The organism is Actinopolymorpha sp. NPDC004070 (assembly GCF_040610475.1).
Taxonomy (GTDB): domain Bacteria; phylum Actinomycetota; class Actinomycetes; order Propionibacteriales; family Actinopolymorphaceae; genus Actinopolymorpha.
This window is the reverse complement of sequence record NZ_JBEXMJ010000006.1, coordinates 115,344-346,029: the sequence shown is the minus strand read 5'-3', so window position 1 is coordinate 346,029 and position 230,686 is coordinate 115,344. Positions and strand designations below refer to the sequence as shown.

Sequence of the window (230,686 nt, the reverse complement as noted above, 5' to 3'; positions counted from 1 at the left end):
CGGCCTGGAGGCCGACCTGCAGGAGGCACTGGACTCCGGCCGGCCCGCCCTGGAGATCGTCAACGACGAGTTGCTCTCCGGCATGAAGGTGGTCGGTGAGCTGTTCGGCAGCGGCCAGATGCAGCTGCCGTTCGTGCTGCAGTCGGCCGAGGTGATGAAGACCGCGGTCGCCTACCTCGAGCCGCACATGGAGAAGACCGACGACGAGGGCAAGGGCACGATCGTGCTGGCCACCGTCAAGGGCGACGTCCACGACATCGGCAAGAACCTCGTCGACATCATCCTTTCCAACAACGGCTACAACGTCGTCAACCTCGGCATCAAGCAGCCGGTCAACCTCATCCTGGACGCCGCCGAGGAACACCGCGCGGACGCGATCGGGATGTCCGGCCTGCTGGTCAAGAGCACCGTGATCATGAAGGAGAACCTCCAGGAGATCAACAGCCGTGGCAAGGCGGACAAGTGGCCCGTGCTGCTCGGTGGTGCGGCACTGACCCGCAGCTACGTCGAGCAGGACCTCGCCGAGCTGTACGAGGGGGAGGTCCGCTACGCCCGGGACGCCTTCGAGGGACTGCGGCTGATGGACGCCGTGATGGGGGTGAAGCGCGGCGTTCCCGGCGCCGAGCTGCCCGCGCTGCGCAAGCGGCGGGTGAGCTCGGCCAAGGTGACCGAGACCGCGCCGGAGGACATGCCCGCGCGTTCGGACGTACGCACCGACAACCCCGTGCCCACCCCGCCGTTCTGGGGTGACCGGGTGGTCAAGGGCATCCCGCTGGCCGACTACGCGTCGATGCTGGACGAGCGGGCGCTCTTCCTCGGCCAGTGGGGGCTCAAGCCCGGCCGCGGGAAGGACGGGCCGAGCTACGACGAGCTCGTGGAGACCGAGGGACGGCCGCGGCTTCGTGCCCTGCTGGACCGCGTACAGACGGAGGGGCTGCTGGAGGCCGCGGTGGTCTACGGCTACTTCCCCGCGGTGGCCAAGGGCGACGACCTGGTGGTGCTCGGTGACGGCGGCGACGAACGCTGCCGGTTCACGTTCCCCCGGCAGAAGCGCGACCGGCACCTGTGCCTGTCGGACTTCTTCCGGCCCGAGGAGTCGGGGGAGACCGACGTCGTCGGCTTCACCGTGGTGACCATCGGCTCGCGGATCGGCGAGGAGACGGCGAAGCTGTTCGCCGGCAACCACTACCGCGAGTACCTCGAGCTGCACGGCCTGTCGGTGCAGCTGGCCGAGGCGCTGGCGGAGTACTGGCACGCCCGGATCCGGGCCGAGCTCGGCTACGCCGGCGACGACGACAACGCCGACCTGCAGGCGATGATCCACAAGCTCGGCTACCGCGGCGCGCGGTTCTCCCTGGGGTACGGCGCGTGCCCCGACCTGGAGGACCGGGCCAAGATCGTGGAGCTGTTGCGGCCGGAGCGGATCGGCGTCACGTTGTCGGAGGAGTTCCAGCTGCACCCGGAGCAGTCGACCGACGCGATCGTCGTGCACCACCCCGAGGCGAAGTACTTCAACACCTGAGTTCGCCCGGAGACGATCCGCGAAGATCCGTCTCTGATCGTCACGACACGGCCGGGTGCCGCTAACGCTGAGGCGTCGGCACTCGGCCGTTCGGGTGACCGGGTCGGCTCGGCAATCACCGCTCCAGGGTGCCGGGCGGCTTGTGGGCGGCTTGCGGTGCTTCGCCGGATTTCGGGAGAGATCCCACGCTCGCGAGCCCGGCAACCCGCTGTACTTTCGGCGTACTCTCCGTACTCCCGAGGATTTGTTGTGCAATCGCGACGCCAACGTGAGAGGTCTGACATTCCGTAGTTGGTCACCGAGGGCTATGGTGCGGGGCGGGCCGCTCCGGGCCTTCCCTTGACGATGAGGTGGAAAATGCGACCATTCACCGGCCGGATGGTGCGGGTGCTGGCGGCGGGCGGTGCGCTGGCCCTCGCTGTGACCGCGTGCGGCAGCCAGTCCGGCAGCGACACCGACAGCGGCGGCGGTGGGGGCAAGGCGCCACTGGTCTTCGGCACCACGGACGCCTTCGGCACGGTGGACCCGTCCGGCTCCTACGACAACCCGGGCTGGGAGGTCCTCTACAACTCGGCGCAGACGCTGCTGTCGATTCCGCCGGGCGGGAGCACCCCCAAGCCCGACGCGGCCGAGAAGTGCGAGTTCACCGACCCGAAGACCTACACCTGCACCCTGAAGAAGGACCTCAAGTTCTCCGACGGCAGCCCGCTGACGAGCAAGGACGTGAAGTTCAGCTTCGACCGGATGCTGAAGATCGCCGACCCCAACGGGCCGTCGAGCATCTTCGCCGACCAGCTCGCCTCCACCGAGGCGAAGGACCCGCAGACCGCGGTCTTCCACCTGAAGTTCCCCGACGCGACCTGGCCGTTCCGCCTCACCACCGCGGCCGCCTCGATCGTGCCGGACGAGAAGTACCCGGCCGACAAGCTGCAGCCGATGGGGAACGACAAGATCATCGGCTCCGGGCCGTACAAGGTGACGAAGTACGACCCGTCCCAGCAGATCGTGCTGGAGCCGAACGCCAACTACCACGGCGAGAAGAAGCTCTCCAACAGCAAGGTGCTCGTCCAGATCTACAAGGACGAGAAGAGCCTGAAGAGCGCGGTGGAAAGCGGTGAGGTCCAGGTGGCCTACCGCACCCTCACCCCCACGCTGCTGAAGGACCTGGAGAAGAACGGCGCGTCGAAGAAGGTCAAGGTCGTCAAGGGGTCGGGCACCGGCATCCAGTATGTCGCCTTCAACAACAAGAAGGGCCCCTTCGCCAAGAAGGAGGTCCGCCAGGCCGCCGCCAGCCTGCTGGACCGGAAGGCCATCGCCAGCGGCGTCTACAACGACACCGTGACCCCGCTGTACACGATGGTTCCGAAGGGCCTGCCCGGGCACGAGGAGAAGTTCAAGTCCGCGTTCGGTGACCAGCCCGACGTGGCCAAGGCGAAGGCCCTGCTGCAGAAGGCGGGCGTGAGCACCCCGGTGACCGCGCAGCTGTGGTACAGCCCCGACCACTACGGCGAGGCCTCGGCGGACATGTACGCCGAGATCAAGCGCCAGCTCGAAGCCGGCGGCCTGTTCAAGATCTCGCTGAAGTCGGCGTCGTGGGAGCAGTACAAGAAGGACTACGCCGCCGGTGCCTACGACGGCTGGCAGCTCGGGTGGTACCCCGACTTCCCCGACACCGACAACTACCTGTCGCCGTTCTACGCCAAGAACAACTTCATCGGCGCGGGCTACGGCTACTCCAACCCGCAGATGGACAAGCTGCTGACCCAGGAGAAGTCCACTCCGGACCAGCAGAAGCGGCAGCAGGCGTTCTCGCAGATCCAGACGATCGCCACCCAGGACGTGCCGCTGATCCCGCTGTGGCAGGACAACATGATCGCCGCCGTGCGCGACGGCGTGACCGGTGTCAAGGACACCTTCGACCCGCTCTACACCTTCCGGTTCTGGTTGGTCGACGCGAGCAAGGCGCAGTAGGCCCCAGACAGGACAACCCGGGCTGGCGCGGTGCGCGCACATCGTGGCGCGCACCGCATCCGGTGGGTCCGCCCGTCGCATGCACAGGTGTGCGACCGTGCGGACCCACCGGACCCCACGTGTCAGGACCGGGTTGACAGCACGCTCGTCGTGACCGGGAAAGGTTAGGTGGCTTGGCATGGCCGGCCGATCAGGGTCGTTGCGGAGGTATCTCGCCATCCGCCTCCTCCTGGTGGTTCCCAACGTGTTCGTCCTGCTCACGTTGGTGTTCCTGCTGTTGCGGGTCGCTCCCGGCGACCCGGTCTCGGCGGCCCTCGGCGGCCGGTTGCCGGCCGCCGAGCTCGCGAGACGGCGGGCGGCGGGCGGGTACGACGACCCGATCCTCGTGCAGTACTGGCACTACCTCAGCCGCATCTTCACCGGCGACTTCGGTACGGCGGTCAGTGACAACCGGCCGATCACGAACATCCTGCTGGTCAACGGCGCGGCCACGCTGAGCCTCACGCTGGCGGCCCTGGTGGTCGCCTGCCTCATCGGCATTCCGCTCGGCCTGCTGGCCGCGCGCTACCGCGACTCACTCGCCGACGTCGCGATCCGGGTGTTCGGCGTCTTCACCTACGCCGCGCCGGTCTTCTTCGTCGGCGTCGTGGCGATCATCATCTTCACCGGCAAGCTCGGCTGGCTGCCGTCGGGGCAGCAGGCCAGCCCGATCGCTCAGCTGACGGTCGAGCCGGTCACCCACATCTTCCTGCTCGACGCCTTGCTGGCCGGTGACACGAAGTCGTTCGTCGACGGGCTGAAACACCTGGTGATGCCGGCGGTCACGCTGGGGCTGCTGATCACCGGCGTGTTCATCCGGCTGATCCGGGTCAACGTCGCCCAGACGCTGCGCGACGACTACGTGGAGGCGGCCCGGGCCCGCGGCATCGCCGAACGCCGGGTGGTGTTCCAGCACGCGTTCCGCAACGCGATGGTGCCGTTCGTCACGGTGCTGGGCCTGCAGGCGGCACTGTCGCTGGGCGGTGCGATCCTCACCGAGACGACGTTCAGCTGGCCCGGTCTCGGATCACAGCTGGTGCAGTACATCAACGCCCGCGACTACGTGGCCGTGCAGGGCATCATGACCATCTTCGCCCTCGTCGTGGTGGGGATCAGCCTGCTCATCGACCTGATCAACGCGTTCATCGACCCGAGGGTGAGGTACTGATGGCGATCACCCCGACCGTCCAGTCGGGCGGACCGATCACCTCCTCCCGCCGCTCGCTGCCCGGCCGCGTCGCCGCCGTGATCGCCACGCCGTACCGCCAGTCCGCGGGTGTGGCCCGGGCGATGCTGGTCGTCGGCACCGTGCTCACCGCGCTGATCGCGCTGGTGGCGATCCTCGCGCCGCTGGTGGCGCCGTACGACTTCGACCAGGTGAGCGACGGCGGCGGCCGTTTCCCCAAGCAGGCGGCGCCAAGCGGTGACCACCTCTTCGGTACGAGCGTGCAGACCTTCGACGTGTTCTCCCGCGTGGTCTGGGGTGCGCGCACCGAACTCAAGGTCGTCGTCCTGTCCCTGGTGCTGACGATCGTGATCGGCGTGGTGCTCGGCCTGGTCGCCGGGTTCGTGGGCGGCTGGCTGGACCGCGTGCTGGTGCTGGTGATGGACGCGTTGTTCGCGTTCCCCTATCTGCTGCTGGCGATCGTGGTGGCGTTCCTGCTGTCGGACTCCCTCGGCGGCGGGGTGACGACGGCGGCCGCGGCGATCACCGCGGTCTACATCCCGCAGTACTTCCGGGTGGTACGCAACAGCACGGTGAGCGCCAAGCAGGCGACCTACGTCGAGGCCGCCCGCGCACTCGGTGCCCCGCCGCACACGATCATGTCCCGCTACCTGTTCACCAACGTCGTGCAGAGCGTGCCGGTGATCGCCACGCTGAACGCCGCGGACGCGGTGGGAACGCTGGCCGCGCTGGGCTTCCTGGGCTACGGCATCCAGCCCACCGACGCGGCCGAATGGGGATACGACCTCAACCGCGCCATGGACGACGCGGCGTCGGGCATCTGGTGGACCGGGGTGTTCCCCGGGCTCGCGATCGTGGTGCTGGTGATGGCGCTGACGTTCGTCGGCGAGGGGCTGAACGAAACGCTGAACCCGACGCTGCGGGTACGCCGGCTCGTCCCGGTGGTGCTCCCGCCGCGTAAGCCGGGCACCAGTGCCCCGGACGGTCCCGGCGCGGGCAAAGGCACCGCCGGCCGGAAGGGCGAGGAGCCGGTCGGCTCGGAGGAGGGTACGAAGTGAACGCAGCGACGACCGACCCCGCCAGGGGACGCCGTACGCCTTCCGGCGCTGGGTCGGACGCCCCGGTCCTTTCCGTACACGACCTGCGGGTCTGGTACGGCACCGAGCGTGGTGCGGTGCGCGCGGTCGACGGCGTCTCCTTCGACCTGCGCCCGGGCGAGACGCTCGGCCTGGTCGGTGAGTCCGGCTGCGGCAAGTCGACCCTCGGCCGCGGCGTCCTCGGCCTGCTCCCGCCCGGTGCCAAGGCCGACGGCGAGATCGAGTTCGCCGGCCGCGACCTGCTCACCTGCGGCCGCCGGGAACTCGAACGACTGCGCGGGCCCGAGCTCGGGATGATCTTCCAGGAGCCGCTGACCCGGCTCAACCCGCTGATGCGGGTCAGCGAGCACTTCGAGGAGACGCTGCGTACGCACGAGCCGGGACTGGGCAAGGAGGAGATCCGGCGGCGTTCGATCGACACGCTGCGCCGGATGGGCATCCCGCCCTCGCGGTACCGCGCGTACCCGCACGAGTTCTCCGGCGGCATGCGGCAGCGGATCATGATCGCGCTCGCGCTCGTACTCCGGCCGAAGTTCGTGGTGGCCGACGAGCCCACCACCGCGCTGGACGTCCTGGTCGAGGCGCAGATCATCGGCATCCTCGCCGACCTGCGCCGCAACTTCGACACCGCGCTGCTGCTCATCACCCACAACCTCGGCATCGTGGCCGAGGCGTGTGACCGGGTGGCGGTGATGTACGCCGGGCACATCGCCGAGGAGGGCGACGCCCGCGAGGTGTTCTCCCGGCCGCGTCACCCGTACACACGGGAGCTGCTGCGCTCGACGATCTCGCTGCAGACCACCGGGCTGCACTACATTCCGGGCGCTCCGCCGGACCTGGTCGAACCACCCAGCGGGTGCACGTTCCACCCCAGGTGCCCGGACGCGATGGTGGCCTGCCCGCGCCAGGACCCGGTGGAGGTCCGCACGCCGGGGGGCACCCGGGTCGCGTGCTGGCTGCACGGGCCTTCGGAGCTGCTGACCGAGGAGGGCACCGCGCCCCTGGTCCGGGAGGAGATCAGCGTTGCCGACGAAGCCTGATTCCACGAAGCCTGATCCCACGGCCGGGGCCGCGACCGGGGCCGGTGTCGCCTCGCCTCCGCTCGCCGAGCGCGAGGTCCTGATGGACGTCCGCGATCTCGAGGTGCACTACGCCCTGCAGGGCAGCTCCCTGGGCCGGATGTTCGGTGGGGGCGGCGAGGTCGTCCGTGCGGTGGACGGTGTGTCGTTTCAGCTCCACCAGGGTGAGGTGCTCGGACTGGTGGGGGAGTCCGGCAGCGGGAAGACCACCCTCGGCCGGGCGCTGCTCGGCCTGGTCCGCCCGACCGGCGGGTCGATCCGCTACCGCGACCACGACCTCGGTGAGCTGTCCGAACGCCGGCTGCGCCCCCTGCGCCGCAAGCTGCAGATGGTGTTCCAGGACCCGAGCGCCGCGCTCAACCCGTCCATGGACATCGAGACGGCGGTCGGTGACCCGCTGCGCATCCACAAGCTGGCGGGGGGCAAGGCCGAACGCCGGGCGATGGTGGTCGAGGCGCTGGAGGCCGTCGGCCTGGCGCCGGTCGAGCGGTTCCTGTCGAAGTACCCAAGCGACCTGTCCGGCGGTCAGAAGCAGCGTGCCGTGATGGCGCGGGCGGTCATCCTCGACCCGGAGTTGCTGGTCGCCGACGAGCCGATCTCGATGCTGGACATGAGCGTACGGGCCAAGATCCTCGAGCTGATGCTGGAGCTGAAGAGCCGCCTCGACCTCACCTACGTCTACATCACCCACGACCTGGCCACGGCGAAGTTCTTCTGCGACCGGGTGGCGATCATGTACCTCGGCCGGGTGGTCGAGATCGGCCCGACCGAGGAGATCTTCGCCGCGCCCAAACACCCGTACACCAAGGCGTTGCTCCGCGCGATCCCCGAGCCCGACCCGAGCAGCGCGGTGCCGCGCGACCTGCCCCGCGGGGAGATTCCGGACGCCGCCGCCCCACCGCTGGGGTGTTCGTTCCACCCGCGGTGCCCGGCGGCGTTCGACCGGTGCGGCTGGGAGAACCGCGACCTGCGCACCCTGCTCGAGGAGCACTGGCTCGGCCTGGACGAGGAGACCTACGCGGCCGAACGCGACGTCGTCGGCAACCTCGAGGAGCTCGCCCGGCCCGGGCACCGGGCAACCCTGCGGCCCGGCCGGGGCAGGGCGCCCGAGGACGTCGCCGCGTTGCTGGAACGCGTGCGCTCCGCCGACCCGGACGAGCCGCTGTGGCGTGGCGTGCGAAGCGTCGAGGTGGAAGGGGACGGTGTCGTGGTGGACTTCCACGACGGCGAGGACCCGCGGCTGCGCCGGGCCGACGACGTGGACGTCGCCTGCCACCTGTACTGACTGCACTGACCGACCGGCTGACCCGAAGGCGTTTCGGGGCCGTCGGTGGGCGGCCCTAGGGTGTGGTGTCATGCCCGCATCCGGAGGCGAATCCGCGCGTCCCGGTGGGCTCGACGCGCCCGTCGCCGAGTCCGTCGACCCCACCGAGACCACCCACCTGGACGACCCGTCCGACCTGTCCGACCCGAGCCGGCTGCCCGACGCACGCACCCGGCGCCGGTCGACGGTCGCGCTGGTCACGGGCGTCGTGTTGATGAACGTCTCGATGGTTCCCGCCGGAACCGTCGGCAGCCTGCTCGCCAGCGACAGCTACGGGCCCGCGTGGAGCGGCGTGCCGGGCGCTTCCGGCGTCGTCGGCACCGCACTGGGTGCGCTGGGGCTGTCCGCACTCATGCGCACCCGCGGGCGGCGTGCCGGGATCCGCACCGGCTACGCGGTCGCCACCCTCGGCGCCGTGGTCGGTGCCGTCGCGGTCGGTGCGGCGGTGCTTCCCCTGCTGGCGGTGGGAATGATGCTGCTCGGCATCGGCAACGGTGGCGCCCAGCTGTCCCGCTACGCCGTGGCCGACCTGCACCCGGCCGACCGCAAGGCGTTCGTTCTCAGCCTGGTGGTGTGGGGCAGCACCGTGGGCGCGCTGGTCGGGCCGGGCCTGATCGCGCCGGCGGCGCACCTGTCCGCCCGCGCCGGGATCCCGCCGTACGCCGGCACCTACGTGCTGGCGATCCTCACCACCGGCGCGGCGCTGGTGGTGGCGGGTCTGCTGCCCCGGGCAGGTCGCGGTGACCCGCGCAACCGCGAACGCCCTCGGCCCGGTGAGGTCGGCCGGGTCCTGCGGCTGCCCGCGGTGCGGGTCGCCCTGGCCGGCATGGTGTCGGCCCAGCTGGCGATGGTCGCGGTGATGACGATGACTCCGCTGCAGTTGCACCGGCACGGGCAGGGCCTGGACGTCGTGGGCTGGGTGCTCAGTGCTCACCTGGCCGGGATGTTCGCGCTGTCACCGCTGTCCGGACGCCTCACCGACCGGCTCGGTGGGCGGACGGTGACCAGCGCCGGCGCCGGCGTGCTGATCGGTTCCGCCGCCCTGGCCATGGCGGCGCCCACGTCCCACACGGTGGGGATTCCGCTGGCGTTGTTCCTGCTCGGGTACGGCTGGAACCTCTGCTTCGTCGGGGGCAGCGCGATCCTGAGCCGGGAGCTACCGGCGCCGGTGCGCAGTCAGGTGCAGGGCGCGGTGGACGCGGTGGTGTGGGGCTCGTCGGCGTCGGCCGGCCTGGCGTCGGGAGCGGTGTTCGCCGGCGGGGGATACGTCCTGGTCGCGTTCGTCGCCGGACTGATCGCGGTCGCACCGCTGGTGATGCTCGCCGCCTCGCGTCCGCGCCCCGCGAGTCCTGAGGGCTCCTCGTGACCTAGCGACCGCCGGGGCGGACCAGCCCGCTCTCGTAGGCGAACACCACCGCCTGCACGCGGTCTCGCAACCCGAGCTTGGCGAGCACGTTGCCGACGTGGGTCTTGACCGTCGTCTCCGAGACGTACAGCTCACCGGCGATCTCGGCGTTGGACATGCCACGCGACATCAGCCGAAGGACCTCGCGTTCGCGTTCGGTGAGCTGGGCGAGCTCCTTGGCCGACTCCTTACTCTCCGACGGCAGGACGGTCGCGAACCGGTCGAGCAGCCGGCGGGTCACGGTCGGCGCGACGACCGCCTCGCCCCGGGCCACGATGCGGATGGCGTCGGCCAGGTCCTCCGGAGGCACGTCCTTCAGCAGGAAGCCGGAGGCGCCGGCGCGCAGCGCGTCGACGACGTACTCGTCCAGGTCGAAGGTGGTGAGCACCAGCACCCGGACGGTCCCGCCGCGTTCGGTGCCGGTGATCAGCCGGGTGGCCTCCACTCCGTCCATCCGGGGCATCCGGATGTCCATCAGGACGACGTCCGGTTGCAGGGCACGGGACTCCGCGACCGCCTTCTGCCCGTCACCGGCCTCACCGACCACCACGATGTCCGGCTCGGACTCCAGGATCATCCGGAACCCGGTCCGCAGCAGGGGCTGGTCGTCCACCAGGAGCACGCGTACGGGCGTGCCCGGAGACATGCCCGGAGACGTGCCCGGCGTGCCGGGAGAGTTCGGGCGATCTACGGCCGGCGTCACGACGGCACCTCGTCCGGCGCGGTCCGGCTCGCGGGGGAACCGTGCCTCGGCTCTCCAGGGCGGTTGGAACCGTTGGAACCGTTGGAATCGCCAGAATCGTCGGAGCCCGGCGTGCCGGCCTCGGTCAACGGCAGGGTGGCGAGCACCTCGAACCCGCCGACCATCCGGGTACCCGTGTACAAGGTGCCTCCGTTCAACGTCACGCGTTCGCGCATACCGACCAGTCCGTGCCCGAGTCCGTGGTCGATCCGCTGGGGGTCGGCGGCGGGGTAGGACGTCCCGCGCCGCGGACTGCCGTCGTCGGTGACGCCCACGACGACCGCCTCTGGTTCGTACCTCAACAGCACGGCCGCCCGGGTGGGGCCGACGTGCTTCAGGGTGTTGGTCAACGACTCCTGGACGACCCGGAAGATCGCCAGGTCGACGCTGGAGGTCAGGGGGCGGGGTTCGCCGACCACGGTGAGCTCGACCTGCAGGCCGGCTTCGCGGGCCCGGTCCAGCAGCGGGCCGAGTTCGGCGACTCCGGTACGCGGGGACAACTGCACGCTGCCGTCGGTCTCGTCCTGGTCGGCGGCGCGGAGCGCACCGACGATGCGGCGCATCTCCTCCAGCGCCTCCCGCCCGGTCTGCTCGACCGCCCGCATCGCCTCGACGCTGCGCTCGGGTGCCCGGTCGATCGTCCGCCGCGCGGCACCCGCCTGCACCGTCATCACGCTCACGTGGTGGGCCACCACGTCGTGCAGCTCGCGCGCCATCCGGGCGCGTTCTTCCGCCAGCGCCGCGCGGACCTCCGCGGAGGCGGCGCGCTCCAGGCGGCTGGCGCGGTCCTCCAGCGCGACCAGGTAGCGGCGGCGGGCACGCATGGCGCGGGCGATGCTCCACATGCCGCCGTAGACGAGGACCTGCAGACCGACGGTGATCGCGTCGAACGTCATGCCGATCGAGGCGTAGGTGTCGCGCTGTACGTAGAGGAAGACGATGGAGGCGATCGTGGTGGCCACGGTGACCGCGAGGCTTCGCGGCGCCGTGCTGTGCGCGCCGACGGTGTAGATCATCAGCAGGGCCGCCACCGAGCCGACGGAGGAGCTGTAGTCGGCGAAACCGAGCGCCATGTATGCCGAGATCACGATCACCGCGACCGTCACGGGGAACCGCCGACGCAGGGCGAGCGGCGCGGCGACCAGGACGGCGAGCACCACTCCCCAGGCGTCCGGCGAGCGGAACGTGATCCCGGCGTAGGAGCGGTAGTTCAGCCCGGCGACGCTGGCGATCACGAGCACGAAGGCAACCGCCCCGTCCACCAGGTCGGGGCGGTCTCGAAGCCAGTCTCGGACAGTGGCACCGCGCACGGTCCGAGCGTAGGCGGCGGGGTTCACCGCGCCACCCCCAGGCTCGGGGGCGGGGTGGTTCGGGACATGCCCTACAGGTCGACCGCGGACGTGTGCGGTGACGGCGCCTCGGAGGTGTCCTGCGTCGGCATGGGGTCGGCGTCGGCGGGGGCGGGCAGCGGGGGAGGAGTGCCACCCCACGCCGGGCACCGCGACTTGTGGTCACACCAGTCGCACAGCGGGCCCGGGCTGGCGCGCCACTCGCCGGTGGTGTGCGCGCGCTCGATGGCGTTCCACAGCGCCTGCAGCTTGCGGGCGGTCGCGCGCAGATCGGCCTCGTCGGGGGAGTAACGCAGCACGTCCCCGCTGCCGAGGTAGACCAGCTGCAGCAGACGGGGTACGACACCTCGCAGCCGCCACAGCATCAGCGCGTAGCAGCGCATCTGGAACATCGCCCGCTGCTCGTAACCCGGCCCGGGTGCCCGCCCGGTCTTGTAGTCGACGACCCGCAGTGCCCCGTCCGGTGCGACGTCGAGCCGGTCGATGTAACCCCGCAGCCGCAGGCCGGAGTCCAGCTCGCACTCGACGTACATCTCCCGCTCGGCGGGCTCCAGCCGGGTCGGGTCCTCCAACGTGAAGTAGCGGTCGAGCAGCCCCCGCGCGCCGGCGAGGAAACTCTCCAGCCGCTCGGGATCGAACCCACCCTCCTCGTCACCGAAGAGCTCGGAGAGCTCGGGCTCGGCCTCCACCAGCCGGTCCCACTGCGGACGGACCAGCGTGCAGGCCTCCTCGATCGTCCGCCCACCGGCCGGGAGGTCGAACAGCCGCTCCAGAACGGCGTGCACCACCGTGCCGCGGGTGGCCTCCGGGCTCGGCCGCTCCGGCAGCCGGTCGATCACCCGGAAGCGGTAACGCAGCGGGCAGGTCATGAAGTCACTGGCCCGGGAGGGTGACAGCACCGCGAGCGGGATCGCCGGCCGGGCGCCGCCCTCCGGCGCGCCGGTGGACGCCGGTGGGGGAACCGGTGTGGTCACCGTCGTGGTCGCTGGTTCGCTCGCAGTCGCCATGGCCCGAAAGCGTAGGACACCCCACCGACAGCCCCGCGGACGAGCAGGTGTCCGATCTGCGCCGCTCCGTCCGCGACCGCCGGGTCCGTTCAGGCGGTAACGTGTCCCCTCGCCCGCGCGCGAGGCGCCCGCACGGCTCGCCCGTGCGCGACCAACGGCGCCGGGCCGGGTGAGGGCGTGGCCTCCCCAGGGAGGATCCCTCGGGAACATCCCACGTGACCTGGTCGTTCGCCGGACGTCGAGTCCGCGCAACCCGACGGAAGCAGGCTGAGACAGGCGATGGTGCACGACGTGGAGAAGAACGACCCGTCCCGGGAGGCACAGCGCCGGCCCGGCGCGGTCCAGATCGCGCGGGTTGTCGGGGTTCCCGTCTACGTCAACGTGTCCTGGGTCCTGGTCGCACTGCTGATCGCGTACGTCTTCCGGCCGGTGGTCGACGCACAGGTGCCCGGCCTGGGTGTCTGGTCGTTCGTGGCGGCGCTCGGTTTCGCCGTCCTGCTCTACGCCTCGGTACTGGTGCACGAGATCGCCCACGTCCTGGTGGCCAGGAAGTTCGACCTGCCGGTGCGTGCGATCACGCTGCAGTTCCTGGGCGGCCTGTCCGAGATCGAGAGCGAGCCGCAGACCCCGTGGCGGGAGTTCGCCGTCGCCGTCGTCGGGCCGCTCACCTCGTTGGGCATCGCCGGCCTGGCCGCGCTCGGCCACACCGCGATCTCCGCCCCCGCGCTGCTCGAGCTCGCGTTGTTCCAGCTCGCCTGGGCAAACCTGCTGGTCGGGCTGTTCAACCTGCTGCCGGGGCTCCCGCTGGACGGCGGCCGGCTCCTGCGCGCCGGAGTGTGGGCGGTGACCAAGCAGCCTCATCTCGGCACCGCCGTAGCCGGATGGGCCGGCCGCGTCGTCGCCGCCATCGTGCTGCTCCTGCCGTGGACGCTCCTCGCCAGCTCGTGGGGGGCGCCGAGCCTGCTGCACATCGTGTGGAGCGTCTTCCTGGCGATGTTCATGTGGGCCGGCTCCAGCCAGGCGCTGATGAGCGCGAAGATCAGGCGGAAGCTGCCGAACATCCACGCCCGCTCGCTCGCCCGGCGCGGCGTGCCCGTGCCGTCGGAGCTTCCCCTGTCGGAGGCGGTCCGGCGAGCCCAGGAGGCGCACGCGGGTTCGCTGGTGGTCGTCGGCAGCGACGGCCGTCCGACCGGCCTCGTCAGCGAGGCCGCGGTGCTGGCCACTCCCGAGCACCGGCGGCCGTGGATCTCGGTGGGTGACGTCGCCCGCCGGATCGAGCCGGGACTGGTGCTCGACGTACGCCTCACCGGCGAGGCGCTGGTCCGGGCGATGGGCGGCACCCCCGCCACGGAGTACCTCCTGGTCGAGCCCGACGGACGCGTCTTCGGGGTACTGGCCACCGCCGACGTCGACGGGGCGCTGGCCCGCACCTGACCCTGCTCCGACCCCTGGTTACGCTGCCCGTCATGTCCCCGACCGATCCCTCCGCCGAGCACGTTCCCGACTCCAGGCCGCACCCCGGCGCCGACCCGGCCGGCCCGACCGACCTGCCCGTCGCGCCCGGTGACGAGCCCGGTGACGAGCCCGGTGAGGACTCCGGTCACGAGCCCGGTGAGCCGGCCGAGGAGGCCGAGGACGCCGCGGACGCCCGGCCGCTGCTGGCCGGTGAGCAGGTCCGGCTGGAGGACCACAAGGGGCGCAAACACCTGGTCACGCTGGAGCCGGGGAAGACGTTCCACACCCATCGTGGCGGAATCGCCCTGGACGACCTGATCGGTCAGCCCGAGGGGGTCGTGATCAAGTCGACCGGTGGCGTCCCCTATCTGGCGCTGCGACCCCTCCTGTCCGACTACGTCCTTTCCATGCCGCGCGGGGCAGCGGTGGTCTACCCCAAGGACACCGCCCAGATCCTGGTCGCCGCGGACGTCTTCCCTGGCGCCCACGTGGTCGAGGCCGGCGCGGGCTCGGGCTCACTGACCTGCGCCTTGCTGCGCGCGGTCGGTCCGGCGGGCCGGGTGTCGTCGTACGAACGCCGGGAGGACTTCGCCGCGATCGCACGCCGCAACGTGGAGCGCTTCTTCGGCGGACCCCAGCCGACGTGGGACCTCACCGTGGGCGACGTGGTGGACGCACCCACCCGGCCCCGGGTGGACCGGATCGTGCTCGACATGCTCGCGCCCTGGGAGTGCGTGGACTGGGCCGCCCAGGCACTGGTGCCCGGTGGCGTGCTGTGCTGCTACGTCGCCACGACCACCCAGCTCTCGCGGACGGTCGAGACCGCACGTGCCCACGGCGGTTTCACCGAGCCGCAGGCCAGCGAGACGATGGTGCGCACCTGGCACGTGGAGGGACTGGCGGTCCGGCCGGACCACCGGATGATCGGTCACACCGGCTTCCTGGTGACCACCCGCAGGCTCGCCGCCGGTGTCACCGCACCCGGCCGCCGGCGCCGACCTGCACCCGGCTCCTACGGCGAGAACTACGACGGGCCGCGGGCCGCGGGCCGGCAGGCGGACTGACCGGGCCGCCCTCGCTGGCCGCTGTCGGGGCCGGCTCCGGGGGACCCCCGACCCGGCAGGCCCCCCGTCCAGGACCCATGCGGCAGAAGCGGGCGCGGCACCGAATGTGCTGGCGAATGTGGTGGCGAAAATGGCCGCGGCCCGTAGTGTGGAAGGCCGTAGGCCCCTGGCGTGTAAGAAACGGCCACGATTCGCCATCGGTTTGTGACGTTCTGACTTGTGGGCGTGACCTGTCGGTGGTGGGGAGATATAAGGTCAGAGGCGTCGGCGCATCGGCTCGGCGCGGACACCAGCGAGATCCACGTCCACGCGGTAGCAGGGGCGCGGACAAGCAACAGTGACTGGGGAGGTGAGGGACGTGCCCGCACCAGACGACCGACGCGAGGCGCGCTCGCCGGACGAGCTCGCCAGCCAGGTCACCTACCTCGAGGAAGAGGTCGCGGCACTGCGCCGCCGGCTCGCGGAGCAGCCGCGGGACAGCCGGCAACTCGAGCAGCGGCTCGCCGAGGCGCAGGCGATGCTGGCCAACATCACGGCACAGAACGAACGCCTCGCGGGAACTCTCCGGGAGGCCCGGGAGCAGATCGTCACCCTCAAGGACGAGGTGGACCGGCTCGCCCAGCCGCCCGCGAGCTTCGGGATCTTCATCAACCGAAACGACGACGACAGCGCCGACGTCTACACCGGAGGCCGCAAGCTCCGGGTGACGGTCAGCCCCAGCATCGACCTCGACGAGCTCCGCCCGGGCCAGGAGGTCATGCTCAACGAGTCCTTCAACGTCGTTCGCGCGCTGTCCTACGAGCAGGTCGGCGAAGTCGTCATGCTCAAGGAGCTGCTGGAGGACGGCGACCGCGCGCTGGTCATCGGCCACACCGACGACGAGCGCATCGCGCGGCTCGCCGAGCCGCTGCGCGACACCCCGATCCGGGCCGGCGACTCACTGCTGTTCGAGCCCCGCTCCGGCTACGTCTACGAGCGCATCCCCAAGACCGAGGTCGAGGAGCTGATCCTCGAAGAGGTCCCCGACATCCGGTACGAAGACATCGGCGGTCTGCGCAACCAGATCGAGCAGATCCGCGACGCGGTGGAGCTGCCCTACCTCCACGCCGACCTCTTCCGCGAGCACGAGCTGAAGGCGCCGAAGGGCGTGCTGCTGTACGGTCCGCCCGGGTGCGGCAAGACGCTCATCGCCAAGGCCGTCGCCAACTCTCTCGCCAAGCAGGTCGCGATGCGTGACGCCAAGACCGAGGGCAAGAGCTACTTCCTCAACATCAAGGGCCCCGAGCTGCTCAACAAGTACGTCGGTGAGACCGAGCGGCACATCCGCCTGGTGTTCCAGCGGGCCCGGGAGAAGGCCGGCGAGGGCACGCCGGTCATCGTGTTCTTCGACGAGATGGACTCGCTCTTCCGCACTCGCGGGTCGGGCGTGTCCTCCGACGTGGAAAACACCATCGTCCCGCAGCTGCTGTCGGAGATCGACGGCGTGGAGGGGCTGGAGAACGTCATCGTCATCGGCGCCTCCAACCGCGAGGACATGATCGACCCGGCGATCCTGCGGCCGGGCCGGCTGGACGTGAAGATCAAGATCGAGCGCCCCGACGCCGAGGCCGCCCGGGACATCTTCGCGAAGTACCTCACCGCCACCCTGCCCCTGCACGAGGACGACCTGGGCGAGTTCGGCCGCAACCGGGACGCCTGCGTCAGCGGCATGATCCAGCGCACCGTGGAGCGGATGTACTCCGAGCTGGAGGAAAACCGCTTCCTGGAGGTCACCTACGCCAATGGCGACAAGGAGGTCCTCTACTTCAAGGACTTCAACTCCGGCGCCATGATCGAGAACATCGTCAGCAGGGCGAAGAAGATGGCCATCAAGGACTTCCTCGAGCTGCAACAGAAGGGCCTGCGCGTCCAGCACCTGCTACAGGCCTGCGTCGACGAGTTCAAGGAGAACGAGGACCTGCCCAACACGACCAACCCCGACGACTGGGCGCGGATCTCGGGCAAGAAGGGCGAGCGGATCGTCTTCATCCGTACGCTCATCCAGGGCAAGGAAGGCGCCGACGCCGGTCGCTCGATCGACACGGTCGCCAACACCGGCCAGTACCTCTGACCAGCATCTGACCGACCGCCTGACGTCCGCCTGCCGGTGGACACGAAACGCGCACCAGAGCCCGCGGGTGTCCCGCTCGTCCGAGTGGGACACCCGCGGGTGTCATGACCGGTATCTCCGGCGACAATCGGCTAACGCTGCCCTACACACACGGCTTGTCCGCGTACGCTCGTAAGAAGGAGCCGGAGCGGGCATGAGCCGTTCGGCTCGGGCTCGCGACGACGCGGCGATGCCACACTGGCGACGAGGAGTCCCATGAGCGTGCACCGGGTAATGGGCGTGGAGACCGAGTACGGCATTTCCGTCGCCGGGCAACCGACCGTCAACCCGATGCTGTCGTCCTCGCAGGTCGTGAACGCCTACGCCGGCAAGGTGATCCGTGCTCGCCGGGCCCGCTGGGACTTCGAGGAGGAGAACCCACTGCGCGACGCGCGCGGGTTCGATCTTGCCCGTGACGTGGCCGATGACAGCCAGCTCACCGACGAGGAGGTGGGGCTGGCCAACGCGATTCTCACCAACGGAGCCCGGCTCTACGTCGACCACGCGCACCCGGAGTACTCCTCGCCGGAGGTGACCAACCCGCGCGATCTCGTCCTGTGGGACAAGGCGGGTGAGCGGGTGATGCTGGAGGCCTCCCGGCGAGCGGCCGAGCCGCCGTTGTCGACCTCGATCCTGCTCTACAAGAACAACACCGACAACAAGGGCGCGTCCTACGGCTGCCACGAGAACTACCTCATGAGCCGGTCGACCCCGTTCGCCGACATCGTGCGCAACCTCACGCCGTTCTTCGTGAGCAGGCAGGTGGTGTGCGGCGCCGGACGGGTCGGGCTCGGCCAGGACGGCAGCCGGCACGGCTTCCAGATCAGCCAGCGGGCGGACTTCTTCGAGGTCGAGGTGGGCCTGGAGACCACGCTGAAGCGCCCGATCATCAACACCCGGGACGAGCCGCACGCCGACGCCGACAAGTACCGCCGCCTGCACGTCATCATCGGCGACGCCAACCTGTCGGAGGTGGCGACCTACCTCAAGGCCGGCACGACGGCGCTCGTGCTGTCGATGATCGAGGACGACTTCCTCACCACCGACCTGAGCGTCGAGCACCCGGTGACGTCGCTGCACGAGGTTTCGCACGACCCGAGCCTGCGCCACCTCCTGACCCTGAAGAGCGGCCGCAAGCTGACCGCGGTCCAGCTCCAGATGGAGTACCTCGAGAACGCACGCAAGTACGTCGAGGACCGCAGCGGCGCCGACACCGACCCGGAGACCCGGGACGTCCTGGACCGCTGGGAGTCGGTGCTGACCCGCCTGGAGTCCGACCCGATGTCGCTGTCCCGCGAGCTGGACTGGGTGGCCAAGCTGGCCGTGCTGCAGCAGTACCGCGAGCGGGACGGGCTGGACTGGAGCCACCCCAAGCTCCAGCTGGTCGACCTTCAGTACGCCGACCTGCGTCCCGAGCGCGGCCTGTATCCGCGGTTCGTCGAGCGCGGGCGGATGGCCCGCATCCTCAGCGACGCGGAGATCGAACGCGCCGTGCACCAGCCGCCGGAGGACACCCGCGCCTACTTCCGCGGCCGTTGCCTGGCGCAGTACTCCGAACACGTGGCCGCCGCGTCGTGGGACTCGGTGATCTTCGATCTGCCGGGCAACGAGTCGCTGCAGCGCGTTCCCACCCTCGAGCCGCTGCGCGGGACCCGCGCCCACGTCGGCCAGCTGCTTGACCGCTGCCGGACCGCGGAAGAGCTCGTCCGCACCATCACCGGCGGCTAGGTCCAGCCCCAGGCTCAGGCGAGGCGCCTTTTCACCCGCGTGGACCGCCTCCAAACCTGGCCGAGGGTCCGGTTCAGGGCGTGGGGCGGACTCCCGTTCGCCCCGTTTTGCCCGGCAAAGCCCGTCGGGTGTCGACTCTGGTGCGCTGGGTACCTCCCCCTGGTCGGTATGCGCTTGTAAGGTCCAGGTAGGCGGTACCAAAGCAACCCCTGTGGAGTAGGTCGGGGAGGGGCGAGATGGGAACACGAGAGGGCGGCGGGGGCGGTCAGCAGCACCGCACCACGCGCAAGGGCTCCGAGGAAGAGGAGCTCACCGACGTCCAGGCCGATGAGGCCACCAAGGAGCGCAAGGACCAGATCGACGAGGACGTCGACTCGATCCTCGACGAGATCGACGAGGTGCTGGAGGAGAACGCCGAGGACTTCGTGCGCAGCTTCGTCCAGAAGGGCGGCCAGTAGCCACCGGCCCGCCGTTTCCTCGACGGCAGATTCGCGACCGCGCGGCCGGTCCGCGGCGAGCCCCGGCGTTCCTCCGGTGCTCGCCGCACTCGGCCGGCCGCCACGGTTCGCCCAGGTTGCCGGTCGAGGTCGCGCGGATCTCAGGTCTCGTGCCCCGTATGTCGCCGCGCCCCGGTAGGTTTCCGGATGAGTCCGGTGGCGATCCGCCGGGCACACCACGACACATCCAGCAGGACTGGAAGGAGAGGTGTGGGCACCGATCGAGCAGGCGCGGGGCGTCTTCCCGACGCTCTCTTCGCCACCGGGACCTCGTCGTTCGCCGAGTTCCTGGGCGCGCACGCGCCGGAGATGCTGCCCGGTGGTCGGACACCACCCGGCGCGGCGGTGAGCGACGAGGTGCCGCACGGCACCACCATCGTGGCCGCGACCTACGCGGGCGGCGTGGTGATGGCCGGCGACCGGCGGGCGACGATGGGCAACGTCATCGCGGTGCGCGACGTGGAGAAGGTGTTCTCCGCGGACGAGTACTCCATGGTGGGGTACGCCGGCAGCGCGGGCGTCGGCGCGGAGTTGGTCAGGCTGTTCCAGGTGGAGCTCGAGCACTACGAGAAGCTCGAGGGCACCACGTTGTCCATCGAGGGCAAGGCCAACCGCCTTGGCATGCTGTTGCGTTCCAACCTCGGGTTGGCCATGCAGGGCCTCGCGGTGGTTCCCCTCTTCGCCGGGTACGACCTGGAGACCGGCAACGGCCGCATCTACTCCTACGACATCACCGGCGGCCGTTACGAGGAGCGCGACTTCCACTCGATCGGTTCGGGGTCGGTGTTCGCCCGCGGTGCGCTGAAGAAGCTCTACCACGCCGACGCCGGCCAGGACCACGCCATCGGCGGGTGCCTGCAGGCGTTGTACGACGCGGCCGACGACGACTCGGCGACCGGCGGCCCGGACGTTTTCCGCCGCATCTATCCCGTGGTCGCGACGGTCAGCGACGCGGGCTTCCACCGGTTGCCCGACGACGAGGTGGCCGCGCTGGTGGAGCGTCTGCTCTCCGGGCGAAGGCGCCGTCCCGACGGTCCGACCGCCCCGGTGTTCCCCGACGACGAGAGCGGTGAAGCCCGATGACCATGCCGTTCTACGTCTCGCCCGAACAACAGATGAAGGACCGGGCGGACTTCGCCCGGAAGAACATCTCCCGCGGCCGCGGTGTGGCCGTGCTGCAGTACGACAACGGCATCGTGCTGGTCGCGGAAAACCGCTCGCCCGCGCTCCACAAGATCAGCGAGATCTACGACCGGATCGCGTTCGCCGCGGTCGGCCGCTACAACGAGTTCGAGAACCTCCGCGTGGCCGGCGTTCGCAGCGCGGACATGCGCGGATATTCGTACGACCGGCGTGACGTGACCGCCCGTGGCCTGGCCAACTTCTACGCCCAGGTCCTGGGCACGATCTTCTCCAGCGTCGCCGAGAAGCCCTACGAGGTCGAGCTGTTCGTCGCCGAGGTCGGTGAGACCGCGGAGCAGGACCAGATCTACCGGCTCACCTACGACGGGTCGGTCGCCGACGAGCGCGGGTACGCGGCGATGGGCGGCTCCGCCGAGCAGATCAACGCCTTCCTCGAACGCCGTTACCAGCAGGGCCAGTCCCTGTCGACGGTGCTCGCCCTCGCGGTGGAAGCTCTCGGCCAGGACGGCAACGGCACCCGCCGGCTCGACGCCAGCCAGCTCGAGGTGGCCGTGCTCGACCGCACCCGCATCCAGAAGCGGAAGTTCCGCCGCCTGGTGGGACCCGCCCTGGACCGGCTGCTCACCGCCGGAGAGTCCGCCGCTCCCGGTTCGGCGCCCGGCTCGGCATCGAGCCAGGCGCCCGGCGACGTGTCCGGTGAGACCCCCGACGGCCCGCCTGGCGGGACGTCCGGCGGCCCCACGACCGGCTCGCCGCCCGGGGGACCCGCGTAGCCGCATCGTGACCAGATCAACTTCGCTCGCTTCGCCCCTGCGACGCCACGACGACATAGTGTGGTGACCATGGACCGTCGCATATTCGGCCTCGAGAACGAGTACGGCGTCACCTGTACCTTCCGCGGTCAGCGGCGGCTTTCGCCCGACGAGGTGGCCCGCTACCTCTTCCGGCGGGTCGTGTCGTGGGGGCGGAGCAGCAACGTCTTCCTGCGCAACGGCGCCCGGCTCTACCTCGACGTCGGCAGCCACCCCGAGTACGCCACCCCCGAGTGCGACTCGATCACCGACCTGGTGACCCACGACAAGGCGGGGGAGCGGATCCTCGAGGGCCTGCTGGTCGACGCCGAACGCCGGCTGCGCGAGGAGGGCATCGCCGGGGACGTCTACCTGTTCAAGAACAACACCGACTCCGCCGGCAACTCCTACGGCTGCCACGAAAACTATCTCGTCAGCCGGCACGGCGAGTTCTCCCGGCTGGCCGACGTCCTCATCCCGTTCCTCGTGTCCCGGCAGATCATCTGCGGCGCCGGCAAGGTGCTGCAGACGCCGCGCGGCGCGGTCTACGCGGTCAGCCAGCGGGCCGAGCACATCTGGGAAGGTGTCTCCTCGGCCACCACCCGGTCCCGTCCGATCATCAACACCCGCGACGAACCGCACGCCGACGCCGAGCGTTACCGCCGGCTGCACGTCATCGTCGGTGACTCCAACATGTCGGAGACGACCACCCTGCTGAAGGTGGGTGCCACCGACCTGGTGCTCCGGATGATCGAGTCCGGGCTGGTGCTGCGCGACCTGACCCTGGAGAACCCCATCCGGGCGATCCGGGAGATCTCCCACGACATCACCGGCCGGCGCAAGGTGCGGCTGGCAAACGGCCGCGAGGCCAGCGCGCTGGAGATCCAGGAGGAGTACTTCACCAAGGCCCGCGACTTCGTCGAGCGCCGTGAGCTCGCCACGCCGCTGGTGACCAAGGTGCTCGACCTGTGGGAACGCACCCTGAAGGCGGTCGACTCCGGCGACCTGACCCTGGTGGAGCGCGAGATCGACTGGGTGGCGAAGTACCGCCTGGTCAATCGCTACCGCACCAAGCACGGCCTGTCCCTGAACAGCCCACGGGTCGCCCAGCTCGACCTCGCCTACCACGACATCCACCGCGACCGCGGGTTGTACTACCTGCTCGAGCGCCGTGGCCAGATGACGCGGTTGACCAACGACCTCGAGGTGTTCGAGGCGAAGTCGGTCCCACCGCAGACCACCCGGGCCCGGCTGCGCGGTGAGTTCATCAAGCGCGCCCAGGAGCGCCGCCGCGACTTCACCGTCGACTGGGTGCACCTCAAGCTCAACGACCAGGCGCAGCGCACGGTGTTGTGCAAGGACCCGTTCCGCAGCGTCGACGAGCGGGTGGAAAAGCTCATCCAGAGCATGTGAAATCGTCCGCGACCCCGGGATACGTCACGTTCGGTACACCCGTCGGTACGTCCGCGGGTCGCTCAGGGACGTCTTAGGTTCCCGGTCTAGTGTGGTCGACTGTTTGTGCCGTCTCCCGATTCCGAGGTGTTCAAGTGCGTCGTGGCCTGATAGCCGCCCTCCTGACGTCGTTGCTCGTGGTCACCGCCGCGTGCGGCTCGTCCGGCTCGTCCGACTCGTCCGGTTCGCCCGACGCCAAGGCCACCAAGTCGGCCGAGGCGACCGCACCCGCCAAGCAGAAGACCAGCACGATCGACGCGGTCAAGGTCGCCGGTGACCCGGGCAAGAAGCCCACCGTCACCTTCGCCAGGCCGTTCAGCGTCGCCTCCACCCAGTCCAAGGTGATCAAGGAGGGTTCCGGCCCCAAGCTCGCCGAGGGCCAGGAGGTCGTCGTCGACTACCTGGGCGTCAACGGCCGGGACAGCAAGGAGTTCGACTCCTCCTGGAAGCATGGCGGCCCCACCTCGTTCGGGCTCCAGAAGGGCAAGCTGATCAACGGCTTCGTGACCGGTCTGGTCGGCAAGCCAGTCGGCAGCCGGGTGCTCATCACCATCCCGCCGAAGGACGGCTACGGCGCCAACGGCCAGCCGCAGGCCGGCATCAAGGGCACCGACAGCCTGGTGTTCGTGATCGACGTGAAGAAGGCCTACAAGCCGCTGAGCAAGGCCGAAGGCACCAAGGTCACCCCGCCGAAGGACCTGCCCGTGGTGAAGACCGACGCCAAGGACATCCCGACCGCGATCACCGTCCCCAAGGGGGCGACCCCGCCGAAGAAGCTCGTCGCGCAGCCGCTGATCAAGGGCAAGGGCCCGCAGGTCACCGCCAAGCAGACGGTCAACATGCACTACCTGGCCGTCAACTGGCGGACCGGCAAGCCGTTCGACTCCTCCTGGCAGCGCGGCTACCAGAACCTCCCGCTGTCCAACACGCCGGTGAAGGGCCTCGCCGAGGGACTGGTCGGCCAGACCGTCGGCAGCCGCGTGCTGCTGGTGCTGCCGCCGGACAAGGGCTTCGGCCAGGACCTTCCGCAGACCGACGTGAAGAAGACCGACACGATCGTCTTCGTGGTGGACATCCTCGGCGCCAACTGACGGCCTGGCCCGCGGCACGACCACGACATCTCACAACCGAACAACCGGAAACGACCGGCGCCGCCCGGCCCCTCCTCAGTCGAGGAGGAGCCGGGCGGCGTGGCGTCCGGCGGCCGCGCAGCCGAGGAAGTAGGCGCCGTCCTGCGCGGGACCCCGGCCCATCGACGACAACGCGACCGGAGCGCGGGACAGCGCGGCGTCCAGGCCGTGGACGGGCGTTCGCACCAGGCGGTGCCGGGCACGCAGCGGCTCGACAAGTGCCCGCACCTGGTCGCCGAAGTCGCCGGGGAGGTCGGGTACGACGAGATCGGCGGCGGCCAGCGCGACCCGGCCGTACGCGGTGAGGCTGTGGTGAGAGACCACCTGGTGGCGTAGACGCGGATCGGCCTGGGACAACCGCAGCGCGCCCACCGGCCGGCCGGCCAGGGCGGCCACCGCGTTGACCACCTCACCCGCCGCCACCCCCGTGAACCCCCACCGGGTGCCCGTACCGAGGTTGCCGGGCCCCTGGGTCACCACGGCGACGTCCGCACCGAGCACGAGCCGCGCCGCGAGGAGGCCGGTGTGGACGGTCGCCGCCTCGAGGTCGCCGCCGAACGACTGGCCGACGGTGACCGTGCCGGCGGGCAGCCAGCCCGCCCGCGCCAGCCCGGCCACGGTGCGGGACAACGCCAGCGGGAGGGCCGCGCCGTCGGTCATCACGTACGCCACCGACGCCTCCGGCGCCTCGTCGTACAGCCCGGCCAGCACGGCCGGCAGCGCGGAGTGCAGGTCGGCCACCACCACCGGCATGCCGGCAAGATCGTCGGCGTCGGCCAGCAGGGCGTGCGCGGGGGAGTCGGGCTCGTCGATGCCGAGCACCGTGGTCTGCAGCGGGGTGTAGCGGGCCTTGACCAGGTGCCCGGGACCGTCCGGGTCGGCAGGGAGCCGGTCGGGTAGCGCAACGACCAGGGCGAATCCGCCCGTGCCCAGGCCCAGGTGGTGGGCGGTGGTGTTGAGCAAGACGCGGTCGCCGGGCTCGGGCCGGCCCACCAGGTCGACGTACGCCAGCGCGGGTAACACCGTCTCGCCGGTGTCCACGTCCAGCTCCACCGCTCCGGCCCACGACCGGCGGACCTGGCCGGCGACACCTTCCCGCCATCGGATCACAGGGTGCGACGCTACCGGCTCGGTCCGGGCGCGAGTTGGTTCGGCGTGGCCTGTGTGCTTTCGCGCCGTGTCGTAGCTTCGGGTGCGATAGCCTCACGTCGGTGGTCGCTAGTCTGTTCGAAGTGGCTCGAGTGCACCAGCCGCGCGGAAAGGGGTGACGCGCGTGGCAGCGCCCCGCAAGTCCGAGCGGCTGATGAATCTCGTCATCTGCCTGCTGGTGTCGCACCACTTCGTGCCCAAGGCCCGCCTGCGCCAGCTGGTGGAGGACTACCGCGAGCAGACTCCCGAGGCGTTCGAGAAGATGTTCGAACGCGACAAGGACGAGTTGCGTGACCTGGGCATCCCGATCGAGGTCGGTTCGGTGGCCAGCGGGTTCGACGACGAGGTGGGCTACCGCATCCGCCGCAGCGAGTTCGAGCTGCCGCCGTTGACCTTCAGCGCCCAGGAAGCCGCCGTGCTCGGCCTGGCCGCCCGGGTGTGGGAGCACGCCAGCCTGGCCGAGGCCACGTCCCGCGCCGTGCTCAAGCTCGGTGCCGACGGGTTCGCGGCGGGTGCAACCGGAGCGGCGGCCACGTCGCCTTCGGGGCAGGTGCCGGAGACCGGGCAGGTTCCCGACGCGGGCGCCGACGTGCGTGCCGACACCGGCGCCGACACCGGCCCGGTGACCACGCTGGAGCCGCGGCTTCCGGCCAGCGAGCCGGCGTTCGAGCCGCTGTGGCGAGCGGTGCAGTCGCGCTCGGTGGTCGCCTTCGACTACCGCCGGCCAGGTGCCGGCGGCGCGCAGCACCGCACGCTCGAGCCGTGGGGGATTCTCAACTGGCGCAGCCGGTGGTACGTCCTGGGGCACGACCGCGACCGGGCCGCGACCCGCATGTTCCGGCTGTCCCGGATCGCCGGGCCGGTCCGGCCGGTGGGCCGCCCGGGTGCATTCACCGTCCCCGAGGGCGTCGACATCCGCGCCGAGGCGGCCCGGATGTCTCCCGCCGAGGAGCCGCGCCGCACGGCCCGGATCCGAGTACGCGCCGGCGCGGGGCACGGTCTTCGCCGGCGGGCGTCGTCGGTCGTTCCCGCCGGAAGCGGCTGGGACGTCCTGGAGGTCGGCTTCTCCGACCCGGTGACCCTGGCCGAGGAGATCGCCGGGTACGCCGCGGGCGCGGTGGCCCTCGACCCGCCGGACCTGCGCGAGGCGGTGATCCGGCACCTGAAGGGGCTGCTGGTGGAGGTGGCCGACGATGGCTGAGGTCGCCCGCACGGCCGGCCCCGGTGGCGCGAAGGAGCAGGTGCGCCGCCTGCTCGCGTTGTTGCCGTACCTCCTGGCCCATCCCGGCGCCCGGGTCGTCGACGTGGCCCGGACCTTCCACATCACCGAGAAGCAGCTGGTGTCCGACCTCGGCGTGCTGTGGTTCTGCGGCCTGCCCGGCATGATGCCCGGTGACTACATCGAGGTCGACATGGACGCCGTGGAGGGCGAGGGTGTCATCCACGTGTCCAACGCCGACTTCCTGGCCCGCCCGCTCCGGCTGACCGCGGACGAGGCGCTGGGGCTGCTGGTGGCGCTGCGCGTTCTGCGGGAGTCCGGCGGTCAGGCGGAGCGTGCGCTGCTCGACCCGGTGATCGAACGCCTGGAGAAGGCCGCCGAGCAGGTCGACGCCGGTCTGGACAAGGTGGCCGTCCGGGTCGATGCCGCCGAGGACCCGAAGGTCCGGCAGATCCTCCAGGACGCTCTGGCCCGCGGCCGGCGGGTCCACCTGCGCTACTGGGTGCCCTATCGCGACGAGACCACCGAGCGCGACGTCGACCCGATGCGCCTGCTGCAGGCGGAGGGCTGGACCTATCTCGAGGGCTGGTGCCACCGGGCCGAGGACGTCCGGCTTTTCCGCCTGGACCGGGTGAGTGACGTGCGGGTCCTGGACGAGCCGGCCGCACCGCCGCCGCAGGCCAGGCCCCGCGACCTGTCCGAGGGGCTGTTCCGTCCCTCGCCGGACTACCCCGTGGCCACGCTGGAGCTCGAACCCTCCGCGGCCTGGGTGGCGGAGTACTACCCCTGCGAGCAGGTGACCGAGCTGCGGGACGGCTCGCTGCGGGTCCGGCTGCGGGTCGCGGACCCGCGGTGGCTTCGGCGGCTGGCGCTTCGCCTGGGTGGCGGCGCCCGGGTGGTGGAGCCGCCGGAGCTGGCCGAGGCCGTCCGGCAGGACGCGGTGGACGCGCTCGCGGCGTACGAAACGATCGACGCGGCCGGTGTCGCCGCTGACACCGCTGACACGGCGGATCGCCGATCGGACATGCGTTAGTCTGCTCGCCGTGATGTGGCTCCTGATCTTCGGGGGAATCGCCGTGTTCGCGGTGGTTCTGTACACCCTGCTCGGTGTCTGGTTGTGGCGCCGGGCCAAGGGTGTGCTCTCCGAGCTGGGCGCGGCCGAGCGCAAGCTGCAGGTCGCCGCCGAGCGGACAGGTGCCGAGGACGCACCACACTCCGAAGCCGGAGGGGCCGTTCCGGCGAGGTCCCGGCCCACAACGGGTAAGGGCCAGCGCGGGGCCGGTCGCGAAGCCGGTCGGCACCGGGACCGCCTTACAGAACGTCGGGGTCCGACCTCATCAGGTCGGGGTGCCACGGCCGGGGCCGGTCACGGAGGCTGAGCCGACCTGATCCCTCGTTCGGGGGATCAGGGCGTACCATCGAGCGAGAATCGCCGACTGAGAGGCTAATCATGGGATCTCTTGGACCGACCGAGCTGATCATCATCGGGGTCGTCCTGGTGTTGCTCTTCGGTGCGACCCGTCTCCCGCAGACCGCCAAGGGCCTCGGCCAGGCGCTCAAGATCTTCAAGTCGGAGGTCCGCGACGACGACAAGCCGCAGGAAGTCGCCGCGCCCCCGCAGCAGCAGCCGGTCTACCACCAGCCCAACACCACCAACGGTGCGCAGCAGCCCTACCAGCAGCCTGGTCAGCAGCCGGTCCAGCAGCCCGTCGAGGACCCCCAGCACACCAACAGCACCAACAGGTGAGCCAGTCCGCGCCGGCCCGCGCTGAGCGGGGCGGCGCCTACTTGGGAGTGTCGTGAGCTTGTCCCTCGGCCGGTTGCGAGTCCGGCGTACTTCCAAGCCTCCGCCGGATCCCGAAGGCCGGATGGCGCTCGTCGAGCACCTGCGCGAGCTCCGGTCCCGGTTGTTCAAGGCCGTGGGCGCGATCCTGATCGGGATGATTCTCGGCTGGATCTTCTATCCGCAGCTGTTCGACCTGCTGCGTGAGCCGCTCGACATGGCCATCAGGAACCTCCAGGCGCAGCGGAAGGTCGACGTCAAGCTTGTCTTCGGTGACGTCGCCGGCCCGCTGATGCTGCAGCTGAAGGTGGCGCTGATCGCCGGGCTGGTGGCGTCCTCTCCGGTCTGGCTGTACCAGCTGTGGGCGTTCATCCTGCCCGGGCTCCACCGCAACGAGCGCAAGTGGACGATGGTGTTCATGGGCTCGGCCGCGCCGTTGTTCATCGGCGGCGTGGTGGTCGGCTACTACGCGATGCCCAAGGGCCTGAACGTCCTGATCGACTTCACCCCGAGTGGGGTGTCCAACTATCCGAGCGTCGACCTCTTCTTGTCGTTCGTCCTGCGCCTGCTGCTGGTGTTCGGCGTCGCGTTCGAGATTCCGGTCTTCGTCGTCATGCTCAACCTCGTCGGCGTGCTGTCCTCGGCGACGTTGGCGAGATCGCGCGCCTGGATCATCTTCGGAATCTTCGTGTTCGCCGCGGTCGCCACGCCCTCCACCGACCCGGTGACGATGCTCATCCTGGCCCTCCCGATGACGATCCTCTTCCTGGCGTCGGAGCAGATCGCCCGGCTGACCGACCGGCGGCGCAAGGCCCGGCTGATCGCCCAGGGCATCGACATCGAGGGGATCGAGCGCGCCGGCCGCGACGACTGACCCTCGACGACCACGGAGCGGCCACGGTGGCCAGGTCACGCTCACCTGTGAGTTCGAGACCGCCGCTGCCGTAGGTCGACAGGGGCGCTACGCTCGCCGCGTGCTCCGAGAGATCGCGGTTCTGGTCAACCCCACCTCCGGCCGCGGCCGCGGTGCCCGGCTCGCCGAGCCGGTCACCGAACGGCTGACCGAGGCCGGCATACGAGCCCGGTGGGAAGCCGGACGGGACGCCGACGAGGCGGCCGATCTCGCCCGCCGCGCGGTTGCCCGAGGCGTCGACGGCCTGGTGGTGATCGGCGGCGACGGCATGGCAAACCTCGCGCTGCAGGCGGTCGCCGAGTCCGGCACACCGCTCGGCGTCATCCCCGCCGGCACCGGCAACGACCTCGCCCGGTCCGTCGGCGCTCCCGTCGGCGACCCGCTGGCGGCCGCCGACATCGTGGTGGCGGGATACACCCGGGCGCAGGACCTCGGCCGGGTCGGCGACCAGTTGTTCTCCACGGTGCTCTGTGCCGGTTTCGACTCCCGCGTCGCCGAGCGGGTGGCCGGGATGACCTGGCCACGCGGGCGGCTGCGGTACGACCTCGCGGTGGTCCGTGAGCTGGGCACCTTCCGTCCCCAGCGTTTCGTCCTCGAGCTCGACCAGGAGGAGGAGCCGGCGGAGGCCCTGCTGGTCGCCGTCGGCGTGACCCCGTCCTACGGCGGCGGGCTGCGGATCTGTGCCGGCGCCGACCCCGCCGACGGCCTGCTGGACGTCGCGGTGATCGGTCCCGTGTCCCGGGCCGAACTCGTACGTCTCTTCCCGAAGCTGTCCAAGGGCACCCATGTCGGGCATCCGGCCGTGACGATGTACCGCGCCAAGACGGTGAGCGTCGCCTCGGCGGGGATCACCGCGTACGCCGACGGCGAGCGGATGGGCCCGCTCCCGCTGACCGTCGAGTGCGTCCCGGGTGCGCTGCAGGTGTTCGCCCCGCCGCCGCGCTGAGGGCTCGACCCGCCCCCGCGTGAATGGGGGCGGGACACCGTAGCCTTGGGGTCATGAGCTCCCCGGCGGAGCGGTACGCCCGGTTCCAGGCCGCCAACAGCACCTCGTTCCAGGCGTTTCGACAGCTCTACGACTTCGAATTCGACCCTTTCCAGGTCACCGCCTGCGCCGCGTTGGAGGACGGCAAGGGTGTGCTGGTGGCCGCGCCGACCGGCTCGGGCAAGACGGTGGTGGGCGAGTACGCCGTGCACCGTGCGCTGGAGACCGGCGGCAAGTGTTTCTACACGACGCCGATCAAGGCACTGTCCAACCAGAAGTTCGCCGAACTCGTCCAGCGCTACGGCCCCGAACGCGTGGGCCTGCTCACCGGCGACAACACGATCAACGGCGAGGCACCGGTGGTGGTCATGACCACCGAGGTCCTCCGCAACATGCTCTACGCCGGCTCCTCGACGCTGCGCGGCCTGTCCTACGTCGTGATGGACGAGGTGCACTACCTCGCCGACCCGTTCCGGGGCGCGACGTGGGAGGAGGTCATCATCCACCTTCCCGAGTCGGTGCAGCTGGTTTCGCTGTCGGCCACCGTGTCCAACGCCGAGGAGTTCGGTGAGTGGCTGGCCACGGTGCGCGGGCACACCGAGATCGTGGTGGAGGAACGCCGCCCGGTCCCGCTGTTCCAGCACGTGATGGTCGGCCGGCGGATGTACGACCTGTTCGCCGACACCGGGCGGCCCGGTGACAGCGCGAAGGTCAACCCGGAGCTGGCCCGCATCGTGCGCGACCACTGGCGGGTCGCGCGCCGCGACGACCGCGGCCCGCGGCGCGGGCGGCAGCCGCGTGGCGGAAGCAAGATCGCGTTCACTCCCAGCCGGGCGCAGGTCGCGGAGAAGCTGGAGGCCGAGGGGCTGCTGCCGGCGATCGTGTTCATCTTCAGCCGGCAGGCCTGTGACGCCGCCGTGCTGCAGTGCCTTTACGCCGGCATCCGCCTCACCCGGCCCGACCAGGCGGCCCAGATCCGCGCCTACGCGGAGTCCCGTACCGCCGACATGCCGCCGGAGGACCTCGCGGTGCTCGGCTACCACGAGTGGCTGGAGGGCCTCGAACGAGGGATCGCCTCGCACCACGCCGGGATGCTGCCCACGTTCAAGGAGATCGTGGAGGTGCTGTTCGCCCGGGGCCTCGTACGGCTGGTGTTCGCCACCGAGACGCTCGCCCTGGGAATCAACATGCCGGCGCGGTCGGTGGTGCTGGAGAAGCTGGTCAAGTGGAACGGCCAGACCCACGCCGACATCACGCCGGGGGAGTACACCCAGCTCACCGGGCGGGCCGGCCGGCGCGGCATCGACGTCGAGGGACACGGCGTCGTGCTGTGGCAGCCCGGACTCGAACCCGCCTCCGTCGCCGGCCTCGCCTCCACCCGGCTCTATCCGCTGCGGTCGAGTTTCCGTCCGTCGTACAACATGGCCGTCAACCTCGTCCGCCAGTTCGGGCGGGAGCGTGCCCGCGAGCTGCTGGAGTCGTCGTTCGCGCAGTTCCAGGCCGACCGGGCCGTCGTCGGGCTGGTCCGCCAGGTCCGCCGCAACGAGGAGGCGATGGACGGCTACCGCGAGGCGATGGAGTGCCACCTCGGCGACTTCATGGAGTACGCCTCGCTGCGCCGGAAGATCAAGGAACGCGAGAACTCCCTGTCCAAGCGCCGTCGCTCCGACCGGCGCGCGGAAGTGGTGGACTCCCTCGGCCGGCTGCGGTCCGGGGACATCATCGCCGTCCCCGCCGGGCGGCAGGCGGGCATCGCGGTCGTCCTCGACCCCGGGCACGCGGCCGGTGGCGACGGTCCGCGGCCGACCGTGCTGACCGAGGATCGCCGGGTGCGCAAGCTGTCCCTGGTCGACTTCCCCCAGCCGGTGGAGTCGCTCAGCCGGATGCGGCTGCCCCGGTCGTTCAACCCGCGCAACGCCCAGCACCGCCGCGACCTGGCATCCACCCTGCGGCAGAAGTCGCCCGACCACGCCGACCTGCCCAGGCGGCGCCGCGGCGGTTCTCCGGCCGAGGACGACCAGCACCTGCAGGACCTGCGCGCGGCAATGCGTTCGCATCCCTGCCACGGTTGCTCCGAGCGCGAGGACCACGCCCGCTGGGCCGAGCGCTACTTCAAGCTGGGCCGGGAGACAGAGGGGCTGCAGCGGCGGGTGGAGGCCCGCTCCAACACCATCGCCCGGCAGTTCGACCGGGTGTGTGAGGTGCTGGACGAGCTGAAGTACCTCCAGGGTGACCGGACCACCGAGGCCGGTGACCGGCTGTCCCGCATCTACAGCGAGCTCGACCTGGTGGCCGCGGAGTCGCTGCGCCAGGGCGTGTGGGACGACCTCACCCCACCGGAGCTGGCAGCCTGCCTGTCGGCACTGGCGTACGAGTCCCGCACCCCCGACGACGTCGGGCCACCCAAGCTGCCTGGCGGCGCGGCCCGCGAGGCGCTCGGCGCGGTGGTGCGGATCTGGGGCGACCTGGACAGTCTGGAGGACTCCTTCCGGCTGGACTTCCTGCGCGAGCCCGACCTCGGTTTCGCCTGGGCCGCCTACCGCTGGGCGTCCGGCGCGCCGCTGGCCGACGTGCTCGACGAGACCGGGTTCGCGGCCGGCGACTTCGTGCGCTGGGTCAAGCAGATCCTCGACCTTGCCGACCAGGTGGCCGACGCGGCCGGTGGCGGGCCGCTGCGCAAGACGGCGCGGGCGACGGTGGAGGCGCTGCGACGCGGTGTGGTGGCGTACGCCTCGGTGGCCTCCGACGCCGACTGAGGAGGCGTTCACCAGGAGCGGTGATCCTGACCGCGTGCGGTCAGGATCACCCGCGGCGGTGGCCGAAGGTGCCACCGATCCGGTTGGCTTGCGGCGCAAGCACGAGTTGACGCCACCGGAGGAACCCGTGTCCGACTTCAACGGTCTCGGCATGCACCTGGGCAACCTGAGCCGGCTCTCGTCCGCACAGACCAGGTCGATCAGTGCGGAGAACCCCGACGGGTCACGCGCCGGCGGTGCGCGCGCCACCGAGGGGGAAGGTGCCGCGCGAGAGCTCGGCCAGGGCTGGAAAGTCCGTCCCTGCATAGAGATTCCCGGCGAGTCGGTGGTGACGTTGGCCGACGTGGACGGACCCGGAGCGATCCAGCACGTGTGGATCACGGTCACGCCGACGGCGTGGCGCCGGCTCGTCCTGCGGTGTTACTGGGACGGTGAGGAGAGCCCCTCGGTCGAGGTGCCGCTCGGCGACTTCTTCTGCCACGGCTGGGGAGAGTTCGCCCAGATCAACTCGGTCCCGGTGGCGGTCAACCCCACCGGCGGCTTCAACTCCTACTGGGAGATGCCGTTTCGCGGGCACGCCCGGATCACCGTGGAGAACCTCGACCCCGAGCCCGTCCGCGGCTTCTTCTACCAGATCACCTACGCCCTCACCGAGGTCGAGCCGGACCGTGCCTACTTCCACGCCCAGTGGCGGCGCAGCGACCCGCTGCCGCACGGCGAGGTGCACACGCTGCTGTCCGGAGTGCGCGGCCAGGGCCACTACGTCGGGACCTACATCGCGTGGGAGTCCCACCACGACGGCTGGTGGGGCGAGGGCGAGCTGAAGTTCTACCTGGACGGGGACGAGGAGTTCCCCACCATCTGCGGCACCGGGACCGAGGACTACTTCGGCGGGGCGTGGGCGTTCGAGCATCCCAAGGGCGCGTACGGCACGTTCAGTACGCCCTACCTGGGCATGCCGCAGGTGCTCGTGCCGGACGGGTTCATGCGGACGCAGCAGAGGTTCGGGTTGTACCGCTGGCACGTCCAGGACCCGATCCGCTTCACCGACGACCTGCGGGTGACCGTCCAGGCCCTCGGCTTCAAGTCCTCGCTGAGCGGTCAGGCACGCTTCCGGCCGCTGGAGGACGACATCGCGTCCACGGCGTTCTGGTACCAGACCGAGCCGCACGCCGCCTTCCCCGCGCTGGCGGACCGGGACACGCTGGAGCCCTGACCCGCTGCGTCCTCAGCCGGCCTGCTGCGCCAGTGCGGCCACCACCCGCTCGGCCGAACCGCCGAGCCCCCACGTCCGTACGAGCTCGGTCCAGCCGTCCGGATCGACCGGGGAGGCGGGGAGGGTGGCGTCGACCTCGGGCAGCTCGGCGTCGGGCAGCACGGCCACCACGGCGCGCGCGGCGGTGAGGTAGTCGCCCGCCTGCCGCAGCTTGAGCCGCAGGCCGGGCGCCAGGCCGCTGCTCTCGTCCTCGACCGCGGCGAGCACCCCGTCGAGGTCGGTGTACTTGGAGATCAGCCCGGCCGCGGTCTTGTCACCGACGCCCGGAACACCCGGGAGGCCGTCGGACGGGTCTCCCCGCAGCACGGCGAAATCGGCGTACGCCCGGCCCGGGATGGCGTACTTCTTTGCCACCCAGGCCTCGTCCACGATGTCGAGGCGCCCCACACCGCGGGCAGTGTAGAGAACGCGGACGGCGCGGGAGTCGTCGACCAGCTGGAACAGGTCGCGGTCACCGGTCACCACGTCGACCGGCCGGGGCGAGCGCGCGGTGAGGGTGCCGATGACGTCGTCGGCCTCGCATCCCGGTGCGCCGACCACCGCGATGCCCAGCGCCGCCAGGGCGGCACGAATCACCGGCACCTGGGTCTCCAGCGCGTCGGGAGCCTCCTCGACGTCCGGCCCGCCCGGCACCTCCTCGGCCACGCGGTGGCTCTTGTAGGTCGGTAGCAGGTCGACCCGCCACTGCGGACGCCAGTCGTCATCCCAGCAGGCGACCAGATGGGTCGGCCGGTGGTCGGTCACCAGGCGGGCGACGAAGTCCAGCAGCCCGCGGACGGCGTTGACCGGCGTGCCGTCGGGGGCGCGCATGGAGTCGGGCACGCCGAAGAAGGCGCGGAAGTACAAGGACGCGGTGTCGAGAAGCAGCGTCTTCTCACTGGCGGCGCTCGGCATGGCGACAACCTAGACGACTTCACCGACACCTCGCCGGAAGCGTGACCGGGGAACGACGACCGGCGGGCCGTCGGCGGGCAGCCGTCAGCGAGCGAGCTCCCTCTCCAGCGGCGTACGGAATCTCGGGACCACCCTGGTCGAGCCCAGCCAGGCGTGCAGCCGTGCGGCCTGCTCCTCCACCGCCCGGGCGACGTCGGAGCCGACGTCCTCCAGCAGGCGGTAGGCCACCTCCCCGTCAGGACGTTGGGCCCAGCCGCCCACGACCCGGCCGTCGGCCCACACCGTGGGGCCGATGTTGCCGGACCGGTCGAAGAGCGCGGACCGGTGCTCGCCGAGGTACCAGGAGCGTTCACCCCAGCCCATGGCGGTCGGGTCCAGGCCGGGAAGGAACGCCACCCACGGCTCCGGCGCAAGCGTGGGCTCGTCGTCGCCGGGCAGGACCAGCCCGGTCTGCCCGTCGAGGTCGACCTCCACCGGCCGCACCCGCGTCAGGGCCGCCTTGACGTCGCGAGCGGTCCAGCCGGTCCACCAGCGCAGGTCGGCGACCGTGCCCGGGCCGAACGCCGCCAGCCATCGACGCACGAGCTCGGCCCGCGCGATCTCCACCGGCAGCTCCGGCATGCCGCCCGGCAACCACGACTCGGCCGGCGCCCACCGCCACTGGATGCTCGTCCACGACCCGCGCGGGCGGCCCCGGACGATCCGGCCGTCGGCGGCGAGCAGGAGCAGCACCCAGGTGGTGATGTTCTGGTCGCGGCCGTAGGACTTGCCCTCGGCCATCGTCACCCGTGACCGCAGTCGCGGCTCGTCGCCGGCGAGCTCGGCGCCGGTGGCCTCACCGCGCGCGGCCAGTGCCCGCACCGTGGACTCCTCGACGTCCTTCAGCCAGGCGCCGTCACCGATGCCGGCGGCCTCGATCAGCTGGGTGTATCTGCGCCGCTGCTGTGCGGCGACGGCGAGGGTGCAGGACGCCTGCAGCACCGGCGCGGTCACGGTGGGGACGACGAACATCGTCCGCCGCATGGCGAGCATCCGCAGCAGCGTGCGCTCGGCGTACAGCGCCTTCTCGACGTCCTCGACCGACGCCGCTTCCCCCGCGCCCGCGGAGCCGGTCCGGGCCGCGACGGACAAGAAGACGGTGGCCGGGTCGGTGGCGTGCAGGGCGACCACCGCCTCGGCCGCCTCGACCGGGCCCGCGGCCTGCGCACCACCCGACAGACGGTGGCGGCGGCCCAGCCGGGCACGGCGTTCCTCGATGCTGATGCTTCGCATCCGAACCTTCTACCACCACCCGCCGACAGGGCAGGGAGCCTCCGTCGGCTCGAGCCGTTTCGCCGAACTCTGCCTCGAGCTCACTCGGCGCTGCTCAGGGCGCGACCTGAGCCGGGGTTCCTCCGGTGAGCCGGACGAGCTCGGCGTAGCTGGTGGGGAACATGCTGAGGTGGTCGCCGGCGCCGGCCCACACCGGGTCGTACTTCTCCAGCCACAGGTCGACGACGGTGCGCAGCGGCGCGGGGTGGCCGACCGGTGCGACGCCGCCAACCTCCTGCCCGGTGGCGGCGAGGACCTGCTCGGGGTCGGCGCGACGGATCTTCGGCAGGCCGAGCGTACGGGCGAGATACCTGGTGTCGACCCGGTGGGCACCGCTGGTGAGGACGAGGAGAGGCTCCTCGCCGGACACGAAGACCAGGCTGTTGGCGATCGCGCCCACGTCGCAGCCGAGCCGGCCGGCGGCCGCGGCGGCGGTGGGCACCTCCTGGTCGAACACGTGCACCGTGCCGGCGGCGCCGAGGCGGCGGAGCGTCGCCGCCACGTGCTCGGACTGTGGGCTCATGGGCTGAAAGCTATCCGTTCCGGGCCGGCTGCCGCACCCCGGATTCCGCCGGTGTCCGGGATGTCGCCGGGGAGGCGGAGCGGGCTGTCGGTGGCGCGGCCTAGTCTTGCCCGCGTGACGACCTCCGTGCCTTCCGCCGACCTGCGTCTCCGCCTCGACCGTGCCCGCGCGGCAGCGGCCGCCGCGGGTGTCGACGCCCTGCTGGTCTCGCCGGGTCCCGACCTGCGCTATCTCACCGGCTACGACGCCAAGCCGCTGGAGCGGCTCACCTGTCTGCTGCTGCCCGCACAGGCAGGGCGGGCAGCACAGGCTGCTCCGGTGCTGGTGGTGCCGGGCCTGGAGCGCGCGGCGGCCCAGGCGTCCGGAGTGGAGGAGCTGGGGCTGGAGATCGTTCCCTGGCAGGAGACCGAGGATCCCTACGCCCTGGTGGCCAAGCTGCTGCCCGGCGTCGGCTCGGTGGCGCTGGACAACCACATGTGGGCGGAGAAGGTGCTCGCCTTCCGGGCTTCGCTGCCCGGCGTGGAGCAGAAGCTCGCGGGGGAGGTCCTGCGCGAGCTGCGGATGCGCAAGACGCCGGCCGAGGTGGCCGAGCTACGCGCGGCGGGGGCAGCGATCGACCGGGTGCACGCGCGGGTCGGTGACTGGCTGCGCCCGGGCCGCACCGAGGCCGAGGTGGGCCGCGACATCTACGACGCGATCATCGCCGAGGGCCACGTCCAGGTCGACTTCGTGATCGTGGGATCGGGCCCCAACGGCGCCTCGCCGCACCACGAGGTCTCCGACCGGGTGATCCAGGCCGGCGAGCCGGTGGTGGTCGACATCGGGGGGACCACGGCGGCCGGCTACTGCTCCGACGAGACCCGCACCTACGCCGTGGGCGGCGAGCCCTCGGCGGAGTTCCGTCGCTACTACGACGTTCTCCAGCGTGCACAGGAGGCTGCCTGCGCCCACGTGCGGCCGGGCGTCACCGCCGAGTCGGTCGACGCGGTCGCGCGCACGATCATCACCGAGGCGGGCTACGGCGAGGAGTTCATCCACCGCACCGGGCACGGCATCGGCATGGAAAGCCACGAGGAGCCCTACATCGTGGCCGGCAACACGCTGCCGCTGGAGCTTGGCATGGCGTTCTCGATCGAGCCCGGGATCTACTTCGAGGGCCGGCACGGCGCCCGGATCGAGGACATCGTGGTGGTCACCGAAACCGGCGTGGAGGCGGTCAACCTGCGTCCCCGCGACCTGGTGGTCCTCGATGGCTGAGGCGGTGCCCGAGGTGGCCGGCGAGACGGCGATGCCGGCGGTGAGATCGCGGACTGACCAGTCCAGGGTTCGCACGGTACGGTGACCGGCGTGGAGGACCTCGACCGTCAGATCGTCCGGCTGCTCGCTTCCCACGGCCGGATGTCGTACACCGAGCTGGGCAAGCTCACCGGCCTGTCCACCTCGGCCGTGCACCAGCGCGTCCGCCGGCTGGAGCAGCGCGGAATCATCAAGGGATACGCCGCGGTCGTCGACTACGAGGCGCTCGACCTGCCGTTGACGGCGTTCATCTCGATCAAGCCGATCGACCCCAGCCAGCCCGACGACTCACCCGACCTGCTCCAGGACGTGCCCGAGATCGAGGACTGTCACTCGGTCGCCGGCGACGAGAACTACCTGCTCAAGGTCCGGGTCACGAGTCCTCGCGCACTGGAGGAGTTGCTGGCCCGGATCCGGTCCAAGGCCAACGTCTCCACCCGTTCGCTGATCGTGTTGTCCACGCCGTACGAACACCGCCCGCCGGCCGTCTAGGACAGATCCCAGGCCCCTGGGCCAGGTCGACACGGCGGTCCGGCTCGGGCTGCCCGCTGCGTTCGGTTCGCTCGCATCGCTCCTTTCCCGGCTATGCTAGCCGCACAACGTTAGGCAGCTAACGAAGGAGCGCGCCCATGCGCATCAGCCTGTCCATCGCCAACTTCACCTGGCCCGACGGCCCGCAACGGATCGGCCACCACGTCGGCCGGCTCGCCCGGATCGCGGATCAGGCCGGCTTCCACACCCTCTGGGTGATGGACCACCTCTTTCAGATCGGCATGAACGGCCCCGCCGAGCTGGACATGCTCGAGGGCTACACCACGCTCGCCTACGCCGCGGGCCAGACCGAACGCATCCGGCTCGGCACCCTCGTCACCGCCGCGCCGTACCGGCATCCTGGTCTCCTCGTGAAGACCGTGACCACGCTCGACGTCCTGTCCGGTGGCCGGGCCTGGCTGGGCATCGGCGCCGCCTGGAACGCCCGCGAGGCCGAGGGGCTGGGCATCCCGTTCCCGCCGACGAAGGAGCGTTTCGCCCGGCTGGAGGAGGTGCTCCGGATCGCGTTGCACATGTGGCGGGGCGACCGGTCGCCCTACGCCGGTGACCACTACCACCTCGCCGACCCGCTGAACTCGCCCAACGCCCTGACCCGGCCGCACCCGCCGATCCTCGTCGGAGGGATGGGGGAGCGCCGGACGCTGCGGTACGTCGCGAAGTACGCCGACGCCTGCAACCTCTTCGACATCCCGGACGGTGAGGCGGTCCGTAAGCACAAGCTCGCCGTCCTGCGCGAGCACTGCGAGGCCGAGGGGCGCGACTACGACGAGATCGAGAAGACGATCGCCATGTCGGTGGCGATCTCCCGGGACGGGCGGGACGGCACCGACTCGCCGGCGCGGGTGCTCGAACGGCTGGCCGAGCTCGCGGCGTCCGGCATGGACCACGCGATCGTCGCGCCGCCCGGACCGTGGGACGAGGAGTCGCTCGAACTGCTGGGTGAGCTCGTGCCCGACATCGAGGCGATCGTGCCGGCAGGTCGTTGAGCCCGCGAGCTTCGGTTTCTCCGAACCGTTCACCCCGCAGGCCTACGCTCTCTACGCTGTGCCTTATTGCAATCTGCAATAGGGCATAGCGCTAACAAGGGCCGGCGGTCGACTCGCCGTGCTGCCGGGGCGCGGTGCGATCGGTGGCGGGCCGGCCGCCGGGGGAGGGCGCCACGTGGTCCGCCGGCAGTCCGCCGACCTGGTGGGCCTCACCGTGCTCGCGTTGCTGCTGCAGGGGCCGCGGCACCCCTACGAGCTGCACCGGCTCATCGTCGACACGCACAAGGACTACATCACCGGGCTTCCCCGCAGCCTCTACCACGCTGTCGACCGGTTGATGAACGACGAGCTGATCGTCCCGGTGGAGACCAGTCGGGAGGGCCGGCGGCCGGAGCGCACGGTCTACCAGATCACTGCCGACGGCCGGGCCGAGCTCGCCGCGCGGCTGCGCGGCCTGCTGGAGCGGACCGACGGGGACCGGCCGACGTTCACCGCCGCCGTGTCGCTGCTGGGCTGCCTGCCGGTCGAGGAGGCCGTGCGCAGCCTCGGCACCCGGGTGGCCGGCCTGGAGGGCAGCATGGCCACCCTCGACGGGGTGATGGAGACCCTGCGCGCCGGCGGGCTGCCGCGGCTGCTTCTGCTGGAACTGGAGTACGCCCGTGCCGCCACGGCCGCCGAACTGCAGTGGGTACGCGGCCTGCTCGCCGACATCAGGGTCGGCGACCTGACCTGGACGTCACCACTGACCGGCGCTGATCTGGGACCGCACCAGGGATTGGACGCGGCCACCGACGAGGAGGAGCAGCGACGGAGGTGACCCGAGATGCGTTCGCCAACACCCGGCCGAGCGACCCGATCGACAGTCGGCGTTCGGCGGTGAACAGTGGTGCGTACGCCGGCGCGTCGTACGTCACCTTCTTCGGCCTGCACCTGCGCGGCCGGGAGGTGATCGAGGAGTCACACCGACTGCTCTTCGACGGCCCGCTCAAGGGCTCCCGGCTGACGGGTGACACCGGGGGCGAGATGTCCGTGCAGGTCCGCTTCCCTCACCCGGACGTGGCCGTGACGGTCGCCACCGGTGGGTCCACGCTGCAGGGTGAGGACGCACCTGATCCGGCCGCCGGCAGCGGTGGTCCCGCAGAGGCCGGCAACGCCGGTTGAGCGTACGCCCGGCCGCGGCTCACCAGGCGGGTCGCGGCCCGGTGCCGGGTACGGGGCATGCCATAGGCTGACCCGCCTATGACACAACGTTCGGGCAGGCAGTCGGCGGGCCGTTCCGGCCGTCCAGGTGGGACCGGTGGGACCGGCGCGGCCGGCAGAAGTGGCGGGACCCGCGGAGCAGGTGGATCGGGCAGGCCAGGGCGTCCCGGTGACCGGGGCCGCCCGCGTCCGGAGACCGAGCCCGAGCGCCACGAGCGGCACGAGCGGCGTGGTTCGGCACAAAAGCGTTCCGACCAGAAACGTTCCGAACCCAGGCGCTCGGACCAGAAGCGGCCCGAACGCCCGCAGACGGCGGGACCGCAGGGGACGAGCCGGATGTTCGTGCTCGCCGCTCCCGGACTCGCCCCGCTGGTCCAACGCGAGCTGGCCGGCCTGCCCGGCGTGGAGGTCACCGACGTCGGCAACGACGGGCGTGCGGACGTCGTTCTGTGCACCGTCGACGCCGGACGCGAGGCCGCCCTCCTGCGCCTGCGTACGGCCGACGACGTGTTCGTCGAGCTCGGCCGGACCTTCCGGTCCGAAGGGGACAAGCCACCGTGGATCGTGCGCCGGGTCCTGCGCCCGGGCCGGCTGGAGGCCGCCACCGGGTTGTGGCGGTCGACGCACCCGGGCACCGGTAGCCGTGGACGGGGTGGGCGGCAGCGACTGACGTACCGCGTCGTGGCCAGGGTGTTGCAGGAGCGCACGTGGAAGCGGACCGAGCTGCGCCGGGCGCTGGACGCCGGGGTGAGTGACGCCGAGCCCGGCTGGCGGCCCGACGACCCCGCCCAGATCGAGGTGTGGGCACTGGAGTACGTCAAGGGCCGGTTCGTCGCCGGCCTGCGGCTGACGACCGTACGGATGCGCCAGCACGGCGGCCGTGAGTCCGAACGTCCCGGTGCGCTGCGCCCGCCGCTCGCCGCCGCGATGGTGGCGCTGGCCGGCGACCCGCCGGGCCGTCGACCGGACAGATCCGGCAAGCCCGGCTCGCCGGGCAGGGCGGACAGGGCTGACAGGTCCGGCCTGTCCGGCACCCTGCTGGACCCGTGCTGCGGCTCGGGCACGATCCTCGCCGAGGCCAAGGCGGTGGGCTGGGACGTCGAGGGCCGCGACATCGACGCCAGCGCGGTCTCGGCCAGCCGGCGCAACGCCGACACCCCGCACGTGCAGGACGGCGACGTTCGCGACCTCGACCTGCCGGACGCGTCCGTGGACGCCGTCGTGTCCAACCTGCCGTTCGGGCGTCAGTACGCCGTGCAGGGTGACCCGGCGGTGTGGATCGCCGACGTGATGGCCGAGCTGGCCCGGGTGACCCGCCCGGGCGGACGGGTCGTCCTGCTGGTGCCGGAGCTGCCGAAGCAGGCGGTCCCGGCCACGCTTCGGCTGCGGGACCGGCACGAGGTCCGGCTGCTCGGCACGACCAGCACGATCTGGGCGTACGACCGGCGATGATCGAGGGGTGACCGAACTCCCCGGGCCACCCGGACTCCCCGGGCTGCCACACGTCGCGCCGATGCTGGCGACGCCCGGATCGATGCCACCGGCCGCCGACCAGCACCGCTGGGCGTTCGAGATGAAGTGGGACGGAGTCCGGGCGGTCGCCTACGTCGCCGACGGGCAGGTCATACTGCTCGGCCGGTCCGGTCGTGACTTCACCACCACCTATCCGGAGGTGGGCGCGGTCGCGGACCTGCTGCCGGGCCGGCGGTGCGTGCTGGACGGTGAGGTGGTCGCTCTGGACGAGCGGGGACGGCCGAGCTTCGAGCTGCTCCAGGCCCGCATGCACGGACCCGGCTCAGGACGCGGACGCCGCCGCGCGGCGGCCGGCAGTTCCGGCAGCACCGGCAGCACCGCGAGGGCTGGCAAGCCGCCGGTCGTCTACCTCGTCTTCGACCTGCTGGCCCTGGACGGCACCTCGATGCTGGCCCGTCCCTACACCGCCCGCCGGGAGGCGCTGGAGGGACTCGGCCTGGCTGGTGCGTACTGCCAGGTTCCGCCCGCGTTCGAGGGCGCAGGGGACGCCGCGCTGGCGACCAGCCGAGCCCAGGGCCTGGAGGGCGTGGTGGCCAAGCGCCTGTCCGCGCCGTACGAACCCGGCCGGCGCAGCGCGTCCTGGGTGAAGGTCAAGAACCTCCGCACCCAGGAGGTGGTGATCGCCGGCTGGCGGGTCGGTGAGGGATCGCGGGCCGGCACGTTCGGCGCCCTGCTGTGCGGTGTGTACGACGAGGGCCGGCTGGTGTACGCGGGGCGGGTCGGTACCGGCTTCGACCAGGGGAAGCTCGCCGACCTGACCGCCCGGCTGGCGCCGCTGGAGCAGCGCACCCAGCCGTTCGACCAGCGGCTGCCCACGGCGGAGGCGCGCGGCGCCCACTGGGTCCGGCCGGTGCTGGTCGGCGAGGTGGCGTTCTCGGAGTGGACCCGGGACGGGCGCCTGCGCCATCCCGTCTGGCGCGGGCTGCGACCGGACAAGGACCCGGACGAGGTGGTCCGCGAGTCCTGACGTGCTGAGGGCTCGGGCTCAGTCCTCGGGTGGAGTGGCGGCCTTCGGCGTACGCCGGCGGCGCCCGGTCCCGCTCCCGGCTCGGATCGCGCGGGTGCCCGGCGGGAGGTCGTTGGCGTCGGCTGCCCGGGTCAGGTAGTCGACCAGCACCTGCCGCAGCTCCCGGGCGGCGCGCGGGGGCTCGACGTCGTTGCGGCGGCCGAGCCCGATGGTGCGGTGCAGCCCGGGGTCGGCGAACCGGGTCACGCGTACGGAGTCGCGCCGGTCGGCCACCATGCGTGGCACCACGGCCATGCCGAGGCCGGCCTCCACGAAGCCGAGTACGGCGTCCATCTCCCCGCCCTCGACGGCGAAGGTCGGCTCGAATCCCGCCGCGCGGCAGGCGCCCAGGGTGAACTCACGCAGGTCGTACCCCCGCCGGAACATCACCAGTGGCTGGTCGCGCAGGTCCTCGATCCGCAACCGCCCGCCCTCCCAGGGCGGTGGCTCGGAGGCCGGGGAGACCACCACCAGCTCCTCGCGCAGGAGCTCGGTGGTCGCCAGTGCCGGGTCGTGGCTTTGCAGCGGGAGGATCAGCAGGGCGAGGTCGAGGTTTCCGGTGGCGACCTCGCGGACGAGATCACGGGAGCCGGCCTCCTCGATGATCAGGTGGATGCCGGGGTAGCGCTGGTGGTACGCGCGCAGCACGTCCGGCAGGAGGCCGGTGCACAGGCTCGGCGTGGCGCCCAGGCGGACCCGGCCGCGGCGCAGCTGTACGAGCTCCTGGACCTCCAGGCGCGCGGTGTCGGTGTCGGCGAGGATCCGGCGGGCCAACGGCAGCAGGGCTTCACCGGCGTCTGTCAACGCGATGTTGCCCCGGGCCCGGCGGAACAGCTCGGCGCCAAGTTCCCGTTCCAGGGCGCGGATCTGCTGGGACAGCGATGGCTGGGCGACGTGCACGCGCTCCGCGGCCCGGGTGAAGTGCCGGAGTTCGGCGACCGCGACGAAGTAGGCGAGTTGCTGCAGCTGCACACGGTTACCATAGCCGCTAGCTATCGAAACAAGCTAATCCATGTCTTGGACCTGTCGCCAACCGGCTTCTACCGTGGGGACTCATGGCATTGGCGACAGGTGCGGCCCGGCCGTCCGTGGCCCGAACGTTGTGGTCCTCGACCATCGGTAAGAAAGCGGTCATGGCCGGCACCGGCGTGATCATGCTGGCCTTCCTGGTCGTCCACATGCTCGGCAATCTCAAGATCTTCTTCGGCGCGGCGGACTTCAACCACTACGCCGGCTGGCTGCGGACCATCGGTTCGCCGGCGCTGCCCTCCTCGGGCTTCCTCTGGGTGCAGCGCGTGGTGCTGGTCGGCGCCGTCGTCGCCCACGGCATCGCGGCGTACCAACTGAGCCGCCGCGACGTGTCGGCCCGGCCGAGCAGGTACCAGCACCGGCCGCCGGCGCGCACCAGTTACGCCACCCGCACGATGCGCTGGGGCGGCGTCATCCTCGGCCTGTTCATCGTGTGGCACATCCTGGACCTGACCACACTCACCATCAACCCGCTCGGGCGCGCGCACCACCCGTACGAGAACGTCGTCGCCGACTTCCGCGTGTGGTACGTCAACGTCGTCTACATCCTCGCCATGCTCGCCCTGGGACTGCACATCCGGCACGGCTTCTGGAGTGCCGCGCAGACCCTGGGCGCCAACAACCGTGCCCGCGACCGCGGCCTGAAGGCCACCGCGAACGTCCTCGCGGTGGTGCTCACGGCCGGCTTCCTGGTCGTCCCCGTCGCGGTCATGACCGGAGTCGTGAGCTGACATGACATCTGAGTTCGACACCTCCGAGTTCGAGACCTCCCGTACCGACCTGCCGTACGTCCTCGGCGCCCCGATCGTCGACCACAAGGCACCCGACGGCCCGATCGAGGAGCGGTGGGGCCGCCGCCGGTTCGAGGCGAAGCTGGTCAACCCCGCCAACCGCCGCAAGCACACGGTGATCGTCGTCGGCACCGGCCTGGCCGGTGGTTCGGCCGGCGCGACCCTGGCCGAGCAGGGCTACCGCGTGGTGCAGTTCTGCTACCAGGACTCCCCGCGCCGGGCGCACTCGATCGCAGCGCAGGGCGGGATCAACGCCGCGAAGAACTACCGCAACGACGGCGACTCGGTGCACCGGCTCTTCTACGACACCGTGAAGGGCGGCGACTTCCGCTCCCGTGAGTCGAACGTGCACCGGCTGGCCGAGGTGTCGGTGGAGATCATCGACCAGTGCGTCGCCCAGGGCGTGCCGTTCGCCCGTGAGTACGGTGGCCTGCTGGACACCCGGTCCTTCGGCGGCGTGCAGGTCTCGCGCACGTTCTACGCCCGCGGCCAGACGGGCCAGCAGTTGCTCCTCGGGGCGTACCAGGCGCTGTGCCGCCAGATCGACGCCGGCAACATCGAGATGCACGCCCGCACCGAGATGCTGGACCTGATCGTCGTCGACGGTCGCGCCCGCGGCATCGTGGCCCGCGACCTGGTGACCGGCCAGATCTCGATCCACCTCGCCGACGCGGTGGTGCTCGCCTCCGGTGGGTACGGCAACGTCTTCTACCTGTCCACCAACGCCAAGAACTCCAACGCAACCGCGATCTGGCGGGCACACCGGCGCGGTGCGTACTTCGGCAATCCCTGCTTCACCCAGATCCACCCCACCTGCATCCCGCGCTCGGGCGACCACCAGTCCAAGCTCACGTTGATGAGCGAGTCGCTGCGCAACGACGGCCGGATCTGGGTGCCGAAGGCCAAGGGCGACGACCGGCCGCCGGAGCAGATCCCCGAGGACGAGCGCGACTACTACCTCGAACGCATCTACCCCTCCTTCGGCAACCTCGTGCCGCGCGACATCGCCTCCCGGGCGGCGAAGAACGTCTGCGACGAGGGCAGGGGCGTCGGACCCGGAGGCCAGGGCGTCTACCTCGACTTCGCCGACGCGATCGCGCGGATGGGCCGGGAGAAGGTCGAGGAGCGCTACGGCAACCTGTTCGAGATGTACGAGCGGATCACCGCCGAGGATCCTTACACCCGGCCGATGCGCATCTATCCCGCGGTCCACTACACGATGGGCGGGCTGTGGGTCGACTACGACCTGTCCACCACCGTGCCGGGGCTGTTCGCGATCGGGGAGGCGAACTTCTCCGACCACGGCGCCAACCGGCTCGGCGCCAGTGCGCTGATGCAGGGGCTCGCGGACGGCTACTTCGTCCTGCCCGCGACGATCAACGACTACCTCGCCACCGCTCCCAACGAGAAGGTCGCACCGGACCACCCGGAGGTCTCCGCGGTCGTCGCCGGTGTCAACGACCGCTTGCGCAGGCTGCTGGCCGTCGACGGCGACCGTACGCCGGACTCCTTCCACCGCGAGCTCGGTGAGCTGATGTGGGACGAGTGTGGAATGGCGCGCAACGAGGCCGGCCTGCGCAAGGCGTTGGAGCGGATTCCCCAGCTGCGGGAGGAGTTCTGGCGCCGGGTGAAGGTGCCGGGCACGGGGTACGAGCTCAACCAGTCGCTGGAGAAGGCGAACCGGGTCGCGGACTTCCTGGAGCTCGCCGAGCTGATGTGCCTGGACGCCCTGCACCGTTCGGAGTCCTGCGGCGGCCACTTCCGCGAGGAGAGCCAGAGCCCGGAGGGCGAGGCGCAGCGTGACGACGAGAACTTCACCTACGTCGCGGCCTGGGAGTGGTCCGGAGCAGGCGCCGAACCCGTGCTGCACAAGGAAGACCTGAGCTTCGAGTACGTCCACCCCACCCAGCGGAGCTACGCATGAACCTCACCCTGCGCATCTGGCGGCAGCGTTCCGTCGACGACAAGGGCGCCATGGTCACCTACCGGGTCGAGGACGTCAGCCCGGAGATGTCCTTCCTGGAGATGCTGGACATCCTCAACGAGGACCTCATCCTGCGCGGTGAGGAGCCGGTGGCCTTCGACCACGACTGCCGTGAGGGCATCTGTGGCGCGTGCGGCATGGTCATCAACGGCCAGGCGCACGGCCCCGAACGCACCACCACGTGCCAGCTGCACATGCGGCACTTCTCCGACGGCGACACGATCGACGTGGAGCCGTGGCGGGCCTCGGCCTTCCCGGTGGTGAAGGACCTCGTGGTCGACCGCTCGGCGTTCGACCGGGTGATCCAGGCGGGCGGCTACATCACCGCCCCGACGGGCAGCGCGCCGGACGCGCACGCCACCGCGGTTCCCAAGGAGGCGGCCGACTACGCCTTCGAGCACGCGGAGTGCATCGGCTGCGGCGCCTGCGTGGCGGCCTGCCCGAACGGCTCGGCGATGCTGTTCACCAGCGCGAAGATCAACCACCTCAACGCACTGCCGCAGGGCGCCCCCGAACGCGAGGGCCGGGTCATGGACATGGTGTCGGCCATGGACGAGGAGGGCTTCGGCGGCTGCACCAACGTCGGCGCCTGCACCTCGGCGTGCCCCAAGGGAATCCCGATGCAGAGCATCGCCGACATGAACCGCGAGTTCCTGCGGGCCTCGACCAGGCGCCGCCGCTGAGGCTCCCGCTTCCTTCCTACGTCAAGGCGCCCCTGACAGCTGTCAGGGGCGCCTTGACGTGCGGGGGAGTACGGTCAGGACCCCGGTCGCGAACCGGCCCCTCGTGCGCCGTCCGGCCCGGTTCCGGGCGCGTCTTCGGGCATGGCGTCGAGGTGGCGTTCGAGCGCGTCGAGATGGTGGTCCCACAGTCTGCGGTAGGGCGCCAGCCAGGCGTCCACCTCGGCGAGGGGTTCGGGGCGGATCTCGTACCACCGCCGCTGGGCGTCCTGGCGGACCCGGACGAAACCGTTGTCCCGCAGCACCCGCAGATGCTTGGACGTACCGGGTTGGCTGAGCCGCAGCTGCTCCACCAGCTCGCCCACCGAGCGGGGGCGTTCCAGCAGCAGGTCCAGGATGCGCCGGCGAGTGGGCTCGGCCAGCACCTCGAAGCTTGTCGCCATACGGCTACATAACCACGCGGGCATGTAGGCCGCAACTCCCCCGGGTGGCCAGGTGCTGCCGTCGGTCAGTACGCCGACGGCCGGATCGCGAACACCGAACGCTGCACAGCTCCGCCCGGCTCGTAGGTCGCGAGGTCACCCTGGTTGGGGGCACCACGTAGGGCAGGTCGTGCGCCTGGTAGGTCCCGTCCGGCTGGAGTCCGTCAGCCGCACACCCTTGTCGATGCCGTCGTCGTCCGCGTCGTACCAACTGGCCAGGATCACCTCCGAGCCCGCGTAGGTGGCGCGGACGTTGGCGTCCGCCGTCGTCGTGACGGCCTGCGGATACCACGCCTGGGTGCTGGAGTCCTGCTCGTCCCAGCAGAACGCGGCGACGAGCGCGGCCGACTGCGGCACGCACCGGTGTGCGCTGCGGTCGGTGTCCCGGATCACCGTGGACACCGAGACGTTCGCGAGGTCGGAGTCCAGGGTGGCGACCAGCGGGGAGTACGCCGACTTCGTCGGCGTGATCAACGTGATGTCCGGTGATCAGCACGACGGGTGTGCCAGTGTGCCGGGCGTGACGTTGCGTTGTCACCTGCTTTCCCACTGTTGACAGTGTCCGGCCACCGTGGCGTCCCGCGCGGCAACGATGTGCCAACATGGGCCGACCGGCCCGCGTGGAGCTCGAGGAGTTGCCCGGGGGAGTCGAGTTCTGGAGGAGGAGACGGTGCCCGATCCGCGCGTGCGGCGAGTCCGCCGGTCCGACGTCGACGCTGTGGTGAAGCTGGTGCACGAGCTCGCGGCGTACGAACACGCCGCAGCCGAGTGCACGCTCACCTCCGAGGACCTCCAGGCGGCTCTGTTCGGCGGTGGCGCCGGCACGCACGCGCCGTCAGGTGAGGCGCGACCGGCGTTGTTCGCGCACGTCGCGGAGGTGGCGGGTGAGATCGTCGGCTGCGCCCTGTGGTTCCTGAACTTCTCCACCTGGCGGGGCACGCACGGAATCTACCTCGAGGACCTCTTCGTCCGGCCGCAGCACCGGCAGGCCGGTCTGGGCAAGGCGTTGTTGACAGCGCTGGCGGAGGAGTGCGTGCAGCGTGGCTACGCCCGGCTGGAGTGGTCGGTCCTGGACTGGAACGAGCCGTCGATCGGCTTCTACCGTTCGCTCGGCGCGGTGCCCATGGAGGAGTGGACCGTGTTCCGGCTCACCGACGACGCACTGGCGAGGCTGGGCCGCGGCTGACGCCTCCGGTCGTGGCGGCGGCGGTAGGCGCCGGGCGGCTCTCCGCACGCCGCGGTGAAACAGGAGTAGAACCTGCTCTGCGAGCCGAACCCCGCGGCGTGGGCGATCTCGGCCATGCCCGCGCCGGTGGTGAGCAACAGGCGTTGTGCCTCGGCCACCCGGCACTGGGTGAGGTAGGCGCCGAGCGTGGTGCCCACGACGTTCCGGAACACCCCCATCGCGTGGTGAGGGTGCACGTGGACGGCGGCGGCGATGTCGGCGACGGTGATCGGGTCGCGGAAGCGCTCGGCGATGAACCTCGCCATCGTCGCGGCCCGTTCCACCGCCGTCTCGTCTCCCTGCGGCGCCTCACTCCCGTGCGCCTCACTCCCGTGCGCCTCACCCCCGTGTGTCCCGCTCGGGTGGGCCGCGTCGGCGTGAGCGGCCGGCTCGACCGGGGTGGCGGCGCGGGCCAGCCGGCGGATCCAGGCCTGGATCTCCAGCAGGGCGATGTCGCGCAGGTCCGGGTCGCCGGTGGACAGGTCGGCCGACCACCGCCCGAAGCCGCTCGCATCCAGCGTCCCGGTGCTGGTCGTCGCGACCAGCGGCTGCCCCTGGAGCAACCGGCCGGCCAGCCCGTCGGTCAGTCCCCAGCGCAGAAAGCGGTCCAGTGGGATGGTGATCCAGTGCACGCGGGAGTGTGCCGGCGCACGGACCAGCTGGTGGGGGACCGCGGCCCAGAACGCCGCTGCCGTACCCGGTGCGATCTCCACCGGTACGCCCCCGAAGAGGTACGTCAGCGCGCCGCCCTCGGCGAGGTTGACCTCGATGTCGTCGTGGCGGTGCGCACACTCCATCACCGACGAGAGCCCGCTCCAGCAGGCCAGCCCGATGTGCTCGTCCACCGGCAGGTCGATGCGGCCCGGACCGCGCGCGGCGCCCCCTCGCGTAGCCGCATGCGCGTGCGAACGCGGCCGCGGGGAGGCGCCGGCGGGAGTGCGTACGGGAGAGATCACCGCGCCACCGTAACCCCACGGGGTGGGATCGCGGTGGCGCGGAAGCCCTCGGCTACTTGACCGCCCCGGCGAGCATCCCGGCGATGAAGTGCCGCTGCAGGAACAGGTAGACGATCACGACCGGCGCGGCGACGATCGTCGCCCCCGCGGCCAGCAGGGAGAACTGCGAGGTGTGCTGGCCCTGGAAGAACGCCAGACCGAGCGGCGCCGTGCGGAGGTTCTCGCTGGTGATCATCACCAGTGGCATCAGGAACTCGTTCCACGTCCACATGAACACCAGCATCGCCATCGTCAGCAGGGCGGGCCGGCTGATCGGGGCCAGGATCCGCCACAGCACCGACCACCGGGTGGCGCCGTCCAGCTTGGCCGCCTCGATCAGGCTGGTCGGGATGCCGCGGAAGAACGACCGCATCCAGAACGTGCAGAACGCCAGCGACTGGGCGACCTGGGGGAAGATCAGCGCCCAGTAGGTGTCGGTGAGCCCGACGCCGCGCAGGTCGTAGTACAGCGGGATGATCAGCGCCTCGCTCGGCACCATCAGGCCCAGCAGGAGGATGTAGAACAACACCGACTGGCCCCGGAACCGCATGGTGGCGAAGGCGTACCCCGCCAGCACGGCGAGGAGTGAGGAGATCACCACCACGCTCACCGTGACCAGGACGCTGGACCGCATGTAGGTCCCGAAGTGACCCTCGTTCCACGCGGTCAGGAAGTTCTCGAAGTGCGGCGAGGTGGGGAACGTCAGCGACGCCGACGACTCCGACGGGTCGGTCAGCGCCGAGGTGAGCACGCCGAGCAGCGGAAACAACGCGATGATCGCGAAGACCCCGAGAATGAGGTAGTTCAGTGTGGCTTCCCGCTTGGAGATCACGCGCGCTCCCCGGGGTCGATCCGCTGGATCAGGGTGGTGACGATCAGGATGACGACCGTCAGCAGGATGCCGACGGCACACGCCGAACCGACCTGGTTGAGGTCGAAGGCGCGGTGGTAGACCTCGAAGCCGGGCACCGTCGTCGACGTGCCGGGCCCGCCGCGGGTGGCGACGAAGATGAGGTCGAAGCTCTTCAGGCCGGCGACCACGGTGAGCGTCATCGCCACCGCGATCTGCGGGCGCAGGCCGGGCAGGGTGACCGCGAAGAACTCCCGGACCGCGCCCGCGCCGTCGAGGCGGGCGGCCTCGTACAGTTCCGGCTCGATCTGGGACACCCCGGCGAGGAACAGCACCAGGCACAGGCCGATCTCGACCCAGGTGCCGATCAGGCCCACCGCGGGCAGCGCCCAGGCGAAGTCACCCAGCCAGGGACGGGTGACGGCCTCCAGGCCGACCAGTGACAGCGCCTTGTTGAGCACGCCGTCCGGTGCGTAGATCGCGGTCCAGGTGGTGGCCACCACGACCGAGGCGACCACCTGGGGAAGGAAGATGACGACCCGGAAGAACGACAGCCGCTTCAGCTTCGTCGCATGCGTCATCACCCCGGTCAGCAGCAGTGCCAGCAGGATCGGGATGACGGCGTAGAAGACGATCAGCACCGCGGAGTGCGTGAACGCCTTGCGCAGCATGGGATCCGACAGCGCGTCGGTGTAGTTGCCGATACCCACCCAGGTGGCCGGCGTCAGGCCGTCCCAGTCGTACAACGAGATCCACACACCGTGCAGCAGCGGGTAGAGCAGGAAGAACCCGAACACCACGTACGCCGGAATGAGGTAAAGGTAGGCGGCCCGCTCCGAGCGGTCCCTGGACTTCTTCTTCTTGGCGGTGGGCGCGTCGTTGCGCGCGCCCACCGCCGTCGTCGTCGTCATCTGTGCGGACACCAGTGAGTTCGGTCCTAACGGTGGATTACCTGGCGGACTACTTCGACTTGGACTTGAACCCGTCGTAGTCCTGGTCGAGGTTTCCGGTGAACTGCTTCACGTTCTGCTTACCGCCCAGCAACTGCTGCAGGTTGGAGGTCAGCGTGTCGTAGAACGTCGGCGTGGTGTAGTCGAGGTAGGGAACCAGGCCGTCGTTCTCGCTGATCTTCTTCCACTCCGAGAAGATGTCGGCGGTGAGCGTGCCGGCCTTGGGCTTGTAGGTCGGCGGTGCGACGGCCGGCAGGTTGCCGGTCTCGGCGAGCACGTCGTCGGCCTTGGCGTCGGAGATGAAGTTGAGGTACGCCGCGGCCACGTCGGGGTGCTTGCTCTTGGAGGTGACCGCCCAGGCGAGGCCCTCACCGCCCTGGGTCACGTTGGGCGCACCGGCCTTGGCCGGGGGAGGGCTCATGAAGCCGACGTCGGACCCCATGGCCTTCTCCAGTTCGGCCAGGCGCCAGGTGCCGTCGATGCGGAAGACACCCTGGCCCTTGGCGAAGTTCGCCGAGGCGGCGTCACCGCTCAGGCCGTTGAAGCCGGGGGACAGGTAGCCCTTCTTCGCCCAGCTCTGCACGGTCTCGGCGGCCTTGGTGGTGCCGGCGTCGGACCACTCACCGCCCTTGGAGGTCACCAGGTTGCGCACTGCCTGCTTGCCGGCGGTGTTGGCCTGCACGACACCGAACAGGTGGATCGCCGGCGACTTGTCGGAGGTGCCGAACTGGATCGGCAGCAGGCCCTTGGCCTTCGCCTTCGGCAGCGCGGCCTCGAAGTCGGCCCAGGTCTTCGGCGCGGCGATGCCGGCCTGCTTCATCAGCTTCTTGTTGTAGTAGATGCCGACGATCTCACCGGTCTGGGAGACACCGTAGAGGCTGCCGGTCTGCCAGTCCTTGCCGTTGGTGGAGAACTTGTTCAGGTCCAGCAGCTGCTTGGGGAACTTCTGGTCCCACTTGTAGACCTTGTTGTACTGGTCGAGCGGGGTGAGCAAGCCGGCCTTGACGAAGGCTCCCATGTCCGGGTAGCCCTGGTTCGCCTGCACGACGTCGGGCGGGTTGTCACCGGACAGCGCGAGCTTCAACGTCGTCTTGGTGTCGTTCAGCGTGCGCGACACCCGGTTGATCTTGACGTTGGGGTACTTCTTCTGGAACTCCTGGTTGAGCTTGACCATCGCGTCGTTGGCGCCGCCGGAGGTGTTGATGTCCCACACCGTCAAGCTGACCTTGCCCGCCTTGGCGGGGTCGGTGGCGATCTTGGAGCTGGGCTTGACCGACGGTCCGCCGGAGTCGCTGGTGCTGCCGCCGGGGGTGCAGGCGGCGGCGAGGAGGATCGGCACCGCCGCCAGACCGACGCCCACACGGGCGAGGATCCTGTTACGAGAACTGCTCATCAACACACCTTCTTGCTGGATTTGTTATGAGGTCGAGCGGCGTCGGGCCAGCTCGGGTCCCAGGAAGCCGAAGGCAGCGCCTTGTGTCGGCCGGTCGGTCGCGTCGAACCAGGCGCCGAGGTCGTCCCACGTCGGCGCGCTCACCGCGCCGCCCAGGCCGCGTACGGACTGACTGGCGCAGAGATTTGCAAAGAGTAACCGCTGTCGCAGGGGCCATCCGGCCAGGGTGGCGTAGGCGAAGCCGGCGAAGAACGTGTCGCCGGCACCGGTGGGGTCCACCGCCTCGCTGGTGACGGCGGGTGCGCTCACGAACTCACCGGACGCACCGTCGACGGCGAGTGCGCCCCGGTGACCGTCGGTCACCACCGCGAGAGGCACCCGCTCGGCGAGCCGGCGGAGGGCGCCGGTGGGGGTGTCGGTGCGGGTGTAGGCCATGGCTTCGGTGGTGTTGCAGACGAACGCGTCGAACTGCGTGAGGTTATCAAGCACTTCTGCGGACCACTGCCCGCTCGGATCCCAGCCGACGCCGCCGAACAGCAGCGTCCCCTCCGCGCGCAGATGCCGCGCCCAGTCGGGCAGGCCGGCCTCCAGGCCCACCTGGGCGACCCGGGCACGGGGAAGCCGCTCGGGCCTGAGCGCGGCCTCGCCGGGCCAGGTGGGTTCGCCGTGGCTGAGGAAGCGGCGGTCTCCGTCGAGGGCGACGGAGACCGAGAGCGTCGTCTGTACGTCGGGAGAGCGGGACGTCCAGCGCAGGTCGAGGTTGGCGACCTGGTGCAGGACCTGCCACAGATGGTCACCGAACATGTCGGTGCCGACCTCACCGGCCAGGCCGGTCCGCAGCCCGAGGCGGGCGGCGGCCACGGCGCGGTTGGCCACGCCACCGGGGGAGACGGCGCGCTCCTTGGCCCAGACCTCCGCGCCGGCGTCGGGCATGGCGTCCATTCCCGCGAGCACCAGGTCGAAGAACAGCGTGCCCACACAGAAGAGGTCGACCTCGGGACGATCCGTCGCCGCGGCCTCGGGCCGGCCCTGGGCGTCGCCATGGGACTGGCCCGGGGACTGGCCCGGGGACTGGCCCGGGAAAGTCTCGCCGTACGTCACCGATACGCCTCCAGTCGCTCACTTCTGTGCAGCGAGTGTGCTTCAGCTGAGCGAGTTTGACAAGTAGTGGATGACCCTGAGCGGTTTTGCCGGTACGATCGCCGCGTGCTGCAGCGCGAAAGAGACCGCCGGATCATCCGGGCCCTGCGTGTCCGGGGCACGGCGTCTGCTGGTGAGCTCGCCCGTCAGCTGGGTGTCAGCCCGGCCACGATCCGTCGCGACCTGCAGCGGCTGGACCGCAGTGGCGCGCTCACCAGGGTCTACGGCGGAGCTGTCCTGGACGGCGGCAGGGTGCTCGACGACGGCACCGTGGAGGCGCCGTTCGAGGTGAGCGAGGACGAGGAGGGCCGGACCAAGGACGCCCTGGCGGCCCGGGCGGTCGCCGAACTCGTCAGTGACGGTGACGTTCTGCTGCTGGACATCGGCACCACGACGCTGCGGGTGGCGCGCCACCTGCGCGAGCGGGACGTGACCGTCATCACCAGCAGCATCGCGGTCTTCGACGAGCTGCGCGACGACCCCAAGGTCGAGCTGGTGCTCCTCGGCGGGGTGGTCCGCCGTCACTACCGCTCCCTGGTCGGCTCGCTCACCGAGTCCGCGATCGCCCAGGTGAACGCGGACCGGTTGTTCCTGTCCTGCACCGGCATCCGCCGGGACGGCCAGGTGCTGGACAACATGCAGGTGGAGGCGTCCGGCAAGCAGGCGATGATCGCCGCGGCGGAGTCGGTCGTCCTGGTGGCGGCCCCCTCGAAGTTCCCCGGCAAGGGGTCCTTGCGCATCTGCGGTCTGGCAGACATCGACGTCCTCGTCACCACCGAGGACGCGGATCAGGAAACAGTGGAGATCTGCCGGCAGGCAGGTGGAGAGGTGCTCACATCGTGAAACTCGCAATTCTTGGCGGTGGGGGATTCCGCGTTCCGCTCGTCTACAAGGCACTCCTGAACGACACCGGGTCGCCCCGGGTCACCGAGGTGGCGTTGTACGACCAGTCGGCCCAGCGGCTGGAGGTGATGAAGTCCGTGCTGGCCCAGCTCGCGGCCGGGCACGCGGACGCGCCGCGGGTACACGTGACGGAGGTGCTCGACGACGCGGTGGAGGGTGCCGACTTCATCTTCTCCGCCATCCGCGTCGGCGGCCTGGAGGGCCGCACCCGCGACGAGCGGGTGGCGCTCGACCTCGGCGTACTCGGGCAGGAGACGACCGGTCCGGGCGGCATCGCCTACGGCCTGCGGACCATCCCGGTGATGCTGCACATCGCCGAGCGGGTGCGCGCCCTTGCCCCCAAGGCGTTCTTCATCAACTTCACCAACCCGGCCGGCATGATCACCGAGGCCCTGCAGCGAGTGCTCGGGGACCGGGTCATCGGCATCTGTGACACCCCGGGTGGCCTCGGCCGGCGGATCGCGCGCTCCATCGGGCTGGACTCCTCTCGCATCCAGGTCGACTACGTGGGCCTGAACCACCTGGGCTGGATCCGGCGGCTGGTCAGCGACGGCGAGGACCACCTGCCCCGCTTCCTGGCCGACGAGCACGCGATCGCGGGCCTGGAGGAGGGCGAGATCTTCGGCCCGTCGTGGATCCAGGCGATGGGCGTGGTCCCGAACGAGTACCTGTACTACTACTACTTCAACCGGGACGCGGTGCGCTCGATCGTCGCCCAGCCGTCCACCCGCGGTGAGTTCCTGGTCGCCCAGCAGGGTGAGTTCTACGCCGCCGCGGGCAACGACCCCGACCACGCGCTGGAGCTGTGGAAGCGCACCATCGCCCACCGCAAGGCGCTCTACATGGCCGAGGCGAAGGGCAAGCGGGCCGAGGACGAGGAGCCGGAGCCGCTGGACTTCGAGGAGGAGGCGGGCTACGAGGGTGTCGCGCTGGCGGTGATGGCCGCCATCGCCCGCAACGAGAAGTCGACCATCATCCTCAACGTCCGCAACGGCGCGACCCTGCCGGGCCTGCCCGCCGACGCGACCGTGGAGGTGCCCTCCCTGGTCGACGCCAACGGCGCCCACCCGCTGGCCACCGCCTCGCCCGATCTGCACCAGCTCGGCCTGATGCAGCAGGTGAAGGCCGTGGACCGGCTGGTGATCGAGGCCGCGACGACCGGTTCGGCCGACGCCGCGCTGAAGGCGTTCGCGCTGCACCCGCTGGTGGACTCGGTGACCGTCGCACGTGACCTGCTGCGTGGGTACGTCGACGCGCTGCCGGGAGTCGCCGAGGTGCTTCACCGCTGAGAATCACGAGCCGCTGTCAACCCCTGCCTGACACCGCCGTACGAGGTGGTGTCAGGCAGGAGTTGCGTGGGAGGCGGCCACGGCCGAGCGCCACGGCGTCAGTGTGTGTCAAGCAGAACCTGACGCCGCGCCTCGTCGCGTGAATCCTCCGCCCGCTGGGCGGCCAGCCGCAGGTGGTCGTCGCCCTGTGCGCGCCACCAGGCCTGCCCCTGCTCGGGCAGCACGTCGATCGGGTCGTAGTACTCGTACGTGCGGTCCAGCGCGTCGTCCCCGGCCCGCTCGATTCCGGTGCGGTAGTTCTTCTTCCAGTAGCTGATGCCGCGTACCTCGTCGTAGTCGGCGACCTGGTGCACCCACCGCTTGCCGACGTACGGCACGTCACACACGATCCGCGGGGTCGCGAAGCCCGGCAGGTAGCCGAGGATCGCGTGCTGGAGCCGCTGTGCCTCCCGCACCGACACCCGCCAGTGCTCGCTGAACGGGATCATGTCGCACATGTAGAAGTAGTACGGCATGATCGTCGCTCCGTCGAGCAGCGCGAAGCACAGGTCGAGCAGCCGGTCGGGTGCGTCGTTCACCCCGCGCATCAGCACGCCCTGGTTGCGCACGTCGCGCACCCCGGCGGCCAGCATCTCCCTGGCCGCGCGGGCGACCAGCGGCGTCACCGACTGCGCGGCGTTGACGTGGGTGTGGATCGCGAGCATCGCCCCACGCGAGCGGGCGGTGGTGGCCAGGCGCTCCATCCCGGCACGCACCTCGTCCTGCAGCCAGTGCTGCGGCAGCCCCATCAGCGCCTTGCTGGCCAGCCGGATGTCGCGAATGTTCTCGATCTCCAGCAGGGCCGCGACGAACGCCTCCAGCCTGGGCCAGGGGAGGTTGGCCACGTCGCCGCCGGACACCACCACGTCGCGGACGCCGGGGTGGGTGCGCAGGTAGTCCAGCATCGCGTCAAGCCGGCCTTGCGGGCGCAGCGAGAACCGCAGTTTGTCCACCTGCGGCGTGGAGTTGCCCACCAGGTCCATCCGGGTGCAGTGGCCGCAGTACTGCGGGCAGGTGGGCAACAGTTCGGCCAGCACCTTCGTCGGGTAGCGGTGGGTCAGCCCCTCGGCCACCCACATCTCCTGCTCGTGCAGGGAGTCCCGGGACGCGCGCGGGTGTGATGGCCAGTCGGTGCGGCGGTCGGAGAAGACCGGGAGCATGTAGCGGCGGACGGGATCGGCGTAGAACGCCTCGGTGCCGGGCACCTCGTCGGGCACCATGGTGTTCAACATCTGCGGGGGCAGCAGCATCGACATCGTGGCGCGCTCGGCCTGGTCGCGTTCCAGGTCGGCGTAGAACTCCTCGGCCACCAGGTCGCCGAGGACCGATCTGAGCTGTTTGACGTTCTTCACGCAGTGTGCCCGCTGCCACTGCGCGGACTCCCACTCGGCCGGGCTGACGTCGCGCCAGCCGGGCAGCCGGGTCCAGTCCGGCTCGCGGAGCGGGCGAGCGCGGTAGTCGTACGGCTGCTCCTGGGCTTGCTGCGACACCGATAACACCTCCGACCAAGCGGTCAATTCGTGGATGTCGTACTGTCGGACCGGCATCGTACAGAAGAATCTGCAGCAGGCACGACTCTAGTCCGCAGGATCTGAAGATGGGAGCCTGATCGGTGACCGACCAGAGGTTCACCCGGCCCGTCCCGGTCGCTGCGTCCGCCACCCGGCCGGCCGGCTCGCCGATCGGCCTGCACCGGGTGGTCGAGCCCGCGGGCGCGCTGCCCCAGGCCGCCGCCCGGCTGGACACCAGGCGCGAGCTGTGGCCGGACGAGGTGCGGGTCCGGGTGGAGCGGCTCAACCTCGACGCCGCGTCGTACCGTCAACTGCGGGTTGCCCACGACGGCGACGGCGCCGCCGTCCGCCGCGCGGTCGTGGAGATCGTCACGACTCGCGGCAAGATGCACAACCCGGTCACCGGCTCCGGCGGCATGCTGGTCGGCACCGTGGAGGAGGCCGGGCCCGACTCACCGCTCGGGCTGGCGCCGGGGGACCGGATCGCCACCCTGGTCTCGCTCACGCTGACGCCGCTGGTGATCGAGGACGACCTGGCCGGCTGGGACGGTCTCGGCGAACAGGTGCCCTGCTCGGGGTACGCGATCCTGTTCGGCCGGTCGATCGCCGCGAAGCTTCCCGACGACCTGCCCGCGCCGCTGTCCCTCGCCGTCCTGGACGTGTGCGGCGCCCCGGCCCTGACCGCCCGCGTGGTGGCTGGGCACGCGGACCGGGCCGCCGCCCGCGACGGCGACGGCCACGACGGCCACGCCCCGTCGGGCCCGACGGTGTGCGTCGTCGGCGCCGCCGGCAAGTCCGGGTCGCTGTCCCTGGCCGCGGCCCGGCGGGCCGGGGCGGGGCGCACCATCGGCGTCGTACCGGTGGAGAGCGAGGCGCGGGCGCTGGAACGCGCCGGGCTCGCCGACGTGGTGACGATCGCCGACGCCCGTGACCCGGTGGCGCTCGCGGAGGCGGTGGAGCGGGCCGGCGGACCGGCCGACGTGACCGTCGTCTGCGTCGACGTACCCGGCTGTGAAGGCGGCGCGGTCCTCGCCACCGCGGCCGGCGGCACCGTGATCTTCTTCTCCATGGCCACGTCCTTCAGCGCGGCCGCCCTCGGCGCGGAGGGGCTGGCCGCCGACGTGACGATGCTGGTCGGCAACGGCTACGTGCCCGGGCACGCTGCGTACGCGCTCGACCTGCTCCGCGCCGAGGGCGGCGTCCGGGCGCTGTTCGAGGCCAGGATGGACGCATGACCTTCCTGCCTCGCGACCCCCGTCCGCGCCGCGTCCTCCTCCGTGGCGGCCCGATCCTGACCTCCGAGCTCGGGTCCGGCCCGGCCACCGCCATGGGGATCGAGGGCGGCACGATCCGGTTCGTCGGCAGTGCGGCGGAGGCGGAGACCTGGGCGGCCGGCGCGGACGAGATCGTCGAGCTCGCCGGCCGGCTGGTCACCCCGGCGTTCGTTGACGCGCACGTGCATCTGTCCCAGACCGGGCTGCGCCTGTCCGGCCTGGACCTCGCCGCCGCCACGTCGCGTACGGACGTGCTGGACGCGGTGGCCCGGCACGCTCGCGCCCGCGCCGACGCAGTGCTGCTCGGCTTCGGCTGGGACGAGACCACCTGGGCCGACCCGCGGTTGCCCACGGCTGCCGAGCTCGACCGGGCGGCACCCGGCCGGCCCGTCTACCTCGCCCGGGTCGACGTGCACTCCGGCCTGGTGTCCGGCGCGTTGTACGACCGCGCACCCGCGATGGCGGCCGAGCCCGGCTGGGACGGCACCGGACGGGTCGAACGCGAGGCGCACCACGTCGCCCGGGACGCCGCGGCCGCGCTGGTCACCGACGCGCAGCGCACGGCCGCGATCGAGGCCGCCCTGGCAGCGGCGGCCGCCGCCGGGCTGGGCGGCCTGCACGAGATGTCCGCACCCCACGTCAACGCCGCCGACGACCTGGCCGTGTGCGCCCGGATCGCGGCCGTGCGGCCGTCGGTGCGGGTGGTGACGTACTGGGGTGAGCTCGCCCGCACCGGCGGCGTCGACCGGGCCCTGGAGCTGGGCTGCCGGGGCGCGGCCGGTGACCTGTGCGCCGACGGCGCGTTCGGCTCGCGGACCGCGGCGCTCACCTCGCCGTACGCCGACCTGCCCGGGCACACCGGCCACGGCTACCTCGACGCCGACGAGGTGGCCGCGCACGTGGTCGCCTGCACCGAGGCCGGCCTGCAGGCGGGCTTCCACTGCATCGGCGACGCGGCCGTCACCGCGGTGGTCGAGGGCCTGCGGCTGGCCGAGAAGCGGATCGGCGCCGACCGGCTGAGCTCCGTGCGGCACCGGCTCGAGCACGTGGAACTGGTCACCGCCGAGCAGGCCCACGACCTGGCCCGCTGGGGCGTGGTGGTCAGCGGCCAGCCGGCGTTCGACGCGGCCTGGGGCGGCACCGACGGCATGTACGCCACCCGGCTGGGCACCGACAGGGCGCTCGCTGCCAACCCGTGGGCGACGCTGCGGCGGGCCGGGGTGGCCCTGGCGTTCGGCTCCGACGCGCCGGTGACGCCGTTCGACCCGTGGGGCGGGGTCCGGGCGGCGGCGTGGCACCACAACGAGACCGAGCGGATCGGCGTGGCAGACGCGTTCGCCGCGCACACCCGCGGCGGCCACCACGCGGCCGGTGACGAGAACGGCGTCCTGGCGCCGGGAGCCGAGGCGACGTACGCCGTCTGGGACGGTGCGACGGACGCCAGCGGCCGCGTCACCGGCGATGCCGGTCTGCCGGACCTGCGTCCGGGAACGCCGCTGCCCACCTGCGTTCGTACGGTCGTGGCCGGTGAGGCCGTGTTCGACCGGGAGCAGCCGCACTGGGAACGGCAAGACAGGGAGCAGGCATGAGTACGACCGCGTTCCGTCGTCACCTCGACCTCGATCCGGTGACGGTGCGGAAGGCGCGCACGCTGGCCCGTCGCGCCGGCCGGCCGATCGTGAAGCTGGCCCGGGCACACACCACCGTCTCGGTCGAACGGGCCGTGCTCCGGCTGGCCGGGCTGCGCGGCGCCGACCCCGACGGCACGCCGTGGGTCAACCGGCTGTGCGACGCCGTACAGGCCGACGTGGGTCTCGAGCACGGCGTCGCCGGACCGGTCTGGGCGGCACTGGCCCGCGGCGAGGCCGAGGACCTGACGGCGCTCGCGCAGAAGGCCGCGGCGGGATCGGTCCGCTTTTACGTGCCCGAGGGCGCCGAGGCGCGGCGGGCCGAGCGTACGTCCCGGCGCGCGGTGGGTGCCGGGCTGCGGGCGATCGACGCCCGGCGGCGCGAACGTGACCGGCTGATCCGCCGGTGGGGCGACCCGCCGCACCGGCCATGGATCTACCTCATCGTGGCCACCGGCGACATCCACGAGGACATCCCGCAGGCACAGGCGGCGGCCCGTGAGGGCGCCGACGTGATCGCAGTCATCCGGTCGACCGGCCAGTCGCTGCTGGACTTCGTACCCGAGGGCGCGACCAGGGAGGGGTACGCCGGCACGTACGCCACCCAGGAGAACTTCCGGCTGATGCGCGCCGCCCTGGACGACGTGAGCCGCGAACTGCGCCGCTACGTCCGGCTGACCAACTACGCGTCCGGGCTGTGCATGCCCGAGATCGCCACCCTGGCCGGGCTGGAACGCCTGGACATGATGCTGAACGACTCGATGTACGGCATCCTCTTCCGCGACATCAACCCGGTGCGGACGTTCGTCGACCAGCGGTTCTCCCGGCAGGTGCACGCCCGGGCCGGGATCGTCATCAACACCGGTGAGGACAACTACCTCACCACCGCCGACGCCGTCGACGCCGCCCACACGGTCACGGTCTCCCAGCTGCTGAACGAGTTCTTCGGCAAGGAGGCCGGCCTCGCCGACTGGCAGCTCGGCCTCGGGCACGCGTTCGAGATCGACCCGGACCGGCCGGAGTCGTTCCGGCTGGAGCTGGCACATGCCCTGCTGGCCCGGGAGCTGTTCCCGAAGGCGCCGCTGAAGTGGATGCCGCCGACCCGGCACATGGACGGCGACATCTTCCGCGGCTACCTGCTGGACGGCTTCTTCAACCTCGCGGGCATGCTCACCGGCCAGCAGATCCTGCTGGTGGGGATGATGACCGAGGCCGTGGTGACGCCCTGGCTGTCCGACCGCGACCTCGCGCTGCGCAACGTCCGCTACGTCATGAACGCCGCCGGCAACCTGCACGAGGACTTCCGGCCGGCGCCTGACGGCTTCATCGCCCAGCGGGCCCGTCAGGTGCTCGGCGAGGCGGTCGACCTACTGGAGCGCATCGGGGACGACGGCCTGCTGGACGCGATCGCCGACGGCACGTTCGGGCTGATGCGCCGGCCCGCCGACGGCGGCAAGGGCCTGTCCGGTGTGGCGCGGAAGTCGCCCGCCTACCTCAACCCGGCCACCGACCTGCTCGAGGAGGCCCAGTCGTGAGCAGCCCAGTCACGAGCAGCCCAGTCACGAGCAAACAAGTAAGCGGTTCGGCGAGCGGGCCGGTGGTCCGGCCGTACGGCGACACCACCGGCGACGGGATGGTCCAGCTGTCGTTCACCCTGCCGATCCCGCACGACCGGCGAGCCGAGGGTGCCGCCCTCCAACTCGCCGGGCGGATGGGGATGGACCCGGCGATGGTGGTGCACGCCAAGGCGATGGGCCCGGACTTCACGTTCTTCGTCGTCTACGGCCGGGTGAGCCACCTCGTCGACCTCGACCATGTCGAGGTGATCGAACGGGAGTACCCCGTGCTCGGCCCGAAGGAGGTCAACCTCGCCATCCGCCGCGGCCTGCGCCGCCGGCTGGTCGTGGTCGGGGCGTGCGTGGGCACCGACGCGCACACCGTGGGCATCGACGCCATCCTGAACGTCAAGGGGTTCGCGGGGGAGAAGGGCCTGGAGTACTACCGGGAGATCAAGGTGGTCAACCTCGGCGCCCAGGTGGCGGTGCCCGACCTGGTGGCCCGTGCCCTCGCCGAGCGCGCCGACGCGATCCTGGTGTCGCAGGTGGTGACCCAGCGGGACGCCCACATCCACGGGACGCAGGAGATGTCGGCGGCGTTCCGGGAGGCCTACGACGAGGCGGACCGGCCGCTGCTCGTGGTGGGCGGGCCGAGGTTCGCCGAGTCGATGGCCGCCGAACTCGGTGTCGACCGGGTGTTCGGCCGGGGCACCACCCCCGGTGAGGTGGCCAGCTACCTCGTGCACGCTCTCGTGCCCGACCGCTCCGTGCCCCACCGCTCCGTCCCCGACCGCTCTGCACCCACTCGAGCCGCGTACCCGACGGACGCCACGACGGAGAGGACCGCATGACCGACCAGCCGACCACCGAGGCGGACCCACGCCTCGGGCTCACCGTCACCCACCGCCGGTACGTGTCGTACGCCGAGGCCCACTACGCAGGGCACCTCGTCGCGGGCGGGTACGTGCTCGGCCTGTTCGGCGACGTCGCCACCGAGGTCTGCATCCGTACCGACGGCGACGAGGGGCTGCTGGCGTCCTACGCCGAGGTGCGGTTCCTGGCTCCGGTCCGTGCGGGCGACGTGCTGGAGGTGAGCGCCACGGTCGTCCGGGTCGGCAATCGCAGCCGGGACCTCGACCTCGCCGCACAGGTGGTGGCCCGGGGCGAACCCGAGCGCGGCGAGTCCGCGGCTCGCGTGGTCGAGCCGGCGACCGTCGCGGTGACCGCCCGAGCGACCGTGGTCGTCCCGCCGAACGGCCGACCGGGTTCTGCGGTTGGGTTCAACGGTTGATCACCGGGTGCGCCGGCCTCTGGCCGCTCTCGACAGGAGACCCCCTCCCCGCCCCGACACGCCCAGATGCCGACACGCCGTACGTCAGGAAAAATCTCGGCCTCGGGCAGGTGGCCGGCAGACGCTGCTGACCTGCGCGTTTTGTGCGTCTTCGCAGGTCAGCGGGCGGTTGACACGTACCTGCCCGGATCGTCATCGTCGTCTCCTGTCCACCGCAGGCCAGGCTCGGTTCGGTTCGCTCTCCGGCGCGATGCGTGAGGAGTCCGGCGCCAGTTCTCTTGTCACGCGTCGACCCGGAGTTCGATCCGTGCGGTGGGGTGGCCACGGAGCGGTCCGCCGCCCAGTAGACAACGGCCACGCGGCACGCAGCCTGCGCGTCGCGGGTCGGTCCGAAGGGCGGGCGGGCCGTTCCGTCTTTTCTGTCCCGTTTCCAGGGCGTCCTCCCGGGCCCGGCCCGGCTTGCCCGACGGCCCTCCGGAGACCTGCTCAGGCTCCGGCGCCGCCAGGTTGTCCACGTTGCCCGGGTCCGTCACCGGCCCGGGCACCCCAGCCGCGCCGTGCGCGTTGTAACGTCCTGACATCTGCGTGAAGCGGCCCGTCCAGTGCGTCCCGGGTGCGTCTTCGGCGTTCGCGGCCAGCGCCCGGTCAGGCGCGGTCACCCACCTCGCGGAAGGGCGGTGCGTTGAGGCTCGAGGACGGCATAGCGTCCGGCTCCCAGTGGGCCACGACCACCACGGCGGAGCCGGAAGGTCGTGCCACCCGCTGGCTGCGGTTCCTGCTGGCGGTGGCGTCGGGGGCTGCGCTGGCGGTGGCGTTCCCGCCGTTCGGATGGTCGTGGACCGTTCCGTTCGCGGTGGCCACCCTCACCCTGGTCTGCAAGGGAGCCCGCGTGCGCACCGGCGCGCTGCTGGGACTCGGCTTCGGCCTGGGGTTCTTCGTCCTCCTGCTGCAGTGGGTCCGCGTCATCGGCGCCGACGGGTGGCTGGTCCTCAGCCTCGTGGAGGCACTGTTCGTCGCCGTGCTCGGCGCCGCGCTCGCCCTGGTCACCCGGCTGCGCTGGTGGCCGCTGTGGGCGGCGGCGCTGTGGGTCGGCGTGGAGTTCGTGCGGTCCTCGTTCCCGCTCGGCGGCTTCCCCTGGGGCCGGCTCGCCTATGGCCTGGCCGACACGCCGCTGGCGGCCCTGGCCAGCGTGGGCGGCGTGGCGTTCGTGACGTTCGTCGTGGTGCTCGCGGGCAACCTCCTGCTCTGGGCGGTGCTGGCCGGTGGGCGGAGGTTCGTGGTCCGGCTCGCCGCGGTGGCGGTGGGCGCGGCGCTGGCGTTCTGCGGCGCACTCGTCCCGCTGCCCACCGACGGCAACGGCACGGCTACCGTCGCGATCGTCCAGGGCAACGTGCCCGCGCGCGGAATCGAGGCGCTGGGCCGGGCCCGCACGGTGACCCGCAACCACCTCACCGCGACCGAGGATCTGATGCGGGAGGTACGCGCCGGCAAGGTCGCCAGGCCTGCCTTCATCCTCTGGCCGGAGAACTCCACCGACATCGACCCGTTCCACGACCTGCCGACCCGCACGATCGTCGACCGGGCCGTCCGCGACGCCGGGGTCCCGATCCTGGTCGGCGCCATCCTGGACGGGCCCGGCCCCACCTACCGGCGTACCTCCGGAGTGGTGTGGGACCCCACCACCGGACCGGGCCAGATCTACTCCAAGCAGCACCCGGTGCCGTTCGGTGAGTACATCCCGTTCCGGCGGGAGCTGCTGCCCAACATCAAGCGACTCCAGCTGGTCGGCCGCGACACCTACCCCGGCAAGGAGCCCGGCAAGGTCAGGATCGCCGGCTACCACGCGGGGCTGGTGATCTGTTTCGAGATCGCCTACGACGGCATCGTCCGGCAGGTGGCCAACGGCGCGGCGTCGCAGTTCCTCACCGTGCAGACCAACAACGCCACCTACACCGGGACCGGCCAGCCACAACAGCAGTTCGCCATCACGCGACTGCGCGCGGTCGAGTACGGCAAGGCTGTCCTGGTGGCATCACCCAACGGCGTCAGCGGCTACATCGCCCCCGACGGCCGGGTGGTGGCACAGTCGAAGGAGGCCACCCGCAAGGTGTTCGTCGAGCGCGTGCCGCTGCGCACCCAGCCGACGCTCGCGGCTCGCCTCGGACCGGTGCCGGAGTGGGTGCTCGCCCTGGCCGGACTGGCGGCACTGGCGGTGGCGATCGACCGCAGGCGGCGCGGGGTGGAAGCCGACGACGAGGACTACACCGGGGCTACGGGCGGGGGAACGCGGTGACCGGCACCAGCGAGCAGCAGGCCGGGCTCGGTTCGGTCCTGGTGGTGCTGCCCACCTACAACGAGGCTGAGAACCTCGAGCGCACGGTGGGGCGGGTGCGACGTGCGGTCCCGGCCGCCGACATCCTCGTCACCGACGACGCCTCACCGGATGGCACCGGGCAGATCGCGGACCGGCTGGCTGCCGCGGACCCGCAGGTGCACGTCCTGCACCGCGCGGCGAAGGAAGGGCTCGGCACCGCCTACAAGGAAAGCTTCGCGTGGGGGCTCGGCCGCGGCTACGACGTGCTGTGCGAGATGGACGCCGACGGCTCCCACCAGCCGGAGGAGCTCGCCAACCTGCTGGGCGCCCTGGCCGAGTCCGACCTGGTGATCGGCTCGCGCTGGGTGCCCGGCGGCCGGGTGGAGAACTGGTCCCAGTCCCGGCAGCTGCTGTCCCGCGGCGCCAACCGCTACGCACAGATCGCCCTGGGTGTCCCGTTGCGGGACGCGACGGCCGGGTTCCGGGCGTTCCGCCGCGCTACGTTGGAGGGCGTCGGCCTGGACGATGTGGCCTCGCTCGGCTACTGCTTTCAGATCGACCTCGCGTGGCGGGCGCTGCAGGCGGGCTTCCGGGTGACCGAGGTGCCCATCGTGTTCCGCGAACGCGAGTTCGGTGACAGCAAGATGGACCTCGCGATCATGCTGGAGTCGTTCCGCCGGGTCGCCGTGTGGGGCATCCGGCACCGGCTCAGGCAGGTACGCGGGCGGAGCAACGGGCGGAGCAACGGGCGGAGCAACTGGCGGAGCAACGGTCAGGGCAACGGTCAGGGCAACGGTCAGGGCACGTTGTCGCAGAGGCGGAGGTGAACCGATGGCGGTGCTCCTCGTCCTCGCCCTGATCGCCGTACCCGCCCTGGAGATCTACGTCGCGGTGCAGATCTGGCATCTCATCGGCTGGTGGACCCTCGCACTGCTGCTCGCCGGCAGCGGCCTGGGCGCCTACCTCGTGAAGCGAGAGGGCCTGCGCACCTGGGCGGCGTTGCGGGCGGCGGTGGAGGATCGGCGCGTTCCCGACCGTGAGGTGCTGGACGCCGGTCTGGTTCTCACCGGCGGCCTGTTGATGGTGCTGCCCGGACTGGTCACCGACGTGGTGGGCTTCCTCCTGCTGGCGCCGTTCCTCCGTCCGGTGTCCCGGCGGGCACTGCGGTGGGGTGTGGGCCGGGGCGTCAGCCGCCGGGTCGGCGTCGTCCCGGGACAGAGCTGGCAGGTGAGCCGGTACCTCCGCGGTGGACCAGGCGGAGCAGGCGGGTCAGGCGGAGCGGCGGGCCATGGTGGGCCGGGTGGTTCCGGTGAGCCCGACCGCGGGCAGCCACCGGTCATCGAGGGCGAGGTCGTGTCCGGCGACGCCGGCCCCGGCGACTCCGGCGGCCGGCCGCGCCGGGGTCACTGAACGCGACCGCCCAGAACGCGACCTGGCAGGACGCGACCTGGCAGGACGCAACCGAGCAGAAGTGCCCCCGGACAGCGTCGAACCGTGCCGCCGGGGGTGCGGCACGGTTCGACGTACGTACGACTGAAGGCGGCGCCGGCCGGGCGCGGAACTCACGCGTCGTTGCGCAGCAGCCACGCGGACCGAGGCTCGTCCCCAGGGTGGTTCCCGGGCTCAGGCGCCCTTGCGCTGGCGCGGCGGCTTCGGCGTCTTGCCACCCGCCGATGCCTCGCGGTGCAGGTGCTCCGGGCCGATCTGGCCGGACCGCAACAGCTCCAGGCGCTCGGAGAGGAGCTGCTCCAGCTCGTCGATGCTGCGGCGTTCGAGCAGCATGTCCCAGTGGGTGCGCGGAGGCTTCACCTGCTTGGACTCCGGACGGTCGCCGTCCACGCGAACGGCTTCGGCGCCGCATCGCGGACACTCCCACACCGCCGGTACCTCGGCATCAGCGGCGAAAGGCAGGTCGAAGTGGTGGGAATGCGGGCAGTCGTAACTGACCAGCTGGCGCGGCGCGGGAGCGATCTCCCGGTCGTCTTCGTAGCTCGCCGCCCCGAGCCTCGAGCCTCGTAGTGCTCGCTCCGACATAAGCTCTCCATCCCCCTCCATCGTGTATGGACCTCGATGGGCCTAACGTCTGGGCCCCCACCCAGGATTCCCCGCACGGGTGGGAGTGAATCTTCGTACCGCTTCGTCCCTTTTCGGGCCCACCCGGCGAAGTGTGCCCTAGTGTGGCACTTCTTCGCGCCGGTCAAACCCTTCGTGACCGGTTCGTGCCCTTTCGGTGACCGGTCGACGTTGCCCGGCCGACCAGCCTACCCGCCCGGCCTCAGATCACCGCGGGTGACTCGTTGCCGGCGTCCCGGACCGCCCGTTGCGGATCGACCTTCGCCAGCAGCACGAAGCCGACGACGAAGAACACCGCGAGGGCGATGATCGCCGGGCGGTAGGAGTGGGTGACCTGGTGGACGACGCCGAAGACCAGGGTGCCGAGCCAGCTGGTCCCGCGTTCGCAGGCCTGGTACAGGCTGAAGTACTCCGCCTCCCGGCCGCGGGGGACGAACTGGCTGTACAGCGACCGCGACAGCGCCTGGGTTCCGCCCAGCACGATGCCGATGAGCACGCCGAGGATCAGCAGCGGGGCGACCTGGCGGGCGGGCAGGAAGTACGCCGCGACGACCACCGCCACCCACACCCACAGGGCGGCCAGGATGGTGCGGCGGCTGCCGATCCGGGCGGCGATCCGGCCGAACAGCAGCGCGCCGCCGAACGCCACGAACTGCACCAGCAGGATCGTCGCGATCAGCACGGTCTCACCGAGGCCGAGCTGGCCGGAGGCGTACACCGAGGACGCGTAGATGACCGTCTGTACGCCGTCGTTGAAGAAGAGGTACGCGAGCAGGAACAGCAGCGTCATCGGGTAGGCGCGGGCTTCGCGCAGGGTGGTGAACAGCTGTCCCACGCTCTGCCGTACGAACGTCCCGCGCTCGGGCACGACCGCTACCGGCGGCCGGTTGCGCAGCCCGAGGTACGGGATCAACGTGAAGACTCCCCACCACACCCCGGCCGACAGCAGGCTGATCCGGACCGCGGCCGACGTGGAGATGCCCAGCGCGGTGTGGCCCTGGACGACGGCCAGGTTGACCAGCAGCAGCAGGCCCCCGCCGAGGTAGCCGAGCGCCCAGCCCCGGGAGGAGACGCGGTCGCGCTCGTCCGGGGTGGAGATGTCGCACAGCAGCGCGTCGTACACGACGATGGACGAGGCGAGGCACAGGTTTCCCACGAACAGCAGGGCCACGCCGAGCTGCCAGTTGGTACCGGTGACGAACACCATCGCGGCCGCGGCGGCCGCACCGGTCCAGGCGAACCCGGCCAGTAGTTGCTTGCGGTGCCGGGACCGGTCGGCGGCGGCGCCCACCACCGGAAGCACCAGCGCCGACAGCAGGGTGGTCGCGGTGATGACGTACAGCGGCAGCGAGCCGGGGGACACCGGGATGCCGAGGATGCGCAGGTTGGCGGTGCAGGGGTTCTCCGGCGTGCCGGGTGCTCCGCAGGCCGCGGTCTCGGCGATGGAGGCGAGGTACGGGCTGAACAGCACGGTGAGGATCGTGGTGACGTACGCGGAGTTGGCCCAGTCGTAGAAGTACCACGCGCGCTGCTCACGTCGCCGGGCCCCCGCGTCCGGGACCGGTGTCGCCGCAGTGGTCGCCGCCATACGACCGATCATGACGTCCAAACGCCTCGGACGAGGAGCACTTCGCGAAGAGTGTCGATCCGGTCGCTGATCAGCCCGTCGACGCCGAGGTCGAGCAGGGCCGTCATCTCGTCGGGGTCGTCGATCGTCCACACGTGCACCTGCTTGCCGAGCGCGTGTGCCCGGTCGACGAACGCCCTGGTCACCACCCGCAGGCCGCGGTATCCGGTCGGGACCTGGACGCACGGCGCGGGGCCGACCAGGAGCGAACCGAGGAACCTCGGCAGCGGCAGCTTCAGCAGGCCGACCCCGACCGGGGCCAGTCCGGTGGCCACCCGCGGGCCGAGCAGGCGGCGGGTGGCGGCCAGGCGGGCACCGGAGAACGACGAGACGCACACCCGGTCGTGCGCGGCGGTCCGGGCGATCGCCTCTGCCAGCGGGCGGATGGCGTTGGCGTGCTTGACGTCGATGTTCACCCGTGCGTCCGGCCAGGTGCCGAGGATCTCCTCCAGGGTCGGGATCGGCTCCCGCCCGTCGATGCGGGCCCGGGCGACCTCGGCGTAGGGCAGGTCGGCGATCTGCCCGGCCCGGTCGGTCACCCGGTCGAGGTGGTCGTCGTGGAACGCGAGCAGCACCCCGTCGCTGGTGGCGTGCACGTCGGTCTCGAGGTAGCGGTAACCCAGCGCGACCGCGTTGGCGAACGCGCGCATGGAGTTCTCGATCCGCAGGTTGGGTGCGTACTTCGCGCCTCCGCGGTGGGCGAAGGCGAGGGGAACCTCCGAGTGGAGGTACGGATAGGAACGCGGCGGCGTGGCTGGCACGCCCGAAAGAGTATGCGGTGCCGGCCGGTCCGGTAGGGCAACCGCGATCACGAGCCGATCACGAGCCCGTCAGCCCGCGCCCGGCGAGTTCCGGGCGCTGCGGCACGGCATACGGCCGTCACGTTCTGCCATCAACCCAGGGTTGACGCCAATTATGGGTCAACCTAAGGTTGACGGCATGACGCCCGCACCCAGCCTCCAGGACCTCATCGAGACCGTCCGCCGCGACGCCGGGGACGACGAACTCGACCAACTGGCCACCGCCCGCGCGATGGTCAACGACCTCAGCGAGACCGGCGACGCGCTGCTCGGTCACTACGTCGACCGGGCCCGGCGCAGCGGCCGGTCGTGGACCGAGATCAGCAACACGCTCGGCGTCACCAAGCAGGCCGTGCACAAGCGGTGGGCCGGCCCCTCGATCGAGGGCTTCGAACGCTTCACCGCCAGGGCCCGCACCTGCCTGACCGCCGCCGGCGACACCGCCCGGTCGATGGGCCACAACTACGTCGGAACGGAGCACCTGCTGCTCGGTCTGTACGCCGAACCGCAGGGCATCGCCGCCCGGATCCTCACCGATGCCGGGACCGGGCCGGAAGCTGTCCACGAGGCGGTCCGGACCCGGCTCGCCGCGACCGCCCCGGCCGGGGGTGCGGCCCCGGCGAAGTCGCCGGGGCAGGAGCTGCCGCGCACGCCGCGGGCGAACGCCGCCCTCGGTGCCGCGGTCACCGAAGCGCTGCAGCTCGGCCACAACTACATCGGCACCGAGCACCTGCTCCTCGGGCTGTATCACGACTCCGGTGCGATCTCGGCCCAGGTGCTCGCCGAGCTCGGACCGGACAAGCAGTATGCGCACGCCAAGGTGGTCGAGCTGCTGTCCGGCTTCACCAAGCCCGCCGGCTGATCCGGCCGTACGAACGCGCCCGTACGAACGCGCCCGTACGAACGCGCCCGTACGAACGCGGCCGTACGAACGCGGCCGTACGAACGCGACCGCGGGTGGCCGGGAGGGGACCGGTCACCCGCGGTCACGACCGCCGGGACGTTCGAAGGCCTACGGCGCCCAGAGCTCGAGCTCGGTGAGACCGATGTAGACGCCGTAGTTGACGGGGTTCTGGTTGGTGCCGACCACCCGGAACCCGGCCGCGCGGACGGGGGTGAAGTCCACCGCGTTGAACCCCTCCGCCGGCTGCGCGGGGGTGCGGCCGGTCTCGTCCACCGGGGTCCAGCCGGTGCCGTTCCAGTACTCGATCGTGTAGTCCTTCGGCGGCTTGACCCCACCGTTGTCGTTGTAGAAGTGCAGCGTGATCCGGCTCGCGGTGACCGCCCGGTCGAAGCGGAGGGCGTACCAGTCCTGGGCGTTCTTGGAGTTCCACGACGTCCAGCGCGGTGAGTCGGCGTAGGAGCCGTCCAGCGGGCCGAGCACGGTGTCGCCGGGGTAGGTGTACGACGCGGTCGGCGTGACCGTCAGGCCGAGTGCCGAGGCGTCGGAGAGCAGGTTGGCGTTGCGTACCTCCACCTCGCGTACCTCGACGCTTCCGCCGCTCGGTGCGTCCAGTGTCAACCTGAGCTTGCGCGTCTTCACGGTGTCGAACCGCACGGTGGTGCGGCCGGCCGCCGGCGGTGCCGGGGTGACCGTGGTGTTGGAGACGTCCAGCCAGTCGCTGCCCGTCCAGGCCTGGACGCGGATGCCGGCCGGTGCGGTGTCGGCGGAGCCGGCGTACAGCGTGACGGTGTTGACCGGGCGCGCCCGCATCAGGTCGACCGCGACCCACGGGGACGTGCCAGGGGTCGAACGCCAGGCGCTGTCGGCGCGTACCGACCCATCGACCAGCGACCACGGGTCACCGGAACCCGCCGAGGCGGACGCTACCGGCGTACCGAAGGGTGCGTTCGCGCCGAGTGCATTTCCGGCGAGGTTGCCGGTCGACTCCGGAGCGAACTCGGCCAGGCCGACCGCCTTGCCGTCGTCGGGGTTGCCCAGGACGACCCGCAGCCGCTGGGTGGTCACCGGGTCGAAGGCGATCTCGTTGTGGCCGGCCGCCGGGGTGGCGGGGGAGGGCCGGGCGTTGTCGACCGGCTGCCAGTCGTCGCCGGTCCAGTACTCCACGGTCTCCTTCGCCGGGGCGGCGAAACCCTCGCCGGAACGCAGGTCCAGCCGCAGGGCGTCGACCGTGCGGGCGATCCCGAAGTCCACGCCGTAGAAGTCGGTGGCGTTCTGCGAGCCCGCGGTGGACCAGACGGCACCGTCGGTGCGGCCGTCCAGCGGAGCCCACCGGGACGCGTCGTCACCGGTGGAGGCGCGCGGCCACGGCTCACCCTGCGCGGCGGGGTTGAGGGCCAGGTCGGGTGCGACGTCGGGGCTTGCAGGTGCGGTGGTGAAGGTGAGCGCGTCCAGCCACACGCGGTACGGGCCGTCGATCGCGGACGTGCGTACTTCCACCGCGTGCACAGCCTTGAGGTCGGGGTTGCCAGTCACCTTGCGGGTCCAGGCCTTGTCGCCGGCCAGCGGTACGACGACCCGCTGCCAGCCGCCGCGGGCCTCGGAGTAGTCCAGCGACCAGGGGCTGAGGTAGTTCTTCGCCGGGGTGTACTCGACGTAGTTGCCGGCGTCCTGAACCAGCCGGACAGTCGGCTGGTTGCCGTCGAAGCCGTCGCGTACCTCCTGCTCCGACGCCATCCAGAACTCCAACTGATCCGCGCTCGCGGTGTCGATCGAGCGGCGCGGCTGGTAGCGCCAGGTGACGTCGTGCGCGGTGCCGGACAGCTTGATCGAGGACCGGCCGAGCAATGCGCGCGATGGGTCGGCGGTGATGGTCGCGGTGGTGCCCGGGGCGCCGGCGTCGTCGGAGGTGACGCGTGCCGACCAGGCCCCACGGTCGGCGGCGTCGGTGCCCTGCTCGGCGCCGGGTGCCAGCACGTAGACGTCGCGGTGGTCCAGGCCGGCCAGCCCGCCGTCGTCGACGGTCAGCCCGACCCGGTGGAAGCCCGGGTCGAGGAACCGGTGGGTCACCTTCGCGTCGGTGGCGACGTCACCGTCGCCGAACTCCCAACGGTAGGAGAGCTTTCCGCCGTCGGCGTCGGTGGAGCCGGACGCGTCGAACGTCACCTCCTCGCCTGCGTGCACGACCGCCGGCGTCATCGCCGCCCTGGCGACCGGTGCGTGCTCGCCGGCCGCGCCGTCGAGGGTGAACACGCCCGACACGTGCTTGTCCTGCTTGATCGCGCCGGAGCCGTTGCCGGTGATGGTGTTGTTCGCGAGGGTCAGCCAGCGGGCGTCGCGCACGTAGATGCCGTACGTCGTGTTGTTCTCGATCCGGTTGCGCTGGATCACCCAGTGGTAGGCGGGGTAGTCGGGCAGGTAGCCGATCGCCACCCCGGCGGAGGTGTTGTCGTGGACGTGGTTGCCGTCCAGGACGAAGTGGCTGGAGGAACCGTTGACCACGGCGATGCCGGCGTTGCCGAACGGCTCGGGCGCGTTCTTGTTGTCCCGGCCGTTGTAGGCCGCCTCGTTGCCGATCAGGACCGTGTCGTCGGAGCTGCCGAGCCAGAACCCGTAGCTCGCGTGGTTTCCCTTGTTGCGTACATAGGTGTTGCCCGGCGACCACGACTCCCACGCGTTGTTGTGCGCCCAGGAGGCGTCGTTGCCCTCGAAGTAGTTGCCGGTGGAGACGACCCCGTTGAGCGGGCGCAGGAAGACGCCGTCCCCGCCGTAGGTGAAGTCGTTGCGCAGAACGCGGTTGTCGTTCGAACCGGTCTCGATCAGGGCACTGGTGGAGTCGCGGGCGTGCGTCTCACCCGGCGCGATGCGGATTCCCCAGCTGAAGTTGTTGTCCTCGATCCGGTTGCGGGAGGCCGACCACATCTTCAGGCAGACGTTCGAGCAGTGCGAGAAGTCGTTGTGGCGTACGAGATTGTCGTCGGCGTAGTGCAGAGCCAGGCCGTTCCAGTTCTCGTGTGCGGTGTTGTCCTCGATCCGCGAGTTGCTCACGTGCTCCAGCAGGACAGCGCCGGCGAGCTTGCCGTCACCCCAGCCGAAGTCGGGATCGGTGTAGTTGCCGGAGAAGGTGTTTCCCCGGATCGTCCAGTCCCGGCCGGAACGCACGTGCAGGGCGGTCTCGAACCCGGACACGGACAGGCCGGTCAGCGTCGCACCGGACACGCCCGTCGCGGAGACGCCGGTGCCGGTGTAGCTGTCCGGCTTGCCCTTCTGGCCGGGGCCGCGCAACGTCACGCCGGTGGCGTTCACGTGTACGTCGTCGGCGCCGATCACGATGCCCATGCCCGAGGTGAAGTCGTACACACCGGGTTTGAACGTGGTGTCGTGGGTGATCACCATGCCGGGTTGGGGTTCCACCAACGGCGTCGCCGCCGAGGCGGGCAACGTGGTGGCGGTGGAGAGCAGGAGAGCCGCCCCCACGGCTACCACCACATGACGGGTTGCGGGCACTGTCGGATCTCCCTCGATGGCACGGGCGAGCGGCGGGAAAGAGTAACCGGTGGAGCAAGATCGACAAGCGATTCCGGCACGTTCTAGCCCGCCGTGCGCCGCGTCGTCAAGGTGCGGTTGCCGAATTAGCCGTTGTTGGCTAGGCATTCGGCAGAGAAACCTGTTTTCCCTTACCTCCGTACGGCTGAACCTGAGAAACGTTTCTCACTCACTCGTCGGTCTTACCGGAGGGCGTGCGCAGGACGGTGAACGCCACGACGAACGCAGCCACCAGCAGTGCCGCACCGACCGCGAACGCGAGGTGGTAGCCGCCGGTGAGTGCCGCGGCCTCGTGCTCACCGGCGCGGAGCAGGCCGGCGGTGCGGGCGGCGGCCAGAGTGGACAGGACGGCGACTCCGAGCGCCATGCCGATCTGCTGGGTGGTGTTGAACAGCCCCGAGGCCAGCCCGGCGTCGGCGTCGCTCGCGCCGGACATCCCCAAGGAGGTGAGCGCGGGCAGGGCCAGGCCGAAGCCGGCGGCGAGCAGCATCACCGGGAGCAGGTCGGTGAGGTAGTTCGGATGCACGGGTACGCGCGTCAGCAGACCGAGCACCCCGAACAACAGCGCCAGGCCGGTGAGCAGCACCGCGCGCTCGCCGAAGCGGGCGTTGAGCCGGGCGGAGACTCCGAGTGAGACCGCGCCGATAACGACGGCCGCGGGTAGCATCGCCAGGCCGGTCGCCGCGGCGCCGTATCCGACGACGCGCTGGAGGTACTGCGCCACCAGGATCTGGAACGCGAAACACGCGGCGACCATCAGCACCTGAACGAGGTTGGCGCCACTGACGGCGCGCGAGCCGAGGATGCGCAGCGGCATCAGCGGGGTGACCGCCCCGGCCTGCCGGTGGACGAACGCGGCGAGCAGCGTCACCGCCAGGGCACCGAGCACCAGCGTGGTCGGCGAGCCGGCACCGTGGCGCTCGATCGTGACAACGGCGTAGGTGCCGACCGTGAGTCCCGCGGTGACCAGCAACGCACCCGCGACGTCGGCGCCGGCCCGCAGGCCGAGACCGCGCTCGCCGGGAAGTACCTTGACCGCCACCGCGAGGGTGGCGAGGCCGATCGGCAGGTTGATCCAGAAGATCCAGTGCCAGCTGAGCAGGTCGGTGAGCAGACCTCCGAGAACCTGTCCGATCGAGGCTCCCGCGGCGCCGGTGAAACTGAACACCGCGATGGCCGAGGCACGCTCGCGCGGCCGGACGAACAACGTGACGAGGATTCCGAGGCTCACCGCGGCCGTCAAGGCGCTTCCCACGCCCTGGGCGAAGCGAGCGGCGACGAGCGTCGCCGGCGTCTGCGCCATCCCGGCCACGACCGAGGCGAGGGTGAAAAGGGCAAGGCCCGCGACGAACACCCGCGTGCGGCCGAGCAGGTCACCGAGCCTGCCGGCCAGGAGCAACAGGCTGCCGAACGCGATCAGGTACGCGTTGACGACCCAGCTCAGCCCGGCGGGGGAGAAGCCCAGATCGTTCTGGATCGCGGGCATCGACACCGTCACGATGCTTCCGTCGAGGATGTTCATCAACATCCCGGCGGCGAGGACGGCGAGGGCGAGGCGGCGGCGGGAGTCGGTCACAGGTGACGGTGCGGACGCCGGGGGTGGAGGGGGAGCCGGGTGCGATGGCGATGCTGCGGTCGCGGACATGCGCGTGATCCCTTTGTCGGACGGGCTCGAATGCTGACGGAATGACCGTAGCAGATAGGTCCGTTGTGGACGATCTGTTTCGGGTTCAGTCATTCGACTCTCCTCCGGGTACTCCGGTCGGCTCCGGAGTACCCGCTGCTCGTTCATAGCCTGGAGCGTCAATGCAGGAAGAGAAATGCCCTGTGGACAACGGCTCTCTTGTCGGTAGTGGCCGGTAGCATTCGATCGTGTCTTCGAGTGAGTGGGGTGCCTGGGCCGGTGGCGGTGCCGCCGACCGGATCCTGGCTGCGCTCGACTCGGTGGACCCGTTTCTGGATGAGGCGTGGGTGACGCCGAAGGGCTCTTTGACGGCGGAGGAGTGCGGGTTGGTGCTCGCCAGGGCGCGGGCGAAGAAGGCCCGGTTCGAGGCACTGGAGTTGGCCCTGGTCCGCCAGGGCGAAGCGTGTGACATCGGGAAGCTGACCGGTTCGCCGAACGCCACGGTGTATCTGCGCACCGCGCAGCGGTACGCACAGAAGGAAGCGTCCGCCGCCGTGGGGCTGGCGCGGGTCTTGGGCAAGGAGGCCCGGCTGACCGGTGAGGCGTTGGCGGCGGGGGTGGTGTCGGCCCGGCAGGCCGGTGTGATCGCCGAGGCGATCAAGAAACTTCCCGAGTACGTCGGGGCTGATGAACGGGGCCGGGGTGAGGAGTTCCTGATCGAGGCCGCCCGGACCCACAACCCCGACGAACTGCGCCGGCTGGGCGAGTCCCTGCTGGAACGGATCGCGCCTGAAGAGGCCGAACGGCTGCTGGGTGAGGAACTGGAGCGTAAGGACCGCAAGGCCGAACAGAAACGCTCCCTTCGCTACGTGCCGAACGGGGTCGCGCAGTCGGAGTCGGTGCGGATCACGCTGCCGGTGTGGGAGATGGAACTGCTCCGCAAGATCATCGAACCCCTCGCCGAACCCAAGAAAGGACCAGAACCCGACACACGGCCCATCGAACAGCGGCGCGGGGACGCGTTCGCCGAGGCGCTCGGCCTGCTCGCCGCCGCCTCCACCGCACCCGTCCGCGGCGGCAGACCACCCCAGGTCGCTGTGACGATCCCCCTCGACACCCTCCTCAACGGCACAGGTGCGGGGACCATCGACGACACCGCCACCCCCATCCGCCCCAGACCCTGCACCTGCCCCAGCACCGACCCCAAATACGGAACCCCCAAGACCACCAACGAGACAAGGGCCGCCAAGAGCGCGGCCAAGAACCCCGGCCGGGCCGGTGAACCAACACAGCGGGAGGCAGCAGGCCAGGAAGAGGGCCGGACAGCCCAAGCAGGTAAGCCGAAACGACAGTCATACGGAACCGGATCCGCGGTCGACGGGATACCGCCACCCCGAACACCGAAGCACCACCCACAACCGAACACCGAACCCCGAGCGGATGCCGGACTGGATCCGAACACCGGACCAACCGCCGGTGACGAGGCCGACGGCAGAGTCGAAGCGGAGCGGGGACCTGACACCGAACCCGAACAGGGTGCGGCCGGGCCCGACGCTGCCATCGACCCGCACGACGGGTGCCCGAAATGCGGAGGTGGGGGATCAGCCCGCTACCTCGGCAGCGACGGCACACCCATCTCCGCCGCCACCGTGCGACGGTTGGCGTGCGAGGCCGACCTCATCCCCGTCGTCCTCGGCGGGGACGGGCAGGTCCTCGACCTCGGCCGCTCCGACCGGTTCTTCAAGGAACACCAGCGGCGTGCCCTGGCGATCCGCGACGGCAGCCACTGCCACTTCCCCGGCTGCAACATCCCCGAACCACGCTGCATCACGCATCACATGACCGCCTGGGACCAGGGAGGCCCGACAGACCTGAACAACGGCGTGCTGTTGTGCCGCTACCACCACGTCACCGTCCACCACAAAGGATGGCAAGTCCGCATGGGAACCCACGGCCACCCGGAGTACGTGCCGCCGGAGTGGGTGGATCCGCGGCGGCGAGTGCTCCGCCCATGAGGGCCGGGCACCCGCGAAGCCCGGCCACCAGGGGAGCCTGGCCACGAGGGGAAGTAGCGCTGTCCGCCGCGACGCCTCACAGGAATCTCACGGCTGGCGCACAGGAGGTTCTCTACCCGCGACCGCAGGCTCGAAGTCGACCGGCCGCACCGAGGACCGGACGGTACCCGGCTGGGGGCGGCGTGGTGGTCGCGCTGTCCGGACGGTCGTGCGGGCTGGCCGAGACCGCGCGAGTCGTGTGGTCTCTCGCGGGGGAGTCCGCGGGTCAGTGCGGTCCCTGCTCTTCGGGCTACTCGGTACGACCGCGGTGGCGCCCGCCTGACGTCGATCCCGGAAATCTGGTACTTCGTCCCGCCGTCACCGTGTGAGGTGACCCGAGCGGGGTAGAACACACGCGCTTTGCGATCAAGCGACCCCGACCGCAAGGAGGACCCGTGCGTACCGAGGAAGAAGTCTCCGCCGAGCTCGCGGAGGTACGGACCCGTCGGCAGGAGTTCTTTCCCTCCAGGGAGGAGCCGCTGACCAAGGACATGCCCGAGCCGGCCGGTTTCTGGAAGGGCGCACCCGGCGGAGAGATCACCGAGCTGCTGGAGCGTGAGGCGAAACTCGTGCTCGAACGCGCGGAGATCCGGCGTGCCGGCAGCGGGTCCGGCGAGGCGTCACCGGCCGATACCGACGAGGAGGAGGCCGCCGCCCGGCGCATCCTCCAGCGCATCGAGGACGGCCGGAAGACCTGAGGTGGGTCCGCGACGCCCCAGGGTCACAATCCTCGTACCGACCTCCCCAGATCCCGGAGGAGCATGATCGGTCTGCGATCTGCCCGCGCGTCGGTCCGGTCGGTGGTCGACGCTGTGCGCGCCCGGCTTGCGGCGGCCCGCCCGGCCGTGCGCGGGCACCGCTCCACGTTGGCCGTCCAGTCGGCCAAGGCTGCCCTGGCCGGCATCCTCGCCTGGCTGGTCGCGGGCTGGTGGCTGGACTCGCCGCTCGCGGTCATCGCGCCCTGGGTGGCGATCGTCACCGTCCAGACGACCGTCTACCGGTCCGTTCGCGACGGACTGTGGCAGCTCGGCGCGATGACGATCGGCACCGTCCTGGCCACCGCCGTCCACGTGGTCGTCGGCAACACGCTGGTGGCCATGTGCGTCGTCCTCCCGGCCACGCTCGCGCTGACGTTGTGGCGGCGCGTCGGTGACCACGGCGTCTACAGCGCCACGACGGCGTTGTTCGTCCTCGTGTACGGCACGGTGTCGTTCGGCGCGGTGGTCGACCGGCTGCGCGAGGCCGTCATCGGCGCCGCCATCGGAGTGGCAGTCAACGCGGTGATCCTGCCGCCGGTCTACCACCGCCGCGGCCTGGAGGCCACCCGGGCGGTGAGCTGGGAGGCCGGTGAACTCCTCGCCTCGATCGCCGACGGCCTGCGGTCAGGAGTCGACCGGCACGCCGTACTCCGGTGGGACGAACGCGGCAGTGAGCTGACTCGGATGGCCGACCGGGCCCGCGACCTCAGCGGGTGGAGTTCGGAGAGCCGGCGGTGGAACGTCCGGTCCGAGCCCGTACGCCGGGAGTCGGCAGGGCCGGACCCGGAGGAGGTCACCGGCGTGGTCAGCCGCGTGGTCGGTTCGGTGAACGGCCTGGTGCGGGTCCTGCTGGAAGGAACCGGCGAGGCGTTCCGGAGCGAGTTGCCCGACCCCGACAGCGCCGGGCCGTACGCCGACCTGTGTGACCGGCTGGCCGAGGCCTGCCGCACCTACTCTGACCACGTGGCCGGGCGCTGCACCGACGAGGACCGGGCCGGGTACGCCGAGGCCGTCGGCGCGGCGAGGTCGCTGAGCGCGGAGCTGCAGGCTGACCTCGACGCCCGCGCACAGGCCGACCCGTCGGCGCTCGGTATGTTCCTGCTGGAGGCGAAGCGGCTGCTCCTCGGACTTCCGGCCGCGGACGAGGTCTGCCCCTCCGCTCCGGGCCGGCTGGAGGCCGAGCCCACGAAGTCCGCGGGGGCGTCCACGACGTCCGCGGGATCAGTCGACGCGTAGCCCCGCCTGGTTGTCACCGGCTTCGAGGTAGGTGCCGTGTCCGTGGGTGACCAGACGTACCGCGTCCCGGCCGTTCCCGTGGTTCCCGCCGAACGTCAGGACCTCGTTGACGACCCCGCCCACCTGGTTGCGGTAGTTGAGGACGAGGGTGTCGACGCCGACGTAGACACCGAGCACCTCGAAGCGGAGGTCGGGGATGCGCGCCAGGCCCTCGGTCCAGTACGCCCGCAGGGCCTCCTTGCCCCGGATGATCCCGTCGCCGCCGAGCAACCGCGCCGCGACCGGCGAGGTGAACACCACGTCGTCGGCGAAGTGCTCCAGCAACGTGTCCAGGTCGTGGGCGTTCCAGGCGCGGACCCACCGGTCGGCGAAGGTCCGGGCGTCGTCGTGGTTCATCCGGCCATGATGGCCGACCGACGGCCGGCGCGGACCCACCACGCGCCCGCGATCTCACCGGGCGGGATCACCCGGACCACCGGGGATCACCGGCCAGCCGCAGGGACGTCTCCAGGAACATCGCGTGCACGAACGCCTGCGGGAGGTTCCCGCGCAGTTGCCGCTGGCGTACGTCGTACTCCTCGGCGAACAGCCCCGGCGGTCCGCAGGCCGCGCGGTTGCGCTCGAACCACCGGCCGGCCCGGTCGACCCGGCCCTGGTGCCAGTAGGCCAGCGCGAGCTCGAAACCGCAGAGCAGGAAGGCACCCTCGTTCTCCCCGAGCGGAACGTCTTCGTCGGGCGCGAACCGGTAGGCGTACCCGTCCTGGGTGAGCTCCTTCTCCACCGCGGCGATCGTCGCGCGGACCCGCGGGTCGTCCGCGGGGAGCGCTCCCCGCACCGGAGGCAGCAGCAGGGCGGCGTCGGTGCCGTCGTGGTGCGGGCTGCGCCGCCACGCCTGGTCCGGTCGGGTGCAGCGGTTGGAGGTCTCCCGCAGGATGGCGTCGGCGAGGCTGGTCAGCCGGTCCGACTCACCGCGGGTGACGACGCCGGCGGTGGCCCGCAGTCCGGCGACGCAGGCGAGCCGGGAGTGCGTCCACCAGTCCTCGCGCAGCTCCCAGATGCCGGCGTCCGCCCTGTCCCAGCGGCGTTCGATCACGTCCACGGCGAGGTGCAGCGCGCGCCGTCCGTCGTCGTCCAGCCGGTCGTGGTGGGCCGCGACGGCCAGCAGCTGGAGGATCTCGCCGAACGCGTCGAGCTGGAACTGGCCGTTCACCCAGTTGCCCACGATGTCGGCGCCGCCCGGGTAGCCGGGAAGGTGCAGTTGCCGTTCGCGCGGGATGGTCGAGCCGTCGGCCCGGTAGCCGGGCGCGAGCCGGTCGCCGTGCTCGAGCAGGCGGGCGGTGGTCACCTTCACCGCGTCGTCGAGCAGCGGATGTGGTCCGTCGACGCCGACCGCGATCCCGGCGTAGCACTGGTCGCGGATCCATGCGTAGCGGTAGTCGTAGTTACGGCCGGCCTCGGCGCGCTCGGGCAGACCGAGCGTGGCCGCCGCGACCATGGCGCCGGAGCCGGCGGTCAGCCCCCGCAGGAGGGCGTACGCGTGGCGGGCGTCGCGTGGCGCCACCGAGTTCGCGAACTCCGGCACCGCCGCCCGCCACTCCCGCTCGGTGCGTGCCCACGCCTGGTCGGGGTCGACCGGCTCCGGAAGTTCGCGGTCACTGATCTCGAGGACCAGGTCGCGGTGGTCGCCGCCGGGCACCGTGAGCTCCAGCTCCAGCCGTCCGTCCTCGGACAGACGCGTGGCCGGAGCTCCGGTCCAGCGGATCCACAGCGGTCCGGTCCGCGCCGTCCACCGGCCGTCGATGGTGCGGCGTACGTCACGCATCGGTTCCTGGCCGAAGTGGGCGCGCAGGTCGAGCACTACCCGGACCCGGGCGGTGCCCTCCGGTGACTCGATCCGGCGCAGGACGACGGTCCGGTGCGGGTCGCCGGGGAAGGCAAGGGCGTCCCGGCACTCCACGATGCCGGAGGTGGTGACCCAGCGGTTGCGCCAGATGAGCGAGCCCGGCTCGTAGTGCCCGCCCCAGACGTGGCGCTCGGTCGGGGTGACGGCGTAGGCGCCACCGCCGCCGACCAGGTCCGACAGCACGGCGTCGTCGTCCCACCCGGGTGCGCACAGCCACACGAGCTCGCCGCGGGGGCCGCACAGGGCGCCCCGCTCACCGTCGGCGATCAGTGCGTATTCGCGGAGTACGGTCGGCTCGCAGCCGTAAGGTGTCGGTGACATTTGCATAGACGCAACTATTCCGCCGATACTTGCCCGATGGGCTCAGGAACTTCCGGCCACGGGGGCGAGAACGTCGAGGGCACTGAGGGCGTGGAGAGCGCCGAGGACGTCGACCGGCAGATCGACGCCGTGCTGCGGGCCGCCCGGGTGTGGGTCGCGGTGGTGGCACGCTCGGTCGCCGAGGTCGAGGAATCGGTGACCCTCAGCCAGCTCCGGGTGCTGGTGATGATCGCCACCCGCGGCCCGGTCAACCTCGGTGCCGTCGCCCGCGAACTCCGCGTCCACCCGTCCAATGCCACTCGCATCTGCGACCGGCTGGTGGCGGCCGGGCTGCTGCGGCGCGACGAGGACCCAAACGACCGGCGGCACCTCGCCCTCACCCTGACCCCGAGGGGCCAGCGGCTGGTCGACCAGATGATGCGGCACCGGCGGGCCGCGGTCGCCGACGTGGTGGCACGCATGCCGGAGGCCCAGCGCCGGCGGCTGGCCAGCGCGCTGAACGCGTTCGCGTCGGCGGCGGGTGACGTCACGGACGTGGAGACCTCGATGCTGGGTTGGCGGGAGAACTGACCGCCTCACCGGCCCGGCGAGCGGCGTGCAGGCCGGCGAGCGCCATCGCCGAGGCGATCGCCGTCTCGGTCAGCGCCAGCCGTCGCCGCCGGCGGTCGACCGCCGCCAAGCCCACCATGCTGAGAGCGTGCAGGGCGTCGACACCCGCACCGAGGCGGTAGGCCGCCGGGGACGCGAGCGCGGTGGCGGCACCGGCCTGAACCGTGTGGCGTATGCCGAGCACCCGCGCGGCGAGGCGTTCGTGCCGGTCGAGCCGGCGGTCGGCCAGTCGCAGGGCCATGGCGTCGGGGACCGTCGCCTCGGCCATGCCGTACGCGAACCGGGCAGCGCTCAGTGGCGTCACCGCGCCCAGCGCCGTCGCGGCTTTCCTCGCCGACCTTGCGCACAGGCCGCCGACAGTGCTCACCAGGCTCGCGTCGTTCACCCCGCTCACCGCCGGACGACCTTCGCCGCCAGGGCGGCCAGCCCGGCCAGCCCGGCCAGCCCGCCGCCCGCCGCGGCCGCCGACAGGCGGGGATGGTGCGATGCCCACTGCTGCACGCTCTGCCCGGTGGCCCGTGGGTCGAACGGCCCGTGCGCGCCGAAGTCCTGACCGCCGGGGCCGTCGGCGGGTTCCCACAGGTTGGCCGGCCGGTCGGGGTCGCTCGGCTGGTCGGTCTGCTGGGAGCTGTAGCCGGTGCGCCCGAGGTAGCGGTCGAGTACGCCGGGCGCCACGGCGTTGGCCATCAGGGTGGCCACCGTGCTGCCGCCCACCCAGTACTCGCGCCGGCGCGGGTGGTCCGCGGCGTACACGACACCGCGCGCGGCGACCTCCGGCTGGTAGATCGGGGGGACCGGCTGGGCGCGGCGTGGCAGCCGGGACAGCACCCAGGTGAACTGCGGGGTGTTGACCGCCGGAAGCTGCACCATCGTCACGTGCACGTTGCTGCGCTCGTGCAGCAGTTCGCAGCGCAGCGACTCGTGGAAGCCCTGGATCGCGTGCTTGGCGCCGCAGTACGCCGACTGCAGGGGGATTCCGCGGTAGGCCAGCGCCGAGCCGACCTGGACGATGGTGCCCGCGTCCCGGGTGCGCATCCGCCGCAGGGCCGCCATGGTGCCGTAGACGTAGCCGAGGTAGCTGACCTCGGTGACCCGGCGGAACTCCTCCGCGCCGATCTGGTGGAAGGGCGCGAACACCGAGGTGAACGCGACGTTGACCCACACGTCGATCGGGCCGAGCTCGTCCTCCACCCGGGCGGCGGCGGCCTCTACCTGCTCGGCGTCGGCGACGTCGAGGGGTATCGGCAGCGCCTGCCCGCCGGCCTCGCGTACTTCACGGGTGGCTCCGGCCAGGCCGGTCTCGCCCCGCGCGAGCAGCGCCACCTTCGCTCCGCGTGCACCGAACGTCTTGGCGGTCGCGCGCCCGACTCCCGCGCTGGCACCGGTGACCACGACTACCTGAGGACTCATGGGTTCCTCTATACCTGCAATCGTTGCGCAAACGCAAATGATCGTGTGTCCGAGGGGTCCTCTACCCCGGGATCACGCCAGCAACCGCAGCACCCGCTCGGCCTGCCGCTCCGGCGTCCCCGGAGGATTGCGGCGCACCGACGGGCCGCCCGGCAGCAAGGTGTACAGCCACAGGGCCGCGGCCAGCCGGCGGCTCTCCAGGAAGCGTGCCGGATCCACGTCGAACCGCGTCCAGAAACCGTCCCAGTCGGTCTCCTTCGCCGACAGATGCTCGACCAGGGAGGCGAGCTCGTACGACACGTCGGACCGGCCCGCGTCCTCGAAGTCGACGATCCGCACCCGGGTGCCGTCCCACAGGTAGTTGGCGAGGTTCGGATCTCCGTGGCCGAGCACCTTCGCCGCGCCGCCGGGCAGCCGGACGTCGACCAGCCACTCGCGTACGGCGTCCACGGCCCGGCCGAGCGGTCCGGCCGGCCGGGAGGCCCGCGCGAACCGCATCCGCGCCACCGCCAACGCCTCGCGCGGTGCGAACCTTCGGCGGGGCATCGAAGCGGCCGGCACCGACCACAGAATGCGCAGCGCGGCCTCCAGGCCGTCGAGCTCGGGACCGGTGAGCGCGCCGCCGAGGGGCCGGCCGGGCAGCTCGCCCACGGTCAGGCTGGGGACGCTCGCCTCCAGGTCGGCCGCCAGCGGAGCCGGGGCCAGATCGACGGTGTGCGCGTGCAGCAGCCGCAACGCCGACCACTCGCGCAGGTGCTCCCCCCGGGCCCAGGAGCGGTACCGCTTGTGCACGACACCGCCGAGGATGGACAGATCGTGGGTCTGGGTGACCGCCTCACCGCTCGTGGCGGCCGGTGCGGCCGTCGTGGAGGTCGTCACCGGTGTCGTCGAAGACATTGTGGTGGACATCGATGGGGTACCCCGCGGGCTCAGCCGACACCGTTGGCGGCGTCGGCTCCGCCGTCTCCGGCGGGGCGGCTACCGACGGGCTCGGCGATCCTGGTCGATGCGGACGGCAGCACCTTGCCATTCGCCGGTCGCGGCACGTCGTCGCCGGCCGGACCGGCGTAGCTGTAGCTGTAGCTGACGCCGTTCGGGCCGCGGTGAGGGCACATGTTCAGGACGCTGCCGGCGATGTGCGCGTGGACCGAGCCCAGGCGTTCGACGCAGGCACGAATCTGGTCGCGGGTGGTCTTGCCGTGCCGTACGACCAGAAGTGCGCCCTCCGCCTGGGCGGACAGGATGGCCGCGTCGGCCACGGGAAGCAGCGGTGGCGCGTCGATCAGCACGATGTCGAACGCCCGGCGCAGGTCGTTCAGCACGTCGGCCATCGCACGTGACTGCAGCAGCTGCGTCGGATCGGGCGGCATCGGCCCGCTGGCGAGGACGGCCAGGCCGTCCGTACCCCAATCCTGGATCGCGTCGACCAGGGCGACCCGCCCGATCAGAGCGCTGGTGAGCCCGACCTTGGCTTCCAGGCCCAGACTGTCGGCGACGCCGGGACGGCGCAGGTCGCCGTCGACGAGCACTATCCGCTGTCCGGACTGGGCGAGGGCGATGGCGAGGTTGGTCGCCGTCGTCGTCTTGCCCTCGCCGGGCAGGGAACTGGTGACGACGAAGACCTTGCTGCGCTGGTCCACGTTGATGAACTGCAGGTTGGTCCGCAGTACGCGAAACGCTTCCACCCGAGGGGCGTGCGACCGGTAGTCGGTGAGCAGCCGCTTGCTCACCTTCGTGTCGTAGCTGAACGAACCCAGCACTGGTGCGGAGGCGAGTTCCGCGACTTCTTCAGGCTTGCGCAGTGTGGAGTCGAGCGCCTCGCGTACCCCGGCCACACCGGCTCCGAGGAGGAGGCCGACGGCAACGCCGGCGGCGACGTTGCGGATCGGTTGCGGGCTCACCGGTGCCCGGGGGGTGATCGGTGGTCCGAGAGAGGTGACCTTGATCGGCGTTCCAGACTTGGCGGAACTGGACTCCAGCTGCTTCACGAAGCTGGTGAACTCGTCGGCCAACGCTTGGGCGATCCGGCCGGCAGTCTGTGGACTCCGGTCTGTCACCTTGATCACGAGGATGACCGTGTTCGGCACCACGCTGGCGCTGATCTGCTTGCGCAGGGCTGCCGGACTGCGTTCGAAGCCGAGCCTGTCGACCACGCGCCGAGCGAGTTCCGGACCTGTCACCAGGTCGGCGTACGACGCGACCCGTTGCTCGGAGAAGAGGCCGCCCTGGTAGGCGGAGGCGAGGTCCGGCTGTGAGGTGGACACGAACAGCCGGACCGTGGAGGTGTACTTGAGCGGGCTGGCGAGAGTGACCAGGGTCGCTGCGGCGACGGCGACGAGCGCACAGGCCAGGACCAGCCGCCACCGGCGTCCGAACACCTTGAAGTAGTCGCGAAGATCCACGAAGCCTCATCTCGTTCTCGGACAGGGGCGAGGTCCAGTTGCCATGGCGGATAGCGTGCGCACGGCGAAGAATGCCGAGGCCGCAGGTTGAACGTGCGGAACCGATAGTGGCATCTTCGTCCCTTGATTTCGAGGACATCCGCGAAATAACTCGGGACCTGATCTTGTTTCGCGGGCGACCTCGAATTCTTGATCTTGTCGGCCGTCCGACTCTGCGCGACACGAATTTCGGAAGGCCCGTCGGCTTTGTTCGGATGCGTACACTGCCGTACCGAGGAGCCTATGAGAATCGGTGTTCTGAGTCAGTGGTTCGATCCCGAACCCGGGCCGGCGAGCCTGCCCGGAGTGCTCGCGCGGGGTCTTGCGGACAGGGGTCACGACGTACAGGTGCTGACCGGCTTCCCGCATTATCCGGACGGTCACGTCGCCGCGGGGTACAGAATTCGACGGCGTCGCGACGAAACATTAGAGAATGTCCATGTCAGGCGGGTGGCGTTGTATCCGAGTCACGATTCCTCAGCAGTCAAGCGCACATTGACCTACGGCTCGTTCGCCGCCTCGGCTCTGCTGTCGGGGGTGGAGCGGCTTCGTGGGATGGACGCCGTATGGGTCGGCAACTCGCCCATCACGGTGGCGGCGCCGATGTGGTGGATTCGGCATCGCTACCGGATACCCGTCCTCCTGCACGTACTCGACCTGTGGCCCGACAGCGTGGCCGCGAGCGGGTTCGTCGGCGACGGGAGGGCCCGAGCCATCGAGGGCGTCCTGGGTTCCTGGTGCGGGCAGATGTACCGTTCCGCGAGCAGGATCGCTTACATCTCTCCAGGGGTGGGGGAGTTGCTGAGAAGCAGAGGCGTACCCGCGGACAAGCTCATCTACATTCCGCTGTGGGCAGAGGAGCAGTTCACCCGCCCCCAGGTGGAGAACCTGCGCGCCGAGCTCGGTCTGGCCGAGAACCACCTCGTGCTGGTCTACGCCGGCACGCTCGGCAGGACACAGGGGCTGGAGTCGCTGGTCGACGCGTGCGCGAAGGTGGACGATCCCAGCTTCCGTTGCCTGGTTGCGGGTTCGGGAGTGGCCGACGCGGAGCTGCGCCGGCGCGCGCAGGAGGTGGGGGCCGGCAACGTTCGCTTCCTCGGTCGCGTACCAAAGGACCGCATGCCCGCCCTGATGGCGACCGGCGACATCCACTATGTGAGTCTTCGCCCCTCGCCGATGGCCGCGTACACCATGCCGAGCAAGGTGCAGGCGATTCTGGCCGCCGGCAAGGCCATGCTGGTCGCCGCGGACGGCGACGTCGCCGCCGTGGCACGTGAGAGCGGAGCCGGGATCCCGGTCGGGGCCGCCCACGCCGCGGGGGTACGGGACGGGATCCGGCGCGCGACCGCACTCGGACGGGACAACCTGCGAGTCCTCGGCGAGCTCGGGCGCGACTACTACCACCGCACGTTCTCCGCGGAGACAGGCGTCGCCCGCGTGGAGAGTGTGCTGGCTGAGATCGCCGGGCCGGAGGTGGCCCATGTCTCCGGGTGACCCGGCAACCAGACCGGCCACCGACATGGCCGGTGCCGTCGTCGGCATCACCGGCGGGACCGGTTCCTTCGGGGCGACGATGGTCGAGCGGCTGCTGTCCCGGAACGTTCGCGCCGTGCATGTTCTGAGCCGGGACGAGGCCAAGCAGGACGCCATGCGGCGGCGATTCGCCGACCACCGGCTGAAGCTCTTCCTCGGTGACGTCCGGGATCCGCGAAGCGTACGGGAAGCGGTGTCCGGCACCGACTACATCTTCCACGCCGCGGCCCTCAAGCAGGTGCCGTCGTGCGAGTTCTTCCCACAGCAGGCGGTGAGCACCAACGTGCTCGGCAGTCGGAACGTCGTCGAGGCCGCGGCCGCGGCCGGAGTGCGGTCGGTGGTCTGCCTCAGTACGGACAAGGCGGTTTACCCGGTCAACGCTATGGGCATGTCCAAGGCCCTGATGGAGAAGACCGCGCAGGCATTCGCGAGAAACAACCCCGGCTCCGCGACCGTCGTCTCGGTGACGAGGTACGGCAACGTGATGTACTCCCGCGGCTCGGTCATCCCGATGTTCGTGGAGCAGTTGCGGGCGGGCCGGCCGTTGACGATCACCGAGCCGACGATGACCCGCTTCATGATGACGCTGGCAGAGTCGGTGGAGTTGGTGGAGCACGCGTTCGCCCACGCCGAGCCCGGTGATCTCTTCGTACGCAAGGCCTCCGCCTGCACCGTCGAGACCCTGGCCCGCGCCCTGGCGAAGCTGCTGGGCTACGGCGAGCCGGAGGTCAAGGTGGTGGGACCGCGACACGGGGAGAAGCTCCACGAGACCCTGCTCAGCAGGGAGGAGATGGTGCGCGCCACCGACCAGGGCGACTACTACCGCGTGCCGTTGGACACGCGGTCGCTGGAGTACGAGGTGTACTTCGACCAGGGTGCCCCGGAGGCCGCGGTGGTGGAGGACTACTCGTCCGACTCCACCGACCAGCTCGACGTCGACCAGGCGATGGCTCTGCTCGCGACGATTCCGGAGATCAGGTCGATCATGGAACGGATGCCGCTGTGAAGGTCGTCGTCACGGGAGGTCACGGATTTCTCGGCTGGCATCTCCGGGTGCGCCTGCGAGCGTTCACCGACCACAGTGTCGTGGCTGTCGGCCGCGCGGAGTGGGACCGGCTGGACACCGAGCTGAAGGATGCCGACGCCCTGATCCATCTGGCGGGGGTCAACCGCGGGACGGACCACGAGGTCGAGCACGGCAACGTCCGGCTGGCGCAGATGGTCGGCCGGGCGGTTCGCGACAGCGGACAGTTGTCGTGCGTCGTATTCGCCAACTCCGTCCATGCCGAGGCTGACACGCCGTACGGACGTGGGAAGGCCCAGGCCGGGATCCTGCTGGCGGACAGCGCGACGACCTGTGGTGCTCGTTTCGTCGACGTGGTGCTGCCCAACCTGTTCGGCGAGCACGGCCGGCCCAACCACAACTCCTTCGTCGCGACCTTCGCACGGGCCGTGGTGGACGAACAGAACCCGGCCGTGCAGGACCAGCAGGTCGAGTTGCTGTACGTCCAGCAGGCGGCGGCGGCGCTGATCGACGTGCTGGGCCCGGAGCACCCGGAGATGGTGCGCCCACGAGGCGAGTACACATCCGTCGGCGAGGTGTGGGAATCCCTTCGCGACATGCATCACCTGTACCGGGGCGGTGAGTTTCCGGCGCTGACCACGCAACTCGAGGTCGACCTGTTCAACACGCTCCGGGCGGCCATGTTCCCCCGGGCCTATCCGATGCGGCCGGCGTCCCATCATGACGAGCGCGGAGGGCTGGTGGAGTGCGTCCGGGCACACGGCGGCACCGGGCAGACCTTCGTGTCCACGACCAGGCCGGGGGTGACGAGGGGAGAACACTTCCACCTGGAAAAGGTCGAACGCTTCCTTGTCGTGCGTGGGCGTGCGCTGATCAGCCTCCGCCGGCTCTTCCACGACGAAGTGATCTCCTTCGCGGTGTCCGCCGACGCCCCCGCGATCGTCGACATGCCGACGATGTGGGTCCACAACATCGTCAACACCGGCGACGACGAACTTGTGACGCTCTTCTGGACACACTCGCTGCACGACCCGCTCGCCCCGGACACCTTCGCCGAGCAGGTCCGGCCGGATCTCGGGGGCCGGGGGTGAGCTACCCGGGCGTCTGGGAGAGTGACACGGCCTGTCCGGACGTGGGCGCGCTGCGGTCGGACGATGTGGTTGCCGCCGCCCGTCTGCACGCTCGATCTTTCCCGCGCTTCTTCCTGACCAGTCTCGGTGAGCGGTTCCTCCGCGAGTTCTACCGCGGTTTCGTGGAGGACCCTGCCGCGGTGACGGTGGTGGCGCGAGACTCCGCCGGCGCGGTCGTCGGGGTGGTCGTCGGGACTGTGGTACCCGATCAGTTCTTCCGTCGCATGCTGCGCAGGCAACTGGGACCCCTGCTGGTGGCCAGTCTGTTGGCAGTGCTCCGGCGTCCGACCGCTGTGGTGCACCTGCTCCGTGGGCTGAGGTATCGCGGCGGGCTCCCGATCCTTGTACGGGGTGCGCTACTGAGCTCCATCTGTGTCGATCCCGACCTGGAGGCCTCCGGCATCGGCCGCCGACTGCTGGCGGCCTGGTGGTCTGCCGTGCAGGCCCGTGGCGGCACCCACGCCTACCTGTCCACCGACGCCGACGGAAACGATCGGGTCAACCGCTTCTACCAGCGGGCCGGCTGGGATTTGCTCGGTAGTTATCGCGTGCCCGGGAGACGACGTATGAACTGCTACGGGATCTCGGCGCCCTCCGGCCGAGACCCGGCTTTCTGAGTACGGTTTCGCCGACAAACGTGTGCGCGGATTTCTGCAGTGCGATCCGGCGCCGAATTGGGATTTTCTCAGATCGCCCCGTCTGGCGGCCGGGCTCATCTTCTTCGGCTTAACTGGCCACGGAGGGTCGTGTCCCATGGGAACTCACTATGACGCGGCCGGATACGGGGGGATCAGGGTGAAGCGTGAGCTGAGAACTCTCGCCCGGCGGCCGGTTGTACTCGTTGGCCTGGACGGTGCTGCCTGGCTGCTTTCGATGGCGACGTTCGCTGCACTTCGGATGGATGTCGCGGGGGGAAGCGGGCCCGTTCCGTGGGGCGGCGTGATCACTCTCGGGCTGTCGGCGACCGTGTTGCACGCCGGCTTCGGCTGGGTGGTGCGTCTGCACCAGGGACGCGCGACGATGGGCAGCTTCGAGGAGATGCTGCTGCTCGGCGGCGTGACCGGATCCGTCGGGATCGTCATCGTGATCGCCGACGCGGTCGCCGCCCAACCGCTCGTCCCGAGGACGGTTCCGGTCGCGGCCTCCTTCATGACGTTCGCCCTGGTGGTCTGGTGGCGTGCCGGGTGGCGGCGGATCCGGGAACTCGGAGGCCGAAACCAGCCCGACACCGGGAGCACCCCCGTCCTGATCTTCGGTGCCGGGGACGGTGGATGCCAGTTGGTGGACTCGATGATGCGGGACCCCCGGCGGACCTGGCGACCGGTCGGCCTGTTGGACGATGATTCGCACAAGCGATACCGACGGCTGCGCGGCGTTCCGGTGATGGGTACCTTCGGCGACCTCGCCGACGTCGTCGCGCAGACCGGCTGTCGCACGCTGGTGGTGGCGATCCCCAGTGCCAGTGGGGAACTGATGCGTACGGTCGAGAGTCGCGCGGCGGCTCTCCACCTGGACCTCAAGGTGCTGCCCGGCGTCGCCGAACTGCTCAACGGCCAGGTGGCGGTCTCGGACCTGCGCAGTCTGGAGGTGGGCGATCTGCTCGGCCGCCACCAGATCGACACCGATGTCGGTGCGGTTGCGGGTTACCTCACCGGCCGGAGGGTTCTGGTCACCGGGGCAGGCGGTTCGATCGGATCGGAACTGTGCAGACAGATCCACCGCTACGCGCCCGCCCAGCTGATCATGCTGGACCGCGACGAGTCCGCCCTGCATGCCGTCCAGCTTTCGATCCAGGGCAGGGCGATGCTGGACACGCCGGACGTCGTTCTGGTCGACATCAGGGACACCCAGCAGATCCTTGAGATCATGGAGAAGCGACGTCCGGAGGTGGTGTTCCACGCCGCGGCGCTCAAACACCTTCCCATGCTGGAGCAGTACCCCGCCGAGGCGGTCAAGACCAACGTGTGGGGAACGCTCGCGGTTCTCGACGCGGCGAAGGCTGTCGGCGTACGCCGCTTCGTCAACATCTCGACCGACAAGGCCGCGAATCCGGTCAGTGTGCTCGGCTACTCGAAACGGATCGCCGAGGGGCTCACGGCCGCCGCGGCGATGGACACAGGTGAGACCTTTCTCAGTGTCCGGTTCGGCAACGTGCTGGGAAGCAGAGGGTCCGTGCTCACCGCGTTCACCGCCCAGATCGAGGCCGGCGGTCCGGTGACGGTGACCGAACCGGATGTCACGCGTTACTTCATGACCGTCCAGGAAGCCGTGCAGTTGGTGATTCAGGCGGCGGCGATCGGCGAAGCGGGGGAAGCGCTCGTCCTCGACATGGGCGCGCCCGTTCGTATCGACGATCTCGCCCGACGGCTGATCGGGATGTCCGGCCGGCGGATCGAGATCGTCTACACGGGACTGCGGCAGGGCGAGAAGGTGCACGAGGAGCTGTTCGGCGACGGCGAACCAGACCGTCGGCCCGTTCATCCGCTGGTCTCCCACATCGCGGTACCCGCCGTGGAGCCGGCCACCGTCCAGGCCATCGACTTGTGGAGTGGCCCTGGGCAGGTGGTGGAGACACTGCGGGAGACCTGCGAGAAGATGAGTGCCGGCGTGAGCACGCGCTCCGTGCCCTGGGTCAGCCGGTGAGCACGGCACGAACGGTTCGGGCGAGGATGCGCAGATCACCTCGGAAAGTTCGACCTTCGACGTACCCCAGGTACATCTCGACCTTACGGGGGAGTATCACGTCGAGGTAGTGGCTTTCGGGGTCGGGAACCTCGGCGAGCTCGGCGGACTCTCGACGGTAGGCGATGGATGCAGGGTCGGTGATGCCCGGGCGTACGGACAGGATGCGTTCGCGGGCATCGGGCGGCCAGCATTCCACGTACTTGGGCACTTCCGGTCGTGGCCCGACCAGGCTCATGTCACCGGCCAGGACGTCGAGCAACTGTGGAAGTTCATCCAGCTTGGCGGTTCGTAGGACACGACCCAGCCGAGTGATCCGTGCGTCTGTGTCCGAGGTGACAGCAGGGCGAGCAGAACCGGGCCGGCGGACGATGTCTATGTCCCGCATGGTACGGAACTTGTGAATGCGAAACCGCGATCCGTACCGCCCGACCCTTTCCTGGCGAAACATCGCCGGCCCACCGTCCAGTCTGGCAACGATCGTGAGCACAAGCAGGAGCGGTGACGCGACGACGAGGATCACTGCCGCGACGCTGAGGTCGAAGGCACGTTTGAGCAATTCCGCTCCGGATCACCGCAGGACGTCGCGGGCAGTCTCGAGCACTCGATCGACGTCGTCGTCGGTCATCCCGGAGTACAGCGGGATGCTCACCACGCGGTCGAACTCACTGTTGGCGACCGGAAACATCTCGTCCTGAAGGCCGTACTGGTCTCGCCAGTACGAGTGCATGTGCAACGGAATGAAGTGGACGCTGCAGCACACCCCGCGGCGGGACATCTCCGCGATGAACTCGTTTCGGCCAAGACTGGCGCCGTCCCACACTCGGACGACGAACAGGTGCCACGCATGAATGTCACCGGCCGGGGCCTCCTGCGGCAGATCGAGCGGAAGATCGGCGAACGCGGCCAGGTAGCGCTCGGCGATCTGCTCACGTCGCAGGTGCATCTTCTCCGCCCGGTCGAGTTGAACCAACCCGATCGCGGCGGCGGTGTCGGTGAGGTTGTACTTGTAGCCTGCCGCCGCGATGTTGTAGCGCCAGGCGGGACGATCGCTGCGATACCTGTCGAAGGCGTTGCGGTCGATGCCGTGCAACCTGGTCGTCCGAACGCGGCTCGCCAGGTCGAGGTCGCGGGTTACCAGCATTCCGCCCTCGCCCGTCGTGATCGTCTTCGTCGCGTAGAAGCTGAAGACGGTCGCTGCGCTGCGCCCGGCGCCGACGGGTACACCCTCGCTCGCACTGGGAAACGCATGTGCCGCGTCCTCCACGACGTGCAGGTGATGCCGGACGGCGAACTCGTGAAGCCGGGACGATGACACCGCCCTACCCGCGAAGTGGACCGGAAGGACAGCGCGCGTGCGTCCGGTGACCTTGCGCTCGGCGTCGGCCAGATCGATGTTGAGGGTCACCGGGTCGCTGTCGACGAACACCGGCCTGGCGCCCAGGTGGACAACGATCTCGGCGGTCGCGGTGAAGGTCCACGTCGGTACGAGAACCTCGTCGCCAGGGGCGATCCCAAGGGCCTCCAGCGCAAGGTGCAGCCCAGCGGTGGCGGAGTTCAGTGCGACCGCCTGCACACCGTCGCCACAGAGGGCGGCGAACCGGCGCTCGAACTCCTCGACCCTTGGACCGCTGGACAACCAGCCGGACCTCAGCGCGTCCGAAACCGCCTGGATCTCCTCCTCGCCAATGTCCGGCAGTGCAAAGGGGAGTGTGCGATCGGCCATACCAGCCCCCACGAAGTGTTGTGAGTAGATGTGGTGAAGAGGTTGGTTCCAGATATTCGTTACAGTTCCCCCTCGCGGAATATGGCTATCACGACAGGCCGCGAAAGTTATCCGAACTCAACCGTTTCCCGCTGGGCAGCAGAACGTCGGCAGGCGTTACAAAAGTCTCACTCTGTGGGCCTGCCCAGTGTCCGGCAAGAATGCTCATGATGTCCGTAATATGCACTACCAGTTGGGCACGCTGGATTCGCCCGCCTTCCGGGACGTCCGCTGCGCGGCGGGTGAGGAGTTGTACGTGAAGGTCATGACGGTGGTGGGAACGCGACCGGAGATCATTCGGCTCTCCCGGGTCATTCCTCGCCTGGACTCCGCGATAGATCACGTGCTCGTCCATACCGGTCAGAACTACGCCTACACACTGTCCGACATATTCTTCGACGAGCTTGGGCTACGACGACCCGACTACTATCTCGGTGTCGACACCTCCACCCTGGGCCGGATGCTCGGTGACACGCTGATCAAGGCCGAAGAGATGGTCATGGCCGAGCGGCCCGACGCGCTGCTGGTCCTCGGTGACACCAACAGCTCGATCGCGGCGCTCATGGCGAAGCGTTTGCGGGTCCCGGTCTTCCACATGGAAGCCGGCAACCGGTGTTTCGACGAGAACGTGCCGGAGGAGACGAACCGTCGGCTCATCGACCACATCGCGGACTTCAACCTCGTATACACCGAGCACGCGCGTCGCAATCTGCTCGGCGAGGGCATCCACCCCCGGCGAGTCCTCCTCACCGGTTCACCCATGAAGGAGGTTCTCGACCACTACCGCCCGCAGATCGAGGCGTCGAGGGTGCTGGACAGCCTGTGCCTGACCGCCGGCGACTTCTTCGTGGTGAGTGCCCACCGCGAGGAGAACGTGGACGACCCGCAACGGCTGCGAGGACTGTTCGAAGGCATCTCCGGCCTTCGTGACCACTGGGGGCTGCCCGTGGTTGTGTCGACCCATCCACGGACCAGGAAGCGCATGGAGGCGCTCGACGGCTGGTCACCGCCGGACGGGGTCGACTTCTGTGAGCCGTTCGGCTTCTTCGACTACGTCAGACTGCAACTGGCTGCCCGCTGCGTTGTGTCCGACTCGGGAACCATCTGCGAGGAGGCGTCGATCCTGGGATTCCCGGCGGTCACGTTGCGAACCTCCATTGAACGGCCCGAGGCGCTCGACGCCGGCGTCCTGGTGACGGTCGGGCTGGACTCGCCGACCATGCTCGCCGCCGTGGAGTTGGTGACGTCGGGGGCTCCGCGCACCGCATCGAGTACGTCCATCCCGGAGTACCTCGTCGACGACTGCTCGGAGCGGACGGTGCGTTTCATCCTCGGAACTGCCCACGGCTACCGCGAGATCACCGGCATCAGGGACGGAGCCGGTGGGCATCGCCGATAACGGCCCGCCGGTGGTCCCACCCGTTCGGTCGCCAGGTTCGCCGGCGCCGTTCCGGACAGGTGAGAGGTCTTCGTGCTGAGCCGCAGCCGGCCTTGCGCGACGATGACCGGTACGGACGGCGGTCCTCGGCGCGGCCATCGGTCCGCGTCCTCACAGGTTCTGGACGGTGAGGACGATGAACAACACGATCACCGCCTCGCTGATGATCCAGGAGTTGTTGTTCATCCAGTCCCGCACACGCGGTAGCAGGTGGCGCCCGCGCTCGCCCAGCGCCAGCACACACAGGGCCGGCAACGCGAGCAACAGCAGGGTCAGGCCGATGAACGGCAGCATGTGCCACCACGGCCTGGTGTCGGTAGCGAGCTTGAGCCCGACGGTCAACGACGTGGCCAGGTCGCTCGGGAAGAAGCCCAGCAACAAGAAACCCAGCCCGAACGCGAACTTGACGTTGGCTTCCTGCAGTTTTCCCATCCAGGCAGGCGGATCCGGGCGTCCGCGATGCAGGAAGACGTACACCATCGCGTAGAGCAGAAGGAGGAAGATCGCCACATAGAACCAGCGACGCGACGATCCGGGCGCCGAGACACTCACGAGGTCCCGCACGAAGCTCGCCGCGAGGTAGGCGATCGTGCACACCGCGAGGATGGACAGGGCCGCACCGGCCACGTAGGCGAGCGAACAGCTGACCCACCGTGGGTTGGTGGCGAGGAACACCGCGCTGATGATTTGCGGGCCGGCCACCATGACGACCGCGAGCGGCAGGACGGTGAGGAGATCACGCACGGGAGGACTCCCTCCACGCTCGAGGAGGCGGCCCTGCCACCGCTCCACTCCTACTCTCGCATCGGCGGCGGCGCGTAGAGTCGAGAACGACACCGCCAGCACGGGCCGGGGAGATTCCCATGGAATACGAGCGGTTTCTCACCGTCGTGGACGCTGCGGGTGGCCTCGGGCGGGATGGCGCCGAACGCGCCACCACGGCGACCCTGCAGACGCTGGCCGAGCGTGTCTCCCAGCAGAAGGCCCGTGAGCTGGCGAGCGCGCTGCCCCCGCAGCTGGGTTCCCTGGTGACCACCGAGGATCCGCCGGAACGCTTCGACGTGGACGACTTCCTGCGCAGAGTGGCCGAGCGGGAAGGAACCACCCCAGAGCCGGCCGAACGCGACGCCGAGGCGGTCTTCACCGCACTGGCGCAGGCGCTAGGGGATCGCGAGTTCGCCAACCTGGTCGCGCAGCTTCCCAAGGACTACGCCTACCTGCTGCCGGGCGGCCCGCCGGTGGTTCCGGCGCAGGAGCTGGTGGCGAAGGTGGCCGAGCGCACCGGCCTGGACGAGCAGACCGCCCGCCGGTCGGTCGACGCCGTACTCGAGACGCTGGCCGAGCGCGTCTCAGCGGGAGAGGTCAACCACCTGGTGGGCCGGCTTCCCGTCGAGTTGCACGAGCCGCTGCGCCGGGGCCTGCGCCGCAACCCCGGCCCCGGCCGGCGGATGTCCCTCGCCGAACTCCTCGCCCTGATCGCCGAACGCGACGGCGTTCCGCCCGACCGGGCGCTGGAACATGCCCGGGCGGTGTTCATGGTCGTACGTGAGGCGGTGGGCGAGGAGTTCTTCGACTGCGGCGTTCACCTGCCACCGGACCACGAGGTGCTGTGGGCTCCGGTGGCATCGTCCTGACGCTCAGGAAAGCCCTGACGTTCAGGGCCCGACGCTCAGGGAACCAACGGGAGGAAGACCCGCATCGGCCCGGCCTCTCGGTTGGCCCACGCGTAGTAGGGCACCGCGGTGACCTCGGCGGGTACGCCCGGCAGCTGTTCGCCCACGACGTAGGGCCGGTGCAGCGGTTCGTCCTCGGCGACCTTCAGCGCGGTTGCGGTGGTGTGCAGCGTGACCACCCCACCGAGAAGGTCGCCGGCGAACTCCGGCCGCCAGGTTTCCTCACCCTTCAGGCGCAGGTCCGCCACCGCGGCGTCGGCGTGGTCGGCCTGTTCGACGCAGTAGACCAGCGGACCCCGGGTGAGCGCCACCCGCTGGTGCCCGGCCGCCACCCGCGGGTGGGTGCCGACCAGCCGTACAGGCAGGGAGAAGTCCAGCCGCACCTCGTCACCGGGCTGCCAGGTGCGGGTGAGCACGAGGTAGCCGGAACGGCGTTCGGGGGTGAGGACCTCCTCGCCCACCCGGACGGTCACCTCGCCCGCCCAGCCGGGCACCGGCAGGAACACGCTGAACTCGCGCGGCTCCGCAGGTGTCAACCGCACACTGACAGTGCCGTCCCAGGGCAGTCCGGTGCGCAGCTCCACACCGACCGAGCCGCCGTCCGGCAGGCTCACCCGGGCCGTGTTCGCGACGTACAGCTGGACCCACAGGCCCTCGTCGGAGGTGGTGTAGACGTAGCCCGGCAGTGAGGCGAGCAGCCGGGCGATGTTCGGTGGGCAGCAGGCACACGTGAACCACGGCGACCGGCGGTGGCGGCCCTCGTCGGCGAGCGGGTTCTGGTAGAAGAACTCGGTCCCGGACTGGGAGAGCCCGGGCAGCACGCCGTTGTAGAGAGCGGTCTCCACAGCGTCGCGGTAGGCCCCGTCGCCGGTGCGCAGCAGCAGCCGCCACGCGAGGAAGATGTGCGCGATCGCCGCACAGGTCTCGTTGTACGCGCGGTCGGGAAGCTCGTACGCGTCGCCGAACGCCTCGCCGTCCCAGCGCGCACCGACGCCGCCGGTGACCGCCGTCTTGTGCCCGGACAGGTCGGCCCACAGCCGGTCCACGACCGCCGCCAGTTCCTCGTCGCCGGTCTCCAGCACGACGTCGGCGGCCGCGGCGTAGAGGTAGAGAGCGCGGACCGCGTGCCCGGTGACGAACGACTGGTCGCGCAGGCGTGCGTGGTCGAGGAGGTACTCGCTGCCGTTGAGGACGCCCACGCCCCGGGAGTCCAGCTGCCACACCGCGAGCCGCAGCCACCGCTCGTCGCGGGTGGCGCGGTAGAGCTCGACCAGGGCCATCTCCAGGCACGGGTGCCCGCAGGTGCCGGGGACCTGCCCGGGCGCGAACCGCGACTCGATCTGCCCGCACGCGCGTTCGGCCACGTCCAGCAGGGCCCGGCTGCCGGTCGCCCGGAAGTGCGCCACGGCGGCCTGGGTGAGGTGCCCGACGCAGTACATCTCGTGGCGTACGACCAGATCGGTCCAGCGCTCGGCCACCCGGTCCACCGAGAAGTAGGTGTTCAGGTAGCCGTCGTCGTCCTGGGCGGCCTGGAACAGCCCGACCACCTCCGTCAACCGGTCGGCCACCGCGCTGTCGTCGGTGGACGCCAGACTCCAGGACGCGGCCTCGGCCCACTTGTAGACGTCGGAGTCGGAGTAGTACATACCGTGGAAGGGCTCTTCCGGCGCGTCTCCGGCCGCCCGGCGGAAGTTCGTCAGCGCACCGGTCGTCTCACACTGCTCGTGCTGGGCGGGAATCGTCTGTACGCGGTTCCTGTCAAGGCGGGGTTGCCAGAAGGCATCACTCACCTCGACGTCGCCCACACCGACCGGGCGTAGCCGGGCGTACGGGCTACGGGTGGTGTCGACGACTGGGGCGTGCGGGCTGGGGGTCTCGGCGGTCTCTGCGGTCATTGGCGTACTCCGTCGGTCGGCGGCATTCGGTCGGCTGCGTCGGGCGTGCGGGAAAGCGTGGGAAAGGTGGTGCAGGCATGGGAGACCAGCGGTGCACCGCTGGTCGAGCCGGGGTCAGGCGTCGGGCACCAGCGGTGCGTCGCTCGTCCACACCGGGTCGTCGCCGGTGGAGGCGGGGCAGGACGCACGGACGGCGATCGAGCACGGCAGCCGGGTGATCCCGGGCGTCACCGTGCCGTCTATCGACGCCAGCAACGTCTCCCCGACGACCCGGCCGAGCCGGTAGAGGTTCATGTCCACCGACGCGAGTGCCGGCCTGGTCGAGGCCGCGAGCAGGGTCCAGTTGTCGAAGCCGACCAGGGCAACGTCGTCAGGCACCCGGCGGCCCAGGGCGGCGAGACCGTCGGCTGCCCCGCGGGCGATCTGGTCGTTCCCGCAGAAGATGCCGTCGATCTCGGGATCGCGTTCGAGCAGGTGGCGTACGTGGGTGAAACCCATCTCCTCGCTGAACGGCCCGTAGACCACGCGCGAGTCGGGCAGGTCCAGGCCCTCCTCCGCCAGCGCGGCCCGGGCGCCGGTGACCCGGTCCCGTACGGCGGCGTAGGAGGGCGGACCGGTCAGGTGTGCGATCCGCCGGCAGCCGTGCCGCGTCAACTGGCGGACGGCGAGCCGGCCGCCGTGCTCGTCGTCGACGGTGACGCTGGTGTCGGCCGGGTCCGCGGAGACGGTATAGGCGTAGACGACCGGGAACGGCAGGTCGCGCCCCACCCGAGGTGCCGGGTCGGTCTCCCGGCCGGTCACGATCAGCCCGTCCACCCGCCGGGCGGTCAGCGCGTCGATGTAGTGGCGTTCGCGTACGGCGTCCCGGCGGGCGTCGCACAGCAGGAGACTGCAGGTGTCCGCGGACAGCGCGTCCTCGACCCCGCCGAGCAGCGCGGGAGTGAACCGGCCGTAGCCGTTGCGGGTGAGCAACCCGACCGTGTAGGTGCGGCCGCTGGTGAGCGACCGGGCGTTGCGGTTGGGCCGGAAACCCAGGTCGTGGGCGGTCTGGACGATGCGTTCCCGGGTCTCCGGTCGCATCCGGCCCTTGCCGTTGAGGCCCTTGGACGCCGTGGCGACGGAGACGCCGGCGACGCGGGCGATGTCCCGGATGGTCGGGGCCACGGCTCCTCCGGTTACGCGGACGAGAAAACGGTTAGTCGGTAGTCGCGCACTGAGCATGCACGCAGAAACGCCATACTGGCAAGGGCTGGGACCGTACGGTGCCGCCTGCTGGCGCAGTGTGGCCACCTAGTTGCGCCACAACCGGGAAATTGGTTTCTCAGTTGTTGAACCGTTGACGCGCGTTCGGCGAGCGGTCTAGCGTCGCTGCTCGTCCCCACCCCAGCCGTCGCCAGGTACGTGGCAGGAGCATGCGATGAACGACGTCAACCCTTCCGGCCTCCCGACCCGGGTCGGGCGGTGCCGGCGACGGTTTGCGCAACGCTACTTCGTGGCCGGCATCGCTCTGTCCGGCGTGAAGGGATGAGGCGGCGATGACCCAGACGACGCAGCGGACACAAGGAACACAGGGGACGCAGGCTTCGTTCCCGCTCGACGACTACACGCCGTACGGCTATCTCGACGTTCCCGAGCACACCCGGCGGCTGACACCAAAGGGCGTGCTGCGTTCCCGCGACGTCGGGTTCTGCTGGCACTTCCCCGCTCTGGCGACGTCCTACGGCGGCCGCCGCGAGACCTACCGCACCAGCGTCCGCGTCGGGGTGGACGGTGCGCTGGCGATGGCCGACTTCGACGAGGTGTGCTCGCCCTACCACTCCAAGGACCTGGTGCGGTTCGTGGCCGAGCGCGGGTCGGCCCGCTGCGAGGCGGACTTCGTGGTCGTGGGCTCGGACGTCGTGGCGGCGTTCGTCGACGCGACCGCGGAGCGGCACACGACCGTCCGTGTGGACTACACCCGGCTGGTCGGCGCCGACCACGGCTGGGGTGAGTCCGGCCTGGTGGGCCGCTCGGACACGTCCGCGGAGAACCTCCGGAACGTCGTTGTCCTGCAGGGGTTCGAGGACGGTGAGGCGTTCGCGCTGACCGTCGTGCCGACCGGCGACGCCGAAGGGGACGACCCCGGCGTGCCCGGGCTGGTCGCCGGAGTGACAGCGGACGCTGCGGAGGCCGACCGGTGGACCGCCGAGGGCGGGCACGGTGACCTTGCGGGGCCGGTGACGGTCCTGGGAGAGCCGGGGCAGGAGGTCACGCTGTCGGCGGTCGTCAGCGTCCCGGCGACGGGCCGGCGGGATCTCCTCGTGCTGCTGTCCCGCGGCCGAACGGCGGACGAGGCCACCGGCCGGTTGGCCGAGGCCGCGGAGATTGCCCACCGGGTGCGGGGCACCCGGATCCGCTCCGACGACGCGTTCTGGTCGCGAGCGCCGCGGTTGACCGGCGACTGGCCGGCGCACTGGCGGCGTGGCCTGGTCTACGACCTGGAAACCCTGCGGATGATGGTGAAACCGCCGGTCGGGATCTACCACCACGTGTGGGACGGCATGCAGATCCAGGCGCCGCGGGTGGTTCTGGGCGAGGCGGCGATCGATGCGCTGCTGTTGTCGTACGCCGATCCGCGGCTGGCCCAGGAATTGCTTCTCGGGGTGTTTGCCGACGCGCCCCTGCCCAACGTGCCGTGCTCGCGGGAGGACGGCACGTACAACATGGTGTCCGCGGACGGCACGGTGTGCGGCACCGGACCGCAGTGGGGGTATCCGTGGCCGGTCGTCCGCCACCTGTTCGCCGCCCACCCGGACGAGGCCTGGCTGGCCCGGATCTACCCGCCGATGGCGGCCTATCTCGACTGGTGGCTCGCCCACCGGGGAGACGCCGACGGCTGGCTGGTGCACGCCTGCAGCTGGGAGTCGGGTCAGGACCTGTCCCCGCGGTTCGGTGACCAGCCCCTCGGCGGCGGGCATCCCACCTGGTCCGTCCGCCCGGTCGACCTGCAGGCGACGTTCGCCGACGCCGCCGCGACGATGGCCGACCTGGCCGGTGTGCTCGGCCGGGACGAGGACGTGCGGCGGTGGCGGGACGTCGCCACCGAGTTCGCGGACCGCACCGCGCGGATGTGGACCGGCGAGCGGTACGCCGACGTCGACACCCGCACCGGGCAGCCGTCCGCGGTCGACGACGTGATGCTGCTTGCTCCCCTGGCGCTCGGGCAGGCCGGTGCCGGGCAGGTCGAGGCCCTGCGGGCGACCGTACGCGCCGCCGATCCGGACACGATCGTGTGGCCGATGTTCGCCTGGACCGCGGTGGACGCGGCCGAGGCGGCCGGAGACCACGACACCGCAGCCCGGGTGGCCGGGGGAGTCGTGGACCGGGCGTACGGGTTCTGGGACGCACGCCGGCACGAGCCGGGCCGGACGCTGCCGGGTGTGGCCTGCGAGTACTGGCCGTTGTCGGGCCGGTGCGGCGGCGAGGGATACGGCTGGGGCGCGTTCACCACGCATCTGCTGCTGGGCACGCTCGTGGGTCTGCGTCCGGAGGCCGGCGGCCTGCGGGTGCGGCCGAATCTCCCGGCCGGTCTTCGGGTGCCGGGAGAGGTGTACGGCGTGGAGCTGACGGTGCGGGACACACCCGTGCGGATCCGGCTCGAACCGACGGCGGACGGCGTGGACGTCACTGTCAACGGCCGGTTGGCGAAGCTCACGTGGGGAGAGCAGTCCCGGTGGGACTGGCACGAACTCACCAGCTGCTGACCGGCGGCTGGCAGGTACGTCGGGTCGGTACGAGCGACTGGCGGTCTGTGGAGGTGCCGGGATGCTGGGAGGACACCGGCATCGCCAAGGACGACCCCGGCCCGGTCGACTACCGCACGAGCTTCGTCGTTCCCGACCTCGCGCCCGGCGAGCGGCTCTGGCTGCGGTTCGGCGCGGTGAGCTACGCCTGCGAGGTGTACGTCGACGAGCAGCCGGTGGGTGAGCACGTCGGCATGTGGGACGCCTTCGACGTGGAGGTCACATCGGCGGTGCGGCGGGGCCGACCCGGGGAGCGGAGCACCCTGCGGGTCCGGGCCGAGAAGCCCGCCAGCCTGACCGGCGGACCGGACGCCCCACCGGTGCCCGGCCGCTATCCGACCCGGGAGACGCTGGCCGGTTTCCTGCCGTACGTCTGGGGTCACGTCCACGGCGGCATCTGGCAGGACGTCTCCCTGGTGGTGACGGGGCCGGTCGTGTTCGACGACGTGCACGCGTGGGGAACCCCCGACGGTGCGCTGACGGTGGAGACCTCGCTCTCCGGCACGGGCAAGGTCGCCTTGACGGTGACCGATCCCGACGGCGCGGTGGTGGCGGAGGAGGCCCGCGACGCCGTCGTCGGCGACGACGCCGGCGATGCCACCCCGCGTGCCGGTGCCGCGCGGTTCGACGTCCTCCTGCCTGGTCCCCGGCCGTGGTCGCCGGAGCAACCCGACCTTTACACCGTGCGCGTACGCCTGTTGCCCGACACGGCCGCCGGTCCCGGCGAGCGGCCTTCGGACGAGCGGACCGTCCGGGTCGGCCTCCGCACGGTCGCAGCCGACGGCGCCCGCCTGCTGCTCAACGGTGCGCCGGTGTACCCACGCATGATCCTGTCCTGGGGCTGGTATCCCGACGTCCTGTACGCCAACCCCGGGCCCGACCGGGTGCGCGCGGACCTGCTGAAGCTGCGCCGGATGGGGTTCAACGGCGTGAAGCTCTGCCTGTGGTTCCCGCCCGACTACTACTTCGACCTCGCCGACGAACTCGGCATGCTGGTGTGGGTCGAGCTGCCGATGTGGCTGCCGCACCCGACCGAGCACTTCCGCGGCCGGCTCGACACCGAGGTCGAACGCCTCGTCCGGGCGGCGCGTTCGCATCCGTCCGTCGTGCTCTACACCCTCGGCTGTGAGCTGAGCGCGGTGATCGGCGACGACGTGCTCGGGCCGCTCTACGCGAAGGTGAAGCGCCTGGTCGGCGACGCCCTCGTGCGGGACAACAGTGGGTCCGGTGAGGCGTACGGCGGACTGCTCACGGAGTACGCCGACTTCTACGACCACCATCTGTACTGCGAACTCCAGCACTTCCGGGAGACGCTGGAACACTTCGCGCCCGGATGGCGGGAGCCCAAGCCCTGGCTGTTCGGGGAGTTCTGCGACCTGGACACCTTCCGCGACCTGCGCCGGCTGGACGCGGCCGGCCCGCGGCCGTGGTGGGTCAGCGACGACCCCGCGGTCAACCCCCAGGGCGCCCGCTGGCAGTACGACTCCCAGCTGCACGAGCCCAGGCTGCGCGCGAACGGCTTCTGGGACAGGGGAAACCAGCTGGAGGAGATCTCCCGCAAGCAGGCGTTGCTGCACCGCAAGGTGACTCTGGAGACCGTGCGGCTGCGGGCCGACACATCCGGCTACGTCATCACCGGTGAACGCGACACCCCGATCAGCACCGCGGGCCTGTGGGACGACCTCGGCGAGCTGAAGGTGGACCCGGAGGAGTTCCGCGGTTTCAACGACGACCTCGTCGTCGGGCTGGGCTGGGACCGACGGCGGACGTGGCTGGCCGGCGGGGACAGGCCGGCGTACGGAGACCCGTGGTGCCACCCGGAAGGCGCTCTGGTCCGTGCGCACCTCGTGCTCGCCCACCACGGGCGTGAGCAGGGCTCGGTGACGGGGGAGTGGTCGGCCGGGTTCGAGGGCGCGGCCCCGTTCGCGGCCGGAACGTACGCACCGGCGGGCGTACGCGCGCCCGGGACAGTGGGTGAGCTCGCCGTCGCGGAGTTCACCGCGCCGGCGGTGGGCCGCCCGCGCCGGGCGGTGCTGCGCAACCGGACCCGGGTGGCTTCGGAAGGCAGGCACCCGGAGGAGACGATCAACTCCTGGCCGTTGTGGATCTTCCCGGCACGGCCGTTCGACGACGCCGGTGCACTCACGTTGGTCGACCCGGGCGGACCCCTGGCCGACCTGGCGAAGGTGGCGCCGGAGGTGGGCTCGGAGCTGTCACCCACGGCGGTGGCGGTCGCCACCCGGTGGAGCCGTGACCTCGACGACCACGTGCGCTCCGGTGGCCGAGCGGTGCTGCTGGTCGACGCGGCGGCCGGCGGCCCGTTCGGCACCGTCGCCGTGCCGTTCTGGCGGGAGGCCGTCAAGGTCCCCGAGCCCCACCCGGCCTGGGGCGACTTCCCGCACGACGGCTGGGTGTCGCAGCAGTTCGCCGGCTGCGCCACCGACCTGGCCCTGGACCTGGGATCGATCCCGGTCGATGCCGACGTCGACCCGATCCTGCGCCGGGTGGACGCCCGTACCGCGGAGGTGCTCGACTACGGCGCGGAGGTTCGCTGGGGTGAGGGCCGGCTGATCGTGTCCACCCTGCGGTTCGAGGGCTCGACCGGCGACCAGCCGCGGGGACTCGCTCGCAACACCGGCGCGGCCTACCTGCTCAGCCGGTGGGTGGCGTACCTGCAGAAGGAGTCCTGCGAACCAGGCCGATGAGGTCGTGGAGCAGACCTCTCACGGCGGCCGGCTCCGGTGCCTCCCTCGCACTGACCCAGGTGTGTGCGGGAGGGTCGGACCCTTCCAGACCTGCTGGACCCGGACGGCCACCCGTTCTGCCTCTGCCTGTAGGGGTTATTCGTGCAGCCAGCTGTCCCGGGCGTAACCGAGCTCTTCGAAGTCGGCCTCGTAGACAGCGTGGACGATGTCGGCGAGCTCTCGCCGATAGGCAGTGGCCAGCGGAAGGTACGGGGTGGAGTTCAGCACGTCCCCGGCCAGGGCTCGGATCCTCGGCGGCGCGTCGAGCCTGCTGAGGATGGCGTCGAAGTCGTGCCGGAAGTTCTCGAACCTGCCGAGGATGTCGTACGGGATGCAGTCCCGCTGCAGAATCCTCACCTGCACGTCGAGGTGGCCGTCCCTGACCACCTGAGGATCGTCCGACCCGGCGAGGAAACGAACGTAGTCGTCGAAGGTGACCGTGCCGACGCGGGCGCCGTTCCGGGACGGGTAGCCGAACGCTTCCCTGATCTGGTCGCGGAGCCAGTCGTACTCCCGGTCCCGGGTGTTCCCGATCTTCGACTTGTACGCGGAGAACAGACGCGCGTACGGATTGCGGACGAAGGCGAACCGCAGCCAGTCCGGCGAGGTGAGCATCGTGGCGATCTCACCGGTCGTGAAGTCCTCCAGCCGCGGACCTTCCTCGTGGACGTCGTCGGAAGCAGGAAGGCCCTCCCACGTACGCAACACCGTCTTGACGGTGGTGCAGGCGACCTTCGGAATCGCGACGCAGACGTACCGATGCGTGACCGAAACCCGAGAGTGGTAGCCCCAGGTGAGGTGCTCGTCGGATGACCGCCGCTCCTCGACGAGGGCGCTGAGTTCACCGCGATCCGTTGGCACCCGTCGATGCTGCGCGGCGTCCGAGCACGCCGTCAACGCCCTTTCACCGGTCCGGGCGATCCGCGGTGCGCCTCCCCCGGGGATCGAGTGGCCACATGCGGACGCGCAACGGCTCCCCGGCCGCGGCCTCGGTACACCTGACGGGTCGGCACCGGACAGCTCAGTAGTAGCCCTTCCGGCCGTCCAGCAGCTCGCGGATCGTGTCCAGGTGACCGACGTGGCGGGCGGTCTCCTCGAGCATGTGGAGCACCATCCACCGCAGGGTCGCCCGGGCGGCGTCGAAGTCCGGGTGGGTGCCGACGTCGTCGAGTGAGTGCGCGGCGATGATTGCGTTCGACGCCGCGCACTGACGGTCGTACTCCGCCAGCAGTTGGTCGAGCGGCACGTCGTCGGCGACGATCATGTCGGCGTCCTCGGGATCCTCGACGAACTGTGGTCCGTCGGCCGGTTCACCGGCGAAGACCACCTCGAACCACAGCTGCTCGGTCCAGCGCAGGTGCGACAGGATCCCGGCCACCGTCATCAGCGGCGAGTCCGGCAGCACCGACCGGTGCAGGTCGTCGTGACTCAGGCCCTCGCACTTGTAGTGGACGACGGCGCGCTGGAGGTCGTACCACCCCATCAGCTGGGTGCGTTCGTCGGCGACGTGCGGAGGCCTGGTTCGGGAACGGGAAGACGTCATGGCCGCAGAGCGTACTGGTGATCTCACCGGGCACCGCCCGTGGACCGCCGCCCGGACGGGGCCCAGGACCGGGCCCGGCCGGGAGGCCGTGGCTCTCCGAGGACCCAGCCCCGGGAACGTCCCCCAAGGGATAACGAGGTGTCGTAGTTGGCGGCGTTGCCTATCCTTGACCTCCGTATGGACACGCCGTCGCGATCATCGCTCGCCCAGCTGCAGGCCCGCCTCCCGGAGTTGACGCACCTCGACCGGCGCCGGCTGCAGCGCCGCATCGACGGCGTACGCAACCGGCGCGGCCGCGCAGACCACCAGGTTTCGGGCGAGATCCTCGACCAGATCGCCGCCGACATCGACGCCGCCGAGCAGCGCCTGGCCGCGCGGCGTGCCGGCGTGCCGACCGTCAGCTACCCGGAGGAACTGCCGGTCAGCCAGCGCAGGGACGACATCCTCGCCGCGATCCGCGACCACCAGGTGGTGATCGTGGCCGGTGAGACCGGTTCGGGCAAGACGACCCAGCTGCCCAAAATGTGCCTGGAGCTCGGTCGCGGTGTGAGCGGCCTGGTCGGGCACACCCAGCCGCGGCGGCTGGCGGCCCGGACGGTGGCCGAGCGGATCGCCGAGGAGCTGGACACCCCGCTGGGGGAGACGGTCGGCTGGAAGGTGCGGTTCACCGACAAGGTGAGCGACAACACCCTGGTCAAGGTGATGACCGACGGCATCCTGCTGGCCGAGATCCAGTCCGACCGGATGCTGCGGCAGTACGACACGCTCATCATCGACGAGGCGCACGAACGCAGCCTCAACATCGACTTCATTCTCGGGTACGTCAAACAGCTGCTGCCGCGCCGCCCCGACCTGAAGGTGATCATCACCTCGGCGACGATCGACCCCGAGCGCTTCTCCCGGCACTTCGGTGACGCGCCGATCGTGGAGGTGTCCGGCCGGACCTACCCCGTGGAGGTGCGCTACCGCCCGATCGTGGAGGACGCCGAGGACCGCGACCGCGACCAGACCCAGGCGATCCTGGACGCTGTGGACGAGCTGTCCCTGGAGGGTGACGGCGACATCCTGGTGTTCCTCAGCGGGGAGCGGGAGATCCGGGACACCGCGGACGCGCTGGAGAAAAGGAACCTCCCGCGGACCGAGATCGCACCGTTGTACGCCCGGCTGTCGGCGGCCGAGCAGCACCGCGTCTTCCAGCGGCACAGCGGGCGGCGGATCGTCCTTGCCACCAACGTCGCCGAGACTTCGCTCACCGTGCCGGGGATCAGGTACGTCATCGACCCCGGCACGGCCCGCATCTCCCGCTACAGCCAGCGGCTGAAGGTGCAGCGGCTGCCGATCGAGGCGATCTCGCAGGCGTCGGCCAACCAGCGCAAGGGCCGCTGCGGGCGTACGTCCGACGGCATCTGCATCCGGCTCTACTCCGAGGACGACTTCCTCGCCCGGCCCGAGTTCACCGACCCGGAGATCCTGCGGACCAACCTGGCGTCGGTCATCCTGGCGATGACGGCGGCCGGACTGGGCGACCTGGCGGCGTTCCCGTTCATCGACCCGCCGGACAGCCGCAACGTCAAGGCCGGCGTGCAGTTGCTGGAGGAGCTCGGCGCGCTGGCCACCGAGCAGGCCGGGGACGCCAAGGCTGCCACGGATGGTGGGCCTGCCGAGGACGGGGCGCGAGGTGAACGGGGCAGGCAGGAGAAGGCCGGCGGCAGGTCGGGTCGCAGGTCCCGCGGCCGCGGCGAGCGCGGCGACGGCGGCAACCGCCTGACTCCGGTCGGACGTACGCTCTCCCAGCTGCCGGTCGACCCGCGGCTGGCGCGGATGGTGGTGGAGGCCGAACGCAACGGCTGCCTGCGCGAGGTGATGGTGATCGCCGCCGCTTTGTCCATCCAGGATCCGCGCGAACGCCCGACGGGCAAGGAGGAGGCGGCGACCCAGCAGCACGCGCGGTTCGTGGACAAGACCTCCGACTTCCTCACCTACCTCAACCTCTGGGACTACCTGCGTGAGCAGCAGCGCGCCCTGTCGTCCAACCAGTTCCGCAGGCTGTGCCGCAACGAGTTCCTCAACTACCTGCGGGTGCGGGAGTGGCAGGACATCGAGAGCCAGTTGCGCCAGGTCGCCAAGTCGCTCGGCATGACCGTCGGCAAGCGAGGCGAGAACCTGGACTCCGACCGCATCCACCAGTCCCTGCTGGCCGGGCTGCTCTCCCACATCGGCCTGAAGGACAGCGAGAAGAAGTCGGAGGAGAGCGCCCGCGGATCGGGCCGTCGCTCGGCCAACGACTACCTCGGTGCCCGCGGTGCCCGCTTCGCGGTCTTCCCCGGCTCCGCGCTCTTCAGGAATCCGCCCCAGTGGGTGATGGCCGCCGAGCTCGTGGAGACCTCCCGGCTGTGGGCGCGGATCGTGGCCAGGATCGAGCCCGGCTGGGTGGAGGAGCTGGCCGGGCACCTGGTCAAGCGCAACTACAGCGAGCCGCACTGGTCCAAGAAGCAGGCAGCCGTACTGGCGTACGAACGCGTCACGTTGTACGGCGTGCCGCTGGTGGCCCAGCGGGTGGTCAACTACGGCCGGATCGACCCAGAGCTGTCCCGCGAGCTCTTCATCCGGCACGGCCTGGTGGAGGGCGACTGGGAGACCCGGCACGAGTTCTTCCACGCCAACCGCGCCCTGCTGGACGAGGTCGAGGACCTCGAGGACCGTGCCCGGCGGCGCGACATCCTGGTCGACGACGAGGCGCTGTTCGAGTTCTACGACGAACGCGTCGGCAAGGACGTCGTGTCGGGCACGCACTTCGACGCCTGGTGGAAGAAGGCCCGCCGGCGTGAGCCGGACCTGCTGACCTTCTCCATCGACATGCTGGTGAACGAGTCGGCCGAACATGTCGACGAGGCCGACTATCCCGACTTCTGGGAGGTGCCTGGCGCGAAGCTGCGGCTCACCTACCAGTTCGAGCCGGGCGCCGACGCGGACGGTGTGACCGTGCACATTCCGCTGCCGATCCTGAACCAGCTGCGCTCGGACACCTTCGACTGGCAGATCCCGGGTATGCGGCAGGACCTGGTCACCGCGCTGATCCGCTCACTGCCCAAGCCGTTGCGGCGCACGCTCGTTCCGGCGCCGGACTTCGCCCGGGCGGCCCTGGAACGCATGCAGCCACACCGTCAACCGTTCCTTGACAGCCTGGAGGCGGCGCTGCGGCAGTTCACGGGCATTCTCCTACCGCGGGAGTCGTGGGACCTCGGCAAGGTGCCGGACCACCTCAAGCCCACCTTCCGGGTGCTCGACGGCCGGGGACGCACGCTCGGCGAGGGCAAGGACCTCGCCGCCCTGAAGGAGAAGCTGCGCGGGGAGCTGAAGGTCACCCTGGCCAAGGCGGCCAGTGGGGTCGAACGCGCGAACATCCGCAGCTGGGACTTCGAGGCGGTGCCGGCGGAGTTCGCCAAGCAGCGGGCCGGCCTGTCCGTGCGGGCCTATCCCGCACTGGCCGACGCGGGCGACTCCGCCGCCATCCGGCTGTTCGAGTCCGAGGCCGACGCCCGGCGCGCGATGTGGGCGGGCACCCGCAGGCTGCTGCTGCTCAACCTGCCGTCCCCGGTGAAGTACGTCCTGGATCGTCAGTCCTACCAGACGAAACTCGCGCTGAGCCACAGTCCGCACGGCAGCGCCGCGGCACTCTTCGACGACTGCCTGGCCTGTGCGGTGGACAAACTGATGGCGGACAACGGCGGGCCGGTCCGCGACCGCGCGGGGTTCGAACGACTGCGAGATGCCGTACGCGCCGACCTGCACGACACGGTCGCCGACACCGTCGCCAGGACCGCCGACATCCTGTCCGTCGCGCACGAACTCGACACCCGGCTTCGGCGTACGTCCAACCCCGTCCTGCTGCCGGCCCTGACCGATGTCAAGGCGCAGTTGGCAGGGCTGGTGTTCCCGGGCTTCGTCACCGAGACGGGTTGGCGCCGGCTGACCGACGTGGTCCGCTACCTGCGGGCGATCGACCGCCGGCTGGACAAGGTCGCCGCCGAACCCCACCGCGACGCCGAACGCATGCGCTCGGTGCAGCAGGTGCAGGAGGCGTACGAGAAGGCCCGCGCCCGCCTGACCCGCGACGCACGCGTGTCCGGCTCGCTCAGCGCGGAGGCGGAGGAGGGGCTGCGGGAGATCCGCTGGATGATCGAGGAGCTTCGGGTCAGCTACTTCGCGCAGGTCCTGGGCACGCCCGGCCCGATCTCGGACAAGCGGATCCTGAAGGCGATCGACCGGCTCACCCGCTGAGGTTCATCGGCTGGGATTCCATCCGTCCGGGTCGACAGCGGCGTTGGTGAACGCTCCCTCGGCCAGCAAGGGAACGCTCGCACTGGCGTCCACCTCCGCCGCGACGGCGATGTCTCCGGCGAACCCGCCCGCGCGCAGTTCCCGCCCGGACGAGCAGTCGGTGAGCGCGGCCATCGGGTCTCCGGCGAGGTAAGCCGCCCTTGCCGCGTTGGCCTCCGGTGACAGCGGCCCGGTGCCGAGGTCGGCGAGTGCCGCGGCGACCGCGCCGGCTCCGAGCAGGTCCTCCAGGGCAGGACGCAGGCTGGTGTCAGGCCAGCGCTCACCGGCCGGCGCCAGCATCACCGGCCGGCCCGGGGTGCCGGCGCCCCGCTCCGTCAGCCATCGCGCCACGGCGCCCGCGTTGCGCAGGCAGGCCGCGACCACGCGCGTGCCCCGGCCGGCCGCCGCGGCGGCGATGGTGGAGCCGTTGGGGGAGGGAAGCACCAGCCGCGGCACGAAGGGCGCGCCCCGCAGGGCCGCGGGCGACAGTGACCACGGTGTGGACGCGGTGACCTGCCGGCGCCCCACGGCCAGCGCGGCCTGCCGACGACCGGCGAACGCCGCGGCCGTGCCGTCGCGCCACGGGTAGGGAAGCACCTGGATTCCGCGTTCGGTGGCGACGGTCACCGCGGTGGTGAAGGACAGCACGTCGACCACGACGAGCCAGCCGGAGTGGTCGCCCGCCAGTCGCTCCGCTCCGGTCGGCCCCCACTCCAGCCGTACGCCGAAGGACTCCTGTGCCCACCAGCGTTCACCGTGCACGGCGGGCAACCTACGGCTCGCGGCGGGAGTTGGCGATGATCGCGGCCAGCGGGGGCATCAGCGCGGCCACCACGGACATCACGACCGCTGCCACGAGCGAGAAGTGCCGGACGACGACCCAGGCGAGAACGAACAGGCCGACGCAGGTGCCCATCAGGAGAAGGTAGGTCTTTCTGCGTCCCATCGTTGATCCAGCATGTCACACGCCGCCGCCTGAGACACCCTCCAGTGCCCCGCCCTGTGGTGACCGGTTTCGGTGCACGGCCAGGAAGGCCGACCCCGGCCGCATCGTTGACAGCTCGGATTCAGCGCTCCTAGCCTCCCGAGAAATCGATTACTCGGTGTGCGAGGAGACTCGTCATGAATCGACTTCCCACCCCTCCCGAGCGACCGAGCAGCTGTTCTCGGCGCACATTTCTGGGCCGTGTCGGTGGTGCGGCATTGCTTCCGGCATTCGGCTCGGTCCTGGCCGGCTGCGGTGGGGAGGGCGATTCCGGGCCCGGTGGGGCCACCTCCGGCACGGTCACCTTCGTCTACTACGGCGATGCGGAAGCGCAGAAGGCCTACGACAAGCTGTTCACCAAGTTCCGCAAGAAGTATCCGAAAATCACCCTGAAGGCTCAGGGCATCGCCGCCGACTCGTGGGCCGGTTTCGCGAACACCGTGGCGACCCGCCTGGCGGGCGGCCAGTCGCTCGACGTGGTGCAGATCGCGACCGAGGGGCAGCGAATCTTCGCGTCCAAGCAGCTGCTCGAGCCGCTGGATCCCTATATCCAGAAGGACAAGGCGGCGGTGGACGCCTACTACGCCGACACTCCGCCCAACCTGCGGAAATGGCTGAAGGAATACGCCTCGCCCGATGGCAAGACGTACTTCATGCCGGGCGGTTACAACACGATGGCGCTGTATCTGAACACCGAGCTGTTCGGGAAAGCCGGGCTTGACATCCCGCCGGCCTGGACCTGGGAGGAGTTCCGAACCGCCGGCAGGACGATCAAGGAGAAGACCGGAGCGTATCTCGGTGTGGCCGCAGCGGGCTATTTCACCGACGTGATGCCCTGGCTCACCAACAACGGAACCTCGGCGCTCAGCGCTGACTGGAAGACCGCGCAGTACGACTCGCCCGCTGCGGTCGAGGCGCTGACGTTCGCCCGATCGCTGGTCGTCGACGGCCTCGCTCCCAAGCCCGGTGGCAACCTGGAGGCGGCGACCCTGATGGCGAAGGGCAAGCTGGCCACGCTCGGCGGCGGACGCTGGCCGACCAACGACCTGCGCCGGGTCAAGTTCGTCGACAAGGTGCGCCTGGTCCGCTGGCCGAAGAACGCAGGCGTCGGTTCCCCGGTCGGCTGGGATGCCTGGCCGATCCTGAAGAAGTCGAAGAACAAGGACGCGGCCTGGACCCTGATCAAGTACCTCATCTCGGAGCAGTTCGGCGACGCGATCACCACCGGTGGCGGCGGTGCCGTACCTGCGCGGATCTCGGATGCGACCGGTCCGAACTTCCTCAAGGACGCACCGCAGAACACCGAGCTGCTGGTGGAGCTGCTCAAGGACGCGACGCCGATCCCAGGACCGGACCGCGGAGCGGAGTGCCAGAAGGTGATCGAGGAGGCGTGGCTGCAAGGGATCAGCGGCACCAAGGAACCGCAGTCAGCGCTGACCGAGGCGAACAAGAAGCTGCAGGACCTGCTCCGATGACCGTGGCGACCGGTGCCGTGCTGCGCGGCCACCGCGACTCGGGAAATGCGCCTCGCCCGGCCGGGATCGGGCGGGCGAACACGTTGGCGGGCTGGCTCTTCCTGTCTCCTTCCCTACTGCTGTTCGCCCTGTTCATCCTCGGCCCGTTCCTGGTCGGGCTTGCCATGTCGTTGTTCTCCTACGACCTGCTGACCCCGCCGAAGTTCGTCGGCCTGGACAACTTCCATCGGCTGGTTCACGACGCTCTCCTGCTGCACTCGCTGCGCAACACGTTCGTCTTCGCGTTCGCCTCCGTGGTCACTCACCTCCTCGGCGGTCTCCTTCTGGCGATCGCGGTGAACCGGGGCATCAACAAGGTGCTTTCGTACTTCGTCCGCACAGCCGTCTTCTTTCCCTTCCTGATCTCCTGGGCGGCGGTTGCGCTGCTGTGGAAGTACGTTCTCGACCCGACGTTCGGCATCTTCAGCTACTACCTGAAGATGGTGAGCATCGATCCGCCGGACTGGTTCACCGATCCGTCCTGGGCACTGCCGTCGATCATCGGCATCGACTTCTGGCACACCATCGGCTACACGTTCCTGATCATGCTGGCCGGCTTGCAGACGGTTCCTTCGCAGATGGTCGAGGCGGCCCGCTGTGACGGTGCGAACAGGGTGCAGACGTTCTTCCACATCACGCTGCCGATGATGTCGCCGACCATGTTCTTCGCCTCGGTGATCACCTTCATCGGGGCCTTCCAGATCTTCGACCCGATCCAGATCATCACCCGCGGCGGGCCCAACGACTCCACGATCTCCGCGGTCATGTACCTCTACCAGACGACGTTCCAGGCGTTCCAGGTCGGCTACGGATCGACCATCGCGCTGGCGGTGTTCGTGGTCATCATGCTGGTCACGCTGCTGCAGTTCTGGGGTTCCCGGAAGTGGGTGCACAACGCATGAGCGCGGAGCCTGGCCTTTCACCGGTTCGCCACCACCAGCGGGGGCGCCCGCTCCGGGTCGGCCGGTTGCTGATCAGCGTGGTCCTCCTCGTGATCGGCGTACTGATGGTGGCGCCACTGGTGTGGATGATCAGCACCAGCCTCACCGAACCGGTGGAGGCGTTCCAGTTGCCGCCGCGGTGGTTGCCCATCCCGTTCAGCCTGCAGAGCTTCGACGAGATGGCCGGCCTGATGCCGATCGGCCGGATGGCGCTGAACAGCCTGATCGTGGCGGTGATCAGCGTGGTGGGTTCGCTGTTCACCGCATCGCTGGCCGCGTACTCGTTCTCCCGAATCCAGTTCCGCGGCCGCAACCAGGTCTTCTTGTTGTTGCTCAGCGCGCTGATGGTGCCGGGCCAGCTCACGATCATCCCGATCTTCATCCTGATGCGCCGGTTGGAGCTCGTCGACACCCTGGCCGCGCTGTGGCTGCCTGCGCTGATCAACGTGTTCGCGATCTTCTTCCTGCGCCAGTACTTCAACACGATCCCGAGAGAACTGGACGAGGCCGCCCGGATCGACGGCGCCGGACACCTCCGGATCCTGTTCCAGGTGATGATTCCGCTGGCCGGACCGGCGCTCTCGGCACTGGCCATCCTCGGCTTCGAGGCCTCCTGGAACAACTACTTCGGCCCGCTGATCTTCCTCTCCACACCGGAGAAGATGACCCTGCCGATCGGACTGGTCACCCTCTCGGCGGGCCAGGGCGGCGGCCCGGCCGGAGTGGTCTTCGCCGGCATCACGATCGTCGTCGTACCGACGTTGGTCGTCTTCGTCGCGTTCCAGCGGGCGTTCATCGAAAGCGTCGCCTCGATCGGGATCCGTGGATGACCATGCACTCGCGAGGATGGCCGGTGCTGGACGACGCACCTGCGCCGCATCCGGATCCGCTTCGCCGCGCCGTCACGCTGCTCTGGCCCAATCTGCCGGTGCTGCTCGCGGGATCCGGCCTCGCTGTGCTGCCGCTCGGTGTGGCCCGGGTGCTGGCGCCGGTGCTCGGGACGGCCGGTACGACGTTGCTCGGTGCCGCCTTTCTGTTCGCGGTCACGCCGCTGCTGAGGACCGCGATGGTGCTGCTGGCCGGTGAGCACCCCGGTCTCGGCAGGCTCGTGCGCGGGATCGGACGGGATCTGAGGACGGCGCTGCCGATGGCCGGGCCGCCGGCGGTGGCTGCCGTGCTGACCGCGGTCGCGGTCGAGGCATGGACCGTTCACGGGCAGTTGTGGGCGGTCGGGTCGGTGGCCGCGGGCGGGGCGGCGACGGTGGTCGCGATGGCGATCCTGACGGTGGCGCTGCCGTACCGGCTGTACGCCGACCGGTCGGCTGGGAGCTGCCCGGCCAGGGATGCCTGGCTGATCGGCCTCTACGCGGCCACCAGGTGTCCGGTGCCGGTGCTCGGCACCTTGTGCGCGATGGGCCTGTTCGGTTCGGTCCTGCCGTCGGTCAGCGTGGCGCTCGGCTTCCTCGGTCTCGGTCCGCTGGCGCTGCTGTGGGCAGCGGCCGCCACCGCGAGCCTCGATCGCGGCCGGGCACTTCTGGACCGTCATGCAAAGACGAACCATCCCCGAGTACGTGAGACAGGACGACGATGACTGCTGCTGACTGGCCGGTGCTCCGCTCCTACGACGCCGCTCACCTGAACCGGATCGCGCTGCCGCTCGGCGGCATCGGCACCGGCACGATCTGCCTCGGCGGCCGGGGTGACCTGCGCGACTTCGAGCTCGGAAACCGCCCCGCCAAAGGGTTCCGGCCGGACGTGATGTTCGTCGCCGTCCGGGCAGCGACCGGGGACGGCCCCGCCACGACGCTGGTGGCCGAGGGACCGCTGCCGGTCGAGGACTACGAGGGCGCGTTCGGCTCGCCCGCACCCAACCATGGCCTTCCGCGCTTCGCCGACTGCGAGTTCGATGCGGCCTACCCGTTCGGCCAGGTCCGGCTGCGCGACGACGCGTTCCCGCTCGAGGTCACCGTGCAGGGGTTCAACCCGTTGGTGTTCGGCGACACCGCGACCAGCAGCCTTCCCGTCGCGGTGCTGCGCTACCGGCTGCACAACCCTGGTGCCGAACCGGTCCACACCACGACCGTCATGTCGATGAGCAACCTGGTAGGTGCCAACGGCACGTCGGAGGAGACCGGAGACAACCAGAACACCCTGCGTACGTCGGGATCGCTGCACGGCATCACGATGACCGCGCCCGGCCTGCCGGCTGATGCCGAGGCCGCGGGCGAGCTGAGCATGGTGATGGTCGCACCCGCCGGTGCGCAGGTCAGCCACCGCACCCGTTGGGCGGACCTGAGCTGGGGCGGCGCGCTGCTGGACTTCTGGGACGACCTCGCCGAGGACGGCCTGCTGGAGGAGCGGGAGTCGCCGACCGTGCGACCGGTGGCGTCGTTGGCCGCGAAAGTGGCCGTGCCCGCGGGGGAGACGATCGACGTCACATATTTGCTCACCTGGAACTTCCCGAACCGCCGGGCCTGGAGCGGTTCGGGAACGCACCTGGGGGAGTACGGCGACACGGTGATCGGCAACGCCTACTCGGTCGCGCATCCGGACTCGTGGGCGACTGCCGCCATGGTGGCCGTGCGCCTCCCCGAACTCGAACGCGCCACGCTGGACGCGGTGCACGCGGTGGTCGACACCGACGCTCCGGCAGCACTGCGGGAGGCGGCACTGTTCAACCTCAGCACGCTGCGCAGCCCGACCGTGTTCCAGTCTGCGGCCGGTGACTACTACGGCTGGGAGGGAGTCGGCGACCGCGTCGGGAGCTGCCACGGAACGTGTACGCACGTGTGGGGGTACGAGTTCGCGACGTCGCTGCTGTTCGCACCGGTCGCCCGGTCGTTCCGGACCACGCAGTACGCGCGCTGCACCGACGAGTCCGGCCTGATGAGCTTCCGTGCGGGCCTCCCGGTCGAGGAGTCGCGGAGTTGGGGACTGGCGGCGGCGGACGGTCAGATGGCGTGTCTGGTGCACCTCTACCTCGACTGGAAGCTGCGCGGTGACCAGGACCTGCTTCGTTCGTTGTGGCCGGCGGCGCGGCGCAGCCTGGAGTTCTCCTGGATACCCGGCGGCTGGGACGCCGACCGGGACGGTGTGATGGAGGGTGTCCAGCACAACACGATGGACGTGGAGTACTACGGGCCCAACCCGCAGATGGGGGCGTGGTACCTCGCGGCGCTGCGAGCCGCCGAGGAGCTGGCCCGCGCCGTCGGGGAGCCCGACTTCGCCGAACGTTGCCACGCGTTGTTCAAGAGCGGCTCGGCCTGGCTGGACGAGAATCTCTTCAACGGCGACTATTACCGGCACGAGGTGCGCCCGGTCGCCGACCCCGACGAGATCGCCGAGGGCCTGCGGCACCGCAGCATGGGGTCCGCGAACACTGTCAACCCCGACTTGCAACTGGCCGACGGGTGTCTCGTCGACCAACTGGTGGGCCAGTACGCCGCGACGCTGGCCGGCCTCGGAGCGCTGCTGGACGAGGAACACGTTCGTTCGGCACTGCTCGCGGTTCACCGGCGCAACTTCCGCCGCGGGTTCGCCCACCACTTCAACCCGATGCGCAGCTTCGTCCTCGGGGACGAGGCGGCTGTGCTGATGTGCACGTACGACGAGGACAAGCGCCCGGTGCGGCCGTTTCCGTACTTCGGCGAGGTGATGACGGGGTTCGAGTACACCGCTGCCACGGGACTGCTGCAGGTCGGTGAGGCCGAACGCGCGATGGAGATCGTCGATGCCATCCGGTCGCGATACGACGGCCGCAGGCGCAACCCGTTCGACGAGGCCGAGTGCGGGCACCACTACGCCAGGGCGATGGCCAGCTGGTCGGCGTTCGCGACGTGGAACGCCATCAGCTACTCCGGCGTCAACCAGGTCCTGACAGTGGGGGAACGGCGTGCGTCCGGGTCGGCGTTCTGGTCGACAGGTTCGGTGTTCGGCACCTGGGAGCCGAGCAGCTCCGACGGCCCGGGCCGGCTGAGGGTGGTGGGCGGCGAGCTACCGCTGAAGTCGCTGAAGGTCGGCGGTCGTACGTACCGACCACCCACGGCGATCCTTCGTGCCGGCGAGGTGTGGAAAGTGGTCTGAGCCGAAGGTCCGGCGGACGAGTATGGACCGTCATGCCGCCTCCGGTGTCGCCAACCGCCGGCGGGCGGTCACGCCACCACGCATGCCGCGTCTCGTCGACGTTGCCGAGGTGGCGCAGGTGTCCGTCGCCACGGTGTCCAGGGCCCTCAACAACAGTCGTACGGTCGATCCGGTGCTGGCCGACCGAGTGCGCACCGCTGCCGCAGAACTCGGTTACCGGCCGAACGCGATCGCCCGGAATCTTCGGCGACGTGGCACGCGGGTGTGGGCACTGGTCATCACCAACATCAGCAACCCCTTCTACACAGCTCTCGCCCGTGGAGTGGAGGATGCCGCATCCGAACTCGGCTTCTCCGTCCTGCTGTGCAACACCGAGGAAGACGAGGCCCGCGAACGCCGCTACCTCGACGTGGCCGCGCAGGAACGCGTGGCCGGCGCGGTGGTCGTCCCCCGCGCGATCGACTCGGAGGTCTCCGGCCTGGTCGACGCCGGAATCCCGGTGGTGGTGGTCGATCGCCGGCTCGACGGAGGTGGGGACTTCGTGACCGCGACGTCCTTCGAGGGGGCGGTCGACGCCACCGAACACCTCCTGGGTGAGCGGTGGCGTCGGCCGGCGTGCATCAGCAGGCCGGCCGACACGCCGACCGCCGAGCAACGGCGACAGGGATACCAGGCCGTGGTCGATCGGCATGGGCTCACGTCGATCGTGTCTCAGATTCCCTTTCACGACCCTGCGGACGCAGGCGTCGCGATCGTCGACGCGCTGTTGGCCGGGCAGGATCCACCCGACGCGTTCCTGACCGTCGACTCGATGCTGGCGCTGGTCGTACTCCACGCGCTGCGTCGACGGCGACTGCGGACCGGTCACGACGTCGGACTGATCAGCTTCGACGACGCCGCCTGGGCCCGTGTGGTCGAGCCTCCTCTGTCGGTGGTGGCACAGCCTGCGTACGAGATGGGAGTGGCGGCCGCACGTCTGCTGTCGGAGCGGATCCGCGAGGGCTTCGACGAGAGGGGACCGCGGACTGTGACCATGAGCACCACTCTGATCGTGCGTGGTAGCTCCCGACGCCCGCGTGAACCCCGCAGCTGACCCGGCCTGTTCTGCAGAGACCGGGATCTGGCTGGGCGAGTCAGGCGAGAACGAACAGTCCGACGCAGGTGCCCACCAGGAGAAGGTAGGTCTTTCTGCGTCCCATCGTTGATCCAGCATGTCACACGCCGCCGCCCTTTCGGAACAAGCCGGCGCACACTCGCCCACCATCGGCCGGATGCGCCGCCGAAGCGTTCCGTTTGCCCGCGGCCAGGCACATACTGGCCCGGTTTGCGACGACAGGGGGCTCATGGACGCTGACCGTTCGTCAGAGGACGCGGGGAACGACGGCTTCCGCGGACGACTCGCCGAGAATCTGCGGCTCGGCCGGCTGGCGGTCGCGCTGGCCTGGCGGGCGAGTCCGAAGGCGCTCCTCGGCACGGTGGTGCTGTTGTGTGGTCAGGCCGCGGCGACGCCGGCGCAACTCCTGCTTGCCCGTGAGGTCGTCAACGCCGTCGCGCGGGCCACCCCGGCGGCGCACCTCGGCGGGTCCGAGAGTGCGGTGCCCCTGGTGGGCTGGATCGCCGCGATGGCGGCGGCGCTGGCACTCGGCACGCTGCTCGAACCCTTCTCGCGTACGTGCCAGAGCCTGGTCGGTGATCGGCTGGTCGGTCACGTCACCGGTGAGCTCGTCCGGGCTGCCAACCGCTGGCAGGGTCTGGCGAGGTTCGAGGATCCGGGCTTCGCCGACGACCTGGAACGCGTGAGCAGCCAGGCGGCCCGGTCCGGTCTGGAGGTGATGGCCTACGGCACCCGTGCGGTGATGACGGTCGCCTCCCTGGTGGCGTTGTGCGTGCCACTGGTCCGGCTGCATCCCCTCGTGCCGGTTGTGCTGGTCGCGGCGTGTGTTCCCCTGCTGGCGCGGCAGTTCGAGTTCCAGATGACCACGGGCAGCAGGCTCTACGCGCTGACGCCGCAGGCCCGGACGCTCACCTACAGCAGGGATGTCGTGGTGAGCACGGACGTGGCCGGTGACGTCCGGTTGTTCGGACTGGGCGGGTTCTTCCGGCGCCGCTACGACGAGGCGTTCGCCGGCTCGGTCGGCGAGCTCGACCGGTTGCGGTGGCGGCTCACTCTGCCGGTGTGCCTGAGCGGCGGGCTCGCCGCGGCTGCCGTCGGCGCGGTGTTCGGCTACGCCACCTGGCAGGTGGCGACCGGACGGGGGAGCGTCGGCGACCTGGTGCTCTACGGCGGTACGTCGGCCGCCGTGCTGTCCACGGCCACCTCGCTGGGCTTCTATATCGGCTTCCTGCCGATGGTGTTCGCGTTCCTGCCCAGCCTGGACCGGGTGCTGAACGCGCCGCCCGACCTGCCGGAGCCACTCGATCCGTTGCCGGCGCCACGGCCGATCCGGACCGGAATCGTCTTCGAGGACGTGCATTTCAGCTATCGGGGCAGGGACGAACCGGTGCTGGCCGGGCTCTCCCTGCACCTGCGGCCGGGGGAGAGCTGCGCACTGGTCGGGCCGAACGGTTCGGGCAAGACGACCATCGTCAAGCTGTTGTTGCGGATGTACGACCCGACCGCCGGGCGCATCCTGCTGGACGGCCGCGACCTGCGCGACTACGACCTGACCGACCTGCGCCGCGAACTGGGTGTGCTGTTCCAGGACTTCGTGCGGTACGAGTTCACCGCCGCGGACAACATCGGCTTCGGCGACCTCGGCGCCCTCGGCGCCCTCGGTGCCCTCGACCGGCGCGAGGACCGCGCCCGGTTGCTGGCCGCCGCCGAACGCGCGGGCGCCGCCGACCTGCTGGACCGCCTGCCGGACGGACTCGACACCGTGGTGGGCGTGCGCTTCGGCGGCCGCGAACTGTCCGGAGGGGAGTGGCAGAAGCTCGCCCTGGCGCGTGCGTTCGCCCGTGACTGCCAGGTGCTCGTGCTGGACGAGCCGACCGCGTCCCTGGACACCCGGACCGAGTACGACATCTTCCAGCGCTTCGCACAGCTGACGAAAGGGCGAACCTCCGTGCTGGTGAGCCACCGGTTCTCCACCGTACGGATGGCCGACCGGATCGTGGTGCTTGCGGCGGGACGCGTGATCGAGGACGGAACGCACGAGGAGCTGATGGCGGCGGGAGGGGAGTACGCCCGGATGTACCGCACCCAGGCAGCGCAGTATCTCGACGACCTCGACGACCTCGACGACCTCGACGACGTCGACGACCTCGAGATCCCCACTGGGGAAGGAAGGTGGGGCCCGTGCGGAGGCTGATGAACCACGCTCGGTCCACCGCCGTGCTGTACGCGCGCGGCGCTCGTCTGGCCTACGCACGCCGCCCGGCGCTGGCCGTGGCCACGCTCGCACTGCTGGCCACCACCAGCCTGCTGCCCGTCCTGCAGCCCTGGCTGCTCGGCGGGCTCGTCGACCGGCTGGGCGGTGACGACCGGAGCGGCGGACGGCCCGCCGCGATCGCCCTGCTCGCCGTCGGCTACGTCCTGACGCTGGTGCTGCCCGCGCTGCTCACGCCCGTGCGCCAGTCCCTCGACTCCTCCCTGGACGCCCACGCGCTCGGCGCGGTGGACCGGCACGTCCTGGCCGCGGGCGCCCGGCTGGTCGACCTCACCAGGATCGAACGACCGGCCTTCCACGACGAAGCCCGGCGGGCCACCTCCTCGGCGAGCTGGGTCTCGCGGTTCGCGGTCCTCACCCAGAGCGCCGCGGGTCAGGGAATGACGGTGCTCGGGCTGCTCCTGCTCGTCGCCGGCCTGTCGCCGTGGGTCGCCGCGGCGCTGGCGGTGACCGTCGTACCCCACCTGGTGGCGTACCGGCGCATGCATCGGCAGCAGTTCCAGACCATGGCCGACCAGTCCCGCGCGGCGCGGGAGATGGACTACTGCGTTCGTCTCACCACGTCCGCCGAGGGGGCCAAGGAGGTCCGGGTGTTCGGGCTCGGCGGGTGGTTTCTGCACCGTTACCAGCGGCTGTTCGCGTCGGCGTACTCCGAGGTGCGCCGGCTGCGACTGCGCCACCTCCTCGGCTCCGCCGGGTTCGGGCTGTTGCACGCGTGCGCGCTGGGCGGCGGGTTCTGGTATGTCGCGCACCAGGCCGGTGCCGGCCGGCTCGCCGTCGGCGACGTCGCGCTGTACGTCAACGCCGTGGTGGCGCTGGAGGCGGGACTGTTCGGCCTTTCCATGACGCTCGGCATGGTGTTCGAGCTGGGGCTCTACCTGCGACAGCTGTTCGCGTTCACCGACGACGCGGCGCCGGGCATCGAGCTCCCGCCGGCCGGCGCCGGACTGCCCGCCCCGTCCCGGCACCGGCAGCGCGTGGAGTTCACCGACGTCACGTTCGAGTATCCGAACGCGCCGGCCGGGAGCAAGCCCGTCCTGCGCGGTGTCAATGCCGTCCTGCCCGCCGGAACGGTGACCGCGGTGGTGGGCGACAACGGCGCGGGCAAGAGCACGCTGGTGAAACTGCTCACCCGGATGTACGACCCGACCGACGGGCAGGTCCTGCTCGATGGGCACCCGCTGTCCGCGTACGACCTCACCTCCCTGCGCGCCGCGACCGGTGGGGTCTTCCAGGACTTCGCCCGGTTCGCGCTCACCGCCGGTGAGAACATCGCGGTCGGAGCCGGGGACAGGGCGGTCACGTCCGACGAGGTACGCCGCGCGGCGCGGGCGGCCGGAGCCGACGCGGTGGTCTCGTCCCTGCCCGACGGCTACGACACCCCGCTCGTCCGGACTTTCGACGGCGGGGTCGACCTGTCCGGCGGGCAGTGGCAGAAGCTCGCGACCGCACGTGGTCTGCTGCGGGACGCGGCCCTGGTGGTGCTGGACGAGCCGACCGCCGCACTCGACGTGGACGCCGAGCGCCGGTTGTTCGACACCTTCCGTACGCTGCTGGCCGGGCGGACCGGCGTGCTCGTCAGTCACCGCTTCTCCACGGTCCGGATGGCAGACCAGATCCTCGTCCTCGAGAACGGCGTCGTGGTGGAGGCCGGCAGCCACGCCGAGCTGCTGTCACTCGGTGGGAGGTACGCCGCGATGTTCGAGATGCAGGCAGAGCGCTACCGCTGACCGCGTGACGGGCGGGGTAGCCCGGACGGTGGCCTGCGAGAAAGTAGCTCGGACAGACCGAAGCGGTGGCGGGTGTTCCGATTCGGCAGGGTATGAGTAGTATCGTCCGGCGATGATTCGAATTCGCGGCGACGAACAAGCCGGCTACCACACCATGGTGACCTGCGACGAGTGCCAGACCAGCATGGTGTTCCGGCCGGACGACCACGGGCTGTGGGTCGGGTCTCCCCGCCAGGTGCGGATGTACCTCACCGACCACAAGGGCTGGGTCTGGGATCACGCCTCCGACTCGTTCTACTGCCCCCAGCACTTCCACTGAGCGTTTCCGAACGTCTCACCTCCGCCCGTTACGGTGGTCGCCAGCACGTCCCGCGGCCGCGTGGGCGTGTCGTCGCGTGCGTCCGGGAGGTCATGGGTGGGGACCGACGATCCGGTCGAGGCGGTCGAACGCGAGCTCGCGGTGTTGTTGCGCCGCGCCCGGTCGACCTCGGGCACCATCGCCCGTGAGCTGCATCCCGACCTCGGTGCCGCGGCGTACGGCATCCTGTTCAACCTCCAGCAGACCGGTGGCGCCCGGACGACCGACATCGCCGCGTTCTTCGGCGTGGGCAAGCCGACCATCAGCCGCCAGGTCGGGTTGCTGGAACGCCTCGGCTTCGTCGAACGCGTCGAGGATCCCGGCGACCGCCGGGCAGTGACGTTACGGCTCACCGACGAAGGGTCGGCGCGGCTGGTCGAGGCCCAGGAGGCCCGCAGGGCGCGGTTGCGCGCGTCCCTGGACTCCTGGCCACGCGAGGATCTGGAGACACTCGGCCGGCTGTTGCACCGGTTCAACGACCAACAGGTCTAGGTCTTACTCCGCGCAAGCACGCCTTGCGCTGAGTAAGGCGCGGTTGACAGTGAGCAACGCCGCGTTGACGGGACGCCTCCACCCGGGGCCGGTCAGCCGGCAGGCGTCATCCGGTCGGGTCGCTGGACCGCAGGTCGGCGGCGACATGGAACCGTTCGAGCACCACCGGAGTGGAGTCGCTCACGGTGAAGTCGGGGTCACCGAACGCCTCGCGGGCCTGCTCGCTGTGCCAGAAGTCCTCGTGGTCGGCCCGCCAGGCCTCGACGGTGGTGTGACCCTCGCCCTCGTCGGCGGCGTGGTCCTCGTCCACGTCCTCCAGTGGTACCACCTGGACGTCGGTCGTCTCGATCACCGCCACCGGGCGGTCCGCGGAGTCGATCACCACCGACCGGTCACCGATCGCCGGCAGCGGCTCGCGTGCGCGCTCGTACTCCACGAGCAGGCTGGTGGTCGTGGTCTTCGTGCCGGCAAGGATCGCCGCGACCAGCCGGTCGCGCAGCGGTCCGGGGAAGGCGAAGGCGGCGCGGGGGAGGCCCGAGGGGTCCACCGGCTCGTGAGGCGCGGCCTGGTCGGTCGTCACGTGTAAGGACCCTACGACTCCGGCGCGCGGACCGGAAGCCGACGGTTCGGGCGACCGGAACAACAGTTACCCCAAGATGGTTGCTTAGGGCAGCTAATAGGCATATAGTTGCCCGGGGCAACGATGGGGGTGAACATGGATGTGACCCGCACCCAGCTCGAGGAGCTCATCCGAGCGATCCATGACGTGGTACTCATTCGCAAGGACATCTCCCGGCTGGCGGCGAGCACGCGCTGCCACTTCGGCGCGCTCGGCGTCCTCGCGACGCTGGCATCCTCCGGTGACGCCAGGGTCAGCCAACTCGCCGAGACGTTGATGGTCGACGTGTCGGTCGCCAGCCGGCAGCTCGCCCAGCTGGAGTCGCACGGATACGTCGGACGCAAGGCCGACCCCGCCGACGGCAGGGCGCACCTGGTCTTCGTCACCGACGACGGGCGGCGGCAGCTGGAGTCCGTCCGGTCGGGCGTGGTCGACCACTTCGAGTCCGCGCTGCACGAGTGGGAGGGCGAGGACGTCGCCATCCTGACCTCGCAGCTGCGCCGGCTTCGGGCCGACCTCGGCCTGAGCCGCCCCGAGCCTCCGCCCGACACGCCGCCTCCGCCCGACACGCCGCCTCCGCCCGACACGCCGCCGGCGGTCGGCCCGCGGACCACGGCCGCAAGCCCGGACGAGTCCAGGGCACCCACCGACCAGGCATCCGGCACGGACACCGAGGTCCGCGTCGGGCCCGATCACCCGAACCACCAGCAGCACCGCACAGGAGTTGAAGCCCTCTCATGACGACCCAGACCGCTCCGGCAGCTGCTCCGGCAGCCCCCGCGTCCGAGGGGATGACGCACCGGCAGGTTCTGGAGGCGTTGTCCGGCCTCCTACTCGGCATGCTCGTCACGATCCTGTCCTCGACCGTGGTCTCCACGGCGCTGCCGCGCATCGTCAGCGAGCTCGGCGGCAGCCAGTCCGCGTTCACCTGGGTCGTCACCGCATCCCTGCTGGCGATGACGATCAGTACGCCGATCTGGGGCAAGCTCGCGGACCTGTTCAGCCGCAAGCTTCTGGTGCAGATCGCGCTGGTCGTGTTCGTCGTCGGCTCCGCGCTGGCCGGCCTGTCCCAGAACGTCGGCGAGCTGATCGGCCTGCGGGTCCTGCAGGGCCTGGGCGCCGGTGGCCTCACCGCGCTCTCGCAGGTCATCCTGGCCGACATCATCAGCCCCCGTGACCGCGGCCGCTACATGGGTTACCTCGGCGCGACCATGGCTGTGGGCACCGTGGCCGGACCGCTTCTCGGTGGTGTCCTCACCGACTCCCCGCTGGGCTGGCGTTCGACGTTCTACGTGGGTGTGCCGTTCGCCGTGATCGCCCTCGCCGTCCTGCAGAAGACGCTGCACCTGCCGCGGATCCGCCGCGAGGTCAGCATCGACTACGTGGGAGCGATCCTGCTCAGCGCCGGCGTGGCGACCCTGCTGATCTGGGTCACGCTGGCCGGCAACCAGTTCGACTGGGCCTCCACGACCACCGCGCTCATGGTGGGTGGCGCAATCGTCGTCCTCGTCCTCGCCATCGTGGCCGAGCACCGGGCGAAGGAACCCATCCTGCCGTTGTGGCTCTTCCGCAACCGCACCTTCGTGTTCGCGGTCATCGCCAGCGTCGCGGTCGGTGTGACGATGTTCGGTACGTCGGTGTTCCTCAGCCAGTACATGCAGATCGCCCGGGGCAAGTCGCCCACGGTCGCCGGTCTGATCAGCATCCCGATGGCGGTCGGCAGCCTCGTCGCCGGCACTGTGATCGGTCAGATCATCACCCGCACCGGCCGGTGGAAGCGCTGGATGGTGCTCGGTGGCGTACTCCTGATCGCCGGTTCGGTGGCGATGGGCACGATCGACTACCACACCAGCTTCACCCGGATCGGCGGCTCGCTGCTGCTCCTCGGTCTGGGCGTGGGAATGGTGATGCAGAACCTCGTCCTCGCCGTCCAGAACACCATCTCCATCAGGGAGATGGGCGCGGCCAGCGCGGGCGTGGCGTTCTTCCGGAGCATGGGCGGTGCGATCGGTGTGGCCGCGCTCGGTGCCGTCCTCGCTCACCAGGTGACCACCGACATCGCCTCGGGCCTGGCGCGGCTCGGTATCAAGTCGGCTCCAGGAGGCAACGCGGTGCCGGAGGTGTCGAAGCTGCCGCCGCCGGTGCGCGAACTCGTGGAGAAGGCGTACGGCCAGGGTGTCGCCGACATCTTCATGGTGGCGGCCCCGATCGCGGTGATCGCGCTGATCGCAATCCTGTGCATCAAGGAGATCCCGCTCGGCACCAAGAGCGGCATCCAGCAGACCCTGGAGGCCGAGCGGCTCGCCGCCCAGGGGGCACAGGGTGCCGAGGGTGAGCAGGCCGCGCAGGGTACGCAGGTGGTGTCCGAGCAGGTGCCCACCCCCGTCTCGGTGGACGGGCGGCTGGAGCCGGTCGGCATCCGCAACGGCAACGGCCACCCGGCCGCCGTGGGAGCCGGCCTCGCGGCCGACGCCGCGGACTGGGCCGGCATGGACGCCGACGGCGCGGGCGGCAAGACCGTGTCCGACCGGGACCTGGACGCCCTCGTCGGAGTGGGCGGTCCGAGCCGGCAGTGGCAGGCCAACGGCGCCCACCGGCTGGAGAACGGCCGACCCGAGAACGGCCGGCCCGAGAACGGCCGGCCCGAGAACGGCCGACCCGAGAACGGCCGACCCGGTTCGTCCGTACGACCCGCCTTCCCGCCCGCTCACCTGGCCCGCTCGCCCGAGGGAAGCGAGGCCGGGTACGGCCGGGACAGCGGCAACGGCGGCACCGGTGACAACGGGTTCGGTGGTGGCGGGTACGGCAACGGCGGTTCCGGCGGCGACTTCGGCGGCGGCGACCGGCCGGCCGGGCAGTCCGCCGCGGTGGTGGGCGTCGTCCGGCGCTCGGACGGAACCCCCGTCGCCAACGCGGCCCTGACGCTGATCAACCTCGGCGGCCACCAGGTCGGGCGTACGTCCAGTGGTTCCGACGGCCGGTACCAGCTGCCGGCCGACCCGGGCGGAACGTACGTCCTGATCGCGTCGGCGCCGGCCAGCGAGCCGCGCGCCTCCACGGTCTCGGTCGGCCAGACCCCGGTCACCGTCGACGTCGAACTGTCCGGTGTCAGCGGCCTCGTCGGCGAGGTGCGCTCGGCCGAGGACGGGCTCCCGGTCGCCGAGGCGGTCGCGGTGCTCACCGACGCACGCGGTGAAGTGGTCGCCTCCCGCGTGGCGGGTGCTGACGGCGGCTTCCGGTTCGACGACGTGGGCGCCGCGTCGTACACGCTGGCGGTGCGGGCCGAGGGATTCCAGCCGGTGGCGCTGCCGGTCAGTGTCGCCGAGCTCGGCGAGACCCGGCGCGACGTCGAGCTCGTCGCCAAGGCCGCCCTGCGGGGGATGGCCCGCGACCGGTACGGCCGGCCGCTGCGCGACGCGCGGGTCACCCTGATCGACGCGAACGGCGACGTCGTACGCAGCGTCTTCACCGACGACGACGGCGGCTACGCTCTCGACGACCTCGCGGCCGGCGACTACACCGTCGTGGCCACCGGCTACCCGGCGGTGACCAGCTCGGTGCGGCTCGGCGGCGGGGACGTCGGCGCGCACGACGTCGAGCTGGGCCACCCGGAGGTGTGAGGAGCCGCATGCCAACCCAATCGGAGGACCGCTCCGTGCTCACCGCCGACCTGCGTACGCCCGACGGCTGGCCGGTGCCCCACGGCGTCGTCACGGTGACCGACCTGCGAGGCCAACAGGTGGCCCGGGCCGAGGCGGACGGCCAGGGTGCCGTCGTCACCGGGCCGCTGGCGGCCGGCACCTACACCGCCATCGTCACCGCGCCCGGGCACACCCCGGCCGCACGGACCGTCGTCGTCGGCGGCAGCGGCGCCACGCTCGGTGTGGTGACGCTGCCGCGGACCGGCGGCATGCCGCTGCCGGCGGAGGGGCCGTGGGTGATCGACCCGGACCACTCCAACATCGAGGCGACCGCCCGGCACCTGGGCTTCTCCAGCGTGAAGGGGCGGTTCACCCGGTTCGCCGGCCGGATCTACGTCGCCCGGCCGATCGAGGAGTCCGAGGTCCGCGCCCTGATCTCCGCCGACAGCATCGAGACCGGCAACAAGATGCGCGACGACCACCTGCGTACGGCCGACTTCCTGGACGTCGCGCGCCATCCCACGATCGAGTTCCGCAGCGGGCGGCTGTCCGCGACCGGCGAGAACCGCTGGACGATGGACGGCACGCTCACCATCAACGCGATCGCCCGGCCGGTGAGCCTGGACCTGCGCTACCTCGGTGCCGGACCGGACACCTTCGGCGGGGTGCGCGCCGGCTTCTGGGCCACGACCGACCTGAAGCGGGACGACTTCGCGATCAGCTACAACCAGCTGGTGCGGGCCGGCGTCGCCGCGGTCGGCGCGACGATCCGGGTGGAGCTGAACATCCAGGCCGTGCAGGGCGAGGAACTCCCCTCCCTCTGACCGGTTCGTCGTTCCGACCAGCCCGTCGTTCGAACCAGCTCGTCGTTCTCGCCGGTTCGTCGTTCCGACCAGCTCGTCCTTCTGCTCGGCGCCGCCCGCGCGTCCGCAACCGGACGCGCGGGCCGGCCGACGCACCCCTGTCGACCTGCCGCGGTACGCCGTCTTCCCGATAGCGTCGTCGGGTCGGTCCGCGCTTCGTTCCTGACGGCTCGCCTGTCAGGAGCGCGGACGGACCGACTCGACGACGAACATCTGCGGAAAGGCGTGGCGTGAGCGGTAATTCGGGTCTCGTGAGTGGCCTCGGCGATCTGGCGCACCTGTCCGGTGCGGTCACCCGGTCGATCAGCGCGGAGAACCCCACCGGAGAGAAGGGGCGTGGCGGCGCGGCGACCGAAGGTACGGGTGCCAGGGCGGCCCGCGACCTCGGCCTGGGCTGGAAGGTCTCGCCCTCGATCCGGATCGGGGCGGGGGAGACGGCGACTCTCGCCGACATCGACGGGCCCGGTGCGATCCAGCACATCTGGCTCACCACGCACGTGTCGAACTGGCGCCGGCTGCTGCTGCGCTTCTACTGGGACGACGACACCCGCCCGGCCGTCGAGGTGCCGGTGGGTGACTTCTTCGGCCAGGGCTGGGGGAAGTTCGCCCAGCTGAGCTCGATGCCGGTGGCGGTCAACCCCAACGGCGGCTTCAACTCGTACTGGACGATGCCGTTCCTGCGCAACGCGCGGGTCAGCCTGGAGAACCTCGCCGACGAGGACGTGATCGTCTACTACCAGGTGGACTACACGCTCACCGAGGTCGGCGCCCAGGGCGACGATGGCGGCGGAGTCGCGTACTTCCACTCGCAGTGGCGGCGGAGCAACCCGCTTGCCAGCAAGGACGTGCACACCATCCTGGACGGCGTGACGGGTGCCGGCCACTACGTCGGCACCTACCTCGCCTGGGGCGTCAACAGCGTCGGCTGGTGGGGCGAGGGTGAGCTGAAGTTCTTCCTGGACGGGGACGAGGAGTTCCCGACGATCTGTGGCACCGGCACCGAGGACTACTTCGGCGGGGCGTGGAACTTCGACGTCCCCGGGCAGGGTTACACGGCGTTCTCGACTCCGTTCCTCGGCCTGCACCAGATCATCGCGCCGGACGGGTTGTACCAGAGCCAGCAGCGGTTCGGGATGTACCGCTGGCACGTCCTCGACCCGATCCGCTTCGCCTCCGACCTGAAGGTGACGGTGCAGGCACTGGGCTGGCGTTCGGGCGGGCGGTACCTCCCGCTGCAGGACGACATCGCCTCGACCGCGTTCTGGTACTCCGGGGAAACCTCGCACACCGGCCCCGCGACCCCAGACCTGGACGCCCTCGAAATCCTCTGACCCACGCTGCCATCTCGACGAGCTGGGGAGACTTACGGGGCCTATGGCACCCGTAAGTCTCCCCAGCTCGTGTTTTCTGAGTCGCCGCACCGCCGGCAGGCCCTGAGCCTTCCCCGCCATCCCCGCTGGCGCAGGACGAGGGCCACCTGTTCGGCGACGCCACAGGGCCGGCCGATCGTCTCCGCCCAGCCGTACCGCAACGTCCAGTACCCGCTCTCGGCCGCGAGGTTGTCCCGCCGCCGGTCACGGAACGCACCGTCACCGACGTGGCCGAGTCGCCCGTCGAGTTCCACGACGAGGAGGTACTCGTCGTAGCGGACGTCCATCCACTGGCTGATCGAATTCGTTCGCCGATGGGCTTGCCGGGTGCCGCGAGGCAGTCCGTGTGCGCGTTCGACCGAACGCAGATAGGCCAGTTCGAGCGGCGACTGAGCGCCCGTTCCGACCTCGGCGAGCATCGTCCGAAGAGACGCGCGCCACGGAGTGTTGGGACGGGCCGCGAGCGCTGCGCGGAGCCGAGCCGGTGTCGTCAGCCGACGCTGGCAGGCGCTGCACACCAGGGCGACGATGTCGGGAAACCGTTCCGTCGTGGCCGCCAGGTCGAGCACAGTGTCTTCGACGCGCGTACGAGGGGGAACCCGAGTCGGGTGACGGATCGCCGCCACCCGCGTGGAGTAATGGAGGCACAGTCCGGGCTGGGGCCGTACGCGGCGCTCCTTCGGAACGGTGACGTCGACCGGCGCGTTCGCGACGACCGGCCCGTCGAGCAGGCCCCAAAGCTCGGCGGCGGTGCCATGACTCAACAGCGCGTCCGTACCCGCGTACAGCAGCGCCGCCCACCGGCTGCTCGGTCGCTGCGCCGGCCCGCCATGGGTGAGGTAGACACGGGGAAACAGCCGTTGCCATCTGCCGGATTCCACCCGGGCACGGACCTGGTCGGGGGTCATGCCGCACCCGCGCACCTGCTCCAGGAGAACTACCCCGGCCTGCTTCTCGATCGTTTCAAGGAGCAACTGCGGGAGCGGGGTGGGCATGGGTGACGGTCCCACAATTCGGCCTTCCGACCCCGGACGGCCTGTGGACGACGAGCCGGGCACGCGAGCTGGGGAGACTCACGGGGCCTATAGCACCCGTAAGTCTCCCCAGCTCGGCCCGCTTGCTCGGCGGTCAGGCGCGGCGGCGGGTACGGGTGTCGTTCTCCTCGGCCCTGGCCCGGGCGGAGGCGGCCAGCGCGGCGGTGAAGTCCTCGGTTTCCTGCAGGTGCTCGTCCATCAGCGCCCCGGCCGACCGGCGTGCCTTCCGGCGTACGGCACTCATGATCTTGGCGTGGTAGTCGATCGCGCGCTCGGCGAGTTCGGCGTTCTCCTCGACCGTGCGCCGGCGTACCGAACGCAGCGCGCCGTCGACGGAGTGGAACAGCGTCAGCGCGAAGGCGTTCCCGGCCGCCCGCAGCAGCGCGTCGTGGAAGTCGACGTCGGCGGAGCTGAACGCGTCGAGGTCCTGCACCGCCCAGGCCTCGCGCATGGTGGCCACCGCGGCCTCCATCCGGTCAAGGTCCTCGTCGGTACGCCGGACCGCGGCGAGCTCGGCGATCCCTCGCTCGACGATGCGGCGCAGCTCGGTCAGCTCGTGCGCGAGTTCGTACCCCGACTCCAGCAGCGCCCGCGCGTTGAGCACCGTGCTGTCGAACGGCGCCCAGGTGTCGGGCTGGTTCACGAACGTCCCGCGCCCCTGCTGGACCCGCAGCACGCCCCGCTGGCGGAGGTCCTTGATGGCCTCGCGCAGGGTCAGCCGGCTGACGCCGGCGCGTTCGGCGAGGACCGGCTCGGGCGGGAGCCGGCTGTCGGGTGGGTAGACGCCCGCGACGATCTCGTCCAGCAGGCGTTCGGCCAGCTGGTCGGCGAGCCCGGACCGGCTGACACCGGTGACCGCGCCGGCACCTCGTACGGCCTCGCCGTCGCCGGGTCCGCGCCCGTCGCGGCCGGTCGGGACGTGGGCCGGCTTCCTCGGTCGTGGTTTCCGGTCGGTCATGTCCGCCGTGCCTCCTCAGGTGATCGCCAAGGTGACCACCATCGGACAGGTTGGTGGGTCGACTGCCGTCCAACCCTATGGCACCTGCCTGACGTCGCCTCCCGAACACGCCCTACGGCGGTCCGCAGCCGTTGTGGACCGGGTACGATTCCCGACATTGAAACATCAGATGACTTGGAAGGTGACACAAGTGACGCCCGTGACGCCCGCCACCGACCAGCCCGCGCTCGCCGAGTCCACCCTGCGGCTGCACGAGACCGACAACGTCGTGATCGCGATGGGCGACCTCGCGCCCGGCAGCTACGCGCTGCCCACCGGCGGGTCCCTTCAGGTCACCGACGCTGTGCCGCGCGGTCACAAGCTCGCCGTGGCGCCGGTCGCCCCGGGTGAGCCGGTCCGCAAGTACGGCCAGGTCATCGGATTCGCCAGCGAGCCCATCGTGCCCGGGCAGCACGTGCACACGCACAACACGGCGTTCCAGATGTTCGAGCGGGAGTACGACTTCGGCGTCGACGCCCGGCCCACCGAGTACGTACCCGAGAACGCCCGGGCGACGTTCCAGGGCATCGTCCGGCCCGACGGCCGGGTGGCCACCCGCAACTACATCGGCATCCTCACCACGGTCAACTGCTCGGCCACCGCGGCGAAGCTGATCGCCGAGCGGTTCAAGTACGACGTGCTCGACGAGTTCCCGAACGTCGACGGCGTGGTCTCCCTCACCCACAGCACCGGCTGCGGCATGGCCGGTCCGGGCAGCGAGGGCTTCGAGGTGCTCCGGCGTACGCTCACCGGCTACGCCAACCACCCGAACTTCGCCGGCTTCCTCGTCCTCGGGCTCGGCTGCGAGGTCAACCAGGTCGCCGGCCTGGTCGAGCACTGGAACATCCCGGATCACAAGATCACCGTGCCGATGACCATTCAGGAGCTCGGCGGCACCCGCAAGACCGTGGCCGAGGGCATCGCCCGGATCAAGGACATGCTGCCCGACGTCAACGGCGTGACCCGGCAGACCGTGCCCGCCAGTGAGCTGATCCTGGCGATGGAGTGCGGTGGCTCCGACGGCTACTCCGGCATCACCGCCAACCCCGCGCTCGGTGCGGCCGCCGACCTGCTGGTCGCCCACGGGGGCACCGCGGTCTTCGGGGAGACGCCGGAGATCTACGGCGCCGAGCACCTGCTTGCCCGCCGCGCAGTCAGCCGCGAGGTGGGGGAGAAGCTGATCCGCCGGATCCACTGGTGGGAGGACTACACCGCCAAGCACTCCGGTTCGATGGACAACAACCCCTCGCCGGGCAACAAGGCGGGAGGCCTCACCACGATCCTGGAGAAGTCCCTCGGCGCCGCGGCCAAGGGCGGGACGACCAACCTGGCCGACGTCGTGGAGTTCGCCGAGCAGATCACCGCGAAGGGTCTGGTCTTCATGGACACCCCCGGCTACGACCCGGTGAACGCGACCGGCATGGTCGCGGGTGGCTCGCAGGTGCTGTGCTTCACCACCGGCCGCGGGTCGGCGTTCGGGTGCAAGCCCACTCCGTCGATGAAGCTCGCCACCAACTCCGACGTCTACCAGCGGATGACCGACGACATGGACATCAACTGCGGCGTGGTCGCCGACGGGGAGGCGTCCGTCGCCGAGGTCGGCAAGCAGATCTTCGACCGGGTGCTGGCCACGGCGTCGGGTGAGAAGACCAAGAGCGAGGAGCTCGGCTACGGCGACGAGGAGTTCGTGCCGTGGCAGCTCGGCGCGGTGATGTGAGCCGGTACGCCCGACCCGAAGCGCGACCCGAAGCGCGACCCGAAGCGCGAATCCAGGGAGGAACGCCGTGAGCGACGCCACCAGCCCGACCGGGCTCGGCCCCTTCGAACGCGTACGCGAGCTCGGTCCGCGGGCACCGCTGCCGCGGCTGATCCCGGTCCGCCAGCACTACGACGTACCGGCCGAGCAGGACGTGGCCGCCGCGACGGCCCGGGAGCTGGAGGCGCTGCGGGCGCGGATCCGGCCGGGGATGAGTGTCGCGGTCACCGCCGGCAGCCGGGGCATCCACGACCTGGCGACGGTGGTCCGGGCGGCGTGTGACTGGCTGCGGGCGGCCGGGGCCGAGCCGTTCGTCGTACCGGCGATGGGGTCCCACGGCGGCGCGACCGCGGAGGGTCAGGTCGCCGTCCTCGCGTCATACGGCGTGACCGAGGAGACGATGGGCGTCCCGATCCGGGCGACCATGGACACCATCGAGCTCGGCCGGGTGCCCGACGGCCCGATGGTCCACCTCGACGCCAACGCCGCCCAGGCCGACGGGATCCTGCTGGTCAACCGGATCAAGCCACACACCGACTTCCACGGCGAGATCGAGTCCGGGCTGGGCAAGATCGCCGCCATCGGCCTGGGCAAGCAGCGCGGCGCCGAGGGCATCCACGTGTACGGCTCTACCGGCCTGGCGCGCTGGATTCCCACGGTGGGCCGGCACATCGTCGAGACCGGCCGCGTACTCGGCGGCATCGGGATCGTCGAGAACGCCCACGAGCGGACCGCCCGGATCGCGTTCGTCGAACCCGACGGCATCGCCGGCCCGGCCGAGACCGCACTGCTCGCCGAGGCCGGCCGGCTGCTGGGCCGGCTGCCGTTCGACGATCTGGACGTGCTGGTGGTCGACGAGCTCGGCAAGGACAAGTCCGGCTCCGGCATGGACACCAACGTCATCGGCCGGATGTGGATCGCCGGCGTCGACGAACCCGAGCGTCCCCGCGTCACCAACATCACCGTGCACGGGATCAGCAAGGCGTCGTACGGCAACGCGGTGGGCGTGGGGCTGGCCGACTTCGTGCCGTTCCGGGTGCTGGAGGACATCGACCTGCACGCGCTCTACGTGAACGCCATGACGTCGGGGATCGGCGGCGTGCGCCGGGCGAAGCTGCCGATCGCGCTGCCCACCGACGAGGCCGCGGTGGCCGCCGCGATCCTGATGTGCGGGCGGCCCGATCCGGAGAACGTCCGGCTGGTCCGGGTGCACGACACCCTGGACACGGTGCACCTGCTGGTCGCGGAGAGCCTGCGCGCGGAGGTGGAGGCGCAGTCGCAGCTGGAGATCGTCGGGGAGCCGGTGCCGTTCGACTGTACGCCGGACGGCGCGTTGCCGACCTGGCCGCCGGTCGAGGGCTGACCATCGGGTGCCTTCGGGTGTCACCAGGGGCCTCCAACTGGCTCCGAATGTCCGGAGACGCTGAACCGTCCGGGCCCCCGTCGCGTGTCGTGGGGGAACGTGGGAGAACCTCGCCCAGTAGACGCTCCAGCGACTCGCCTGACAGACGGAGGACACCGTGGACACACCCGAGCGGCGCGACCCCGCCCCGATGACCCGCCGGCACGCCCTGGGCGGGGTGGCCGCAGCGGCTGCCGCGTTCCCCCTGCTCGCCGCGTGCGGCGGCGGCAGCTCGAACACCAGCGGCGGTGACGACTCCGCGGGCGGGAAGAGCGACGGCAAGGCACCCGACGACAAGGCGAAGAAGACCCCCGCGCCCGGGGACGACACCAAGACGCCGGGCGACGACGACGCGGCCAAGGGCGGTGGCGGCGGTGGCGACTCCCTCACCTCGACCAGCCAGATCCCGGTCAAGGGTGGCAAGATCTTCGCCGCGCAGAAGGTCGTCGTGACCCAGCCGCAGCAGGGGACGTTCAAGGCGTTCTCCGCGATCTGCACTCATCGCGGCTGCCCGGTCGGCGACGTGACCGGCGACACCATCAAGTGCCACTGCCACGGCAGCGCGTTCAGCGCCCTGGACGGCTCGGTCAAGCAGGGGCCGGCGACCAGGCCGCTGCCGCCGGTGAAGATCGAGGTCGAGGGCGGCTCGATCAAGCTCGCGTGAGCGGGCGGTTCGCGTGGTTCACCCCATCCCGTCCGGCCGGTACCGGGGCGGCCAGGCGACCGGATGGGGGTGCCGTCGCCTAGGCTCGGAAAAGTGGCAGATCCCGCGACCTATCGACCCACCCCCGGCTCGGTTCCCGACCAGCCGGGCGTCTACCGCTTCTCCGACCCTCGGGGCCGGGTGATCTATGTCGGCAAGGCCAAGAGCCTGCGCTCCCGGCTCGGGTCGTACTTCCAGGATCTCGCCGCCCTGCATCCGCGCACCCAGGCGATGGTGCAGACCGCCGCCAAGGTCGAGTGGACGGTGGTCAACACCGAGGTCGAGGCGCTGCAGCTGGAGTACTCCTGGATCAAGGAGTACGACCCGCGGTTCAACGTCAAGTACCGCGACGACAAGAGCTACCCCTGGCTGGCGGTCACGCTGGACGAGGAGTTCCCGCGGCTGCAGGTGATGCGCGGCGCCAAGCGCAAGGGGGTCCGCTACTTCGGCCCGTACTCCCATGCCTGGGCGATCCGGGAGACGCTCGACCTGCTGCTGCGGGTGTTCCCGGCACGCACCTGCTCCAAGGGCGTGTTCAACCGCGCCCGCCAGATCGGGCGTCCCTGCCTGCTCGGCTACATCGGCAAGTGCTCCGCGCCGTGCGTCGGCCGGGTCACCCCGGAGGAGCACCGGGAGATCGTCGAGGACTTCTGCGACTTCATGGCCGGGCATGCCGCGCCCTACATCCGCCGGGTGGAGCGGGAGATGCGCCAGGCTTCCTCGGACCTGGAGTTCGAGCGTGCCGCCAAGCTGCGCGACGACCTCAAGGCGCTCGAACGCGCGCTGGAGAAGAACACCGTGGTGCTGGCCGACGGCACCGACGCCGACGTGGTGGCCCTGGCCGAGGACCAGCTCGAGGCGGCCGTCCAGGTGTTCCACGTACGCGGCGGACGGATCCGCGGCCAGCGCGGCTGGGTCGCCGACAAGACAGACGATGCCGAGACCGGCGAGCTGGTGGAACGACTGCTCATCCAGCTGTACGGCGGGGAGGGCGGGGAGTCCGTGCCCCGCGAGGTACTGGTGCCGGCCCTGCCCGCCGACGACGCGGCGCTGGCCGACTGGCTCACCGACCGCCGGGGCTCCCGGGTCGACCTGCGGGTGCCCCAGCGCGGCGACAAGAAGGCGCTGATGGAGACCGTGGCCCGCAACGCCCACCAGGCGCTCGGGCTGCACAAGACCAAGCGGGCCAGCGACCTGACCACCCGCAGCCGCGCGCTGCAGGAGATCCAGGACGCGCTCGGACTGCCCGAGGCGCCGTTGCGGATCGAGTGCTACGACGTGTCCAACCTGCAGGGCTCGGACGTCGTTGCGTCGATGGTGGTGTTCGAGGACGGCCTGCCCCGCAAGAGCGACTACCGTCGGTTCACCGTGCGGGCCCGCGGTCGCGACAACGGCTCCAACGACGTCGCGTCCATCCACGAGGTCATCACCCGGCGGTTCCAGCGCTACCTCGACGAGCACGCCGAGACCGGTGACGTCGGTGCGGCCTCGCCCACCGGCGCGGAGGGGGAGCCCGCGGAGGCGACGGGGGCGACGAACGGCTCCGGCGCCGGCGGGCGGTCGAACGGCTCAGGTATGGCGTCCGCCGCCACCGGCGTGCCCGCGGGCATCGACCCCGAGACCGGTCGCCAGCGCAGGTTCTCCTATGCGCCCGGGCTCCTCGTCGTCGACGGTGGCCCGCCGCAGGTCGCCGCGGCCGCCCGGGCGATGGACGAGCTGGGCATCGACGACGTCCCCGTCTGCGGCCTGGCCAAGCGGCTGGAGGAGGTGTGGCTGCCCGGCCAGGAGGACCCGGTCATCCTTCCGCGCACCAGCGAGGGCCTCTACCTCCTGCAGCGCGTCCGCGACGAGGCGCACCGGTTCGCGATCACGTTCCACCGCCAGCGCCGGTCGAAGTCGATGGTGGAGAGCCTGCTCGACGACGTACCCGGTCTCGGAGCGACCCGGCGCAAGGCGCTGTTGCGGAAGTTCGGGTCGCTGAAGCGGCTGCGGGCGGCGACGGCCGAGGAGGTGGCCGAGGTGCCCGGTATCGGCATGCGTACGGCCGAGTCGGTGGTGGCGGCCCTGCACCAGCCCGAGCGGGCCGGTGGCCGGCCGGCTGTCAACACCGCGACCGGTGAGATCCTGGACGACCCACCGGAGCCGCCGCACGACGATCACGCGGGCCAGGAAGATCAGCCGGCCCGCACCGACCCGCCGTCGCCGGCCGCCGGCGACGACGCGATGATGCGACCTCTCGCACCTACCCGGGGAGCAACCGATGACGACAGACCCTCCTGAGCTTGTCCTCGTCTCCGGCATGTCCGGAGCCGGGCGCAGCGCGGCCGCGCACGTCCTGGAGGACCTCGGATGGTTCGTCGTCGACAACCTCCCGCCCGAGCTCCTGCCGACGATCGTCAAGCTGGTCGGCGGCGGCGACCGCTCCGTCTCACGGATCGCGGTGGTGGTCGACGTCCGCTCCGGCTCGTTCTTCGCCGCCCTGCAGGGCGCGCTGGAGGCGCTGCGGGCCCGTGACGTACGCCCGATGTTGCTGTTCCTGGAAGCCGGCGACGAGGTCCTCGTCCGCCGGTACGAAAGCGTGCGGAGGCCGCACCCGCTGCAGGGCGACGGCCGGGTCCTGGACGGCATCGCCCGCGAACGCGAGGCACTGCGCGAGCTGCGCGCCGACGCCGACCTGGTCATCGACACCTCCAACCTCAACGTCCACCAGCTCGCGGCGAAGATCGTGAACGCGTTCGGCGGCGCCGACGACCAGGCGCTGCAGGCCACGATCGTGTCGTTCGGCTACAAGTACGGCATCCCGGTCGACGCCGACCTGGTGGTCGACTGCCGCTTCCTGCCCAACCCGCACTGGCAGCCGGAGCTTCGGCCGCGGACGGGTTTGGACCCGGAGGTTCGGGAGTACGTCCTGAAGCAGGAAGACGCGCTGCCGTTCCTCGACCAGTACGAGGGCCTGGTGACCCTGCTGGCGCGGGGGTACCTGCGGGAGGGGAAACGGTTCGCGACGATCGCGGTCGGATGCACCGGCGGCAAACACCGGAGTGTGGCGATGGCGGAAGAACTCGGCTCGAGGCTGCGCGAGCACGGCATCGGCAACCTCGTCCTGCACCGTGACCTGGGGCGCGAATGACGTCGCCCCCGGTGACAACGGAGACGACGGGCGCGGGACCGAAGGTCGTCGCCCTCGGCGGTGGGCACGGCCTGTCCGCCTCGCTGTCGGCGCTGCGCCAGGTCACCGAGCGGCTCACCGCGGTGGTGACGGTGGCCGACGACGGCGGCTCCTCCGGCCGGCTGCGCTCGGAGTTCGGCGTACTCCCTCCCGGTGATCTGCGGCAGGCGCTGGCCGCGCTGTGCGGCGACGACGAGTGGGGACGCACGTGGGCCGAGGTGTTGCAGCACCGGTTCGCCAGCGACGGTGAGCTGTCCGGGCACGCGGTCGGCAATCTGCTGATCGTGGCGTTGTGGGAACGCCTTGCCCAGCGCTCGTCGGGGCCCGTGCCGGGGCCGCCCGGTGCGGCGGCCGCCACCGCGGCCACCGCGGACCGCCATGTCGCCGGCCTTGACTGGGTGGGCCGGCTGCTCGGTGCCCGTGGCCGGGTGCTGCCGATGTGCGCCGTCCCGTTGCGGATCACCGCCCAGGTCGAGGGCCTCGATCCGGCGAATCCCGCGCTGGTGGAGACGGTGCGCGGTCAGTCGGAGGTGGCGAGTACGCCCGGCCGGGTGCGCAGCGTGGCACTGGAGCCGCCCGACCCGCCGGCCTGTCCGGAAGCGGTAGCGGCCGTCCGCGAGGCCGACGGCGTGGTGCTCGGTCCGGGCTCGTGGTTCACCAGCGTTCTCGTGCACCTGCTGGTTCCCGAACTGGCGGCCGCGTTGCACGAGACCAAGGCCCGCCGCATCCTCACCCTCAACCTCGCACCACAGGCGGGGGAGACGCGGGGTTTCTCGCCCGAGCGGCACCTCGAGGTGCTCGCCGCGCACGCTCCTGACCTGCGGGTGGACGTCGTGGTGGCCGACGACGCGTTCGTCGCCGACCACCCGGCGCTGGTCGACGCGGCGACCAAGCTCGGCGCCGAACTCGTGATGGCCGACGTCGCCTGGGCCGATGGTTCGCCCAAGCATGACCCGCAACGCCTCGCCCGTGTGTATGCCAAAGTGTTATCGGCGTAACACTGAGTAGTGGAGATGATCCTGAGAAGCCTCACCGGCTCGACCCATTCGCGGTGCGAATTCCCCTTTCGTGGCAGGATCGGGCCATGGCGATGACGGCGCAGGTCAAGGCGGAGCTCACCAGTGCGACGGTGACGAAACCCTGCTGTCGCAAAGCGGAGGTGTCCGCGACCCTTCGGTTCGCCGGCGGCCTGCACATCGTCAGCGGCCGAATCGTCATCGAGGCCGAGCTGGACACCGGCGCTTCGGTCCGGCGACTACGCAGAGAGATCGCCGAGGTGTTCGGGCACGTCAGCGACGTGTTGGTGCTCGCGCCGGGTGGTCTTCGCAAGTCCAACAGGTTCGTCCTGCGCGTGGTCAGGGAGGGCGAGGCGCTCGCTCGCCAGACCGGTCTGCTCGACGGTCGCGGTAGGCCCGTACGCGGGCTGCCGCCGCAGGTGGTCAACGGCTCGACGTGTGACGCCGTGGCCGCCTGGCGTGGTGCCTTCCTCGCCCACGGCTCGCTGACCGAGCCGGGCCGCTCCGGCGCGCTGGAGGTCACCTGCCCCGGCCCGGAGGCCGCGCTCGCCCTGGTCGGTGCCGCCCGGCGGATCGGCATCGTGGCCAAGGCCCGCGAGGTGCGCGGCATCGACCGGGTGGTCATCCGCGACGGCGACGCGATCGGCGCGCTGCTCACCCGACTGGGTGCGCACGAGAGCCTGATGGCCTGGGAGGAACGCCGGATGCGCCGGGAGGTACGCGCCACCGCCAACCGGCTCGCCAACTTCGACGACGCCAACCTCCGGCGTTCGGCCCGCGCCGCCGTGGCCGCGGGGTCCAGGGTCCAGCGGGCGCTGGAGATCCTGGGCGAGGAGGTGCCCGAACACCTGCAGTTGGCCGGCCGGCTCCGTCTGGAGCACCGGCAGGCTTCCCTGGAGGAGCTGGGCCAGATCCACGAGCCGCCCCTGACCAAGGACGCGATCGCCGGTCGCATCCGGCGGCTCCTGGCGATGGCCGACAAGCGGGCGGCCGACCTCGGGATTCCCGGCACCGACGCCAACCTCACCGCGGAGATGATGAGTTCCTGACACACCCGCGGGCCGGGCGCCTCACCGGGTTCCCGACCAGCGGCTCCGTCCGTCGCGGGCCGGGTCGGGGCAGGGCGGGGCAGACCAGATAGTCTCCGCGGTGAGAATGCCTCGGCGCACACCCAGGGAATCGCCGCCAGGCAACGAGGCCAGGCCCCTGTCCGCAGCGCAGATGCACGACAAGCAACGACCCATGCGAGGGAGCGTCCTGTGACCATTCGGGTTGGAATCAACGGCTTCGGCCGGATCGGCCGCAACTTCTTCCGGGCCGCACTCGCCCAGGGTGCGGACGTCGAGATCGTCGGTGTGAACGACCTCACCGGCAACGACGTCCTGGCCCACATGCTGAAGTACGACTCGGTCCTCGGCAGGCTCGACGCCGACGTGACGTACGACGACACGTCGCTGACCGTCGGCGGCAAGTCCTTCCGTGCCACCGCGGAGACCGACCCGGCGAAGCTGCCGTGGGCGGAGCTCGGCGCCGACGTCGTCATCGAGTCGACCGGCCGCTTCACCAAGGCGGCCGACGCCCGCAAGCACGTCGAGGCGGGTGCCAAGAAGGTCATCATCTCCGCGCCGGCCACCGATGAGGACATCACCATCGTGCTCGGCGTCAACGACGACAAGTACGACCCGGCGAAGCACACGATCATCTCCAACGCGTCCTGCACCACCAACTGCGTGGCGCCGATGACGAAGGTGCTGCTCGACAACTTCGGGATCACCAAGGGTCTGATGACCACGATCCACGCCTACACCACCGAGCAGCAGCTGCTCGACCAGATCGCGGTGACCCGAAAGGGCACGGTCAACCTGCGCCGTGCGCGGGCGGCCGCCATCAACATCATCCCCACGACCACGGGTGCGGCGAAGGCGACCAGCCTGGTCATCCCCGAGGTCAAGGGCAAGCTCGACGGCATGGCGTTCCGCGTTCCGGTTCCGACCGGCTCGGTCACCGACCTCGTGGTCGACCTGGAGCGGGAGACCACCAAGGAGGAGGTCAACGCGGCCTTCAAGGCGGCCGCCGAGGGCCCGCTGAAGGACATCCTCGTCTACACCGAGGACGAGATCGTCTCCTCCGACATCGTCAACACCGCGCCGAGCTGCACCATCGACGCGTCGCTGACCATGGTCAACGGCAACCAGGTCAAGGTCGTCGGCTGGTACGACAACGAGTGGGGCTACTCCAACCGTCTGGTCGACCTCGCCGCGCTCGTGGGCCGGTCGCTGTGACCCTGGCGACCATCGACGACCTGGGTGACCTCCGTGGCCGGCGGGTGCTGGTCCGATCGGACCTGAACGTACCGCTGGACGGTGGCCGCATCACCGACGACGGCCGCATCCGGGCCAGTGTCCCGACCATCCGCGCGCTCGCAGACAAGGGCGCGCGGGTGGTCGTGACCGCCCACCTCGGCCGGCCGAAGGGCGCACCGGACCCGAAGTACTCCCTGGCGCCGGTGGCCGAGCGCCTCGGTGAGGTGCTCGGCGCTCCGGTGGCGTTCGCGTCCGACCTGGTGGGCTCGAGTGCGCAGGAGACGGTCGACAGCCTGGCCGACGGGCAGGTCGCCCTGCTGGAGAACGTCCGGTTCGACCCGCGGGAGACCAGCAAGGACGACGCCGAGCGTGGTGCGCTGGCCGACGAGCTGGCGAAGTTCGCCGACGCGTTCGTCTCCGACGGGTTCGGCGCGGTGCACCGCAAGCACGCCAGCGTCTACGACGTGGCCCAGCGGCTGCCGCACGCCGCCGGTGGCCTGGTGGTCGCCGAGGTCGAGGTGCTCCGCCGGCTGACCGACCAGCCCGAACGCCCCTACGCGGTGGTGCTCGGCGGCGCGAAGGTCTCCGACAAGCTGGGCGTCATCGACAACCTGCTCGGCAAGGCCGACCTGCTGCTGATCGGTGGCGGCATGGTCTTCACGTTCCTCGCCGCGCAGGGCCACGAGATCGGCAAGAGCCTGCTCGAGGCCGACCAGTTGGAGACCGTCAAGCGCTACTTGTCGCAGAACGGTGACCGGATCGTGCTGCCGGTCGACGTGGTGGCCGCGACCGAGTTCTCCGCCGACGCCGACCACGACGTGGTGGCCGTGGACGCGATCCCCGCCGACCGGCTCGGTCTGGACATCGGCCCGGAGTCGGGCCGGCTGTTCGCGGAGAAGCTCGCCGGCGCGAAGACGGTGTTCTGGAACGGCCCGATGGGCGTCTCGGAGATCCCCGCGTTCGCGGAGGGCACCAGGGCGGTCGCGCAGGCGCTCACCGAGACCGACGGCCTGTCGGTCGTCGGCGGCGGTGACTCCGCGGCGGCGGTGCGTTCGCTCGGCTTCCCCGAGGACGCCTTTGGACACATCTCGACCGGTGGCGGTGCGAGCCTCGAATACCTCGAGGGCAAGACGCTGCCGGGTATCGCGGTCCTGGAGGACTAGACAGTGGCGACGAAGCAGACCGGCCGCAGGGTCCTGATGGCCGGCAACTGGAAGATGAACCTCGATCATCGCGAGGCCGTCCACCTGGTCCAGAAGCTCACCTGGATCCTGCAGGACAAGAAGCACGACTACGAACGCGTCGAGGTGGCCGTGCTGCCGGCGTTCACCGCGATCCGGTCGGTGCAGACGCTGATCGACGGCGACAAGCTCCGCCTGGTGCACGGTGCGCAGGACCTCAGCCAGTACGACAAGGGCGCCTACACCGGCGACGTGTCCGGTGAGATGCTGGCCAAGCTCGGTTGCAGGTACGTCCTCGTCGGGCACTCCGAGCGCCGGCAGTACCACAACGAGGACGACCAGCTCGTCAACGCCAAGGTGCAGGCCGCGTTCCGGCACGGCCTGGTGCCGATCCTGTGTGTCGGCGAGGGCCTGGACGTCCGGCGCGAGGGACGTCAGGTCGAGCACACCGTCGGCCAGGTGCAAGCCGCGCTTGACGGGCTGAAGGCCGAGCAGGTAGCCGACATCGTGATCGCGTACGAGCCGGTGTGGGCCATCGGCACCGGTGAGGTGGCCACGCCCGAGGACGCGCAGGAAGTGTGCGGGGCCATCCGGCAGGCGGTCGCCGACCGCTACGACGCCAACGTCGCGGACGCGGTGCGGGTGCTCTACGGTGGCTCGGTGAAGGCCGCCAACGCCGCCGGCATCATGGAACAGCCCGACGTCGACGGCGCGCTGGTCGGCGGGGCGAGCCTGGACCCGGAGGAGTTCGCCGGGATCTGCCGCTACCACGAGCTGCCCAACCTGCCTTCCTGAGCAGGTGGTCGCCGTGGTTGCCCGGCGAGGTCGTCACGCGCGTGACTGAGGTGCTCGAACGCCCGTACGTCGTCGCCAGCGCGGCACAGTCGCTCGACGGTTACCTCGACGACTGTGCCGACGCCCGGCTGGTCCTGTCCGGCGAGACGGATCTGGACCGGGTGGATGACGTACGGGCCGGGTGCGACGCGATCCTGGTCGGCGCGCACACGCTCCGGCGGGACGACCCGCGACTGCTGGTCCGCTCGGCCGAACGCCGGCAGGCGCGGGTCGCGGCGGGACGTCCGCCGAACCCGGCGAAGGTCGTGCTCACCCGGTCTGGCGACCTCGATCCCGGTGCGGCGTTCTTCACCGCCGGGCCGGCGGATCGGCTCGTCTACGCCGCCGGTGGCTCGGCTCCGGAACTACGTGCGCGACTGGGCTCGGCGGCCACGGTCGTCGACGCCGACGACCTGGGTGACGGACCTCCCGACGGAGTGGACCTCAGCGCGGTGCTCGCGGACCTGCACCGGCGGGGCGTACGCCGCCTGCTGGTCGAGGGCGGCCGGCGGGTGCTGACCGCGTTCCTCACCGCGGGGCTGGTGGACGAGCTGCACCTGGTGGTCGCGCCGTTCTTCGTCGGCGACCCGGACGCGCCCCGCCTGGTCGGGCCGGGGGAGTTCCCGCACGGGCCGGGCAACCGGATGCGGCTGGCCGAGGTACGCCGGGTCGGTGACGTGGTGCTGGCTCGGTACCTCCTCGCCGCCGCCGACGACTTCTGGCTGCGACGCGCGATCGAGCTGTCCCGTGCCTGCCCGCCCACCGGGTCGGCGTACGCCGTGGGAGCGGTGGTCGTCGACGACACCGGACACGAGCTCGCCAGTGGGTACTCCCGGGAGACCGGTCCGCGCGAGCACGCCGAGGAGGTCGCGCTGAGCCGGATCGACCCGGCCGACCCGCGGCTGGCCTCGGCCACGATGTACTCCAGTCTGGAGCCGTGCAGCGCCCGCGCCTCCCATCCTGTGCCCTGCGCGGACCTGATCATCCGCGCCGGCATCCGCCGGGTGGTGCTCGCCTGGCGCGAACCCGCGCTGTTCGTCGACTGCCACGGCGTGGAACGCCTGCGCGACGCGGACGTCGAGGTGGTGGAGCGGCCCGAGCTCGCCCCGCTGGCCCGCGAGGTCAACGCCCACCTGTTCGACTAGGGCGCTCAAGCCCGACCTGGGTCAGGCCCGGGCCTCTTCCTGCACAGGGTGGAGGTACACGACGGGCTTGCCGATCCCGGTGGCATAGGCGATCTCGCGGCTGGTGGACTCTCCGACGTAGCCGTCGACGTTCAGCACCAGCACCTCGTCGGCCAGGTCGATCTTCCGCAGGTGCAGCGCGCCCAGCCGCGCCTTCACCTCGTCCACCTCGTCCGTGCCGTCCGCACCCACCAGGTCACCGTCGGCCCCGGTCTCCCAGCCGATCGACAAGACGATCGCGCCGTCCAGGGTGAGGCGGAGGTTCTGCCGGCGGAACTCCTCGTAGAACCTCGTGGAGCCGCACAGGACCACGATGCGCGGCCGGTCGCCACCGAAGTCGCGTACCAGGTCGTGGTGCTCGGCGCACTTGGTCGAGTCGTGGGGAGACGTCATTGCTTCGTGTCCTTCCGAACAGCCGAGACGGCGTCGCCACGGCACCCGACGGACCCGGCTCCGGCGCCCTTTGAGGATCATGGCCGGTCCGCGACCACCACTCGGTGCCGCTCCGGCATTATCGCCAGTCGGGGTTCGGGGCGGGTTCCCGTCCACCCCGGCCAAAGGCCGTGCGCAGCACGACCGCCGTGTACGCGCAGAGCAGGACGAGCCCACCCCACCACGGGAGCGGAAAGTACCCGGCCGAAGGGGCGTAGTGCGCGGTCACCTGCGGATACTCCACCATCGTCTGGGTGACGGCGAAGCCGGCTGCCGGGGTGAGTCGCAGCAGCCACTCCGACACCGTGTCGGGCAGCAGCGGGACCGCGGTGACGGCGTAGGGCACGGCAACCAGCGACGTGCCGAGGAGAATCGCCGCCCAGCAACACACCGAGCCCGTACGTGAGCACGGCGCACAGGGCGAGGACTGCCGCGACTCCGACGATCACCCGCGTGCCGGCCGCGGCGGACACCGGCTGCACGGGGATGCCGTTGCCCCTGAGAATCGCCAGACTCACCGGGAGGGTGATGCCGACGGCGACCAGCCCGGTGACGAAGCCGGCTGCTTCTACGATGACCGCCCGGGCGGTGACCAGTCGCCGGGAGTCCGGGTCACGAGCCGTTCGGACACCGTGTCGGGCCGCGACGACGATCACGATGGTCAGCGCGATCGTCAGGCCGAGCAGGCTCAGCGTGACGGCCGGCACGCCTTCCTCACCGAGTGGCCCGATGTCGCCGGTGCCGCTGACCGTGATGACTCCGCCGTCCTGCACCGCTCCGGACGCGTGGTGGTCTTTCTCCCACTCGGTCTCGTTCATCCGGCCAACCGGGTCGCTGTTCCACGAGCCGGTGACACCGCCCTCGACGGCGACGTTGTCGAAGGTGCCGACGGCCTGGGTGAACCGGACCTCCTCGGTCGCGCCGCCGAGGCCGACCTTGCGGAGGGTGAGGTCGCCGGGGGAGGTGGCGAAGAGCCAGCCCGACCTGAACGGTGTCCGGCAGCCCCGCGAGCCTCGCCGTCGCGACGGTGCGCCACCGCCGGCCGTCGGCCGACTCGGCGCCGGTGATGGTGTCGCCGGAGCGGGTCAGGCGCAGCCAGCGCGGGAACCGCCCCGACGGGCCGCCTCCGGCGACGTCGTGCTTGTAGTCGTACTGGAATCGCACGCCGTGGCTGCCGGTCATCATCAGTGCCGCGTACGGCGAGCCCTGCCGCAAGCCGTCCTTGACGATGATCCCGGCCTTCGCCCACGGCACCAGACCGGACACGATCTCGTCGTGGTCGGGTGGAGGGTAGGTGATCGTCCCGGTCATCGAGGTCATCCGGACCGTGATGCTGCCTTCGGGGCCCAGGTCGCGATGCAGGAACCAGAACGTGTCGCTCACGGTGGAACCGTCGCCGGCGACCGGATCGGACGGGCAGGGGCCGTTGCAGGACGAGCGGTTGCCGAGGCTGGACACCAGCCCGAGGGCGATGACGGTGAGTGCCGCGGTGGCCAGGGCGATCAGCCGGCCAGGGCGGCGGAACGCGGCCCATTCCCGCTGAAGGAGTTCGGTGGTCGACATGCCGTCGGTTCTACGGATCGGCAGGTGACACCGCCCGAACCGACGTTGTCATGCCGTTGTCAGGTCCGGCCGGGCATGCTTGGAGGCATGAGCAGGCTGCGCGGTGGAACGGTCGGAGCGCGGTTCACGATCCTGTACGCCGTGGCGTTCCTCCTGTCCGGCGTCGGGCTGCTGGGCCTGACCTTTCTCCTCTCCGACCTCAGCATGGTCAGGTCGGTTCCGGCCGGGCCGGTCCCAGGTGGGAACCTGAGCGCCGAGGGGAGTCCGGCCGCGGCGCAGCAGCGCATCCGGGAGCTGGAACACCAACTGGGTACGGTTCACGCGCAGCAGTCACGCCAGTACCTGGTCGCCGCGCTGATGGCGCTGATCGTGATGGCGGTCGCCGCGGCGCTCCTCGGCCGGCTGTTGGCCAGGCGTGTTCTGCGGCCGTTGCGGCTCCTCACGAGTGCCACGCGGCGCATCTCCGCCGACAGCCTGGACCGACGGCTGGACGTGGCCGGACCCGCCGACGAGGTGAGGGAACTGGCCGACACCATCGACGAGCTGCTCGGGCGGCTCGAGGCGTCGTTCACCGCGTAACGCCGCTTTGTCGCCAACTCCTCCCATGAGCTGCGCACGCCGCTGGCGACGATGCGGGCGTCGCTGGACGTCGCGGTCGCGAAGCCGGACCCTCCCGCCTCGACGGTGGCCCTCGCGGACCGTCTGCGTACGCAACTCGACCGGGTCGACCACCTGCTCGACGGCTTCCTCGTCCTGGCCCGGGCGCAGCACGGCCCGCTGCCCGACACCGCCTCGGTCGACCTCGGCGGGTTGATCGAAGCCGCGCTGGGTGAACGGGCCGCCGACGCGCAGGGGAAGGGGCTCCGGGTGAGCGTGGACCTTCGACCGGGGACCCTGATCCAGGGCAGCCCGGCACTGCTGGCACGACTGGTAGGCAACCTCGTCGACAACGCGGTGACGCACAACGAGGACGGCGGGTGGATCGCGATCACCGGGTCCGCCCGCGACCAGGAGACGGTACTCGTCGTCGAGACCGGCGGGCGGACACTCGATCAGCGGGAGGTCGACCGGCTGGCGCAGCCCTTCGAGCGGCTCGGCGGGGAGCGTACGGGCTCCTCGGGCCTGGGGCTTTCGATCGTGGCCGCTGTCGCCGCCGCGCACGGCGGCCGGCTCGGCCTGTTCGCCCGGCCGGAGGGCGGCCTGCGCGTGTCGGTCACCTTCCCGGCGAGGCACGTCGGGCACGACGCGAGGGTTCCGGTGAGCGTCGCGGGGGTTCCGGCCACATGAGGATCCTCGTCGTCGAAGACGAGCACGCCCTCGCCGACGTTGTCGCGGAAGGGCTGCGCGACCAGGGGATGGCCGTCGACCTCGCCCGCGACGGGCTGACCGCTACCGCCAAGCTGGACCTCACCGCGTACGACGTGGTGCTCCTGGACCGGGGTCTGCCCGGACTGCAGGGCGACACGCTGTGTCAGATGATCAGTGAGCGCGCTCACCGGCCGATGGTGCTGATGCTGACCGCGGCGAGTGCGCCCGGCGACCGGGTCAGTGGGCTGACCCTGGGCGCGGACGACTATCTCGGCAAGCCGTTCCACTTCCCGGAGCTGATCCTGCGCATCCGGGCGCTGGCCCGCCGCAAGCCGGATGCGCGGCCCAGACGCCTGCGCGTGGCCGGGATCGAGCTTGATCCTGTCCGCCGTACCGCCGTCCGCGACGGCGTGACCTCACCCTCTCGGTGAAGGAGTTCGCTGTGCTGGAGGCGCTGCTGCGGGCGAGTCCGGGTTTCCTGAGCGCCGAGGCGCTGCTGGAGCAGGTGTGGGACGAGAACGCCGACCCGTTCACCAACACGGTGGCGGTGACGGTGGGCAGGCTCCGGCGCAGGCTCGGCGACCCACCGGTCATCGCGACCACGCCCGGAGTCGGCTACCGGATCGGGTGATCCCCGACGGACCGCGCGTGCTCCTCCACCACGTCGGCGAGGGTCTGGGCCAACAGACCGGCCACCGGCATCGTCACCCCCGCGACCCGGCCCGCGGCGACCACCTCCCACAGGTCCTTGCTCCACGGCCTGGACCGCACGGGCACCTGCGAGGCGTCGTAGGCCTGCGCCGTGCGGTCGAAGAAGCCCCACTCGCGCGCCGACCAGGAGTCGCCGGTGCTGGTACGGGCGACCTCCAGGACGGTCTCGGCCGGGACCTCGTGCGCCTGCGCCAGCCGCAGCGCCTCGTGGGTGCCGGCAAGCGAGGCGAACATCATCAGCTGGTTGGCGAGCTTGACCGCCGCACCCGCTCCGGGCGGCCCGGCGTGCACGACCTGCTCGGCGATCGTGTCGAGGTACGGCCGCGCCGGCTCCAGCGCCGCCTCGTCCGCACCGACCATGACCGTGAGTGCTCCCCGCTCGGCGCGTTCGGCGCCGCCGCTGACCGGCGCGTCCAGGAACGCCAGCGAACGCCGCCGGGCGCGCTCACCGAGCTCCCGCGCGGTCGCGGGCAGCACGGTGCTGTGCACGGCGACCACCGCGTCGTCGGCCAGTCGGTCCAGCAGCTTCGGGGTCTCCAGCACGGCGGTCACGGTGTCGTCGTCGGGTACGGCGAGAGCGAGCACCCGGCAACCGGCGAGGTCGTCGAGGGAGTCGGCGCCGTCCGCGCCGCGCTCGACCATCGTGGCGACCGGACCGGCGTTGACGTCGTACGCCGTGACCGGCCAGCCGGCCCGGACCAGCGCGGTGGCCATCGGGAGTCCGAGGTTGCCCAGCCCGACGAACCCGACCCGGGCCGATTTCGGCAGCGCGGCCATGGTGTCTCCTCTGGTCGGCGGTGATCTTGGTGACTATTGTCTACAACAGGCAAGCGTCTTCCACAATCGTCGAAGGGAACGCTTCGTGGCCGGACGTCGCCGCATCGACCCGCCGAGCCTGGTGCAACTCGCCGCGCAGGAGCTACGCCGGATGATCCTGGCCGGTGAGCTCGCGCCCGGCGACCGCCTGATCGAGGAGCGGCTCACCGAGGAACTCGGGATCAGCCGTCCGCCGCTGCGCGAGGCCATGCGAACGCTGCAACACGAGGGCCTGGTGGAGATCACTCCTCGGCGCGGCGCGTCGGTGACCCGGTTGGCCGACGGCGACGTGGTGGAGATCCTGACGCTGCGGTCCGCGCTGGAGCGGCTGGCCGTCGAGATGGGCGTACCCGTGACCGATCCCGCCCGGCTGGCCCGCTGCCGCGCGGCGCTGGCCGAGATGGAGCGGTGCGCGGGCAGTGCCGACCGCGCACAGCTGGTCGAAAGGGGCTACGAGTTCCACCGCGCGATCGTGGGGCTGGCCGGCCACCGGCGGCTGGAGGGCATCTACGACTCACTCCACCAGCAGCTGTTGTGGTGCATGGCGATGAACCTGCACACCCGCGAGCACTTCTACGAGGACCTCGCCACCCACGTCGCCCGCCACCGCGACCTGCTGGACCTGATCGAGAACGGGGACCCCGAAGCCGTACTCCACGCGCTGGCGCACCACGGCGAGCGGTCGTTCACCCACGGGTTCCATCAGCCCCAGCAGGACGCACCCATAGCTCCAGACGCACCAGGGGCACCAGACGCAGTGAGCAGGTGACAACGGCTACGCCCGACCAGCACCCGAAAGAGGTGGACCGTGCACGGCAGCTCCGCACCTCACGATGTCGTTCGACCCGACCTGTCAAGGCGAGGTTTCCTGGCCCGTGCCGGGTTCGCCGCCGCCGGCCTCGGCTCCGTGGCCGCGGCGTGCTCGCCGTTTCGCGGCGAGGTGGACGACGAGAAGTCCGGCTCCACCACGATCCGGTTCATCACCCCGGCCGACCTGGGGCTGGAACGCACGCTCTACAAGGGGTTTCTGAAGGACTTCGAGAAGACCAACAAGGGTACGAAGGTCACCGTCACCTTCGAGGCCTGGGACGACTACATGGCCAAGCTGCCCACGTTGCTGGCCGGCGGCGCCGTACCCGACCTGATCCACCAGCACCAGAGCATCGTGCAGGACTACGGCCACCGCAACGCGTTGCTCGACCTCGCGCCGTTGATGAAGCGGGACGGCATCCAGCGGTCGGCGTTCGTGCCCGCGCTGATCGACAACTTCAGCGACGGCGGCAAGATCTACGGCCTTCCCAAGGACTCCGCGGCCTGGGGCGTCTACTACAACAAGGACATGTTCGACGCGGCCGGTGTCGCGTATCCGAAGGACGACTGGACGATGGACGACCTTCGCGAGACCGCCCGGAAGCTGACCCGGGACAAGCAGGGCCGCAGCCCCGGCGATCCCGGCTTCGACGGCAAACAGATCAAGCAGTGGGGGCTGAACTGGCTGGCCCCGACGCCGACCGACTCCGAGAACAGCAGGGCGTTCGTGCGGGCGTTCGGCGGTGACTGGTACGACGCGAAGTACCAGAAGACGCTGGTCGACCGGCCGCCCGCGATCGCGGACTTCGAGTTCTTCCGGTCGTTGCGGTGCACCGACCGCAGCACTCCCTCCCCGTCGCAGGAACTCGGCCAGGGCGACCCGTTCCGCTCCGGGCTCACCGCGATGACGGTCAGCCATCATTCCCAGGACTTCTTCCTGCGGCAGGAGAAGACGAAGTTCCCCTGGGGAATCACGTTCGTGCCGAAGGGACCGGGCGGCCAGTTCGTCGCGGTCGGCTGCAGCGGCTGGGCGATTCCCAAGCAGGCGAAGAACAAGGAGGCCGCCTGGAGGCTGCTGAAGCACCTCACCAGCCCGCCGGTGCAGCAGGGTTTCGCCAAGCAGCACAGGTGGGCACCGAGCGTGCGGTCGGCACTGGACTCGCTGGTGCCGGACAAGCCCACCGAGGGGTTCGTCAAAGTGCATGTCGACCCGCTGCGCGAGCGCAGTGACCGTACGGTCATCAGCTTAAAGTTCCCCGCCAACCAGTCGCGGATCAAGGAGATCTACGCCACGAACTTCGATCCTCTGTGGGCCACGTGCGCCACCGAGGATGTCGCGGGTGCCGCCGCCCGGACCAGGGCGCAGGTGGACTCGATCCTCGCGCAGGGGTGATCCGCGATGGTCACGCAGACAGCTGATCCGCGGGAGGAACCCGCGACGCGGGGCAGACGAGGCGGGCTTCGCGGGATCGGGCGGGGCGGGTCGCGAGGCGGCCTCGGCACCCGGCGACGGGAGGCGATCGACGGCTACCTGTTCATCGCGCCCTGGCTGGTCGGGTTCGTGTTCCTGGTCGCGGGACCGATGCTCGCCTCACTCGTGATGTCCTTCCTGAACTGGGACCTGTTCAGCCCGCCCACCTGGGCAGGGCTCGGCAACTTCCGGTTGCTCCTGCACGACCCGCTGGTGGGCAAGTCGTTGTGGAACACCGCGTTCTTCACCGTGTTCAGCGTCCCGCTCAACCTGGCGACCGCGCTGGGCGCCGCACTGCTGCTCAACCAGCGGGTGCGTTTCCGCTCGGTGTTCCGGACGTTGTTCTACCTGCCCGCGGTGATGCCGGCGGTGGCGAACGCCATCCTGTGGTTCTGGATCCTCAACCCCGAGGTGGGCCTTGCCAACTCCGTGTTGCGCATGGTCGGGCTGCCCGAACTCCAGTGGCTGCAGGACCCGCACACCGCCAAGCCGTCGTTCGTCCTGATGAGCCTGTGGGGGATCGGCAACACCATGGTGATCTTCCTGGCCGGCTTGCAGGGAATTCCGCAGACCCTGCACGACGCGGCCCAGGTGGACGGCGCGAACTGGTGGCACCGGTTCTGGGCGGTGACCGTGCCGATGCTCTCGCCGGTCATCCTGTTCAACCTCGTGCTCGGCATCATCGGGTCGTTCCAGATCTTCACCAGTGCGTTCCTGCTGGCGGGGAACGGTGGTCCGGAGCAGTCCACGTTGTTCTCGGTGCTCTACCTGTACCGCCTGGGGTTCGAGCAGTTCCGGATGGGCTACGCCGCGGCGTACGCGTGGGTGATCTTCCTGGTCATCCTGGTCTTCTCGCTGGTGCAGTTCCGGTTGTCACGGTCGTGGGTGCACTACGAGGGTGAGGACGCACGATGAGCGGCGGCGTGACGAGCGGTCCCACGACGAGAGCCGGCGCGACGGGAAGGGGTGCGGCGAGCGGTACGGCGATCGCACAGAAGACGGTGCTGTACGCCGTGCTGGCGGCCCTCGCGGCCGTCTTCTCGATCCCGATGCTCTGGCTGGTGTCCACGTCGCTGAAGGCGCAGGGCCAGGTGTTCGCCTATCCACCGGTGTGGATCCCGAACCCGGTGCGGTGGGTCAACTACCTGGAGGCGATGGACCGGGCGCCGCTGCTGGTCTGGCTGGCCAATACCACGATGATCACCCTCCTGGCGATGACCGGGACGCTTCTGTCGAGCTCGCTGGTGGCGTTCGGTTTTGCCCGGTTGAGGTTTCCCGGCCGCAGGCTGCTGTTCTACCTGCTGCTGTCCACGATGATGCTGCCGGACGTGGTGACGCTGGTGCCGCAGTTCGTGTTGTTCCGGTCGCTGGGCTGGGTGGACACCTTCGCACCCCTGGTGGTGCCGGCGTTCCTCGGCGGCGGCGCCTTCAACGTCTTTCTCGTACGGCAGTTCTACCTGACGATCCCGCGCGACTTCGACGAGGCGGCCCGGCTGGACGGCGCCTCGAACCTGCGGATCTGGTGGCACATCATGCTGCCGCTGTCCCGGCCGGTGCTGGTCGCGGTGGGCATCTTCTCGTTCGTCTACCACTGGAACGACTTCCTGCTGCCGTTGATCTACCTGCAGAGCGAGGGGAACAAGACGCTGGCGCTCGGACTGCGAGCGTTCATCTCGCCCACGGACGCGTCGTGGAACATCAGCATGGCGGCGTCGATGTTCCTGGTGATCCCGGTGCTGATCGTGTTCTTCGTTGCCCAGCGTCAGTTCATCCGGGGTGTGGTGATGACGGGCATCTCAGGCAGGTGAGCTCGGGCAGGTGAGGGGGATCGCGCACATGGACCAGGGAAGCCTTTCGGGCGTACGGGTGGTGGAGGTCGGCGTCTTCATGGCCGCGCCGTTCGCCGGGATGCAACTCGCCGATCTCGGTGCCGACGTGGTGAAGGTGGAGCCTCCCGGCAGGGGAGACCCGGCCCGCCAGGTCGGGCCGTACCTGCAGGGGGAGGGGTCGGCGTTCGTCCGGCTCAACCGCAACAAGCGTTCGGTGGCCGTCGACCTCAAGCACCCCGACGGCAAGGCGGTGTTGACACGGCTGCTCGCGACAGCCGACGTGTTCCTGCAGAACCTCCGCCCCGGCGCGATGGACGCGCTCGGCTTCGACTACGAGAGTGTGCGGGCGGTCAACCCGCGGCTGGTGTACGTGTCGCTGTCGGGGTGGGGGCAGGACGGTCCGCGCGCGAGCCTGCCCGGCCTGGACGTGATGGCGCAGGCACGGGCGGGGCTGATGAGCATCACGGGGGAGCCGGACGGCCCGCCGGCCAAGGTGGGCGTGCCGTTGTGCGACCTCACCTGCGGTCTGTACGCCGCGCTGGCCGCGGTGGCCGCGCTGCGGTCCCGGGACCACAGCGGGGCGGGGCAGCACGTCGACGTGTCGCTGTTCGAGTCGGCGGTGTCGATGGGCATCTGGGAGGCGGGAAGGTACTTCGCCACCGGTGAGGTCGGCGGCCGGCTGGGCTCGGCGCACCAGAGCACCGCGCCCTACCAGGCGTTCGCGACCGCCGACGGCTGGGTCACGTTCGGCGCCGTCACACCACGCACCTGGGTGGCGGCCTGCGCCGTACTGGGCCTCGGCGAACTGGCCGACGACCCGCGCCTCGCCGACGCCTACCAGCGCCAACTGCTGCGGTCCGAACTGACTCCTGTGATCCAGCGCGCAACCCGGGGTTGGCAGACGGACGAACTCGTGCGCGCACTGGAGAAGGCGGGTGTTCCGTGCGCGCCGATCGCGGACTACGCGGAGGTGTTCACCGACGACCACCTGGGGGAACGGCACTACTACTGGGACGCGCCGCACCCCACGCTCGGCGCGGTCCGCCAGCTCGGGTCGCCGATGCGAATGTCGGCCACTCCGCCTGTCCGCGGCCGGGCCGGGCCGTCGCTGGGCGCCGACAGCCGCGAGGTCCTGCGTGAGGCAGGATTCGCGATGTCGGAGATCGAGCGACTGGAAGCCGCCGGCGCGGTGCGGTGCGACGGGCCGGACCGGGAAGGACGGTCGGAGTGAGCGACACGGGAGCCACCGAAGCCACGCAGGCCACGGACGAACTGCTCGTCGAGCGCGACGGGCCGGTGCTGCGGGTGACGTTCAACCGCCCCACGCGGCGCAACGCCATGACCTGGGCGATGTACGACGGGCTGCTGGCCGCCTGCGACCGGGCCGAGTCCGACTCCTCGATCCGGGTGATGGTGCTGCGGGGGGCCGGTGACGAGGCGTTCGTCGCGGGCACCGACATCGGGCAGTTCGGGGAGTTCACCGGCGGCGACGCGGGAGTGGCGTACGAGCAGCGGATGACCCGCCTGCTGGAGACGGTGTCCGGTGTACGGGTGCCGACCGTCGCGGTGCTCACCGGCTACTGCGTGGGCGCGGGCCTGGCCATCGCCGCGTCGTGCGACCTGCGGATCGCCGCCCGCGGCGCGCGGTTCGGCGTACCGATCGCGCGGACCGTCGGCAACTGCCTGTCCACCCGCACGGTCGCGCTGCTGGTGGACAACCTCGGGCCCGCCCGCACGCTCGACATGGTGTTACGGGCAAGGCTGCTGGACGAGACCGAGGTCGCGGCGGCGGGGTTCCTGTCGCAGGTCTGCGAGCCCGAGGACGTCGACGCCGAGGCCGAGGTGCTGGTCGCCCGGCTGGTCGAGCACGCGCCGCTGACGATGTGGGCCACCAAGCAGGCCGTACGCCGGATCATGGCCGCGCGCGTGCCGGACGACACCGACCTCGTGCACCGGGTCTACGACAGCGCGGACTTCCGCGCGGGCGTCGCGGCGTTCGTGGCCAAGCAACGCCCTTCCTGGACTGGGACCTAGCGGGCCTGCCTCACGGTGAGTCCCGGCCTTCCTGTGCGCTGATCAGGGTCGCGATGTCGGCGGCGATCAGGTCGGGGTACTCACCGTTGACGGCGTGGGAGGCGTCAGGGTAGACCCGGGTCGTGCCGTGGCGGAGCGCTCGACTCGCGGTGCGGGCGGCGACCTCGGGGTCGTGCATGACCGACCGGCCCGCGATGATCGCGAGCGTCGGCAGGTCGAGGGCGGCGAGTCGTTCCTCGCTGATCCGGCGGGGCTGCGGGAGCCTCAGCGTGTAGTGCCGCATCCCGGCCTCGATCATGGCCGCGACGGGGACGTCCTCGACCGGGGCGCCACCGGCAGTGTAGGAGTTGAATCCGTCCCGCCAGGACTTCGGCAACCAGGGCAGGGATGCCGGCAGGGAGCGGAGGATCGTCGCCACGGGCATCCCGGCGAACACGAACACCGGGTCGACCAGCGTGAGGGTGGCCAGGTGTTCGGGTCGGTGCAAGGCGAGGTTGACAGCGGTCCAGCCCCCGATGGACAGGCCGACGACGTGGAAGGACGTCTCCGGCAGCGCGTCGAGAGTCTGGTGGAGCCAGGCGGCCTGGTCGGCGTCGGTGCCGATCGGGCGTTCCTGAACGCTCATCCCGGGTTCGCCGAGCAGGTCGACGGTGTAGACGTCGCCGAGCCGGAGCAGCGACGGCAGGTTGCCGGCCCACACCGGGGAGCCCGACGACCGTCCGGGAAGCAGGACTAGCGGGGCCTTGGCGTTTCCCGTGCCGGCGAAGCGGTAGACGCGGACGACGCCGTAGTCGGTGCGTACGTCGACCGTCCGGGCCGGCTCGGGCAGCTCGGCGAACGCCGCGTCGTAGGCGGACCGGAACCGTGCCCGTCCCTCGGCGCCGTCCCAGTGACCCACCCGGGACCGGGATCGCACGGAGAGCGTGGTCGCGACCGCGCCGAGGGCTGTGCCCAGCAGCGCGAAACCTGTGCGCCGCCGCCTGCCGGTGTTCGTCATTCGCCGTATCCTGACCGCATGGTAAATATTTATACCCTACGGTAAGCTCGGCGGCTGTGGCGACGAGACGAGCAGGGGACCGCGACGACCGGGAGCTGACGCTGACCGAGCGGGCGCGCCGGGCGCAGCTGATCGACATCACGATCGACCGGGTCGCCGAGAAGGGCTATGCCGGCACGTCACTCGCGGGAATCGCCGAGGCCGCCGGCATCACGAAACCGGCGGTGCTGTACCACTTCGCGACCAAGGACGCCCTCGTGCGGGCCGCGTACGAGCAGGTGCTCCGTGCACTCACCGCCGAGGTGGCCGCCGCTACGGAAGCCGCCGGGGAGCTCGCGGCTCCGGCGGCCTACATCCGGTCGATGATCGGTCATATGCACGATCATCCGCGCCACACCCGGATGATCGTCGAGGCGGTCAGCCACGGCGGTGTGGAGCAGTCGGCCGAGGAACGCCGGCGTCCGCTGGCCCGGCTCCTCGACGTCGCCGCGCGGGCCCGCGGTCGCGGCGACGCCGACTCGCGGACGCTGGCGATCATCGTCGGCGGCGCCGTCGACGCCATCGTCTCCGAGCGGCTGCACGACGACGACTACGACACCTCGGGTGCGGCCGATCGACTCGTCGAGATGGTCGAGGCCGCCCTGGCGCCGTGACCGTCCCAACCGTCCCAATGCCCCCCACCAACGGTTCCCGCCCGGAACGCGAGCGGTGGCCGGGCCCACCGGACCCGGCCACCGCGTCTCACCGTCGACGTGACGGCTCCTGCTGGCTGAACCTGCTGTTATTTCAGGCACTTCCGCGGGTCAGTCGTTGCTCCGCCGTGTCGTACGGGGCAACCGTCACAGCTTCGCCTTGCCGGCCGCCTCGGCCTCGGCCTGCGCGTCGGCACGACGCTCCTTGACCTCACCGGACAGGTCGGCCTTGCGGTCCTGCGGCGCGGCCATCCGCATGGCGGCCGGAGCCTGCAGGTCCTCGAACTGACCCGACACGGTGCCACGGACGCGGTTGTTCTCACCGGTCGGCGCCGGGTCGTTCCCGGTACCGGACAGGTTGCCGCGCACGATGTTGTTGCTCACCACGACGGTCGCGGTGTTGTTGGAGATGTCCACGTTGCCGCCCCAGTAGCTGGCGCCGGAGCACGGAGCCAGCGGCCCGTCGGCGCCCAGCTGCAGGGTCTTGGAGTTGCCGGTGTAGCTGGCGTCCCCGTAGACCTCGCTCTCGCAGAAGACCGAGCCCTCCTCGTTGCCGGCGACCGTGAGCTTGCCGCCGACCGTGGAGTTGTACACGTCCACGTACCGCGTGCCCTGGCCGATGAGAGCGCCACCGACCTGAGCGCCGTCCAGAACGACCTCGCCCGGGACGGCGGCGTTGACGCGCCCGGTGACCTTGGAGTCGACGGCGTAGACGAACCCGTCGTTCTCAGAACCCTCCGGGGCCGTGGCGTTGACCGCGCCACCGACGTTGCTGCCGTAGAAGTACGAACCGAAAGCGTTGTTGGCCGTGACGTTCCTGATGATGGTGGAGTCGGTGGTGTCGATGTAGGCGTCCGCCGCCACGTTGACGGATCCCTTGAACGTCACACCTTCCACGATCAGGTCGGCACCGGCCCCGACCCGCACGTTGCCCTCGACGGTGGTGCCGTTGAGCCAGCAGGCCTTGCCTGCCGGAACAACCAGGTCGCCCGGAACGGTGACGGCACCGCCCTCGCCGACGCAGCTGGTCACCAGGTCGGCGTTGGCCGGCATCGCGAACGCGATCCCGCCGGCTGCGACCAGAGACGTCGCGGCGATTGCGCTTCGAAGCTTCATATGGTGCGGTCCTCCCCTGTCATTGGTGGTCGGTCCGCCCAGGAGGAACGCTCGACTGCAAGAAAAGTCCCCCGTACGGACCAACATCATCTTTCACGAAAGGTCCGCTGTGTGAAGCTTGGTTACGTGTGCTTCCGGAATCGGACGTTCTTTCCGCACCGACCGGACACCGTTCGGACATGTGCAGGCGTCGGTGAGCCCCGGCGCGGGTCGCCGGTGCCCTGCGTCCGCCGCGGCGGCGAAGACCTCGAGAGTGGCCGTCAGGGGATGCGTGCCGTCCATTCGGCGGTGCCGAACTTCGTCGCCACCAGGGCGGCCGCGGCGTCCTGCTCGGCCGCCGTCAAGGAGTCGTTGACAAGGCCGTAGCGCCGGCGGAAGTGCGCGACCATCCGGTCGACGATCTCCTCCCGCGGCAGCCCGGTCTGGCGCCGCAGCGGGTCCACCCGCTTGCCCGCGCTGGCCGTGCCCTTGTCGGACAGCTTCTCCCGGCCGATCCGCAGGACCTCCAGCATCTTGTCGGCGTCGATGTCGTACGCCATCGTCACGTGGTGGAGGACGGCTCCGGTGGTCAGCCGCTTCTGGGCCGCACCGCCGATCTTCCCGCCATCGGAGGTGATGTCGTTGAGCGGCTGGTACCACGCGCGGACGCCGAGGTCCTCGTTGAACGCACCGAGCACCCAGTCGTCGAGGTAGGCGTAGGAGTCGGCGAACGACATCCCGTCGATGAGCGAGGTGGGTGCGTACAACGAGTAGGTGATGGTGTTGCCCGGCTCGATGAACATCGCGCCGCCACCGCTGATCCGCCGGACCACCTCGATGCCGTGCCGCCGCGCGCCCTCGGCGTCGATCTCGTTGCGCAGCGACTGGAAGCTGCCGATCACCACGCAGGGCTTCGCCCACTCCCAGATCCGCAGGGTGGGCGGGCGGCGCCCGGCGGCGACGTCCACGGCCAGCACCTCGTCGACGGCCATGTGCATGGCCGGATCCTGCGGGCCCTCGTGGACCAGGTGCCAGTCGTGGTCGTGCCACTCGGTGGCCCGGGCCAGAGCGCGGCGGACCGCGATCGCCACCGCCTGGGCGGAGAAGCCGAGGAGTACGGCGTCGGGTCCGAGCCCGGCGTCCACGCGTTCGGCCAGCACCCTCGTGTCGGCGGTGGACGGAAGTCCGGTCAGGGCCGCGTTGATCGCGTCCAGCGCCTCGTCGGGTTCGAGGAAGAAGTCCCCGCTGACCCGGACGTTCGCCAGCATGCCGTCGGCGACGTCGAGGTCGACCACCACCAGCTTGCCGCCCGGCACCTTGTACTCACCGTGCACTTCGCCACCTGCCTGTCCTGTTCGCGGCCTGCGTCCACGGGCGTTGACACCACGGCCGACGTGGTGTCAACGCCGTTGGACGCTCGGGTCCTTCCCGTCGGCGCGTTCGGTCAGGCGCCCTCGAGGACGGCGTCGACGACCGCGCGCGCCTCCTTCTGCACCTCGGCCAGGTGCTCGGGTCCCTGGAACGACTCGGCGTAGATCTTGTAGACGTCCTCGGTGCCGGAGGGCCGGGCGGCGAACCACGCACTGCGCGTCGTCACCTTCAGGCCGCCGATCGGCGCGTCGTTGCCCGGCGCACTGGTGAGCTTGGCGGTGATCTCCTCGCCGGCGAGCTCGGTGGCGGTGACCTGCTCGGGCGCGAGCTTGCCGAGGGCCGCCTTCTGCTCGCGGTCGGCGGGTGCGTCCACCCGGGCGTACGCCGGGTCGCCGAACCTCGCCGTCAGGTCGGCGTAGTGCTCGCTGGGGGAGCGGCCGGTGACCGCCTGGATCTCCGAGGCGAGCAGGGCCAGGATGATGCCGTCCTTGTCGGTCGTCCAGACCGAGCCGTCGGTACGCAGGAACGACGCACCGGCGCTCTCCTCGCCACCGAAGCCCACCGAGCCGTCGAGCAGGCCCGGCACGAACCACTTGAAGCCCACCGGGACCTCCAGCAGGGTGCGGCCGAGGTCGCGGGCCACCAGGTCGATCATCGACGAGCTGACCAGCGTCTTGCCGACGGCCGCTCCGCCGGGCCAGCGGTCGCGGTGGCCGAACAGGTAGGAGATCGCCACCGCGAGGTAGTGGTTGGGGTTCATCAGCCCGCCGTCGGGGGTGACGATGCCGTGCCGGTCGGCGTCGGCGTCGTTGCCGGTGGCGATCTGGTACGCCTCACGCTTGCCGATCAGTGAGGCCATCGCGTGCGGGGAGGAGCAGTCCATCCGGATCTTGCCGTCCCAGTCCAGCGTCATGAAGCGCCACGTCGGGTCCGCGACCGGGTTGACCACGGTGAGGTCCAGGCCGTACCGGTCACCGATCTCGCCCCAATAGGCGACGCTCGCCCCGCCCAGCGGGTCCGCGCCGATCCGCACCCCCGCCGACCGGACCGCGGCGAGGTCCACGACAGCCGGGAGGTCGCGCACGTACGCGTCCAGGAAGTCGTACCGGTCGGTGGTGTCGGCGGCGCGCGCCCGGGCGAACGGGATCCGGCGCACGCCGGACAGCCCGGCGCCGACGATCTCGTTCGCGCGGTTCTGGATCCACTTCGTGACGTCGGTGTCGGCCGGCCCGCCGTTCGGCGGGTTGTACTTGAACCCGCCGTCCGCGGGGGGATTGTGCGACGGGGTCACGACCACGCCGTCGGCCAGGCCGTCGGTGCGGCCGCGGTTGTAGGTGAGGATCGCGTGCGAGAGCGCCGGCGTCGGGGTGTAGCCGTCGCGGGCGTCGATCAGCACGGTCACGTCGTTGGCCGCGAACACCTCCAGCGCGGTGGTCCACGCCGGTTCGGACAGGGCGTGGGTGTCCCGGGCGAGGAACAGCGGACCGGTGACGCCTGCGTTGGCGCGGTGCTCGCAGATGGCCTGGCTGACCGCGGCGATGTGGTCGTCGTTGAACGACAGCGAAAGGCTCGACCCGCGGTGGCCGGACGTACCGAAGGACACCTGCTGGTCCGCGACCCCGGCGTCGGGGTGGCCGGCGTAATAGGCGGTGACCAGGTGGGCGACGTCCACGAGGTCGGATTCCTCGGCGGGCTGCCCGGCACGTGCGTCGACACTCATCGGCTCGTCCCTCTCCTCGAACTTCTCGGACTTCCTCGAACTCGAACCCGGCGGTCAGCGGAGTCGCGCTCCGGCTGCACGGGTCCAGCCTGCCAGCAGGCGGGACACCGCAGGTGACGACCCGTCCACGCGCCTGGCTGGCATCGGCCAGCGCACCGAATCCCGGTGGCAAGCGGTGGGCGCAGACCGCAGAATGGCACCTCGTGACAGGTCCTCGTCCCACCGAGGCGGCACCGGGTGGGCGGGGTCCCACGGGCTGGCGCCGCCGACTCACCGCGCTGTGGCCCGATCTCACCCCGCTGCGCACCTCGCGCGACTTCCGCCTGCTGTGGATCGCCGGGACGGTGTTCTACCTGGGCGGCATGGTCAGCTACGTCGCGCTGCCGTACCAGCTCTACCACCTCACCGGCTCCAACTTCGCCGTCGGCGCGCTCGGCCTGGGGCAGCTGGTCCCACTGGTCGTGTGCGGGTTGTACGGCGGCGCGCTGGCCGACCGCGCGGACCGGCGCAAGGTCCTCGTCGGCACCGGCCTCGGACAGTGCCTGCTCACCTCCGTGCTCCTCGCCAACGCGGCCCTGGACCATCCGTCGGTGCCGGTGATCTACGCCGTGGGCGCGCTGCTCGCCGTGGCCCAGGCACTGCAGCGGCCGAGCCGGGAGGCGCTGGTGCCTCGGGTGGTCGGCCACGACCAGCTTCCGGCCGCGGTCGCCCTGAGCTCCATCGGCATCCAGGTCAGCATGCTGGCCGGTCCCACGCTCGGCGGGCTGATCCTGGCGTCCGGGGGAGCGGCCTGGGCGTACGCCGTGGACGTGGCGGGACTGGCCGTGGCCACCGCGATCTTCGCCGGTCTGCGGCCCTGTCCGCCGGTGGCGAAGGTGATCAGCTCCGGAATCGCGGCGACCGTACGCGAGATCGGTGACGGCCTGGCCTATGCCGTACGCCGCCGTGACCTGCTCGGCACCTACATCGTCGACCTCACCGCGATGTTCCTGGCGATGCCGACCGTGCTGTTCCCGGCGTTCGCCGCCGACGTGCTGCGTGAGCCCGCCGCGCTCGGCCTGCTGTACTCCGCCGGCACCGTCGGGTCGCTGCTGGCCACCGCGACCAGCGGATGGGTGGCGCGGGTGCACCACCACGGCCGCGCGGTGGTCCTCGCGGCCGCGACCTGGGGCGCGGCGGTGGTGCTCGCCGGGATGTCCCCGTCGGTGTGGCTCGCCGTGGTGGCCCTCGCGGTCGCCGGGGCGGCCGACATGGTGAGCGGGCTGTTCCGGAGCGTGATCTGGAACCAGACCATCCCCGACGAACGCCGGGGACGCCTCGCCGGGATCGAGATGCTGTCGTACTCCATCGGGCCGCTCGGGGGTGAGGCGCGCGCCGGCCTGGTCGCCGACGCGACCGGCGTGCGGACCGCGATCGTGAGCGGTGGCGCACTGTGCGTCCTCGGCGTGGGGCTGGTGGCGGCCTGGCTGCACGACTTCTGGAGGTACGACGACCGCACCGACGAGCACGCGATCCGCGAACGCGAGGTGCGCTCGGCCCGGGCCGCCGAGACGCCGGTCGGCTGAGGGCCGGGCCGCGTAGGCAAGGCGCGCTTGTCACCGCACGTGCCCCGCGCAAAACACCCGGGCGGTGCCGGGGGCGGCAACCTGCCCAGGTGTGTCGTAGTCTGGTTTCCTCGAAGAGAGCCGGTCATCGGCTCGGCTGACAATCGGCGCCGTCTGACAAAGGGGTTCACCGGAACGTGGTCACCGCGCTTTCGATCCTGTTGATCCTCACGAGCCTCGTGCTCGTGCTGCTGGTCTTGCTCCACAAAGGGCGGGGCGGCGGTTTGTCCGACCTGTTCGGTGGAGGGGTGACGTCGAGCCTGGGTGGCTCCTCCATCGCCGAGCGCAACCTCGACCGCATCACGGTCGGTATGGGCATCATCTGGTTCGCCTGCATCGTGGCGCTCGGTTTGTTGCTCAAGTTCAGCTAGTCTCCTCACACCCGATTCCAGCCAGGCTTCGCAGTTCCACCGGATTCACCAGACCCAGACCATCGACGTAACGCCCGACCGTTTCCTCGAATCCGATATAACGCCGATGTCAGCATCCATCCATCGGTCGGCACGTCAGTCATTCCGTACGAGGGAGATCGTCCGTGGCAAGTGGCAGCGCCATTCGAGGAAGCCGGGTCGGTGCCGGTCCGATGGGAGAGGCCGAGCGGGGTGACACCGCTCCACGCCGCCGCGTCACCTACTGGTGCGCCAACGGGCACGAGACCCGGCCGAGCTTCGCGATCGAGGCGCAGATTCCGGACTCCTGGGACTGCCCCCGCTGCGGTCTGCCGGCCAGCGTCGACTCCGGCAACCCGCCGCCGGTGCCGCGCAACGAGCCGTACAAGACCCACCTGGCCTACGTGAAGGAACGCCGCAGCGACGAGGAGGCCCGCCAGATCCTGGAGGAGGCCCTTCAGCAGCTGCGTGCCCGGGTGAGCCGGGGCGAAGTCATCCTCTGAGCCGACGAGCGGACCGATGGGTCCGCGTCTGCTCCAGGGAAGGTAGCCCCGGTCGAGCCGCCGCGTCAGATCGACGCGGCTCGCCCGGCTCGACGCCGAGCCTTCGGTCAGATACGCCGTCCCGGTGGCCGGCCGCGTGATCCACGCGGCCGGCCACCGGCCGTTCGGGAAGCCAGGTCAGCGCCGGACCGTGCGGCTGCGGCTCGGCTCGCTCTCGTGCTGGATCCGGTCGAGCGCGGTGACGACGTAGGTATAGGTCTGCCCCTTACTCGCCGTGGAGTCCAGGAAGGTCTGCCGTCCCGTTCCGGTGTCGCGGACCGTCGCCACCAGGCCGTGGGCGTCGGCGAGATCGCAGGCGTCCACCGGGCCTCGCCCGTCGAACCGGTAGACGGCGTACGAGGTGGGCGCAGGCTCGTCCGGCGGACGGGCCACCCAGGTCAGCCGGATCCCGTCCGCGACCGGCTCGGCGGCGGCCAGCAACGGCCGGGCGGGGGCGTGCCCGCCCAGCTGCTCGGCCACCGGAACCAGCGCGGGCCGGGAGTAGTGCTCGGCACGCACGATGTCCATGTGGTCCAGCCGGTTGGCCCGTACGTCCTTGGCGCTGAAGTACACGTCGCCGAGCACCTGCGGGTACTCGCGGTTGAAGGTGAGGTGCCGGCTCATCTCGTCCGGGTCGGACCACTCCGGTGACTGGGTGGACGTGCCGACCTTGTAGGTGGCCTGGCCGATGAAGAGCTGCACGTCGGTGCCCGCGACCTGCTCCGACCACCAGGGAACCAGCACGGCGTAGTCGGCCGGCGCGAAACCGATGCTCCAGTACACCTGCGGGACGATGTAGTCGATCCACTCCTCACGCACCCACTTACGGGTGTCGGCCGCGAGGTCGTCGTAGGTCTGTACTCCCGCCGTGGTGGCCGAGCCCTCGGGGTCGGTGGCCTGGTTGCGCCAGACCGCGAACGGGCTGACGCCGAACTTCACCCACGGCTTGGCGTCCTTGATCCGGCTGCCAAGCTCCTGGATCAGCAGGTCGATGTTGTTCCGCCGCCAGGACGCCTTGTCGGCGAAGCCGTCGCCGTACTGCTCGTACGTCGCGTCGTCGCCGAACGGCGTCGTGCCCACCGGATAGGGGTAGAAGTAGTCGTCGAAGTGGACGCCGTCGAGGTCGTACCTCCGCACCGCGTCCATGATCGCGTCCTCGCAGAACCGCCGGACCTCCGGGATGCCGGGGTTGTAGTAGAGCTTTCCGCCGTAGGACACGATCCAGTCCGGATGCACCCGGGCGGGATGGTCGGGAGTGAGGACGGACGGGTCGGTCCCCATGCTCACGCGGTAGGGATTGAACCACCCGTGGAACTCCAGGTTGCGTGCGTGCGCCTCCCGGACCGCGAACTCCAGCGGGTCGTAGCCGGGGTCGCGTCCCTGGGTGCCGGTGAGCCAGGAGGACCAGGGTTCGTACGGCGAGGGCCAGAACGCGTCGGCGGTGGGCCGGATCTGGACCACGACCGCGTTGAACCGGTTGCGTTCGGCGTCGTCGAGCAGGGCGCGGTATTCGGCCTGCTGCTCGGTGACGCTGAGCCCGGGACGGGAGGGCCAGTCGATGTTGGCCACGCTCGCGATCCACACGGCACGGAACTGCCGCTTGGGCACGCCCGGATCGGGCGCCGGGCAGCCGGCGGCGGTGCGCGTCGTCGTTCCGGTCGCCGTGGCCGCCGCCGCGGGGGAGGCACCGAGCGGGAATCCCCCGGACGCGGTGGCGAACGCGGCGGACAGCCCTCCACCGAGTACGCCGCGGCGGGAGACCGCTCGCCGCCGCAGCGGACCATGGCTGCCTGCGGAGGACTGGGCGGAGGACTGGGTGGACTGCTCGGAAGACTCGTCGGACGACTCGGTGAACCCGTACTGGTGGACCACGGAAACCCCCTCGGGCGACGGTGTTTCGAAGGAATTGTGCCGGGGAGAGTCATGGTGCGTCTATTGTTCACGGCGACGAATCCAGCTCGCCGAACGTGACGCCGGTGAGCTCCTCCGAGCGCTCCCACAACCGGGCCGCGGTCTCGGGGTCGTAGGCCTTCGCGGTCGCCTTCACCCTGGTCGGATGCCCGCGGGAGCCGCCGAAGGAGTCCGGGCCGAAGAACTCCCCGCCGCGCACGTCAGGCATCGTCGCGGCGTACAGCGTGGTCAGCGCGCCCTGGGCGGCGGGCTGGGCGACCATTCGGGTGACCGCCGCGCTCGCGTGCCGCACCCAGGCCCGGCGGCGGGCCTGCGCGGCGGCGTTCTGCAGGTTGGTGGCGGCGTACCCGGGATGGGTGGCCACGCTGGTCAGCGGCATGCTCGCCCGGTCGGCCCGGCGCTGCAGCTCGAACGCGAACAGCAGGTTGGCCAGCTTGCTCTGGCCGTAGGCCCGCCAGGGGCCGTACCGGTGTTCGGCCATCAGGTCGTCGAAGTCGATGGTGCCCATCGCGTGTGCCTGGCTGGAGACGGTGACCACCCGCGGCTCATCGGCGGCGCTGAGCGCGGTGAACAGCAGTCCGGTCAGCGCGAAGTGTCCCAGGTGGTTGACGCCCAGCTGCTGCTCGAACCCGTCCGCGGTGAGCGCGCGCGGTAGCGCCATGATGCCCGCGTTGTTGATCAGCAGGTCGAGCACCGGGTGCGCGGCGGTCACGTCGGTCGCGAACGCGCGCACGCTGCCCAGGTCACCCAGGTCGAGGGGGCGCAGCTCGACGTCGGGGCGGGCGAGCTCGCGCCGGATCCGGGCCAGCGCTGCCTCACCGCGCCGGGGGTCACGGCAGGCCAGCACCACGGTGGCGCCGTATCGCGCGAGCTCGAGCGCGACGTGGTAGCCGAGGCCGGCGTTTGCTCCGGTCACCACGGCGGTGCGGCCGGTGAGGCCGGGTATGTGGTCGGCGGTCCAGGACGGAGAACCCATGCGCTCATCATCGCGGTCGGCGCCGACATCCGCCCGGACGGGGCCGAACGGGAGGAAAGGGGGCGGAACAGGGAGGAATCGTCCACCGGCGGCTCGTGAGGGTGCCGCGAACGCGGCCGACTGGCGATGCTACGGCGATCAGGCATACTCGGGAGCTGTGAAGCTCCTCAGGAACAGCGCTGCCGGCAAGGCCTCCGACGTCGCGGTCGGCTATCTCATGCGTGCCGGCATCGACGGCGGCGGCGACCTCGCCTCGGCGAGCAAGGCCGCGGAGCGGGCGCTGGCCGCCAGCGACGACCCGGAGCAGGCCATCGACCGGATCGTCGCCATGCACACCAGGCTCGCCGCGGCCGGCGGGTTCGTCACCGGTCTGGGCGGCTTTCTGACCCTTCCGGTCGCCCTCTCGGCCAACGTGGTGGGCTTCTACGTCGTCGCCACCCGGATGGTCGCGGCGATCGCCGCGGTACGCGGCCACGACATCAGCCACGACGCGGTCCGTACGACCGTGCTCCTCACCCTCACCGGCAACGACTCCAGCACGGTGCTGTCCAGGGCCGGGATCGGCGTGAACGGCATCGCCGCGGCCGCCCTGCAGGGTGTGTCCCCGGCGGCGCTGATGATGGTCAACAAGGCGGTGGCGTTCCGGCTGTTCGCTCAGGTCGGCCAGAAGAGCCTCGCCCGGCTGGGCCGCGGGGTGCCGGTGGTGGGTGGCGTCGTCGGCGGCGCCTTCGACGCGATGCTGATGCACCGGATCGCCTCCCACGCCCGGATGCACTTCCCGCAGGCGCCGCGCGAGCTCGGCGCCGACCAGGCCGCCGAGCGCGGCTGAGAGCCACGTCAGGGCGAGTCGCTCAGCGGGGTGGGCCGCCTCAGCAGATCAGGCCGCGCTTGCTGGCCGCTCCGTGCGCGGTCGGGCTCGCACCCACCCAGCGCGGGTCGGCCGGCTCGGTCGCCCGTTGGTACCGCAGGTCGCAGGAGAGCCGCACGCGGGTCGAGGTGTTGTCCAGGCTTCCGTGCAGCGTGTACATCGGGAACGTCACCACGTCGCCCGCGGCGTACTCCCCGGTGACCCAGCGCAGGCCGAGGTCGGCGCGCAGCGCCACCGGGTCGGGGGAGAAGACGCCGTTCCACCCCCAGCGCCCTTCCCGCGCCAGCTCGGCCGCGTCCTCGTCGTTCTCGCAGTAGGCGTCGACGTCGCGGGTGTGGTAGTCCCGGCGTACGCTCTCCAGCCGGTTCGACCCCTCCAGCAGCATCAGCCCGCCGAGCCGCAGGTCGACGTCGCCGAGCGGGACCCACGCGGTGAGAAGGTTCGGTGTACCGCGGTTCATGAACACGCTGTCGCCGTGCGGTGCGGTGCCACGGCCCGGGCGGACGGCCCGCAGCCAGGTGTAGTCGTAGTGGCGTACCGGCTCGCCGTACAGCCGCTCGTACAGCCGGACCATCGCGCCCGCGTACAGCACCCGCGACAGCGGTTCGCTCGCCTTGGCGAGGTCGTCGAAGATGCGGTTGTGCTGGCTCGGACCGGGCACGGCGAGCATCGGGTCGGCTTCGGGGTCCAGGATGCCCTCACCCGCCAGCGAGGTCGCGATGTCGCGACGGGCGGCGAGCACCTCCTCGCGGTCGAGATATCCGGGGAGGTACAGATAGCCGTCGGTGTCCAGCCGGCGCCAGAGCTCGTCCGGGTCGTTCACTGCGTCGTCGGAACGCCGCAACGGTCCGAGCGCGTCCGGACTCGGCTGCAGCGTGCGGTCCTGGGCGCGCAGCGGCGGCAGCTCCGCGGTCGCGAGGGACGAGGTGGTCGAGGCGGTCGCCATGTCGGCTCCTCCGTTGGCCAAAGAGACGGGCACTCCCGGACGCGCGGGTTTCCCGCCGCGGGTGCCACCACCAGAATGGTGGGCACCGACGGCGAGCGGCAAGGCTCGGCAGTGATGCGACCGGCTGTGGTCGCGCGGGGAGGCCGGATGGGCAGGGCCCGGGTGTGCGTGCTCGGCAGCGCCAACATGGACCTGGTGGTGTTCGCCGAACGCGCGCCGGAGCTGGGGGAGACGGTCGCCGGCCGGCGGTTCGTCACCGTGCCCGGCGGCAAGGGCGCCAACCAGGCGATCGCGGCCGCGCGCGCCGGCGCCGACGTCACGATGGTCGGGTCGGTCGGCGACGACCCCTACGGCCGGCAGTTGCGGGCGGTGCTCGACGACGCCGGCGTGGACACCAGTGCGCTGGCGGAGGTGGCCGAGACCACGGGCACGGCACACATCCTGGTCGAGGACGGCGGCGACAACTCGATCGTGGTCGTGCCCGGCGCGAACGGCACGGTCCACGGCCCGGCCGCAGGCCTGGACGAGGCGCTCACCGGTGCGCAGCTCCTGCTGCTCCAGCTGGAGTTGCCGCTGGACGCGGTGCTCACCGGCGCGAAGGCGGCGCGGGAGCGCGGTGTCAGGGTCGTCCTGACGCCGGCGCCCGCCCAGCCGTTGCCGGCGGACCTGCTGGAGTACGTCGACCTGCTGGTGCCCAACGAGCCGGAGGCGCGGCTGCTGACCGGGAAGGACGACGTGGAGTCCGCCGCGCGGGCACTGGCCGAGGTCGTCCCCGAGGTCGTGGTCACCCTCGGCGCCGACGGGGCCCGGTGGCTGCGCCGGGACGGAGCGGGCGCGCACGTGCCCGCACCGTCGGTGCGGGCACGCGACACCACAGCGGCCGGCGACACCTTCGTGGGGACGCTGGCGGTCGCGCTCGGCGAGGGCCGGCCGATGGAACAGGCTCTGCGATGGGCGACCGCCGCGGCCGCGCTGTCGGTGGGACATGAGGGCGCGAGCACCTCCATGCCGGCCCGGGCGCGGATCGAGGAGTTCGGTGCCCAGACGTTCGGAGCCGAGGAGTTCGGAGCCGAGGAGTTCGGAGCCGAGGAGTTCGGAGCCGAGGAGTTCGGAGCCGAGGAGTCCGGTGCCGAGGAGTCCGGTGCCGAGTCCTTCGGCGGCGAGGCGCCCGGCGGGCGGTGATCCGGTGATCCGGAACCCTCGGGCCCCGGCTCAGACCCGGCCGCGGACGACCAGCCCGTCCAGCAGGTCCTGGGTGGCCTTGGCGACCGCCTCCACCGCGGCGTCGAAGGCCTCGGCGTTGTGGGCGGCCGGGGCGCGGAACCCGGAGATCTTCCGGACGTACTGCAGCGCGGCGGCGTGCACGTCGGTGGACGTGGCGGACTCGACGTACGGCGCCCGCAGGGTCTTGATGCTTCGGCACATCGGCTTCTCCTCGCACTCGACGCCGTCCAGTCAACCACCGACCACCCCCGGGCCCGGAGTCCGTCGCGGCCGGCGGCGAGGGACGATCGCCGTATGAGCCCCGGGGACGACCCACACGACGCGCCCGGATCGCCGGACCCGCGCGAGGAACGCGACCCGGACGATCCGCGCGTCACCCCGCCGCTGCTGGACTTCGTACTCGCGAACGCGCAGATCCGGGCCGTGGGGGCCATGGGCTCACGGCAGGTCCGCGACAACGGCTACACGCTCGAACGGCGGACCGTGCCCGACTACAACCTGATCTTCGTGCGGCAGGGCAGGGTGACCTGGGTCCTCGGCGACGAACCCGTTCCGCTCGCCGCCGGCGACCTGCTGGTCGTCCCGCCCGGCGTGCCGCACCACGCCGCGCCGATGAGCCGGCGCGTGGTGCTCGGCTCGCTGCACGTGGAGGCCTCGCTGGCCGGCGGCCAGGACGTCTTCGACCTGCTGCGCCCGCCCCGTGTCCGTTCGGTGCGGCCCGGCACCCGGCTGGCCGGGCACCTGCGTTCGGCGATCGCCGAGTGGGACCGCGACCCCCGGCTGACCCGGCTCACGCTGCCCGCCTGGGCTCAGCTGGTCACGCTGGAACTGCTGGTGCACGACGCCGAACTCGGCCTGCTGCGGCCCCGCCCGGTCGACCCGGTGGTCGCCTGGGTGCTGGACGAGCTCACCGAACGGATCGGACGGCGGACCACGCTGGACGACCTGGCCGGCAGGTCCGGGTTCAGCGGGCAGCATCTGAACCGCGTCTTCGGCCGGGTGCTCGGCGTCACCCCGCTGCAGTACCTCACCCGGTTGCGGCTGGACCGGGCGGCCACCATGCTGACCGACCGGCAGTTGACGATCAGGGCGGTCGCCCGCGAGGTCGGTTACGACGACCCGTACTACTTCAGCCGGGCGTTCCGGTCGCGGTTCGGCCGCAGCCCGTCGGAGTACCGCCGCCTCCTGGACCCGGTGAGCCAGTCCGGCTGAACGGTGGCCGGCTCCGGCCGGTCGGTGGGCGCCGAGGTTCAGATTGTCCATCCCGGCATTCACCGCATCCATTCCGCCGTGCGTGCCCCGGGCCTAGCGTGACGGAAGTTGCCGGAGAAGCCGGAGAGCCGGAACTAAGCCAAGGAGAGCAATGACCGCAACGACTGGCCTGGTCACGACCGTCACCCCCGAGCAGTGGGACTTCTACGACGAGAACGGCTACGTGGTCCTCGGCCGCGTCCTGTCCGACGAGGACCTGTCCGGACTGCGTGACCGGATCGACGACATCATGCTCGGCCGGGCCGCGATCGACTACGACCGGCTGCTCATGCAGCTCGACAGCCGCAACGGCGCCTACGCCGACGCCGGGAAGCAGTCCAAGGGCTGGAAGGGCGCGACGCTGGACTACCGCAAGATCCAGGACCTCGAGTTCGACCCGCTGTTCCTGTCCTACCTCCGGCGGCCGTTGTTCGAGGAGATCTGCCGGCAGACCTACGGCGACATTCCGGTCTCGGCGTTCCGGGCGATGTTCATGAACAAGCCGGCCCGCCAGGGCACCTTCCTGCCGTGGCACCAGGACCGCTGGGCGTTCCTCGACCGCGACCCGCTGATCACGGTGTGGACCGCGCTGGACCCGGCCACGGTCGCCAACGGCTGCGTCCAGGTGATCCCGGGCAGCCACAAGCAGGGCCTGATCAACCCCGAGCACGGGTCCGGCTTCCTCACCGAGGAGCAGGCGAAGGAGCACTGCCTGCCGGAGAAGGTGCACCACCTCGAACTCCAGCCGGGGGAGGCCGTCCTCCTGCACAACTGGCTGGTGCACTCCTCCGACGTCAACACCACCGACATTCCCCGCCGCGCCTTCAGTGTCTGCTACATGGACGCGCGCACGAAGCACACGAAGGGCCGCGAGGAGTACTCCCTGGTGTTCGGTGACGGCGCGTTGACCCCGGAGGGCCTCACACCGGGCAGCCCGGTCGCCACGGCCTGAGTCCCGCCCGGGCGTGGACCGTCACAGGGCCCGGACCGGCACGCGGACGAACCTGATGCGTTCGTACGCCGACCGCTCGCCCGCCTCGTGCAGCACCCCGATCTCGGCGCGCCCGGTGTCGGTGCCGGTGTCCGCGCCGCTGTCTGACCCGGTGGCTGCGCCGCTGCCGAGGAGGGCGAGGTCGGAGTAGGCCGCCGGCCCGGGCCAGACCACCGCCGAACGCGCCCAGGTGCGGCCCGCGTCGGCGCTCACCCGCAAGGTGAGGTTGCGCCGCTCGCGTACGTCGTCCGGACCGGAGAACACCAGCAGGCCCGGCCGCCCGTCACCGGCATCGTCGGCACCAGGTGCCGAACACGCCAGCACCGAGCACTGCACGACCGGCGCGACCAGCCCCGTCACCTGGGAGTACGGCCGGTCGAACTCCTCCCCACCGGACGAGCTCCACGCGTGCGCCCGGGTCGCCGGGCCGCCACCGCCACCGCCACCGCCACCGCCGCCACCGCGGCTCCCAGCGGCCTGGTTGCGGGTGGCGGCGTAGACCCTGCCGTCGGGGAGCTCGGCGGCGGCCGTCTCGTTCGGCCTGATCTCCCCGGTGCCCGAGGCGCCGAGAGAACCACCCGGGTCGACGGCCCCGATCCGCCACGAGAGGCCGCCGTCGTCGCTGAGCAACAGGTGCCCGCCGTAGCCGGTGCCGGGCGCGGAGTGGTTGGCGGGTACGACCAGCCGGCCGGCGAACTCGCCCGTCCGCAGCGCCACCCCGTGTCCCGGGCCGGTGGCGTACCACCGCCAGTCCGGGCGCTTCGTCGTCCCGGTGACGTCGGCCGGCGCGCTCCACGTCCGGCCCGCGTCGGTACTGCGCTGGACGCGCACCCGGCGGCCCTCCCGCGGGCCGACGCGACCGGCGAGGATGCGTTCCTCGCTGGCGTCCGCGGCCGCGCAGGTGCTGAGCAGAACGACGTCGCCGGTGGCCGGATCCACCACCGGGCAGGGGTTTCCGACGGTGAGATCGTCGCCGGCGCCGACCACCCTGAGCGGGCCCCACGTGCGGCCAGCGTCGGCCGACCGGCGGAGTACGAGGTCGATCCGGCCGGCGTCGCCGGTGCCGTCCCGACGGCCCTCGGCGAACGCCAGCAGCGTCCCGTCGCCGGCGAGCACGAGCGCCGGGATCCGGTACGTGTGGTAGCCGTCGGTCCCGGCCTCGAACACCGTCGCGCCCTCCACCGCGTCCTGCGCCGTGTCCTCCACCGCGGTCGTCCCGGTCAGCACAGGCCGGCGCGTTCGAGGTGGCCGAGCACGGCGGCCTTCTCGGTGGCGTCCAGCCCGATCATCGGCCGGCTCGTGGTGCCGGAGGCGAGCACGCCGCGGTGGACCAGCGCCGCCTTGAACGCGCCGATCGCTGCGGAGTAGCGCCCCATCCGGGCCGGGTCGCCGACGCCGATCATCCCGAACAGCGCGCGGAGGCGTTCCTGCTCGGCGGTGGCGGCGGCCCAGTCGCCGCGGCGGGCGGCGTCGTACAGCCGGACGTACCCGTGCGGGTCGACGTTGCCGAGGCCGGGGACGATCCCGGCACCGCCGGCCAGCAGGGCGAGGTCGGCGTGGGTCTCCGAGCCGGTGAACGCCGCGAATCCCGGCACCCGCGCGGTGGCACCGCATGCGGCCCGGAACCCGTCGACGTCGCCGCTGGAGTCCTTCAGCCCGCTGAGTACGCCGTCCGCCGCGAGTTCGGCCACCAGGTCGGTGGGCAGCTTGGTGTGCACCGCGCTCGGGATGTCGTACGCCAGCAGGGGCAGGTCCACCGCCTCCCGGACGGCCCGGAAGTGGACCGCGATCTCGGCCGGGTGGGTGGGTGCGTAGAACGGCGCGGTGGCGACCAGGGCATCGGCGCCGAGCCGGGCCGCGGTGCGGGCGTGGGCGAGCACCCGGTCGGTGGTCAGGTCGATGGTGCCGGCGACCACCGGGACCTGGCCGGCGACGATCTCCACGACCGCGGACAGCACCCGGGCGCGGCGGTCGTCGGTGAGGTAGGCCGTCTCGCCCGTCGACCCGCCCACGAAGAGCCCGGCCACGCCGGCCTCGAGCAGGAAGCCGCAGAGGCGTTCGAGGGACGCGAGGTCGAGTTCGCGGTCCGGGGTGAGCGGGGTGCACACCGGCGGGATCACGCCCCCGGTGACAGCGCGGGGCGACTGTTCGGGCTGGGCGGGCTGAGCGGGCACGGCACTCCTGAGACATGGGACATGGGATGTCTGATGATCCAGCGTTACGCTAGCCGAGGTTCGTCCCGATCCGAAAGGCGTGCACTCCATGGCGGACAACGACCGGCCCAGCGATCGGCCCAGCGATCGACCCAGCCGTGGCGGCGAGCACGGCCAGGACGGGCGGCGGGACGCGCACGTTCGCCGGCCCCGGCGGGGCCGGCACCTGGAGGAACGCATCGTCGACCTGATTCTCGAGCAGGGCCTGCCGGCCGGTTCGCCACTCCCGGCCGAGCCGGCCCTGGTCGACACGCTGGGCGTGAGCCGCAACTCCGTGCGGGAAGCCCTGCGGGCGTTGCACACGCTCGGCATCGTGGACATCCGGCACGGCTACGGCACGTTCGTGGGAAGCGCGCCGCTGACCGCGGTGACGCCGGGCCTGCTGTTCCGTACCCGCCTGCGGGTGCGCGACGATCCCGGCGCCCTCGCCGACCTGGTGGAGGTACGCGAACTGCTCGAGCTCGGCCTGATCGAACAGGTCGCCGGCACGGTCGACGAGGCCCTGCTCGCGTCCCTCGACCGCGCGGTCGAGGCGATGGCGGAGGGTGATCTCGCCGTCGCCGACCGGCGTTTCCATGAGGCGTTGTACGCGCCGGTGGCCAACGTGCTCGCCATCCAGCTGATCTCGGTGTTCTGGGACATCTACCACCAGGTGGCCGAGGAGCTGGAACAGGCGCCGGTCGACCGGGTGCGGGTGGTCCAGGGGCACCGCCGGGTGGTGGAGGCGCTCCGGTCGGGCGACCCGGCGCAGTCGCGCCGGGCCATGCGCGACCACTTCGCCGACCTGCGCGAGCGCGTCCGGCAGCTGACGGCGGCCGTCGACTCCGAGCCTCGCTGAGCCCATCCAGCGCCGGCACGGGCCGCGGCGCGTGCGGTCACCGCGGCCCTCGCACCCACCACCGGTCCGACCAACGGACAGGCGGCGTCCGCCCGAGGTGGGGACACGGCTCGGCCAACTGGCACGATGTGGCCGTGCCCCGATCTCTCGACGAACTCCGCGACCTGCTCGACCTCGAGAAGATCGAGGACAACCTCTTCCGCGGCCGGCAGCCCGAAACCAGGCTCCAGCGGGTGTTCGGCGGCCAGGTCGCGGGCCAGGCCCTGGTGGCGGCCAGCCGCACCATGGGGCGCGACCGGGCCGTGCACTCCCTGCACGCGTACTTCCTGCGCCCGGGCGACACCAGCGTGCCGATCGTCTACGACGTCGAGTGCACCCGCGACGGCCGGTCGTTCAGCACCCGGCGGGTGGTGGCGCGCCAGCACGGCCGGACGATCTTCTACATGTCGGCCTCGTTCCACGTTCCCGAGCCCGGCTACGAGCACCAGGACGCGATGCCGGACGTGCCCGACCCGGAGCGGTGCCCGACCCTGGGCGAAGTGCTGGAGAAGGTGTCCGGCCGGCCCAGTGCCGCGTGGGCCGAGGAGTGGGCCGCGCTGGACGTGCGGTACGCCGGAGACTCCGCACGTGGCGGGGTGCCCGCTGATCCGGAGCACCCTGCCCGGGCCCGGGTGTGGCTACGGGCCGCGGGCACCCTGCCCGACGACCCGGTGCTGCACAGTTGCGTGCTCGCGTACGCCAGCGACCTCACCCTGCTCGGCGCGACCCTGGTGCCGCACGACACCCACATCGGCGCGCCCGACCTGCAGACGGTTTCGCTGGACCACGCGATCTGGTTCCACCGCGCCTTCCGGGCCGACGAGTGGCTGCTCTACGACCAGGTCTCCCCGTCGGCGGCGGACTCGCGCGGCCTGGCCACCGGGCGGCTGTTCACCCCGGACGGCTCGCTGGTCGCCTCCGTGGTCCAGGAGGGGTTGATCCGGCAGGTTCCGCGTACGGAAAAGTAGGACCCATGATTGTGGCCTTCAGCATCAGTCCCGCCAGCGGAGCAGACGACGGCAGCGTGAGCGAGGCGGTCGCCGAGGCGGTCCGGGTCGTCCGCGAGTCCGGGCTGCCGAACGAGACCAACGCGATGTTCACCAACATCGAGGGGGAGTGGGACGAGGTGATGGCGGTGGTCAAGCGCGCTGTCGACGTCGTGGCCGCGACCTCGCCCCGGGTCGGCCTGGTCCTCAAGGCCGACATCCGTCCCGGCCACACCGGCGAGCTCACCGGCAAGGTCGAACGCGTCGAGCGGCTGCTTTCCGACTGAGGCCGACCCTGGCTCGACGAGCGACCTACTCGTCGAGCACCAGGACGAACTCCGGCACCTCCGCGCCGCGGCCGTTGGCGAAGCCGCGGGCCTCTCCGCACCTTCGGAACCCGCACCGCTCCAGCACCCGCAGTGAGGCGGCGTTGTCCTGCACCGTGCGGGCGTGCAGCGGGCGGACCGTCACCTCGGTCAGCAACTCCCGCAGCGCCCGGGTCGCGATGCCGCGACCCCAGTGTTCGCGGCCGAGCCAGTACGTGACCTCGGTGCTGCCGGCGTACTCGAAGCTCGCCACGTGCCCCGCGACCTGCCCGTCGGCGAGGATCGTCCGCACGGTGCCGGTCGGGTTGGTCCGGATGCGCTGCCAGCGGGTCTCGAACGCGTCGCGGTCGCTGGGATCGGCCGGGGTGAACGCCGCCATCCGGATCGCCTCCGGGTCCTGCATGTGGACGAAGAAGTACGCAAGGTCGGCATCCTCGACCGTACGCAGCCGAACGTCCGGTGCCGTCATGCCCACGTGTCCTCCGTACGCTCTCGCGGTGGCTCGCCCTCGGTGAGGTCGTCCTCGACGATCTTGTCAGGCTCGGCCGGGTCGCGCAGCGGCCGCAGACCGGCGACGAGTTCGGCCACCCGGTCCGGCAGCACCAGCCGGGCCCGGACCGCACCCGAGGCCAGCCGGCGGGTGAGCCCGTCCAGCGGCAACTCGGCGTTGGAGGCCAGCAGGAGCACGTTGCCGTACCTGCGGCCGCGCAGCTGTGACGGCTCGGCGATGAGCGCCACGTGGGCGAACACCTCCCGCAGGGTGGCCGCCTCCGCGCGGGCGTGGCGTTGCTCCGTACGGTCGGCGACGTTGGCGACGTAGACGCCCGACGCGTCCAGCACCCGCACCAGCTCGTGCGCGAACTCCAGCGTGGTCAGATGCCCGGGCACCCGGTTGCCGGTGAACGCGTCCCGGATCACCACGTCCTGGGAGCCGTCCCGCAGCGACGCCAGGCCGGCGCGGGCGTCACCGGTACGCACCCGGATACCGCGGTCGCGTACGAGCCCGAAGCCTTCCCGCACCAGGTCGACCAGAGCGCCGTCGATCTCGAACACCACTTGCCGCGAGCCCGGCCTGGTGGCGGTGACATAGCGGGCGAGGGTGCAGCCGGCGCCGCCGAGGTGGGTGACCCGCAGCGGGCCGGACGGCAGGTGGTCCAGGATGTCGCCGGTCCAGCGGACGTACTCGAAGTCCAGCCGGGTCGGATCGCCCAGGTGGACGTAGGAGCTCGGGACGCCGTTGACGATCACGAACCACCCGCCCGGGTCCCCCGGGTCGGCGGTGAGGGTGACCTCGCCGGTGTCGATCGGGTGGGTCCCGGCGGGAACGGCGGACCTGGCTGATCTGGCGGACTGTGCGGAACCAACCTGGTCGCGGTTGGTGGCACGCCGGGTCCGGGCGGGTGGTCGGCGGTCGGGCACACCTCAGCCTCGCACGCCGCCCGGCGGCCCGCCGGAGGGGGCCGCGACAGGCGCCGGCGTTCGAACGCAAGCCGACGTTGACAGCGGTTCCGGACGGTTACGATCGCGCCATGGGCAGGATCTGCGTCCTGGACGCGCCGTCCAACCTCGGTCTGGCGATGCCCTCGCCCGGTGTCGTGCCCGGCTGCTACAAGCTGGCCGGTGCCCTGCGCGACAACGGCCTGGTGGCCCGCAGCCGCGCCACCGACGCCGGCTGCGTCGTGCCGCCGCGCTACGACGTCACCGGCTGGAAGCCCGGCGACGGGGTGATCAACGCCGCTGCGATCGCCGACTTCACCCGCCGCCTGGCCGACAGGCTGAGCGTACGACTGGCCGACGGCGACTTCCTCGTCGTGCTCGGCGGTGACTGCAGCATCCTGCTCGGCCCGGCACTCGCCCTGCGCCGGCACGGCCGGCACGGCCTGGTGTTCGTCGACGGCCACTCCGACTTCCGCCACCTGGGCGACGGCGCGGACTACGTGGGTGCCGCCGCGGGGGAGGACCTCGCGCTGGTGACGGGCCGGGGGCAGGACGACCTCGCCGACATCGACGGCCTGGCGCCGTACGTCCGCGACCGGGACGCCGTGGTGCTCGGCATCCGGGACAACGACGTCCACCTCACCGAGCTCGCCGACCTCGGCATACCGGTCCGGACCGCCCTCGCCATCCGGGCCGAGGGCGCCCGGCGGATCGCCAGCCAGACGGTGCGGTACCTGCGCGAACTGGACGGGTTCTGGGTGCACGTGGACGCCGACGTCCTCGACCCCCTGGTGATGCCGGCCGTCGACTCGCCCTGCCCCGGCGGGCTGGAACACTCCGAGCTCGCCGCGCTGCTCGGCCCCATGCTGGCCGACCCGCGCTGCCGCGGACTGGACGTCACGGTCTTCGACCCCGACCTCGACCCCGGCGGCACCCTCGCCGAAAGGTTCACCGAGACGATGGTGGAGGCGCTCGCCGGCCGGGCACAGGCACAGGACTGAGGCCGCCGGCCGTGGGACACTGCCGGTAGCCGATCAGCGGAGGTGGGCCACGTGGCCGGCAAGGGAAAGTTCACCAGGAGCGTGATCAACTACGCCGTGAAGTACGGCCCGCTGGCCTACGAGGCGGTCAAGCACGGACGCGAGCCGGCCCAGCGCGCCGTCACCAACGCGCTCGCCCGCCAGGGCAACCGCCGGCAGGCGCTGAAGCACGCCGGGACCGTAGTCGACGGCTCGGTGCTGCGGGTTTTTCATCGGGGTGAGCAGGTGTGGGTGGTGTTCGCGGGGGAGTCGCCGATCGCGTCCTACCCCGACGTCGACCGGCCGCTGGCCGAGCTCCTCGAACACGCCGACCTGAACCGACGCGTCCGGCCGGGTGAGGAGTCGACCTCCCGACTGCCGGCAGGTCTGCCCGTACGGGTGCCGGACGCCGTACGCAAACTGCTTCCTCGCCGGCGCGACTGAGCCCGCTCGCTCGAGCGCCGGGGCGCGTACGGGCGGCCCGACCGACCGGCCACCCGTCAGTAGTCGGGCCGGCGGCGCATCCGCTTGACGTCGCTCTGCCGCTTCTTTGACGACAGCCGGCGTTCCACCGAACCGCGGGACGGGCGGGTACGCCGGCGCGCCTTCGGCGGGGGCGCGAGCGCCTGCTCGAGCACCATCCCGAGCCGGGCCAGCGCCGCGCGCCGGTTGGCCAGCTGGGACCGGTGCTCGGACGCTGTGACGGTGAGTACGCCGTCCACCAGCCGGTCACCGAGCCGGGCGGTGGCCCGAGTCCGTGCCGCCTCGCTCAGCGCGGGTGAGTGCGCCATGTCGAACGACACGCTGGCCCGGGAGTCGGTGGTGTTGACGCCCTGCCCGCCGGGTCCACTGGCCCGGGAGAATCGCCAGGTCAGCTCGCCCGGGTCGAGGTCGAGCGGCCCCACCCGCAGGGAGCCCGGCGCCATCAGCGGTCCCTTCAGTTCGTCGCGGTCGTGGAGGCGGTGGCGGCGGTGACCGCGGCCATCGTCGCGGCGTTCACCGCGGCGACCGCCATCTTCACCGCGTCCGCGGCCCAGGCACCCTCGGAGATCTCCTTGGCCCGCCGCCGGACCGACCGACGGTCGGGGGCGTCGACGACCTTCGGCACGACGTCGATCGCGGCCAGCAGCGACACCAGTGCGCCGATCCGGGCGTCCGGGGTGAGGCCCTGGACCAGCACACCCGACAACGTGGCGCGCAGGGAGTTCTCGTGCGAGGAGTCCTCGGCCGGCCACCGCGTGGTGGGGAAGATGCCGAGAACGCGGCCCTTCTCCTGCCGGAGTACCCCGCGGTCGGCGAGGCCGGCGAGCAGTCGCTCCCGCAGCCCCCTCGCGAGCTTGCCGAGGACGTTCGCGGGCTTGCTGCCCTCCCGGGCGTCCAGGATCGCCAGGCCCTGGTCGAGGATCGGCTCGCCCGTCGGGGTCTCCTCGCGTACGACCAGGCGTCCCTTGCGCACGTCCTCGCCCGGACCCGCGACGTCGACCTTCCCGCGCAGGGTCAGTTCGAGCAGGACCGCACCGGCGAGGGCGTGGTCGAGCTTGGTGCCGTCGGTCACCGGCCGGCCGGTGCTGTCGTCGAGGAGCAACAGCAGCAGATCCTCCGCCAGGAGCATGGTCCGGTCCCCGTCCGGGTCGTGTGCGGTCGTGGTGGGTCGCGATCGGCCGCCGATGGGTCGTTCCGGCGCGTGATCGGCCGTGACACGTGCGCCAGGGCCGCCCCCAGCATAGGAGGTGCGGTGACCACCACCGGTAGCTCGCCGTCGGTCCGTCAGACGGTCGTGGAAGACTCCGCAGACATGGGATACAACGCTGCCGACGACCGTTACGACACGATGCAGTACCGCCGCTCCGGTGCCAGCGGCCTGCACCTGCCCGCCGTCTCACTGGGCCTGTGGCACAACTTCGGTGATGACGTGCCGCTGGAACGGCAGCGGGGCATCCTCAGGCGGGCCTTCGACCTCGGCATCAACCACTTCGACCTCGCCAACAACTACGGCCCGCCGGCGGGGTCGGCCGAGCTCAACTTCGGAAAGCTGTTCAGGCAGGACTTCACGCCCTATCGCGACGAACTCGTCATCTCCACCAAGGCGGGTTACCTGATGTGGCCGGGCCCGTACGGCGAGTGGGGTTCGCGCAAGTACCTCCTCGCCAGCCTCGACCAGAGCCTCTCGCGCATGGGGCTGGACTACGTCGACATCTTCTACTCCCACCGGTTCGACCCGGACACTCCGCTGGAGGAGACGATGGGCGCGCTGGACACCGCGGTGCGCCAGGGCAAGGCGTTGTACGCCGGGATCTCGTCGTACTCCCCGGAGGACACCCGCAAGGCCGCGGCCATCCTTGCGGACCTGGGCACGCCGCTGCTCATCCACCAGCCGTCGTACAGCATGCTCAACCGCTGGATCGAGGAGGCGCTGCTGGACGCGCTGGAGGACGCCGGGGCCGGCTGCATCGCCTTCTCCCCGCTGGCGCAGGGGATGCTCACCGACAAGTACCTCAACGGCATTCCGGAGGGCTCGCGGGCCTCGCAGGGCAAGTCGCTGTCCCCGGACCAGCTGTCGGAGAAGAACCTCGGCCACATCCGTTCCCTGAACGCGATTGCCCAGCGCAGGGGGCAGTCGCTGGCACAGATGGCGCTGGCGTGGGCGCTGCGCGACCCGAGGATGACGTCGGTCCTCGTCGGTGCGAGCAGCATCGGGCAGCTCGAGGACAACGTGGCCGCGCTGAACCGGCTCGACTTCACCGAAGCCGAGCTGGACGAGATCGACCAGCACGCGGTGGAGGCCGGGATCAACCTGTGGGCGAGGTCCAGCCGGATCGAGACCGCCTGACCGGTCGGTCTTCTCAGGGAGATCTCGGGGTCGGCTCGGGGATGTCGCCCAAGCGCCCGGGCCGATCACCGGGCGTAGGGTGTGCGCAGGAGGTTAACCATGCTTCGGATCCTGCTGATCATCGCGATCGTCTGGCTGGTACTCAGCATCCTCGGCTTCTTGGTCAAGGGCCTGCTGTGGTTGGGCTTCGTCGCACTTGTGCTGTTCCTCGCGACGGCCGCGTGGGGGTGGGTCAAGCGCAACTCCGCCGGCTGAGGACCCGGCCGCGCAGGTAGGCGGTTCCGGCTCCTCGAGGCAGCACCCGGAAGGCACGCGGACGCGGTGGTGACGACATCTGGTCGTCGCCACCGCGTCCTCGCGTTCACCGTCCTCCACGTGTCGCTGCCGGGCCAACCGGTACGCAAGACGGAGTTGACGTTCCTTCGTCGCCCTCGCCGTAGCGTCTGCCTTGCCGCCATCGGTCCGGCTCGATGGCGTTCTTCCCACGGGGATTCGTCCGTACGGACTCCGTGGGCTTCTTCTCGCCGGCGCGCGGCGGCGGCAGGTCCAGTGGGGGGACATTCGGTCGACCGTGTCCGCCTTCGTGGCGGCGCTGAGTGTGGCGATGACGGGCGTGGCGGTGCTCAGCGCGCCAGGGCCGTTCGTGGGCAGCGCGGACGCGGCCACCGTGATCCGGTTCGGGAAGATCCAGTACGACTCGCCCGGCAGTGACAACCGCAGCAACAAGAGCCTGAACGCGGAGTACGTCGTGGTCCGCAACATCGGTACGACCTCGGTAAACCTGCGCGGGTGGACGGTGCGGGACGCGCAGCGCCACGTGTACACCTTCGGCAGCTTCACGCTGAAGCGAGGTGCCTACATCTGGAACAACACCGGCGACACGGCCACGTTGCGATCGGGTTCGGCCGCGACCCAGGACACCTGCCGGTGGACCAAGGCCGGAAGCGGCGCGATCAACTGCTGACGCCCGTCACGAAACGTCTGCCCGCCGGTCCACCGCCCGGCGGGCAGACTCGTTTTTTCCGGGACGGCCCGCGGCCGCCGGAGCTGTTGCCGGACCTCGCGGGCTGAGCCTGAAGCTCGGCCTACGGCTCCACGCCGTCGGTCTGGAAGCCGATGGTCGCACTGGCCCGGCGCACCGCGCCGACCGGGTCGTGCGGCACCACCTCGTCGAGGAACGCGTAGTCCTTGGCGACGTCACCGAGGCCCGGAACCCGCTTGGCGACCTGCCACCAGCCGGCGATGTCGGCCCAGCCCGGCGCCGACAGCGAGCCGCCGAAGTGCTGTACGGACAGTGCGGCGCACAGGTTGGCGAACCGGAGCCGGTGCAGCAACGGCCACCCGGACAGCGTCGAGGTGACGAACCCGGCGGCGAAGACGTCGCCGGCGCCGGTCGCGTCCAGTGCCTCCACCGGAAGCGCGGGCACGTCGGCGTGCTCCCCGGTCTCGTTGTCGACGGCCAGCGCACCCTTGCTGCCGCGGGTGACCACCGCCACCGGCACCAGGTCGCCGAGCTTGGAGAGGGCCGCCTCGGGGGTGTCGGTGCGGGTGTACGCCATCGCCTCCGGCGTGTTGGGCATGAACGCGTAGCAGGAGCGGAGTCGTTCCAGCAGTTCCTGCGACCACCGCTCGGTCGGGTCCCAGCCGGTGTCGGCGAACACCCGGGTGCCCTCGGCGGCCGCCTTGCGGGCCCAGTCCTCCATCTCCGGGGCGAGATCGACGAAGCAGGCCCGGCTGCGCGGCGGCCCGCTGGTGGCGATCATCTCGTCGGCGGACAGCGGCGGCTCGTGCGCGTGGGTGATCAGACTGCGGTCGGCCTGGTAGGCCAGCGACACCGTGACCGGCGAGTGCCAGTGGGGGAACTCCCGCGAGGCCGTCAGGTCGACGTCCTCCTGCTGCTCGAGGGTGCGCCGGCAGAACGCGCCGTACACGTCGTGTCCGAACGCCGCGGCGAGAGAGGTGCGCAGCCCGAGCCGGGACAGGGCGATCGCGAGGTTGGCGACGCCACCGGGGGAGCAGCCCATGCCGTCGGTGTATATCTCGGTTCCGCTGGTGGGCGGGCCGGCCAGGCCGGTGAAGATGATGTCCAGGAAGACCGTGCCGGACAGGAAGACGTCGAACGGCGGGTCGTCGGGACGGCGCAGCGCGGCCATCGGGTCGTGGGCGGGCCCTCGGCCGACGACCCGGCCCAGCTCCCACGGGGTGGTGGGGTCGTTGGGGCCGGCGTTGGAACCAGTGGGCTGGGTGGCCGCGTCCGGACCCGGCCTGCCTTCCGCCGTGTCCATGGGATTCTCCCTCGCTCTTCCGGGCGTACTTCTCTGCGCGTTCTCCGGGCAACCGATGTGGGGACTTACCGTAGCGCGCGAACGGACGGCGCTGGCTGTCCGGGTCCGGTCAGTCGTACGGATGTCAGGACAATGTTCCGGGGAGAGGGTGTTGCGCCCGTGCCGCGGCCGACGGCGGGGCCCAGGGCGGCGCGCCGGCCGCTGATGATCGGGGGACTGGGCGGCGGGACAGGTCGGGGACTGGGCGGGACAGGTCGAGGCTGGACATGGTCGTGCCCCAGACGACCGGGGCGTCCGGGGCACGGGGGCCGGAAGTGCTTCGAGCCGGCCGCTCGGGGTCGAGCCGGCGGCCGGCTACGGAGGGTCAGGCCGCGTTGGGCCCGACCAGGTCGGGCTCGGCGATCTTGCGGAGCCGGTGCAGGGCGTCGCGCTCGAGCTGGCGAACCCGCTCGCGGGAGAGCCCGAACCGGTCGGCGATCTCGGCGAGCTTCCACGGGCGGCCGTCGTCGAGGCCGTACCGCAGCCGGACGATCTCCGCGGACCGGTCGTCGAGGGTCTCGATCAGCGCGGCGAGCCGCGAGCTGGACTCGGCGGCGACGACCGTCTCGTCCGGGCCCGGCATGACGTCACGGGCGACCAGGTCGCCGAGAGAGGTCTCGCCGTCGTCGTCGACGGTGACGTCCAGGGACACGTGGTCGCGGCCCCAGCTCACGAGCTCCTCCACCCGGTGTTCGCCGACACCGAGCTGGGCGGCCAGCTCGGCCGTCTCCGGGTCGCGCCCAAGCTCGCGCTCCAGCGCGCGACGGGCGGCGCCCAGGGCGTTCAGGTCCTCGACCACATGCACCGGAAGCCGGACGACCCGCGCCTGCTGGGCGATTCCGCGCGTGATGGCCTGGCGGATCCACCACGTGGCGTACGTGGAAAACTTGTAACCCTTGGTGTAGTCGAACTTCTCGATCGCGCGGATCAGGCCGGTGTTGCCCTCCTGCACCAGGTCGAGCAACGGCAGGCCGGATCGTCCGTAACGGCGCGCGATGGAAACGACAAGTCGAAGGTTCGCCTCGAGGAAGTGACGCTTGGCCCTGCGGCCCTCGTCGCTGATCCAGGTCAGCTCGTCCAGGGTCGCACCGGCCGACCTCTGCGCCGGAATTCCCGTGCGGCCTCCGTCGAGGAGTTGCTCGGCAAGCTGACCGGCCTCGATGGCCTTCGCGAGCTCGACTTCCTGCGCCGCGTCGAGCAGCGGCGTTCGCGAGATCTCGTCGAGGTAGCGGCCTACGAGGTCGCGGTCTTCGACGAGGTCTTCGGCGTGGCGGCGGCGCACTGGCAAGATGACTTCCCTCCCGGCTCGGGACGCGGACCCGGTGGCAGGCCCGTGAGACGCCCGAGATCTCGCTCACCCAGGTAAACGTCCCGGACGGTCGGACGAATTCCCGACACGGGGAGTGTTCGTCGCGAGGAAGTCGCCAGCTTCGTCCCGGTCAGGATGGTTTGGCGCCGCTTGCGGGGGATCCGGTGTGGATGTCGCGTACGGTCTGCACGGTGTCGGCCTCCGCGGCGGTCTTGTCCTCGCGGTAGCGCAGCACCCGGGCGAACCGCAACGCCATCCCTCCCGGATAGCGGGACGAGGTTTGGATGCCGTCGAAGGCGATCTCGACCACCAGCTCCGGCCGCACGTGGACCGTCCAGCGGTCACGGTGCGTCTCCAGCTCCAGCAGCCGCTCGGTCTGCCACCGCAACAGCTCGTCGGTGAGGCCCTTGAACGTCTTGCCCAGCATCACGAACCCGCCGGTCTCCGGATCCCGGGCACCGAGATGGAGGTTGGACAGGAGGCCGGTGCGCCGCCCGTGCCCCCATTCGACGGCCAGCACCACCAGGTCGAGGGTGTGCCTCGGCTTGACCTTGATCCAGGCCGATCCCCGGCGGCCGGCGTCGTAGGGCGCGCTCAGCGACTTGACCACGACGCCCTCGTGACCGCGGCGTACGGCATCGGCGAAGAACTCACCCGCCTCGTCCGGATCGGCGGTGACCAGGCGCGGCACGACCAATTCGTCCGGAAGGACACTCTCCAGCACCGACCACCGCTCCGCACCGGGCGCGGTGAGCAGGTCGGTGCCGTCGTGGTGGAGAACGTCGAAGAAGAACGCGCTGAGCGGCACCTTGGCCTGCGACCGCTTCGTGCCGGTGCGTGAACCGACCCGGCCGGCGGTGACCTGGAACGGCCGGGGCCGGCCGGCCTCGTCCAGGGCCAGCACCTCGCCGTCGAGGACGAGCGACCCGGCCGGCAGGGCACGGACCGTGGCGACGACCTCGGGCAGCCGGTCGGTCACGTCGTCCAGGGTGCGGGTGAAGATGCGTACGACGTCTCCGGCGCGGTGCACCTGGACGCGGATCCCGTCGAGCTTCCACTCCAGCGCCGCCGGCCCGGCCAGCTTGTCGAGTGCCTCGGGCACGCCGGGAGCGGGGGAGGCGAGCATCGGGCGCAGCGGCCGTCCCACCTCCAGCCGGAACGCGTCGAGCACGGCGACGTCGCCGTCGCCGGCGACGGCCGCCCGGGCCACGGGGGCGATCGCGCCGGCGACCATGATCGCCCGGCGCACCTGCGCGGCCGGCAGCTCGCTGGCCCGGATCACCGCGTCGACCATCACACCGTCCAGCGCGCCCTGCCGAAGCTCGCCGGTCACCAGGCCGGCCAGCAGGCGCTGCTCGGCGCCGGTCGCCCGCGACCACAGGGCGGTGAGCAGGTCGCGGCGGCGCTGTTGCGAGCCGCTGCCCGCCACCTCGGCGATCTCGGCGAACGCGGCATCGACCTCGCTGACGCCGAGCGTCGGCCGGTCGGCGGGCGGGGGCAGGTCGCGCAGAGCGGCGTAACCCACGCCGGTGCGGCGCTGGCGGAGCTCACCGGCGAGGTAGGACACCACCAACGGAACCTCGTCGGGGTCGGCTGCCCGCAGGCAGTCCGCGATCCGGCGGACCTTCTCCAGCCGCGAGGACGTGCCGGAGACCGCCGCGGAGGCCTGCGCGAGGTCGTCGAGGAGCATGAAAGCATTCTGGCGGCGACCACCGACAGGCCGCACGACCGCACGCCACCGAACACCTTTCGCACGTCCGGGCTCGAAGTCCGGACATGACGCCGGGACGGACATGTACGAACTGCTGTACCGAAGGGTGCTCCAGCACATCCCGGCCGAGACCGCCCACCGGTTGGCGTTCGCGGCCATCCGGTTCGCCGGCGCCGTGCCCGGAATGGGTGGGGGCATGCGCCGCGTTCTCGGCCCGGCCGACCCGGTGCTGCGGGTGCGGGCGCTCGGGATGGACCTGCCGGGGCCGGTGGGCCTCGCGGCGGGTTTCGACAAGGACGCGGAGGGCGTGGACGGGCTCACCGCGCTGGGGTTCGCGTACGTCGAGATCGGTACGGTCACCGCCCAGGCCCAGCCGGGCAACCCACGGCCGCGGATGTTCCGGCTGCCCGCCGACCGGGCCCTGGTCAACCGGATGGGGTTCAACAACCACGGGGCGGCGGCCGCGGCTGCCCGCCTGCGCCGACGGTCGGAGAGCGGCCGAGCCGGCATCCGGCCGGCGTACGTCGGCGTCAACATCGGCAAGACCAAGGCCGTCCCCGAGGCCGACGCGGTCGGCGACTATGTAGCCAGCGCCCGGCAGCTGGCGCCGTACGCCGACTACCTCGTGGTCAACGTCAGCTCGCCCAACACCCCCGGTCTGCGTGATCTCCAGGCGGTGGAGCGGCTGCGCCCCCTGCTGGCCGCCGTACGGCAGACGCTGGACGAGCTCGCCGCTCCTCGGGAAGGCGGCGCGGGCGCGCCGACAACGAGACGGGTGCCGCTGCTGGTGAAGATCGCGCCCGACCTGAGCGACGCCGACGTCGACGCCGTGGCCGACCTGGCCCTCGAGCTCGGACTGGACGGCATCATCGCCACCAACACCACCATCGGCCGCGAAGGCCTGCGCACCGACGCGGGCGAGGTCGCCGAGCTCGGCGCGGGCGGGCTGTCGGGCGCCCCACTCAAGGAGCGCGCCCTGGAGGTGATCCGCCGGCTGCACGCCCGGGTGGGCGACCGGCTGGTCCTGGTGGCGGTGGGTGGCATCGAGAACGCGGACGACGCGTGGGAACGCATCCGTGCGGGCGCGACGCTGGTACAGGCGTACACCGGATTCATCTACGGCGGGCCGGCCTGGCCGCGGAAGGTCCACCGGGGAATAGCCCGGCGAGCCCGGGCGGCCGGCTACAGCTCCGTCGCCGAAGCCGTAGGCACGTCCGGCCGTCCGAGCCCGGGGGCACACCGCTGAGTCGCTCCGGAAGGGAGTGACCGGGGCCGCCGCCGGGGGTTGGAGGCTGCGGCCCCGGGCGCTCAGCGGGACCAGGGGAAGGGCAGTTCGTTGCCCTGACCGTTGTTCTGGTCGTTCGGGTTCTGGTTCGGGCCGTTCTGGTCCTGCTGCTGGTTCTGCTGCGGCTGCTGGGTCTTGCCGCCGTCGGTCCCCAGCGTCACCTCGGCGGTGTGCGCCTTGCCGCCCCGGACGTAGGTCACCGTGACCTTGTCGCCGGGCCGGTAGGAACGAACCGCGGCGATCAGGCTGTCGGGGTCGCTGATCTGGCGCTGGTCCACCTTGGTGATGACGTCGCCCTTGCGCAGGCCCGCGGTGCTGGCCGCGCCGCCGGCGTTCACCGCCTGCAGGGAGGCGCCGCTGCTGACACCGGTGCTCCCGGCGGCCGCGGTGACCGACACGCCGAGCTGGGCGTGGTCGGCGCGGCCCTTGGCGATGAGCTCCTTCGCGATCGGCCTGGCCTCGTCGATCGGGATGGCGAAGCCCACGCCGATGTTGCCGCTCTGCCCGCCCATCGAGCTGCCGAGCGTGGCGATCGCGCTGTTGATACCGACCACCTGGCCGGCCATGTTGACCAGTGCGCCGCCGGAGTTGCCGGGGTTGATCGCCGCGTCGGTCTGGATGGCGTCGATCACGGTGTTGGAACTGGACTGGTCGCTGCCGGACTCGCTGCTGCGCACCGGGCGGTTCAGCGCGCTCACGATGCCGGAGGTCACGGTGCCCGACAGGCCGAGGGGCGAGCCGATCGCCACGACGTTCTGCCCCACGCTCAGGTCGGAGGACCGGCCGAGCTGGGCGGGATGCAGACCGGACTTGCGGTCGGCCCTGATCACGGCGAGATCGGTGGTCGGGTCGGTGCCGACGACGGACGCCTTCACGGTCTTGCCGTCGTTGAACGTCACGCTGAGCTGGCCGCCCTGGCGGCCCGCCGCGGCGACGTGGTTGTTGGTGAGGATCAGCCCGTCGTCGCTGAGGACGATCCCGCTGCCGTTGCCGGTGCCCTGTGACGTCGAGATGGTGATCGACACCACACTCGGCAGCACCTTGTTGGCCACCTGCTGCACGCTGCCCACAGGGGCCGAGGCGGCGTTCTGCGAACGCGGGGCCTGCTCGTCCAGCGCGGTCGAGGAACTGCTGCCCTGGTCGTGGCCGAAGTAGTCGGTCGCCGCCGCACCGACGCCGCCGCCGAGCAGTCCGGCGACCAGGGCGAGGGCGGCCACACCGGCGGCGGAGCGCCGCCTCGGACGGCCCGAGCCGGTTCCGGTCGCCCGGCCCTGGTCGGTGGGCGGCTCGCCGAACCCGCCGGAGTACGAGCCGGCGTAGGACCCCGGTTGGGGGGAGGGGCTGTACCCCTGGCCGTAGGGGTTCGGGCCGTACGCCGTGTGGCCGGCGAACGACTGTCCGTACGATGAGCCGCCCTGGGTCTGGCTGCCCTGGGTCTGGGTCCGGGCGGCGTCCTCGGCCTGCGGGCTCTGGCCCTGGGTCTGAGAGGCGTACGGCGAGGGCAGCGGAGCGGTGTCCTCACGCCCGCCCGTGGACGAGACCGGCCGGCCGTCCGGGCGGGCGGCAGCCGGCTCTTGCGCGGAGGAGGCGGGAGCCGTCCCGTCGGTGCGGTCCGGCTGACCCGACGTGGGTGTCGTCTCGTTCATGGTTCCTACATTTGTCCCGGTAGCTGAGAGCGGACTGAGAGCCCCCCGTGAGCGGGCGAAGAAATCCGGGCCTCAGCGGGTCCGGCGGGGCTGGTCGACGGGGGGTGGGGTGTGCGCGGTCGGGGGCGGGGGAGCCTGCGCCGGCGCGTTCATCCCGGGCAGGACGAGAGTCATCAGCGTCCCACCGTGCTGGCTGCGCCCGACACTGACCGTACCCCCGTGCCGGTCGGCGGCCTGCTTGACGATCGCCAGGCCGAGGCCCGATCCGGGCATCGTCCGCGCCTCGGTCGACCGGTAGAAGCGCTCGAAGACGTGCGGAGCGTCGGCTTCGGCGATTCCGGGACCCTGGTCGGCCACCGTGAGCACTCCGCCGCGCAGTCGTACGGTCACGGTCGCGTTCGGTGGGCTCCACTTCGCGGCGTTGTCGAGCAGGTTGGTGACCGCGCGTTCGAGCGCCTGGGAGTCACCGAAGACCGTCCAGGGCTGCGTCTCGACGTCGAAGCGCACGGCGGGTGCCCGGCGGCGTACCCGCTCGGCCGCGCCGGCCACGACGTCGGCGAGCTCGACGGGCGCGTGCGCGGTGGCGGGCGGGTCCTCGCGGGACAGTTCCACCAGGTCACCTACCAGGACGGAGAGCTCGGCCATCTGGGCGCGTACGTCGGCCAGCAGCGCGAGCCGGTCCTCCTGGGAGAGCCCGGGCCGGCCCTCGCTCTGGGCGAGCAGGTCGAGGTTGGTGCGCAGACTGGTCAGCGGCGTGCGCAACTCGTGGCCGGCGTCGGCGATCAGCCGGCGTTCGCGGGCACGGGCCGCGGCCAGCGCGGACAGCATCGAGTTGAACGCGTGCGCCAACCGGGCGAGCTCGTCCTCGCCCTGCACCGGGATGGGGCGCAGCTCACCGGTGCGGGCGACGTGCTCGGCGCCGGCGGTGAGCCGCTCCACCGGGCGCAGGCCGGTCCGGGCGACGGCGACACCCGCGTACGCCGCGGCCGCCACCCCGCCGGCCCCGACGAGGAACAGGACGAAGCCCAGCCGGGACAGGAGGTCCTCGGTGCCGGCACGGGACTGGCCCAGAACCAGCGCCCAGCCCTCCCCCCGTCCGGCCGGCACGGCCACCACGCGGTAGCTCTGACCGCCCATCGCAGCGGTACGCACGCTCTCCGGCACATCGCCCCTCGCCACGGCCCGCTCTGGCGCACCGAGCGGCGGCGCGATCGGGTTGCCGTCGTGGTCGCTGGCCGAGATGTACCTGTCGTTGGCGTTCAGGAGCGCGATCCGGATGTCGGCCGCGCCGAGCGCCTCCGACGGCACCCGGGCCAGTACCCCCTGCTCGGCCAGCGGACCGGCCGCCGCGGCGCGGGCGCGGTCGAGCAGGTTGGCGTCCACCTGGTCGAGCAGGGACACGCGCACGGTGATGTACGCCGCGAGGGAGATGAGGACCACGATGATCCCCACCCCGAACGCCGCCAGCAGCCCGACCCGGTTGCGCAGGCTGACCGAGCGCAGGCGGTTGTGCGTCACCGCCCGTGCGGTGCCTGCCTGCGGGCCGCCGCTTCCGCCACCGGTGGCCGACGGATCTCCGGGGGCGTTCCGGCTCATGGCGGGGTGTCGCGGAGCACGTAGCCCACGCCACGCACGGTGTGCAGCAGCCGGGGCTCCTCGCCTGCCTCGGTCTTGCGGCGGAGGTAGCCGACGTAGACCTCGAGGGAGTTGGCGGAGGTGGGGAAGTCGAACCCCCAGACCTCCTCGAGGATCTGGGACCGCTCCAGCACCTGCCGTGGATGGCGCAGGAAGAGCTCGAGCAGGGAGAACTCCGTGCGGGTCAGGCTGATCTGGCGGTCGCCGCGGCGTACTTCCCGCGTCGCGGGGTCCAGGGTGAGGTCGGCGTACGACAGCAGCGAAGTGTCCACGCCCGGGGTGGAGCGGCGCATCAGCGCCCGCAGCCGGGCCAGCAGTTCCTCCAGCGCGAACGGCTTGCTGAGGTAGTCGTCGGCACCGGCGTCGAGGCCGGCCACCCGGTCGGCGACGGCGTCCCTCGCGGTCAGCACGAGAACGGGTACGTCGTTGCCGGTGGCACGGAGCGCGCGGCAGGTGGCGATGCCGTCCAGCCGGGGCATCATCACGTCCAGCACCACCGCGTCGGGGCTGGACGCCGCGACCCGGCGGAGCGCCTGCTCGCCGTTCTCGGCCAGGTCGACGTCGTAGCCGTTGAAGACCAGCGAGCGCCGCAGGGAGTCCCGGACACCCTGGTCGTCGTCCACCACGAGAATTCGCACGAGATCAGTCTGCCCCGCGCACCTGAACGAAGGCTGAGTGCGCGCTCACGACACGTCCACCGAGGTCATCGGCGGATTTCGAAGCCGGTGAGGCCTTCGGGCGCTTCGGGGAACTCCTCCACCTTGTCCACCCGGGCCGCGGGTGGGCCCGATCGGCACCAGTCGACCAGGGCACGCACCTGCTCGGGGCCACCCTCGAAGGCGGCCTCCACCGAGCCGTCGGGGCGGTTGCGTACCCACCCGTCGACGTCGTGCTCGCCGGCGGTACGCCGGCAGGTGTCGCGGAAGAAGACGCCCTGGACGGCGCCGTGGACGACGACCCGGACGCGGGCATGGGAGACCGGAGCGGACATGCGTTCAGCTTGCCCTGTCGGCCGGACGCTCAGACGGCCAGGGCTGGTACCGAGCCCGCCGCCGTGCCCGTCCGGCAGCGCCAGCCGTGCTCGGTGAGCAGGAACGTCTCGGCGACCGGGAGCCGGTGCCGCGCGGCCTCGGCGGTCAGGGCGGACACCCACGCGTCGTCGGTGGGCAGCCAGACGACTCTGCCGCGGCGACAGCGGACCATCGCGACGGCGTGCGTGGGCGGGATGGCCGGTCGCGGCGGCGCCAGCGGCTTCAGGCAGGCCAGGACGGCCGCGTGCAGGTCGGCGACGGGGATCGGGCCGGGTGCGGCGGCGCACCAGCCGGCGCGTTCGACGTAACCACGGGACAGCCGGATCACGCCGACCAGCACCCGGTCGGTGCCGAAAGGCACGTGCCGGCCTAGCCGGCGCAGCAGGACGGCGGGGTCGCGCGCCGGCCCGCGAGGGGGAGTGGTGTCCGGACGAGTGGCCGGTTGGCCTTCGGGAGTGGTCCACGGCGCGGAGACGACCGGGTCGTGGTCGGTCACGGGGGTCATCGCCACAGCGTGCCGTGTTCGTGCCGTGGCGCGCTGTGGTTGTCCACAGGTGGCGCCCTGTGGATGAACGGTCGCACGCCGTGTCGATCTTCGGCATGCTCGCGAATGGGGGCCTGGCAGCAAGCACGTGGACCCAGCAAGGAGGAGCGACGACGGATGAAGCGTGGAAGCACGGCGGGCCCGGTCGGCACGGGCAGGACGGGCAGCACGGGCAGCACGGGCAGTACGGGCGGTACGGGGAGCACGGACTCGGGCGGGCCGGAGGCGTTCCGCATCGTCGGGCGTGTGCTCGTCGAGCCGCCCCTGCGTACGGAGGAGTTCGAGTATCTCGCCGCGTTCACCGAGTCCCGTCGCTGGTGCCGCCCCGACGGTCCGTACGCCGTTCCCGGCAACCCGCTGGCGGAGTGCCTCGACCCCGGGCTCGACCTCACTCGTTACGTCGAGCCGGCGCCGGGACAGCCGGGGCTGTGGTGCCCGTGGCGGCTCTCCGACGGTGGCCGCGCCCTGGTGCCGGTGTTCGAGCCCGCGTTGGGTGAGGGCTCTCCGCCGGAGGAGGCGGCGTCCTGGCTCGCGTACCTCTGCGACCACTTCCTGCGCGCCGACGGGGTGGCAGGACAGAATCCCCACGACCGGGCGCGGTGGTTCGATGGATTCGGCTTCGACCACGTGCTCGACGGGGCGGCGGTGGTGTGCTGCGAGCGGTCGGGGAGGCTGACGCTGATCGAGATGTCGGCCAACTCGGTTTCGGTGCGGCCGCTCGCGAGTTGACGCCGCACTCCGCGACGGGCGGGCGCGTTCGGCAGGTCCGTTCACCCACCGTGTCCTGTCGTCCCGCACTTCCGACCTGTCTCATCCCTGAATCCTCCCGGCGGGCGACCTTCACCGGTGTCCGGTTTAGGTGGTAGCTTCCGGTTGTTCTACGTGCGCAGGCGTGGCCCGGTCAGGCGGGCGAGCGCCTGCCGGTTGTGCTGGGCAGTCGGTTGGGCGGTAGTCGTGCGACGTGTCATAGCGGGGTTGGTGGTTGTCGCCGCCGGACTGACGGGCCTCACGGGATGCGGTGGCAACTCTCCGCAACCGTCCGAACTCTCGGAGAAGTCGAGCACACCCACCCGCACAGCCACCCCGACTCCGTCCGCCTCGCCGACCACGTCCCAGAATCCGGCCGTCTTCGTACGTCAGTACGTCGCCGCGGCCAACCAGGCGGTCGACAACGGCGATGTGGCCCGGATGCGGGCGATGAGTGCGCCCGGCTGCGACTTCTGCCAGAGCACCGCGGAGTCGCTCGCGACGTTCCACGACGACGGCGGTTCGTACGCCGGTGACGCGAACTGGCACGTCACCGAGGTGGGCAAGCCCAGCGGGACCGACCCGGTGAAGATCTCCGCCTACGTCAAGGTCAACCCGCACAAGATCGTCTCCAAGCGCGGCGCCGCTCCCAAGTCGGCGCAGGGCCGCGTGCTGTTGTTCGACTTCACGCTCGCGAAGGGGAATGGTCAGTGGACGGTCAAGGACCTCGACGTCAACTGAGACCGCCGGTGGTGGGCGGTCGCCGCAGGGGTGTGGCGCGGTTCGCCGGCACCCTTGTTCTCGCACTGGGCGTCGTCCTGCTGGGTCTGCCCGCGCTCACCGGTACCGCGCATGCTGAGTCGCGGTGCAAGATCGTGGGCGGCGACTGGATCTGCACCGGTGGAGGGCCTGGCGGACCGGGCGGTCCCCATGGCCCCGGAGGGCCGGGCAACCCCGGCCCGGCGCCGAAGCAGCCGTACGACACCTACGCCACTCCCGCGTGCATGGTGAACGGCCCACCGCCCGGCGACCCCAACGCGATGTGCATGAACGCCGCGCAGGCCTGCAAGACACGTGGCGAAAAGGGCATCATGATGCGCTACTACGTGCAGTGGAAGCAGAACGGCCCGTGGGAACTCGTCCGCACCGGATGCTCGGGCGCCACCGACCCCAACCAGCCTCCGCCGCCGGTGACGCCGCAGCAGGTCGAGCGCTGGCTGGTCAACGGCTGGCTGCCGGGCGCCAACGTCGGGGTGAGCCCGGGCAACGGCCACACCCTGCTGAACTTCCCGACCATCTTCTACGCCAACCAGGCGGTCGACTACGACGCCGACCGCTACGTGCCGGACGGTTCCGGCCGCACGATCCACGTGCACGCGGACGCCACCGGTTTCATGTGGCGATGGGGCGACGGCAGCGCGCTCACCCACACCGACAAGCCGGGGAAACGGTACGCGGACTCGGTGCCGGAGGACGAGTACGTCACGCACCGGTTCGAGACTCCGGGCCGGTACCTGGTGCACGTCGACGTGCAGTGGACCGGATGGTTCGAGGTCCCAGGTGAAGGCCGGCAGAACTTCGGTCCGGCCACGGTGACCCGCGGCCGGTCGGCGCCGGTCACGGTGCTGGAGAAGCAGGACGTGCTGTCACGCTGACTTCGGGGTGATCCGCAGGCCCGGATCCCAGGTGAGCGGAGTGTAGGCGGCGAGGTCGGGGTCGTCGGTGGCGAAGGTGCGCACCGGCCCCGGCCCGGTCGCCGCGGTCTCGAACCGCACGGTGACCCGGCGCAGGCCCGCACCCCACACCCAGCCGGGGCCGTACTCCGTGTGGACGACGTCCTGTCCTGCTGCCCAGCGGGGTGGCTCCGGCTCGCGCGGAACGCCGTCCGCCGTGGCTTCGAGCCCGGGTGCGCCCACGCCCGCGGCCTCGTCAGTCCGCCGGTCCTGGACCGCCTGCGGTCTGCCCGCCGCCTCGACGAGTTCGGCCTCCGCAGCCTTCCTGGCGGCGAGGTCGGCCTCCAGTTCGCCGCCGGCCGACGAGCCGAACAGGTCCTCCTGCACCCAGTCGGCGAGGCCGGACACGCCGACGCCGAGCAGGCGTACCCCAGCGGAGGTGTCGACCTCGGCCAGCAGGCGGCGGGCGAGCCGGTTGACCACCCGCACGTCGTCGGTCGGCCCGGCGAGGGTCGCCGACCGGGTGTAGGTGGTGAAGTCGAACAGCCGGATCTTCACCGTCACCGTGCGCCCGGACAGTCGTTCGCGGGTCAGGCGTTCGCACACCCTGGTGCCGAGCCGGTCGATGATGACCGCCAGCAGCGCCGGGTCGACGATGTCGTGTTCGAAGGTGTCCTCCGCGCTGATCGACTTCGACTCCCGCAGCGGGACGACGACGCGGTCGTCCTCGGCCATGGCGAGCCGGGCCAGCGCGTGCCCGTGCGCCTGGCCGAGCGCCGCCACCAGGTCGGGCTCGCCGGCGCGGGCGAGCTCGCCCACCGTGTGGACGCCGATGCGGCGGAGGCGTTCGGAGGTGGCCGGACCGACGCCGGGAATGCGGCCCACCGGCATCGGATGGAGCAGGTCGGTCTCGGTGCCCGGCTCCACCACCAGCAGGCCGTCGGGTTTGCGCAGGTCGCTGGCGATCTTCGCGACCAGCTTCGACGTGCCCGCCCCGACGGAGGCGGTGACTCCGCCGGTGACATCGCGTACCCGCTCCTTCAGGGCGGTCGCCAGCTCCTCGACCCCGGCCGCGGACAGGTCGCGGCTCGTGTCGCCGGCGAGGTCGACGTAGGCCTCGTCCAGGGACACCGGCTCGACCAGCGGGGAGATCTCACGGAGCACGGCCATCACCGCGCGGCTGGTGATGCGGTAGGCGGCGAACCGGCCGGTGAGGTACGCCGCGTGCGGGCAGCGTGCGCGGGCCTCGGCGGTGCGCATGGCCGAACGGACGCCGAACACCCGGGCCTCGTAGGACGCCGTGGCCACCACGCCACGGGTGCCCAACCCGCCCACGATGACCGGCTTGCCGCGCAGCGAGGGCTTGTCGCGCTGCTCGACCGCGGCGAAGAACGCGTCGAGGTCGAGGTGGACGATGCTGGGCACACTGCGCACCCGGCCATCCTGCCAACCCGCGCGGACCAGCTCGGCGGCGGTGAACCGGTCCAGCAGCGCGGCGTACATCGTGATCTGGCGCCGGCCGAGGGCGGCGCCCAGGCAGAAGTGCGGTCCGTGGCCGAACGCGAGGTGGTCGTTGGGGCGGCGGCCGACGTTGAAGTCATCCGGCCGGTCGAACACGCGGGGGTCGCGGTTGGCGGCGGCGAAGTACACCACCACCTTGTCGCCGGCGGCGATCCGGACGTCGCCGAGGGTGGTGCCGGCCGTGGCGGTACGCCGGAAGTGGACGACCGGCGTCCACCAGCGCAGCATCTCCTCGGCGGCGGGCTCGAGCAGTGCCCGGTCACCGGCCGGCCGGCACCACTGGTCCGGATGCCCAGCAGGGCCGCCATCCCGCCGGGAAGCCGTTGCGCAGCGTCCCTTGCCGGCGACGGCGAACAGCCAGAAGAGGTTCTCGAGCTACTCGACGCCGCCCCGTCCACCGGCGTCGTCCAGCTGGGCCAGCAGGATGGACATCACGGCGTCGCCGGGACGACGGCGTTGTACGCCGCCAGCTCGTGGGCGTAGGCAGCTCGTGGGCGTAGGCGTACAGGTCGGGAATCCCGGCGTGGGTACGCGGGTCGGGCATCGTGCCGTCCCGGGAGGTCGGGCGGCTGCCGGTTTCTCGTCCACAGCCACCTGATCGGCATAGCTGTCCCCAGGTCCGGTCGCGACCGCGCCAGGGCGGCCGCCCCGCTGACACGCTCGACGGCATGAGCACACCAACCGGTACCGACCGGCTCACGTTGCGTGGCCCGGAGGACGTCCTCGCCAAGATTCCGTTCCTCGTGGGATTCCATCCGGAGGAGAGCCTGGTCACGCTGACCTTCGACGAGGACCGGGAGCTGACCCTCACCGCCAGGGCCGACCTGCCCGAACCCGATCTCACCCCGCAGGAGCTGCGTGCCGCCGGCGACCGGCTGGCCTGCCTGGTCTTCGGCCGCGAGGTTCGGTACTGCCTCCTCGTCGCCTACACCGCCTCCAGGGAGCGGGCCACTCCTGCCCTGCATGCGGCCGTCGCGGCGTTCACCGACGTGGACGTGACCGTCCTGGACGCCATCGTCGCCGACGGGCACCGCTGGTGGTCCGACGTCTGCGCCGACTCCGCGTGCTGCCCGCCGGAGGGAAAGCCCTACGACCTCGCCTCCCATCCGCTGACCGCCCGGTCGATCTACCGGGGAGAGGTGGCGCTCGCCGGGCAGGAGGAGCTCCGGCGCACGGTCGCGCCGCCGTCGGGCACCGGGCGGGTGGCCGCCGAGGAGGCCCTCGCGCGGGTGATGGCCGCCGGACTGCACGAGCAGGACGGAGCCGGCGTGGTGGCCGGGCTGTTCGCACGGGTCGAGGAAGGTGAGCGGCTCAGCGACGAGGAGGTCGCCGGGATCGCTGTCGAGGTGGGTGATGTCGGCGTACGAGACGAATTCTGGTCACGCATCACCAGGGAGACGGCTGACCGCCATGTCGCGTTCTGGTCCGATGTCGTCCGGCGCACCGTCCCGCCCCACGACGTCGCGCCCGCGGCGTTGCTGGCGTTCGCCGCGTGGCTGCAGGGACAGGGCGCGCTGGCTCGCTGTGCCCTCGAGCGGGTGCACGCGTCCGATCCCCACTACTCCATGGCGCGCCTGATCGAGCAGGTCCTGCGGTGCGGCATCCCGCCCGAGGCCTGGGAGCCTCCGCCGGTCGGGCCATGAGCGTTTCGACCGGTCCCGCCGCCGCACCGGCGACCGGCCGGCGGTTCGCGCTCCTGGGTGAGCGATCGGTCCTCGCGGCAGATAGGTTTCGGTACGAGGCTCCGGCAAGGCCGGCCCCCTTGGGAGAGGACATCGATGGGCCAGGACATCAAGCCCCGCGCGTTCAGCCCTGAGGACCGGGCGCTGTTCCGCGACAAGCTGCGGAGATGCCTGCGGGCGTTCGTCCGAATGTCCGAAGAAGGCCGGTTCGAGGTACGCCGGCCCTTCACCGGGTTCGAGATCGAGTTCAACCTCGTCGACGAGCGCGGGGATCCCTCCATGACCAACAGCGAGGTGCTGGCCGCGATCGACGACGAGTCGTTCCAGACCGAGCTCGCGCAGTACAACGTGGAGATCAACGTCGAGCCGCGCCGGCTCCGCGGCAGCGCGCTGCGGGAGTTCGAGGACGACCTGCTGGCCCGGCTGGAGACGGCCGGCGCCAAGGCTAGGGCCGTCGGCCCGGAGCTGGTGATGGTCGGGATCCTGCCGACGGTGACCCCGGACCACATGGGCGCGGAGACGCTCTCGCCGAAGGTCCGCTACCGGCTGCTCAACGAGCAGATCATCACCGAGCGGGGAGAGAACATCCGCATCGGCCTCGAAGGCGTCGAGAAGCTGGAGCTGACCACGGACTCGGTGGTTCCGGAGTCGGCATGCACGAGCACCCAGCTCCACGTCGAGGTCAGCGAGGGCGCCTTCCCGGCGTACTGGAACGCCGCCCAGGCGATCGCCGGCCCCCAGGTGGCCGTGTGCGCCAACTCGCCGTTCCTGTTCCAGAAGGAGTTGTGGCGCGAGACACGGATCAAGCTGTTCGAGCAGTCGATCGACACCCGCAGCGTCGAACTGACCGAGCAGGGCGTCCGGCCGCGGGTGTGGTTCGGCGAACGCTGGCTGGAATCCGTGACCGACCTCTTCGAGGAGAACCAGCGCTACTTCTCGCCGCTGCTGCCCGAGATCGCCGACGAGGATCCGCTGGAGGTCCTCGACCGGGGCGGCACACCGCGGCTCGCCGAGCTCTGCCTGCACGGCGGCACCATCTATCGCTGGAACCGCCCGGTCTACGACATCGCCGACGGCCGCCCGCACCTACGGATCGAAAACCGCATCCTGCCGGCCGGTCCGACGGTCATCGACACGATGGCGAACGCCGCGTTCTACTTCGGCCTCGTCCGGCGGCTGGCGGCCGACGAGCAACCGGTGTGGTCACGGCTTTCCTTCGAGGCTGCCGAGGACAACTTCCTGCGCGGCGCCCGCGAGGGCATCGGCGCCCGGCTGCACTGGCCCGGCCTCGGTGAGGTCGGGGCGGCCGAGCTCACCTTGGGCACGCTGCTGCCGTTGGCCCACGAGGGCCTGGACCGCTGGGGCGTCGACCCCGCTGACCGCGATCGCCTGCTCGGCGTGATCGAGCAGCGGTGCCGTACGGGCCGAAACGGCGCGGAGTGGCAGGCGGCGGTGTTCCACCGGCTCCACGACGGCAGCGGACTTTCCCGCCTGGACGCCCTAAGGGCGATGACCGCCCGGTACGTCGAGCACATGCGCTCCAACGCCCCCGTGCACACCTGGCCGCTCGACTGACAAACACTCCCGGATCGTGTCCGGCCACCCCCGGTCGGGTCCGCCGGTCCACGGGTCGTGCACGGCCGCCAGGGGGTACCCGCCGGTCAACGGCTCATGTCCAGCAGTCCACGGTTCGTGTCCGGCGGTCCATGGTTCGTTTCCGCCTGTCCCGGGCAGAGCCGGCCGCTCCGTCAAGCTGTTCCGGGCGGTCGTTCGCGCGCCCCGGCCCGTCTTTCCAGCGGCGACCAGCCAACTCCGAACACTCCGGCTTTGTGCTGCGCACATAAATTCCACGAGATCGCCCGGGCAGGCAACCGTCCAGTGTTGTGAGACGTCACAACTCCGAGAAGGAGGTGACCATGCCCATCAGACAGCGATCCACCCGTCCAGGCGGACGCCGCCTCATCGTCGTCGAGCCGTTCCTGGAGTGGCACGAGCAGGCGGCCTGCTGCGACGAGCCGTCCGAACTCTTCTACGGACCGGAGAGGGAGTCCCAGCACGAACGCCTGGCCCGTGAGGCGCGCGCCCTTGCCATCTGCGACAAGTGCCCTGTGCGCACACCATGCCAGAAGCACGCCCTGAAGCGTCCCGAACCCTACGGCGTCTGGGGCGGCACCACCGAGTCGTCGCGTACGGCCGCCCGGCGCTCGAGCACCGAGGTGCCGAGCCGAAAGCAGGTCGCGGCCGTCGAGTAGCCGTGTTCCGATTTTGACCCCCTGACCTTCGAGTACCAGTACCTCGACCGGCCGGCGGCCCGGAGACCGGCCGGGGAGATCGCCTTTCCAGCAACCCCCAGGCCCGTGAACCTCGCGGCCCCCACGGCCGTCACCGCGAACCGTGCCCGAAGCCCCGCGCTCCCGACCCCCGTAGGCGCGGCACCACCACTGTGGCCGACGGCACGGTGAGGTCGAACCATCCGATCCGGGTCGCGACGTAGACCGGATGCGGCTGCGCCCCCACGATCGCGCAGGCGATCAGCCAGGCGCGCGACCAGGCGTGGTCGTCGTCGAGAGTCTCCAGCGGGCCGGGGCGTACCGTCACCAGGGCGGCACGCCGGCTCGGCCGTGGCCGGTGCGGACTCCCCGCCGCATCGGCGTCCGGGTCGCCGGTCAGCACCCGGTCCAGCCCGGCCACGGCCAGGTCGACCCGCAGCGCGTGGTCGGGCTCGCCCGCGGTGGCCGCCAGCAGGTTGGTGGAGGGGTCGCCGGCCGGCGCTCCCGCGGGGTCCAGCGGCACGACCCGCGCGCTCGGCGCGAACGCTCGTCTGCGCGTCTCCCCCCGCAGGATCCACACCGAGGCGGTGACCAGTCTGGCCAGATCCGGGTGGGCAGAACCCGGCCGTGAACCGTCCGGGACCGGCGCGGAAGGCGACGCCGCGGGCGACGGCGGGGTCGGCGGGGTCGGTGGGGTAGGCATGGTGGCAACCTTGCCCGCACGGCATGATCCCCGGTTGCCGTCATCCACAGCCCGGCTGTAGTAGCGTCCGGCTCCAGGAGAGATCCCTGGTTCGGCTCTGCTCCAGCCCCGGTTGGGCGCTGGACCGGCCTGGGACCGCTCCGGGTCCAGTCCGCCCCACCCGGCCCTCGGAGGTGCCCCGATGTCGGCGATCGTCGTCGGATACGTCGACAAGCCGGAAGGCCGTGCCGCCCTCCGCCGTGCCGCCACCGAGGCCAAACTCCGCCAGGCCAGACTCGTCGTCGTCAACGCCCAGGCTGCCGGCTCCCAGGGCGGTCCGGAGGCCGACGAGGCCGTGGCGGGCGTCCGTGCCGAGTTGGACGCGCACGGGCTCGGCTACGAATACCGCGAGCTGGGGCAGGGCGCCGAGCCGGCCGACGACCTGATCGCGGTCGCCGACGAGGTGTCCGCCGACTTCATCGTGATCGGTCTTCGCCGGCGTTCGCCGGTAGGAAAGTTGATTCTGGGCAGCAACGCCCAGCGAATTCTTCTGGACGCGTCGTGTCCGGTGCTGGCGGTCAAGGCCGACCCCGACGTGTGAGGATGCGGGGCCCGCGTTGCCGAGTCGGCACCCGGCCACGCATTCCCGCTGTCCGACATCACAGCAGCCGAGTCTCCCCGGGGCGGATTCCGCGCGCCGAGGTGCGGGCATACAGTCTGCGGGCACACACGGCCCGGGGAGTGCGGCGGAAATGTGTCATTTGGAGGCCGACGTATGCTGGAACATCGAGCATCCGGGCCCGACCGCGTGAGGCGCACTCGTGCCGCGAAGTCATCCTGACAATGCCTACCAGGTGCCATGCGTGCATCTGGCCGAGGGCATGTCAGAATGCTCTCTTGCGCACTTGCCCGGTGTCCCGGTCACTCTCACCACTAGTACGACGAGAGGAAGGTCGTGTCGTCCCGCACGTCCCGGAATGCCCAGCTTCTTGACAGCCCGGAAGTCCAACGTCTCGTCGACCAAGGTCGCGAGCGTGGGCACGTCACCGCCGAGGAGGTGCGTGGCGCTTGTGAGGAAGTCGGGATCGACAAGACCCAATGGGCTCACCTGCTGCGGTACCTCGGTGAGGAAGGTGTGACCGTGTCGGTCGACTCCACAACTCAGACGACCCGCAAGCGGGTGGCCGCGGCCGCCTCTCGCCGGGCCGCCGCTGTCACCCAGAGCGCCGCGGCCCCCGCCAAGCCGGCCGCTCCGGCCCACAAGACCCGCAGGGTCAAGGAAGCCCCCACCACGCCGCCGGCCGCTGCCACGGTGGCCCCCGTCGGTGACGTGGCCCAGCCCGGCGGGCGGCTCGCAGAGGTGGCCGAGCCCACCGAGGCCGATCTCGCCGCCGAGGTTCCCGCCGACGCCGACGACACCGCAGCGGTGTCCCGGCCTGCGGCGAAGCGTGCCGGTGCCAAGACCGCCAAGAAGGCGGCCGGGGCCAAGGGCAAGAAGGCCGCGGCCGGCAAGGCCGGTGGCGACGACGCCGCCGGGACCGAGGGCGAGGCGGATCTCGAGGTCGAGTTCAACGCCGAGCTGGAGGAGGAGGGGTTCGTCCTCTCCGAGGGTGACGACGCCGACGAGCCCGAGCAGCAGGTGCTGGTCGCCGGTGCCACCGCCGACCCGGTGAAGGACTACCTCAAGCAGATCGGCAAGGTCCCCCTGCTGAACGCCGAGCAGGAGGTGGAGCTGGCCAAGCGGATCGAGGCCGGCCTGTTCGCCGAGGAGAAGCTCGGCGGCGAGGCCGGAGCTCCTCCGGCGGAGCTGGTGACCGAGTTCGAGTGGATCGCCGAGGACGGCCACAAGGCCAAGAACCACCTGCTGGAGGCCAACCTCCGCCTGGTGGTGTCGCTGGCCAAGCGCTATACCGGCCGCGGAATGCTCTTCCTCGACCTGATCCAGGAGGGCAACCTCGGCCTCATCCGTGCGGTCGAGAAGTTCGACTACACCAAGGGCTACAAGTTCTCCACGTACGCCACCTGGTGGATCCGGCAGGCGATCACCCGCGCGATGGCCGACCAGGCCCGCACCATCCGCATCCCGGTGCACATGGTCGAGGTGATCAACAAGCTCGCCCGGGTCCAGCGGCAGATGCTGCAGGACCTCGGCCGCGAGCCCACCCCGGAGGAGCTGGCCAAGGAGCTCGACATGACCCCGGAGAAGGTCATCGAGGTCCAGAAGTACGGCCGGGAGCCGATCTCCCTGCACACCCCGCTGGGCGAGGACGGTGACTCTGAGTTCGGTGACCTGATCGAGGACTCCGAGGCGATCGTTCCGGCCGACGCGGTCTCGTTCACGCTCCTGCAGGAGCAGTTGCACGCCGTTCTGGACACGCTCAGTGAACGCGAGGCCGGCGTGGTCTCCATGCGGTTCGGGCTCACCGACGGTCAGCCGAAGACGCTGGACGAGATCGGCAAGGTCTACGGCGTGACGCGCGAGCGGATCCGCCAGATCGAGTCCAAGACGATGTCCAAGTTGCGGCATCCGTCCCGGTCGCAGGTACTCCGCGACTATCTCGACTGACGCTCGACACACGCTGCGAAGGACCCGGGCTGGGCGCCGGCCCGGGTCCATCGTTGTGCGTTCCGGCGATGTAGCCGGTAGACTCTCCGATCTTGGATGCTCTTCCGCCCCGTGCCTCCTGAGGAGTACGGGGCGTTCGGCTTACTGACCACCGACGAATCCGCGTCAGTCCACTGCCGAGGCCCCACGGGCGCCGGCTCGACCGAAGGAGGAACGTGGTCGCGCAGAGCAGGACCGAGGTCAAGAACAGCGCCGAGGCAGGCCCGGAGAACGCCCCGGACGACGGCCCGGAGGCAGCCCCCGAGGTGAGCCCGGAGAAGGGTGCGGGGGCCGGCGGCGACACCGGGCAGGCGCCCGCGGAGGAGGGCTTCGTTCTGGCCGAGGGTGACGACGCCGACGAGCCCGAGCAGCAGGTGCTGGTCGCCGGTGCCACGGCCGACCCGGTGAAGGACTACCTCAAGCTGATCGGCCGGGTCTCCCTGCTGAACGCCGAGCAGGAGGTGGAGCTGGCCAAGCGGATCGAGGCCGGCCTGTTCGCCGAGGAGAAGCTTGGCGGTGACGCCGGGCCCCCACCCGAGGACCTCGTCGCGGAGTACGAATGGCTGGCCGAGGACGGCCGCCTCGCCAAGAACCACCTGCTGGAGGCCAACCTCCGCCTGGTGGTGTCGCTGGCCAAGCGCTACACCGGCCGCGGCATGGGCTTCCTGGATCTGATCCAGGAGGGCAACCTCGGGTTGATCCGTGCGGTGGAGAAGTTCGACTACTCCAAGGGCTACAAGTTTTCCACGTACGCGACCTGGTGGATCCGGCAGGCGATCACCCGCGCGATGGCCGACCAGGCCCGCACCATCCGCATCCCGGTGCACATGGTCGAGGTGATCAACAAGCTCGCCCGGGTCCAGCGGCAGATGCTGCAGGACCTCGGCCGGGCGGCCACCCCGGAGGAGCTGGCCAAGGAGCTCGACATGACCCCGGAGAAGGTCATCGAGGTCCAGAAGTACGGCCGGGAGCCGATCTCGCTGCACACCCCGCTCGGTGACGACGGGGGCTCGGAGTTCGGTGACCTGATCGAGGACTCCGAGGCCGTGGTGCCGGCCGACGCGGTGGCGTTCCGGCTGTTGCAGGAGCAGGTCTACTCCGTCCTCGAAACCCTGTCCGAACGCGAGGCGGGCGTGGTGTCGCTGCGCTTCGGCCTGGGCGACGGTCAGCCGAAGACGCTGGACGAGATCGGCAAGGTCTACGGCGTGACGCGCGAGCGGATCCGCCAGATCGAGTCCAAGACGATGTCCAAGTTGCGGCATCCGTCCCGGTCGCAGGTGCTCCGCGACTACCTCGACCTCACCTGAGGGGACGACCCCACGTCCGTGGGGTCACCTCACCTTGTTGCTCACCTGCCCGTGCCGGCGGCTCGTCCGGCGCTAAAGCGCTCCCGTGCCAGCAGCGGCCGGATCGCGCGTTCGACCTCCCCGCGGGAGAAGTACCCCCGGATGTCGTCGCGGCTCAGCGCGTTGCCGATCGGGCCGAGAACCATCGCCTGGTCCAGCGCGAGGTACCTCCGCGCGACCGTTCCACTGCGTACTGCCACCGCGTCGTAGAAGCCGCCCGGGCCGTAGGAGTCGAAGTCGCGTTCCAGCCGCTGGAGGTTGTCCACCGCCGCGTGCTGGGCGTACGGCAGGGCGAGGAACGACGCATGGGGGGTCACCACGCCGTCCCCGAAGGGCTTGGCCGGTTGGGCTGGCCGGCAGCCCTCGTAGCCGAGGTCGACGTCGGTGCCCTCCAGGTCGGAGGGGTAGCCGGTGGGGTCCATTCCCATGGCATCCACGCCCCACGCCGCGTATCCGCCTCGGGGGTCGCTGGCGGGGGAGAAGCCCCAGTATCCGTACTTCGCGTCGTTCAGCCCGTGTGCGATCTGACCCTGGACGTACGCCGGGTGGTTGAGGCCCCAGCTGCGCGGTCCCCAGCGCTCCTCCGGCACGAACATCGCCGGCATCATCGCCTCGAACATGTCGCCGCCCCAGGTCGGAACGAACCGATGCCCGCGGTAGGTGAACGAGCCCTCGAACACCGGCACCCCGAGGTAGCTGGTGGTGAAGCCGACCGGCCGCTGCTCCGGCCAGCTCCAGTCGCAGCTGGCCGGGAAGGTGCGGTAGGGAGCGTAGTAGTGCTTCGCCGGGATCTGCCCCAGCGCGATGCCGACGTAGCTCGCGATCCTGGGTTCGGTGTTGAGGATGTCGTAGTGGTTGCACGTGTACCAGACGTCCGGGCCACGGTCGCGGTAGTTGCCGGTCACCGAGCAGCCGGGTGGTTCCTCGTCCCAGAAACCGCCGCGGAGCAGCCCCGCCGGGAAGTCGGCGCCTCTGCCCTGTGGGTCGTAGAAGAACCCGAAGTCCATCCGGCCCAGCAGGTGCTGGGCCTGGGCCGCACGGTCCGGCATCGCGCTGCGCACCACCATGAGGGCGGCGGCGAGCCAGCCGTTGTCGACCGAGGACAGGAACGGATGGACGACGCTGCCGTCCTCCGGCCACGTGCGCAGGACGGTGCCGGTGGCGGGGTCGTACCAGTTGTAGAACATGCCGGACGGCTCGTGGAAGGACAGCCGGCCGAGGGTGTCCAGCGTCTGCCGGACCCGGCGATCGGCCTCTGGGGCGCCGATCACGCCCAGGTCCCGGGCGGCGACGGTGCTCCAGAGATAGCCGCCGACGTTCGTCGGCGAGGTGTAGCCGCTGCGGGTGCCGGGGGCCAGGTCGCCGCCGATGTAGTCCGCCGGCAGCCCGGTGGCCGGGACGACCATCGCGTCGAAGGAACGCCAGGTGTCGCGGGCGTAGCGCAGGAGGGTCCGCCGCTCGGCCGGCGGGTCGGCGCTGCTCATGGACTGCTCCCCGGCCTGGGTGACGGCTTCGGCTTGGCCGGCGTCATCGGCTGCCTGGACAGGAGCCCTCACGGTGTGGTGAACGGCGGCGGGCCGTTCGGCGGCCAGCGCGGGAGTCGCGGCCGCGACCGACAGGGCCAAGAGGAGTGGGACGGCGGTGTGCTTCCAGCGAGCCATGGCGGCGTCCTCTCCGAGCCGTGCGGGCAGCCCGACCGCCGGAGCGCTCCGCGCCGATGGACGCCGAGTATGGCTGCGAAGGACGCGCCGGAGAAGAGGCCGCGCGGCGCTGGGAGCGACCGGTCCTGGACGCTGGGTGATCGCGGCAACCGGCTCCGGACGCGAAACGGCCGGCCACCACGGTGGTGACCGGCGCGTTCACGTCTGGTGGGGTGTGCGGCATCGTCGCCGCACACGGCACTGTTTCCTAGTTGGGGTTGTCCGCCGCGAGCCGGTTGGTCTCGTCGTGGATGTCGGACGCGACCTCCCGGAGTTTCTCCGAGTGCTCGCGTCCGTGGTGTCCGCAGAACAGCAGCTCACCGCCGGACGCGAGGGACACCCGGACGTAGGCCTGGGCGCCACAGCGGTCGCAGCGGTCCGCGGCCGAGAGCGGTGTGGCAACTGCAGCAGTCACGTGATCTTCACTCCGATCCGTCGGGGACTCCACTCCAGCAACATCAAACCAGGTGCACGGTGTTCCCGCCCTCGGGGATTTGCCCCGCAGAGTCGGACGACCTCGACGGCCAGGACACCTGCCATGTGGCCAACGTACTGCGGGATCGGCGCACACGCCCGGCCCGGTCCCGCGAGGTACGGGACCTTTGGCAGCGTCATCAGGCCGTTTCGACCCTCGGTGATGTGGTCAACGTCACAGCGCTGTGGGCGGGGAACCGACCGCGCGGAAGGGACTTTCCTCCGAGCCGAGGAGGATTCGGGCAGGTGAAGATCACGTCCCCGGCGCCGGCGGCGTGTGAGTGGGCCGCTTGTCGGAGGTCGTGGGTAGCCTGACATTCGCATCGGCGGCGGTGTCCAGCACCGCGGCCTTCTGCCACTGAAAGCTACCGTATCGACACGGAAGGGGTTGTCGGTTGACTCGGCCCGCGGACCTGGACCACTCCGGCTACACCGCCCAGCACCTCACGGTTCTCGAGGGCCTCGAGGCGGTGCGCAAGCGGCCGGGGATGTACATCGGGTCCACCGACACCCGTGGCCTGATGCACTGTCTGTGGGAGCCCATCGACAACGCCGTCGACGAGGCGCTCGCCGGCGCGTGCACCCGCATCGACGTCATCCTGCACGCCGACGGATCGGCGGAGGTGCGCGACGACGGCCGCGGCATCCCGGTCGACATCGAGCCCCGGACCAAGCTGTCCGGAGTCGAGGTCGTGTTCACCCGGCTGCATGCCGGCGGCAAGTTCGGCGGCATCTCCTACACCGCCTCCGGCGGCCTGCACGGCGTCGGCGCGTCGGTGATCAACGCGCTGTCCGCCCGGCTCGACGTCGAGGTCGACCGCTCGCCCGCCAAGTGGGGCATGAGCTTCCGCCGCGGCGTGCCGGGCACGTTCGCCGGCGACGGACCGCGGGCGTCCTTCTCCAAGGGGTCGGGGCTGGCCAAGCTCGGCCGGGTCAAGCGGGGGACGACCGGGACGCGGGTGCGCTTCTGGCCCGACCGGCAGATCTTCACCAAGGACGCCACGTTCGTCTTCGACGAGCTCGTCACCCGGGCCCGGCAGACCTCCTTCCTGGTGCCCGGCCTGGAGGTCGTGGTCCGGGACGAGCGCGAGGCCGAGGTCCGCGAGGAGAGCTTCCGGCACGACGGAGGCATCGCGGAGTACTGCGAGTTCCTGGCCACCGACGAGAGCGTCACCGACGTACTGCGGCTGCAGGGCGGCGGTCACTTCACCGAGACCGTCCCGGTGCTCGACGACCAGGGCCACCTCGCCCCGCGCGAGGTCGAGCGTGACCTCGCGGTCGACATCGCGGTGCGGTGGGGCACCGGATACGAGACGGAGATCCGGTCGTTCGTCAACGTCATCTCCACGCCCAAGGGCGGCACGCACGTGCAGGGCTTCGAGCGGGCGCTCGGCGGTACGTTCAACGAGTCGCTCAAGGCGACCCGCGTCCTGCGGGCGAGCGAGCCCGACGTCACCAAGGACGACATCCTCGAGGGGCTCACCGCGGTGGTGACCGTCCGGCTGGCCGAGCCGCAGTTCGAGGGCCAGACCAAGGAGGTGCTCGGCACCCCCGCGGCGGCGAAGATCGTGTCCCAGGTCGTCCGCAAGGAGCTCAAGGCGTTCCTCACCTCCTCCAAGCGGGGTGAGAAGCAGCAGGCGCGCGCGGTGCTGGAGAAGGTCGCCTCGGCTGCCCGGGCCCGGCTCGCTGCCCGCCAGCACCGGGACGCCCAGCGGCGCAAGAACGCCCTGGAGTCCTCGGCGCTGCCGGCGAAGCTCGCCGACTGCCGTTCCTCCTCCGCCGACAACACCGAGCTGTTCATCGTCGAGGGCGACTCCGCGCTCGGCACCGCGAAGCTCGCCCGCAACGCGGAGTTCCAGGCACTTCTGCCGATCCGCGGCAAGATCCTCAACGTCCAGAAGGCGTCCGTCTCGGACATGCTGAAGAACGCCGAGTGCGCGGCCATCATCCAGGTGGTCGGTGCGGGTTCGGGCCGCACGTTCGACCTGGAAGCAGCTCGCTACGGCAAGATCATCTTCATGGCCGACGCCGATTCCGACGGGGCGCACATCCGCTGCCTGCTAGCCACGTTGTTCTGGCGCTACATGCGGCCGCTGGTGGAAGCCGGCCGGGTCTATACCGCCGTGCCACCGCTGCACCGGTTCGAGCTCACCAACCCCAAGAAGGGGCAGAGCAAGTACCTCTACACCTACTCCGACGCGGAGTACCAACGCACCTGCGTCCAGCTGGAGAAGAAGGGCGTGCGCTGGAAGAATCCGCCCCAGCGTTACAAGGGCCTTGGGGAGATGGACGCCGACCAGCTCGCCGAGACCACGATGGACCCCCGCCACCGCACCCTGCGCCGGCTCACCATGGCCGGGGCGGAGGAGGCCGACCGGGTGTTCGACCTGCTGATGGGCAACGACGTGGCACCCCGGCGGGAGTTCCTGGTGGCGAACGCCTACGAGCTGGACGACGCTCGCATCGACGCCTGATCGGCGCCGGTGCGGCGGCTGAGCCGGGGTACTCGACCGCCGCGCCGTCCCGTGATCCGGCGCCGGTGCGGCGGCTGAGCCGGGTGCTCGACCGCCGCGCCGCCTCCTGATGCGGCGGCGAAGGTCTTTACGGCGCGCGACCGATCGGGCACGGTGGTCATCCGACCAGAAGGGGGACCACCGTGCCGGACTCCGCACGTTCTGCCAGCGTCACCTCCGACACGGGCGCCGAGCCCGAACTCCGCCGGGCCATCGGCCCCAAGCTCCTGTTGTTCTTCGTCGTGGGCGACATCCTCGGCACCGGCATCTACGCCCTGACCGGCAAGGTCGCGGGCGAGGTCGGGGGAGCCGCGTGGATGTCCTTCGGCCTGTCGTTCGTGGTGGCGATGTTCACCGCGACGTCCTACGTCGAACTCGTCGGCAAGTACCCCAAGGCGGCCGGAGCCGCGTTGTACACCCAGCGCGCGTTCGGTATTCACTTCCTGACGTTCATGGTGGCGTTCGCGGTGATGTGCTCGGGGCTGACCTCGGCCGGTGCCGCCGCCCGCACGTTCGGCGGCGACTACCTCACCGAGTTCGTCGACGTGCCGACGCTGCTGGTGGTGGTGGCGTTCCTGGTCGTCCTGGCGCTGGTCAACTTCCGGGGCGTTTCGGAGTCGGTACGCCTCAACGTCGTGCTGACCTGTGTCGAGGTGTCCGGCCTGCTGTTCATCATCGTGATCGGTGCCATCGCGGTCGCCCGGGGAATCGGCGACCCGGGCAGGTCGTTCGAGTTCAACGCGGACGGTAACCCGTTCGGTCTGGTGGTGAGCGGCGCGGCGCTGGCGTTCTTCGCCCTGGTGGGGTTCGAGGACTCGGTCAACATGGCGGAGGAGACCCACCATCCACAGCGGGTCTTCCCGCGGGCGCTGTTCCTCGGCATCTCCATCACCGGCGTCATCTACATGCTGGTGGCGTTCATCGCGACCACCCTGGTGCCGTTGGACACCCTGAGTGCGTCCGACGGCCCGTTGCTGGAGGTGGTGCGGGTCGGTGCCGACTGGCTGCCGCTCGCGGTCTTCTCGCTCATCGCGTTGTTCGCGGTGACGAACTCCGCCCTCATCAACATGCTGATGGCGTCCCGTCTGGTCTACGGCATGTCCCGGGAGCGGATCGTTCCCCGGGCACTCGGCGTCGTCCACCGCACCCGGCGCACCCCGTGGGCGGCGATCGTGTTCACCTCGGTGCTCGCTATCGGCCTGGCCGCGTGGGGCGGGGTCAGCCAGCTCGGCGGCACCACCGCGCTGCTCCTGTTGTGTGTCTTCACACTGGTCAACGCCGCGGTGCTGGTCCTGCGCAAGGACCCGGTGGAGCACCGGCACTACCGCGCGCCGACGGTGTTCCCGGTGCTCGGGATCGTGTGCTGCGCGTACCTCGCCACACCGTGGAGCGGCCGCGACCCACAGGAGTACGCCATCGCGGGCGTACTGCTGGCCATCGGACTGGTCCTGTGGTTCGCCACCTGGGCGGGGCGCCGGTGGGGGAGCGCCTCGGCCCGGTCCTGACCGCCGGCCGGCCCTGACCAGCCGGCCCTGACCAGCCGATTCAGGTCGGCCGGCCCGGACCAGTCGGTCCTGAGCAGCCGGGCTCTGCCCGGTCACGGACGGGAACTGCCGAACGGGATCGGCTCAGGCGAACCAGTCCCGCTCGGCGGGTCGAGTGTGGCGAGGCGGTCGGGTCAGGTGACCGGGCCGCCGATGGCGGCGATCGGCTTGGTGGACGGCTCACCCGAGCCGTCCCGCCGGCCGGTCGCGGCCGGGAGGGGAACCGCCGCACCGGCAGCAGTCGCAGCCCGGGCGGGCACCGGCCCGGCCCAGGCCAGCTGGATGACCTCCTCGCCCTTGAGGAACCGGTGACAGCGCACCCCTCCGGTCGCACGTCCCTTGGCGGGGTACTCCTCGAAGGGAGCCACCTTGAGCGAGCCGCCGTCCATCCCGGGCAGCGCCGAGGTCGAGCCGGCCACGGTGACGACGACGGCCTCCTGGTCGGCGGGCACGGCGCCGAAGAAGACCACCCGGGCCTTCGCACCGAGCCGGATCCCGCTCACCCCGCCGGCCGTCCGGCCCTGCGGGCGCACCGCGGTGGCGGAGAAGCGCAGCAGCTGGGCGTCACTGGTGACGAAGACCAGGTCCTCCTCGCCGGTGCGCAGCTCGGTCGCGCCGACCACCTCGTCGCCCGCCTTCAGGGTGATGACCTCCCAGGCGTCACGGTTGGCCAGGTGGTCGGGTGAGAGCCGCTTGACCACGCCGGCCGCCGTGCCCAGCGCCAGGCCGGGGGAGTCGGGGTCGAGGGTGGTGAGGCACAGGCCGCGTTCGCCCTTGCCCAGCGAGACGAACTCGCTCAGCGGTGCGCCGCCCTGGAGGTTGGGCACGTGGGCGGTCGGTGGCAGCGCCGGCATGTCGAGCACGTTCAGCCGCACCAGCCGCCCGCTGCTGGTGACCAGGCCGACCTGGCCACGCGCGGTGCCGCGTACGGCGGACACCACGACGTCGTGCTTGGCGCGCGAGCCCTCGGTGGGCAGCGGGTCGGCGCCGGTGGTGCGGGCCATCAGCCCGGTGGAGGACAACAGCACCCAGCACGGGTCGTCGGCCACCTCGAGCGGTACGGCGCTGGTGACGGCGTGCCCGGACGACTCCAGCAGCACGGTGCGGCGTTCGGTGCCGTAGGCGTTGGCCATCTCGGTCAGCTCACCGGACACCAGCCGCTTCAGCAGGCGTTCGTCCTCCAGGATCGCGGTGAGCTCCTCGATCTCCTTCTCCAGCGTGGACTGCTCCTTCTCCAGCTCGATTCGGGAGAACTTCGTCAGCCGGCGCAGCTGCATGTCGAGGATGTACTGCGCCTGGATCTCGGTGAGGTCGAAGACGTTCATCAGCCGGTCCTTCGCCTGACCGGCATCGTCGCTGCCGCGGACGATCTGGATGACCTCGTCGATGTCGATGATGGCCAGCAGCAGGCCCTCGACCAGGTGCAGCCGGTCGGAGGCCTTGGTCAGCCGGAACCTCGTGCGTCGACGGGTGACGTCGTAGCGATGGTCGAGGTAGACCTCGAGCAGCTGCTTGAGCCCGAGGGTGCGCGGCTGGCCGTCGACGAGGGCGACGTTGTTGATGTTGAACGACTCCTCCATCGGCGTGAGCTTGTACAGCTGCTCGAGAATCGCCTCGGGGTGGAAGCCGTTCTTGACCTCGATGACCAGCCGCAGGCCGTGCGCGCGGTCGGTGAGGTCTTTCAGATCGGCGATGCCCTGCAGCTTCTTGGACTGGACGAGCTGCTTGATCCGCTCGATCACCCGCTCGGGGCCGACGTTGTAGGGGAGCTCGGTGACGATCAGGCCCTTGCGCCGGGGCGTCACGTTGTCGATCCGGACCGTGGCCCGCATCTTGAACGCGCCCCGCCCGGTCTCGTAGGCGTCCCGGATGCCGGCCAGGCCCACGATCTTGCCCCCGGTGGGCAGGTCGGGACCGGGGATGTAGCGCATCAGGTCGTCGAGGCTCGAACTCGGCTTCTTGATCAGCTGCCGGAGCGCCTGGATCACCTCGACCAGGTTGTGCGGCGCCATGTTGGTGGCCATCCCGACCGCGATCCCGGAGGCGCCGTTGACCAGCAGGTTGGGGATGGCTGCCGGCAGGACCTGCGGCTCACGCTCCTGGCCGTCGTAGTTGGGCTTCCAGTCGACGACGTCCTCGTCCAGCGACCCGGTCATCGCCAGGGCCGGCGCCGCCATCCGGCACTCGGTGTAGCGCATCGCGGCGGGGCTGTCGTCGTGGGAACCGAAGTTTCCGTGGCCGTCGATCAGCGGCACCCGCATCGCGAACGGCTGGGCCATCCGGACCAGCGCGTCGTAGATCGCCGAGTCGCCGTGCGGGTGCAACTTACCCATCACCTCACCGACCACCCGCGCGCTCTTGACGTGTGGGCGGTCGGGGCGCAGCCCCATGTCGGACATGGTGTAGAGGATCCGGCGCTGCACCGGCTTGAGCCCGTCACGGGCGTCGGGCAGCGCCCGCGTGTAGATCACCGAATAGGCGTATTCGAGGAAGCTCGTACGCATCTCGTCGCCGACGTCGATGTCGCTGATCTGCTCCTCGAAGTCGTCCGGGGGCGGCAGCGTGGCTTTGGTGCGACGGGGCATACGGGCGTGCACTCCTCAGGGTCAGGCGAGGTCGAACCAGGTGGCTGGGGTTCTCTTCAGCATCGTGCCACCCACCACCGACAGTGCCACACAGCGACTCGCGGGCGGTGGCCGCGCGTCCTGCGCCCGCCGGTCGGTCAGGGCGCCGGCCGGGGGAACGGCGCGGCCGCCGCGACGAGCTCGGTGACCAGCACGATCGAGGCCGCCTCCACCGCGAGCAGGCACACCAGCACGACCAGCTGGAACGCCGCCGCCCGCAGCGGCGGGGCGCCGCCGAGCACCATGCCCACGAACGTCCCGGGCAGGGTCACCAGGCCGACCGTCCGGGTCTGGTCGAGCGCGGGCAGCAGCGCGTCCGCCCCGGCCCGGCCGGCGATCTCGCGGTACGCCTGCCGCGGGGTCAGCCCGATGGTCATCGCCGCCTCGACCTCGCCCCAGCGGCCGCGGAGCTCGGCCAGCACCCGTCGGCCGGCGAGCGTGGTGGCCGACATCGCCCCACCGACGAGGATGCCGCCGAGGGGCAGCAGGGTGGCCGGGTTCGCCGGGACGCTGCGGGTCAGCAGGAGGAGGACGAGGACCGGTACCGCGGGTACGACGATCGCGGCACCCGCCCGTGCCCAGGCGCCCGGAAGGCCGCGGAGCCGGCGGGCGCTGGTGAGGGTCGCGACCCCGGCCATCAGGGCGAGGAAGGCGAGCGTCCCGGCGTACGACGAAAGCGCGAAGCCGACCACCAGCCCCACCGCGGCGAGCTGGACGATCGCGCGGCCGACGGCGAGCGGGAGGGCACGCTGGTGGCCCAGGCCGCCGAGCCTCGACAGCAACGCGGCGAGGCCGGCCAGGACCGGGAGAAGTACGAGGGTCGTGGGACCCAGCCCGACGGAGTGCATGGGACAGGATGGACCCGTGACTGCGGACACCCGACCACCAGGTCCCCCCGAGCGCCCCACGGAGCGACCCCCGGCCCGCCCGCCGGACACCGCGCTGGTCGACGGCAGTGCGCTGGGCGACCTGTTGGCCCGCGCGGAACGCGGCGGGTGGCCGCCCCCCGACGGCACCGTCCGGGTGCTTCCGCAACCGCCCGGACGGACCGCGGCGGTGGTCGCCTTCACCGCGCACACCGTGGTCGTCGCGGACGTGACACCGGAGTGGGTGCGCGCTGTGCTCCACGGCACCGAAGGCGTCGACCACACCGACCTGGGTGCGCCGATGAAGCCGGCGTTCCTGTCCGCCCTGGCCGCGCACACGGGCCGCCGGGTCGGCGTGCTCGACCAGCTGATGCTGGCCGGCCCGCTGCCCGGCCCGCCGCCGCTGCGGCTGACGGAGGTCACCGACTCCGACCATCCCCGCGTACGCCGGGCACACCGTTACCGCGACGACGTACGCGTGTACGGAACCGACGGCGGACTCGTCCTGGTCGGCCGCGGGCTCGCCGGCCGATGCGAGCTGGCGTTCGAGGTCGAGCCCGACCGGCAGGGCAGGGGGCTCGGCCGGTCGCTGGCCCGCGCGGCACGCCACATGCTGCCCCCGGGCGCGGGCGCGGTGTGGGCCCAGGTGTCGCCGGGCAACGCCGCCTCGGTCCGGACGCTGCTGGCGGCCGGTTACCGCCCGGCCGGCGCCGAGGTCCTGTTCCTCGCCCGGTGAGGTCGTGCAGGGGCCGAGACACGAGGCTCGTGCGCGACAACCGGTACGGCCCGCCGCCCGCCGTGACGGACACAAATCCGGTCGCTCGCCCGGGCTCGGAGTTTCCGGCCGGGCGGAGGAGGCCCACCGGTAGTGTGGGCGCCGGAACCGTCAGGGAGGCAGTGCATGTCCGGCTCGAGTAGGCGCGCCTTCTTGCTGCGTTCGCTGGCCCTCGGGGTGTCCGCTCCCACGGTGGCGTCCGTGCTGACCGGCTGCACGGGTGACGACGGACGGCCGTTCGGCAATCCCGCGACCCGCCGGCGCGCCGACGACGCCGCGCGCTACCGCGGGCACATCACCGTTGCCCCGTTGGAGAATCCGCCGAAGGCGGCGCAGGAGGCGCTGACCCGGGCCTACCGCGAGCACCAGCCGGACGTGCGGATCTCCTGGCAGACCAAGGACTACACCGACACCGACTCCTACGCACGCTGGCTGGACACCCAGCTGTCGGCCAACCGGGTCGGGCCGGACATCGTCACCAGCGGCTACGCGCCGGACTTCCGCGGCTTCGTCGACTTCAACGAGTACCGCGCGCAGGTCAACCCCTACACCGGCCAGCCCTGGGAGAAGGACTACGCGTTCGAAAAGTACCGCGAGCTCACCGCCGAGGGCACCCGGCCGCAGCTCGGCACCGACCAGGCGCACCTGTTGTGGTACTACAACAAGGAGATCTTCGCCGCGGCCAACGTCAGCCCGCCGAAGAACTGGCGCGAGGTGATCGAGGTCAGCTCGAAGCTCAAGAAGGCCGGTCACATCCCGCTGTCGACGAACTTCGACTACATCCTTCCCGGCTGGATCTGCTCGGTCTACTTCGACCAGTACCACCCCTCCTGGTCCACCGCGGCGCGCTCGCAGCCGGGCGACTGGAACTGGAACCCCGAACTCGACGGCGACTTCGACTACGACGCCAACGACCCGGCCCTGCACGCGAAGTACACCTACAGCGCCCAGCGCTTCTACCAGGCGCTGAAGGCCAAGACGGTGCGGTTCGACACACCGGCGATGGTCGAGCTGGTCACCAACCTGATCAGGGTCTTCCCGCAGTACTCCAACGGCGACTTCTTCGCCTACACCGACCAGTACCTCCCGTTCGTCCAGGGCAAGGCCGCGATGCTCGTGGACGGATCGTGGTCACTGACCCTGCTGCACAAGGACCTCCAGTCGCTGACGGAGAGCCGCGCCGAGAAGCTCGGGATCAAGGCCGGGAAGCTGGAGCCGTTCGACTGGGACGTCTTCGAGTTCCCGCCGATGGAGGGGCCGCTGGTGGAGTCGCGGCCGCGTCCGCCCGAAGGCACCACGGGCTACCACCTCGGGGTGGTGGAGAAGGAGCCTCAGCACACCGAGATGGTGATGGACTTCCTGATGTTCTGGCTGTCCAAGCCGGGCTACACCGCCTTTCTGCAGGGCACGTCCGACGCGCACGAGCTGGCGCCGGCCGGCCCGCCGATGGTGAACGGCATCGAGTACCCCCGAGAGGTCAGCGACCTGCTCGGGAAGATCCAGCAGAAGGGGATCGTCGGCCCGGCGTACGGCAGTTTCTGGGTCAACGGACCAGGCGGCGGACGCGCGACGCAGATCCTGCAGGCGCTGTTCACCAACGTGCTGCAGCGCCGCACACCGCCGCAGGAGTACGCCACCCAGGTGCAGAAGACGATCGAGCACCACTTCGCCGACATCCTGGCGAACACCGGCCTCACCGAGGCCGACGTGGCCAACCCGGCGCGACGGCCGCGTTCGGTCTGACACTTCTGCTCGGGGGTTCTTCCGGCACCGGCGGGCGCCGAGGTCGCCCGGGGCGGTTCGGGAACGTACGAGCCGGCGCTACCGGGCGCGCTCGGCGGCGAGGTCGACGAACTGGTCGCGCGGCTCGCCCGCGGCCGCGCTCACGGCGGAGGGGCCGGGTCCGGGGCGGCGCGGCTCGCGTACCCCGGCGGGTGGTGGGCCCGCGTCCGGCGGCCCGCCCGGTCCGCCCGGCCCGGGCGGCAACGGTGTCCGGCGCCGTCGCAGCCGGGAGAGCAGACCCCCGCGCCGGCGCGCGGGACGCCCCACGCCGCGGGACCGTGGTCGGGACCGTCCGGACATCGTTCCCCCTACGTACGTTTGCGTCTGAGCAGACCGGTGCGGCCGGCGAAACGCTTGTGGACCGCCTGGCGGCTGACTCCCAGCGCGGCGGCGATGACCTCCCAGGAGCAGCCCTGGACCCGGGCCCGGCGGACCTGGATCTCGGTCTCGGCGTCGAGTTGGCGTTCGAGCGCCGCGATCTGGCCCAGCGCCTCGAGTGGGTCCTTCGCCCGGATGGTGTCCACGAGTGTGTCCGGCACGTTGTCAATCTAGGTTGACAACGTGCGGTTGTCAACCAAAGTTGGCAGACGAGGGAGCGGCCCTAGGCGCCGGCGCGCAGGGCGGCGAGTTCACCGCGGGAGCTGATGCCGAGCTTCGGGTACGCCTTGTAGAGGTGGTACGCCACGGTCCGCGGGCTGAGGTAGAGGCGGGCGGCGATGTCCCGGTTGGACAGCCCGCCGGCGGCGAGCTCGGTGATCTGCAGCTCCTGCGGCGTGAGCCGTGCACCGGCGTCACCGGCCGCGCCGCGGGGTCCGGCGTGCGGGGCGGGCCCGGAGTCCCCGGCGGGTGCGGAGGAGGCGACAGATGCGGCGGCCGCGGAGTCTCCGGCGGCGCCGAGTTCGGCTCGCGCCCGCTCGGCCCAAGGCCGTGCGCCGATCTCCTCGAACGTCCGCAGGGCGCTCGCCAGCCGCCCGCGCGCGTCGCTTCGGCGCCGCCCTCGCCGCAGCCACTCACCGAACGACAGCTCGGTCCGCGCGCGGTCGAACGCCCACCAGGGTGACCAGCCGGTCGAACGCGGCCTGCACACGGCCGTACCCGAGATCGAGCAGGGCCAGGGCCGCGTGCGCCGTCGCGAGCCCGGCCAGCGAGCCGTTCGGCGCGGAGCGGCCGACGCCGGCAGCCTCGGCGTACTCCCGGCACGGCGCCTCGTCGCCCTTGACGGCGGCGAGGTGGGCCAGGGCGCCCGCGGTGTAGCTCTCCCAGAGCGGCTGGTCGGTGTCGCGGGCGATTCGCATGCCCTCGTCCCCGCTCACCAGCGCGTCCCGGTGCCGGCCGAGCAGGGCGTGGGTCAAGGTGGCGTAGCCGAGTCCGGCTGGCAGCGCCGACAGCATCCCCCGGCCGCGGGCGTCGGCGACCAGGCCGGCCGCGATGTCGACCTCCTCGTCCCGGCCGAGGACGAAGGCGCGGGAGGCCACCTCGACCAGGGCACGGGGACCGGCCTCGGCGGCGGCCGACCGGGCTCGCGCGAGTACCGGTGGGCGGGCGAACAGGAGTACGGCGTACGGAAGTACTGGCGTACGGAAGTACTGATGCCGGTACGGATTCGGTGGTGCGCGTACGTCCCTAGTGTCGGTGTCAGTCGGCGAATGCCCGGCGAGACACCGCGAACCTCACGTACGAATCGGAGCAAGGCACATGCTGCTGGAGAACAAGACCGCGATCATCTACGGCGCCGGCGGGTCGATCGGCGCGGCGACGGCCACCACGTTCGCCCGCGAGGGCGCCCGGGTCTTCCTCGCAGGACGTACCCGCGACAGCCTGGAGCGGGTGGCCAAGGAGATCTCCGCCGCGGGAGGTCAGGCCGACGTCGCCGTCGTCGACGCGCTGGACGAGGGCGCGGTCGACGAGCACGTCCGGGCCGTGGTCGCCCGGGCCGGCAGCGTGGACGTGTCCTTCAACCTCGTACCGGGAGGCGACGTACAGGGAATCCCGCTGGTCGACATGACGACGGCCGACCTTCTGCGCGCTGTCAACACACGCTTGACAACGAACTTCGTCACCGCCCGCGCGGCCGCCAGGCACATGGTCACCCAGGGGTCCGGTACGATCCTCGCGCTGAACAGCGGCTCGTCGCACGGCAGCCCGATGATGGGCAGCACCGGTCCGGCCGACGCGGCCACCGACACCTTCGTCCGCAACCTGGCCGCGGAGATCGGGCCGCAGGGTGTGCGGGTGGTCGGCATCTGGACGGCCGGGCTGCCGGAGACGTTCAGCCGGGAGAAGCTGAACGCCGTTAACCCCGGCATGCAGCTGGACGAGGAGGCGTTCGCCGGCCTGCTGGCGCAACTGCACCAGATGCGGATGACCCGGCGCTCCCCGCGGCTGGCCGAGGTGGCCGGTACGGCGGCGTTCCTGGCCTCGGACCTGGCCGGGGCGATCACGGGCACGTTCGTCAACGTCACCAGCGGGATGTTCATGAGCTGAACCGAACCGTGACCGGACCCCGACCGGACGGGGGTCGAAGGGACCGCGGCTACATTCGTCCCTGTGACCGCCGAGCTGCCGTACCCCGCCCGCTGGGAGGCCGACGTCGTGCTCCGCGACGGCGGCACGGCCCTCCTGCGGCCGATCCGGCCCGACGACGCCGACCTGCTGGTGTCCTTCTACGCACGCGTGTCCGACGAATCGAAGTACTACCGGTTCTTCGCGCCCTACCCCCACCTGTCCGACCGCGACGTCGAACGCTTCACCCAGGTCGACCACCGCGACCGGGTGGCGTTCATCCTGACCGTCGGCGACGAGATGATCGCCGTGGCCCGCTACGACCGGATCGGCCCCCGGGAGGCGGAGGCGGCGTTCCTGGTACAGGACGCCCACCAGGGCCGGGGAGTGGGCAGTGTCCTGCTCGAGCACCTCGCCCAGGCCGCGCGGGAGAACGGCATCGAGAAGTTCACCGCCGAGGTGCTCCCGGAGAACCGCCGGATGGCCGTGGTCTTCCGCGAGGCGGGCTATCAGGTGACCGGCGACATGGAGGACGGCGTCGTCACGTTCGCGCTGGAGATCGAGCCCACCGCGATGAGCATGGCGGTGATGGGTGCCCGCGAGCACCGGGCCGAGGCGCGCTCGGTGGAGCGCCTGCTCACCCCGAGGTCGATCGCGGTGGTCGGCGCCAGCCGGTCGCGGGACAAGGTGGGCCAGGCGCTGGTGCGCAACCTGGTGCTCGGCGGCTTCACCGGGCCGGTGTACGCCGTGAACCCGACCGCGCGGGCGGTGGCCGGCGTGCCGGCGTACGGCAGCGTGCTCGACGTCCCGGGCGAGATCGACCTTGCCGTGGTGGCCGTACCCGCCGACGCCGTCCGTGACGTGGTGATCGACTGCGCCGCCAAGGGTGTGCACGGGCTGATCGTCGTCTCCAGCGGTTTCGCCGAGACCGGGCGCGAGGGACGCGAACGTCAACGCCAGCTTGCGCGGCTGGCGAGGGCGTACGGCCTGCGGGTGATCGGGCCGAGCGCGCTCGGCGTCATCAACACCGCGCCGGACCTGTGCCTGAACGCGTCCCTGTCACCGGTGGTCCCGGCGCGCGGCGCGGTCGGCTTCTTCTGCCAGTCCGGCGAGCTCGGCTCGGTCATCCTGGAGACGGTCGCCCGGCGCGGCCTCGGCCTGTCGACGTTCGTGTCCGCGGGCAACCGCGCCGACGTGTCCGGCAACGACCTCATGCAGTACTGGGGCGAGGACGCGGCCACCGAGGTGGTGCTGCTGTTCCTGGAGTCGATCGGCAACCCGCGGAAGTTCAGCCGGGTGGCCCGCAGACTCGCGCAGACCAAGCCGGTGGTGGCGGTGCGGTCCGGCCGGTTCACCCAGGGCGTGCCGATCGGCCACACGGTGCACCGTACGACCGTGCCGCAAGCCGCGGTTGACGCGATGTTCCGGCAGGCCGGTGTGATCCTGGTGGACACCCTGGACGCGATGCTCGACGTCGCCCAGGTGCTCGCCTACCAACCGCTGCCGGCCGGCGACGACCTCGCCATCGTCGGCAACTCCGACTCCCTCGGGATGCTGGCCGCCGACTCCGCCGCGGAGGCCGGGCTGACCGTCGTCCGCCAGGCCGGTGCGCTGCCGCCCGACGCCACCGCCGAGGACTTCGAACGCGCGCTGGGCGAGGTGGTCCACGACGGGGAGGTCGACTCGGTCCTCGCCGTGTGGGTCTCCCCGGTCGACCGCGACGGCGCCGACGTGGCCGAGGTGATCGCCCGGGTGGCGGGGGAGAGCACCAAGCCGGTGGTGGTGACGTTCCTCGGCAGCCAGGGCGTACCCGAACCCCTGCGCCGCTACGACGAGAACGGCGTGGCGGTCCGCGGGTCCGTACCCTCCTACCCCTCGCCGGACGCCGGCGTGCGCGCGCTGGCCAAGGTGACCGCGTACGCGAAATGGCGGGCCAGCCCGCGCGGGCGGATCCCCCCGCTGGAAGGCATCGACGACGACCGCGCCCGGTCCATCGTCGCGAACGTGCTGGCCGACCGGCCCGACGGCGGCGACGTCGAGGACAAGGACCTGGACGACCTGCTGTCCTGCTACGGCATCGACATCTGGCCGGCGTACCCCGTCGGGTCCGCCGACGAGGCGGTCGGCACCGCCGGGCGGCTCGGCTGGAACGTCGTCCTCAAGGCGACCGCGCCGCACCTTCGCCAGCGCCCCGACATGGCCGACGTGTGGCGCAACATCGACACCGAGGCGGAGATGCGGGACGCCTGGGCGACGATGGCGGGCACCATGGGCAAGCCGGAGCGGGCCGGGTTCGTGGTGCAGCAGATGGCCGCGCCGGGCGTACCCGTGGTGATCGGGTGCGCGGAGGACCAGATGTTCGGCCCGATCGTGTCGTTCGGCCTCGCGGGCGTGGCCACCGACCTGCTCGGCGACCTGGCCTACCGCATCCCGCCGCTGACCGACGTCGACGCGGCGGAGATGGTCCGGGAGGTGCGCGCGGCTCCCCTGCTGTTCGGCCACCGGGGAGGCGAGCACGCCGACGTCGCCGCGCTGGAGGACCTGCTGCACCGGGTGGCCCGGCTGGCGCAGGACCTGCCGGAGGTGGTGACCGCCTACCTCCAGCCGGTGCTGGCCCGCCCCAGCGGACTCACTGTGCTCGGCGCGCGGGTGCAGGTGGTCCCGGTCGAGCCGCAGGCCCGCACCGACTGGTACGCCCGCCGGCTCACCCGGCTCTGACGCCGGGGAGGCCCGGTTACGGGTTCCGGACGCGACGAGGCCCGGCACCGCGCTCGCGCGGGCCGGGCCTCGTTCGGTTCTACGTCGCGTACCTCGGTACGCCGTTCAGATCACAGGTCGGCGAGGGTGACGACCCGCTTCTCCTTCACCGAGGCGTACGCGCCGAGGATGACCTTCAGCACGTGCACACCCTCGACCTCGGTGTTGATCGGCCGGCGCTTGTCGGTGACGCAGGTGATGAAGTCGGCGATCTCCGCGGAGAACGCGTGCACCTCCGGGAACTCCACCGTCGTGAGCTGGCCGTCGATGGTGCGGTGGTTCAGGGTCCTGCCGTCGCTCCACAGCGTGCCCTTCTCCGCCACCACGGAGAACTTCTCGGTCACCGCCGCCGGCTGGTAGGCCCAGCTGGTGACGATGGTCCCCACGCTGCCGTCGGCGAAGCGCACCATGACCTGGGCGGAGTCCTCGCCCTCCATCTCCAGCCGGTGCCGGCTGGTCATCGCCACGACCTCCGACGGCTCGGCGGTGGCCAGGTGGAGCAGGAGGTACGTCGGGTGGTAGCCGGTGTCGATCAGCTCACCGCCACCGGCGGTCTGCAGGCTGCCGCGCCAGCCCATGTCGGCGTTCAGGCCGCGGTTGAAGAAGCTGTCGGTGGTCCGCAGCTCGTAGACCTTGCCGAGCGCACCGCTCTGGATGAGCTCGCGGGCCTTCGCCACCGGCGGCATGAACAACTGGTTGTGCGCGCACATGAGTGTCACGCCGTTGGCCTTGACCGCCTGGGTGATCTTGGCGGCCTCGTCGGTGGTGATGCACAGCGGCTTCTCGCACAGGATGTGCTTGCCGGCCTCGGCGGCGGCAAGGATCGCGTCCGCGTGCAGGTGGTGCGGGAGGCAGATGTCGACCGCGTCGACACCCGCGGTGGCGATCAGGTCGCGGTAGTCGGAGAAGACCTGCGCGCCGCCCACCTGCTCGGCGCGGGTGCGGGCGTTCTCCTCGACCACGTCGGCGACCGCGGTCACCTTCGCCCGGTCGGGGATTTCGAGGTAGCCACGGACGTGCGGGTTGGAGATGCCGCCACAGCCGATGAGCCCGACGTTCACGGTCATTGGGGAGATCCTCCTGGTAGCAACTGCGGGTTGACGCGCGGTCCCGGCCGGTCGGAGGTGCCACAGGGTCTCCGGCGGTCAGGATGTACGGGATCTCGGCGACGTTGCCGATCTCCGCTCGTCCGGACGGTCGTCCGGGTCAGCTCGGGGTCAGGTGGGGGGGTCTGGTCAGGTCGTACGATGCTCAGCCGGTCACGCTGTCGATGCGTACCGGCCCGTCGACGGCGACCGAGTGGTTCGCGGCCTCCATCAGCCGGGTGAGGTCCACGCCCATCTCGACGTTGGCGGTCGGCCGGGTGCCCTCGCCGATGTGCCGGACCCACTGCTCGAACGCGTCCGGCTCGTTGTCGGGGACGGGAAGCTCGACCCACTTCTCGCCGCCCTCGTGCCCGGGGCTGCGCACCAGCAGCTTCTGGTCGGGCGTACCGAACAGCAAGCTGCCCTTCGTACCGTGGATCTCGATGCTGAAGGGGGAGTACGTCGTGGCGAAGCCGGCCTCGACGACGCCGAGCGCGCCGCTCGGGTAGCGGAGCACGGCGACCGCGTTGTCCTCGACCTGGCGTCCGGTGACGTGGCCGTAGCTCGCGCTCACCGACTCCGGCATGGCGCCGAGGAACAGCCGGGTGAGGTACATCGGGTGGCAACCGAGGTCGATCAGCGCGCCGCCGCCGCACTGCTCGGGGTCGTAGAAGTGCTCCGGCAGCCAGCCCTCGCCGACCGCGCCGCCGTGGGAGAGCCGGGTGCGGACGACCGCGAGGTCACCGAGGTGGCCTCCGTCCAGCACCTCCTGGATCGCCTTGGTGTAGCCGTGGTAGAGCCTGGGCAGCGAGAGGATCAGCGCCACGCCCGCCTTGTCGACCTCGGCGAGGATCTCGTTGCACTCGCGAACGGTGAGGGCGAGCACCTTCTCGGTGAAGATGTGCTTGCCGGCCCGCGCGGCGGCGCTGATCACCTCGGGGTGGATGTTGGTCGGCGTGTCCACGATCACCGCGTCCACGTCGTCGCGGGCGAGGACGTCGGCGAGGTTCTCGTGGAAGGGGACACCCAGCTTGTCCGCCTCGGCCCGGCCGCGTGCCGGGTCCTCGTCCCAGGCGGCCACGATCTCCGTGCCCGGGTGTTCCTGGGCCTGGCGGGCGTAGCCGAGGGCGTGGACGTGCCAGAAGCTGAGCATGGCGATACGAATCATCGAAACCCATTCTGTACGGGGACGAGCAGGCCGAGCCGGGCACGAACCGGATCTTCGACCCGGTTGACGGTGATCGGAACCGATGCGACGCCTCGGCGGTTATTTTGCGGTTCCGACCATTCTTTCGGGGTGCGCCGGGGGCAAGTCCAACCCGGAGGGGGATACCGGCCCCGTGTGGCCGCACATGGCCAGGCGAGGAAGACTCGGGGTGAGCGCGTGTGACGGAACGAGGCGGCCGCGAGGGCTTGTCGGAGGACTTGTCGGTGGGCGGGGCTAGCATGGCCAAGCCTTGACAAAACCCACTCACCGACCGGCCGGCCGAGGCCCGCACCGGTCCGCTGACCTGCTGATTCGATCACCGGCACGCACGCCAGACAGACCCCGATCGATCACAGACCGACCACAGACCACCAATCC

201 protein-coding genes and 3 pseudogenes (1 of these 204 running past the window's edge) are annotated in these 230,686 nt (G+C 71.0%); 127 read left to right on the top strand and 77 right to left on the bottom strand.

The features are described 5' to 3' along the window. From metH to ABZV93_RS14040, 7 genes are all read left to right on the top strand, one after another. Positions 1–1,522, top strand: the end of a protein-coding gene (gene metH / locus ABZV93_RS14070; protein ID WP_354934801.1) for a methionine synthase. The gene continues 1,958 nt to the left of window position 1, outside the view; the window shows 1,522 of its 3,480 coding nt (coding positions 1,959–3,480); its start codon lies off the left edge, out of view; it ends in the stop codon at positions 1,520–1,522. A gap of 357 nt (positions 1,523–1,879) precedes the next feature. Continuing rightward, a complete protein-coding gene (locus tag ABZV93_RS14065; protein ID WP_354934798.1) occupies positions 1,880–3,493 on the top strand; it encodes an ABC transporter substrate-binding protein in 1,614 nt (537 codons plus the stop codon). 178 nt (positions 3,494–3,671) lie between these two features. Beyond that, a complete protein-coding gene (locus ABZV93_RS14060) occupies positions 3,672–4,700 on the top strand; it encodes an ABC transporter permease (RefSeq protein ID WP_354934795.1) in 1,029 nt (342 codons plus the stop codon). Next, a complete protein-coding gene (locus ABZV93_RS14055; RefSeq protein WP_354934792.1) occupies positions 4,700–5,776 on the top strand; it encodes an ABC transporter permease in 1,077 nt (358 codons plus the stop codon). The genes ABZV93_RS14060 and ABZV93_RS14055 overlap by 1 nt, the downstream gene beginning before the upstream one ends. Further along, positions 5,773–6,855: an ABC transporter ATP-binding protein gene (locus ABZV93_RS14050; protein WP_354934789.1), complete on the top strand. Its 1,083-nt coding sequence runs from the start codon at positions 5,773–5,775 to the stop codon at positions 6,853–6,855. The genes ABZV93_RS14055 and ABZV93_RS14050 overlap by 4 nt, the downstream gene beginning before the upstream one ends. Further along, positions 6,839–8,179: an ABC transporter ATP-binding protein gene (locus tag ABZV93_RS14045; RefSeq protein WP_354934786.1), complete on the top strand. Its 1,341-nt coding sequence runs from the start codon at positions 6,839–6,841 to the stop codon at positions 8,177–8,179. The genes ABZV93_RS14050 and ABZV93_RS14045 overlap by 17 nt, the downstream gene beginning before the upstream one ends. A 70-nt stretch (positions 8,180–8,249) precedes the next feature. Then, positions 8,250–9,584: an MFS transporter gene (locus ABZV93_RS14040; RefSeq protein WP_354934783.1), complete on the top strand. Its 1,335-nt coding sequence runs from the start codon at positions 8,250–8,252 to the stop codon at positions 9,582–9,584. 1 nt (position 9,585) lies between these two features. Here ABZV93_RS14040 and ABZV93_RS14035 read toward each other — a convergent pair whose 3' ends face one another. The 3 genes from ABZV93_RS14035 to ABZV93_RS14025 form a co-directional block, all read right to left on the bottom strand. After that, positions 9,586–10,269, bottom strand: a complete 684-nt coding sequence (locus ABZV93_RS14035; RefSeq protein ID WP_354934854.1) for a response regulator transcription factor — start codon at positions 10,267–10,269, stop codon at positions 9,586–9,588. A gap of 53 nt (positions 10,270–10,322) precedes the next feature. Next, positions 10,323–11,675: a sensor histidine kinase gene (locus tag ABZV93_RS14030; RefSeq protein WP_354934780.1), complete on the bottom strand. Its 1,353-nt coding sequence runs from the start codon at positions 11,673–11,675 to the stop codon at positions 10,323–10,325. A gap of 71 nt (positions 11,676–11,746) precedes the next feature. Beyond that, entirely contained in the window at positions 11,747–12,721 is a 975-nt protein-coding gene (locus ABZV93_RS14025) for a PD-(D/E)XK nuclease family protein (protein ID WP_354934777.1), read from the bottom strand. 279 nt (positions 12,722–13,000) lie between these two features. On the opposite strand from ABZV93_RS14025, the gene ABZV93_RS14020 reads away from it, so the two are divergent. The 9 genes from ABZV93_RS14020 (at position 13,001) to ABZV93_RS13980 (ending at position 24,091) form a co-directional block, all read left to right on the top strand. Further along, on the top strand, positions 13,001–14,155 hold the full coding sequence (locus tag ABZV93_RS14020; RefSeq protein WP_354934774.1) for a site-2 protease family protein: 1,155 nt from the start codon (positions 13,001–13,003) through the stop codon (positions 14,153–14,155). A gap of 32 nt (positions 14,156–14,187) precedes the next feature. Further along, on the top strand, positions 14,188–15,240 hold the full coding sequence (locus ABZV93_RS14015; protein ID WP_354934771.1) for a tRNA (adenine-N1)-methyltransferase: 1,053 nt from the start codon (positions 14,188–14,190) through the stop codon (positions 15,238–15,240). A 358-nt stretch (positions 15,241–15,598) separates the two neighbouring features. Then, positions 15,599–17,350: a proteasome ATPase gene (gene arc / locus ABZV93_RS14010; RefSeq protein ID WP_354934768.1), complete on the top strand. Its 1,752-nt coding sequence runs from the start codon at positions 15,599–15,601 to the stop codon at positions 17,348–17,350. Between the two features lie 255 nt (positions 17,351–17,605). After that, positions 17,606–19,117 (top strand): depupylase/deamidase Dop, encoded by a 1,512-nt coding sequence (dop, locus tag ABZV93_RS14005; RefSeq protein ID WP_354934765.1) that lies wholly within the window; start codon positions 17,606–17,608, stop codon positions 19,115–19,117. A 236-nt stretch (positions 19,118–19,353) separates the two neighbouring features. Next, positions 19,354–19,575: a ubiquitin-like protein Pup gene (locus ABZV93_RS14000; protein ID WP_354934762.1), complete on the top strand. Its 222-nt coding sequence runs from the start codon at positions 19,354–19,356 to the stop codon at positions 19,573–19,575. A gap of 249 nt (positions 19,576–19,824) precedes the next feature. Continuing rightward, entirely contained in the window at positions 19,825–20,697 is an 873-nt protein-coding gene (gene prcB, locus ABZV93_RS13995) for a proteasome subunit beta (RefSeq protein WP_354934759.1), read from the top strand. After that, positions 20,694–21,530 carry a proteasome subunit alpha gene (gene prcA, locus ABZV93_RS13990; RefSeq protein ID WP_354934756.1) on the top strand — a complete coding sequence of 279 codons (837 nt, stop codon included), beginning with the start codon at positions 20,694–20,696 and terminating at the stop codon, positions 21,528–21,530. Before prcB ends, prcA begins: the two co-directional genes overlap by 4 nt. 69 nt (positions 21,531–21,599) lie before the next feature. Further along, positions 21,600–22,961, top strand: coding sequence for a Pup--protein ligase (pafA, locus tag ABZV93_RS13985; RefSeq protein WP_354934753.1), 1,362 nt, complete (start codon positions 21,600–21,602; stop codon positions 22,959–22,961). A 134-nt stretch (positions 22,962–23,095) separates the two neighbouring features. Next, positions 23,096–24,091 carry an FKBP-type peptidyl-prolyl cis-trans isomerase gene (locus ABZV93_RS13980; protein ID WP_354934750.1) on the top strand — a complete coding sequence of 332 codons (996 nt, stop codon included), beginning with the start codon at positions 23,096–23,098 and terminating at the stop codon, positions 24,089–24,091. 75 nt (positions 24,092–24,166) lie between these two features. On the opposite strand, the gene ABZV93_RS13975 is transcribed toward ABZV93_RS13980, so the two are convergent. Continuing rightward, complete coding sequence (locus tag ABZV93_RS13975; RefSeq protein ID WP_354934747.1) at positions 24,167–25,240, bottom strand: DUF3866 family protein; 1,074 nt, start codon at positions 25,238–25,240, stop codon at positions 24,167–24,169. Between the two features lie 163 nt (positions 25,241–25,403). Here ABZV93_RS13975 and ABZV93_RS13970 point away from each other — a divergent pair, with 163 nt between their 5' ends. The 7 genes from ABZV93_RS13970 (at position 25,404) to ABZV93_RS13940 (ending at position 34,151) form a co-directional block, all read left to right on the top strand. Next, positions 25,404–26,480, top strand: a complete 1,077-nt coding sequence (locus ABZV93_RS13970) for a WYL domain-containing protein (protein ID WP_354934744.1) — start codon at positions 25,404–25,406, stop codon at positions 26,478–26,480. Then, complete coding sequence (locus ABZV93_RS13965) at positions 26,473–27,531, top strand: WYL domain-containing protein (RefSeq protein ID WP_354934741.1); 1,059 nt, start codon at positions 26,473–26,475, stop codon at positions 27,529–27,531. Before ABZV93_RS13970 ends, ABZV93_RS13965 begins: the two co-directional genes overlap by 8 nt. A gap of 417 nt (positions 27,532–27,948) precedes the next feature. Beyond that, complete coding sequence (gene tatA, locus ABZV93_RS13960) at positions 27,949–28,245, top strand: Sec-independent protein translocase subunit TatA (RefSeq protein WP_354934738.1); 297 nt, start codon at positions 27,949–27,951, stop codon at positions 28,243–28,245. Positions 28,246–28,297: 52 nt separating this feature from the next. Next, entirely contained in the window at positions 28,298–29,155 is an 858-nt protein-coding gene (gene tatC / locus ABZV93_RS13955; RefSeq protein WP_354934735.1) for a twin-arginine translocase subunit TatC, read from the top strand. A 100-nt stretch (positions 29,156–29,255) separates the two neighbouring features. Beyond that, positions 29,256–30,140 (top strand): diacylglycerol kinase, encoded by an 885-nt coding sequence (locus ABZV93_RS13950; protein ID WP_354934732.1) that lies wholly within the window; start codon positions 29,256–29,258, stop codon positions 30,138–30,140. A 53-nt stretch (positions 30,141–30,193) separates the two neighbouring features. Continuing rightward, positions 30,194–32,935, top strand: a complete 2,742-nt coding sequence (locus ABZV93_RS13945) for a DEAD/DEAH box helicase (protein ID WP_354934729.1) — start codon at positions 30,194–30,196, stop codon at positions 32,933–32,935. A gap of 127 nt (positions 32,936–33,062) precedes the next feature. Then, positions 33,063–34,151: a glycoside hydrolase family 172 protein gene (locus ABZV93_RS13940; protein WP_354934726.1), complete on the top strand. Its 1,089-nt coding sequence runs from the start codon at positions 33,063–33,065 to the stop codon at positions 34,149–34,151. 12 nt (positions 34,152–34,163) lie between these two features. On the opposite strand, the gene ABZV93_RS13935 is transcribed toward ABZV93_RS13940, so the two are convergent. The 3 genes from ABZV93_RS13935 to ABZV93_RS13925 form a co-directional block, all read right to left on the bottom strand. After that, positions 34,164–35,105 carry a 5'-3' exonuclease gene (locus ABZV93_RS13935; protein WP_354934723.1) on the bottom strand — a complete coding sequence of 314 codons (942 nt, stop codon included), beginning with the start codon at positions 35,103–35,105 and terminating at the stop codon, positions 34,164–34,166. An 84-nt stretch (positions 35,106–35,189) separates the two neighbouring features. Beyond that, positions 35,190–36,377: a winged helix DNA-binding domain-containing protein gene (locus tag ABZV93_RS13930; protein WP_354934720.1), complete on the bottom strand. Its 1,188-nt coding sequence runs from the start codon at positions 36,375–36,377 to the stop codon at positions 35,190–35,192. A gap of 94 nt (positions 36,378–36,471) precedes the next feature. Next, entirely contained in the window at positions 36,472–36,939 is a 468-nt protein-coding gene (locus ABZV93_RS13925) for a YbaK/EbsC family protein (protein ID WP_354934717.1), read from the bottom strand. A gap of 114 nt (positions 36,940–37,053) precedes the next feature. Here ABZV93_RS13925 and ABZV93_RS13920 point away from each other — a divergent pair, with 114 nt between their 5' ends. From ABZV93_RS13920 to ligD, 7 genes are all read left to right on the top strand, one after another. Then, entirely contained in the window at positions 37,054–38,196 is a 1,143-nt protein-coding gene (locus ABZV93_RS13920) for a Xaa-Pro peptidase family protein (RefSeq protein WP_354934714.1), read from the top strand. Positions 38,197–38,286: 90 nt separating this feature from the next. Then, complete coding sequence (locus tag ABZV93_RS13915; protein WP_354934712.1) at positions 38,287–38,727, top strand: Lrp/AsnC family transcriptional regulator; 441 nt, start codon at positions 38,287–38,289, stop codon at positions 38,725–38,727. Positions 38,728–38,864: 137 nt separating this feature from the next. Beyond that, complete coding sequence (locus tag ABZV93_RS13910) at positions 38,865–39,773, top strand: LLM class F420-dependent oxidoreductase (RefSeq protein WP_354934709.1); 909 nt, start codon at positions 38,865–38,867, stop codon at positions 39,771–39,773. A 175-nt stretch (positions 39,774–39,948) separates the two neighbouring features. Continuing rightward, positions 39,949–40,590: a PadR family transcriptional regulator gene (locus ABZV93_RS13905; RefSeq protein ID WP_354934706.1), complete on the top strand. Its 642-nt coding sequence runs from the start codon at positions 39,949–39,951 to the stop codon at positions 40,588–40,590. Further along, positions 40,587–40,934 carry a hypothetical protein gene (locus ABZV93_RS13900; protein ID WP_354934703.1) on the top strand — a complete coding sequence of 116 codons (348 nt, stop codon included), beginning with the start codon at positions 40,587–40,589 and terminating at the stop codon, positions 40,932–40,934. The genes ABZV93_RS13905 and ABZV93_RS13900 overlap by 4 nt, the downstream gene beginning before the upstream one ends. A gap of 375 nt (positions 40,935–41,309) precedes the next feature. After that, entirely contained in the window at positions 41,310–42,425 is a 1,116-nt protein-coding gene (locus ABZV93_RS13895) for a methyltransferase domain-containing protein (protein WP_354934700.1), read from the top strand. Between the two features lie 7 nt (positions 42,426–42,432). Beyond that, positions 42,433–43,473 (top strand): non-homologous end-joining DNA ligase, encoded by a 1,041-nt coding sequence (gene ligD / locus ABZV93_RS13890; protein WP_354934697.1) that lies wholly within the window; start codon positions 42,433–42,435, stop codon positions 43,471–43,473. A gap of 18 nt (positions 43,474–43,491) precedes the next feature. On the opposite strand, the gene ABZV93_RS13885 is transcribed toward ligD, so the two are convergent. Further along, on the bottom strand, positions 43,492–44,484 hold the full coding sequence (locus ABZV93_RS13885) for a LysR substrate-binding domain-containing protein (RefSeq protein WP_354934694.1): 993 nt from the start codon (positions 44,482–44,484) through the stop codon (positions 43,492–43,494). Positions 44,485–44,567: 83 nt separating this feature from the next. On the opposite strand from ABZV93_RS13885, the gene ABZV93_RS13880 reads away from it, so the two are divergent. The 3 genes from ABZV93_RS13880 to ABZV93_RS13870 are packed head-to-tail and all read left to right on the top strand — an operon-like array spanning position 44,568 to position 47,999. Then, positions 44,568–45,272, top strand: a complete 705-nt coding sequence (locus ABZV93_RS13880; RefSeq protein ID WP_354934691.1) for a succinate dehydrogenase cytochrome b subunit — start codon at positions 44,568–44,570, stop codon at positions 45,270–45,272. Position 45,273: 1 nt separating this feature from the next. After that, on the top strand, positions 45,274–47,256 hold the full coding sequence (locus ABZV93_RS13875; protein ID WP_354934688.1) for a fumarate reductase/succinate dehydrogenase flavoprotein subunit: 1,983 nt from the start codon (positions 45,274–45,276) through the stop codon (positions 47,254–47,256). Next, complete coding sequence (locus ABZV93_RS13870) at positions 47,253–47,999, top strand: succinate dehydrogenase/fumarate reductase iron-sulfur subunit (RefSeq protein ID WP_354934685.1); 747 nt, start codon at positions 47,253–47,255, stop codon at positions 47,997–47,999. Before ABZV93_RS13875 ends, ABZV93_RS13870 begins: the two co-directional genes overlap by 4 nt. 74 nt (positions 48,000–48,073) lie before the next feature. Here the strand turns inward: ABZV93_RS13870 and ABZV93_RS13865 are convergent, their stop codons facing one another. Together ABZV93_RS13865 and ABZV93_RS13860 are read right to left on the bottom strand one after the other, a co-directional pair. Continuing rightward, positions 48,074–48,439: a metalloregulator ArsR/SmtB family transcription factor gene (locus ABZV93_RS13865; protein ID WP_354934682.1), complete on the bottom strand. Its 366-nt coding sequence runs from the start codon at positions 48,437–48,439 to the stop codon at positions 48,074–48,076. Positions 48,440–48,574: 135 nt separating this feature from the next. Continuing rightward, entirely contained in the window at positions 48,575–48,952 is a 378-nt protein-coding gene (locus ABZV93_RS13860; protein WP_354934679.1) for a hypothetical protein, read from the bottom strand. A gap of 118 nt (positions 48,953–49,070) precedes the next feature. Between ABZV93_RS13860 and ABZV93_RS13855 the strand changes: the two genes are divergently transcribed. Beyond that, on the top strand, positions 49,071–49,664 hold the full coding sequence (locus ABZV93_RS13855) for a GNAT family N-acetyltransferase (RefSeq protein ID WP_354934851.1): 594 nt from the start codon (positions 49,071–49,073) through the stop codon (positions 49,662–49,664). Here the strand turns inward: ABZV93_RS13855 and ABZV93_RS13850 are convergent. Genes ABZV93_RS13850 through ABZV93_RS13830 form a run of 5 tightly spaced genes read right to left on the bottom strand, consistent with a single transcriptional unit; the run spans position 49,577 to position 54,992 of the window. After that, entirely contained in the window at positions 49,577–50,659 is a 1,083-nt protein-coding gene (locus ABZV93_RS13850; RefSeq protein ID WP_354934676.1) for a helix-turn-helix domain-containing protein, read from the bottom strand. The genes ABZV93_RS13855 and ABZV93_RS13850 overlap by 88 nt on opposite strands. Before the next feature lie 52 nt (positions 50,660–50,711). Then, positions 50,712–51,530 carry a carbohydrate ABC transporter permease gene (locus ABZV93_RS13845; RefSeq protein ID WP_354934673.1) on the bottom strand — a complete coding sequence of 273 codons (819 nt, stop codon included), beginning with the start codon at positions 51,528–51,530 and terminating at the stop codon, positions 50,712–50,714. After that, complete coding sequence (locus tag ABZV93_RS13840) at positions 51,527–52,459, bottom strand: sugar ABC transporter permease (protein ID WP_092658060.1); 933 nt, start codon at positions 52,457–52,459, stop codon at positions 51,527–51,529. The genes ABZV93_RS13845 and ABZV93_RS13840 overlap by 4 nt, the downstream gene beginning before the upstream one ends. A 49-nt stretch (positions 52,460–52,508) precedes the next feature. Beyond that, a complete protein-coding gene (locus tag ABZV93_RS13835; RefSeq protein ID WP_354934670.1) occupies positions 52,509–53,891 on the bottom strand; it encodes an extracellular solute-binding protein in 1,383 nt (460 codons plus the stop codon). A gap of 24 nt (positions 53,892–53,915) precedes the next feature. Continuing rightward, positions 53,916–54,992, bottom strand: coding sequence for a PfkB family carbohydrate kinase (locus ABZV93_RS13830; protein ID WP_354934667.1), 1,077 nt, complete (start codon positions 54,990–54,992; stop codon positions 53,916–53,918). Between the two features lie 105 nt (positions 54,993–55,097). Between ABZV93_RS13830 and ABZV93_RS13825 the strand changes: the two genes are divergently transcribed. Together ABZV93_RS13825 and ABZV93_RS13820 are read left to right on the top strand one after the other, a co-directional pair. Next, positions 55,098–55,874: a DeoR/GlpR family DNA-binding transcription regulator gene (locus ABZV93_RS13825; protein ID WP_354934664.1), complete on the top strand. Its 777-nt coding sequence runs from the start codon at positions 55,098–55,100 to the stop codon at positions 55,872–55,874. Next, positions 55,871–57,223: a 6-phospho-beta-glucosidase gene (locus ABZV93_RS13820; RefSeq protein WP_354934662.1), complete on the top strand. Its 1,353-nt coding sequence runs from the start codon at positions 55,871–55,873 to the stop codon at positions 57,221–57,223. The genes ABZV93_RS13825 and ABZV93_RS13820 overlap by 4 nt, the downstream gene beginning before the upstream one ends. Positions 57,224–57,321: 98 nt before the next feature. Here the strand turns inward: ABZV93_RS13820 and ABZV93_RS13815 are convergent, their stop codons facing one another. Then, a complete protein-coding gene (locus tag ABZV93_RS13815; protein WP_354934660.1) occupies positions 57,322–58,752 on the bottom strand; it encodes a lysine 2,3-aminomutase in 1,431 nt (476 codons plus the stop codon). 122 nt (positions 58,753–58,874) lie between these two features. Here ABZV93_RS13815 and ABZV93_RS13810 point away from each other — a divergent pair, with 122 nt between their 5' ends. The 8 genes and pseudogenes from ABZV93_RS13810 to ABZV93_RS13775 all read left to right on the top strand — a co-directional run bounded on the left by ABZV93_RS13810 (position 58,875) and on the right by ABZV93_RS13775 (position 68,246). Next, positions 58,875–60,008, top strand: coding sequence for an L-erythro-3,5-diaminohexanoate dehydrogenase (locus tag ABZV93_RS13810; protein WP_354934658.1), 1,134 nt, complete (start codon positions 58,875–58,877; stop codon positions 60,006–60,008). Next, on the top strand, positions 60,005–61,636 hold the full coding sequence (locus tag ABZV93_RS13805; protein WP_354934655.1) for an amidohydrolase family protein: 1,632 nt from the start codon (positions 60,005–60,007) through the stop codon (positions 61,634–61,636). The genes ABZV93_RS13810 and ABZV93_RS13805 overlap by 4 nt, the downstream gene beginning before the upstream one ends. After that, complete coding sequence (locus ABZV93_RS13800) at positions 61,633–63,210, top strand: lysine 5,6-aminomutase subunit alpha (RefSeq protein ID WP_354934652.1); 1,578 nt, start codon at positions 61,633–61,635, stop codon at positions 63,208–63,210. The genes ABZV93_RS13805 and ABZV93_RS13800 overlap by 4 nt, the downstream gene beginning before the upstream one ends. Then, positions 63,207–64,082 carry an OAM dimerization domain-containing protein gene (locus ABZV93_RS13795; RefSeq protein ID WP_354934649.1) on the top strand — a complete coding sequence of 292 codons (876 nt, stop codon included), beginning with the start codon at positions 63,207–63,209 and terminating at the stop codon, positions 64,080–64,082. Before ABZV93_RS13800 ends, ABZV93_RS13795 begins: the two co-directional genes overlap by 4 nt. Next, positions 64,079–64,522: a hotdog domain-containing protein gene (locus tag ABZV93_RS13790; protein ID WP_354934646.1), complete on the top strand. Its 444-nt coding sequence runs from the start codon at positions 64,079–64,081 to the stop codon at positions 64,520–64,522. Before ABZV93_RS13795 ends, ABZV93_RS13790 begins: the two co-directional genes overlap by 4 nt. A 682-nt stretch (positions 64,523–65,204) precedes the next feature. Continuing rightward, entirely contained in the window at positions 65,205–66,815 is a 1,611-nt protein-coding gene (gene lnt / locus ABZV93_RS13785) for an apolipoprotein N-acyltransferase (RefSeq protein WP_354934643.1), read from the top strand. Next, a pseudogene (locus ABZV93_RS13780) lies at positions 66,812–67,599 on the top strand (polyprenol monophosphomannose synthase); the annotation flags it as partial. The gene lnt and the pseudogene ABZV93_RS13780, both read left to right, overlap by 4 nt. A gap of 68 nt (positions 67,600–67,667) precedes the next feature. Then, positions 67,668–68,246, top strand: coding sequence for an FxsA family protein (locus ABZV93_RS13775; protein ID WP_354934640.1), 579 nt, complete (start codon positions 67,668–67,670; stop codon positions 68,244–68,246). Positions 68,247–68,459: 213 nt separating this feature from the next. Here the strand turns inward: ABZV93_RS13775 and ABZV93_RS13770 are convergent, their stop codons facing one another. The 3 genes from ABZV93_RS13770 to ABZV93_RS13760 all read right to left on the bottom strand — a co-directional run bounded on the left by ABZV93_RS13770 (position 68,460) and on the right by ABZV93_RS13760 (position 71,297). Further along, positions 68,460–68,870 carry an RNA polymerase-binding protein RbpA gene (locus ABZV93_RS13770; protein WP_179787694.1) on the bottom strand — a complete coding sequence of 137 codons (411 nt, stop codon included), beginning with the start codon at positions 68,868–68,870 and terminating at the stop codon, positions 68,460–68,462. A gap of 241 nt (positions 68,871–69,111) precedes the next feature. Continuing rightward, positions 69,112–70,497 carry an MFS transporter gene (locus ABZV93_RS13765; RefSeq protein WP_354934637.1) on the bottom strand — a complete coding sequence of 462 codons (1,386 nt, stop codon included), beginning with the start codon at positions 70,495–70,497 and terminating at the stop codon, positions 69,112–69,114. A gap of 8 nt (positions 70,498–70,505) precedes the next feature. After that, positions 70,506–71,297, bottom strand: coding sequence for a glycerophosphodiester phosphodiesterase (locus tag ABZV93_RS13760; protein WP_354934634.1), 792 nt, complete (start codon positions 71,295–71,297; stop codon positions 70,506–70,508). 178 nt (positions 71,298–71,475) lie between these two features. Between ABZV93_RS13760 and ABZV93_RS13755 the strand changes: the two genes are divergently transcribed. Further along, positions 71,476–72,198 carry a Clp protease N-terminal domain-containing protein gene (locus ABZV93_RS13755; RefSeq protein WP_354934631.1) on the top strand — a complete coding sequence of 241 codons (723 nt, stop codon included), beginning with the start codon at positions 71,476–71,478 and terminating at the stop codon, positions 72,196–72,198. A 150-nt stretch (positions 72,199–72,348) separates the two neighbouring features. On the opposite strand, the gene ABZV93_RS13750 is transcribed toward ABZV93_RS13755, so the two are convergent. Continuing rightward, positions 72,349–75,714 (bottom strand): right-handed parallel beta-helix repeat-containing protein, encoded by a 3,366-nt coding sequence (locus tag ABZV93_RS13750; RefSeq protein ID WP_354934628.1) that lies wholly within the window; start codon positions 75,712–75,714, stop codon positions 72,349–72,351. A 238-nt stretch (positions 75,715–75,952) separates the two neighbouring features. Then, positions 75,953–77,359, bottom strand: coding sequence for an MFS transporter (locus ABZV93_RS13745; protein WP_354934625.1), 1,407 nt, complete (start codon positions 77,357–77,359; stop codon positions 75,953–75,955). 296 nt (positions 77,360–77,655) lie between these two features. On the opposite strand from ABZV93_RS13745, the gene ABZV93_RS13740 reads away from it, so the two are divergent. From ABZV93_RS13740 to ABZV93_RS13730, 3 genes are all read left to right on the top strand, one after another. Next, complete coding sequence (locus ABZV93_RS13740; protein ID WP_354934622.1) at positions 77,656–79,422, top strand: DUF222 domain-containing protein; 1,767 nt, start codon at positions 77,656–77,658, stop codon at positions 79,420–79,422. A gap of 434 nt (positions 79,423–79,856) precedes the next feature. After that, positions 79,857–80,159, top strand: a complete 303-nt coding sequence (locus ABZV93_RS13735) for a hypothetical protein (protein WP_354934619.1) — start codon at positions 79,857–79,859, stop codon at positions 80,157–80,159. 63 nt (positions 80,160–80,222) lie between these two features. Beyond that, entirely contained in the window at positions 80,223–81,455 is a 1,233-nt protein-coding gene (locus ABZV93_RS13730) for an aromatic acid exporter family protein (protein WP_354934616.1), read from the top strand. On the opposite strand, the gene ABZV93_RS13725 is transcribed toward ABZV93_RS13730, so the two are convergent. After that, positions 81,441–81,851, bottom strand: a complete 411-nt coding sequence (locus tag ABZV93_RS13725; RefSeq protein ID WP_354934613.1) for a nuclear transport factor 2 family protein — start codon at positions 81,849–81,851, stop codon at positions 81,441–81,443. The two genes, ABZV93_RS13730 and ABZV93_RS13725, sit on opposite strands and share 15 nt — an antisense overlap. A gap of 67 nt (positions 81,852–81,918) precedes the next feature. Beyond that, entirely contained in the window at positions 81,919–83,679 is a 1,761-nt protein-coding gene (locus ABZV93_RS13720) for a glycoside hydrolase family 15 protein (RefSeq protein WP_354934611.1), read from the bottom strand. A gap of 36 nt (positions 83,680–83,715) precedes the next feature. Between ABZV93_RS13720 and ABZV93_RS13715 the strand changes: the two genes are divergently transcribed. Further along, positions 83,716–84,249, top strand: coding sequence for a MarR family transcriptional regulator (locus ABZV93_RS13715; RefSeq protein WP_354934608.1), 534 nt, complete (start codon positions 83,716–83,718; stop codon positions 84,247–84,249). On the opposite strand, the gene ABZV93_RS13710 is transcribed toward ABZV93_RS13715, so the two are convergent. From ABZV93_RS13710 to ABZV93_RS13695, 4 genes are all read right to left on the bottom strand, one after another. Then, entirely contained in the window at positions 84,206–84,682 is a 477-nt protein-coding gene (locus tag ABZV93_RS13710; protein WP_354934605.1) for a hypothetical protein, read from the bottom strand. The two genes, ABZV93_RS13715 and ABZV93_RS13710, sit on opposite strands and share 44 nt — an antisense overlap. Next, positions 84,679–85,698, bottom strand: coding sequence for an SDR family oxidoreductase (locus ABZV93_RS13705; protein WP_354934602.1), 1,020 nt, complete (start codon positions 85,696–85,698; stop codon positions 84,679–84,681). Before ABZV93_RS13705 ends, ABZV93_RS13710 begins: the two co-directional genes overlap by 4 nt. A gap of 72 nt (positions 85,699–85,770) precedes the next feature. Further along, positions 85,771–86,595, bottom strand: a complete 825-nt coding sequence (locus tag ABZV93_RS13700) for an aminoglycoside phosphotransferase family protein (protein ID WP_354934599.1) — start codon at positions 86,593–86,595, stop codon at positions 85,771–85,773. A gap of 32 nt (positions 86,596–86,627) precedes the next feature. Beyond that, complete coding sequence (locus ABZV93_RS13695; protein WP_354934596.1) at positions 86,628–88,100, bottom strand: polysaccharide biosynthesis tyrosine autokinase; 1,473 nt, start codon at positions 88,098–88,100, stop codon at positions 86,628–86,630. Between the two features lie 282 nt (positions 88,101–88,382). On the opposite strand from ABZV93_RS13695, the gene ABZV93_RS13690 reads away from it, so the two are divergent. The 5 genes from ABZV93_RS13690 to ABZV93_RS13670 all read left to right on the top strand — a co-directional run bounded on the left by ABZV93_RS13690 (position 88,383) and on the right by ABZV93_RS13670 (position 94,469). Next, positions 88,383–89,633 carry a glycosyltransferase family 4 protein gene (locus tag ABZV93_RS13690; protein WP_354934593.1) on the top strand — a complete coding sequence of 417 codons (1,251 nt, stop codon included), beginning with the start codon at positions 88,383–88,385 and terminating at the stop codon, positions 89,631–89,633. Continuing rightward, positions 89,620–90,678 (top strand): polysaccharide biosynthesis protein, encoded by a 1,059-nt coding sequence (locus tag ABZV93_RS13685; RefSeq protein ID WP_354934590.1) that lies wholly within the window; start codon positions 89,620–89,622, stop codon positions 90,676–90,678. The genes ABZV93_RS13690 and ABZV93_RS13685 overlap by 14 nt, the downstream gene beginning before the upstream one ends. Continuing rightward, positions 90,675–91,787, top strand: coding sequence for an NAD-dependent epimerase/dehydratase family protein (locus tag ABZV93_RS13680; RefSeq protein ID WP_354934587.1), 1,113 nt, complete (start codon positions 90,675–90,677; stop codon positions 91,785–91,787). The genes ABZV93_RS13685 and ABZV93_RS13680 overlap by 4 nt, the downstream gene beginning before the upstream one ends. Then, a complete protein-coding gene (locus ABZV93_RS13675; RefSeq protein WP_354934584.1) occupies positions 91,784–92,443 on the top strand; it encodes a GNAT family N-acetyltransferase in 660 nt (219 codons plus the stop codon). Before ABZV93_RS13680 ends, ABZV93_RS13675 begins: the two co-directional genes overlap by 4 nt. 322 nt (positions 92,444–92,765) lie before the next feature. Continuing rightward, positions 92,766–94,469: a nucleoside-diphosphate sugar epimerase/dehydratase gene (locus ABZV93_RS13670; protein ID WP_354934581.1), complete on the top strand. Its 1,704-nt coding sequence runs from the start codon at positions 92,766–92,768 to the stop codon at positions 94,467–94,469. Here ABZV93_RS13670 and ABZV93_RS13665 read toward each other — a convergent pair. Further along, a complete protein-coding gene (locus ABZV93_RS13665) occupies positions 94,459–95,067 on the bottom strand; it encodes a sugar transferase (RefSeq protein ID WP_354934578.1) in 609 nt (202 codons plus the stop codon). The genes ABZV93_RS13670 and ABZV93_RS13665 overlap by 11 nt on opposite strands. Before the next feature lie 12 nt (positions 95,068–95,079). Next, complete coding sequence (locus tag ABZV93_RS13660) at positions 95,080–96,234, bottom strand: DegT/DnrJ/EryC1/StrS aminotransferase family protein (protein ID WP_354934575.1); 1,155 nt, start codon at positions 96,232–96,234, stop codon at positions 95,080–95,082. 220 nt (positions 96,235–96,454) lie between these two features. Between ABZV93_RS13660 and wecB the strand changes: the two genes are divergently transcribed. Then, positions 96,455–97,672, top strand: coding sequence for a UDP-N-acetylglucosamine 2-epimerase (non-hydrolyzing) (wecB, locus tag ABZV93_RS13655; protein ID WP_354934572.1), 1,218 nt, complete (start codon positions 96,455–96,457; stop codon positions 97,670–97,672). Between the two features lie 150 nt (positions 97,673–97,822). Here the strand turns inward: wecB and ABZV93_RS13650 are convergent, their stop codons facing one another. Next, positions 97,823–98,455: a GAP family protein gene (locus ABZV93_RS13650; RefSeq protein WP_354934569.1), complete on the bottom strand. Its 633-nt coding sequence runs from the start codon at positions 98,453–98,455 to the stop codon at positions 97,823–97,825. 119 nt (positions 98,456–98,574) lie between these two features. Between ABZV93_RS13650 and ABZV93_RS13645 the strand changes: the two genes are divergently transcribed. Next, positions 98,575–99,345 carry a DUF2267 domain-containing protein gene (locus ABZV93_RS13645; protein ID WP_354934566.1) on the top strand — a complete coding sequence of 257 codons (771 nt, stop codon included), beginning with the start codon at positions 98,575–98,577 and terminating at the stop codon, positions 99,343–99,345. A 35-nt stretch (positions 99,346–99,380) separates the two neighbouring features. On the opposite strand, the gene ABZV93_RS13640 is transcribed toward ABZV93_RS13645, so the two are convergent. Both ABZV93_RS13640 and ABZV93_RS13635 read right to left on the bottom strand, forming a co-directional pair. After that, complete coding sequence (locus tag ABZV93_RS13640; RefSeq protein ID WP_354934563.1) at positions 99,381–101,279, bottom strand: beta-L-arabinofuranosidase domain-containing protein; 1,899 nt, start codon at positions 101,277–101,279, stop codon at positions 99,381–99,383. 114 nt (positions 101,280–101,393) lie between these two features. Continuing rightward, complete coding sequence (locus ABZV93_RS13635) at positions 101,394–102,443, bottom strand: LacI family DNA-binding transcriptional regulator (RefSeq protein ID WP_354934560.1); 1,050 nt, start codon at positions 102,441–102,443, stop codon at positions 101,394–101,396. 371 nt (positions 102,444–102,814) lie between these two features. On the opposite strand from ABZV93_RS13635, the gene ABZV93_RS13630 reads away from it, so the two are divergent. Together ABZV93_RS13630 and ABZV93_RS13625 are read left to right on the top strand one after the other, a co-directional pair. Further along, positions 102,815–105,022 (top strand): hypothetical protein, encoded by a 2,208-nt coding sequence (locus ABZV93_RS13630; protein WP_354934557.1) that lies wholly within the window; start codon positions 102,815–102,817, stop codon positions 105,020–105,022. Further along, positions 104,992–107,766 carry a hypothetical protein gene (locus ABZV93_RS13625; protein WP_354934554.1) on the top strand — a complete coding sequence of 925 codons (2,775 nt, stop codon included), beginning with the start codon at positions 104,992–104,994 and terminating at the stop codon, positions 107,764–107,766. Before ABZV93_RS13630 ends, ABZV93_RS13625 begins: the two co-directional genes overlap by 31 nt. Before the next feature lie 135 nt (positions 107,767–107,901). Here ABZV93_RS13625 and ABZV93_RS13620 read toward each other — a convergent pair whose 3' ends face one another. Both ABZV93_RS13620 and ABZV93_RS13615 read right to left on the bottom strand, forming a co-directional pair. After that, on the bottom strand, positions 107,902–108,666 hold the full coding sequence (locus ABZV93_RS13620) for a sulfotransferase family 2 domain-containing protein (RefSeq protein WP_354934551.1): 765 nt from the start codon (positions 108,664–108,666) through the stop codon (positions 107,902–107,904). A gap of 160 nt (positions 108,667–108,826) precedes the next feature. Beyond that, positions 108,827–109,348, bottom strand: a complete 522-nt coding sequence (locus ABZV93_RS13615; protein WP_354934548.1) for a DinB family protein — start codon at positions 109,346–109,348, stop codon at positions 108,827–108,829. A 177-nt stretch (positions 109,349–109,525) separates the two neighbouring features. Here ABZV93_RS13615 and hrpA point away from each other — a divergent pair, with 177 nt between their 5' ends. Next, a complete protein-coding gene (hrpA, locus tag ABZV93_RS13610; protein ID WP_354934545.1) occupies positions 109,526–113,629 on the top strand; it encodes an ATP-dependent RNA helicase HrpA in 4,104 nt (1,367 codons plus the stop codon). Positions 113,630–113,632: 3 nt separating this feature from the next. Here the strand turns inward: hrpA and ABZV93_RS13605 are convergent, their stop codons facing one another. Then, entirely contained in the window at positions 113,633–114,430 is a 798-nt protein-coding gene (locus ABZV93_RS13605) for a 2-phosphosulfolactate phosphatase (RefSeq protein ID WP_354934542.1), read from the bottom strand. Between the two features lie 10 nt (positions 114,431–114,440). Further along, a complete protein-coding gene (locus ABZV93_RS13600) occupies positions 114,441–114,614 on the bottom strand; it encodes a DUF3099 domain-containing protein (RefSeq protein ID WP_238341294.1) in 174 nt (57 codons plus the stop codon). A gap of 257 nt (positions 114,615–114,871) precedes the next feature. Here ABZV93_RS13600 and ABZV93_RS13595 point away from each other — a divergent pair, with 257 nt between their 5' ends. From ABZV93_RS13595 to ABZV93_RS13550, 10 genes are all read left to right on the top strand, one after another. Continuing rightward, positions 114,872–116,128, top strand: coding sequence for a sugar ABC transporter substrate-binding protein (locus tag ABZV93_RS13595; protein ID WP_354934539.1), 1,257 nt, complete (start codon positions 114,872–114,874; stop codon positions 116,126–116,128). Then, positions 116,125–117,069, top strand: coding sequence for a sugar ABC transporter permease (locus tag ABZV93_RS13590; protein ID WP_354934536.1), 945 nt, complete (start codon positions 116,125–116,127; stop codon positions 117,067–117,069). Before ABZV93_RS13595 ends, ABZV93_RS13590 begins: the two co-directional genes overlap by 4 nt. Next, positions 117,066–117,938 (top strand): carbohydrate ABC transporter permease, encoded by an 873-nt coding sequence (locus ABZV93_RS13585; protein ID WP_354934533.1) that lies wholly within the window; start codon positions 117,066–117,068, stop codon positions 117,936–117,938. The genes ABZV93_RS13590 and ABZV93_RS13585 overlap by 4 nt, the downstream gene beginning before the upstream one ends. Next, the gene (locus tag ABZV93_RS13580) at positions 117,935–118,699 is read left to right on the top strand and encodes a hypothetical protein (protein ID WP_354934531.1); all 765 of its coding nucleotides are present in this window, start codon (positions 117,935–117,937) and stop codon (positions 118,697–118,699) included. Before ABZV93_RS13585 ends, ABZV93_RS13580 begins: the two co-directional genes overlap by 4 nt. Beyond that, complete coding sequence (locus ABZV93_RS13575) at positions 118,696–121,191, top strand: GH116 family glycosyl-hydrolase (protein WP_354934528.1); 2,496 nt, start codon at positions 118,696–118,698, stop codon at positions 121,189–121,191. The genes ABZV93_RS13580 and ABZV93_RS13575 overlap by 4 nt, the downstream gene beginning before the upstream one ends. 82 nt (positions 121,192–121,273) lie before the next feature. Further along, the gene (locus ABZV93_RS13570) at positions 121,274–122,284 is read left to right on the top strand and encodes a LacI family DNA-binding transcriptional regulator (RefSeq protein ID WP_354934525.1); all 1,011 of its coding nucleotides are present in this window, start codon (positions 121,274–121,276) and stop codon (positions 122,282–122,284) included. Positions 122,285–122,534: 250 nt separating this feature from the next. Then, positions 122,535–124,499, top strand: a complete 1,965-nt coding sequence (locus ABZV93_RS13565; protein WP_354934522.1) for an ABC transporter ATP-binding protein — start codon at positions 122,535–122,537, stop codon at positions 124,497–124,499. Next, positions 124,499–126,307, top strand: coding sequence for an ABC transporter ATP-binding protein (locus ABZV93_RS13560; protein WP_354934519.1), 1,809 nt, complete (start codon positions 124,499–124,501; stop codon positions 126,305–126,307). The genes ABZV93_RS13565 and ABZV93_RS13560 overlap by 1 nt, the downstream gene beginning before the upstream one ends. Before the next feature lie 112 nt (positions 126,308–126,419). Continuing rightward, on the top strand, positions 126,420–126,626 hold the full coding sequence (locus tag ABZV93_RS13555) for a hypothetical protein (RefSeq protein ID WP_354934516.1): 207 nt from the start codon (positions 126,420–126,422) through the stop codon (positions 126,624–126,626). Between the two features lie 96 nt (positions 126,627–126,722). Beyond that, entirely contained in the window at positions 126,723–127,157 is a 435-nt protein-coding gene (locus ABZV93_RS13550) for a MarR family transcriptional regulator (RefSeq protein WP_354934513.1), read from the top strand. 106 nt (positions 127,158–127,263) lie between these two features. Here the strand turns inward: ABZV93_RS13550 and ABZV93_RS13545 are convergent, their stop codons facing one another. Then, the gene (locus ABZV93_RS13545; protein WP_354934510.1) at positions 127,264–127,737 is read right to left on the bottom strand and encodes an ASCH domain-containing protein; all 474 of its coding nucleotides are present in this window, start codon (positions 127,735–127,737) and stop codon (positions 127,264–127,266) included. A gap of 135 nt (positions 127,738–127,872) precedes the next feature. Between ABZV93_RS13545 and ABZV93_RS13540 the strand changes: the two genes are divergently transcribed. From ABZV93_RS13540 to ABZV93_RS13525, 4 genes are all read left to right on the top strand, one after another. Further along, complete coding sequence (locus ABZV93_RS13540) at positions 127,873–128,517, top strand: MarR family winged helix-turn-helix transcriptional regulator (protein ID WP_354934507.1); 645 nt, start codon at positions 127,873–127,875, stop codon at positions 128,515–128,517. Continuing rightward, a complete protein-coding gene (locus ABZV93_RS13535) occupies positions 128,514–131,396 on the top strand; it encodes an MFS transporter (RefSeq protein WP_354934504.1) in 2,883 nt (960 codons plus the stop codon). Before ABZV93_RS13540 ends, ABZV93_RS13535 begins: the two co-directional genes overlap by 4 nt. 8 nt (positions 131,397–131,404) lie before the next feature. Beyond that, on the top strand, positions 131,405–132,241 hold the full coding sequence (locus tag ABZV93_RS13530) for a YceI family protein (RefSeq protein WP_354934501.1): 837 nt from the start codon (positions 131,405–131,407) through the stop codon (positions 132,239–132,241). A 269-nt stretch (positions 132,242–132,510) separates the two neighbouring features. Further along, entirely contained in the window at positions 132,511–133,611 is a 1,101-nt protein-coding gene (locus ABZV93_RS13525) for a glycoside hydrolase family 172 protein (RefSeq protein WP_354934498.1), read from the top strand. Between the two features lie 41 nt (positions 133,612–133,652). On the opposite strand, the gene ABZV93_RS13520 is transcribed toward ABZV93_RS13525, so the two are convergent. Then, positions 133,653–134,645: a type IV toxin-antitoxin system AbiEi family antitoxin domain-containing protein gene (locus ABZV93_RS13520; protein WP_354934495.1), complete on the bottom strand. Its 993-nt coding sequence runs from the start codon at positions 134,643–134,645 to the stop codon at positions 133,653–133,655. A 133-nt stretch (positions 134,646–134,778) separates the two neighbouring features. Beyond that, entirely contained in the window at positions 134,779–135,642 is an 864-nt protein-coding gene (locus ABZV93_RS13515; protein WP_354934492.1) for a FadR/GntR family transcriptional regulator, read from the bottom strand. A 190-nt stretch (positions 135,643–135,832) separates the two neighbouring features. Here ABZV93_RS13515 and ABZV93_RS13510 point away from each other — a divergent pair, with 190 nt between their 5' ends. From ABZV93_RS13510 to ABZV93_RS13460, 11 genes are all read left to right on the top strand, one after another. Then, complete coding sequence (locus ABZV93_RS13510; RefSeq protein WP_354934489.1) at positions 135,833–137,398, top strand: altronate dehydratase family protein; 1,566 nt, start codon at positions 135,833–135,835, stop codon at positions 137,396–137,398. A gap of 67 nt (positions 137,399–137,465) precedes the next feature. Next, positions 137,466–138,800 carry a DUF2088 domain-containing protein gene (locus ABZV93_RS13505; RefSeq protein WP_354934486.1) on the top strand — a complete coding sequence of 445 codons (1,335 nt, stop codon included), beginning with the start codon at positions 137,466–137,468 and terminating at the stop codon, positions 138,798–138,800. 157 nt (positions 138,801–138,957) lie between these two features. Next, a complete protein-coding gene (locus tag ABZV93_RS13500; protein WP_354934483.1) occupies positions 138,958–139,503 on the top strand; it encodes a Rieske (2Fe-2S) protein in 546 nt (181 codons plus the stop codon). 93 nt (positions 139,504–139,596) lie between these two features. Continuing rightward, positions 139,597–141,822, top strand: a complete 2,226-nt coding sequence (gene uvrC / locus ABZV93_RS13495; RefSeq protein WP_354934480.1) for an excinuclease ABC subunit UvrC — start codon at positions 139,597–139,599, stop codon at positions 141,820–141,822. Next, positions 141,803–142,672 carry an RNase adapter RapZ gene (gene rapZ / locus ABZV93_RS13490; protein ID WP_354934477.1) on the top strand — a complete coding sequence of 290 codons (870 nt, stop codon included), beginning with the start codon at positions 141,803–141,805 and terminating at the stop codon, positions 142,670–142,672. The genes uvrC and rapZ overlap by 20 nt, the downstream gene beginning before the upstream one ends. An 11-nt stretch (positions 142,673–142,683) precedes the next feature. Continuing rightward, the gene (locus ABZV93_RS13485; RefSeq protein ID WP_354934474.1) at positions 142,684–143,709 is read left to right on the top strand and encodes a 2-phospho-L-lactate transferase CofD family protein; all 1,026 of its coding nucleotides are present in this window, start codon (positions 142,684–142,686) and stop codon (positions 143,707–143,709) included. 86 nt (positions 143,710–143,795) lie between these two features. Then, positions 143,796–144,776 carry a DNA-binding protein WhiA gene (gene whiA / locus ABZV93_RS13480; RefSeq protein ID WP_354934471.1) on the top strand — a complete coding sequence of 327 codons (981 nt, stop codon included), beginning with the start codon at positions 143,796–143,798 and terminating at the stop codon, positions 144,774–144,776. Between the two features lie 210 nt (positions 144,777–144,986). After that, on the top strand, positions 144,987–146,009 hold the full coding sequence (gene gap, locus ABZV93_RS13475) for a type I glyceraldehyde-3-phosphate dehydrogenase (protein WP_354934468.1): 1,023 nt from the start codon (positions 144,987–144,989) through the stop codon (positions 146,007–146,009). A 2-nt stretch (positions 146,010–146,011) separates the two neighbouring features. After that, the gene (locus tag ABZV93_RS13470; RefSeq protein WP_354934848.1) at positions 146,012–147,193 is read left to right on the top strand and encodes a phosphoglycerate kinase; all 1,182 of its coding nucleotides are present in this window, start codon (positions 146,012–146,014) and stop codon (positions 147,191–147,193) included. Between the two features lie 36 nt (positions 147,194–147,229). Continuing rightward, a complete protein-coding gene (gene tpiA / locus ABZV93_RS13465) occupies positions 147,230–148,006 on the top strand; it encodes a triose-phosphate isomerase (RefSeq protein WP_354934845.1) in 777 nt (258 codons plus the stop codon). Between the two features lie 41 nt (positions 148,007–148,047). Beyond that, positions 148,048–149,190 carry a dihydrofolate reductase family protein gene (locus tag ABZV93_RS13460; RefSeq protein WP_354934465.1) on the top strand — a complete coding sequence of 381 codons (1,143 nt, stop codon included), beginning with the start codon at positions 148,048–148,050 and terminating at the stop codon, positions 149,188–149,190. A 21-nt stretch (positions 149,191–149,211) separates the two neighbouring features. On the opposite strand, the gene ABZV93_RS13455 is transcribed toward ABZV93_RS13460, so the two are convergent. The 3 genes from ABZV93_RS13455 to ABZV93_RS13445 form a co-directional block, all read right to left on the bottom strand. Then, positions 149,212–149,622 (bottom strand): hypothetical protein, encoded by a 411-nt coding sequence (locus ABZV93_RS13455; protein WP_354934463.1) that lies wholly within the window; start codon positions 149,620–149,622, stop codon positions 149,212–149,214. Between the two features lie 118 nt (positions 149,623–149,740). Then, positions 149,741–150,007 carry a hypothetical protein gene (locus ABZV93_RS13450; protein WP_354934460.1) on the bottom strand — a complete coding sequence of 89 codons (267 nt, stop codon included), beginning with the start codon at positions 150,005–150,007 and terminating at the stop codon, positions 149,741–149,743. 368 nt (positions 150,008–150,375) lie between these two features. Further along, positions 150,376–151,224 (bottom strand): hypothetical protein, encoded by an 849-nt coding sequence (locus ABZV93_RS13445; RefSeq protein WP_354934457.1) that lies wholly within the window; start codon positions 151,222–151,224, stop codon positions 150,376–150,378. Positions 151,225–151,311: 87 nt separating this feature from the next. On the opposite strand from ABZV93_RS13445, the gene ABZV93_RS13440 reads away from it, so the two are divergent. The 4 genes and pseudogenes from ABZV93_RS13440 (at position 151,312) to ABZV93_RS13425 (ending at position 153,163) form a co-directional block, all read left to right on the top strand. Further along, positions 151,312–151,803, top strand: coding sequence for a HAMP domain-containing protein (locus ABZV93_RS13440; protein WP_354934454.1), 492 nt, complete (start codon positions 151,312–151,314; stop codon positions 151,801–151,803). Between the two features lie 12 nt (positions 151,804–151,815). Continuing rightward, positions 151,816–151,986: pseudogene (locus ABZV93_RS13435) on the top strand (histidine kinase dimerization/phospho-acceptor domain-containing protein); the annotation flags it as partial. Positions 151,987–152,091: 105 nt separating this feature from the next. Then, positions 152,092–152,511, top strand: coding sequence for a HAMP domain-containing sensor histidine kinase (locus ABZV93_RS13430; RefSeq protein ID WP_354934842.1), 420 nt, complete (start codon positions 152,092–152,094; stop codon positions 152,509–152,511). After that, positions 152,508–153,163, top strand: a pseudogene (locus ABZV93_RS13425) (response regulator transcription factor). The gene ABZV93_RS13430 and the pseudogene ABZV93_RS13425 overlap by 4 nt, the downstream one beginning before the upstream one ends. Here ABZV93_RS13425 and ABZV93_RS13420 read toward each other — a convergent pair. Continuing rightward, positions 153,148–154,020: an NAD(P)-dependent oxidoreductase gene (locus ABZV93_RS13420; protein WP_354934451.1), complete on the bottom strand. Its 873-nt coding sequence runs from the start codon at positions 154,018–154,020 to the stop codon at positions 153,148–153,150. The pseudogene ABZV93_RS13425 and the gene ABZV93_RS13420 overlap by 16 nt on opposite strands. 85 nt (positions 154,021–154,105) lie before the next feature. Here ABZV93_RS13420 and ABZV93_RS13415 point away from each other — a divergent pair, with 85 nt between their 5' ends. The 6 genes from ABZV93_RS13415 to ABZV93_RS13390 are packed head-to-tail and all read left to right on the top strand — an operon-like array spanning position 154,106 to position 160,203. Further along, the gene (locus tag ABZV93_RS13415; protein ID WP_354934448.1) at positions 154,106–154,828 is read left to right on the top strand and encodes a GntR family transcriptional regulator; all 723 of its coding nucleotides are present in this window, start codon (positions 154,106–154,108) and stop codon (positions 154,826–154,828) included. 39 nt (positions 154,829–154,867) lie between these two features. Beyond that, positions 154,868–156,262, top strand: a complete 1,395-nt coding sequence (locus ABZV93_RS13410; RefSeq protein ID WP_354934445.1) for a sugar ABC transporter substrate-binding protein — start codon at positions 154,868–154,870, stop codon at positions 156,260–156,262. Positions 156,263–156,268: 6 nt separating this feature from the next. Further along, a complete protein-coding gene (locus ABZV93_RS13405; RefSeq protein ID WP_354934442.1) occupies positions 156,269–157,255 on the top strand; it encodes a sugar ABC transporter permease in 987 nt (328 codons plus the stop codon). Beyond that, the gene (locus ABZV93_RS13400) at positions 157,252–158,148 is read left to right on the top strand and encodes a carbohydrate ABC transporter permease (protein WP_354934439.1); all 897 of its coding nucleotides are present in this window, start codon (positions 157,252–157,254) and stop codon (positions 158,146–158,148) included. The genes ABZV93_RS13405 and ABZV93_RS13400 overlap by 4 nt, the downstream gene beginning before the upstream one ends. A gap of 28 nt (positions 158,149–158,176) precedes the next feature. Further along, positions 158,177–159,400, top strand: a complete 1,224-nt coding sequence (locus ABZV93_RS13395) for a CoA transferase (protein ID WP_354934436.1) — start codon at positions 158,177–158,179, stop codon at positions 159,398–159,400. Beyond that, complete coding sequence (locus ABZV93_RS13390; protein ID WP_354934433.1) at positions 159,397–160,203, top strand: enoyl-CoA hydratase/isomerase family protein; 807 nt, start codon at positions 159,397–159,399, stop codon at positions 160,201–160,203. Before ABZV93_RS13395 ends, ABZV93_RS13390 begins: the two co-directional genes overlap by 4 nt. A 10-nt stretch (positions 160,204–160,213) precedes the next feature. Here ABZV93_RS13390 and ABZV93_RS13385 read toward each other — a convergent pair whose 3' ends face one another. Continuing rightward, positions 160,214–161,200 (bottom strand): alpha/beta hydrolase, encoded by a 987-nt coding sequence (locus ABZV93_RS13385; protein WP_354934430.1) that lies wholly within the window; start codon positions 161,198–161,200, stop codon positions 160,214–160,216. A gap of 56 nt (positions 161,201–161,256) precedes the next feature. Between ABZV93_RS13385 and ABZV93_RS13380 the strand changes: the two genes are divergently transcribed. Further along, positions 161,257–161,853: a TetR/AcrR family transcriptional regulator gene (locus tag ABZV93_RS13380; protein ID WP_354934427.1), complete on the top strand. Its 597-nt coding sequence runs from the start codon at positions 161,257–161,259 to the stop codon at positions 161,851–161,853. 186 nt (positions 161,854–162,039) lie between these two features. Here ABZV93_RS13380 and ABZV93_RS13375 read toward each other — a convergent pair whose 3' ends face one another. From ABZV93_RS13375 to pgm, 3 genes are all read right to left on the bottom strand, one after another. Then, entirely contained in the window at positions 162,040–163,008 is a 969-nt protein-coding gene (locus ABZV93_RS13375) for a hypothetical protein (protein ID WP_354934424.1), read from the bottom strand. Positions 163,009–163,268: 260 nt separating this feature from the next. Beyond that, on the bottom strand, positions 163,269–164,321 hold the full coding sequence (locus tag ABZV93_RS13370; protein ID WP_354934422.1) for a lipoate--protein ligase family protein: 1,053 nt from the start codon (positions 164,319–164,321) through the stop codon (positions 163,269–163,271). Positions 164,322–164,431: 110 nt separating this feature from the next. Next, a complete protein-coding gene (pgm, locus tag ABZV93_RS13365; protein ID WP_354934419.1) occupies positions 164,432–166,078 on the bottom strand; it encodes a phosphoglucomutase (alpha-D-glucose-1,6-bisphosphate-dependent) in 1,647 nt (548 codons plus the stop codon). Positions 166,079–166,281: 203 nt separating this feature from the next. On the opposite strand from pgm, the gene ABZV93_RS13360 reads away from it, so the two are divergent. From ABZV93_RS13360 to ABZV93_RS13350, 3 genes are all read left to right on the top strand, one after another. Beyond that, on the top strand, positions 166,282–167,643 hold the full coding sequence (locus tag ABZV93_RS13360; RefSeq protein ID WP_354934416.1) for an MFS transporter: 1,362 nt from the start codon (positions 166,282–166,284) through the stop codon (positions 167,641–167,643). 176 nt (positions 167,644–167,819) lie between these two features. Next, a complete protein-coding gene (secG, locus tag ABZV93_RS13355) occupies positions 167,820–168,053 on the top strand; it encodes a preprotein translocase subunit SecG (RefSeq protein ID WP_092655586.1) in 234 nt (77 codons plus the stop codon). A gap of 164 nt (positions 168,054–168,217) precedes the next feature. After that, a complete protein-coding gene (locus tag ABZV93_RS13350) occupies positions 168,218–168,574 on the top strand; it encodes an RNA polymerase-binding protein RbpA (RefSeq protein ID WP_354934413.1) in 357 nt (118 codons plus the stop codon). Between the two features lie 177 nt (positions 168,575–168,751). Here ABZV93_RS13350 and ABZV93_RS13345 read toward each other — a convergent pair whose 3' ends face one another. Next, entirely contained in the window at positions 168,752–170,485 is a 1,734-nt protein-coding gene (locus ABZV93_RS13345) for a family 10 glycosylhydrolase (RefSeq protein ID WP_354934410.1), read from the bottom strand. Positions 170,486–170,552: 67 nt separating this feature from the next. Continuing rightward, positions 170,553–171,500 carry an oxidoreductase gene (locus tag ABZV93_RS13340; protein WP_354934407.1) on the bottom strand — a complete coding sequence of 316 codons (948 nt, stop codon included), beginning with the start codon at positions 171,498–171,500 and terminating at the stop codon, positions 170,553–170,555. A gap of 157 nt (positions 171,501–171,657) precedes the next feature. On the opposite strand from ABZV93_RS13340, the gene ABZV93_RS13335 reads away from it, so the two are divergent. After that, positions 171,658–172,329 (top strand): EcsC family protein, encoded by a 672-nt coding sequence (locus ABZV93_RS13335; RefSeq protein WP_354934404.1) that lies wholly within the window; start codon positions 171,658–171,660, stop codon positions 172,327–172,329. Positions 172,330–172,369: 40 nt separating this feature from the next. Here ABZV93_RS13335 and ABZV93_RS13330 read toward each other — a convergent pair whose 3' ends face one another. After that, positions 172,370–173,314 (bottom strand): phytanoyl-CoA dioxygenase family protein, encoded by a 945-nt coding sequence (locus ABZV93_RS13330; protein WP_354934401.1) that lies wholly within the window; start codon positions 173,312–173,314, stop codon positions 172,370–172,372. A gap of 147 nt (positions 173,315–173,461) precedes the next feature. Here ABZV93_RS13330 and rbsK point away from each other — a divergent pair, with 147 nt between their 5' ends. Further along, complete coding sequence (gene rbsK, locus ABZV93_RS13325) at positions 173,462–174,496, top strand: ribokinase (RefSeq protein ID WP_354934398.1); 1,035 nt, start codon at positions 173,462–173,464, stop codon at positions 174,494–174,496. A gap of 30 nt (positions 174,497–174,526) precedes the next feature. On the opposite strand, the gene ABZV93_RS13320 is transcribed toward rbsK, so the two are convergent. After that, the gene (locus ABZV93_RS13320) at positions 174,527–174,739 is read right to left on the bottom strand and encodes a DUF2277 domain-containing protein (protein WP_354934395.1); all 213 of its coding nucleotides are present in this window, start codon (positions 174,737–174,739) and stop codon (positions 174,527–174,529) included. Positions 174,740–174,832: 93 nt separating this feature from the next. Between ABZV93_RS13320 and ABZV93_RS13315 the strand changes: the two genes are divergently transcribed. Together ABZV93_RS13315 and ABZV93_RS13310 are read left to right on the top strand one after the other, a co-directional pair. Next, complete coding sequence (locus ABZV93_RS13315; protein WP_354934393.1) at positions 174,833–175,750, top strand: AraC family transcriptional regulator; 918 nt, start codon at positions 174,833–174,835, stop codon at positions 175,748–175,750. Between the two features lie 151 nt (positions 175,751–175,901). Further along, positions 175,902–176,741 (top strand): phytanoyl-CoA dioxygenase family protein, encoded by an 840-nt coding sequence (locus tag ABZV93_RS13310; protein WP_354934391.1) that lies wholly within the window; start codon positions 175,902–175,904, stop codon positions 176,739–176,741. Between the two features lie 21 nt (positions 176,742–176,762). Here the strand turns inward: ABZV93_RS13310 and ABZV93_RS13305 are convergent, their stop codons facing one another. Continuing rightward, positions 176,763–177,986 (bottom strand): sialidase family protein, encoded by a 1,224-nt coding sequence (locus tag ABZV93_RS13305; RefSeq protein WP_354934388.1) that lies wholly within the window; start codon positions 177,984–177,986, stop codon positions 176,763–176,765. 14 nt (positions 177,987–178,000) lie between these two features. Beyond that, positions 178,001–178,954, bottom strand: a complete 954-nt coding sequence (locus ABZV93_RS13300; protein WP_354934385.1) for a dihydrodipicolinate synthase family protein — start codon at positions 178,952–178,954, stop codon at positions 178,001–178,003. A gap of 88 nt (positions 178,955–179,042) precedes the next feature. On the opposite strand from ABZV93_RS13300, the gene ABZV93_RS13295 reads away from it, so the two are divergent. The 3 genes from ABZV93_RS13295 (at position 179,043) to ABZV93_RS13285 (ending at position 181,143) form a co-directional block, all read left to right on the top strand. Beyond that, positions 179,043–179,831: a FadR/GntR family transcriptional regulator gene (locus ABZV93_RS13295; RefSeq protein WP_354934382.1), complete on the top strand. Its 789-nt coding sequence runs from the start codon at positions 179,043–179,045 to the stop codon at positions 179,829–179,831. 134 nt (positions 179,832–179,965) lie between these two features. Beyond that, the gene (gene tesB / locus ABZV93_RS13290) at positions 179,966–180,838 is read left to right on the top strand and encodes an acyl-CoA thioesterase II (protein WP_354934380.1); all 873 of its coding nucleotides are present in this window, start codon (positions 179,966–179,968) and stop codon (positions 180,836–180,838) included. A gap of 5 nt (positions 180,839–180,843) precedes the next feature. Further along, positions 180,844–181,143 (top strand): thiamine-binding protein, encoded by a 300-nt coding sequence (locus ABZV93_RS13285; protein ID WP_354934378.1) that lies wholly within the window; start codon positions 180,844–180,846, stop codon positions 181,141–181,143. Positions 181,144–181,168: 25 nt separating this feature from the next. Here the strand turns inward: ABZV93_RS13285 and ABZV93_RS13280 are convergent, their stop codons facing one another. After that, positions 181,169–181,651 (bottom strand): GNAT family N-acetyltransferase, encoded by a 483-nt coding sequence (locus tag ABZV93_RS13280; RefSeq protein WP_354934376.1) that lies wholly within the window; start codon positions 181,649–181,651, stop codon positions 181,169–181,171. Beyond that, positions 181,648–182,601 carry a fused MFS/spermidine synthase gene (locus ABZV93_RS13275; protein WP_354934373.1) on the bottom strand — a complete coding sequence of 318 codons (954 nt, stop codon included), beginning with the start codon at positions 182,599–182,601 and terminating at the stop codon, positions 181,648–181,650. The genes ABZV93_RS13280 and ABZV93_RS13275 overlap by 4 nt, the downstream gene beginning before the upstream one ends. 110 nt (positions 182,602–182,711) lie before the next feature. Here ABZV93_RS13275 and ABZV93_RS13270 point away from each other — a divergent pair, with 110 nt between their 5' ends. Both ABZV93_RS13270 and ABZV93_RS13265 read left to right on the top strand, forming a co-directional pair. Beyond that, complete coding sequence (locus ABZV93_RS13270; RefSeq protein ID WP_354934370.1) at positions 182,712–183,620, top strand: arginase family protein; 909 nt, start codon at positions 182,712–182,714, stop codon at positions 183,618–183,620. Positions 183,621–183,671: 51 nt separating this feature from the next. Then, on the top strand, positions 183,672–184,082 hold the full coding sequence (locus tag ABZV93_RS13265) for a hypothetical protein (RefSeq protein ID WP_354934367.1): 411 nt from the start codon (positions 183,672–183,674) through the stop codon (positions 184,080–184,082). Between the two features lie 56 nt (positions 184,083–184,138). Here the strand turns inward: ABZV93_RS13265 and arfB are convergent, their stop codons facing one another. Beyond that, positions 184,139–184,549: an alternative ribosome rescue aminoacyl-tRNA hydrolase ArfB gene (gene arfB, locus ABZV93_RS13260; RefSeq protein WP_354934839.1), complete on the bottom strand. Its 411-nt coding sequence runs from the start codon at positions 184,547–184,549 to the stop codon at positions 184,139–184,141. Positions 184,550–184,575: 26 nt separating this feature from the next. Then, positions 184,576–185,250: a GPP34 family phosphoprotein gene (locus ABZV93_RS13255; RefSeq protein WP_354934364.1), complete on the bottom strand. Its 675-nt coding sequence runs from the start codon at positions 185,248–185,250 to the stop codon at positions 184,576–184,578. Positions 185,251–185,433: 183 nt separating this feature from the next. On the opposite strand from ABZV93_RS13255, the gene mgrA reads away from it, so the two are divergent. The 3 genes from mgrA (at position 185,434) to ABZV93_RS13240 (ending at position 187,432) form a co-directional block, all read left to right on the top strand. Continuing rightward, positions 185,434–186,468: an L-glyceraldehyde 3-phosphate reductase gene (gene mgrA, locus ABZV93_RS13250; RefSeq protein ID WP_354934361.1), complete on the top strand. Its 1,035-nt coding sequence runs from the start codon at positions 185,434–185,436 to the stop codon at positions 186,466–186,468. Positions 186,469–186,567: 99 nt separating this feature from the next. Beyond that, positions 186,568–186,723, top strand: a complete 156-nt coding sequence (locus ABZV93_RS13245) for a hypothetical protein (RefSeq protein WP_172805009.1) — start codon at positions 186,568–186,570, stop codon at positions 186,721–186,723. Positions 186,724–187,039: 316 nt separating this feature from the next. Continuing rightward, positions 187,040–187,432, top strand: a complete 393-nt coding sequence (locus tag ABZV93_RS13240; protein ID WP_354934358.1) for a lamin tail domain-containing protein — start codon at positions 187,040–187,042, stop codon at positions 187,430–187,432. 121 nt (positions 187,433–187,553) lie between these two features. Here ABZV93_RS13240 and ABZV93_RS13235 read toward each other — a convergent pair whose 3' ends face one another. The 3 genes from ABZV93_RS13235 to ABZV93_RS13225 all read right to left on the bottom strand — a co-directional run bounded on the left by ABZV93_RS13235 (position 187,554) and on the right by ABZV93_RS13225 (position 191,791). Then, positions 187,554–188,753 (bottom strand): carbohydrate kinase family protein, encoded by a 1,200-nt coding sequence (locus tag ABZV93_RS13235; RefSeq protein ID WP_354934355.1) that lies wholly within the window; start codon positions 188,751–188,753, stop codon positions 187,554–187,556. A gap of 364 nt (positions 188,754–189,117) precedes the next feature. Next, a complete protein-coding gene (locus tag ABZV93_RS13230; RefSeq protein ID WP_354934836.1) occupies positions 189,118–190,074 on the bottom strand; it encodes a sigma-70 family RNA polymerase sigma factor in 957 nt (318 codons plus the stop codon). A 157-nt stretch (positions 190,075–190,231) separates the two neighbouring features. Then, positions 190,232–191,791, bottom strand: coding sequence for an ATP-dependent DNA ligase (locus tag ABZV93_RS13225; RefSeq protein ID WP_354934352.1), 1,560 nt, complete (start codon positions 191,789–191,791; stop codon positions 190,232–190,234). A 103-nt stretch (positions 191,792–191,894) separates the two neighbouring features. Here ABZV93_RS13225 and ABZV93_RS13220 point away from each other — a divergent pair, with 103 nt between their 5' ends. After that, the gene (locus ABZV93_RS13220) at positions 191,895–193,058 is read left to right on the top strand and encodes a quinone-dependent dihydroorotate dehydrogenase (RefSeq protein WP_354934349.1); all 1,164 of its coding nucleotides are present in this window, start codon (positions 191,895–191,897) and stop codon (positions 193,056–193,058) included. A 62-nt stretch (positions 193,059–193,120) separates the two neighbouring features. Here the strand turns inward: ABZV93_RS13220 and ABZV93_RS13215 are convergent, their stop codons facing one another. From ABZV93_RS13215 to ABZV93_RS13195, 5 genes are all read right to left on the bottom strand, one after another. Next, positions 193,121–194,743 carry a trypsin-like peptidase domain-containing protein gene (locus ABZV93_RS13215; RefSeq protein WP_354934346.1) on the bottom strand — a complete coding sequence of 541 codons (1,623 nt, stop codon included), beginning with the start codon at positions 194,741–194,743 and terminating at the stop codon, positions 193,121–193,123. Positions 194,744–194,815: 72 nt separating this feature from the next. Beyond that, positions 194,816–196,261: a HAMP domain-containing sensor histidine kinase gene (locus tag ABZV93_RS13210; protein WP_354934343.1), complete on the bottom strand. Its 1,446-nt coding sequence runs from the start codon at positions 196,259–196,261 to the stop codon at positions 194,816–194,818. A gap of 74 nt (positions 196,262–196,335) precedes the next feature. Next, a complete protein-coding gene (locus tag ABZV93_RS13205; RefSeq protein ID WP_354934340.1) occupies positions 196,336–197,016 on the bottom strand; it encodes a response regulator transcription factor in 681 nt (226 codons plus the stop codon). A gap of 65 nt (positions 197,017–197,081) precedes the next feature. Next, a complete protein-coding gene (locus ABZV93_RS13200; RefSeq protein WP_354934337.1) occupies positions 197,082–197,369 on the bottom strand; it encodes an acylphosphatase in 288 nt (95 codons plus the stop codon). Positions 197,370–197,398: 29 nt separating this feature from the next. Further along, a complete protein-coding gene (locus ABZV93_RS13195) occupies positions 197,399–197,914 on the bottom strand; it encodes a hypothetical protein (RefSeq protein WP_354934334.1) in 516 nt (171 codons plus the stop codon). Between the two features lie 156 nt (positions 197,915–198,070). Between ABZV93_RS13195 and ABZV93_RS13190 the strand changes: the two genes are divergently transcribed. From ABZV93_RS13190 to ABZV93_RS13180, 3 genes are all read left to right on the top strand, one after another. After that, positions 198,071–198,682 carry a hypothetical protein gene (locus ABZV93_RS13190; protein WP_354934331.1) on the top strand — a complete coding sequence of 204 codons (612 nt, stop codon included), beginning with the start codon at positions 198,071–198,073 and terminating at the stop codon, positions 198,680–198,682. A gap of 225 nt (positions 198,683–198,907) precedes the next feature. Beyond that, positions 198,908–199,441 carry a hypothetical protein gene (locus ABZV93_RS13185; RefSeq protein WP_354934328.1) on the top strand — a complete coding sequence of 178 codons (534 nt, stop codon included), beginning with the start codon at positions 198,908–198,910 and terminating at the stop codon, positions 199,439–199,441. Between the two features lie 8 nt (positions 199,442–199,449). After that, positions 199,450–200,355: a hypothetical protein gene (locus ABZV93_RS13180; RefSeq protein WP_354934325.1), complete on the top strand. Its 906-nt coding sequence runs from the start codon at positions 199,450–199,452 to the stop codon at positions 200,353–200,355. On the opposite strand, the gene ABZV93_RS13175 is transcribed toward ABZV93_RS13180, so the two are convergent. After that, a complete protein-coding gene (locus ABZV93_RS13175; RefSeq protein ID WP_354934833.1) occupies positions 200,347–202,146 on the bottom strand; it encodes a DNA polymerase IV in 1,800 nt (599 codons plus the stop codon). The two genes, ABZV93_RS13180 and ABZV93_RS13175, sit on opposite strands and share 9 nt — an antisense overlap. 36 nt (positions 202,147–202,182) lie before the next feature. Here ABZV93_RS13175 and ABZV93_RS13170 point away from each other — a divergent pair, with 36 nt between their 5' ends. The 4 genes from ABZV93_RS13170 (at position 202,183) to ABZV93_RS13155 (ending at position 205,828) form a co-directional block, all read left to right on the top strand. Further along, the gene (locus ABZV93_RS13170) at positions 202,183–202,377 is read left to right on the top strand and encodes a hypothetical protein (protein ID WP_354934322.1); all 195 of its coding nucleotides are present in this window, start codon (positions 202,183–202,185) and stop codon (positions 202,375–202,377) included. A gap of 185 nt (positions 202,378–202,562) precedes the next feature. Beyond that, complete coding sequence (locus ABZV93_RS13165; protein WP_354934319.1) at positions 202,563–203,537, top strand: DUF4192 domain-containing protein; 975 nt, start codon at positions 202,563–202,565, stop codon at positions 203,535–203,537. Positions 203,538–203,672: 135 nt separating this feature from the next. Then, positions 203,673–205,151 (top strand): glutamate--cysteine ligase, encoded by a 1,479-nt coding sequence (locus ABZV93_RS13160; RefSeq protein WP_354934316.1) that lies wholly within the window; start codon positions 203,673–203,675, stop codon positions 205,149–205,151. 341 nt (positions 205,152–205,492) lie between these two features. Continuing rightward, a complete protein-coding gene (locus ABZV93_RS13155; RefSeq protein WP_354934313.1) occupies positions 205,493–205,828 on the top strand; it encodes a WhiB family transcriptional regulator in 336 nt (111 codons plus the stop codon). Positions 205,829–205,958: 130 nt separating this feature from the next. Here ABZV93_RS13155 and ABZV93_RS13150 read toward each other — a convergent pair whose 3' ends face one another. Continuing rightward, on the bottom strand, positions 205,959–206,549 hold the full coding sequence (locus ABZV93_RS13150) for a hypothetical protein (protein WP_354934311.1): 591 nt from the start codon (positions 206,547–206,549) through the stop codon (positions 205,959–205,961). Between the two features lie 181 nt (positions 206,550–206,730). On the opposite strand from ABZV93_RS13150, the gene ABZV93_RS13145 reads away from it, so the two are divergent. The 3 genes from ABZV93_RS13145 (at position 206,731) to ABZV93_RS13135 (ending at position 210,440) form a co-directional block, all read left to right on the top strand. After that, complete coding sequence (locus ABZV93_RS13145; protein WP_354934308.1) at positions 206,731–207,129, top strand: universal stress protein; 399 nt, start codon at positions 206,731–206,733, stop codon at positions 207,127–207,129. Between the two features lie 354 nt (positions 207,130–207,483). Continuing rightward, a complete protein-coding gene (locus ABZV93_RS13140) occupies positions 207,484–209,094 on the top strand; it encodes an RNA polymerase sigma factor (protein ID WP_354934306.1) in 1,611 nt (536 codons plus the stop codon). Between the two features lie 305 nt (positions 209,095–209,399). Next, positions 209,400–210,440 (top strand): RNA polymerase sigma factor, encoded by a 1,041-nt coding sequence (locus ABZV93_RS13135; protein WP_354934830.1) that lies wholly within the window; start codon positions 209,400–209,402, stop codon positions 210,438–210,440. A 41-nt stretch (positions 210,441–210,481) separates the two neighbouring features. On the opposite strand, the gene ABZV93_RS13130 is transcribed toward ABZV93_RS13135, so the two are convergent. Both ABZV93_RS13130 and ABZV93_RS13125 read right to left on the bottom strand, forming a co-directional pair. Continuing rightward, on the bottom strand, positions 210,482–212,140 hold the full coding sequence (locus tag ABZV93_RS13130) for a glucoamylase family protein (RefSeq protein WP_354934303.1): 1,659 nt from the start codon (positions 212,138–212,140) through the stop codon (positions 210,482–210,484). A gap of 247 nt (positions 212,141–212,387) precedes the next feature. Continuing rightward, positions 212,388–212,594, bottom strand: a complete 207-nt coding sequence (locus ABZV93_RS13125; RefSeq protein ID WP_092655548.1) for a hypothetical protein — start codon at positions 212,592–212,594, stop codon at positions 212,388–212,390. 454 nt (positions 212,595–213,048) lie between these two features. On the opposite strand from ABZV93_RS13125, the gene ABZV93_RS13120 reads away from it, so the two are divergent. Together ABZV93_RS13120 and ABZV93_RS13115 are read left to right on the top strand one after the other, a co-directional pair. Then, positions 213,049–215,127, top strand: a complete 2,079-nt coding sequence (locus tag ABZV93_RS13120) for a DNA topoisomerase IV subunit B (protein WP_354934300.1) — start codon at positions 213,049–213,051, stop codon at positions 215,125–215,127. 182 nt (positions 215,128–215,309) lie between these two features. Next, positions 215,310–216,671 carry an APC family permease gene (locus ABZV93_RS13115; protein ID WP_354934297.1) on the top strand — a complete coding sequence of 454 codons (1,362 nt, stop codon included), beginning with the start codon at positions 215,310–215,312 and terminating at the stop codon, positions 216,669–216,671. Between the two features lie 173 nt (positions 216,672–216,844). Here ABZV93_RS13115 and ABZV93_RS13110 read toward each other — a convergent pair whose 3' ends face one another. Then, the gene (locus ABZV93_RS13110; RefSeq protein WP_354934294.1) at positions 216,845–219,295 is read right to left on the bottom strand and encodes a DNA topoisomerase IV subunit A; all 2,451 of its coding nucleotides are present in this window, start codon (positions 219,293–219,295) and stop codon (positions 216,845–216,847) included. Between the two features lie 137 nt (positions 219,296–219,432). After that, positions 219,433–220,182 (bottom strand): ABC transporter permease, encoded by a 750-nt coding sequence (locus tag ABZV93_RS13105; protein ID WP_354934291.1) that lies wholly within the window; start codon positions 220,180–220,182, stop codon positions 219,433–219,435. Between the two features lie 16 nt (positions 220,183–220,198). Between ABZV93_RS13105 and ABZV93_RS13100 the strand changes: the two genes are divergently transcribed. Together ABZV93_RS13100 and ABZV93_RS13095 are read left to right on the top strand one after the other, a co-directional pair. Further along, positions 220,199–220,936, top strand: coding sequence for a GNAT family protein (locus ABZV93_RS13100; RefSeq protein ID WP_354934288.1), 738 nt, complete (start codon positions 220,199–220,201; stop codon positions 220,934–220,936). 165 nt (positions 220,937–221,101) lie between these two features. After that, complete coding sequence (locus tag ABZV93_RS13095) at positions 221,102–222,718, top strand: extracellular solute-binding protein (protein ID WP_354934285.1); 1,617 nt, start codon at positions 221,102–221,104, stop codon at positions 222,716–222,718. Between the two features lie 78 nt (positions 222,719–222,796). On the opposite strand, the gene ABZV93_RS13090 is transcribed toward ABZV93_RS13095, so the two are convergent. The 4 genes from ABZV93_RS13090 to ABZV93_RS13075 all read right to left on the bottom strand — a co-directional run bounded on the left by ABZV93_RS13090 (position 222,797) and on the right by ABZV93_RS13075 (position 224,232). Further along, positions 222,797–223,024 (bottom strand): hypothetical protein, encoded by a 228-nt coding sequence (locus ABZV93_RS13090; RefSeq protein ID WP_354934282.1) that lies wholly within the window; start codon positions 223,022–223,024, stop codon positions 222,797–222,799. Positions 223,025–223,065: 41 nt separating this feature from the next. Continuing rightward, on the bottom strand, positions 223,066–223,281 hold the full coding sequence (locus tag ABZV93_RS13085; protein ID WP_354934827.1) for a hypothetical protein: 216 nt from the start codon (positions 223,279–223,281) through the stop codon (positions 223,066–223,068). A 77-nt stretch (positions 223,282–223,358) separates the two neighbouring features. Continuing rightward, complete coding sequence (locus ABZV93_RS13080) at positions 223,359–223,844, bottom strand: helix-turn-helix transcriptional regulator (protein WP_354934279.1); 486 nt, start codon at positions 223,842–223,844, stop codon at positions 223,359–223,361. Continuing rightward, positions 223,768–224,232 carry a hypothetical protein gene (locus tag ABZV93_RS13075; RefSeq protein WP_354934276.1) on the bottom strand — a complete coding sequence of 155 codons (465 nt, stop codon included), beginning with the start codon at positions 224,230–224,232 and terminating at the stop codon, positions 223,768–223,770. Before ABZV93_RS13075 ends, ABZV93_RS13080 begins: the two co-directional genes overlap by 77 nt. A 220-nt stretch (positions 224,233–224,452) precedes the next feature. Between ABZV93_RS13075 and ABZV93_RS13070 the strand changes: the two genes are divergently transcribed. Both ABZV93_RS13070 and ABZV93_RS13065 read left to right on the top strand, forming a co-directional pair. Further along, complete coding sequence (locus ABZV93_RS13070; protein WP_354934273.1) at positions 224,453–225,241, top strand: SDR family oxidoreductase; 789 nt, start codon at positions 224,453–224,455, stop codon at positions 225,239–225,241. Between the two features lie 63 nt (positions 225,242–225,304). After that, positions 225,305–227,977, top strand: coding sequence for a bifunctional GNAT family N-acetyltransferase/acetate--CoA ligase family protein (locus ABZV93_RS13065; protein WP_354934270.1), 2,673 nt, complete (start codon positions 225,305–225,307; stop codon positions 227,975–227,977). Positions 227,978–228,087: 110 nt separating this feature from the next. On the opposite strand, the gene ABZV93_RS13060 is transcribed toward ABZV93_RS13065, so the two are convergent. Further along, positions 228,088–229,083, bottom strand: a complete 996-nt coding sequence (locus ABZV93_RS13060) for a Gfo/Idh/MocA family oxidoreductase (RefSeq protein WP_354934267.1) — start codon at positions 229,081–229,083, stop codon at positions 228,088–228,090. Between the two features lie 184 nt (positions 229,084–229,267). Continuing rightward, positions 229,268–230,269, bottom strand: a complete 1,002-nt coding sequence (locus tag ABZV93_RS13055) for a Gfo/Idh/MocA family oxidoreductase (protein WP_354934264.1) — start codon at positions 230,267–230,269, stop codon at positions 229,268–229,270. Positions 230,270–230,686: the final 417 nt, after the last annotated feature.

Bases quoted from the DNA above. Each gene is read 5' to 3' on its own strand.
- hrpA (WP_354934545.1), top strand. From the start codon at position 109,526: ATGGACACGCCGTCGCGATCATCGCTCGCCCAGCTGCAGGCCCGCCTC.
- ABZV93_RS13690 (WP_354934593.1), top strand. From the start codon at position 88,383: ATGAGAATCGGTGTTCTGAGTCAGTGGTTCGATCCCGAACCCGGGCCG.
- ABZV93_RS13715 (WP_354934608.1), top strand. From the start codon at position 83,716: ATGGGCTCAGGAACTTCCGGCCACGGGGGCGAGAACGTCGAGGGCACT.
- ABZV93_RS13895 (WP_354934700.1), top strand. From the start codon at position 41,310: ATGTTCGTGCTCGCCGCTCCCGGACTCGCCCCGCTGGTCCAACGCGAG.
- ABZV93_RS13270 (WP_354934370.1), top strand. From the start codon at position 182,712: ATGGGCAGGATCTGCGTCCTGGACGCGCCGTCCAACCTCGGTCTGGCG.
- ABZV93_RS14060 (WP_354934795.1), top strand. From the start codon at position 3,672: ATGGCCGGCCGATCAGGGTCGTTGCGGAGGTATCTCGCCATCCGCCTC.
- ABZV93_RS13720 (WP_354934611.1), bottom strand. From the start codon at position 83,679: ATGTCACCGACACCTTACGGCTGCGAGCCGACCGTACTCCGCGAATAC.
- ABZV93_RS13535 (WP_354934504.1), top strand. From the start codon at position 128,514: ATGACGACCCAGACCGCTCCGGCAGCTGCTCCGGCAGCCCCCGCGTCC.
- ABZV93_RS13105 (WP_354934291.1), bottom strand. From the start codon at position 220,182: ATGCACTCCGTCGGGCTGGGTCCCACGACCCTCGTACTTCTCCCGGTC.
- ABZV93_RS14040 (WP_354934783.1), top strand. From the start codon at position 8,250: ATGCCCGCATCCGGAGGCGAATCCGCGCGTCCCGGTGGGCTCGACGCG.
- ABZV93_RS13375 (WP_354934424.1), bottom strand. From the start codon at position 163,008: ATGAAGCTTCGAAGCGCAATCGCCGCGACGTCTCTGGTCGCAGCCGGC.
- ABZV93_RS14025 (WP_354934777.1), bottom strand. From the start codon at position 12,721: ATGGCGACTGCGAGCGAACCAGCGACCACGACGGTGACCACACCGGTT.
- ABZV93_RS13405 (WP_354934442.1), top strand. From the start codon at position 156,269: ATGGTCACGCAGACAGCTGATCCGCGGGAGGAACCCGCGACGCGGGGC.
- ABZV93_RS13600 (WP_238341294.1), bottom strand. From the start codon at position 114,614: ATGGGACGCAGAAAGACCTACCTTCTCCTGATGGGCACCTGCGTCGGC.
- mgrA (WP_354934361.1), top strand. From the start codon at position 185,434: ATGGGATACAACGCTGCCGACGACCGTTACGACACGATGCAGTACCGC.
- ABZV93_RS13530 (WP_354934501.1), top strand. From the start codon at position 131,405: ATGCCAACCCAATCGGAGGACCGCTCCGTGCTCACCGCCGACCTGCGT.
- pgm (WP_354934419.1), bottom strand. From the start codon at position 166,078: ATGAGTGTCGACGCACGTGCCGGGCAGCCCGCCGAGGAATCCGACCTC.
- ABZV93_RS13215 (WP_354934346.1), bottom strand. From the start codon at position 194,743: ATGAACGAGACGACACCCACGTCGGGTCAGCCGGACCGCACCGACGGG.
- ABZV93_RS13225 (WP_354934352.1), bottom strand. From the start codon at position 191,791: ATGCTCCTCGACGACCTCGCGCAGGCCTCCGCGGCGGTCTCCGGCACG.
- ABZV93_RS13560 (WP_354934519.1), top strand. From the start codon at position 124,499: ATGAACCACGCTCGGTCCACCGCCGTGCTGTACGCGCGCGGCGCTCGT.
- ABZV93_RS13755 (WP_354934631.1), top strand. From the start codon at position 71,476: ATGACGCCCGCACCCAGCCTCCAGGACCTCATCGAGACCGTCCGCCGC.
- ABZV93_RS13310 (WP_354934391.1), top strand. From the start codon at position 175,902: ATGACCGCAACGACTGGCCTGGTCACGACCGTCACCCCCGAGCAGTGG.
- rapZ (WP_354934477.1), top strand. From the start codon at position 141,803: ATGACGACAGACCCTCCTGAGCTTGTCCTCGTCTCCGGCATGTCCGGA.
- ABZV93_RS14035 (WP_354934854.1), bottom strand. From the start codon at position 10,269: ATGTCTCCGGGCACGCCCGTACGCGTGCTCCTGGTGGACGACCAGCCC.
- ABZV93_RS13575 (WP_354934528.1), top strand. From the start codon at position 118,696: ATGACTGCTGCTGACTGGCCGGTGCTCCGCTCCTACGACGCCGCTCAC.
- ABZV93_RS13060 (WP_354934267.1), bottom strand. From the start codon at position 229,083: ATGACCGTGAACGTCGGGCTCATCGGCTGTGGCGGCATCTCCAACCCG.
- ABZV93_RS13725 (WP_354934613.1), bottom strand. From the start codon at position 81,851: ATGAACCACGACGACGCCCGGACCTTCGCCGACCGGTGGGTCCGCGCC.
- ABZV93_RS13570 (WP_354934525.1), top strand. From the start codon at position 121,274: ATGCCGCGTCTCGTCGACGTTGCCGAGGTGGCGCAGGTGTCCGTCGCC.
- tpiA (WP_354934845.1), top strand. From the start codon at position 147,230: ATGGCCGGCAACTGGAAGATGAACCTCGATCATCGCGAGGCCGTCCAC.
- ABZV93_RS13580 (WP_354934531.1), top strand. From the start codon at position 117,935: ATGACCATGCACTCGCGAGGATGGCCGGTGCTGGACGACGCACCTGCG.
- ABZV93_RS13220 (WP_354934349.1), top strand. From the start codon at position 191,895: ATGTACGAACTGCTGTACCGAAGGGTGCTCCAGCACATCCCGGCCGAG.
- ABZV93_RS13685 (WP_354934590.1), top strand. From the start codon at position 89,620: ATGTCTCCGGGTGACCCGGCAACCAGACCGGCCACCGACATGGCCGGT.
- ABZV93_RS13445 (WP_354934457.1), bottom strand. From the start codon at position 151,224: ATGTCGACCACCGAACTCCTTCAGCGGGAATGGGCCGCGTTCCGCCGC.
- ABZV93_RS13910 (WP_354934709.1), top strand. From the start codon at position 38,865: ATGCGCATCAGCCTGTCCATCGCCAACTTCACCTGGCCCGACGGCCCG.
- ABZV93_RS13925 (WP_354934717.1), bottom strand. From the start codon at position 36,939: ATGAGCCCACAGTCCGAGCACGTGGCGGCGACGCTCCGCCGCCTCGGC.
- ABZV93_RS13630 (WP_354934557.1), top strand. From the start codon at position 102,815: ATGACCCAGACGACGCAGCGGACACAAGGAACACAGGGGACGCAGGCT.
- ABZV93_RS13285 (WP_354934378.1), top strand. From the start codon at position 180,844: ATGATTGTGGCCTTCAGCATCAGTCCCGCCAGCGGAGCAGACGACGGC.
- ABZV93_RS13555 (WP_354934516.1), top strand. From the start codon at position 126,420: ATGATTCGAATTCGCGGCGACGAACAAGCCGGCTACCACACCATGGTG.
- ABZV93_RS13870 (WP_354934685.1), top strand. From the start codon at position 47,253: ATGAACCTCACCCTGCGCATCTGGCGGCAGCGTTCCGTCGACGACAAG.
- ABZV93_RS13130 (WP_354934303.1), bottom strand. From the start codon at position 212,140: ATGGCTCGCTGGAAGCACACCGCCGTCCCACTCCTCTTGGCCCTGTCG.
- wecB (WP_354934572.1), top strand. From the start codon at position 96,455: ATGCACTACCAGTTGGGCACGCTGGATTCGCCCGCCTTCCGGGACGTC.
- ABZV93_RS13840 (WP_092658060.1), bottom strand. From the start codon at position 52,459: ATGACGACGACGACGGCGGTGGGCGCGCGCAACGACGCGCCCACCGCC.
- ABZV93_RS13770 (WP_179787694.1), bottom strand. From the start codon at position 68,870: ATGTCGGAGCGAGCACTACGAGGCTCGAGGCTCGGGGCGGCGAGCTAC.
- ABZV93_RS13875 (WP_354934688.1), top strand. From the start codon at position 45,274: ATGACATCTGAGTTCGACACCTCCGAGTTCGAGACCTCCCGTACCGAC.
- ABZV93_RS13095 (WP_354934285.1), top strand. From the start codon at position 221,102: ATGTCCGGCTCGAGTAGGCGCGCCTTCTTGCTGCGTTCGCTGGCCCTC.
- ABZV93_RS13520 (WP_354934495.1), bottom strand. From the start codon at position 134,645: ATGCCCACCCCGCTCCCGCAGTTGCTCCTTGAAACGATCGAGAAGCAG.
- ABZV93_RS14065 (WP_354934798.1), top strand. From the start codon at position 1,880: ATGCGACCATTCACCGGCCGGATGGTGCGGGTGCTGGCGGCGGGCGGT.
- ABZV93_RS13155 (WP_354934313.1), top strand. From the start codon at position 205,493: ATGCCCATCAGACAGCGATCCACCCGTCCAGGCGGACGCCGCCTCATC.
- ABZV93_RS13280 (WP_354934376.1), bottom strand. From the start codon at position 181,651: ATGACGGCACCGGACGTTCGGCTGCGTACGGTCGAGGATGCCGACCTT.
- ABZV93_RS13420 (WP_354934451.1), bottom strand. From the start codon at position 154,020: ATGGCCGCGCTGCCGAAATCGGCCCGGGTCGGGTTCGTCGGGCTGGGC.
- ABZV93_RS13055 (WP_354934264.1), bottom strand. From the start codon at position 230,269: ATGATTCGTATCGCCATGCTCAGCTTCTGGCACGTCCACGCCCTCGGC.
- ABZV93_RS14020 (WP_354934774.1), top strand. From the start codon at position 13,001: ATGGTGCACGACGTGGAGAAGAACGACCCGTCCCGGGAGGCACAGCGC.
- ABZV93_RS13880 (WP_354934691.1), top strand. From the start codon at position 44,568: ATGGCATTGGCGACAGGTGCGGCCCGGCCGTCCGTGGCCCGAACGTTG.
- ABZV93_RS13320 (WP_354934395.1), bottom strand. From the start codon at position 174,739: ATGTGCCGAAGCATCAAGACCCTGCGGGCGCCGTACGTCGAGTCCGCC.
- ABZV93_RS13385 (WP_354934430.1), bottom strand. From the start codon at position 161,200: ATGACGAACACCGGCAGGCGGCGGCGCACAGGTTTCGCGCTGCTGGGC.
- ABZV93_RS13640 (WP_354934563.1), bottom strand. From the start codon at position 101,279: ATGACCGCAGAGACCGCCGAGACCCCCAGCCCGCACGCCCCAGTCGTC.
- rbsK (WP_354934398.1), top strand. From the start codon at position 173,462: ATGGGCAGGGCCCGGGTGTGCGTGCTCGGCAGCGCCAACATGGACCTG.
- ABZV93_RS13800 (WP_354934652.1), top strand. From the start codon at position 61,633: ATGAGTACGACCGCGTTCCGTCGTCACCTCGACCTCGATCCGGTGACG.
- ABZV93_RS13945 (WP_354934729.1), top strand. From the start codon at position 30,194: ATGAGCTCCCCGGCGGAGCGGTACGCCCGGTTCCAGGCCGCCAACAGC.
- ABZV93_RS13590 (WP_354934536.1), top strand. From the start codon at position 116,125: ATGACCGTGGCGACCGGTGCCGTGCTGCGCGGCCACCGCGACTCGGGA.
- ABZV93_RS14015 (WP_354934771.1), top strand. From the start codon at position 14,188: ATGTCCCCGACCGATCCCTCCGCCGAGCACGTTCCCGACTCCAGGCCG.
- prcA (WP_354934756.1), top strand. From the start codon at position 20,694: ATGACCATGCCGTTCTACGTCTCGCCCGAACAACAGATGAAGGACCGG.
- ABZV93_RS13070 (WP_354934273.1), top strand. From the start codon at position 224,453: ATGCTGCTGGAGAACAAGACCGCGATCATCTACGGCGCCGGCGGGTCG.
- ABZV93_RS13865 (WP_354934682.1), bottom strand. From the start codon at position 48,439: ATGGCGACAAGCTTCGAGGTGCTGGCCGAGCCCACTCGCCGGCGCATC.
- ABZV93_RS13150 (WP_354934311.1), bottom strand. From the start codon at position 206,549: ATGCCTACCCCACCGACCCCGCCGACCCCGCCGTCGCCCGCGGCGTCG.
- ABZV93_RS13775 (WP_354934640.1), top strand. From the start codon at position 67,668: ATGGCGGTGCTCCTCGTCCTCGCCCTGATCGCCGTACCCGCCCTGGAG.
- ABZV93_RS13585 (WP_354934533.1), top strand. From the start codon at position 117,066: ATGAGCGCGGAGCCTGGCCTTTCACCGGTTCGCCACCACCAGCGGGGG.
- ABZV93_RS13935 (WP_354934723.1), bottom strand. From the start codon at position 35,105: ATGCCGAGCGCCGCCAGTGAGAAGACGCTGCTTCTCGACACCGCGTCC.
- ABZV93_RS13395 (WP_354934436.1), top strand. From the start codon at position 158,177: ATGGACCAGGGAAGCCTTTCGGGCGTACGGGTGGTGGAGGTCGGCGTC.
- ABZV93_RS13645 (WP_354934566.1), top strand. From the start codon at position 98,575: ATGGAATACGAGCGGTTTCTCACCGTCGTGGACGCTGCGGGTGGCCTC.
- ABZV93_RS14055 (WP_354934792.1), top strand. From the start codon at position 4,700: ATGGCGATCACCCCGACCGTCCAGTCGGGCGGACCGATCACCTCCTCC.
- ABZV93_RS13700 (WP_354934599.1), bottom strand. From the start codon at position 86,595: ATGTCTTCGACGACACCGGTGACGACCTCCACGACGGCCGCACCGGCC.
- ABZV93_RS13165 (WP_354934319.1), top strand. From the start codon at position 202,563: ATGAGCACACCAACCGGTACCGACCGGCTCACGTTGCGTGGCCCGGAG.
- ABZV93_RS13235 (WP_354934355.1), bottom strand. From the start codon at position 188,753: ATGGACACGGCGGAAGGCAGGCCGGGTCCGGACGCGGCCACCCAGCCC.
- whiA (WP_354934471.1), top strand. From the start codon at position 143,796: ATGGCGATGACGGCGCAGGTCAAGGCGGAGCTCACCAGTGCGACGGTG.
- ABZV93_RS14000 (WP_354934762.1), top strand. From the start codon at position 19,354: ATGGGAACACGAGAGGGCGGCGGGGGCGGTCAGCAGCACCGCACCACG.
- ABZV93_RS13540 (WP_354934507.1), top strand. From the start codon at position 127,873: ATGGATGTGACCCGCACCCAGCTCGAGGAGCTCATCCGAGCGATCCAT.
- ABZV93_RS13400 (WP_354934439.1), top strand. From the start codon at position 157,252: ATGAGCGGCGGCGTGACGAGCGGTCCCACGACGAGAGCCGGCGCGACG.
- ABZV93_RS13330 (WP_354934401.1), bottom strand. From the start codon at position 173,314: ATGGCGACCGCCTCGACCACCTCGTCCCTCGCGACCGCGGAGCTGCCG.
- ABZV93_RS13730 (WP_354934616.1), top strand. From the start codon at position 80,223: ATGATCGGTCTGCGATCTGCCCGCGCGTCGGTCCGGTCGGTGGTCGAC.
- ABZV93_RS13565 (WP_354934522.1), top strand. From the start codon at position 122,535: ATGGACGCTGACCGTTCGTCAGAGGACGCGGGGAACGACGGCTTCCGC.
- ABZV93_RS13255 (WP_354934364.1), bottom strand. From the start codon at position 185,250: ATGCTCCTGGCGGAGGATCTGCTGCTGTTGCTCCTCGACGACAGCACC.
- ABZV93_RS13705 (WP_354934602.1), bottom strand. From the start codon at position 85,698: ATGAGTCCTCAGGTAGTCGTGGTCACCGGTGCCAGCGCGGGAGTCGGG.
- ABZV93_RS13835 (WP_354934670.1), bottom strand. From the start codon at position 53,891: ATGAGCAGTTCTCGTAACAGGATCCTCGCCCGTGTGGGCGTCGGTCTG.
- ABZV93_RS13440 (WP_354934454.1), top strand. From the start codon at position 151,312: ATGAGCAGGCTGCGCGGTGGAACGGTCGGAGCGCGGTTCACGATCCTG.
- ABZV93_RS13190 (WP_354934331.1), top strand. From the start codon at position 198,071: ATGAAGCGTGGAAGCACGGCGGGCCCGGTCGGCACGGGCAGGACGGGC.
- ABZV93_RS13110 (WP_354934294.1), bottom strand. From the start codon at position 219,295: ATGCCCCGTCGCACCAAAGCCACGCTGCCGCCCCCGGACGACTTCGAG.
- ABZV93_RS13790 (WP_354934646.1), top strand. From the start codon at position 64,079: ATGACCGACCAGCCGACCACCGAGGCGGACCCACGCCTCGGGCTCACC.
- tatA (WP_354934738.1), top strand. From the start codon at position 27,949: ATGGGATCTCTTGGACCGACCGAGCTGATCATCATCGGGGTCGTCCTG.
- ABZV93_RS13455 (WP_354934463.1), bottom strand. From the start codon at position 149,622: ATGACGTCTCCCCACGACTCGACCAAGTGCGCCGAGCACCACGACCTG.
- ABZV93_RS13295 (WP_354934382.1), top strand. From the start codon at position 179,043: ATGGCGGACAACGACCGGCCCAGCGATCGGCCCAGCGATCGACCCAGC.
- ABZV93_RS13765 (WP_354934637.1), bottom strand. From the start codon at position 70,497: ATGGCGGCGACCACTGCGGCGACACCGGTCCCGGACGCGGGGGCCCGG.
- ABZV93_RS13145 (WP_354934308.1), top strand. From the start codon at position 206,731: ATGTCGGCGATCGTCGTCGGATACGTCGACAAGCCGGAAGGCCGTGCC.
- pafA (WP_354934753.1), top strand. From the start codon at position 21,600: ATGGACCGTCGCATATTCGGCCTCGAGAACGAGTACGGCGTCACCTGT.
- dop (WP_354934765.1), top strand. From the start codon at position 17,606: ATGAGCGTGCACCGGGTAATGGGCGTGGAGACCGAGTACGGCATTTCC.
- ABZV93_RS13930 (WP_354934720.1), bottom strand. From the start codon at position 36,377: ATGCGAAGCATCAGCATCGAGGAACGCCGTGCCCGGCTGGGCCGCCGC.
- ABZV93_RS13200 (WP_354934337.1), bottom strand. From the start codon at position 197,369: ATGTCCGCTCCGGTCTCCCATGCCCGCGTCCGGGTCGTCGTCCACGGC.
- ABZV93_RS13340 (WP_354934407.1), bottom strand. From the start codon at position 171,500: ATGGGTTCTCCGTCCTGGACCGCCGACCACATACCCGGCCTCACCGGC.
- ABZV93_RS13315 (WP_354934393.1), top strand. From the start codon at position 174,833: ATGAGCCCCGGGGACGACCCACACGACGCGCCCGGATCGCCGGACCCG.
- ABZV93_RS13965 (WP_354934741.1), top strand. From the start codon at position 26,473: ATGGCTGAGGTCGCCCGCACGGCCGGCCCCGGTGGCGCGAAGGAGCAG.
- ABZV93_RS13515 (WP_354934492.1), bottom strand. From the start codon at position 135,642: ATGACCGACCGGAAACCACGACCGAGGAAGCCGGCCCACGTCCCGACC.
- ABZV93_RS13170 (WP_354934322.1), top strand. From the start codon at position 202,183: ATGCCCAGCAGGGCCGCCATCCCGCCGGGAAGCCGTTGCGCAGCGTCC.
- ABZV93_RS13805 (WP_354934655.1), top strand. From the start codon at position 60,005: ATGACCTTCCTGCCTCGCGACCCCCGTCCGCGCCGCGTCCTCCTCCGT.
- ABZV93_RS13195 (WP_354934334.1), bottom strand. From the start codon at position 197,914: ATGACCCCCGTGACCGACCACGACCCGGTCGTCTCCGCGCCGTGGACC.
- ABZV93_RS13245 (WP_172805009.1), top strand. From the start codon at position 186,568: ATGCTTCGGATCCTGCTGATCATCGCGATCGTCTGGCTGGTACTCAGC.
- ABZV93_RS13160 (WP_354934316.1), top strand. From the start codon at position 203,673: ATGGGCCAGGACATCAAGCCCCGCGCGTTCAGCCCTGAGGACCGGGCG.
- ABZV93_RS13660 (WP_354934575.1), bottom strand. From the start codon at position 96,234: ATGGCCGATCGCACACTCCCCTTTGCACTGCCGGACATTGGCGAGGAG.
- ABZV93_RS13855 (WP_354934851.1), top strand. From the start codon at position 49,071: ATGTGCCAACATGGGCCGACCGGCCCGCGTGGAGCTCGAGGAGTTGCC.
- ABZV93_RS13615 (WP_354934548.1), bottom strand. From the start codon at position 109,348: ATGACGTCTTCCCGTTCCCGAACCAGGCCTCCGCACGTCGCCGACGAA.